Origin of the sequence: Methanospirillum hungatei JF-1 (assembly GCF_000013445.1) — an archaeon.
Lineage (GTDB): Archaea > Halobacteriota > Methanomicrobia > Methanomicrobiales > Methanospirillaceae > Methanospirillum > Methanospirillum hungatei.
This window is the reverse complement of the sequence record NC_007796.1, coordinates 2013381-2244066: the sequence shown is the minus strand read 5'-3', so window position 1 is coordinate 2244066 and position 230686 is coordinate 2013381. Positions and strand designations below refer to the sequence as shown.

208 protein-coding genes, 4 pseudogenes and 2 CRISPR repeat arrays (2 of these 214 only partly in view) are annotated in these 230686 nt (G+C 46.4%); of the genes and pseudogenes, 103 read left to right on the top strand and 109 right to left on the bottom strand.

From position 1 onward, the window contains the following. Together MHUN_RS10320 and MHUN_RS10315 are read right to left on the bottom strand one after the other, a co-directional pair. Positions 1-230 carry the start of a formylmethanofuran dehydrogenase subunit B gene (locus MHUN_RS10320; RefSeq protein ID WP_011448960.1) on the bottom strand. It extends 1102 nt beyond the left edge of the window, so the window shows 230 of its 1332 coding nt (coding positions 1-230); the start codon lies at positions 228-230; its stop codon lies beyond the left edge, outside the window. Continuing rightward, on the bottom strand, positions 230-643 hold the full coding sequence (locus tag MHUN_RS10315; RefSeq protein WP_011448959.1) for a molybdopterin dinucleotide binding domain-containing protein: 414 nt from the start codon (positions 641-643) through the stop codon (positions 230-232). Before MHUN_RS10315 ends, MHUN_RS10320 begins: the two co-directional genes overlap by 1 nt. Before the next feature lie 452 nt (positions 644-1095). Here MHUN_RS10315 and MHUN_RS10310 point away from each other — a divergent pair, with 452 nt between their 5' ends. Continuing rightward, positions 1096-2619, top strand: a complete 1524-nt coding sequence (locus tag MHUN_RS10310) for a hypothetical protein (protein ID WP_011448958.1) — start codon at positions 1096-1098, stop codon at positions 2617-2619. Between the two features lie 104 nt (positions 2620-2723). Here the strand turns inward: MHUN_RS10310 and MHUN_RS10305 are convergent, their stop codons facing one another. Beyond that, positions 2724-3362, bottom strand: a complete 639-nt coding sequence (locus tag MHUN_RS10305) for an FmdE family protein (RefSeq protein WP_011448957.1) — start codon at positions 3360-3362, stop codon at positions 2724-2726. 1004 nt (positions 3363-4366) lie between these two features. Between MHUN_RS10305 and MHUN_RS10295 the strand changes: the two genes are divergently transcribed. The 4 genes from MHUN_RS10295 to MHUN_RS10280 are packed head-to-tail and all read left to right on the top strand — an operon-like array spanning position 4367 to position 8813. After that, positions 4367-4768 (top strand): molybdopterin dinucleotide binding domain-containing protein, encoded by a 402-nt coding sequence (locus MHUN_RS10295; protein WP_011448956.1) that lies wholly within the window; start codon positions 4367-4369, stop codon positions 4766-4768. Continuing rightward, complete coding sequence (locus MHUN_RS10290; RefSeq protein ID WP_011448955.1) at positions 4768-6087, top strand: formylmethanofuran dehydrogenase subunit B; 1320 nt, start codon at positions 4768-4770, stop codon at positions 6085-6087. Before MHUN_RS10295 ends, MHUN_RS10290 begins: the two co-directional genes overlap by 1 nt. Positions 6088-6100: 13 nt before the next feature. Beyond that, positions 6101-7801, top strand: coding sequence for a formylmethanofuran dehydrogenase subunit A (locus tag MHUN_RS10285; RefSeq protein ID WP_011448954.1), 1701 nt, complete (start codon positions 6101-6103; stop codon positions 7799-7801). A gap of 13 nt (positions 7802-7814) precedes the next feature. Then, positions 7815-8813 (top strand): formylmethanofuran dehydrogenase subunit C, encoded by a 999-nt coding sequence (locus tag MHUN_RS10280; protein ID WP_011448953.1) that lies wholly within the window; start codon positions 7815-7817, stop codon positions 8811-8813. A gap of 11 nt (positions 8814-8824) precedes the next feature. Here MHUN_RS10280 and MHUN_RS10275 read toward each other — a convergent pair whose 3' ends face one another. From MHUN_RS10275 to modA, 3 genes are all read right to left on the bottom strand, one after another. Beyond that, the gene (locus tag MHUN_RS10275; RefSeq protein ID WP_011448952.1) at positions 8825-9892 is read right to left on the bottom strand and encodes an ATP-binding cassette domain-containing protein; all 1068 of its coding nucleotides are present in this window, start codon (positions 9890-9892) and stop codon (positions 8825-8827) included. Further along, on the bottom strand, positions 9892-10701 hold the full coding sequence (locus MHUN_RS10270; RefSeq protein ID WP_048067438.1) for an ABC transporter permease: 810 nt from the start codon (positions 10699-10701) through the stop codon (positions 9892-9894). The genes MHUN_RS10275 and MHUN_RS10270 overlap by 1 nt, the downstream gene beginning before the upstream one ends. Positions 10702-10877: 176 nt before the next feature. Next, a complete protein-coding gene (gene modA, locus MHUN_RS10265) occupies positions 10878-11672 on the bottom strand; it encodes a molybdate ABC transporter substrate-binding protein (protein WP_143709465.1) in 795 nt (264 codons plus the stop codon). A gap of 330 nt (positions 11673-12002) precedes the next feature. On the opposite strand from modA, the gene MHUN_RS10260 reads away from it, so the two are divergent. The 4 genes from MHUN_RS10260 to MHUN_RS10245 all read left to right on the top strand — a co-directional run bounded on the left by MHUN_RS10260 (position 12003) and on the right by MHUN_RS10245 (position 17685). After that, the gene (locus MHUN_RS10260) at positions 12003-13343 is read left to right on the top strand and encodes a molybdopterin molybdotransferase MoeA (RefSeq protein ID WP_158498212.1); all 1341 of its coding nucleotides are present in this window, start codon (positions 12003-12005) and stop codon (positions 13341-13343) included. Between the two features lie 360 nt (positions 13344-13703). Further along, positions 13704-15047 carry a molybdopterin molybdotransferase MoeA gene (glp, locus tag MHUN_RS10255; RefSeq protein WP_011448948.1) on the top strand — a complete coding sequence of 448 codons (1344 nt, stop codon included), beginning with the start codon at positions 13704-13706 and terminating at the stop codon, positions 15045-15047. Continuing rightward, positions 15044-16900 carry a molybdenum cofactor synthesis domain-containing protein gene (locus MHUN_RS10250; RefSeq protein WP_011448947.1) on the top strand — a complete coding sequence of 619 codons (1857 nt, stop codon included), beginning with the start codon at positions 15044-15046 and terminating at the stop codon, positions 16898-16900. Before glp ends, MHUN_RS10250 begins: the two co-directional genes overlap by 4 nt. A 26-nt stretch (positions 16901-16926) precedes the next feature. After that, complete coding sequence (locus MHUN_RS10245; RefSeq protein WP_011448946.1) at positions 16927-17685, top strand: SagB/ThcOx family dehydrogenase; 759 nt, start codon at positions 16927-16929, stop codon at positions 17683-17685. Here the strand turns inward: MHUN_RS10245 and MHUN_RS10240 are convergent, their stop codons facing one another. Continuing rightward, positions 17686-18561, bottom strand: a complete 876-nt coding sequence (locus tag MHUN_RS10240) for a 4Fe-4S binding protein (RefSeq protein ID WP_011448945.1) — start codon at positions 18559-18561, stop codon at positions 17686-17688. Between the two features lie 104 nt (positions 18562-18665). On the opposite strand from MHUN_RS10240, the gene MHUN_RS10235 reads away from it, so the two are divergent. From MHUN_RS10235 to MHUN_RS10220, 4 genes are all read left to right on the top strand, one after another. Continuing rightward, complete coding sequence (locus MHUN_RS10235) at positions 18666-19298, top strand: 4Fe-4S binding protein (RefSeq protein ID WP_048067988.1); 633 nt, start codon at positions 18666-18668, stop codon at positions 19296-19298. A gap of 101 nt (positions 19299-19399) precedes the next feature. Further along, positions 19400-21334 (top strand): beta-propeller domain-containing protein, encoded by a 1935-nt coding sequence (locus MHUN_RS10230; protein ID WP_011448943.1) that lies wholly within the window; start codon positions 19400-19402, stop codon positions 21332-21334. A gap of 217 nt (positions 21335-21551) precedes the next feature. Further along, entirely contained in the window at positions 21552-22199 is a 648-nt protein-coding gene (locus MHUN_RS10225) for a hypothetical protein (protein WP_143709463.1), read from the top strand. 37 nt (positions 22200-22236) lie between these two features. After that, a complete protein-coding gene (locus MHUN_RS10220; RefSeq protein WP_143709461.1) occupies positions 22237-22953 on the top strand; it encodes a hypothetical protein in 717 nt (238 codons plus the stop codon). On the opposite strand, the gene MHUN_RS10215 is transcribed toward MHUN_RS10220, so the two are convergent. Further along, on the bottom strand, positions 22927-24336 hold the full coding sequence (locus MHUN_RS10215) for an ABC-ATPase domain-containing protein (protein WP_011448940.1): 1410 nt from the start codon (positions 24334-24336) through the stop codon (positions 22927-22929). The two genes, MHUN_RS10220 and MHUN_RS10215, sit on opposite strands and share 27 nt — an antisense overlap. A 105-nt stretch (positions 24337-24441) precedes the next feature. Between MHUN_RS10215 and MHUN_RS10210 the strand changes: the two genes are divergently transcribed. After that, positions 24442-25068: a hypothetical protein gene (locus MHUN_RS10210; RefSeq protein WP_011448939.1), complete on the top strand. Its 627-nt coding sequence runs from the start codon at positions 24442-24444 to the stop codon at positions 25066-25068. A 102-nt stretch (positions 25069-25170) separates the two neighbouring features. Further along, on the top strand, positions 25171-25536 hold the full coding sequence (locus MHUN_RS10205; RefSeq protein WP_011448938.1) for a response regulator transcription factor: 366 nt from the start codon (positions 25171-25173) through the stop codon (positions 25534-25536). On the opposite strand, the gene MHUN_RS10200 is transcribed toward MHUN_RS10205, so the two are convergent. After that, complete coding sequence (locus MHUN_RS10200; RefSeq protein ID WP_011448937.1) at positions 25533-27098, bottom strand: ATP-binding protein; 1566 nt, start codon at positions 27096-27098, stop codon at positions 25533-25535. The genes MHUN_RS10205 and MHUN_RS10200 overlap by 4 nt on opposite strands. A 285-nt stretch (positions 27099-27383) precedes the next feature. On the opposite strand from MHUN_RS10200, the gene MHUN_RS10195 reads away from it, so the two are divergent. Then, positions 27384-28235: a ComEC/Rec2 family competence protein gene (locus tag MHUN_RS10195; RefSeq protein ID WP_011448936.1), complete on the top strand. Its 852-nt coding sequence runs from the start codon at positions 27384-27386 to the stop codon at positions 28233-28235. A 528-nt stretch (positions 28236-28763) separates the two neighbouring features. On the opposite strand, the gene MHUN_RS17645 is transcribed toward MHUN_RS10195, so the two are convergent. The 3 genes from MHUN_RS17645 to MHUN_RS10180 all read right to left on the bottom strand — a co-directional run bounded on the left by MHUN_RS17645 (position 28764) and on the right by MHUN_RS10180 (position 35073). Beyond that, positions 28764-30692, bottom strand: a complete 1929-nt coding sequence (locus tag MHUN_RS17645) for a HAMP domain-containing sensor histidine kinase (RefSeq protein ID WP_011448935.1) — start codon at positions 30690-30692, stop codon at positions 28764-28766. 166 nt (positions 30693-30858) lie between these two features. Then, entirely contained in the window at positions 30859-32670 is a 1812-nt protein-coding gene (locus MHUN_RS10185) for a response regulator (RefSeq protein ID WP_011448934.1), read from the bottom strand. A gap of 126 nt (positions 32671-32796) precedes the next feature. After that, positions 32797-35073: an efflux RND transporter permease subunit gene (locus tag MHUN_RS10180; RefSeq protein WP_011448933.1), complete on the bottom strand. Its 2277-nt coding sequence runs from the start codon at positions 35071-35073 to the stop codon at positions 32797-32799. Positions 35074-35646: 573 nt separating this feature from the next. On the opposite strand from MHUN_RS10180, the gene MHUN_RS10175 reads away from it, so the two are divergent. Together MHUN_RS10175 and MHUN_RS10170 are read left to right on the top strand one after the other, a co-directional pair. Then, positions 35647-36585 (top strand): MBL fold metallo-hydrolase, encoded by a 939-nt coding sequence (locus tag MHUN_RS10175; protein ID WP_011448932.1) that lies wholly within the window; start codon positions 35647-35649, stop codon positions 36583-36585. Between the two features lie 22 nt (positions 36586-36607). Next, the gene (locus MHUN_RS10170) at positions 36608-37612 is read left to right on the top strand and encodes an HNH endonuclease signature motif containing protein (RefSeq protein ID WP_011448931.1); all 1005 of its coding nucleotides are present in this window, start codon (positions 36608-36610) and stop codon (positions 37610-37612) included. 21 nt (positions 37613-37633) lie between these two features. Here MHUN_RS10170 and MHUN_RS17640 read toward each other — a convergent pair whose 3' ends face one another. Continuing rightward, positions 37634-39400: a transporter substrate-binding domain-containing protein gene (locus MHUN_RS17640; protein ID WP_052288878.1), complete on the bottom strand. Its 1767-nt coding sequence runs from the start codon at positions 39398-39400 to the stop codon at positions 37634-37636. Between the two features lie 53 nt (positions 39401-39453). Then, complete coding sequence (locus MHUN_RS17635) at positions 39454-41967, bottom strand: methyl-accepting chemotaxis protein (protein ID WP_011448929.1); 2514 nt, start codon at positions 41965-41967, stop codon at positions 39454-39456. A gap of 241 nt (positions 41968-42208) precedes the next feature. Between MHUN_RS17635 and MHUN_RS10155 the strand changes: the two genes are divergently transcribed. The 3 genes from MHUN_RS10155 to MHUN_RS10145 all read left to right on the top strand — a co-directional run bounded on the left by MHUN_RS10155 (position 42209) and on the right by MHUN_RS10145 (position 44751). Next, positions 42209-42568, top strand: coding sequence for a hypothetical protein (locus MHUN_RS10155; RefSeq protein ID WP_011448928.1), 360 nt, complete (start codon positions 42209-42211; stop codon positions 42566-42568). A gap of 315 nt (positions 42569-42883) precedes the next feature. Then, a complete protein-coding gene (locus MHUN_RS10150) occupies positions 42884-43348 on the top strand; it encodes a MarR family winged helix-turn-helix transcriptional regulator (protein ID WP_011448927.1) in 465 nt (154 codons plus the stop codon). A gap of 38 nt (positions 43349-43386) precedes the next feature. After that, positions 43387-44751: an MATE family efflux transporter gene (locus tag MHUN_RS10145; RefSeq protein ID WP_011448926.1), complete on the top strand. Its 1365-nt coding sequence runs from the start codon at positions 43387-43389 to the stop codon at positions 44749-44751. On the opposite strand, the gene MHUN_RS19030 is transcribed toward MHUN_RS10145, so the two are convergent. Beyond that, positions 44742-44897: a hypothetical protein gene (locus MHUN_RS19030; RefSeq protein ID WP_158498211.1), complete on the bottom strand. Its 156-nt coding sequence runs from the start codon at positions 44895-44897 to the stop codon at positions 44742-44744. The genes MHUN_RS10145 and MHUN_RS19030 overlap by 10 nt on opposite strands. Before the next feature lie 106 nt (positions 44898-45003). Between MHUN_RS19030 and MHUN_RS17630 the strand changes: the two genes are divergently transcribed. Together MHUN_RS17630 and MHUN_RS10135 are read left to right on the top strand one after the other, a co-directional pair. After that, positions 45004-45660, top strand: coding sequence for a nitroreductase family protein (locus tag MHUN_RS17630; protein WP_011448925.1), 657 nt, complete (start codon positions 45004-45006; stop codon positions 45658-45660). A gap of 294 nt (positions 45661-45954) precedes the next feature. Beyond that, the gene (locus MHUN_RS10135) at positions 45955-47400 is read left to right on the top strand and encodes a M48 family metallopeptidase (RefSeq protein WP_011448924.1); all 1446 of its coding nucleotides are present in this window, start codon (positions 45955-45957) and stop codon (positions 47398-47400) included. Positions 47401-47415: 15 nt separating this feature from the next. Here MHUN_RS10135 and MHUN_RS10130 read toward each other — a convergent pair whose 3' ends face one another. After that, positions 47416-48801, bottom strand: coding sequence for an MFS transporter (locus tag MHUN_RS10130; RefSeq protein WP_011448923.1), 1386 nt, complete (start codon positions 48799-48801; stop codon positions 47416-47418). A gap of 127 nt (positions 48802-48928) precedes the next feature. Here MHUN_RS10130 and MHUN_RS10125 point away from each other — a divergent pair, with 127 nt between their 5' ends. After that, positions 48929-49912: a hypothetical protein gene (locus MHUN_RS10125; protein WP_143709459.1), complete on the top strand. Its 984-nt coding sequence runs from the start codon at positions 48929-48931 to the stop codon at positions 49910-49912. A 4-nt stretch (positions 49913-49916) separates the two neighbouring features. On the opposite strand, the gene MHUN_RS10120 is transcribed toward MHUN_RS10125, so the two are convergent. From MHUN_RS10120 to MHUN_RS10110, 3 genes are all read right to left on the bottom strand, one after another. Further along, positions 49917-51737 carry a DUF3821 domain-containing protein gene (locus MHUN_RS10120; RefSeq protein WP_052288877.1) on the bottom strand — a complete coding sequence of 607 codons (1821 nt, stop codon included), beginning with the start codon at positions 51735-51737 and terminating at the stop codon, positions 49917-49919. Between the two features lie 148 nt (positions 51738-51885). Beyond that, positions 51886-52998, bottom strand: coding sequence for a hypothetical protein (locus MHUN_RS10115; protein WP_011448920.1), 1113 nt, complete (start codon positions 52996-52998; stop codon positions 51886-51888). Positions 52999-53214: 216 nt separating this feature from the next. Beyond that, a complete protein-coding gene (locus MHUN_RS10110) occupies positions 53215-54723 on the bottom strand; it encodes an SLC13 family permease (protein ID WP_011448919.1) in 1509 nt (502 codons plus the stop codon). A 74-nt stretch (positions 54724-54797) separates the two neighbouring features. Between MHUN_RS10110 and MHUN_RS10105 the strand changes: the two genes are divergently transcribed. Beyond that, entirely contained in the window at positions 54798-55772 is a 975-nt protein-coding gene (locus MHUN_RS10105) for a DNA adenine methylase (RefSeq protein ID WP_011448918.1), read from the top strand. 5 nt (positions 55773-55777) lie between these two features. Here the strand turns inward: MHUN_RS10105 and MHUN_RS17625 are convergent, their stop codons facing one another. Beyond that, on the bottom strand, positions 55778-57715 hold the full coding sequence (locus MHUN_RS17625; protein WP_052288876.1) for a S8 family peptidase: 1938 nt from the start codon (positions 57713-57715) through the stop codon (positions 55778-55780). Positions 57716-57784: 69 nt separating this feature from the next. Here MHUN_RS17625 and MHUN_RS17620 point away from each other — a divergent pair, with 69 nt between their 5' ends. Beyond that, complete coding sequence (locus tag MHUN_RS17620; protein WP_011448916.1) at positions 57785-59575, top strand: hybrid sensor histidine kinase/response regulator; 1791 nt, start codon at positions 57785-57787, stop codon at positions 59573-59575. Positions 59576-59625: 50 nt separating this feature from the next. Here the strand turns inward: MHUN_RS17620 and MHUN_RS19025 are convergent, their stop codons facing one another. Beyond that, the gene (locus MHUN_RS19025) at positions 59626-60897 is read right to left on the bottom strand and encodes an MBL fold metallo-hydrolase (RefSeq protein ID WP_011448915.1); all 1272 of its coding nucleotides are present in this window, start codon (positions 60895-60897) and stop codon (positions 59626-59628) included. A gap of 308 nt (positions 60898-61205) precedes the next feature. On the opposite strand from MHUN_RS19025, the gene MHUN_RS10085 reads away from it, so the two are divergent. Continuing rightward, positions 61206-61634, top strand: coding sequence for a response regulator (locus tag MHUN_RS10085; protein WP_052288875.1), 429 nt, complete (start codon positions 61206-61208; stop codon positions 61632-61634). Between the two features lie 6 nt (positions 61635-61640). Continuing rightward, the gene (locus tag MHUN_RS10080; RefSeq protein WP_011448913.1) at positions 61641-62450 is read left to right on the top strand and encodes a sulfite exporter TauE/SafE family protein; all 810 of its coding nucleotides are present in this window, start codon (positions 61641-61643) and stop codon (positions 62448-62450) included. Positions 62451-62464: 14 nt separating this feature from the next. Here MHUN_RS10080 and ilvA read toward each other — a convergent pair whose 3' ends face one another. The 3 genes from ilvA to eif1A all read right to left on the bottom strand — a co-directional run bounded on the left by ilvA (position 62465) and on the right by eif1A (position 64445). Continuing rightward, positions 62465-63697, bottom strand: a complete 1233-nt coding sequence (ilvA, locus tag MHUN_RS10075) for a threonine ammonia-lyase (RefSeq protein ID WP_011448912.1) — start codon at positions 63695-63697, stop codon at positions 62465-62467. Positions 63698-63750: 53 nt separating this feature from the next. Further along, a complete protein-coding gene (locus tag MHUN_RS10070) occupies positions 63751-64032 on the bottom strand; it encodes a hypothetical protein (RefSeq protein ID WP_048067434.1) in 282 nt (93 codons plus the stop codon). Positions 64033-64133: 101 nt separating this feature from the next. After that, on the bottom strand, positions 64134-64445 hold the full coding sequence (gene eif1A, locus MHUN_RS10065; protein WP_083758451.1) for a translation initiation factor eIF-1A: 312 nt from the start codon (positions 64443-64445) through the stop codon (positions 64134-64136). Between the two features lie 246 nt (positions 64446-64691). On the opposite strand from eif1A, the gene MHUN_RS10060 reads away from it, so the two are divergent. Together MHUN_RS10060 and tsaA are read left to right on the top strand one after the other, a co-directional pair. Then, on the top strand, positions 64692-65186 hold the full coding sequence (locus tag MHUN_RS10060) for a TspO/MBR family protein (protein ID WP_011448910.1): 495 nt from the start codon (positions 64692-64694) through the stop codon (positions 65184-65186). Positions 65187-65223: 37 nt separating this feature from the next. Then, positions 65224-65652 (top strand): tRNA (N6-threonylcarbamoyladenosine(37)-N6)-methyltransferase TrmO, encoded by a 429-nt coding sequence (tsaA, locus tag MHUN_RS10055; protein WP_239441518.1) that lies wholly within the window; start codon positions 65224-65226, stop codon positions 65650-65652. A 4-nt stretch (positions 65653-65656) separates the two neighbouring features. Here tsaA and MHUN_RS10050 read toward each other — a convergent pair whose 3' ends face one another. Together MHUN_RS10050 and thiE are read right to left on the bottom strand one after the other, a co-directional pair. After that, positions 65657-66415 (bottom strand): sulfide-dependent adenosine diphosphate thiazole synthase, encoded by a 759-nt coding sequence (locus MHUN_RS10050; RefSeq protein ID WP_048067974.1) that lies wholly within the window; start codon positions 66413-66415, stop codon positions 65657-65659. Positions 66416-66487: 72 nt separating this feature from the next. Continuing rightward, positions 66488-67108, bottom strand: coding sequence for a thiamine phosphate synthase (gene thiE / locus MHUN_RS10045; protein WP_011448907.1), 621 nt, complete (start codon positions 67106-67108; stop codon positions 66488-66490). A 15-nt stretch (positions 67109-67123) separates the two neighbouring features. On the opposite strand from thiE, the gene MHUN_RS17615 reads away from it, so the two are divergent. After that, positions 67124-68944: a PAS domain S-box protein gene (locus MHUN_RS17615; RefSeq protein WP_052288874.1), complete on the top strand. Its 1821-nt coding sequence runs from the start codon at positions 67124-67126 to the stop codon at positions 68942-68944. A 107-nt stretch (positions 68945-69051) separates the two neighbouring features. Here the strand turns inward: MHUN_RS17615 and MHUN_RS10035 are convergent, their stop codons facing one another. After that, complete coding sequence (locus tag MHUN_RS10035) at positions 69052-70908, bottom strand: IPT/TIG domain-containing protein (protein WP_048067433.1); 1857 nt, start codon at positions 70906-70908, stop codon at positions 69052-69054. Positions 70909-71006: 98 nt separating this feature from the next. Here MHUN_RS10035 and MHUN_RS10030 point away from each other — a divergent pair, with 98 nt between their 5' ends. The 6 genes from MHUN_RS10030 (at position 71007) to MHUN_RS10005 (ending at position 76835) form a co-directional block, all read left to right on the top strand. Continuing rightward, complete coding sequence (locus MHUN_RS10030; RefSeq protein ID WP_011448904.1) at positions 71007-71564, top strand: GNAT family N-acetyltransferase; 558 nt, start codon at positions 71007-71009, stop codon at positions 71562-71564. 4 nt (positions 71565-71568) lie between these two features. Further along, positions 71569-72207, top strand: coding sequence for an SdpI family protein (locus tag MHUN_RS10025; RefSeq protein ID WP_011448903.1), 639 nt, complete (start codon positions 71569-71571; stop codon positions 72205-72207). Beyond that, entirely contained in the window at positions 72204-73427 is a 1224-nt protein-coding gene (locus MHUN_RS10020; protein WP_011448902.1) for a serine hydrolase domain-containing protein, read from the top strand. Before MHUN_RS10025 ends, MHUN_RS10020 begins: the two co-directional genes overlap by 4 nt. Before the next feature lie 117 nt (positions 73428-73544). Then, positions 73545-74519, top strand: a complete 975-nt coding sequence (locus MHUN_RS10015) for an ornithine cyclodeaminase family protein (protein ID WP_011448901.1) — start codon at positions 73545-73547, stop codon at positions 74517-74519. Next, positions 74516-75517, top strand: coding sequence for a family 16 glycoside hydrolase (locus tag MHUN_RS10010; protein ID WP_011448900.1), 1002 nt, complete (start codon positions 74516-74518; stop codon positions 75515-75517). The genes MHUN_RS10015 and MHUN_RS10010 overlap by 4 nt, the downstream gene beginning before the upstream one ends. Before the next feature lie 73 nt (positions 75518-75590). Then, the gene (locus MHUN_RS10005) at positions 75591-76835 is read left to right on the top strand and encodes an NAD(P)/FAD-dependent oxidoreductase (protein ID WP_011448899.1); all 1245 of its coding nucleotides are present in this window, start codon (positions 75591-75593) and stop codon (positions 76833-76835) included. Between the two features lie 13 nt (positions 76836-76848). Here the strand turns inward: MHUN_RS10005 and MHUN_RS10000 are convergent, their stop codons facing one another. The 3 genes from MHUN_RS10000 to MHUN_RS09990 form a co-directional block, all read right to left on the bottom strand. Continuing rightward, positions 76849-77373, bottom strand: a complete 525-nt coding sequence (locus MHUN_RS10000; protein WP_011448898.1) for a chemotaxis protein CheW — start codon at positions 77371-77373, stop codon at positions 76849-76851. Between the two features lie 361 nt (positions 77374-77734). Continuing rightward, on the bottom strand, positions 77735-78976 hold the full coding sequence (locus MHUN_RS09995) for an aldo/keto reductase (protein ID WP_011448897.1): 1242 nt from the start codon (positions 78974-78976) through the stop codon (positions 77735-77737). Positions 78977-79000: 24 nt separating this feature from the next. Next, entirely contained in the window at positions 79001-79450 is a 450-nt protein-coding gene (locus MHUN_RS09990) for a response regulator (protein ID WP_011448896.1), read from the bottom strand. 368 nt (positions 79451-79818) lie between these two features. On the opposite strand from MHUN_RS09990, the gene MHUN_RS09985 reads away from it, so the two are divergent. Both MHUN_RS09985 and MHUN_RS09980 read left to right on the top strand, forming a co-directional pair. After that, positions 79819-80247: a tetratricopeptide repeat protein gene (locus MHUN_RS09985; protein WP_011448895.1), complete on the top strand. Its 429-nt coding sequence runs from the start codon at positions 79819-79821 to the stop codon at positions 80245-80247. A 111-nt stretch (positions 80248-80358) separates the two neighbouring features. Beyond that, complete coding sequence (locus MHUN_RS09980) at positions 80359-80874, top strand: hypothetical protein (protein ID WP_011448894.1); 516 nt, start codon at positions 80359-80361, stop codon at positions 80872-80874. A gap of 94 nt (positions 80875-80968) precedes the next feature. On the opposite strand, the gene MHUN_RS09975 is transcribed toward MHUN_RS09980, so the two are convergent. Genes MHUN_RS09975 through MHUN_RS09965 form a run of 3 tightly spaced genes read right to left on the bottom strand, consistent with a single transcriptional unit; the run spans position 80969 to position 82304 of the window. Continuing rightward, complete coding sequence (locus tag MHUN_RS09975) at positions 80969-81250, bottom strand: hypothetical protein (protein ID WP_011448893.1); 282 nt, start codon at positions 81248-81250, stop codon at positions 80969-80971. Next, positions 81247-81801, bottom strand: coding sequence for a hypothetical protein (locus tag MHUN_RS09970; protein ID WP_011448892.1), 555 nt, complete (start codon positions 81799-81801; stop codon positions 81247-81249). The genes MHUN_RS09975 and MHUN_RS09970 overlap by 4 nt, the downstream gene beginning before the upstream one ends. Positions 81802-81827: 26 nt before the next feature. Then, complete coding sequence (locus MHUN_RS09965) at positions 81828-82304, bottom strand: hypothetical protein (RefSeq protein ID WP_011448891.1); 477 nt, start codon at positions 82302-82304, stop codon at positions 81828-81830. Between the two features lie 94 nt (positions 82305-82398). On the opposite strand from MHUN_RS09965, the gene MHUN_RS09960 reads away from it, so the two are divergent. Together MHUN_RS09960 and MHUN_RS09955 are read left to right on the top strand one after the other, a co-directional pair. Next, positions 82399-82587: an antitoxin family protein gene (locus MHUN_RS09960; protein ID WP_011448890.1), complete on the top strand. Its 189-nt coding sequence runs from the start codon at positions 82399-82401 to the stop codon at positions 82585-82587. After that, on the top strand, positions 82571-83005 hold the full coding sequence (locus MHUN_RS09955) for a type II toxin-antitoxin system VapC family toxin (RefSeq protein WP_011448889.1): 435 nt from the start codon (positions 82571-82573) through the stop codon (positions 83003-83005). The genes MHUN_RS09960 and MHUN_RS09955 overlap by 17 nt, the downstream gene beginning before the upstream one ends. Positions 83006-83072: 67 nt before the next feature. On the opposite strand, the gene MHUN_RS19020 is transcribed toward MHUN_RS09955, so the two are convergent. Genes MHUN_RS19020 through MHUN_RS09945 form a run of 3 tightly spaced genes read right to left on the bottom strand, consistent with a single transcriptional unit; the run spans position 83073 to position 84315 of the window. Continuing rightward, a complete protein-coding gene (locus MHUN_RS19020; protein ID WP_158498210.1) occupies positions 83073-83234 on the bottom strand; it encodes a hypothetical protein in 162 nt (53 codons plus the stop codon). Then, positions 83231-83785 (bottom strand): hypothetical protein, encoded by a 555-nt coding sequence (locus tag MHUN_RS09950; protein ID WP_011448888.1) that lies wholly within the window; start codon positions 83783-83785, stop codon positions 83231-83233. Before MHUN_RS09950 ends, MHUN_RS19020 begins: the two co-directional genes overlap by 4 nt. 26 nt (positions 83786-83811) lie before the next feature. Continuing rightward, positions 83812-84315, bottom strand: a complete 504-nt coding sequence (locus MHUN_RS09945) for a hypothetical protein (protein ID WP_011448887.1) — start codon at positions 84313-84315, stop codon at positions 83812-83814. A gap of 424 nt (positions 84316-84739) precedes the next feature. Here MHUN_RS09945 and MHUN_RS09940 point away from each other — a divergent pair, with 424 nt between their 5' ends. Beyond that, the gene (locus tag MHUN_RS09940) at positions 84740-84946 is read left to right on the top strand and encodes a hypothetical protein (protein ID WP_011448886.1); all 207 of its coding nucleotides are present in this window, start codon (positions 84740-84742) and stop codon (positions 84944-84946) included. After that, a complete protein-coding gene (locus tag MHUN_RS09935; protein WP_048067432.1) occupies positions 84939-85376 on the top strand; it encodes an N-6 DNA methylase in 438 nt (145 codons plus the stop codon). Before MHUN_RS09940 ends, MHUN_RS09935 begins: the two co-directional genes overlap by 8 nt. Before the next feature lie 224 nt (positions 85377-85600). Here MHUN_RS09935 and MHUN_RS09930 read toward each other — a convergent pair whose 3' ends face one another. Continuing rightward, positions 85601-85990, bottom strand: coding sequence for a type II toxin-antitoxin system VapC family toxin (locus MHUN_RS09930; protein ID WP_011448885.1), 390 nt, complete (start codon positions 85988-85990; stop codon positions 85601-85603). Next, complete coding sequence (locus tag MHUN_RS09925) at positions 85987-86211, bottom strand: AbrB/MazE/SpoVT family DNA-binding domain-containing protein (protein WP_011448884.1); 225 nt, start codon at positions 86209-86211, stop codon at positions 85987-85989. Before MHUN_RS09925 ends, MHUN_RS09930 begins: the two co-directional genes overlap by 4 nt. Positions 86212-86279: 68 nt before the next feature. Between MHUN_RS09925 and MHUN_RS19525 the strand changes: the two genes are divergently transcribed. The 4 genes from MHUN_RS19525 to MHUN_RS09910 all read left to right on the top strand — a co-directional run bounded on the left by MHUN_RS19525 (position 86280) and on the right by MHUN_RS09910 (position 89309). After that, positions 86280-86756, top strand: coding sequence for a type I restriction-modification system subunit M N-terminal domain-containing protein (locus MHUN_RS19525; protein WP_275039218.1), 477 nt, complete (start codon positions 86280-86282; stop codon positions 86754-86756). Positions 86757-86859: 103 nt separating this feature from the next. Further along, positions 86860-87075 carry a hypothetical protein gene (locus MHUN_RS09915; RefSeq protein ID WP_048067431.1) on the top strand — a complete coding sequence of 72 codons (216 nt, stop codon included), beginning with the start codon at positions 86860-86862 and terminating at the stop codon, positions 87073-87075. Between the two features lie 80 nt (positions 87076-87155). Then, the gene (locus tag MHUN_RS20040; protein ID WP_143709599.1) at positions 87156-87320 is read left to right on the top strand and encodes a type II toxin-antitoxin system RelE family toxin; all 165 of its coding nucleotides are present in this window, start codon (positions 87156-87158) and stop codon (positions 87318-87320) included. A 630-nt stretch (positions 87321-87950) separates the two neighbouring features. Then, the gene (locus tag MHUN_RS09910; protein ID WP_011448882.1) at positions 87951-89309 is read left to right on the top strand and encodes an IS4-like element ISMhu6 family transposase; all 1359 of its coding nucleotides are present in this window, start codon (positions 87951-87953) and stop codon (positions 89307-89309) included. Between the two features lie 759 nt (positions 89310-90068). On the opposite strand, the gene brxL is transcribed toward MHUN_RS09910, so the two are convergent. Genes brxL through pglX (MHUN_RS09895) form a run of 3 tightly spaced genes read right to left on the bottom strand, consistent with a single transcriptional unit; the run spans position 90069 to position 96437 of the window. After that, entirely contained in the window at positions 90069-92132 is a 2064-nt protein-coding gene (gene brxL, locus MHUN_RS09905) for a protease Lon-related BREX system protein BrxL (RefSeq protein WP_011448881.1), read from the bottom strand. 12 nt (positions 92133-92144) lie between these two features. Further along, positions 92145-94766 (bottom strand): BREX-1 system phosphatase PglZ type A, encoded by a 2622-nt coding sequence (pglZ, locus tag MHUN_RS09900; RefSeq protein WP_011448880.1) that lies wholly within the window; start codon positions 94764-94766, stop codon positions 92145-92147. Between the two features lie 42 nt (positions 94767-94808). Then, entirely contained in the window at positions 94809-96437 is a 1629-nt protein-coding gene (pglX, locus tag MHUN_RS09895; protein WP_143709455.1) for a BREX-1 system adenine-specific DNA-methyltransferase PglX, read from the bottom strand. Between the two features lie 98 nt (positions 96438-96535). On the opposite strand from pglX (MHUN_RS09895), the gene MHUN_RS18325 reads away from it, so the two are divergent. After that, positions 96536-97521 (top strand): IS1-like element ISMhu11 family transposase gene (locus MHUN_RS18325; RefSeq protein ID WP_143709314.1). Its coding sequence is split into 2 segments (ribosomal slippage): positions 96536-96929 and positions 96929-97521, totalling 987 coding nucleotides; the frame shifts between segments, so codons are not numbered across the junction. Here MHUN_RS18325 and MHUN_RS19520 read toward each other — a convergent pair. The 11 genes and pseudogenes from MHUN_RS19520 to MHUN_RS18710 form a co-directional block, all read right to left on the bottom strand. Continuing rightward, a complete protein-coding gene (locus tag MHUN_RS19520; protein ID WP_239441517.1) occupies positions 97498-97626 on the bottom strand; it encodes a BREX-1 system adenine-specific DNA-methyltransferase PglX in 129 nt (42 codons plus the stop codon). The genes MHUN_RS18325 and MHUN_RS19520 overlap by 24 nt on opposite strands. Before the next feature lie 49 nt (positions 97627-97675). Further along, positions 97676-97954, bottom strand: a complete 279-nt coding sequence (locus tag MHUN_RS09885) for a hypothetical protein (protein WP_011448879.1) — start codon at positions 97952-97954, stop codon at positions 97676-97678. 19 nt (positions 97955-97973) lie between these two features. Next, the gene (locus tag MHUN_RS09880; RefSeq protein ID WP_011448878.1) at positions 97974-98681 is read right to left on the bottom strand and encodes an ATP-binding protein; all 708 of its coding nucleotides are present in this window, start codon (positions 98679-98681) and stop codon (positions 97974-97976) included. 47 nt (positions 98682-98728) lie between these two features. Further along, entirely contained in the window at positions 98729-99115 is a 387-nt protein-coding gene (locus MHUN_RS09875) for a hypothetical protein (protein ID WP_011448877.1), read from the bottom strand. 1 nt (position 99116) lies between these two features. Continuing rightward, a complete protein-coding gene (locus MHUN_RS18715) occupies positions 99117-99650 on the bottom strand; it encodes a hypothetical protein (RefSeq protein WP_011448876.1) in 534 nt (177 codons plus the stop codon). Then, the gene (locus MHUN_RS09865; RefSeq protein ID WP_011448875.1) at positions 99647-100414 is read right to left on the bottom strand and encodes a TIGR04255 family protein; all 768 of its coding nucleotides are present in this window, start codon (positions 100412-100414) and stop codon (positions 99647-99649) included. The genes MHUN_RS18715 and MHUN_RS09865 overlap by 4 nt, the downstream gene beginning before the upstream one ends. Before the next feature lie 6 nt (positions 100415-100420). Next, positions 100421-100854: pseudogene (locus tag MHUN_RS18320) on the bottom strand (helix-turn-helix domain-containing protein). 95 nt (positions 100855-100949) lie between these two features. Further along, a complete protein-coding gene (pglX, locus tag MHUN_RS09855; protein WP_011448874.1) occupies positions 100950-102788 on the bottom strand; it encodes a BREX-1 system adenine-specific DNA-methyltransferase PglX in 1839 nt (612 codons plus the stop codon). Positions 102789-102790: 2 nt separating this feature from the next. Beyond that, a complete protein-coding gene (gene brxC, locus MHUN_RS09850; RefSeq protein WP_011448873.1) occupies positions 102791-106327 on the bottom strand; it encodes a BREX system P-loop protein BrxC in 3537 nt (1178 codons plus the stop codon). A 13-nt stretch (positions 106328-106340) separates the two neighbouring features. Continuing rightward, positions 106341-106919: a DUF1788 domain-containing protein gene (locus MHUN_RS09845; protein ID WP_011448872.1), complete on the bottom strand. Its 579-nt coding sequence runs from the start codon at positions 106917-106919 to the stop codon at positions 106341-106343. 417 nt (positions 106920-107336) lie between these two features. Continuing rightward, a pseudogene (locus tag MHUN_RS18710) lies at positions 107337-107810 on the bottom strand (transposase). On the opposite strand from MHUN_RS18710, the gene MHUN_RS09840 reads away from it, so the two are divergent. The 5 genes from MHUN_RS09840 to MHUN_RS09820 all read left to right on the top strand — a co-directional run bounded on the left by MHUN_RS09840 (position 107711) and on the right by MHUN_RS09820 (position 111039). Next, a complete protein-coding gene (locus tag MHUN_RS09840) occupies positions 107711-108226 on the top strand; it encodes a SprT-like domain-containing protein (RefSeq protein WP_083758448.1) in 516 nt (171 codons plus the stop codon). The pseudogene MHUN_RS18710 and the gene MHUN_RS09840 overlap by 100 nt on opposite strands. A gap of 183 nt (positions 108227-108409) precedes the next feature. Beyond that, entirely contained in the window at positions 108410-109579 is a 1170-nt protein-coding gene (locus MHUN_RS09835; protein WP_011448871.1) for an AAA family ATPase, read from the top strand. Positions 109580-109584: 5 nt separating this feature from the next. Continuing rightward, entirely contained in the window at positions 109585-110178 is a 594-nt protein-coding gene (locus MHUN_RS09830; protein ID WP_011448870.1) for a hypothetical protein, read from the top strand. Positions 110179-110337: 159 nt separating this feature from the next. Then, positions 110338-110619, top strand: coding sequence for a hypothetical protein (locus MHUN_RS09825; protein ID WP_011448869.1), 282 nt, complete (start codon positions 110338-110340; stop codon positions 110617-110619). A gap of 96 nt (positions 110620-110715) precedes the next feature. After that, a complete protein-coding gene (locus tag MHUN_RS09820; protein ID WP_011448868.1) occupies positions 110716-111039 on the top strand; it encodes a tetratricopeptide repeat protein in 324 nt (107 codons plus the stop codon). A 205-nt stretch (positions 111040-111244) separates the two neighbouring features. On the opposite strand, the gene MHUN_RS09815 is transcribed toward MHUN_RS09820, so the two are convergent. Further along, positions 111245-112975, bottom strand: a complete 1731-nt coding sequence (locus tag MHUN_RS09815; protein WP_048067427.1) for an ATP-binding protein — start codon at positions 112973-112975, stop codon at positions 111245-111247. Positions 112976-113318: 343 nt separating this feature from the next. Next, positions 113319-113456: a hypothetical protein gene (locus MHUN_RS19015; protein ID WP_158498208.1), complete on the bottom strand. Its 138-nt coding sequence runs from the start codon at positions 113454-113456 to the stop codon at positions 113319-113321. Between the two features lie 303 nt (positions 113457-113759). On the opposite strand from MHUN_RS19015, the gene MHUN_RS09810 reads away from it, so the two are divergent. The 4 genes from MHUN_RS09810 to MHUN_RS09795 are packed head-to-tail and all read left to right on the top strand — an operon-like array spanning position 113760 to position 117866. After that, a complete protein-coding gene (locus tag MHUN_RS09810) occupies positions 113760-114092 on the top strand; it encodes a hypothetical protein (protein ID WP_011448865.1) in 333 nt (110 codons plus the stop codon). After that, positions 114089-114379: a hypothetical protein gene (locus MHUN_RS09805; RefSeq protein ID WP_011448864.1), complete on the top strand. Its 291-nt coding sequence runs from the start codon at positions 114089-114091 to the stop codon at positions 114377-114379. The genes MHUN_RS09810 and MHUN_RS09805 overlap by 4 nt, the downstream gene beginning before the upstream one ends. Continuing rightward, entirely contained in the window at positions 114376-117552 is a 3177-nt protein-coding gene (locus MHUN_RS09800) for a hypothetical protein (protein WP_011448863.1), read from the top strand. Before MHUN_RS09805 ends, MHUN_RS09800 begins: the two co-directional genes overlap by 4 nt. Then, entirely contained in the window at positions 117552-117866 is a 315-nt protein-coding gene (locus MHUN_RS09795; RefSeq protein ID WP_011448862.1) for a hypothetical protein, read from the top strand. The genes MHUN_RS09800 and MHUN_RS09795 overlap by 1 nt, the downstream gene beginning before the upstream one ends. Positions 117867-117967: 101 nt before the next feature. Here MHUN_RS09795 and MHUN_RS17610 read toward each other — a convergent pair whose 3' ends face one another. Next, positions 117968-118222 (bottom strand): type II toxin-antitoxin system RelE family toxin, encoded by a 255-nt coding sequence (locus MHUN_RS17610; RefSeq protein ID WP_011448861.1) that lies wholly within the window; start codon positions 118220-118222, stop codon positions 117968-117970. Between the two features lie 27 nt (positions 118223-118249). Continuing rightward, positions 118250-118477: a hypothetical protein gene (locus tag MHUN_RS09785; RefSeq protein WP_011448860.1), complete on the bottom strand. Its 228-nt coding sequence runs from the start codon at positions 118475-118477 to the stop codon at positions 118250-118252. A gap of 118 nt (positions 118478-118595) precedes the next feature. Between MHUN_RS09785 and MHUN_RS19010 the strand changes: the two genes are divergently transcribed. Together MHUN_RS19010 and MHUN_RS19005 are read left to right on the top strand one after the other, a co-directional pair. Further along, entirely contained in the window at positions 118596-118736 is a 141-nt protein-coding gene (locus MHUN_RS19010) for a hypothetical protein (protein WP_158498207.1), read from the top strand. 56 nt (positions 118737-118792) lie between these two features. Continuing rightward, entirely contained in the window at positions 118793-118969 is a 177-nt protein-coding gene (locus MHUN_RS19005; RefSeq protein ID WP_158498206.1) for a hypothetical protein, read from the top strand. 498 nt (positions 118970-119467) lie between these two features. Here MHUN_RS19005 and MHUN_RS17605 read toward each other — a convergent pair whose 3' ends face one another. Next, positions 119468-120016: a hypothetical protein gene (locus MHUN_RS17605; RefSeq protein WP_011448859.1), complete on the bottom strand. Its 549-nt coding sequence runs from the start codon at positions 120014-120016 to the stop codon at positions 119468-119470. A gap of 276 nt (positions 120017-120292) precedes the next feature. On the opposite strand from MHUN_RS17605, the gene MHUN_RS09775 reads away from it, so the two are divergent. Then, on the top strand, positions 120293-120535 hold the full coding sequence (locus MHUN_RS09775; protein ID WP_011448858.1) for a hypothetical protein: 243 nt from the start codon (positions 120293-120295) through the stop codon (positions 120533-120535). Next, positions 120528-120650 (top strand): hypothetical protein, encoded by a 123-nt coding sequence (locus MHUN_RS19740; RefSeq protein WP_275039180.1) that lies wholly within the window; start codon positions 120528-120530, stop codon positions 120648-120650. Before MHUN_RS09775 ends, MHUN_RS19740 begins: the two co-directional genes overlap by 8 nt. Before the next feature lie 51 nt (positions 120651-120701). On the opposite strand, the gene MHUN_RS09770 is transcribed toward MHUN_RS19740, so the two are convergent. Together MHUN_RS09770 and MHUN_RS17600 are read right to left on the bottom strand one after the other, a co-directional pair. Continuing rightward, positions 120702-121604: a DUF3821 domain-containing protein gene (locus MHUN_RS09770; protein WP_011448857.1), complete on the bottom strand. Its 903-nt coding sequence runs from the start codon at positions 121602-121604 to the stop codon at positions 120702-120704. Between the two features lie 348 nt (positions 121605-121952). Continuing rightward, positions 121953-122420: a hypothetical protein gene (locus MHUN_RS17600; protein WP_011448856.1), complete on the bottom strand. Its 468-nt coding sequence runs from the start codon at positions 122418-122420 to the stop codon at positions 121953-121955. A 276-nt stretch (positions 122421-122696) separates the two neighbouring features. Between MHUN_RS17600 and MHUN_RS09760 the strand changes: the two genes are divergently transcribed. From MHUN_RS09760 to MHUN_RS09750, 3 genes are all read left to right on the top strand, one after another. After that, the gene (locus tag MHUN_RS09760) at positions 122697-122939 is read left to right on the top strand and encodes a hypothetical protein (RefSeq protein WP_011448855.1); all 243 of its coding nucleotides are present in this window, start codon (positions 122697-122699) and stop codon (positions 122937-122939) included. After that, on the top strand, positions 122932-123210 hold the full coding sequence (locus MHUN_RS09755) for a type II toxin-antitoxin system RelE family toxin (protein WP_011448854.1): 279 nt from the start codon (positions 122932-122934) through the stop codon (positions 123208-123210). The genes MHUN_RS09760 and MHUN_RS09755 overlap by 8 nt, the downstream gene beginning before the upstream one ends. 589 nt (positions 123211-123799) lie before the next feature. Then, positions 123800-124786, top strand: coding sequence for a hypothetical protein (locus MHUN_RS09750; protein ID WP_011448853.1), 987 nt, complete (start codon positions 123800-123802; stop codon positions 124784-124786). Between the two features lie 227 nt (positions 124787-125013). Here the strand turns inward: MHUN_RS09750 and MHUN_RS09745 are convergent, their stop codons facing one another. From MHUN_RS09745 to csa3, 6 genes are all read right to left on the bottom strand, one after another. Then, a complete protein-coding gene (locus MHUN_RS09745) occupies positions 125014-126981 on the bottom strand; it encodes an FtsK/SpoIIIE domain-containing protein (RefSeq protein ID WP_011448852.1) in 1968 nt (655 codons plus the stop codon). Beyond that, complete coding sequence (locus MHUN_RS09740; RefSeq protein ID WP_011448851.1) at positions 126963-129038, bottom strand: hypothetical protein; 2076 nt, start codon at positions 129036-129038, stop codon at positions 126963-126965. Before MHUN_RS09740 ends, MHUN_RS09745 begins: the two co-directional genes overlap by 19 nt. Further along, on the bottom strand, positions 129035-129739 hold the full coding sequence (locus MHUN_RS09735) for a hypothetical protein (RefSeq protein WP_011448850.1): 705 nt from the start codon (positions 129737-129739) through the stop codon (positions 129035-129037). The genes MHUN_RS09740 and MHUN_RS09735 overlap by 4 nt, the downstream gene beginning before the upstream one ends. Before the next feature lie 27 nt (positions 129740-129766). Then, on the bottom strand, positions 129767-130657 hold the full coding sequence (locus tag MHUN_RS09730; RefSeq protein ID WP_011448849.1) for an SWIM zinc finger family protein: 891 nt from the start codon (positions 130655-130657) through the stop codon (positions 129767-129769). Continuing rightward, the gene (locus MHUN_RS09725; protein WP_011448848.1) at positions 130654-133314 is read right to left on the bottom strand and encodes a DEAD/DEAH box helicase; all 2661 of its coding nucleotides are present in this window, start codon (positions 133312-133314) and stop codon (positions 130654-130656) included. The genes MHUN_RS09730 and MHUN_RS09725 overlap by 4 nt, the downstream gene beginning before the upstream one ends. Before the next feature lie 1252 nt (positions 133315-134566). After that, positions 134567-135238: a CRISPR-associated CARF protein Csa3 gene (gene csa3, locus MHUN_RS09720; RefSeq protein ID WP_011448847.1), complete on the bottom strand. Its 672-nt coding sequence runs from the start codon at positions 135236-135238 to the stop codon at positions 134567-134569. A gap of 104 nt (positions 135239-135342) precedes the next feature. On the opposite strand from csa3, the gene cas6 reads away from it, so the two are divergent. From cas6 to cas2, 9 genes are all read left to right on the top strand, one after another. After that, entirely contained in the window at positions 135343-136200 is an 858-nt protein-coding gene (gene cas6 / locus MHUN_RS09715) for a CRISPR system precrRNA processing endoribonuclease RAMP protein Cas6 (protein WP_011448846.1), read from the top strand. Next, complete coding sequence (gene cas10d / locus MHUN_RS09710; protein WP_011448845.1) at positions 136190-139432, top strand: type I-D CRISPR-associated protein Cas10d/Csc3; 3243 nt, start codon at positions 136190-136192, stop codon at positions 139430-139432. Before cas6 ends, cas10d begins: the two co-directional genes overlap by 11 nt. A 2-nt stretch (positions 139433-139434) precedes the next feature. Continuing rightward, positions 139435-140442 carry a type I-D CRISPR-associated protein Cas7/Csc2 gene (cas7d, locus tag MHUN_RS09705; protein WP_011448844.1) on the top strand — a complete coding sequence of 336 codons (1008 nt, stop codon included), beginning with the start codon at positions 139435-139437 and terminating at the stop codon, positions 140440-140442. Between the two features lie 17 nt (positions 140443-140459). Then, a complete protein-coding gene (gene cas5d / locus MHUN_RS09700; protein ID WP_011448843.1) occupies positions 140460-141194 on the top strand; it encodes a type I-D CRISPR-associated protein Cas5/Csc1 in 735 nt (244 codons plus the stop codon). Further along, on the top strand, positions 141191-143269 hold the full coding sequence (gene cas3, locus MHUN_RS09695; protein ID WP_011448842.1) for a type I-D CRISPR-associated helicase Cas3': 2079 nt from the start codon (positions 141191-141193) through the stop codon (positions 143267-143269). Before cas5d ends, cas3 begins: the two co-directional genes overlap by 4 nt. A gap of 94 nt (positions 143270-143363) precedes the next feature. Further along, positions 143364-144128 (top strand): FxLYD domain-containing protein, encoded by a 765-nt coding sequence (locus MHUN_RS09690; protein WP_011448841.1) that lies wholly within the window; start codon positions 143364-143366, stop codon positions 144126-144128. 18 nt (positions 144129-144146) lie between these two features. Then, positions 144147-144728 carry a CRISPR-associated protein Cas4 gene (gene cas4, locus MHUN_RS09685; protein ID WP_011448840.1) on the top strand — a complete coding sequence of 194 codons (582 nt, stop codon included), beginning with the start codon at positions 144147-144149 and terminating at the stop codon, positions 144726-144728. Further along, positions 144718-145761: a type I-D CRISPR-associated endonuclease Cas1d gene (cas1d, locus tag MHUN_RS09680; protein ID WP_011448839.1), complete on the top strand. Its 1044-nt coding sequence runs from the start codon at positions 144718-144720 to the stop codon at positions 145759-145761. The genes cas4 and cas1d overlap by 11 nt, the downstream gene beginning before the upstream one ends. A gap of 4 nt (positions 145762-145765) precedes the next feature. Continuing rightward, a complete protein-coding gene (gene cas2, locus MHUN_RS09675; protein ID WP_011448838.1) occupies positions 145766-146035 on the top strand; it encodes a CRISPR-associated endonuclease Cas2 in 270 nt (89 codons plus the stop codon). 117 nt (positions 146036-146152) lie between these two features. Then, positions 146153-150989: direct repeats of the CRISPR family, unit length 37 nt; unit sequence GTCACAATGGAAAAGAAAACCCGATAGGGATTGAAAC. Positions 150990-150999: 10 nt separating this feature from the next. On the opposite strand, the pseudogene MHUN_RS09670 reads toward cas2, so the two are convergent. Next, positions 151000-151987 (bottom strand): annotated as a pseudogene (locus MHUN_RS09670) (transposase). A 55-nt stretch (positions 151988-152042) separates the two neighbouring features. Then, positions 152043-155203: direct repeats of the CRISPR family, unit length 37 nt; unit sequence GTCACAATGGAAAAGAAAACCCGATAGGGATTGAAAC. 294 nt (positions 155204-155497) lie between these two features. On the opposite strand from MHUN_RS09670, the gene MHUN_RS09665 reads away from it, so the two are divergent. Then, entirely contained in the window at positions 155498-157216 is a 1719-nt protein-coding gene (locus MHUN_RS09665; protein ID WP_011448832.1) for an ATP-binding protein, read from the top strand. On the opposite strand, the gene MHUN_RS09660 is transcribed toward MHUN_RS09665, so the two are convergent. The 5 genes from MHUN_RS09660 to MHUN_RS17595 form a co-directional block, all read right to left on the bottom strand. Next, on the bottom strand, positions 157179-157703 hold the full coding sequence (locus tag MHUN_RS09660) for a shikimate kinase (protein WP_011448831.1): 525 nt from the start codon (positions 157701-157703) through the stop codon (positions 157179-157181). The two genes, MHUN_RS09665 and MHUN_RS09660, sit on opposite strands and share 38 nt — an antisense overlap. A gap of 229 nt (positions 157704-157932) precedes the next feature. Next, on the bottom strand, positions 157933-158133 hold the full coding sequence (locus tag MHUN_RS09655; RefSeq protein WP_143709453.1) for a hypothetical protein: 201 nt from the start codon (positions 158131-158133) through the stop codon (positions 157933-157935). A 169-nt stretch (positions 158134-158302) separates the two neighbouring features. Then, the gene (locus MHUN_RS09650; protein ID WP_048067424.1) at positions 158303-158539 is read right to left on the bottom strand and encodes a hypothetical protein; all 237 of its coding nucleotides are present in this window, start codon (positions 158537-158539) and stop codon (positions 158303-158305) included. 140 nt (positions 158540-158679) lie between these two features. Further along, on the bottom strand, positions 158680-159066 hold the full coding sequence (locus MHUN_RS09645; protein ID WP_011448829.1) for a PaaI family thioesterase: 387 nt from the start codon (positions 159064-159066) through the stop codon (positions 158680-158682). A gap of 220 nt (positions 159067-159286) precedes the next feature. Next, positions 159287-161578 carry a response regulator gene (locus MHUN_RS17595; protein ID WP_011448828.1) on the bottom strand — a complete coding sequence of 764 codons (2292 nt, stop codon included), beginning with the start codon at positions 161576-161578 and terminating at the stop codon, positions 159287-159289. Between the two features lie 540 nt (positions 161579-162118). Here MHUN_RS17595 and MHUN_RS17590 point away from each other — a divergent pair. Next, positions 162119-164332 (top strand): PAS domain S-box protein, encoded by a 2214-nt coding sequence (locus MHUN_RS17590; protein ID WP_011448827.1) that lies wholly within the window; start codon positions 162119-162121, stop codon positions 164330-164332. Here MHUN_RS17590 and MHUN_RS19735 read toward each other — a convergent pair. Further along, positions 164311-164442, bottom strand: coding sequence for a hypothetical protein (locus tag MHUN_RS19735; protein ID WP_275039179.1), 132 nt, complete (start codon positions 164440-164442; stop codon positions 164311-164313). The genes MHUN_RS17590 and MHUN_RS19735 overlap by 22 nt on opposite strands. Positions 164443-164508: 66 nt before the next feature. Continuing rightward, on the bottom strand, positions 164509-164781 hold the full coding sequence (locus MHUN_RS09630) for a hypothetical protein (protein ID WP_048067423.1): 273 nt from the start codon (positions 164779-164781) through the stop codon (positions 164509-164511). Positions 164782-165479: 698 nt separating this feature from the next. On the opposite strand from MHUN_RS09630, the gene MHUN_RS09620 reads away from it, so the two are divergent. Continuing rightward, positions 165480-167588: a methyl-accepting chemotaxis protein gene (locus MHUN_RS09620; RefSeq protein WP_143709451.1), complete on the top strand. Its 2109-nt coding sequence runs from the start codon at positions 165480-165482 to the stop codon at positions 167586-167588. Positions 167589-167592: 4 nt separating this feature from the next. Here MHUN_RS09620 and MHUN_RS09615 read toward each other — a convergent pair whose 3' ends face one another. From MHUN_RS09615 to MHUN_RS09570, 11 genes and pseudogenes are all read right to left on the bottom strand, one after another. Then, entirely contained in the window at positions 167593-167850 is a 258-nt protein-coding gene (locus tag MHUN_RS09615) for a hypothetical protein (RefSeq protein ID WP_011448825.1), read from the bottom strand. Positions 167851-168190: 340 nt separating this feature from the next. Further along, a complete protein-coding gene (locus tag MHUN_RS09610; protein WP_011448824.1) occupies positions 168191-168613 on the bottom strand; it encodes a hydrogenase iron-sulfur subunit in 423 nt (140 codons plus the stop codon). Further along, positions 168613-169068 (bottom strand): annotated as a pseudogene (locus MHUN_RS09605) (4Fe-4S binding protein); the annotation flags it as partial. The pseudogene MHUN_RS09605 and the gene MHUN_RS09610, both read right to left, overlap by 1 nt. Before the next feature lie 123 nt (positions 169069-169191). Continuing rightward, positions 169192-169602, bottom strand: coding sequence for a PIN domain-containing protein (locus MHUN_RS20035; RefSeq protein ID WP_394296017.1), 411 nt, complete (start codon positions 169600-169602; stop codon positions 169192-169194). 63 nt (positions 169603-169665) lie between these two features. Further along, positions 169666-169860, bottom strand: coding sequence for an antitoxin family protein (locus MHUN_RS09600; RefSeq protein ID WP_048067420.1), 195 nt, complete (start codon positions 169858-169860; stop codon positions 169666-169668). Positions 169861-170128: 268 nt separating this feature from the next. Then, a complete protein-coding gene (locus tag MHUN_RS09595) occupies positions 170129-170551 on the bottom strand; it encodes a hydrogenase iron-sulfur subunit (RefSeq protein WP_011448823.1) in 423 nt (140 codons plus the stop codon). Next, entirely contained in the window at positions 170551-172566 is a 2016-nt protein-coding gene (locus MHUN_RS09590; RefSeq protein ID WP_011448822.1) for a CoB--CoM heterodisulfide reductase iron-sulfur subunit A family protein, read from the bottom strand. The genes MHUN_RS09595 and MHUN_RS09590 overlap by 1 nt, the downstream gene beginning before the upstream one ends. A 14-nt stretch (positions 172567-172580) precedes the next feature. Continuing rightward, positions 172581-173471, bottom strand: a complete 891-nt coding sequence (gene hdrB / locus MHUN_RS09585) for a CoB--CoM heterodisulfide reductase subunit B (protein ID WP_011448821.1) — start codon at positions 173469-173471, stop codon at positions 172581-172583. Positions 173472-173473: 2 nt separating this feature from the next. Then, complete coding sequence (hdrC, locus tag MHUN_RS09580; RefSeq protein ID WP_011448820.1) at positions 173474-174049, bottom strand: CoB--CoM heterodisulfide reductase subunit C; 576 nt, start codon at positions 174047-174049, stop codon at positions 173474-173476. Between the two features lie 12 nt (positions 174050-174061). After that, a complete protein-coding gene (locus MHUN_RS09575; protein WP_011448819.1) occupies positions 174062-175228 on the bottom strand; it encodes a 4Fe-4S binding protein in 1167 nt (388 codons plus the stop codon). Positions 175229-175290: 62 nt separating this feature from the next. Further along, complete coding sequence (locus MHUN_RS09570; protein WP_048067959.1) at positions 175291-175548, bottom strand: 4Fe-4S binding protein; 258 nt, start codon at positions 175546-175548, stop codon at positions 175291-175293. Positions 175549-176192: 644 nt separating this feature from the next. Here MHUN_RS09570 and fdhF (MHUN_RS09560) point away from each other — a divergent pair. Both fdhF (MHUN_RS09560) and MHUN_RS09555 read left to right on the top strand, forming a co-directional pair. After that, entirely contained in the window at positions 176193-178256 is a 2064-nt protein-coding gene (fdhF, locus tag MHUN_RS09560) for a formate dehydrogenase subunit alpha (RefSeq protein ID WP_011448817.1), read from the top strand. Continuing rightward, positions 178253-179530 (top strand): Coenzyme F420 hydrogenase/dehydrogenase, beta subunit C-terminal domain, encoded by a 1278-nt coding sequence (locus MHUN_RS09555; RefSeq protein WP_011448816.1) that lies wholly within the window; start codon positions 178253-178255, stop codon positions 179528-179530. Before fdhF (MHUN_RS09560) ends, MHUN_RS09555 begins: the two co-directional genes overlap by 4 nt. Here the strand turns inward: MHUN_RS09555 and MHUN_RS09550 are convergent. From MHUN_RS09550 to MHUN_RS09520, 7 genes are all read right to left on the bottom strand, one after another. Next, positions 179515-180081 carry a hypothetical protein gene (locus MHUN_RS09550; RefSeq protein WP_011448815.1) on the bottom strand — a complete coding sequence of 189 codons (567 nt, stop codon included), beginning with the start codon at positions 180079-180081 and terminating at the stop codon, positions 179515-179517. The two genes, MHUN_RS09555 and MHUN_RS09550, sit on opposite strands and share 16 nt — an antisense overlap. Before the next feature lie 77 nt (positions 180082-180158). Beyond that, positions 180159-180470, bottom strand: coding sequence for a hypothetical protein (locus tag MHUN_RS09545; protein WP_011448814.1), 312 nt, complete (start codon positions 180468-180470; stop codon positions 180159-180161). A gap of 22 nt (positions 180471-180492) precedes the next feature. Continuing rightward, positions 180493-180837 (bottom strand): hypothetical protein, encoded by a 345-nt coding sequence (locus tag MHUN_RS09540; RefSeq protein ID WP_011448813.1) that lies wholly within the window; start codon positions 180835-180837, stop codon positions 180493-180495. Then, on the bottom strand, positions 180834-181055 hold the full coding sequence (locus MHUN_RS09535; RefSeq protein ID WP_011448812.1) for a hypothetical protein: 222 nt from the start codon (positions 181053-181055) through the stop codon (positions 180834-180836). The genes MHUN_RS09540 and MHUN_RS09535 overlap by 4 nt, the downstream gene beginning before the upstream one ends. Next, a complete protein-coding gene (locus MHUN_RS09530; RefSeq protein WP_011448811.1) occupies positions 181052-181348 on the bottom strand; it encodes a hypothetical protein in 297 nt (98 codons plus the stop codon). Before MHUN_RS09530 ends, MHUN_RS09535 begins: the two co-directional genes overlap by 4 nt. A 9-nt stretch (positions 181349-181357) precedes the next feature. Continuing rightward, positions 181358-181735, bottom strand: coding sequence for a hypothetical protein (locus tag MHUN_RS09525; protein ID WP_011448810.1), 378 nt, complete (start codon positions 181733-181735; stop codon positions 181358-181360). A gap of 2 nt (positions 181736-181737) precedes the next feature. Further along, on the bottom strand, positions 181738-182550 hold the full coding sequence (locus MHUN_RS09520; RefSeq protein WP_011448809.1) for a TrkA-C: 813 nt from the start codon (positions 182548-182550) through the stop codon (positions 181738-181740). A gap of 132 nt (positions 182551-182682) precedes the next feature. On the opposite strand from MHUN_RS09520, the gene MHUN_RS09515 reads away from it, so the two are divergent. After that, positions 182683-183297 carry a carbonic anhydrase gene (locus MHUN_RS09515; protein WP_011448808.1) on the top strand — a complete coding sequence of 205 codons (615 nt, stop codon included), beginning with the start codon at positions 182683-182685 and terminating at the stop codon, positions 183295-183297. Between the two features lie 65 nt (positions 183298-183362). Here MHUN_RS09515 and MHUN_RS09510 read toward each other — a convergent pair whose 3' ends face one another. Continuing rightward, positions 183363-183773, bottom strand: coding sequence for an SLOG family protein (locus MHUN_RS09510; RefSeq protein ID WP_143709447.1), 411 nt, complete (start codon positions 183771-183773; stop codon positions 183363-183365). Between the two features lie 182 nt (positions 183774-183955). Between MHUN_RS09510 and MHUN_RS09505 the strand changes: the two genes are divergently transcribed. Genes MHUN_RS09505 through MHUN_RS09480 form a run of 6 tightly spaced genes read left to right on the top strand, consistent with a single transcriptional unit; the run spans position 183956 to position 191057 of the window. After that, positions 183956-185887, top strand: a complete 1932-nt coding sequence (locus tag MHUN_RS09505) for a proton-conducting transporter membrane subunit (protein WP_011448806.1) — start codon at positions 183956-183958, stop codon at positions 185885-185887. Continuing rightward, positions 185884-186825: a respiratory chain complex I subunit 1 family protein gene (locus tag MHUN_RS09500; RefSeq protein WP_011448805.1), complete on the top strand. Its 942-nt coding sequence runs from the start codon at positions 185884-185886 to the stop codon at positions 186823-186825. The genes MHUN_RS09505 and MHUN_RS09500 overlap by 4 nt, the downstream gene beginning before the upstream one ends. Continuing rightward, the gene (locus MHUN_RS09495; RefSeq protein ID WP_011448804.1) at positions 186822-187514 is read left to right on the top strand and encodes a hypothetical protein; all 693 of its coding nucleotides are present in this window, start codon (positions 186822-186824) and stop codon (positions 187512-187514) included. The genes MHUN_RS09500 and MHUN_RS09495 overlap by 4 nt, the downstream gene beginning before the upstream one ends. Next, positions 187511-188980, top strand: a complete 1470-nt coding sequence (locus tag MHUN_RS09490) for a proton-conducting transporter membrane subunit (RefSeq protein WP_011448803.1) — start codon at positions 187511-187513, stop codon at positions 188978-188980. The genes MHUN_RS09495 and MHUN_RS09490 overlap by 4 nt, the downstream gene beginning before the upstream one ends. Further along, on the top strand, positions 188977-190536 hold the full coding sequence (locus tag MHUN_RS09485) for an NADH-quinone oxidoreductase subunit C (protein ID WP_011448802.1): 1560 nt from the start codon (positions 188977-188979) through the stop codon (positions 190534-190536). Before MHUN_RS09490 ends, MHUN_RS09485 begins: the two co-directional genes overlap by 4 nt. Before the next feature lie 8 nt (positions 190537-190544). Further along, positions 190545-191057: an NADH-quinone oxidoreductase subunit B family protein gene (locus MHUN_RS09480; RefSeq protein ID WP_011448801.1), complete on the top strand. Its 513-nt coding sequence runs from the start codon at positions 190545-190547 to the stop codon at positions 191055-191057. Positions 191058-191093: 36 nt separating this feature from the next. Here the strand turns inward: MHUN_RS09480 and MHUN_RS09475 are convergent, their stop codons facing one another. The 6 genes from MHUN_RS09475 to MHUN_RS09450 all read right to left on the bottom strand — a co-directional run bounded on the left by MHUN_RS09475 (position 191094) and on the right by MHUN_RS09450 (position 198438). Then, on the bottom strand, positions 191094-192689 hold the full coding sequence (locus MHUN_RS09475; protein ID WP_011448800.1) for a DEAD/DEAH box helicase: 1596 nt from the start codon (positions 192687-192689) through the stop codon (positions 191094-191096). A 136-nt stretch (positions 192690-192825) separates the two neighbouring features. After that, a complete protein-coding gene (locus tag MHUN_RS17585; protein ID WP_011448799.1) occupies positions 192826-193371 on the bottom strand; it encodes a diacylglycerol/polyprenol kinase family protein in 546 nt (181 codons plus the stop codon). Between the two features lie 96 nt (positions 193372-193467). After that, a complete protein-coding gene (locus MHUN_RS09465) occupies positions 193468-194712 on the bottom strand; it encodes a Coenzyme F420 hydrogenase/dehydrogenase, beta subunit C-terminal domain (RefSeq protein WP_011448798.1) in 1245 nt (414 codons plus the stop codon). A 2-nt stretch (positions 194713-194714) separates the two neighbouring features. Continuing rightward, positions 194715-196781, bottom strand: coding sequence for a formate dehydrogenase subunit alpha (gene fdhF / locus MHUN_RS09460; protein WP_011448797.1), 2067 nt, complete (start codon positions 196779-196781; stop codon positions 194715-194717). A gap of 218 nt (positions 196782-196999) precedes the next feature. Further along, positions 197000-197545, bottom strand: coding sequence for a nucleotide-binding protein (locus MHUN_RS09455; RefSeq protein ID WP_011448796.1), 546 nt, complete (start codon positions 197543-197545; stop codon positions 197000-197002). A 20-nt stretch (positions 197546-197565) separates the two neighbouring features. After that, the gene (locus MHUN_RS09450) at positions 197566-198438 is read right to left on the bottom strand and encodes a formate/nitrite transporter family protein (protein WP_011448795.1); all 873 of its coding nucleotides are present in this window, start codon (positions 198436-198438) and stop codon (positions 197566-197568) included. A 204-nt stretch (positions 198439-198642) separates the two neighbouring features. Between MHUN_RS09450 and MHUN_RS09445 the strand changes: the two genes are divergently transcribed. The 13 genes from MHUN_RS09445 (at position 198643) to MHUN_RS09380 (ending at position 211639) form a co-directional block, all read left to right on the top strand. Next, positions 198643-199077 carry a hypothetical protein gene (locus MHUN_RS09445; RefSeq protein ID WP_011448794.1) on the top strand — a complete coding sequence of 145 codons (435 nt, stop codon included), beginning with the start codon at positions 198643-198645 and terminating at the stop codon, positions 199075-199077. A 32-nt stretch (positions 199078-199109) separates the two neighbouring features. Then, entirely contained in the window at positions 199110-199715 is a 606-nt protein-coding gene (locus MHUN_RS09440; protein WP_011448793.1) for a hypothetical protein, read from the top strand. A gap of 20 nt (positions 199716-199735) precedes the next feature. Further along, positions 199736-200623, top strand: coding sequence for a formylmethanofuran--tetrahydromethanopterin N-formyltransferase (fhcD, locus tag MHUN_RS09435; RefSeq protein WP_011448792.1), 888 nt, complete (start codon positions 199736-199738; stop codon positions 200621-200623). 58 nt (positions 200624-200681) lie between these two features. Beyond that, positions 200682-201137, top strand: a complete 456-nt coding sequence (locus tag MHUN_RS09430) for a ferritin-like domain-containing protein (RefSeq protein ID WP_011448791.1) — start codon at positions 200682-200684, stop codon at positions 201135-201137. 112 nt (positions 201138-201249) lie between these two features. Next, positions 201250-203352 (top strand): DUF262 domain-containing protein, encoded by a 2103-nt coding sequence (locus MHUN_RS09425; protein ID WP_011448790.1) that lies wholly within the window; start codon positions 201250-201252, stop codon positions 203350-203352. A 744-nt stretch (positions 203353-204096) separates the two neighbouring features. After that, entirely contained in the window at positions 204097-204987 is an 891-nt protein-coding gene (gene mmp11, locus MHUN_RS09415) for a methanogenesis marker protein 11 (protein WP_011448789.1), read from the top strand. Then, positions 204972-205937 carry a radical SAM protein gene (locus MHUN_RS09410; protein ID WP_011448788.1) on the top strand — a complete coding sequence of 322 codons (966 nt, stop codon included), beginning with the start codon at positions 204972-204974 and terminating at the stop codon, positions 205935-205937. The genes mmp11 and MHUN_RS09410 overlap by 16 nt, the downstream gene beginning before the upstream one ends. Then, positions 205934-207034, top strand: a complete 1101-nt coding sequence (locus tag MHUN_RS09405; protein WP_011448787.1) for a thiamine pyrophosphate-dependent enzyme — start codon at positions 205934-205936, stop codon at positions 207032-207034. The genes MHUN_RS09410 and MHUN_RS09405 overlap by 4 nt, the downstream gene beginning before the upstream one ends. Further along, the gene (locus MHUN_RS09400; RefSeq protein ID WP_011448786.1) at positions 207031-208212 is read left to right on the top strand and encodes a homocitrate synthase family protein; all 1182 of its coding nucleotides are present in this window, start codon (positions 207031-207033) and stop codon (positions 208210-208212) included. The genes MHUN_RS09405 and MHUN_RS09400 overlap by 4 nt, the downstream gene beginning before the upstream one ends. Beyond that, positions 208160-209374, top strand: a complete 1215-nt coding sequence (locus MHUN_RS09395; protein WP_011448785.1) for an aconitase/3-isopropylmalate dehydratase large subunit family protein — start codon at positions 208160-208162, stop codon at positions 209372-209374. The genes MHUN_RS09400 and MHUN_RS09395 overlap by 53 nt, the downstream gene beginning before the upstream one ends. After that, on the top strand, positions 209371-209859 hold the full coding sequence (locus tag MHUN_RS09390) for a 3-isopropylmalate dehydratase small subunit (protein ID WP_011448784.1): 489 nt from the start codon (positions 209371-209373) through the stop codon (positions 209857-209859). The genes MHUN_RS09395 and MHUN_RS09390 overlap by 4 nt, the downstream gene beginning before the upstream one ends. Before the next feature lie 59 nt (positions 209860-209918). After that, positions 209919-210653 carry a DUF7714 family protein gene (locus tag MHUN_RS09385; RefSeq protein ID WP_338040770.1) on the top strand — a complete coding sequence of 245 codons (735 nt, stop codon included), beginning with the start codon at positions 209919-209921 and terminating at the stop codon, positions 210651-210653. Next, the gene (locus MHUN_RS09380; protein WP_011448782.1) at positions 210650-211639 is read left to right on the top strand and encodes an isocitrate/isopropylmalate dehydrogenase family protein; all 990 of its coding nucleotides are present in this window, start codon (positions 210650-210652) and stop codon (positions 211637-211639) included. The genes MHUN_RS09385 and MHUN_RS09380 overlap by 4 nt, the downstream gene beginning before the upstream one ends. 4 nt (positions 211640-211643) lie before the next feature. Here MHUN_RS09380 and MHUN_RS09375 read toward each other — a convergent pair whose 3' ends face one another. The 4 genes from MHUN_RS09375 to MHUN_RS09360 all read right to left on the bottom strand — a co-directional run bounded on the left by MHUN_RS09375 (position 211644) and on the right by MHUN_RS09360 (position 216406). Then, positions 211644-213674 (bottom strand): AAA family ATPase, encoded by a 2031-nt coding sequence (locus MHUN_RS09375; RefSeq protein ID WP_011448781.1) that lies wholly within the window; start codon positions 213672-213674, stop codon positions 211644-211646. Between the two features lie 599 nt (positions 213675-214273). Then, complete coding sequence (locus tag MHUN_RS09370; RefSeq protein ID WP_011448780.1) at positions 214274-215131, bottom strand: thymidylate synthase; 858 nt, start codon at positions 215129-215131, stop codon at positions 214274-214276. Positions 215132-215155: 24 nt separating this feature from the next. Continuing rightward, positions 215156-215662, bottom strand: a complete 507-nt coding sequence (locus MHUN_RS09365) for a hypothetical protein (protein WP_011448779.1) — start codon at positions 215660-215662, stop codon at positions 215156-215158. Between the two features lie 117 nt (positions 215663-215779). Then, positions 215780-216406 (bottom strand): tetratricopeptide repeat protein, encoded by a 627-nt coding sequence (locus MHUN_RS09360; protein ID WP_158498204.1) that lies wholly within the window; start codon positions 216404-216406, stop codon positions 215780-215782. Between the two features lie 119 nt (positions 216407-216525). On the opposite strand from MHUN_RS09360, the gene MHUN_RS09355 reads away from it, so the two are divergent. Further along, positions 216526-219480, top strand: coding sequence for a hybrid sensor histidine kinase/response regulator (locus MHUN_RS09355; RefSeq protein ID WP_011448777.1), 2955 nt, complete (start codon positions 216526-216528; stop codon positions 219478-219480). 3 nt (positions 219481-219483) lie between these two features. On the opposite strand, the gene trpA is transcribed toward MHUN_RS09355, so the two are convergent. Genes trpA through MHUN_RS09320 form a run of 7 tightly spaced genes read right to left on the bottom strand, consistent with a single transcriptional unit; the run spans position 219484 to position 225848 of the window. Continuing rightward, entirely contained in the window at positions 219484-220263 is a 780-nt protein-coding gene (trpA, locus tag MHUN_RS09350; protein WP_011448776.1) for a tryptophan synthase subunit alpha, read from the bottom strand. Beyond that, positions 220260-221435, bottom strand: a complete 1176-nt coding sequence (gene trpB, locus MHUN_RS09345) for a tryptophan synthase subunit beta (RefSeq protein ID WP_011448775.1) — start codon at positions 221433-221435, stop codon at positions 220260-220262. The genes trpA and trpB overlap by 4 nt, the downstream gene beginning before the upstream one ends. Next, positions 221425-221985, bottom strand: coding sequence for a phosphoribosylanthranilate isomerase (locus MHUN_RS09340; protein WP_338040859.1), 561 nt, complete (start codon positions 221983-221985; stop codon positions 221425-221427). The genes trpB and MHUN_RS09340 overlap by 11 nt, the downstream gene beginning before the upstream one ends. 11 nt (positions 221986-221996) lie before the next feature. After that, entirely contained in the window at positions 221997-222755 is a 759-nt protein-coding gene (locus MHUN_RS09335; protein ID WP_011448773.1) for an indole-3-glycerol-phosphate synthase, read from the bottom strand. Further along, on the bottom strand, positions 222752-223756 hold the full coding sequence (gene trpD, locus MHUN_RS09330; protein ID WP_011448772.1) for an anthranilate phosphoribosyltransferase: 1005 nt from the start codon (positions 223754-223756) through the stop codon (positions 222752-222754). Before trpD ends, MHUN_RS09335 begins: the two co-directional genes overlap by 4 nt. Beyond that, positions 223756-224334: an anthranilate synthase component II gene (locus tag MHUN_RS09325; RefSeq protein WP_011448771.1), complete on the bottom strand. Its 579-nt coding sequence runs from the start codon at positions 224332-224334 to the stop codon at positions 223756-223758. The genes trpD and MHUN_RS09325 overlap by 1 nt, the downstream gene beginning before the upstream one ends. Next, on the bottom strand, positions 224331-225848 hold the full coding sequence (locus MHUN_RS09320; RefSeq protein WP_011448770.1) for an anthranilate synthase component I family protein: 1518 nt from the start codon (positions 225846-225848) through the stop codon (positions 224331-224333). Before MHUN_RS09320 ends, MHUN_RS09325 begins: the two co-directional genes overlap by 4 nt. Positions 225849-226244: 396 nt before the next feature. Between MHUN_RS09320 and MHUN_RS09315 the strand changes: the two genes are divergently transcribed. The 4 genes from MHUN_RS09315 to MHUN_RS09300 form a co-directional block, all read left to right on the top strand. After that, on the top strand, positions 226245-227384 hold the full coding sequence (locus MHUN_RS09315) for a glycosyltransferase family 4 protein (RefSeq protein ID WP_011448769.1): 1140 nt from the start codon (positions 226245-226247) through the stop codon (positions 227382-227384). A 66-nt stretch (positions 227385-227450) separates the two neighbouring features. Then, positions 227451-228866 carry an aldehyde dehydrogenase family protein gene (locus tag MHUN_RS09310; RefSeq protein WP_011448768.1) on the top strand — a complete coding sequence of 472 codons (1416 nt, stop codon included), beginning with the start codon at positions 227451-227453 and terminating at the stop codon, positions 228864-228866. Positions 228867-228871: 5 nt separating this feature from the next. Continuing rightward, the gene (locus MHUN_RS09305; protein WP_048067950.1) at positions 228872-229723 is read left to right on the top strand and encodes a deoxyribonuclease IV; all 852 of its coding nucleotides are present in this window, start codon (positions 228872-228874) and stop codon (positions 229721-229723) included. 185 nt (positions 229724-229908) lie between these two features. Then, positions 229909-230686, top strand: the 5' end (the start) of a protein-coding gene (locus MHUN_RS09300) for a NosD domain-containing protein (RefSeq protein WP_048067414.1). Its footprint extends 1436 nt past the window's final position; the window shows 778 of its 2214 coding nt (coding positions 1-778); it begins with the start codon at positions 229909-229911; the stop codon falls past the right edge of the window.

Sequence of the window (230686 nt, the reverse complement as noted above, 5' to 3'; positions counted from 1 at the left end):
CAGTCGATTGCTTCCTCGTAGGAAATATCTTTCATGGAGCCATCCGGTTGTCTCATACGGGGAAGTCGGATCCGATCCTTAGAACAACCGTGCTTGAAGATTTCCGTTCCGATTGCACAGACGTTTTCTACTTCCAGAATGTCCTTTCCATCGTCTGAAACAGTAATGCGGACATCATCACAGGAGCATCCGCAATAGGGACATCCGACATTTTCTATTACTTTTGGCATTATTGGTCACCCTTCCACATACCGACAGCACCCTGAACCAGTTCAAGGGCAGTTTTCAACCGTTCATTTGGAACAGGTTCGACCGTTACCGGAAATCCACTGTACTGGGGTGCACCGGTTGACTGGGTTCGTGGGGGAACAACCTGGTTCGCCCAGACTCCTTGTCTGATATGACAAAGGCCAGGATAACAGGTTTGGCGACCAACGACTGCTTTCACCACCACTTCACCGGATTCGCTTTTTACACGGACGTTGGTATTTTTCATAATACCAAGTTCTTTCATGTCCTGTTCGTTCATCTCGATGATGCTGCAGGCGTCAAAGTACTGCCGTGAAGTTTTCCCGATCTCCATGGCAATACCTTCTTCAACAGCCCGCTGGGTTATCATGTTTAACGTTTTTTTTGCTTTCATAGGATCTCCCGAAAATCCTATATTTTTCAAAACACCCGAACTGTTTTGAATTTTTGCAGATAAGATCAGGCAGATGTACCCTTTCCCCGATAGGCAGGGCATGAATCCTGATCGTATCATGTATTCTTTGGATATCTCTATAAGAACATATTCGAAATGTGAAGTTAGGCATCAATTCTTCGAGTGACATGAGGTGAATAAATCGACGAAAAACAAAATGTCCTTGAAAGGAAGGAAAGTGGATCTGGTTGTGTCAGGAAACCCTGGCAATGTGAACCTGATGATAAGATTAAATTGAAAAATAATTCAACAATTAAGCCCTAACCTGAATTTTGAATATGACAATTTACTTTATAAAAAATTAAGCATAACAAATCTACATGATGTTCAAAACATTATTAGTCGATACAAACCAAAGAATGAGTTAGGCACTACGCAATATCGATTCAGACATGAAACCATTTATCAGGAAAAAGAAGATCAAAGGTCATGAATATCTGTATGAAATTACCCCCTATTTTGACGAAATTTCAGGGAAATGGAAACAGAAAACAAAATATCTGGGACGAAATATTGATGGTGCACCAGTCAGAAAGACACGTATCCCGAAGACCGGGGGGGTGTATGATTTTGGACAATATATACCGGCTCATTGGGCAATCCGTGAGTATAAACTATTTGAAGCACTTTTAAGCTGTTTTTCTCCTGAGGAAGTTTCACTCCTCCTGGTTTTGGCAATAAACCGGCTTATTCTTCCCTGTTCTATAAGGCAGGTAAATTCATGGCTCTCTGGTACCTGGATTTCACATTTGATTCCAGGAGTGATTGCTGATCCTATTTCAATCTTCCAACTTCTCCATACTATCTCGAATCGGCCGGTAATTGGACTTTTTTCTCGCATGTTCTCGATGATTAACAATTTTTCTGACAAACGTATCATTATGTCCGGGAGAGTAACAGATTATTCCCTTTTTAAGGGGTCACGGGGAGAAGGGTATTCCTATAAAGATCTGCTTGAAGGGGACTTGGGAATTCGGATGATATATGATCCGGAACTCAGGGTCCTTACCGGATGTGAAATGACCGATATAAGAAGGAATTTTATTGAGGAATCATTAAGTATTATAAGTTCAGGCAGAATACCAGGAGGAATTCTTTTACCAAACTGGGATTACTTTTCACCTGTCCTCATCCAAAATTTAGCCTCAATTGGGTACCCCTTTATTATTAGACCCGACATCACCTATGATCCCGCACGGACCACGATAATGGATTGGGATGAACACACTAGTCCGGGTATTGAGTGTTCATATATGGGCCAACCTTGTTTTTTAAAAGAGTGTACGGTTTTAGTTGGATATGTTCCGGTCCGTGGATATATTCTTCACAATTTAAAAAAAGAGCAAAAGATCCGCTATGTATTTGAAAAAAATCTGCAAAATATCCAGGATATGATTATTCAGGGTGAGAATGATCCAGCTTCACTGACAGAACTAATTTTTGAGGTCGCGGGAATGGAACATGAATTTTTCATCCCGGTATTCAATAATAAGGGTGTTAAAAGGAATCAAAAGATGATTACAAATGAGATTCGCAGATTGTCACGTTCTCTTGTCATGTTCCAGGGAGATTTTTCCTGGGAGGAATGCTTCCTATTGACTGATGCACGATGGAAAATTGAACGGGATATTTTCTCGCTCTATCGTGATTTCAAACGGGATCTTGAAGGGCACCAGACTGAACGGATAAAGATGGGTATGCTTTTTATCTGTTTTTTATCGGTGATGATGAAGACTTTTATCCTGAAACGGCTTGGACAGGCACATCTTGAGGGTATTTTATCATTTGATGCATTAATAACTGAACTCGTACCGATTCATGTGATAACATCACCGCACCCATTGGTGGTCCCAGCAAAGTTATCCAGAAGACAGAAGACATTATTATCGTATTTCGGAGGTATCCCCGCCGTCTGATCAGTACTCTCCTCCCCAAAAAAAATAGCGAACACATATACCATTGGAGTAACAGGGAACAGCAAAAAAAGAGAGCGAGATTACTATCCCGAAGATTATTTATGTCAGATTTTTTCGTAATATTTCTGACTTCCACATCCGGGACAAAGGCCATTTTCAACAAGGTTGTCCGGAACAGGTTCACCACATGACGTACAGATAACTGTCTTCCATTTCTTTTTATGGCTGACAGGTATCCGGACTTTTTCCCAGGATAACATTCCGGTTCCGATATCCAGAATTTCTTCCACCAGTTTCTTTTTCATAGTCATGCCATCAAAATCTGATGAATTAGCAAACCATGCTTTAAGTGTTGGAGTTCCATCAAGTTTTCCCACATCAACCTTTACTCGAAAGCCCACAGCATGATCGTCTGAACTCGGACGATTCATTGTAAGTGCAAATCTACCGATCGGGATGACAGTGAGACGATGATTTCCGGTAGTACAGTGAGTGATTACCTGCAGTGGATCCGGTGCACATTTCGTCGTTTCACACACTGCATACAATTTCTCTCCAGGGGTTGCCCCCAGAAGCTCGAGAGCCTTATCGACCATATAAATGCCAATGAGCAGACCTGGAGCAGGAAATGTATGAAAATCAATACACTGGTCGAACCAGTTAACAATGGTAGGATCACTCCCATTTTTTTTAAGCAGAGAAAGAATTTCCTCTTTTGAGTATTCGTCCCCGAGTTTGGACATGTAATTAATGTTTGACTTCAAGACATATACTAATTGATATGTTTACCTCTTCAGAAATGATCACAAACATTCGAGAGAGAATTTTCATCATTCTAATAATAAATCCATTTCTATTGATTATGCAGTATGTTAAATGAATTATGTAAAAATATTGTTGAGTATCTCACCAATAATCAACATTTTTGCGGCACCATAATTTATACTGATAACAATGGAGTAGGTAGTAAACTACTTTTAGAATATTTTCACCATTATTATAGCATAAGTGATCAACTATTCACGCGATAGTGAATATTAATATGTATGACTAAAAATAGATATAAGTAAACTAAATTAGGTTATTCCTCCCTAATTTTTTTCACCAATTTTCACCATAATTTGTGAGAAAACCGATACGGTTATCACGTCATACTCTCTATGATGTATTGCTCGGATATACCACCGGGCACATGTTTAACGTGATAGAGGCAGAATCAACCCGAATTCGTGAAGGATTTTCCCGAGTTCTTCCTTCATGAATGATTCTGCCTTTCTATATGGTTTGTAATCTCAATTTAGGGTTCGTTATTAAAAACGAATTATTAACATCTTCACAATTTTCCATGAATCAATAACAGAATGACGAATTTTCACCGATAATCACCATAATGCGCGGAACTTCATAAGAATGCATTTTACCATGGATTGGAGTTAATTTTTTGATGTTAATTCTTCTAATGTTGCACATAAATTTTGCGTGGTTTTATCATTATTATGGGGTTAATTATAATATTTATAATCCTTCTAATAATGCCTATTATGCTAACTTTTTTTGCTCATTCACCAATAAATCATCATTTTGAAGAAAGCAAAACAATGAATTTATATAGTGAAAAGAGAAAATTTCTGTTATCACGGGACTATCAGAGTACTTCAGGTCTGCATGTTCCGGGACATGCATCATATAACCGGCTATCCGGTCGTATGACTGTTCATCGGCGATTTTCTTCGTTACGAGGAGCATTATGAGCACAATTTCCATCAATCTGATTTCCGGACGTACCATTCAGCAGGGTGCGTCAATGGAAGGCGGAAAAGAGACTGACAAATACATGAAAGCCTGCGGGATCATTGAGATCGATGATTCTGACTTTAAACGCCTTGGCATCATGAAAAATACCAATGTCAAGGTAAAAAGTGAATATGGAGAAGTTGTCGTAAAGGCAATTGAAGCAACCCAGGGGCCGCATCCGGGCGTTGCCTTCATCCCCATGGGACCATGGGCAAACAGTGTGACCAGCCCTGAAACGTACAGCACCGGTATGCCCACTTTTAAAGGAGTCCCGATTACTATTGAACCAGCAGAGAAGGAAAAAGTCCTGAACTCATTGGAACTTGTCAGGGCTAAGTGCTGGGGTGATGCATAATGTCAAAAACATGTACTGATGTCATCTGTCCATTTTGTGGGACTCTTTGCGATGATCTGATTGTCACCACAGATGATGAAGGAAAAAAGATCCTGAATGTTGAGAATGCCTGCGCCATCGGAGCGGAGAAATTCCTTCATGCATCTGATCACTCACACCGGGTAACCCGTCCGCAGAAACTTCAGGAAGACGGATCCTTCAAAGAGATAACCTACGATGAGGCCATCGAATATACCGCACAGATGCTGGCAAATGCGAAAAAGCCATCTATGTACGGCTGGTCCTCAACCAATTGTGAATCTCAGAGTGTAGGACATGAGATTGCAGAACTCTGTGGTGCACTCGTCGATAATACCGCTGCCGTCTGTCACGGAACAACCCTTATTGCAGTGCAGAATGTAGGTATCCCAAGCTGTACCCTTGGAGAAGTCAAGAACCGTGCAGATCGTGTTATTTTCTGGGGATGCAACCCGGCTCATGCCCACCCCCGCCATATGTCCCGGTATTCCATCTTCCCCCGTGGTTACTTCACCGGAAAGGGTCAGAAACAGAGAAAGATCATCGTCGTGGATCCACGTCCGACCGATACCGCAAGCCTTGCAGATGTTCACCTTCAGGTTGAACAGGGGTATGACTATGAATTGCTCCAGGCACTCCGTGCAGCAGTCCGTGGAAATGAACTGACCGGAGACATTATCGCCGGAGTCCCGAAGGAAAAGGTCTACGAGGCAGCTGAACTCTTAAAGTCCGGCCGGTTCGGAGTCATCTTCTTCGGTATGGGAGTGACCCAGTCCCTTGGAAAGGATCACAACATCGATGCAGCCATCATGCTGACAAAAGACCTCAATGACTACACCAAGTTCTCCATCATAGCCATGAGAGGACACTATAATGTGACCGGTTCAGGTCAGGTCCTCGGCTGGCAGTTCGGATTCCCATACTCTGTCGACCTCTCCAGAGGGTTTGCACGGTACAACCCAGGTGAGACCGGAACCATCGAAGTCCTGAAGAGAAAGGAGATTGATGCCATGTTTGTCCTGGGCAGTGACCCTGGTGCACACTTCCCAATGGAATGTGTCAAAGAGATCTCCCGGCTCCCATCAGTCGCAATTGACCCGCATATCACTCCGACCACCGCCATCTGCAAAGTCCATGTCCCGGTCGCCTTTGTGGGAGTAGAAGTCGGTGGCAACTGCTATCGTATGGATAACGTCCCGATTGAAGCCAGAAAAGTTGTCGAACCACCGGAAGGAATGATGACCGATGAGGAGTTCCTGAAAGCAGTCTTAAAGAGGGTCAAAGAACTCAAGGCAAATTAAGGGAGTAATAATCATGAGCGAATATATCATTAAAAATGGAAAGGTCTACGACCCAAAGACTGGATTAAAAGGAGATGTTGCCGATGTCTGTATAAAGGATGGAAAGATTGCAGACAAGGTCTCCAATAAAGCGAAAGTAATTGATGCAAAGGGCAAGACGGTCATGGCCGGTGCAGTTGAAGTCCATGCACACGTCGCCGGTCCAAAAGTCAACGAAGGAAGAAACTACCGTCCGGAAGACAAACTCTTCACCTACAAGCCAACCGGAAAGAACACCCGTATGTCAGGCGGGTTCTCAATCCCGACCACCTTCAAGACCGGGTATGAATACGCCCGGATGGGATACACCACCGTCATGGAAGCTGCAATGCCGCCACTTTATGCACGGCACGTCCATGAAGAGATCAAGGACACTCCAATCATCGACGAAGGAGCATTCCCGGTCTTTGGAAATAACTGGTTCGTCTTTGAGTACCTGAAAAACAACGAGATGGACAATGTCTGTGCATACATCTCCTGGCTGCTCAAGACTACCAAAGGATATGCAATCAAGATCGTCAACCCCGGTGGCTCTGAAGCATGGGGATGGGGAGAGAACTGTACAACCGTCAATGATCCGGTCCCGTACTTTGACATCACCCCCGCAGAGATTGTAAAGGGTCTTCTGACTGCAAACGAGAAGATGGGCCTTCCACACTCGATTCACATCCACTCAAACAATCTTGGAAATCCAGGGAACTATACCACAACCCTTGATACCTTAAAGATTGCAGAAGGAGTCAAACCAAACAACAAGTTCGGTCGAGAACAGGTCCTTCACCATACCCACGTTCAGTTCCATAGCTACAAGGGTGACTCATGGGCAAACTTTGAGTCAGGAGCAAAGGAGATCGCGGATTATTTCAACAAGAACAAGAACATGACCATGGATCTTGGTTGTGTTACCCTTGATGAGACCACGACCATGACCGCCGACGGTCCGTTCGAGCACCACCTTACCTCATTAAACCACCTCAAGTGGGCAAATGTGGATGTCGAACTTGAGACCAGCTCTGGTATCGTTCCCTACGTGTACGACCCGAACATCAAGGTATGCGCTATTCAGTGGGCAATTGGTCTTGAACTTGGTCTCCTTGCAAAAGATCCGATGAGAACCTTCATCACCACCGACCACCCGAATGCAGGACCATTCACCCGGTACCCGCGTATCATGAAGTGGCTTATGTCTGACAAGTCACGTCAGGCCATGCTCAAGGGCTTTAAGAACTCTGACAAGGTCATTGCAGCAACCAACCTTGCTTCCATCGACCGTGAACTGACCCTCTATGAGATTGCCCAGATGACCAGAGCCGGACCTGCCAAATCACTTGGTCTGTATGACACCTTTGGTGGTCTTGCCCCTGGAATGGACGCCGATGTGGTCGTCTATGACCTGAACGAAGACAAGATCAAGGATGCGGAAGAGATCGAGAAGGCGTTCTCTGCAGCAGATTATGTCTTTAAGAGTGGAACCCTCGTTGTAGAGAATGGTGAAGTCATCAACAACGGAAACAAGCGTACCCTCTGGGTTGATGCCAAAGTCCCGATGAACGAACAGGTAGAACGGGATGTCCAGATGAAGTTCCTCAAGTTCTACAGTATGAACCTGAACAACTACGAGGTATCAAACCACTACGTACCAAATCCGTACGTCATTGAGGTAGATTCCAACTAAGGAGTGACAAGGAATGGATATAGTAAAACTTACCCTCACGAAAGTTCCCGAACTGTACCTTGAAGCAGAAAACATCACTCCTGACCACTTTGCAGGTAAGACTGCACAGCAGATTGGAGAATTACACGTTCACCTCGGAAACACCACTGCAAAAATCAGCGACTACTTCACTGTAGAAGGGAAGGGAGGAGCCACTGCTGCAGACACCAAGATCATCATCTCCGGGCCGACTGACAAGGTCAAGTACATCGGTATGAAGATGACCGCCGGAGAGATCGAGGTTCAGGGCAATACAGACATGTATACCGCGGCATGGATGGCAGGCGGGAAGATCCATGTCAAGGGAAATGTTGACTCATTCTGTGCCATTGGTATGACCGGTGGCGAGTTCATCGTTGACGGGAATGCAAAGAACTACCTTGCAGCTTCATACCGTGGAGACTGGAGAGGGATGCAGGGTGGTAAGGTCATCGTGAAGGGCAACGCAGGATCCGATACTGCAACCTTTATGAACGGCGGTACCATCGATATCGGCGGCAATGTTGATGTTCACCTGGGAACCCATGCAGAAGGCGGTAAGATCATCGTCCGTGGCAATGCAAAAGGCCGTGTCGGTGGTCAGATGGTCAAGGGAGACATCTTTGTCCTTGGTCAGGTCGAGCGGATGATGCCCACCTACATCCTGAAGGGTGAGGAAGAAGTCGAACTCGACGGTAAAAAACAGATGTTCCAGGTCTGGATTGGTGACATGGGCGAGCGGCATGGAAAGCGGAAAGGAGAGATCATCTATGGAAAGATCTACGTTCCATCCGGCAAGGCTGAGGCCGCTGCACCGGCAGCCCGTGCAGAAAGCAAGAAAAAATTGACCGACAAACAACTTGAACAGGTTAAAGAAGCATTCAAAGGTCAGGAGCCAACCGTCCAGCAGGTCAGAACCTACATCTATGATACCTTTGATATTGACATGAAACCCATGCAGGTCTCACGTCTTATCGACGGACTCAAGAGATAATCTTTTTTTTTTTATTTTTTTTGTGTTTCTTCGGGAAATACCATTACCGCTGATGCCTTGAATGCAATAAAGATGGTATCCCCCTCATCAATCCTGAGTTCGTACAAACTCTGAATGGTTAGAACACCAGTTAGGAAAATTCCACAATCAATTACTACCCATGCAATGGATCCCATTCGTCTTATCTTTGTTACCGTTGCCATGAGGACATTTCGTGCACTGGATTTCAAAGGTTCGCGTGAAAAGATGAGAGCATCAGGTCTGATACCACATTGAACCGGGCCGGTATATGGGGTGATGACATGTATTTTTACCTGACCAATCCTGATCACCTTCCCCTCATGACTATCCATTGCAATACCGGAGAATAAATTTTCCATTCCGGTGAAGGCAGCAACAAAGGGTGTTTTGGGGTTTTGAAAGATCTCATCAGGACTTCCAATTTGCACGATGGCTCCATTGTCCATGACTGCTGTTCGGTGCCCAAGTGAGATAAGATCCTCTGCATGATGCGTGATATGAATGACAGACACACCTGTAAGCATAGGGATTCTTGCTAACTCATTTCGCATTTTTTTATGAGTGATGGCGTCAAGAGCGGACAATGGTTCATCGAGCAGAAGAATCCGCGGTTTTATGACAAGGGCACGGGCAATGGCTACCCGTTGCTGTTCTCCGCCACTTAGGGTATCCGGACGACGGGATAAGAGGTGGGTAATTCCAAGAAGTGAAGCAATACCTTCCGTCGCTTTTCTGATGTCATGAGATGGGTGCCTGAGTTGTCTCAGTCCAAATCCAATGTTTTTCTCTATGTTCAGATATGGAAAAAGCATGTAATCCTGGTATACCATCCCTATATGCCGAAGTCGTGCCGGCCGATCCGTTATGTCAGTACCATCCAGAATTATCTTTCCGGAATCTGGAGAATAAATTCCCGCTATAGTCTCGAGTAATAGGCTCTTTCCAGCTCCCGAAGGTCCAAGAATGATAAAATATTCACTATCATCTATTGTCAGGGTCACATTCCTGAGATGAAAATCACCGAGGGTTTTGGATAATCCCATAATTTCTAGTGGCACTATACCTTCCTTTTTACTCCAAACCAGTGTTCAAAGACAAGTAATGTTCCTACCGAGATTGCCATTAAAATGGTCGCTGACGCAATGGCCAGGTCAAGATCCCCGGTTGAGATATTCAGATACAGGGCTATTGGCAATGTCTCAGTTTTCATCTTGGTTGCACCAGCGAGCATTAGGACAGCTCCAAACTCTCCCATGGCTTTAGACCAGGTGATGGTAAGTCCTGCAAGAAGAGCCTGGTGGGACATGGGAAGACTGACCTGCAAAAATACGGCAGATTCAGATGCTCCAAGTGTTCTTGCCACATGCTCATACCGGGGAGGTACTGAATCAAAAGCAGACCGCATGACTCTGATTAGATACGGAACATTTACAAAAAACTGAGCGATAACAATTGCGGTGGTGGTATACACAATATCAATCCCGATAAAGCGGAGAATATTACCGAAAAAAGATGGTCCGAAGAATATCAGAAGGGCAATACCAGCGACCAGTGGTGGGAGGGAGAGGGGAAGGCTGATGACCATACCCATGAATCCTGATGTTGGAAAGTGGTATCGGGAAAGTGCATATGCAACAGGGAGAGCAATAACGGCGCAGAATATGGTAGAGATGAGTGATGTGATCAGGGACAGTTGAATCGAAAACAAAATCTCTTCGGAAGTTAGTACCCGGATAAGGGCATGTGTGTCAGGCCAGAGGACGAGACTCGTAAATACCAGGCAGAATAGGAGTATCAGAGATCCAGAGAGGAGAATTAGAAAACCCTGAAACCAGAAGCCAGAATACACCTTAAATTTCCCTTTCATGGATTCGGGATACAGAATGTAATTTTTCGAATTATCTTGTTTACCAAAACCATATATGCATGCGAATCCGGACGACTGGATTTTATGGAGTGAGAGGTTTTATTGCATGGTACTTTCAAAAAGACAGGAAAGAGGGTGTAAAATATCCCTTTTAATAAAATCATATGTTTTTTCACTCATACCTTCAGATCAGCATAGGCTGGGTCCGGATAAACAGGGAAACCATGCTTTTTAAATACTGCCTTTCCTTCATCTGATGAAACAAAGTCTACAAATTCCTGTGCATGCTCTTTCTGTGTAGTAAAGGTGGTCCGGCCGATGGGTACAACAAGTGCAAGGCTTTCGTCATCAGGTAATTGAACGGATTCTATCTCATCTCCTTTTATCTGGTCAATGGTAATGAGACTTGCATCAACCTGCTTCAGTTTTAACGCAGTTACCACTTCATTTATCGTGGGTGCACGAAGGACGACATTTTTCTCAACATCCTCAGCAATACCCAGTTTTTCAAAAAGTTTCTGACCCTGTCTTCCTATAGCTGTTGTATTCACATCACCAAGTGCGAGCTTGAGTCCATCTTTGGTAAAGTCATAAATAGACTTAATTCCGTGTGGATTTCCTGGTTGAATACCGATCACCGGAACATGATAGGCAACATACACCGGATCAATTACCAGACTCTTATTCTCTGCGATTGCATAATCAGGAGTGCCACCAGGAATAAAAACATCGCCCTTTTTGGTCAGTTCCATCTGAGTAATAAGAGTCCCGGATCCGGCGAAATTATATTCTACCTTAATACCTGTTTTTTCTTCAAAGAAGGTTCCGATTTCTGTCATCGGCTCTTTCAGTCCAGCTCCCGCATACACAAAGAGTGTATCAGACTCTAAAGCTCCATACACCGGAGCAGACATGAACGCAAATAGGAAGAAGAGTACAAGTCCTGTTAAGAGACATGATCGATACTTCATCTGTACTACTAGCCAACTGATAACATATAATGATTTCTTTTTGATTAAAGTTAGTGACATTAAATTCATTTCATGCGAAAACCTACTTAGTAAATTACATTCAAAGGGCGAGAGAAGTATAGTAATACAGAGTATCCGAAAATGATCCTGAAAATCACTAGGAAATTTGATCCTCATTCAAGGACCTTGGTTTAAAATTATCTCCATGGAAAATGATTTTTTCAAAAGGCTACATGGATCATTATATTCCCAAATCCGGTCACAACTATCATGGAGTATTTATCGTATTGTGAAATGAACATGTATAAAACTCGGGTATGTATGGAATTCATGCAGAATAAAAAACACATTTATTTATCAGGTACTTTTAATCAGACTCAAAATACTACGCAGAACAGTTCTTTTGACACTGTACCAATATGTTCAGCTTCAATTGAGGATGCTGTCAACCTGATACGACAAATTGCTCCGGATACGCAAATCGAAACCAGATATATTGATGAAGCCGATGGCTATACCCTGGGAGCTCCGGTTTTTTGCAGATATGATATTCCGGGTTTTGATCGCTCAACAAAAGACGGCTTTGCAGTCCGGGCTGAAGATACTAAAGATGCCACACCAGAAAACCCGATCCGGTTAACCTTTTCAGGATCGATAAAGAACGGCTATTCACCTTCTCATATCCTCACGAAAGGGTCCTGTATGGGCATTACAACCGGGGGAGCATTACCAAATGGTTCAGATGCTGTTGTAATGTTGGAGTATGCTTGTTTTAAAGAAACATACGTGGAGATTTACTGCCCGGTGGTTCCGGGAGATAATGTCATCAGAAAGGATGAAGATGCGAAAGCAGGAGAAATTATCTTCCCTGAAGGAAAGATACTACGTCCCCAGGATATCGGAGTTCTTGCAGGATTTGGAATCTGTACTGTACAGGTCAGGGCCATGCCGGTTATTGGAATCCTTTCAACCGGGCCAGAACTTGTCCCTGCAGATGGGAGGCCTAAGAGAGGGGAAGTCAGAGAGACCAATTCATACCTTATTTCAGCATTGTGCAGAAAACTCGGAGCTCTGCCCAAACGGTATGGTATTGCCTGGGAGGGGATGGCTGATCTATCTAACATGCTTTGCACGGCTGTTTCAGAATGTGATGCAATCATTATCAGCGGGGGAAGCGCCCATGATGAGCGTGATCGTACGGCTGAAGTAATCTCACATTATGGATCTATCCTCTTGTCAGGTATGTCCATTTCTCCGAGGAAAAAGATGGTAATTGGAGCAATTCGAGGTAAACCGATTATTGGTCTGCCGGGTCACCCGGCATCAGTGTATTTGTTGTTATTGCTTGTGGTTTCAAATCTCATCCAGGCAATGAAAGGTTCTGTGACACAAGGCCTTTTAAAAGAACACGCAATCGCAGGAGATGACATGAAAGCTCATCCCGATCGTGAGTATCACATCCCAGTACGGATTGACAATGGCTATGTCTTTTCATTAAGCCGGAAAGCAGGTCTTGTCAGTCTACTTACCCATTGCGACGGAATTGTCCACATCCCTCAGGGAAGCAGAGGAGTTAAAAAGGGTGAACAGGTGGAAGTCATGGATCTTACCATGATTCGATCACCTTTTCATATACATCCACATGATCAGTACGATGCAAAATTATATTAAAAAAATGCAATTTATGGTGATTTTAAAAAATTTGTTATTTGAAGTATCCAAAAACGGTATCAAGCTAATTAAATTCGCCATTTTTTCTTTAAAATTAAATAAGTTAATTAAATCACAGATATCGTAAATGAAAATAAGTATTTTTAAATACTCTTTCTATCATATATGTGGTGCTGACTCTTGTCAGCAAAACTCGGTGCGGTCATCAGGTTACCTTGAGATCCAGTAATACCGATCGTGAGAAAGCTCCGAACCGGTTCCTGATGACCATTTCAATATAATTATGCCTCCTTAAAGGAGATTTTCTAGTTTTATTTCGAATTGAAATAGTTAATTATCAGGAAGAATAAGTTATTATTGATGAACAGTACACTCGGGAAGATCACCTCCAGTCACCCCCATGGACCGGATACCGTATTGTCAGATACGGTACATGGACATGATACTGGCTCAGGACTTGGGAAAGGGAATAAATCGAGAACCTTTCTTTCAGAAAAGGCAGAACCTTTTTTTGATGTTGTTACAATTGACGAAGCAGTCAGAACTGTAAGAAGCATTGCAAAACAGACCGGAACGGAGACGATTATGATTGATGAAGCTGAAGGTCGGGTTTTAGCCGAATCAATCATCACACAGGAGAATATTCCGGGATTTGACAGATCCTGGAAAGATGGATATGCTGTGATTGCACAGGACACATATCCAGCGACAGAAAATTCTCCGGTCATCCTTTCTCTTTGTGGTTCAATTGCTATGGGAAAGTCAAAGAAGGGGCAGATTCAGTCAGGGGAATGTATGTATATTCCCACTGGTGGTCAGATGCCGGATGGTGCTGATGCAGTCGTTATGATTGAATATGCAGAGCAGGTTGGTGATAGGGTCCTCATTCGCCAACCGGTTGTTGTCCGGGAGAACGTAATTGCAAAAGATGAAGATTTTCATGCAGGAACCGTTATTTACCCGGTCGCTTCGACACTCAGGCCACAGGATATCGGAGTTCTCGCTGCAATTGGGAAAACGCGGATTTCCGTCCGAAAAAATCCCCGAATCGCCATTATATCAACCGGGGTCGAACTGGTTCCTGCAGAGGCGATACCACGGACAGGTGAAGTTCGTGAGGTGAATTCGCACCTGATATCTGTTTTCCTACGAAAACAGGGAGCAATCCCGGTCAGGTACGGAATCATCAGAGATAATCTTGATGAATTAAAAAGTACGATTGAAACCGCTTCCTCTGAATGCGATGCAGTCATCGTGAGCGGAGGCAGCTCCAAAGATCGGAATGATATCACCTTCAGGGCGATTGCATCACTTGGTAAAGTATTTGTGCATGGAATTTCCATTGCTCCTGGAAAGCCTACCATTATCGGACAATGCGGAGATGTCCCGGTAATCGGTCTTCCAGGTCATCCGGTATCGACATTCATGGTAATGACTTTGGTTGCCGTTCATCTGATCCAGGCCATGAAAGGAGCACCTTGTCAGCATATTTACAAAAAGACTATAAAAATGGCGACGGACCTCAAGTCAGAAGGAGGCCGTGAGCAGTATATCCGGGTACGTATTGAAAACGATGAAGCTACACCGGTTCTTGGAAAATCAGGACTGTTAAATACTCTCCTCCATAGTGATGGAATTATCCATATTCCGACAGGAAAGGAAGGCCTTGTAAAGGGTGAAGAGGTAGAGGTGAGGCTCTGGTGAGCCGTTTTTTAACGCTCATCCCGTACCTTGCTGCACAAAGAATTCTGAAGACGTCTGCGAAACCTAGATACCTGATCAGAACGATTCAGGTTACAAAAAGTCATGGCCATATCTGCCATGAACCAGTATACTCCAGGCTTACAGTCCCGAATAGTGCAGTATCCAAAAGGGATGGGTATGTAATTAATGCCTCTGATACATTCAATGCATCGGATTCTGACCCGGTACAACTGAGTGTATTTGATCAGGTTCATACCGGGTCACCGATACCGGAAGGATTTGATGCCGTAGTTATGCATGAGGATATCAGAGAGGATGTCAATGGCAACATAACCATACTAAAACCAGCACGACCAGGGCAGAATATTCAAAAAGCAGGAAGTGAAATCAAGACCGGAGAAATGATTATTCCTGCAGATCACGTGATTTCTCCTGAGGATATTGGAGCGATGATTGGATATGGGATTACATCGGTGCAGGTTAAAAAAATTGTTGTGGGACTAATCCCAACGGGAGATGAATTAAAAGAACCCTGTACAGCACCAGGCCCTGGTGAGGTGATTGCAAGCAATTGTGAGATGTTAGCAGCCTCTCTTGTAACTATTGGTATAGAAACATTTATCTATCCCATAATACCCGATGATCCAAAAAAAATACGGGATACAGTGGAAGAAGCCGTCGGGGAATGTTCCTTTGTTATCATATCAGGTGGGTCTTCAACAGGATGTCGTGATCATACGAAAGATGTGTTGACCGCGATAGGAACAATTCTGTATCATGGAGTTGCCATGCGGCCTGGAAAAACCACACTCGCAGCGATTGTTCAGGATATTCCTGTCTTTGGAGTCCCCGGAACTCCAGCAGGAGCTCTTGCAGTCCTCCGCGGACTGATTATCCCCTGGCTTTCAGATATCGGATATCCTGTACCAATCCACCATTCCATACCGGTTACTCTGGCAGATTCTGTACCGAGTGAGCTGGGTACCGATGATTTTGTTCTGATGGTCGTAGGAAAGGTAGGTGATGAGTATAAAGCAATGATGGTTCCTCGCGAAGGTGGCCAGATCTCAGCAGTGAAATCTAATGCAGTCCTGCATATTGCCCGAAATAGTGAGGGAATAGGAAAGGGAAAAAAAAGCCTGGTTCATATGACAAGATGTTCTCCTCCACCTGACAATATCTATCTATTCTACGGGATGTATGATCCTATCCTTGACGTTCTTGACCAGTACCTCAGAAAGCTCAATAAGAGAATCTATGTTCGTGAGGCATCATTGGAATCCACCCTTCTTTCCATGCAAAAGAATACGGTTCATGGTGGCATAATTATCCGCCCCAGAAATAACGGACTGAATGTATTGGAACATGGATATACCAACACTCATCAAAAATTATGTACAATTACTGTTGCTGACCGTGAATATATTCTGGCTGCTTCTGTATTTCCAAATTATGACTCATTAAAAGAATTTGCCTTTCCAAAAATCCCGGATCATTCATTTCTTTATGAAATTCAGGAACAGTTTATTCTCAATCATCAGATAAATCCGTTGCTCATTGAAAGGATTGAACCTGAATGTAAAACCGAACTTGAGATAGTGCAACAGATAATACAGGAAAAGATTGATTTCGGGCCCTGCTCAGCATCGCTGGCATCTGAATATGATCTTTTTGGACCAGTAATTGGAAGTGAACGGATTGATCTTATCGTTAAGCAGGATGATGCACAATCAGAACAAATTAACGCGTTACAGGAGATACTATCATCTGAAGAATGGAGAAGTGAAAGTGGGCATTTACAGGGATATAATCTGAAAAGAAGCGGGCAAATATGTTGTCTGAAAGAGCACTGAAGATATCATAAAAGAAGAGGATTTTAATGGGAATTGGAGTAGATTTCATACGAAAAACACGATATACCTGCCCAATTACGACTGATCAGATGAGAGGGATTCCATCTCCTCCATTAGAAGATGATTTTGAGGGTACGGTGATCGCTCTTCCAGATCCGGATGCGGGACTTCTGGTAAATCTTGATCTATCTGTTGCGATAGAAGCCAGAGAGAGTATTCGAACATATCAGGACACCCCTCTTTCTATCGAAGACCTATCGTACCTGCTCTGGTGTACACAGGGCGTAAAATGGATAATGGAAGATTGTACCTTCAGAACCGTTCCATCAGCCGGGGCACGTCATGCAATTGATACCTACCTGTATGCAAGAGATGTACATGGCCTTAAATCAGGCCTGTACCGGTTTTTGGCCCTGGAACATAGTCTTGGGGCTATATCTGAAGAGCAGCAGATACCAGAGATTGTCTATAAGGGAGGGTTAAACCAGGACTGCATTCAAAAAGCCTCAGTTTGTTTTATCTGGGTTGCCAATTCATACCGAATGACCTGGCGATATGGTGAACGAGGATTCCGTGATATTTTCCTTGAAGGAGGCCATATATGTCAGAACCTCTATTTATCTTCTCAGGTTGTCGGGTGTGGTGTCTGTGCTATAGGTGCATTCAATGATGATGAAATAAACCACCTAATCGGTATTGATGGAGAAAAAAAGTTTGCAGTATATATGGCAGCAGTCGGAAAAATACCCCATGCGAAGGAGATGACGAAAAATCAGGGTATTTAGTCAGTACCCGGTGATTACCTCATCTTCATTAAGTTCTCCAACCAGCTCTTTTTTAAAAGATTCAAAGTCTAGAATCTCTAATTGATCCGGAAGAAGGGAATCACTCCAGGCTTTTCGATAGACCCACTTTACCACACGTTCAATGACGTTGACTACCGTTTCCGGATTTTTAACCGTAACAATATGATACCCGACACGGGGATGCCGGCCACGCCTGCCACCAATGGTGATATGATATGCAGCCGGTTCAGCCTTGATGATATGGAACGGGCATGACTGGATACACATCCCACAGTGAACACAAAGGTCGTCGTTCATCTGTATCTGTCCGTTTTTAATGGAAATTGCCTTCTCTTTACAGTACTGAACGCATGTTCCACACCCGGTACAGGTTCCCGGAACCCGGTATGGCCTGACGACTCCGGTGATTCCAATCTCATTCAGGCGCTCACTCACACAGGAATTCGGACAGGAAGAGACGGCTATTCGAAACTTTACCGGCATCTCCTTTCCGAAAAATTTCTCATCAAGAGTTTTGGCAAGAGATATTGAGTCGATCATGGCAAACCGGCACCTGTCTGTCCCAGGACAGGCAGTAATATTGACTATCTCCGCTTTTTCAGCCCCGACAGGAGTCCCGTTTGCTTCAAGATCTGTAGCAAGGAGGCCAAGGGAAGCGGGGAGAACATGGACCAGTTCGATCGTCTGTCTGGTGGTCAGATGCACCTGGGTATTGAATTTCCTGGCAATCTTTACAACACCCTCCATCTGGTCGACCGTTATCAGACCAGCAGGGATTCGGAGTCTGACAGTACAGTAATCTCCTCCGAGTTCATTGATAATGCCGCCTTTCTCATAGAGGGGAATTTTTCGCATACATATATGTCAACCTGAATGAATTAATACATCCGGGTATGGTCATAATGAAATACGAACCCTTTCATTATGGTGAATGCATACATGTACATCAGGGAGTACCTGTGCGATTCATTCAGAACTACCTGGAATTCTTTTTTCGAAAGAAATGGATTATTAATTTTCTTCATCCACGCACGGAGCCTCTGGAAACTCCTCTTCATGCACGGGGTGTCCCGGAAATTACCGGGAGGGCATGTACCCATTGTTATCTCTGTCAGATGATCTGTCCGGCTCCTGGTGCCCTGGAAGTGAAAAAAACAGGAAGGCCTGCGGTATGGAACCCCCATATTTATCCAGGTCATTGTATCAGATGTGGACTATGTGTTGAAATCTGCCCGGAAGTAGTACTGGAATCAGGAAGAATATTCCAAAAAGCAACCAGATCAGAGACCTGGATGAATTATTCTATTCATATCCGGATTAATCCGGTCACATGTATTGGATGTGGTAGTTGTGCAGTTGCATGTCCGATTAACCGGCAGACAGACCCGGTTCTCACATCGAAGGGAACGGTAACCACAGATGAAGTAATTCTTGCCGTAGAGAACGGGATAGCACACGTGTTCCATGAGGAAAAATGCACCGGATGCTCAACATGTGAAGAACAATGTCCCACCAGATCGATTCAGGTCAGCAGGATTTTGGAGATGAACCAGGGATACATCTACGAAGATGAACTGGATGAACCAGAATAATGATTTAAAATCAGAAAAGCACTTTTCCGATTAGAAGATTACTTTGAAAATTTTCCAAGCCTTCGACAACTAATTACCCTCATCAGGTATATTACATCATTATGATACCACAGGCACCAATGCGATCCCTGTTTCTTGCCGTGATCCTGATAGCGGTATGTGCAGGGCTTTTCCAGGTATCCGGCACCGATGCATCTGCACCTGGAATGCTGGAGATAACCACCGATGAGGATTTAAAAGAGTATATGAAGAATGTCACCTCTGAATACCGGTATGGCTATTCAAACGGGATGTATTATGATATGGCCATGGCAGTCCCAGAGATGGTATTGGCACCTGCTCCCATGGCTGCAAAGGAGATGGGAGCACCTGCCACGACCTCTGCAGGTTCAGACAAAGGAGCAAGTGACTTTTCCACGACCAACATTCAGGTTGCCGGAGTTGATGAAGCGGATTTTGTAAAAAATGATGGAAAATATATCTACATCAAGAGTGGAGATACCCTTACCATCGTCGATGCCTTCCCCCCGCAGCAGGGGAAGATCGTGACTGAACTGCCGGTAAAAGGGTCAGTATCAGAGCTTTTCCTTGCAGGGGACCGTCTTGTCGTCTTTACTGACACGAATGACGAGCATTGGTACACCCCGAAGGGATCGGCGGTTCCAATCCCTGATTATTCGAGAAAGACACAGGCCGTGATATATGACATCTCCGACCGGAAGAGCCCGAAGGAAGTCAGGACAATCTCTGCCCCTGGAACATATTATAATGCCCGGATGATCGGCGATTATGTCTATGTTCTGACCAAAGAGACTCCTGATTACCATAATCCCCGGATGCCCATCATCTATGACGGTACAGAACCAATTGAGATATCATCGATCTGGTGTCCCCCATCTCTGATGAATGAGTACCAGATGCATACGTTGACCTCATTTCCGGTGACCGGGTCAGGGCAGCCCAAGGCTGAGTCATTCCTTCTGGGATATTCAAATACACTCTATGTATCGCCGCAGAATGTGTATGTTGCCTATGAAAAACAGCGACCCTGGTACGGGTGGTACCTAACTGATGAAAAATCAGCAGAATCAAAAGAACCAGAGCAGGAGTCGGTCATTCACCGGTTTGCGATTAAAGATGGTGACATCGCATACAAAGCAACGGGAACTGTACCTGGATACCTCTTAAATCAGTTCTCCCTGGATGAAAACCGTGGAAATCTCCGGGTTGCAACAACTGTATCTGACTTTGCATCTGATGCCAGACAGTATAGTAATGTCTATGTCTTTGACCCTTCGCTGAAGATCATCGGTCGGCTCGAACATCTAGCTCCTGATGAAAGGATCTACTCTGCACGGTTTATGGGAGACCTGCTCTATCTGGTTACGTTCAAGCAGACCGATCCACTCTTCGTGATTGATCTCTCCAATCCCTATCAGCCCGGCCTCCTTGGAGAACTGAAAATCCCCGGATATTCAGATTATCTCCATCCCTATGACGAGACTCACCTGATTGGCATCGGAAAAGACACCATGGAGAATGAATGGGGCGGAATTGTCCCGACCGGGGTGAAGATAGCCCTCTTTGATGTGAGTAATGTGAATAATCCACGACTTGTTGAGAGTATTGTCATCGGAGAGAAGGGATCTGACTCTGCCGTCCTTTCAGACCACCGGGCGTTCCTGCTTGATAAGGAGAAGAATATCATGGCAATTCCGATCAGGGAGGTTGTTCACATACCGGTCCAGGGTAGCACGTATGAAGGATCCCATACCGAGGAGACCTGGCAGGGGACATATGTATTTGGTATTAACCCGGATACCGGATTTACTGAAAAAGGGCGGGTTAAACAGGGAACCGGTTCGTCAGATGATGAATGGTGGTATGGGTCAACGGTGCTCCGGTCACTCTTTATGGATGATGTCCTGTATACGATATCCCGTGACCGTATCGTCGGGTCGGATCTGAAGGACCTGACAAAGCGCCTCATGGACATCGGAATCAAACATGATGATCGACCGTTCAGATATTATTAGTGACCTCTAATACTTTTATTTTTTGTGACATATTGAAAGTTTTTAATTTTTCGCGAGTATCCAAATTTTCAGCGAATTATGCGAGATTTGTATTGTTAAACATATCAATACTTTTTTTATGCGAACAAACACATGATCGTGTATGAAAGGGATAGGCAGTATGTTGGGTATTACGGTGATCATTCTATTATTATTGACTGGAATGTCCTCGTCAGGGTTGACTGATGATAATGAATCTATAAGTGCAGATCAAACCGCCAGTTCTGTGAAAGCCGGAGATACCGCAATAATCCACATGATTCAGATGGCAACAGGGCCGGTACTGGCAACAGAAACAGATGAAGAATTTGAAGGGAGTTGGGCATTCAATACCGAAGGGGGATATGATGATGACTGGTTTGATCCCTATGATATCGGATCTGGCCCTATGGATATCGGTAGTGGCCCTATTGATATTGGGTATGACCCCTTTGGCATAGGAACAGGAGGATATGATCCATACAATACTGCTGTATATGGACCGGAGCCTTCAATTTTCCCAGTTTCAAAATCGGGTATCTCGATACCACCAATTTTGGACATTACCCAGGGTTTGGGATCAGTCCCGGGAGGATATACTGATGTTATAGATGCATTTGGACAATTATTTAAAAATTATCCGGTAAAGCCCAAAAAACCCCCTGTAAAAACCCCAACTACTTCCCCAGTACCACAACCTTCAGGATTTGATTGTGTTCTGGGAATCTGTGACTGTACCGGGTATCAGATATATTGCCAGCCAAACTATGTTATTCATCACGAAGATGCCGGAATGTGGAAGGCAAGATGTTGCGGCAACTATAATAATCCATTTGGGAGGTATTAAGATGAATATTTCACTTTATTTACAATTAGGCCTCATTATGGCATTCATTGTAGGGGTTGTTTCTGCTACGGATAATCAGATCCCAAATGATATTCAGACTGCTGTTGTGGATGCCCTGACAAAAGCGGACCTGATTAGCTTTACTGACGAATCTGAACAATCACGGGAGCTCATCCAGACCGTCAGGGAAGAATTTACCAATATTACTGGACAAATTTCGGATTATTCGGGTTCAGGAGAGATAACTAGTGATACAGCCGGATTACTGACTGATTATATTCAATTATGGGATACCCTGCTCGTTGCATATGATTTCATGATCCAAGGTGGAGATCACAAATTGAAGGGATATGACGCTATCTTAAGCAATGAAACTAACCGGTATGAAACCGGACTTCAGGAATTCAAGGCTGCAAAAGAGATGTATGATAACGCCTATGAAGGGTTAAACAATACACAATCATTGTTTTCATCATTCGATGTAAATACGATGTCTGAACTTCTTCCGGATGCATCCATTCCCTCTTTGGTTTCTGTGAATAAGATGCTCTTCAGACTGCGGGATACTGCATTAATATGCCAGGCATATCAGGATTTCTGCAGTGCTGAGATTGCCAAAGAAACTTCAGGAGATGTCAACTCAACCGAGGTTCAGGAACCCCTGAATGCTGCAACGACCATGATGAAAAAATTGATACCTTCTCCTTATGTTGGTCAGGAGGCAGAATTATTTGCTAACATCACCTTCACCTGATTTTTTCGGAACCATTCCTGCCATTTTTTTATAATGCTCATAAAGTCCTTCCCGATATTTCAGAATAGAGAGAGCATATGGCTGGTGCTGACAAAGTCTGAGTATCCGGTCTGCCTGAGCTATTAAGAGTTCCATGCCTGATCCTGCAATAATAAACGATGTATCACCAAATACGGCTCTATCTTCTGCAAGCAGGAACGCAAGCGACCGGATTTTGGAATGGCTCATGTAACAGGGAACCATCAGGTTCTGTGCAGCACGATCCTCATCGATAACAATGTAAGGTGCTTCACGTCTGAGTCCATCAGCGATACGAACGGCCATAGATGCCGAGCCACTTCCCTGTCCCCATACAGAATCGGGAGTTCCCGACATCCCCGGCGGAATACTCCCGAAAAATGGACGAAGATCTGCACCTTTCAGTTCAATACCGGTAGCATCCGGAGAAAGACCGCCAGGAACGGTGACCAGCACTTCTCTCCCGTCACCAGCAGCATGATCATCCACACCTGCCTGAATGGCGTTGAGTAAGGTGGATTTTCCCTCTGCATTCGAGCCGGTTATTGCGAATATCTCACCTCGTTTTATTCCAAGACCGGAAACTGTCTTGTTTGATCCTGCAAGCAGTACTTCAACCGGAGAAAGTTCAGCCGGGCAATAAAACGGGATATGAACACCGTCTTTTGGCCCTGCTACCCGGTGCCAGCTCCGGTGACGAGTAAATAGCCTTGCAGGGCGGGTTCCATCACCGATAAAACAGACCAGGCCCATCCGGGTGAGTTCTGAACGAAGATGCTGCTGATCAAGAACCGTCTCCCACCCCCGCTGTATGGATCTTACAGGAACTTTGTTTATACAATCAGCAAGAGCAGCGAGATATGAACCAATATCTGATTGTACATGAGCAATGTTGTTCGAAGAAAGTGGCAGGTACGGGAGGGCACCCCGAATACTCAGCTGAATCCCCTGAGAACACAGAACATTCTCATCATCCGGTCTCCAGAGATGGGATGCAAGTGCTGATACAGATGAAGCAACCGTGCAGGGCTCGATGTTCACCGAGTACCGACTCATATTCCCGGTTCCGACACCAGAAAGGATGCCAAGTGTCCTGTCTTTTTGTGAAGAATGTTTACAGTGCTCAATGATGACTTGTACAGCCCCAGCTGATGCAGAGAGCGGAAGGGATATCTCTTCAATGATGGGCATTCTGAATACCACCGGGAATGAAAAGAGGAGATCCTGGCGGTCAGGAGAAGGGACCAGATAGGCGTCCGTCCCGAGCCGGTAGGTATCTGGTATGAAATAATCTGGTGATACAAGGGATTGAAAGATTTCAGGGAGATGAGAAGTCCAGGTTTCCATCGCAGGTTTCAGGTACATGTTTCATCTCCAGACTGATGAACACTGGTAATCAGATAATTTTTATACCCTCGTGAATCTCTCATATTACCTGATGGTGCATTACACCTGATGGAGGTTTTATACATGAATTTCAGAATTGGATTAATTTGTCTGTTTATTACCGGAGCATTAATTGTAACCGGGGGAACCGCAGCCAAAATTGGAGGGGACCGGGGATGGTATGAATTCCACTGTCATGCAGACGGAGCAAAAGTGCACCTTGACAGTGAATATGTCGGAGATATCCAGAATGGCATGCTCTCTGTCCCTATATATACAACAGGAACGCCCTATTCAACATATACCGTTACCTATGAAGGATGCGGTTCGTATGCAAGTGTCACCAGAAACCTGCCAGGTGTTCCAGCAAAAGGTCAGACCATTGATATTTTCGTGGATATCGAACCCGTTCCATGCCCGACTCCGACACCAAAACCGCTGGGTGGAGATGTCGGATATTACCTTATCTGGTCCAATGAAGACGGTGTTACCATCGAGATGGACGGAGAAGATAAGGGTATGACCATGAACGGATATCTCCAGATCCCGGTGTATACAACAGGAACACCATATAAAACCATGGTGGCTTCAAAGCCCGGCTTTATCCTGGTGACTGAAGATATCACAGAATATCCGGGAGCTGGGGAGACGGTTGATCTGTATGTCACGATGAATCCAGATGTTATAGTTGCTGCAACAGCGGGAGAATAACCTCCCCAAACACTTCAGATTTTTTAGACATATTCTTACCCTATGAAGATCAATGAGAGATAAATCGGAAAGAGTATTTACTGTTCACTATGAGTTGATGGTATGACCACTGTTTTAATGGTTGATGATAATCCGGCAGATATTGAAGAGATGAATGTCATTCTGACCGAAGCGGGCTATAACACCCTGACCCAGCCTGATGGAATACACATCCTTGATTTCCTGAAAAGTCATCCAACTGACCTTATCATGCTTGATCTGGTCATGCCTAAACTCAATGGAATTGAGATATTACGTGAACTGAAACGGGATTTCCCAAATATTCCGGTCATCATGTGTTCTGCTGCCGGGCTTGAACAGGTCGTTGCCCTGGCTCTCCGGGTCGGTGCCGCCGGCTACGTGGTCAAACCCTATAAGAAACAGGAGTTACTGGAAAGTATTGAGAAAGTAACCGGAAAAACGACTTAAAAATCCGGTTTACCTACTTCCCATGACTCAATATTTCTGGTTCCGGGATGAAAAACGATCCCTACTTCAATAACCGGGCGGGATTCAGCGGCATATTTTTCAGCATATCCCCGTTCCTTTATCTGTTTCAGGGGTTCCTTGTCACCCGAATGGTCAATTCCTTTTACCTTAAATTCAAAGATCCAGATGTATGATCTGGTTTTGACAGTTAAATCAATCCTGCCTTTATTCGTCGTATCCTCCGGGATTATTTCATATCCCAGACTTGCCAGATATGCATATACAACACTCGCATAATAGCCTTCAAATCGTGAAATCAGATTATTCCGATAATTATCATGTGGTATTGAGGATAAGAATGTATGAAAAATACCATGGAGATCCTGGCTGTTACCAGATTCGAGCACACTCCTGATATCAGGAAGAGGAACAAGATTCTGAACATCCTGGAGCACGGTAAGGATCTGTCGGTTAAATGACTCCCTGACCTCCCGGTTAGGAAAACCAAGAGTGTACCACGTCCCTTCTTCAGCGCTTGATACAAATGACCGGATTGTCAGGTACCCAGCCTGAAAAAGAAGGGTTTCGGTTCGGATATTTTCAGGATCAAAAGATCCCAGTAATTCTTCTCCTGCTACCAGACCATCATACTCTGCCGGAAATCGTGGTTTTTCCTGCCAGAGCTTCAGGAGGAATGTCGGAGTTCCTGTCTCAAACCAATAAGGCCGGTACATACCCTTTGAAAAGAGAAGCAGAATATCAAAAGGATTATAAACCTGCTGCCCGGTCCATGAATAGCCATTATACCATTCCCTGATCTCGGATTCCAGGAAGTTTTTTGAATAATCAGAAAAAACCTCCATCAAATCCTCATGAGTATATCCGCATATCGCGGAGTACCGTGAATCCAGAGTAATATCGTTGAGGTTATTCAGGCCTGAAAAAATGCCTGTTTTCGCAAATTTGGAGACACCGGTTAGGAAAACAAACTTCAGCAGGTGATCGATATCCTTGATCATCCCGTAAAAACTCTTCAGTTCATCCCGCATTACAGCGGATTGAGATGGAGTGCTGATATTGTCAAGAATTGGTTTATCATACTCATCAACAAGCAGGACCACCTGAAGCCCTGTCTTTTTATTCACATCCCGAATGAGATCTTCAAGCTGAAATCCGGGTGAAATATGAGGATTGATAGCACATCCAAACCGCTCTGCTTCCCGGCTGATTATCCGGGTGAGGTATTCATGAAGTTCGTCTGAAGTGGTATTGATCCGCTGACCCAGGCTAATCCGTATCACCGGCCACGTTACTGAGAAGTCCCAGCTGGATTCCGGACTATCGAGGAACAAGCCTTTAAAAAGATCTTTTTTTCCTGATAAGGCACAATCCAGTGTATCAAGAAACAGGCTTTTACCAAACCGGCGAGGCCGGGAAAGAAAGTAATATTTTCCTTCCTGCACCAATGAGGCAACATAGGGGGTTTTGTCTACATAGGCATACCCACCGGTTCTGATTTCTGAAAAGGACTGAATACCGATGGGAAGTTTTAGAGGGACCATAAAATTATTGTCTGATTATACATCTTTACTGTCAATGTTTATAGATATCACTCCCATTGGGAATATTCCTCAATCATATCGCATATCATCGCAACAAAGAGGCTGTTGGATGAATGTTTTCATGAGCGTTATAAGACAAATTCAGCGTGTGAACTTTCATATTCACATGTTAATTCCTTAATTGTATTATCAAAATTGATTTGTGAAACCGCCTCCAAAGAAGAAGCCATTTGAGGGACGTTGGACAACGTATGATATGCCCGGAACGGGGGGTATCAATACACCATGAAAAGATTTCACATATTAATAATTTTTACCTCTATCCTGCTATTACTTGTGTTTTCACCAGGAACGGCAGAGGAGACAACCATTCATGTCATTGATGTCGGAACCGGTGATGCAGTCCTGGTGGAGACAGCAGGGACATATACCTTGATCGATGCAGGACCTGACCGGAACACCACAGCGGCATATCTGTCCGACCATAATATCACCGCTCTGGATCTCTTCCTGGTGACCAGTATGGATCCGGGTAAGACCGGGGGAATCCTGGAGGTTATGAACCGGACAGTCGTACACGATTATCGCGATACCGGAACCGGTCAGGTATATCCATATTATGGACGGGTCCTCGAGAAGATACAGAATGAATCAATCCCGCACTCACCTCTGACAGCCGGTGATATCATTTCTATTGGGAAAGATGCGTCTATTGAAGTCATTCCGGCTAACCAGACAGATCAGACCGGATATGATGAGGCGGTTCTGAAGATCACCGTTGGAAATGTATCCATGCTCCTCCTTTCACAGAACGGTTCACCGGATATCTCCATTCCTGATCCCATCCAGATCCTTCGTGTCCCGGATCATGGATCACGGGAGGCATATGATGCCGGCTTTATTCATCGCTTAAAACCTGAAGTGGCTGTCATCAGTGTCGGACGGATCGGAAAAGGCCCCAATAAAGCAACCGTGATGGGACTGGAGGCTGTCGGGGCAGAGGTATTTCAGACTGATATCAGAGGAACCATTCTTATTACAACGGATGGTGAGAAGTACACGACAGGATCCACACGCACATCTCCTGCCGGATCCATATCTCTGATCAGTGTCATAGAGACCAGGCCACCAGGATGAGAGATGAAGGAAAAACCATCCTCCCGATAAAAAACACCCGGTTTTTATAAATTTCTTACTCCAAAAAAATTCCCTATTTTCACGATTTGCCAGATTATTGCAGATATTTGGATTGGGTGAAGAAAATCACTTCAATGAAAAAAACACGGTCGTGGATGTGGCAGACAGGCGTCTGACCCTATCCTTTGGCTATATTAAAAGACGATAATTTATCTCTTTTTATTGAAAAAAAGCGTATTAAATCGGTTTTATATCCTTCAAAATATATGGATTTCAGGTCATCACTTATAATTCTTTTCTATATAACCTGAACAATAATCCCATGATGTCTGACAATTACAGGTGCGCCATCATTACATTCAGAGCAGGGAAATAGTTCTTATAGATGTATAATCCGGACCACATGTGTCGCCAATAATCTGATATTTTTAAGAAATAACCCTATATTCCAGTTTTTTAAAAAACCTAACACAATAATGCAGAACATTGTATATACATTAGGATCCACACCGGCCTGATGGTTCTCCATTACAAACCGGCATCCTCAAACCGCCATTTTCCCTGTGGAATTTTCATCTCAAAACATGCACCTTCCCCTAAAGTTCCAATCTCCCGTATCTCTATACCGGTAAGGGAGAGGATCTCCCGTGTGAGAAAGAGTCCAAGACCGGTATTTTTCCCATATCCTCTTGCGAAGATCTTCTCTTTATCAGCTGCAGGGACCCCTGATCCGTCATCTGAATAGGTGAGCATGGCAAACGTATCATCAATCCTCACATCACAGGAGATCCGGCTTACCCTCCCGCCATGACGGAGCGAATTTTCTATAAGGTTATAGATGACACGGTCAAACATTGGGTCAGCACATACCAGAAGACCGTTCGTCAGATCATGAACGGTTAAGGGCTGATCACTGAAATTTTTCATCGTCTCGTTTATTAGCCGGCTTATGGAATGCCAGACCGGTTTGTCAACCCCCATCTGCTCATATATCCGGGTAAAGAGGATCAAATCACTGATGGAATTCAGAGCATCACGAATCATGGCTTTTAACCGATTATTCTGTTCATTTACCGGAATCTCGTCCTCAAGAAGGTCAAATCCTGATGAGACCACAGACATCTGATTCAGCAGATCATGCCTGGTAATGGTTCCAAGCAGAGATAATTTATGATTTGCTGCCCGAAGAGACTCCTCTGCATATCGCCGGTTTTGTAGCTCATCATTCAGATCATCCGTCTTCTGCCTGATTGAGATGATATCCTCTTTCAGCCGTCCCACCATCTTCTGGATACTCGCTTCCAGTCTTCGAAACTCAAACCCCTTTGTCCGACGGATCGGGTGATCGTAATCTCCATCTGCGATGATCTCAATATCCTCAATTATCTGGTAAACCGGCCGGGTTACATACCGTGATATGAAAAATGCGATGAGACATAAAAATGCTATGATCATCAGGGCATTGAGGATATTCTTTACCAATGCCTTTTCTTTCTTCTGTCGTACCTGTTCGGTCGAGTAGACGATCTCGGCCACTTTGTCGAACAGGCCAGATGATACTGAGGAACTTTTCACCTGTGGGATATAGAGATATTTCGTAATCTGGTTTGGTTGTGGCCCGGTAACGACAATGCTCTTTTTTTCTCCAAAGACCGTTTTCAGGTTGTCAAAACGATCTGTCCGGTCCTGAAATTCATATGGGTACACCGCAAACCCGGGGATGGAAGTCCGGATATCGGTAGCCTGATTGAAGGTCTGGTCAAATATCCATACTGATACAATATCCTGCCTCGTCTCTTTATACCAGCGGGCAAGACGTGGATACTTGGATATCCCCTGTTTTTCGAAGAACACCTGGAGATTTATCCCAATCTCCAGAATATACTCATGATCCCGGGTCGGGATATATGCATATTTTCGTTCTTCTCCTAGTTTTGTCCCAGTTACGATGGCATCAAATGCGACAGAGTCTCCAAGCCGGATGGTATTCAGTCTTTCTTTGAATTTCGGCGCAAATGAGAAGTCAAGCCCAATATCTGGCTGAAAGGTTGAGGCAATGATCACTCCTGAAGAATTAAAGATATAGAGGTCGATGGGGAGATCAAAATAATCCGCCAGTTTCTCCTTTATTTCCTCTAAATCCAACTCTTCAGGACTCTTCCCGTTTTGATGGAAGAGGTTTTGATAATCGAGCAGCGCCAGACGAAGAGGTTGATTATATGCATTATCATAAAAAGAGAGGCTCTGATCTGCCAGCTGGATCGCATGAGTAAGGGCTTCCTCCCCATATCGTTGGGAAAGTAAAAATTCAGACTCTATTGAATCAGATTCAACATGATAGAGATAGGCGAAGATGATGCTTGTACAAATGATCCCTATGACCAGGAAGATGAGCATAATATGGTACGACAACGAATATTGACCATATTGGAACTCTTTATTTCCTGACCTGCTCATAACACCTTCTCTGGATAGTCTATACTATCAGTTGGATCAACAAACTTTGATTCCAATCAGCATAAACTATTGGATTGATGGGTCTGATGGAAAAATCAGAGAAATCAGGAATCATGCAAGATAGAGGAGAATATAAGGAAATACCCGCTATCCTGCTTTCAGTTCATCATGAAGAAAACCGGTATCCTCCGAAAGGAACCACTATCTCAAATCGTGCACCTTTCCCGGGTATGCCAGTTTCGTAGATGGTAATTGAAGTAATCTTCAGTATTTCAGATATAAGATATAATCCGTACCCGGTATTCTTTCCATATCCATAGGTAAAGATCAGATCCTTTTCTTCATGAGGAATACCAATGCCGTCATCCTCCCATGAGAGAATGAGGGAAGAATCATTATTCCTGCATGAAACAGTGATGGTAGAGACGTGTTTTCCATGGTTCTTTGCATTGATGAGGAGATTATAAAAGACCTTCGGAATCATGGGATCAACATAGATCCGGAGATTGGAAGGAACTTCACAGTTCAGGCGAATATACTCGAACGGTAAGTTTTTCAGGATATCAGATACGCAAAACCAGTCAGGCTCTGATACCCCGACCTTTTCATATTCCCGTGAAAAGGCTATTTGAGACTCTATTGACACGCTTATATCCCGCAGTTTTTTTGTAAATTCGGGAATTTCATGGGGTTCGCACTCCTCCATAAGAGAGAGGTACCCCTGCATTGCACTGAGTGAATTTGTGATATCATGTCTGGTAATGGAGCTGAGAAGACTGAGTTTAGTATTCGCTGTTTTGAGTTGTGCCTCACTGAGCCGCAGTGCCTCCTCTGCTTCCTGCTGCCTGGTGATGTCAGCCATAATGCCCATAAGCCGGTACGAATCAATGATATCAGGCACTGAAACCCTATCCTCTACCCAGACATAATGACCATCAGCATGTCTGAACCGGTACCTGACAACGTCTCCCCCGGAGTTTGTATGCACTGAATAAAACGCATCAAGGGCTGCCTTTCGATCATCCGGGTGGACAAGTTCAAGCCACTGTTCAAATCCATGACTGATCTCATTATATGCATATCCAAAGACATCACTGACATTCTCACTCATGATGATCTGATCCTGTTTCATGTCATAATCATAGACAACAAGGCCGGATGATGTCGTAACCATTTTGTACCGGTTACGCCAGGCTTCCACTTCTTTTTGTGCAATTTTTTGGTCGGTGATATCGTCCCCGATACACATATAGCCGATAAGACCCCCGTGTTCATCCCTGAGGTCCGTGTTCATCACGTCAATGTCCCGGATTTCACCATTCCGGAGGAGGAGCTTCATCTCCTCATGCTGAGAGATGGTACCTTTTTTCAAGGCCTCCTGAAAGGAATGTTTCTTTAGGGATCTGAGATCTTCGGGAACGGCCATCTCAAAAAAATCCCTGCCCATGAACTCTTCTCTTCTCCAGCCGGTCAGATGAAGCAGATGATCATTACAGAACAGCACCTTTCCATCACTATCCAACTGAAAGGCGATGAGTTTCATGGTCTGAAGCGTCTTTCTAAACCGCCTGTCACTCTCAATAAGACGATCCTCGGCCCGTTTTCTCTCCACTGCCTGACGGATCTTATGGGCAAGTTCGGCAAACTGTGAGAAGGCGTCGCCCCCTTTCTGGATATAAAAGTCAACACCGGAATTTAATGCAGTAATGACCACCTCCTCACGGCCCTTCCCGGTGAAGAGAAGAAAGGGTATCCGGCCATAGAGGGAACGAACTTTCTGAAGAAACTGGATACCATCCATAACCGGCATCTGATAGTCGGATATGATGGCATCATACGTACGGGTTTTCAGGATTGTTAAGGCTTCCTGGGCTGAGGTAACCGTATCTACGGTAATGTCAGGTTCCTTATTCAGAAAATTTTTCCCAAGGAATAAAAAGTCAGACTCGTCATCTACATAGAGGACAGAGATCATCATATGCCTAATTAGAACATGGCATATGAGACGATAATAGTAATGATTTGAATCCACTGCCAGTCAGAGGATATAAAAAAACGGATACCCGAAAAAAAATGGACTGGAAATCACCGGAGCTGCATATGGCTATACCTTCTGCCCTTGGAACTGATATACCAGTGAGATTACCGCTGGCATGATAAATATCGCTCCGGTGAGTGAGAAGACCACCGTGATTACTGTGGTTATTCCAAAATTTGCTACAATATTGAACTCAGATAACATCAGGGCAGCAAAACCAAACACCGTTGTCAGGCCGGATACGGTGATTGCTGTTCCTATCTTCTGAACACTTACCTGTATGGCATCAAAGAGGGGCAGGCCCCGTGCCAGCTCTTCATCACATCGTTCCATGATGAGGATAGTATATTCTGAAGCAACACCAATCGTCATCGATCCAAGGACCGCGGTCAGGGGCGTATAATCCAGGCCAATAAGATACATGATAGCCCCGTTCCACCCAACAATAACGATTATGGGGATGAGGGGAACTGCCGCCTTCAGGCGACGGTATACCAGTAGTAAATATCCGAAGATGAAGACAAATCCAAGGATGGTCATGAACGTTTTTGACCGGTCGATATCATCCATGAGAGTGCTGAACATCTCAAGAGAACCGGTGACCCTGATGGTCAGCCCTGGGGGGGATGGATAAAAATTCATGTCCTTTCTGATGATTTTTATCAGGTCTCTCGCCTGTTTAATCTCCATATCCCGTGTTGAGAATTCAATTACCGCTTCAGTGTTCCCATTCAGATACCGCTTCTTATACTGATCAGGTATGGCAGAGAGAATCTGTGTCGTTTCAAATCTGGTTTTCGGCAGGGTGCCATTATTATACTCTGCGATGAGGGAAGCAATGCTGTCTGCATCAGTGACTTTGTCATTTTTTCTTACAACATATGCACCGAAATTTTGAATCCAGGCAAGATTTTCGGGATGCAGGACATCATCAGCTGATACAATGATGGGAATGGTGGTCGTCGCCCCCATCGTCCGTGTTACCTTGTTCATGTCTAATAATGCAGGCATGTCAGGGGGCACAAACGTCTTTTGATCTGCACTGATGGGAACTTCGTTATCAAGAGTAAATCCGATTGCTGCAATAATGAATACAAATAATAATACCGGAACCGGGCGCTGTGCAATCTTTAATGCGGTATTTCCCAAAATCCTGTCGTACTTCTCTATCAGGGATTCTTTGGCATTCCCCTCATAGGCTGTTGTCGTCTGTCCGGTGCCCTTGGTGCTATCATGATCGTGGGCAGGATCTTTCGTCTGCCTCTTCCCACGATACTGAATCAGCATGGCAAAGACCGGAACAAGGATCAGTGCTGCGATATAGCAGGACATCACCCCGAATGTGCAGGTGATACCAAAATCCCCGACCATTGGTATCGGGCCGAATATCATGGCAATAAAACCGGTGGATGTTGCCAGCATCGCTACCATGACCGAAGGGCTGGTCTTTGTAATGGTGGTAGTAACCGCTTCAGGAAGCGAAGTTTTATAGATCTCCTCATCAAGCCTTGAATGAATCTGGATGGCATAGTCAATACCGATTCCAATCAAGACAGGAAATGCACCAATAACCACCATGCTGATCTGGGTTCCCGTAAGCCCCATCAGACCAAAGGTCAGTACAAGGCCTGCTGCAACGATGACAACCGGGAGGAGTGCATACCTGACATGGGAAAAGAGAGCCAGGACGGCTATCACCATGAGAATCATCGCCGCCATGATTAAAATCCCCATGGATGATCCCATCTCCCTTCCCATCTCCTGGTTAAAGGCCTGTTCTCCGGATAAGGTGACAGATACTCCCGGGGGAGGACGGGATGTCTTTACAATGGTCTCAATATTTGACAAAACCTGCTTTTGTCGATCCTCAGACAGGCCGGGGACAAGGGTGATAACGCCCAGTGTCATCATATTCGAGGGAAGGTTCCGGCTGACAATCTCTGCAGGAGCATTTTGAATTATCCTTTTAACCTCTGCAGATGACCGGGGAAGAACCCCGTTGTTGCCCTGTTTTAAGAGTGCCACAATACTGGATGTCCGCTCAACCGACTGCTGATTCTGGATATGGTTTAAGAGATTGTCAATATACCAGAGATTATCTACTTTCGTAACATCATCAGACTCGATGATGACCATAATGGCATCTGAACCGTAGGTATCTGCATAGTGTGCCAGCAATGCGCCACGGGGAGTATTTTTGTCAAGATAGGCTTCATTGCCGGTCTGCATGGTAATCAGGGTTGTGCCATACAGTGCAACGATAAAAGCAGCCAGGGCGACTCCGGCGACAACACCCGGATGTCTCGTTATCTGGTACGCCAGCCAGTCAAAAGGTTTGAACATGCCGGTTCCTTTTTATGGAGACAATCAAAAAAGCGGTACTTGTTCTGATTTCCTAATGTAATATGAGACATTTGTATCGACACACATTCCAGAGGTCATGATATTATGACATGTTTATGACAGGTGAATCTGTTCAGATGATGAGAGTGCCTGACAAAAGGTTATGAAATAATCAATATGAACCATTGGCTATTCCAAAACCTGTACTTGATATCCACTTTATAGGTTACGTCAAACTTTCTGGATTAATGCAGATAGTATGATATTAAACTATATTTAATGATAGTCTTCCGTAATCAGAGGATATTCAGATCAGAAAAGAAAAAATATGAATGGATGGAGACTGATGAGAAGATCAGACCTATTTTCACCTCATGCATCCATCCACAAAATCCTGCCAGATCTCTGATAATTCCTACAGGCAGGTTACAATCTGTATTATTGTCACAATAGTATAAATATTTTTTCAGCGTCCTGCGATGTCTGCATACCAACCTCTGACTGCACTGTCAGAGTACAAAAGAAGGACTTATTTTTCCATATGAGAGATAATTAGACAAAATTTGTGATTCTATGACATATCTATTACGTCCGGTTGACCGTGTGGATGTAACCGTCCTGGTCGATAATTACACTGATCTCCTCATGGTGGAGCAGAATTCTCTTATTCGCCGGCCATTACTCTCTGATGGAAAGACCCTTTTTGCCGAACATGGGTTATCATTTCTGATCAGGGTACGATCCGGGGAGAAGATCCATACTATCCTTATGGATGCCGGGACTACAGAAACGGCCTTCATAGAGAACGCGAAAACATTAGGGATTGATCTGGATGAGATCAGTGAAGTGGTCATCAGTCATGGACATTTCGATCATATCGGTGCTCTTTTCCACGTTCTTCGTCAGTCATCCTGTCGTATTCCGGTTCATCTCCATCCGGCAGCATTTTCCATGAGGAGAAAGAAGAGGCCTGATGGCACGTATACCACGCTTCCTTCAATGACTGCCGATAAAGTCACCCACGCCGGCGGCATACTCTCCCTGTCTACAGAACCCTCACTGATTGCGAATCAGAAGATTCTGCTTACCGGAGAGATTGAACGAATAACTCCGTTTGAGCAGGGTTCTCCGGTTCTTGAAGCAAGGGAGGGAGATTCATTTGTAAAAGACGTTTTCCGTGATGATCAGGCACTTATCATTCACCTCAAAGAGAGGGGTCTTATTGTCATATCAGGTTGTGCCCATGCAGGAATAATCAATTCGGTCAGGTATGCACAAAAGATAACCGGCATTGATACTGTTTACGCAATCATGGGGGGTTTCCACCTATCAGGTCCGTATTTCAAAAATATCATTCCAGACACCATCTTGGCCCTGCAGGAGATAAAGCCTGCATGCATCATACCTGTTCATTGTACCGGGTGGGAGGCCCAGGTCTCCATGGCCCAGGCAATGCCACACGCCTTCGTATTCAGTACAGTCGGGACAACCTTTCACTTTGGCGGTGAGTAAAAACAAACATCACAGAGAAGAGATGAAACCGGTGCATTGGCGTGACTGCATTCCATGTTTTGACAGCCTCACAGAGAAGATCCGAATTGGCAAATTCATAACCGGTTCTGATATCCGGACCGCGATTCAGAGATGCACCGCAGGACATGCCAAATCAGATGATCTGGTACTGGGTGTTCCATCCTCCTCCATTGCCTATCTTGAATACCTCTTTCATCGGGCCGAAGGACCATATTCACCTGATTTTGGATGGATTGCCATGATCATCCAGATATTCTTCAAGAGTAACCCGGATCTGCAAAACCTGATCAACCTGAATGCTGCAGATGCCCTGGCAAACATGGTCTTAAATAAGCGGGGGAGGCTGAAATTTCTGATTTCTGACCAGGTGGAACTGGGGATCATTCTTGAATGGTGGGAACGATTCGGGCTCATTCCGGTCAATAGCCGCCAAGTGCTCGATGCAATTCTGAATAAACCCACTATCAGGGACCGGATAGAGAACGGAGATCCCCTACTTATTCTAAGATTACTGGATGTATTTCCTGAAAATGAAGAGGAAGTAAACCCTTATGGGCAGGAGCGGGATGTCCTCATACAGGCCGCAGGAACGATCACAAAACCACCCTCAGAGCGACGATACCATCACGTATTCATGAAAGCGCAAAAGGCAGGAAGAGATATTCATTCTCTGATTCAGGAGGAGGAACGGAGAATTCTTCCGATGCAGACGAAAAGGAACCGATATCTGGCATATCTTGTAAAGAACCTCCATGGAAACTGCTGCCAGATCTGTTCTGCCATGGGTGAAGAGACGACAGGACCGGTTGAAGTTCATCATATAATCCCATTATCCAGGCAGGGAAAAGACCTGGCAGAGAACATGCTCACCCTCTGTGCCCCCCATCATCAGGCAGTCCATGCAGGGAGCATCATCGTGAAAAAAGAGGATGAAACCGTGATAATCCAAACCAGTGACAAGAGATGGAGCTTTGCTCTAAATAACCGGGTTAATTCATACGTCTAAAAAGGAACCCCTATAGAATACTTACCAGGTATCCTCAAGTGGTTCCCGGGTATCAGATGTGTGTTCATAATATCTCCGGAGAAACCCCCGGACCTTTTCTGATTCTAAAAGCCCCTTATCCAGTTTATCAACCAGCTGATCAATCCTGGATATCTGTTCCATGATTTTTGCTTCGTCCTTTGTACCCATCTCTTCTGCGTAAATCATGAGGAGCGTGAGCGGATTTCGTATCTGATCGTTTAAGATTGCAAACTGCTCGATATTTTTATCAATCTGCGTGAATGCCTTTTTCTTCAGGTCTTCCATCATCTTCCGTTCACTGATATCACGGGCTGATAATAGAATCATGGTCTCGTCAGCATATTCATAGGAGATAAGCGATACTTCAACCATGAGCGATTTTCCGCTTTTTGTTATAAATTCTGTCTCATATCTGACCGGGACAGGGTGTTCCAATCCGGAGACTTCAAGTCCTGAATCTATCGTAAATTTTGGATCTATCGCCGAAATATCCAAAGATTCAAGATCCTCATGTGAATATCCAAGAACAGAGTGGACACTTCCGCTGACATCACGAATTTTACCTGTCATATCAAGCCAGAACATCATATCATGGCTCTGATCAATAGAGAACCGGATCTGCCTTAACGTACGTTCCTGCTGCCTGAGTTCCTCCTGGTTCTGCATCAGCTGCAGATACTGTTGCTTTAGTTCATACTGCGTCGCGGTAATCTCTTCATATGCCGCGGATAGTTCATCATTTTTATTCTGGAGTTCATTCTGAATCTTTTTCCGCTCATCGAGCTCTGCCACAAGCTGCCTGGTCTTCTCGTCGACCGCCATCTGAAGAGACCTGTTCCAGACATAAAACCCAACGATGATGATGCAGAAAAAGGCAATGATCCCCCCTGCTGCAATGAGAATCTCCCGGCTTATCAGGGGCGGGACGAGTGATGCAGGTATCCAGGTGGAGAATATGCGTTTCTTTTCTGCATCAGAGAGAGTATGCAGCCCTTTATTGAGTATTGATACAAGAACCGGTTGATCACTTCGAATCCCAAAGGCAAGGCTCTGCAGGGTATTATTCGCAAAAGAACCCTCCCCTGATATCTGGAGATTGGTAAACCCTGACTTTTCCGTATGATAGGCTGCGGTTGCCAGATCACCAAGAAACGCATCAGCAGAGCCGAACACGACCTTTTCAAGTCCGGATGGGACATCAGGAACAACAACGGTATGAATATCTGGATAATGTGTCACCAGGAGGAGATGTGATGTATATCCATCCACGACTGCAACTGACTTTCCGGAGAGATCGGCCAGCGTTAGATCGGAAGGGGCGGTGTTTTTGGTGATGATCTCAAGTGGAGACGAGTAAAAGGGATCAGTATAAGAGAGATACCCTGAGCGAAGGTCTGAAATAAACACAGCACCAAGGATATCGACCTCTCGATTCCGAATTTTCTCTATACACTGGCTCCAGTTCTCACATGGCACGACCTCAAGGGTAAGTCCGGCACGTTCGGCGATGATCCTGAGGAGATCGGCAGATATTCCCTGATACCCGCCATCAGACGTGAGCATTTCAAACGGGGGATAATGGGGGTCAGGGCAGATCCTGATAACAGGATGAGCAGAGATCCATTCCAGTTCTTCAGGAATCAGAGAAAGAGCAGTATCATATGATGGATCAGCATTGACTCCACAAATTCCAATCCCACTCAGAACAATGAAAAGTACCAGTATGAGATGAGAGCGAACGTGTGAGGAAAAAAGAAAAATTTTCATTTTTTGATAGCAGTTACGTTTTCCTATCATCCGCAATAAAGGGGCGGTATGGATCAGATGGTGAACTGATCGATCTCCTTTTGCAGGGAAGCAACAACGCTGTTCACATGTTCAACAACTTTTCGTATCTGAGCTACTGCAGCCGAGGTCTCTTGTGATACTGCAGCACTGGATACTGCACTGTCTGCGGTCTCTTTGATAAGTGAGGCAACATGCTCAATATTTCTTGTAATTTCAGAAACTGACGCTGCTTCTTCTTCAGATGACGCAGCAACGTCGCTTACATCGCGGGCGATCTGTTCCAGCATACCGGCAATATCTCCAAATAACGTAAGGCTCTGACCAACTGCCTCATACCCCAGTTCAACCTGGGAATGAGCCCTGCTCATGAGATCAGATGCCCTGGAAGACTCCTTTTGGAGGTTTCTGATCATCTCTTCTATCTTCTCGGCTGAAGCATGGCTCTCCATGGCAAGATCCTTAACCTCATCAGCCACAACCGCAAATCCTCTCCCTGCATCCCCGGCACGTGCAGCCTCAATTGCCGCATTGAGTGCAAGCAGATTTGTCTCATCAGAAATTCCGGTGATGATTGCAATGACATTATTTATCTGGGTCATCTGCTCCTGGATGGAGAGGATTATCCGGTTCAGGTCGCCGGTTGCGTTTCGTATCCCTTCCATCCCCTGACTGGCTGCAGATGCAAGTTTCTGACCCTGTTTACTGATATCATTCCCTTTTTCAGTGAGCTTTGAGACCGATTCACTCCGTATTGCAACATCTGACACCGCAACAGAGAGATCTTCCATGGCATGGAGAATATGGCTCGTGGCTTCGCTTCCCTGGTCAGCCCTGACCGAAACCGATTCTGCATGTTCAGCGACGACAGATGAACCCCGGGCAACCTCATCTGCCGATGCCTGTGCCTCTTCAGTGCTTGCAGTCAGTTCAACCATCCTGTTTTGTATGTTCTGAATGGTCTTTGTCACCTGAATACCAATACTATTCATCGCGTCCCTGAATGAGACGAAATCACCGGTTGTCTGCACGGTGGGATCAAACCTGGCTGAAAAGTCATTATCCGCATACTGCCTGGCAAGACGCATTGCCTCATGCAGGGGAGCGATAACTGCATCAAGCGTTGCATTCACTCCCCTGATAATAAGTGCAAATTCTCCGGAAAATGAATCAGCATCCCCTCTGACCGAGAGATCACCTGATGCTGCCTTTCCTGCCAGATGGTTCATGGTAGCCGTAACACCAGATAATGTCTCTTTCATCCGGATCATTGAATTACCCAGCACATCCTTCTCGCTGGCCGCTTCAATTTTGAATTTCAGATCACCTGCAGCGATACGTTCAGCAGACTCTGCATTGTTCTTCAGGTTCTTCGTAAGGATCCTGAACGCATCGGCAAGCCTTCCTACTTCGTCATTTTGCTGTATCGTCACCTGGGTGCTGATATCTCCCAGGGAGAGATCATGAGCGACAGACGTAATCTCTTCAATAGGTCGGGATATGGACCGGGCAACAAGGAAGAGCAGGAAGAGACCGAATATGGAGAACACGATACCGATTATAATGAGTATGATCGTCTGTTCAGTCGCCTTTCTCGTCACTACATCTGCCGGGGCATAGACCACAACACTCCAGGGGGTTGGGGCTTCACCAACAATCACCGGGCTTATCGATCCAATGAATCCATTGTATGAGAAGGTTCTCTTCTCACCTGATGAAACGGCATCAAGGATGATCTCCTGTGGAAGACCAAGCGAAGCAGCAATTTCAGAGAAGGGTCTTCCTGCTACATCCTGATCGCCGGAGGCTCCTGCAATCAGCCCTTCATGACTGAGCACCACCATCTTCCCGGTCCCTGAGTACAGGTCGAGAGAATCGGCAATCTTTTCAATATCAGTCAGAGCGATGTCTATCGCCACGATACCGGCAAACGTGTTATTCATCATCGCCGGTAATGACACCGAGGCCATGAGAACCGGTGGATTCTGCATGGTTTCAAGGTAGGGTTCTATGAGCTCACCCTTGCCGGTCTTTTTTGGGATATCATAGTATGATCCGGGATCCTTTGTTGTTTCATCATACATTTTCCTGACAAGAGTTCCGTCTGCATCCCGGTACCAGTAGATCCGAAGTCTGCCGGTCTTGTCATATCCTTCCCGGAGTTTATACTGCTCATCCAGCCCGTCAAATACGCCAGGTTCCCAGATGGTATATATGCCATTATAAAGCGGGTGATCCTTTAATATGCCCTCCAATAAGGAGATCACATCGGTCCTGGCAAAATGAGAGTTCTTCTCCCGTATCCCTGCAAGACCTGATGCAGTACTTGAGGCAGTAAAATACGGCTCTTCCAGAACTTTCCCGATATATGCTGCCTCACGTTCTGCTATGCTGTTCATCTCATCATGAGCAGCATTCATCGCTTCTGAATTCAGAGCAAACGCTGCATACCCAATAATACATGCTGCTACAAGGAGTAAGGCGAATCCACCAAAAAACAGGATTTTTTGTTTGATTGATCGAAAATCAAACCATGAAATGTGCTTCATCGGATGATTCCTATACGTTTTCAGGCAGACATCTATTATCCAAGACTCTATTTATAATTCTCTTTATGTCAGACATTTAAGAAGCAATTCAATACCGGTAATCTGGTGATGACAGGAAAACACATTCTCTACACATAGTCATTATAGGGTGGGATTTTTTTCAAATCAGACGGCATATTCCCTGCATGAATATCCAATGGTATTATCAGCCTATAAGCAAACAGATAACTGGTGACCTCATATGGAGATAGGAATTCATGGATTCTGGACAACAAAGGCAGGAGATGTAGATCCTCAAAAATCCCTCACCACCCCGGTCAGTGATTCCCGGTTTTTTTACCAGATCCGACATGATGCAAAACAACGCCAGAAAGTAATTACCAAAATTTTTGTTGATGAAGAGGAGATCTCACTGGTGCATGAATGGCTGAGCAATGATGGAAAGGAAACAAACTTCTTCGACATTCCACTCAAATACCGGAAAAAAGGAGAACATACACTCAGGTTCCAGATCTTTGCGCCGGTTTCAGAAGCCGCAGATGCAGGACCCGGAACGAAAATCTTTGACAGTGAGATATTCAAACTGACATTTACTGAATAACCAGATACACGAGAGAATATCCGGGAGAGAAAAACTCCAAATATTCTCATGCCTATCATATCATATAAAGAATGTTGACATAAAGGTAGACGGGAATATCCTTACCATCACTGTTGATATCAGTAAGGATTATGGAGAATCGAAGTCAGGAAAGTCTATCACTATCGCTTCAACTGAAGGGAACATATCAATCCCTGATCATGAAGAGATCAAGATCGGACTGAATATTTAACGGAAAAAATAACACTTCCTTTTTATTGCATACACAACTGTTGCATAAGCAACATTATATGGCACCAATGAACACCTGTACACGTGTCTGATTCACCACTTCCATCATCACTTCCACCCGGACCACTGTTATCCATCATCAACAGAGCACGGGTTATCTTTCTAAATGAACGATTAAAGCCGTTTAAATTATCAGCAGGTCAGTACCCGGTTTTTATGTGCCTGATCAAACATCCTGACATTACCCAGGATACCATGGCCAAGTACTTTCACCTTGATAAAGGCACCATCGCCCGGACGGTAAAAAAAATGGAGGATGCAGAGTACATCTCACGGCGTGTTGACCCGGATAACCGCCGTGCATTCCGCCTTTCACTCACCAGGAAAGGATACCAGATAGCCCCTGAGATCATGGCTATTGACCAGGAATGGGAACAGGCAGTCAGTTGTCAGCTCACAAAAGAGGAGAAAGAGCACCTGCAAGTATTACTCAGGCAGGTTGCATCGTCAAGCATACAAACAATTCGGGCACTTGAGGGAGAGAATTGAAGCCGAATACAGATATACATGAGATAAACCTACCAGCGATGAAAAAGGAGGAGACTGTCGGAGTATCACTTCTTCTGGGTGAACCGGAGAAAGCGATTCGAAAATTATCAGGACCGCTGATCATCGCTATGCTGCTCTATTCAACCTATAACATCGTCAATGCCATATGGGTTGCAGGGCTTGGATCAGATGCACTGGCGGCAGTCGGATTTATCTCCCCGCTCTTTCTGGTACTTATCGGTCTTGGAAATGGTCTTGGGGCAGGAACAACCTCTGCAATCGCACGGAAGATAGGAGCAGGAGATCTTCAGGGAGCGAACAACGCTGCTTTTCATGCAATCATCCTGACAGTCATCATATCTGCCCTAGTTACGATACCGCTGGTCATCTGGACCACGGACATAGCACTATTGTTCGGAGCAGGAAAGACAGCAGGGCTCTGTGGGGAATACGGAAGAGTAGTATTTGGGAGTACAATCCTGCTTCTGCTCACGAGTGTGGGGTCTTCAATCCTGCGTGCCGAGGGAGATACAAAACGGGCGATGTACCTCATGGCAGTATCGGCCCTCATGAACATGGTCCTCGATCCCCTGCTCATTTACACCGCAGGAATGGGTATTGCAGGAGCTGCCTGGGGGATGGTCATATCACAGGTATTTGTGGCAATTATCCTCGTATACTGGTTTTTTGGAAAGAAGGACACGTATATATCAGTCTCCCGGAGATCATTTATATATCAGAGACAGACCATGTGGGATATCCTCAGCGTAGGAATTCCTGCCAGCCTTGAATTTTTCCTGATGTCACTTCTGGCAATCATCATTAATGGCCTGCTCGTTCATGTTGCCGGAACAGATGCGGTTGCCGTATATGCTGCAGGATGGCGGGTCGTCATATTTGCCATCATACCCCTCGCTGCAATCGGCACATCAGTCATATCAGTGGCCGGAGCGGCGTTTGGTGGCAGAAGATATGAGAAACTGCCTGTTATTCTCAACTACTCGGTAAAAACGGGGCTCATGGTAGCGATAAGCCTCTCCGTCATCACCTGGCTTTTTTCAAACCAGATAGCAACAATATTCACCTATTCACCGGAGAGTATCCATCTTGCACCATCCATTGCAGCATTCCTTGCAACGATGTGTTTCTTTTACCCCTTCGTCCCACCGGGTATCATGTCAGGGTCCCTCTTTCAGGGAGTTGGGAAAGGAATGACCTCACTTGCCCTGAATATATTCAGAAACCTTCTCTTTATCGCAGTATTTGCCTACCTGTTCGGAATAGTTCTGGGGTATGGAGAACACGGAATCTGGTGGGGTATTGTTGCCGGTGACATCCTAGGTGGGACACTTGCATTCATCTGGGCAAGAGTGTATCTATCACGACTTCTCCGTTACCAATAATAACGTGTGGTTGCATGGAACATATCGACTGCAACCCTGTTGCAGTACACAAACATACCGTTTTCAATAAGGAGAACCGCTACAGGAACTTCATCCAGCATCTTTGGACAAAGTTGTTCAATAATAGTGCCATCCATCCTAGTCATGGTACATCAATGATGTGATAATGATCTAAGGGCCATATATAAATATCCGTAAAACAGATTGGCTCAATGCATCACCATACGTTCTACGACAGAAGAAAGACGCAGAATGATACCCTACGATGATGTACCAATGAAAAGCAGTGAGCACCCCCATATCCTCTGTAAACCGGTATATGTTTTTTCAGCCAGAGTTCCATCAGATCCGGTACTCCATCAGGTGATCCATGCCGGCTTTCAGGCTCCCTACCCGTATCCTGAACCAGTAGTTCCGAATCTCCGCAGATTCTTTGTCTTCAGGACCGGAACTCCTTCATGTGATAACCTGGAAGAGGTGCTCAAAAGGGCAATCGAAACCACCCGTGATGAACTCATCTCTTTCTTCGGATGGCGTGCGTATACCCCGGAAGGACCGGGAAATTATATTCAGATGCTCAAAAATTTCGAAACAACGGGAATATCCAGTTTCAAATCCGCACCAATCATCATTATCATCACCGAGGAGCGAAGATTCCCGCCAGTCGAACAGGAATCCCTGGCATTTGCAGTCTCACACCTCTGGATCTCTGCCACATTCCATCATCTTGGAGTTCATCTGATACCCGGTATCTCATACCTTTCCAGAAGATCCGAATTTTTCTCCCTCATCCATCTGCCAGCCGGAAAGTATGCCGTCGCCGGCGTTGCTATCGGATATCCTCATGAAGAGTTGCAGGAGAACACCGAAAGTCCTGCGGGTGAACCGGAAGTTTACTGGTTTTTCTGATCCCCTTTTGCATCCTGTCATGAGAGGCTTTCCACCGGACATCTACCGGACACCCACATACCAAACCATCTACCTGACATCGTCCCTAGCGAACAGATCAAGTTCTTCCAAAAAGCATGCACGCATCAAAATTGAGATGATTTCACGTCGATATGCTTCATTCACATTCATATATATATCCCTTTCTTTCCACTGGACATGCGCTCACCTGTCGGCATGCTTTCCTGCACACAATTGACCATGATTATGTCTTCTGACTGACCACCTCTATCATCGAAAACACTGACACCAGCTATGCAGAGCACATTTGATCCGGAGATCTCCATTGAAAAGATACTATTGCAGATGAATGGAAAAGCCATTCAGGTTCTGGTATCATATCGAAAAGACCAGAACGAGATCCAGTACAGCCCGGTTTCTGATACCCGTATTATCATACAGGCCCCATACGGGTTATCCAAAGAGGAACTCCGAAAAGGCGTCCAAAACTATCTCACCTGGAAGGGTACAAAACCTGCCGGCACACAAAAACCTACCCCATCATTCACCGGCGGAACGATCCATATCAGGGGATATGATATCCCTTACTCCGTTGTCCTCAATCCACGGAGAAAAACCCTCTATCTGTCAATATACCCTGATGGGAGAGTCGAGGTTGAAAACCCCGGGAATGCCACAGAAGAAGACATAAAACGGTTTCTCACCTCTGAAAAAGAGTGGATATACCGGGAATACTATTGCACCCGCCCGGACTGTCCCCCTTCCAGGGAAGAGCATACAGTACAAATCAATGAAAAACCCATCCCGTATCAGATCTCCCGCAGCACCCGGAACAAACGGATCACTCTGAAGGTGCATGGGAATGGAACCATTGAAGTCTCTGCCCCTTACAATGCACCAACTGATACCATTACTGCCTTTGTGGAGAGCAGGAAGTCATGGATTGCACCAAAAATCGGAGTTCAGGTGCCGGAGATCCAACAAGGGAGCATTCTGCAGGGGGGGTCTGCAAACACAGCGGGGGGAGATGCCGGGCATGTCACCTGGGAGGGGCATACCATACCCTATACGATAAAACGAAACCCCCGTGCGAAACGGACCACAATCAAGGTAAACCGGGACCGTGAAGTCTGTGTTGTATCCCCACCCCATGGATCCGTGACTCACATTCATGCATTTATGACCCAGAATGCAGAGTGGGTGTATACCCATACCATCGGAAGCGTCCGGCCCCTTCCTCTGAAACGGACCTATGAGGACGGAGAGGTCTTCCCTTTTCTGGATGAATCAATCACCATCAGAATCAAGCGGGGATATGAATTGTCCTATTCGCGACAGGGGGATGAATTACTCATTACCGTTCCGGCAGATTTCACCGATTATAACTCAAAAATGGCAGTAAAACAGGTTGTTTCTGCGTTCTTTGCAGAGCAGCTCTCTCTGTTTGCACTCCCGTATTTCACCCGGTATGGTGCCCTGCTCAACGTGCCCATTCCCCAGATAAAAACCCGGGATCAGAAGACAAAGTGGGGAGCATGCACATCAAAGAGTATCATCTTAAACCTCCGGCTCTGTATGGCACCACAACGGATCATTGAATATGTGGTTCTTCATGAACTGGCCCACAAAATTCACCCTGACCATTCACCCCGTTTCTGGAATACCGTAGAGAGAATGATGCCGGACTACAGGGAACGACGGGAATATCTGAAAAAACACGGGCATGAATGGGTATTATAACCCATAGAACCGGAATTACTCTTCACTCTCATGGTTCCTGACCGTTCCTCTGACATATGACGTGAATATTCCCAGAATTCCAAGCCCGATACATATGATAAAGATTATTGATGTGCTCTGTTCCAGCTGGTGGTAGACATCAGGAGTTATCTCTACCGTTCCGATCACGACCGAAAAGACCATCATCGCGATGGCAAGGCTGATGAGCTGCCCGACTGTCCGCATGGTTGAGACCATCCCTGATGCCATTCCCAGATCGGTTACCTCAACAGAACTCATTATTGCATTCGTATTCGGTGAAGAGAAGAGTCCGTATCCAAGACCTAGGATGACAAGACCGGCGAGAATCCAAAGAACAGAACCGGACGGCAGCACAATCAGCAGCACTCCAAGTCCGATGGTCGTGGCAGCCATACCCAGCGTTGCTATGATGGCAGGTTCAACTGAATCCGATGCTTTTCCGGCCAGAGGAGAGACGACCGTCTGGACCAGGGGCTGTGCCAACAGGATCATACCGGTTGTAGCCGGATCAAAGCCACGTGTGTATTGAAGTGACAGGCTCACGAGAAATCCCACGGCAAATACAACCGCATAATTGATCATGGCAGCCACATTGGAGCAGAGAAAGGTCCGGTTCGTTCTGAACGTTGACAGCCTGATAAGTGGCCGTTCCTGTTTTTGTTCCCACCTGAAGAAGAGATACCCTCCTGCCACCCCGCCCCCTATCCAGAGAATACTGGCCGGGGAAGGAAGAACGGTCAGGCCATACATAATCCCCATGAGCATACATCCATAGAGGACAGCACCCCCAGAGTCAAACCCGCTTTTCAGATCCTTCCATTCATCATGCAGGAAGAGAATGGTCAGCACGACAACAATCAGAGCAAGGGGGACATTAACAATAAATATTGAGGGCCATCCATACATCTGCGTCAGAAACCCACCGAGGACCGGCCCAAGTGAGAGGCCTGCATATACCGTTGCGGTAATAATACCAATCGCCCTCCCCCGTTCACCAGGAGGGAAAACAACGGTTACAATCGCCATGGAAGTAGAGAAGACCATTGCACCGCCAAGCCCCTGGATCATCCGTGCGATGATGATCACCGATCCTGACCATGATATCGCTGCAAGAAGCGATCCGATAGCAAAGAGAATAGTACCAATGATGAAAACCCGTTTTCTTCCATATATATCCGCAAGTTTCCCAAACGGGAGCATGAATACTGCAGCAATGAGGAGATATGCTGTAGTGACCCATCCAAGGGTTACAGCATCGAGGCCAAATGATGAACCAATTGCTGGCAAAGCGACATTTAATGAAGATACGGTATAGGGAACCAGAAATGATGCCAGTGATGATATAAGGAGAAGGACCGATTTTTCGGTCTGACTATACATGAGGAACAGAGTTAGACAGGATATCTCATGAACCTGTCCTCCCTAAAAGCCATCGGGGATGGGATATGAGCAGTGGGAAACCTGCAATAGATCCTGCTTATCACCTCATAGAGCAGACACATATGGTATGGTGTTAGGCCATACTTTTACATGCGAAAATCTTGAAGACGCAGAAAGACTTACGAAATTTTTACGAAAAAGTGACATTTCAACGAGAATCGAACCGGTTTCATCGTCACGCTTTTCAATCAGGGTGAAAGGAACATTTGACAATATTCATTCCTATCTTGTTCACTGCAGGGAAGAATTGACCCAGGACCTGGAGAATGAGATGAGAAAAGTCCAGGAGGAGAACCAGGATACCCCGGATGATCAGTATGAAAATGAGGCAATCGAGGATATAAAAGAGGACCTTGAAGCAGTCGAGAAAATTCTCGCCATCCTTACCCTCGATCGGGATAATGCTATAAAAACCCTTGAAGAGCTGAAAGAAGGCGATGTTGTGTATGATCACGATGCTGAGCTGGCTAACAAGGATGAGGTGGGTGTAAATCCAACGATTGCTGCAATTATGAGGAATAAAGTGCTCCTGGATAATGAGCTCATTTCCATTCAAGATAAAAAAATGATCATTCGGAAGATTATCCCCGCAGAAGAGCTTTTCTACACATTCCAACCAACTTCCGGAATTATACCGAGTGAGGAGGAGCTGGAGTCATTCAATATTACCCTTGTTCAGCTGATGAATGCAGATTTGGAATATAATGTGCATGCAGGTCCGGAATTAATTTTCAAAATTGATGTGGAACAGTTTCATGACGAACTTGAAAACAGTGATATATCAAACGAGAGTATTGCAATCATTCTTCAGGCCATTTATGTGAAACAGGAGATTGTTGAGCATATCGTCCATATCTTAAGTAGGACAAAGGCAGAGACAGTAGAGGACCTCATCAGAGCTGTTCAGGAGATCCAGGAGAAGCAGCTCGAAGGAACGAGAACAGTACTGTTTTTCAACATATCACCAGAGTATGTAAAGCAGGTCGTGGAAGATCTGAAAAAATTAGAGATTGTCAGACTGAAAGGAAATAAAATAAAATTAAACCGATAACCCATCACCCTGAGAAGGTCAGGTTCTCTTTTACATATATCCAATATCCCTCTTTTGTATACAGCGTTGTGGTGTTTACTGCTGGATCTCCGAGAACCAGCGGATTTCTGTACTGCTGAACCTGTGCATCATACCCGATGAGATATGACCAGGCCTCCCCGAGCGGCTGCAAAACTGTGGCAGCAATTCTGTCCGGAGCGGTGATGCCGATACTGTTCCACCCCTTTACCAGAGTCCGGGGAACAACGGTTGCATTGTCAGATATAAGTGGTATCGTCGTCGGTTGGACAGAATAGAGCCAGAACCCGGTTAATGGTGAGAACGGGTCTTCTGATTTCATAGTAACCCATGAGGACGTAGTGCTATCATAGGTAAATATGGAATGCCCTGATGAGTTGATCCCGGAGAAGATTGCCATCGTATTATGGCCGGGTGACAGGGTTTTCGGCGTTGAGATAAAATTCCATCCGGATAACAGATTTAATGAACTTACATTACCGGTATCCACCGAGAGCATACAGGTATCACTGACATACCCGGAAAGGGTTCTTTTTTCAACCGCCGGGGTATAGGAACCTGGTTTTGTTGCCGCACTCGTATTCCAGTAAACGGTTCTGGTTCCGGTCGCATCAAGTTTGACCATGCCATAGAACTGTGTTCCGTTCCAGGTGGGATCGCGAGGGACATCATTCCTGATGGTTTTGCCTCCTCCGTCAGAAAATACATAATCACCGATGAGATAGGGCCCCGAAGGTGCATCATGTACTACATTATCCTGCATGAGTGCAATCACCGGTGGCTGATCCCCTGGCTGTCCGGTCATGGTCCCGGTCCCTTTCATCCAGAGATAATACTCATTATGAGGGAGACCGGTGATGATCGTCGCAAAAGACTCACCCGGCACAACCAGCTCAGGGCTTGCACGGATATCAACCGCATCATCGACAAGGTTCACCGTGTGGGTCATCGAGACGGTTTTATTCACATAATCAGACCCGTCAGGAGCCTTGTAATTATTCTTCATCCCATTGACATTACATTCAGCACGGACGGTATAGATCCCAGGCTGGTAGATACGAGTGCCGTTCGGGTAGGAAACAGAGGTATTCCACCCGTCTTCATGAGACGGAACAGAGTGATCCGTCCCCTGACCAATCCAGTACCATCTGGGAAGATCAACCTGCAGATGGGTAAGTGGATGCTCCGCCCCGTTCAATCCGACCAGATAGGTAAGGGAATCACCTGACGGGCTGGTCACCGTGATCTTAATACTACTGTCTCCAGGAAGATATCCGGTCCTGTTCATGATGGAATACAGGTTGGAATCAATACAGAATGTTCCAAGATTACCCATGGGAATGGTCTTTCCGGTCACATCTGTATTTGTTGAGGCATCCCAGATCTCCAGATACAGAGACGGATCCGCCACCCTGAAGGCCAGGTCTCCTTTCTGGTTATCCACCCACTGGTACCAGTCACCGGTTTTCTGAACAAAATCAGCAGGATCAAGACGGAAATTGTAGGGATCTGGTACCGGGATCACAGCGTCAGGAGCTGCCGGATTGAGATTTCCGCTCTGCCACCAGGCAATATACCCGGCGGTATTTAGCGCGCTTGTAACATCCAGAGATCCTTCACCAATAAATACGATATCTCCCTGTACAATCTTATTAGTCGCCTGAATTACCGGGTTTCCTGCAGCCGGGTTCAATTCATTTGTTGCTACGGGGACCGGATCATCAGTCCCGGACGCTGACGTTATCGAGAGAGAAGGGGCCGAAACAAACGGCACCTGTTGTTCTTCCGCATATCCTCCTGTTGCCATGATACAAAGTATCAACAAAAAGATCCACACATAACCCCTAGACATATAAACCATGGGGAGTTTTGCGTTATGAGATTATAGATTATTCGAAGAATAATACCTGGAATACAGGTTCATTTAAAAAAAGCAAATCCTGAGGGTTTCAGGATTAGATAGTAACACCAGACTCGTACCCGAACGTCTTTTGGAAGTTCTTGATACCACCGGATACAGACGTCTTGTCAGACCACTGGTTCGTTGCAGATGGAGAGTCAGACTTGCCACGGGCTTCCATGATAGAGCCGGCGAACTCAGTCTTTACAGTTCCCTCTGCAAATCCAGAGCCTGAACCTGGAATCGGAGTGACTGCAATCTGATAGAAGAGACCAGCCGGAACATCACTTGTCGCTGCAACAGCACGGAGGCTGCCTTTGGTAGAGACCTGCCCGCTGTTGAAGTTGATAAGTTCGCTCTTCGCCTTTACCACATTACAGAATGCCGGAATAACACTCTCCTTGGCCGATGCAAAGACACACCTGATAGAATCATCAGTATTTGCATAATTGCCGGCAACATCAAGACTCCATTCCTCACTTCCGACAAGGAATGAACCGTCAATGCTCTCATAAGTAAGTACCTTCTCAACCTCCAGGTTTGAGAGGCCCTTCCCCTTGTTCTGTGAGTCAAAGCCGAGATCCTTGTTCAGCATGAGATGGCCGCCATTGGTCATGATGCTGTCTGAGAATGTCACAATAGCAATCGATTCACCCGGATTGAGCTTACTGTCATGGATACTGCCATATTCCGTATCCTGGGTCTGTGAATACGACGATGAATCAAGTGTATTCAGAATGGACTGCCAGGTCTTCCCCCACCAGGGATCGGTCGGGGCGATATTGGGCAATGCCAGATCACTCAGCAGATAATCGGGTACGGTAAGTGAATAGAGCTGATTTCCTGCACCGACCGAGTAGGTAAGTCCTGCTATGGTTGACTTTGCAGCAGCAAGTGCCCGCACCTGCTCATCGGTCAAAACGGTCGGCGTGGATCCGGTCCCACTATTCAATTGTTTCGTCGTTACCGGTGTCTCTGAATCATCGATGGTCCATGACATGTAGGACTTGTCAGACACGAATCCGACCACATCGATGATCGTGGAGATACTAATCTTCTGGTTTTCAGGAACCTGTGACGGGAGCCGGTCTGCATATGCAATTCCGGACACCACCAAAAGCAGAATCACAGTTGCTGAAAAAATACGATACGTCAACGATACCTCCATTATACACCCGGGACAACACTATTGTATGAGTGAGATGGTCACAGATGAATCCTTCATACGGATAGCTTCACCAGTACTCATATGACCGGATTCCCTGTGAGCCTCTCAGTACCTCGTGCCCCGGTTTTTAAGTAGTTTCTTATGAAATTGATCCATATCTCTAAAACGAGATCAATGTGGCGCTTATTTATTATTTTCAAGAAAAAAATCGGGTTTTTAGGGGGCAACTGCCCAGGAAGGTAGCTCAAAGGTGATCCCAAGAGCCCAGAGTACCACCGTATACATAAACAGGGTAACCAGAACAACCCCAATCATATTCAGGATAAAACCGGTCCGCATCATATCCCGCATCTCCAGGTACCCGGTTCCATAGGCCACGGCATTGGGCGGGGTTGCAACCGGCAGCATAAATGCCAACGATGCAGTCAGGGCTGCGGTGAGCATGAGAATAATCGGGTTTATCATCAGACTGACGGATGTGACAGCAAGGATGGGCATCATAACCGAGGCAATGGCGGTATTGGATGTTACTTCGGTCAGGAACGATACCAGAACCGCCACCAGGAATATGATGACCAGGATATTGAGAATAGAAAGACCAGTCAGGTGTTTTACCAGTTCATCAGCAAGGCCTGATTTGATAAAGCCCTTTGAGAGGCAGATACCCCCACCAAAGAGGAGGAGAATACCCCAGGGGATCCTGGCGGCAGACTCCCAGTCCATGGTATACTGCCGGTTTTTGATGCTCACTGGCAGGATGAAGAGAAGGATCGCTCCAAACATAGCGATGGTTGAGTCATCAATACCGGGGAAGAGGATATCAAGACCTGGTATGGTGATATCACCGATCTTTTTCGTTGCTGAAAAGATCCACATCAGAGCTGTCATGACAAAGACGATCAACGTCCACCGCTCACCAGTGGTTATCCGTCCTAATTTCTTCAGCTCTTCGGTTATGATCTCACGACTCTGGGGAAGTTTTGCAGGCAGGTGCCTGAACGGTCCGTACACAAGCCAGAACCAGGTGAGGGGGATGAAGATGGCAACCAGCGGGATACCAAAGAGCATCCAGTCAACAAATCCTATGGTCGGGGCATCAGGAAACAGGGTCTTGAGCTGGGCAAGGAAGATCCCGTTTGGTGGTGAACCGATGATGGTTCCAAGACCACCAATCGATGCTGCATAGGCGATAGAGATGACCAGGGCCTTTGCAAAGTCAGAAACCCCTTCATCTTTTTCCTTCTCTTTGAATACATCCATCCCGACAGTGCCGATGATAGCCACCGCAATCGGGATCATCATCATCGCAGTCGCCGTGTTCGAGATCCAGAGTGAGATGAAGGCGGTTGCGATCATAAAGCCCAGGATGATCTGTTTCGGACTTGTTCCGGTGAGAAGAATTATAGTAAGGGCGATCCTTCGATGCAGGTTCCACTTCTGCATGGCTGCCGCAATGATAAACCCGCCAAGAAAGAGGAAGATGGTCTTATCTGCATAGGGCGCCGATGCTTCGGCCGGAGTAAGAACACCGAGCAGGGGAAACCCGACGAGCGGGACGAGTGCGGTTGCAGGTATTGGCATTGCCTCTGTTATCCACCAGATGACCATAAGTGTGGTTACAGCCGCCGTCGCCTGAATTTCCCATGATATGAAGAGATCTCCGGGCATGGCCAGAATCAGGCCGCCTACCACCAGGCCCAGAAGCAGACAAAAAAAATTCTTCATTTGTTATACATATGAATTGAATAGTTATAACCCGTCCGAATTATGTCCTATCAGATCCACATACTACAGGGTTCATGAAAAAAGGCAGACAGAATCTGATAAAGTCAATACGTGGGCGACGGACTAAAGGCGATGAGGAATATGCAAAACCGTTTTTTAAATGGGCGGGGGGAAAGAGTCAGCTCCTGTATGAATTTGATCCGCGGTTTCCTAAAACTCTGGAGACTGGTGATCTCGTTCGGTATGTTGAGCCGTTTGTTGGCGGAGGGGCGGTCTTTTTTTATATAGTCCAGCTCTATCCGATCAAAGAAGCGGTCATCTGTGATGTCAATAGCGAGTTGATCCTGACCTGGAAGGTTGTAAAACAGGATGTCAAGACCCTCATCAGGCTCCTTCAGGAACTGCAGGATGCATATGATACCCGAACTGAGGCCGAGAGGCTCAATCTCTTTTACCAGGTCCGTGATGATCTGAACCGGGAAAAACCCTCTTTTGATTACAACACATACGGGGATCATACCATACAACGGGCATCGCAGTTACTCTTTCTGAATAGAACCTGCTTTAACGGACTTTTCAGGCTGAACTCAAAAGGAGAGTTCAACGTTCCATTCGGGAAGTATAAAAATCCCAATATCGTTCAGGAAAAAAACCTCCTGATGGCTTCCAACCTCCTCACCCATACAACCATCATACAGGGCGACTTTACCACCTGTCTTGAGTATGTTGACAGAAGTTCTTTTGTATATCTTGATCCCCCCTATCGCCCATTAAATAAGACCTCATCCTTCACCAGTTACTCACAGGAAGGGTTTTCAGAGCAGGACCAGCTCAGGCTTCGCGATTTTTATGGGGCGGTGGCTAACACTGGTGCAAAGGTGATGCTCTCAAATTCTGATCCGAGAAATGAGGACCCAGCCGACCATTTCTTTGATGATCTGTACAAAGATTTTCTGATTGAACGGGTACTTGCAAAACGGTTTATCAACAGCGTTGGTGAAAAAAGAGGAGATATTAACGAGTTAATTATCAGAAATTACCCGGATTAGAGATATTATCCGGTAATCTCCCCTTCCCCTGCACTATAGAGCCAGTACCCCTGATGAGGTTTCACAAGCCGTTCATCACTCTGATCTCCTGAACCGCCATTCAGGATGGGGCTTTCATACTGCTGAAGGGGTGCGTCATACCCGACCACATATTTCCAGATGCTCTGAATCGGGGAGAGTGCTGTCTTTGCCTTCTCTGCTTCTTTCAACGGAAGGCTCCAGGTGTTCCAGCCACTCTGTATCTGTTTTCTGATAATACCGGGGGATGGTGCATACTGCAGCGGAACTGAATCATCCTTTGTGGAATACACCCAGTATCCGGTCATGATGGAGATTGGGTCTGAAGCCTTCAGGGTCTTCCAACCGGTTCCATGCAGATATTCAAGGACAGAATGGCCACCTGAGCTCACCTGGCCAAATATCTGCGCCGTGTCTTTCCCTGGTGCGAGTGGCCGTGGCACCGATACAAAGTTCCATCCCTGGTGCAGGGGAATTGCGTCCTCACCCGAAAGGCTTTCGAGGGTAGCACCAAGGTTCACCCGTCCCTGTGCGGCGACTTTCCCCTGTAATGCAGGGACGGCATCTGAATGAGATATCATGAGCGATCGGATCTCCTCATTCGAGAGACTGCTGTCAAGGCTCTTCACAAGGGATGCCATCCCGGCCACGAACGCGGTCGCCTGTGAGGTCCCGGTCATGTACCGGTATTGTCCCCCACCTGGCACAGAAAGGGCTGTACTGTACAAATCCTCTCCGGGAGCGGCAAGATGAACCGTGGTCCCGTAATTTGAGGTCGAAACAAGCGTGTCGGATGAGGTGGTCGCAGCAACACCGATAATATTGGGAAGCTGGAATGATGAAGGGTAATGAGGTGTCTGATCATTGTTTTTACCCTGGTTTCCTGCTGCACATACAAAGAGAGCAGGAGATTCTGCTATTGCATCATATAACCCTTGAGAACTATCAGATCCACCAAAAGAACAACTGATGATATCTGCACCGGCCTTGGTTGCATATTCGATTCCCTTGATGATATCTGACGTGTATGCCTTTCCATCCGCTCCGATTGCCTTGATGGCCATCAGTTTTGTCTGCCAGGCGATACCAGATCCCCCCACCCCGTTATTGCCGACAGCACCAATGATCCCCGCACAATGGGTTCCATGCCCGTTGTCATCCATCGGATCCTGTGTCTGGGTTATGACATTAAACCCGTGTTCTCCTGAAGAGCCGGTCCACATATTAGATTTCAGGTCAGGATGATTATAGTCGATCCCGGTATCAAGGACCGCAACGATAACATCCCCTGAACTGGTGGTCATATTCCAGGCATTGAGCACGTTTCCATCTGCACCGGCCTTTCCGGCAGGGGTATTCTCCCGGTAGACCTGACCGGTATTTGCAATCCCCCACTGCCGCCAGAGTTCAGGATCATCCGGAGTCCGGTCAATGGATACGATATAATCCGGTTCGGCATAGAGAACCCCGGGGAGGGCAGACAGAGCAGTTATTGCTTCTTCCTCGCTCTTTCCCCTGGTTGAATACAGCACAAGACCAGACAGACTGGAGCTCAGGTCCTCCGTGAGAGCAACCCCTTCAATCTCCACATCTGCAAGGGCGGACACTTCAGAGGTATTATACCTGACCAGGATTCGTGCTTCTCGTGCTGGTGCAGAGATATTCACCCCCTCCGATGCATATCCAACCGAAGACGCAGAAATATTCTCACGTTGCGTCGTACGATTCTCTACCGGCATTGGGATAATCGGGACGGCTCCTCCGTTTTCTACCTGTCCTGATCCTGGTACAGTAAAGTAATCGCGGGCTGAGGGATGCCATCCGGAAATCGGTTCAGCTGATGCATTACACCAGATTAGAAGAATGAAACATGTAACAAATACCCATCCGATATGCCTGGTCATATCATTCACAGCTTGAATCATCGTCTGCTAAGAAGATAAGGTTTCATACTTTACCATCCAGTATGATACCATGAACGAGGGGTGCCAGGTATGATTTTTTCTCTGCTCTTTGTTGATGATGATCCTGAGATCTGCTCAATCGCAAAAACGTTTCTTGAAAAAACCGGACCATTTAAAGTGACTACGTCAGAATCGGTAAAAAAATCAAAGCGGCTCTTAAAAAAGTACCACTATGATGCCATCATCTCTGATTTTGATATGCCGGTAACAGATGGCCTTACATTTCTCAGGTCACTTCGAAGTAAAGGAAATAAAATTCCCTTTGTCATCCTCACCGGGAAGGGAAATGACCAGGTAATTATTGATGCCCTGAACAGCGGGGCGGACCTGTATTTCGTAAAGACAGACTCCCCAAAGGATTTATTTTACCAGCTTTCTGAAAAACTGATACCCCTTATCAGATCCAAACAGGCAGAGATCATCTTTCATGAGATCTTTACCCAGTCACCGATTGCCATAGAACTATTTAACTCCGATGGAAAATTACTCCAGGTCAATAAAGCCTGTCTTGATCTCTTTGGTGTAGTACATCAGAAAGAGATCGCCATGTTTGATCTCTTCCAGGACCCAAATGTTCCAGAAGGTGCTCTCAAACAATTAAAGACAGGAGAACGTGTGGAATATTCAACCAGCTTCGATTTTGATCTGGTACAACAGCATACGCTGTACAAAACCACAAAGACCGGTCAGATTGACATCCATGTCCAGATAACGCCTATTTCCCTGTCATATCCTGATATTACCGGCGGCTATCTGGTGCAGATACAGGACCTGACTGAACAGAAAAAATCGGAAATGGCGTTGAAATCAAGTGAAGAACGGTACAGAAGCATCTTTTCAAATAACCACTCGGTTATGCTGATTATCAGCCCTGATACCGGAGCGATACTTGATGCAAATCCTGCAGCATGCTCCTATTATGGATATACCCATGAGGAACTGACCCATATGGACATTACCAGGATTAACTGTCTTAGCAGGGATGAAATTTTTCAGGAGATGGAGCGGGCGAGAAAAGAAGAACGCAATTTCTTTTATTTCAGGCACCGGCTTGCATCAGGAGAGATCAGAGAGGTGGAAGTTCACAGCGGGCCGATCGTCCTTGACCAGGCACAGGTCCTCTATTCAATCATTCATGATATTACTGAGAAAAAACGGATTGAGGATGCACTGGTTACGGCGAATAAAAAACTGAACATGCTCTCTTCCATTACCAGGCACGATATTCTCAATGTTCTGACAGCTCTGACCGGGTACCTGGAATTTGCCGCAACAGAGACCAGTATAGAGGAGGCACGGATATTTATTCAGAAATCGCAGGTTGCAGCACGATCAATCCGGCACCATATTGAATTTACCCGCGATTATCAGGATCTGGGCTCAAAAGAACCAGTCTGGCATGATATCAGGGCAGTCCTGAAGAATTCTGCAGCACTGGTGAATACACGGCAGGTATCCATAGAATTTGATACCGATACACGATTAGTCGTCCTTGCAGATCCGCTTCTCTTAAAAGTTATCTATAATCTGATGGAGAATGCTATCAGACATGGAGGAACAGTCACCAGGATTACCAGTTCCTGGAGCAGAAATCCGGATCATAGTCTGAGCTGGATCATCGAGGATGACGGGGTAGGAATTCCGCCGTCCATGAAAAAGCATATTTTTTCGAGGGAAGTAGGGAAGAATACGGGCCTTGGTCTGTTTCTTGCACGGGAGATCCTTGCAATAACCGGGATTACCATTGAGGAGACCGGAACCGAAGGAAAGGGAGCACAATTCATCATGAGGATCCCTGAAGGAAAATACCGGATAGAATAAGGCGGGAAGAGGAAGACCTCCCGTCTTTTCTCCGATAATGAGGATGCAGATCAGCGTACCGTTTTTGCGGTCCAGTTTTCGCCATTGGTCCTGATAACGATGGTCCCATTTACATCCGTTCTGAATACCTGTGCACCCTGTTTCATAATCTCAGTAAGGGTTGCAGACCGGGGATATCCGAACGGATTGCCCGATGCCAGCGAGATGACAACCGCTTCAGGTCTGGTATTCATAATAGGACCGATTCCTGCATCTGATCCATGGTCAGGGAGTTTTAGTATGGTTGCAGGCCCTCGAACTTCTGATGAATCACCGGGAAAGATGACGGAGACATTATTCATGGTGACCCGGAGGACCAGCGAGTCTGTATCCTGGTGACCGGTCAGACGGTGCGGCCCGATAATATCCACTTTTGTCGTATTGGTAAAGGGAATATTCATACCTGCAGTGACGATCATCCTGACCGCCTGATCTGATATTACGGCATTTATGACGTCTTTGTACAGGTCAGATGTATGTGTCATTCCGTTATCCACATACGTCCTGACTTCAAAGGCCTTGAGAACATCAACCATCCCGCCGATATGATCATCAAACGGGTGAGACGCGACAACGTAATCCAGGGAGGTCACATTCTGACGTTTCAGATACTCAACAAGGCGCGGACCTGAGCTCTTCGGACCGGCATCAATGAGCATGTTTTTGCCTTCGCTCTGTATCAGGGCTGCATCACCCTGACTGACATCAATGAAATGGAACAGGGTTTCAGGTTCAGGCAGGGGTGTAGGAACCGGTGTCGGTTCAGGAGTTGGTTCGGGTGTGACTTCAGGAGTGATGACCGGTTCTGGTGTAATGACCGGGACCTCCTCAACCGGCCCTGATCCAGGAATAAGACTGCGTACCTGATCTGAGACCGAGACTCCCGGCACCAGACCGGATACGATTAATACTGCCACTCCCGCCAGAAGGAGGAGAACAGCAGGGGCTATCCATCTTTTCCCGGACTTATGAGGTGTCAGTTCAGCCTTTTTTCTGATAGTTTTCTTTGAAGGGGGATTTTTTGTTCTGTTCAGATTTCGCTGATAGATTTTGTTATCAGGATCCAACTGCAGGGCATTTTCAAAACAATGAATTGCACTCTCTTTATGGATTGTCTGGGATAAAGCCACCCCATACGCATTCCAGGCTTTATGATTCCGATCATCCTTCTCTACCAGTTCAGAAAAGATATCAATCGCTTCTTCTATCTTTCCCGCTTTAATAAGCGATATCCCCTCATCGAACCGGCTCTCATCCGGATCTACAGCCATATCAGCGTGCATATTTCACATTGAACAAGATAAAATCTCCTGTTACCTGGGGAGAGAGGTGGATATCTGAACACCCATGCATTACATGGATTTTTGAAAATTACACCCTGATAAACAACATAGAGAGTGAAATCTTGTGCAGTTTTCTTTTTTACTCAATCTTTCTATATTTCCTAAAAAGATGATCAGATAGAATCCATTAAATAGTCATCCGGGGATCTGGATATGAGAACAGGGATCCCTGGTGGATCTAGCGGTTCATTCCCATACAGAGAGGCGTGTGTATTTTATTCAGGCGCAACCAGGCAGCAACAGAGAATATGGAATATATCAGAAACGAAGATGTGCTCGTTCTCATTGTTGATGACAATAAGAATAATCTCTATATAATTGCAGAGGTTCTCCACCGGTCAGGCTCTCAGGTTATGACTTCAACCGACGGCCCCCATGCCCTGGAGATGGCACAGGAGCGGCCGCCTGATATCATTTTACTCGATATCATGATGCCCGGGATGGATGGGTTTGAGGTCTGCAGACGGCTTTGGATGATGGACGCCATCAAATCTGTCCCGGTAATTTTTCTCTCGGCAAAAGACGAGGATACGAATATTGAAACCGGCCTTGAGGCAGGCGGGACCGATTATATCACCAAGCCTTTTCACGAAACCGTTCTCCTCGCCCGAATCCGTGCTCATGTTGAACGTGGATATGATATGAGAAAATACCAGAATTGTGAAGAACTCATCTGACATGGCATGGAATTCTTCATCGTAATTATTATCATACTTCTGCTCTGTGGCCTTGTCGCCGGATTTCTCGCCGGTCTTTTTGGTATCGGGGGAGGGGTCGTGATGGTCCCGGTCATGTTTTTTCTCTTAAATGACCTTGGGTATGATGATAATGCCATGGCTATTGCTGTGGCCACCTCTGCCGCCGTTATTCTGCCGACTGCAGTCGCAGGAGCGATAAAAAATTTCAGCGGGAAACAGATCACCTGGTGGCCGGCCCTCATTCTGGGCTTCGGAGGAATACTCGGGTCGATGGCAGGAAGCACCCTCTCGGTTCTCATTCCTAGTCAGGTTCATATCCTTGCATTCTCCGGCTTTTTGATCTTCATGGCTGTGTGGATGATCATCAAACAATGCAGATATCTGTGTGCATATGCCGTCAGGGAGACTGATTTCATCCTCCTCATCCTCGGCATTGGTGTGGGAGTTGCATCCGGGCTCTTTGGGATTGGTGGCGGCGTAATTCTGACACCGGTACTGACATCAATTCTGGGAATGAATATCCACAAATCCATAGGTATCTCGCTTACCGCCATGGTCCTTATTGCGTCAGGAACGGTGGTCTCCTATATCGTTCTTGGATGGGGAGTGACCGGTCTTTTTCCCTTCTCTATCGGGTATGTAAACCTCCTGTTTGTCCTGGTCCTGGTCCTTACCTCAATTCCTGCTGTCAGGTTTGGGGTGAAGACAGGGAGCACCATGTCAGAGAAGAAGTTACAGGTACTTTTTATCGGAATGCTTATCCTGCTGGCGATTCGGATGGCAATATCAGCCTGAAAAGGCTTGAAATATTATTTTCCAGTCATCTCATCAGAAAAACCGGATGTTTGAATGCCCACATTCGACAGGACTTTTTCTATCGCTGCAATGTGTGAAGGCCCCCGGGTTTCTATCTCTATCCATATTCTCTTTTCATGAACCGGGAGTTCAATATCCCACTCACTATGGCTGATCTTCAGGATGTTCCCTCCTTCCCGTGCGATGATAGCCAGCACTTCTGCAAGGGAGCCGGGTTGATCCTCAATAACAAGACTAAGCCGCATCAGTCTGCCCCGTCTGGCAAGGGCCTGCCTGATCACCCTGGACAGCTGATGGCTGTCGATATTTCCTCCACTGATGACAAGAACGATGGTGCTGCCGGGAGAGAATGAAAATTTCTGAGACAGGAGTGCTGCAAGAGGGGTCGTTCCGGCTCCTTCGGCAACAATCTTCTTTCGCTCAAGGAGCCACAGCATGGCATCCGAGATCTCCCCATCATCAACAAGGACGATCTGATCAACCATATCACGAATGTATGGAAGACTGTGTGTACCGGTTCTGGTTACCCGGATTCCATCTGCGAGGGTCCATCCGGTTGTTTCACTCACCTCACCTCCCCCATATTTTGCCTGATATGCTGAGGGACATGCCTGCACCTGAACCCCGATAATCCGGCATGACGGCACTTTGTTTTTTACCGCCACACTGATGCCGGAGATCAGACCCCCCCCACCGACCGGCACTACGACGATATCAGGTGAAGGAAGAGCGTCGCAGATCTCAAGCCCTATCGTTCCCTGACCTGCAATAATCTCCGGATCATCAAACGGGTGGACATATAGCATCCCTTCATCTGCCAGTTCCCTCGCCCGCTGCATCGACTCTTCAAGGGTTTTTCCGAACAGGTGAACATCAGCCCCATATCCTCGTGATGCCTCCTGTTTTGAAAGGGAAGACCAGAACGGCATAATGACGGTTGCAGGAATGCCGGCTATCTGGGCAGCAACAGACACGCCCTGGGCATGATTACCGGCTGATGCCGTGACCACTCCCGCTGGTCCTGCCTTGTTCGCATGAATGAGGATCTTGTTCATAGCGCCCCGAATCTTAAACGATCCGGCCTTCTGCAGCGTTTCAAGTTTAAGATACACATGGGCATTCGTTATCCGGGAGAATGTGGATGAATAGATGAGCGGCGTCCTGATCACATGGGGAGCAATTCTTATCCCCGCTGATTGGATATCCTGAAAAAGATTGTCAGTCATGGACCTGTCCGGAACGTTCCTTTCAGAACCGAAAAAAATGATGCCCTTTGGTCTTACGCTCTTTTTCCCTTCAGGATAATGGCCACCGGAAACCGGATCGGGCCAGGCTGGTTGGTGTGAGGGCCGAGTTCTTCCTGATGGGGATGACTGTGAGTAGTATGCCATGGCCCTGGTTCGGAACGTTTCCTCCAGGCTTTTCGTGCAGGATGCGGATAGGGCGTTGCCATGGGATGATGACGGAGCGTCTCCAGATAACGCGCCCGGTCCTTACTTATTCTGCCTTGCTTCTCCCGGTATCTCCGGGCAGGAGCTGGATCAATAACCCGTGGAGACATACTTTACCCTTTTTTTATAAGATTAAATACCTTTGCTCTCTCCCGGCTGATAATACCGGACGATGCAAAAATGAGAGTGAAAAAGAAATCGGAAGAGAATATTAGATATACTTGTTCCGTCTCAACCAGTCACGCTGAGGAGGGGTATACCGGTATGAGATATCGCACTTTTCATCCTGGAATGACCAGGGTGTAATGATAATGACATCGCCTTCACGAATCCAGGCACGGCGTTTCATCTTCCCTTTGATTCTGCCAAGCCTGGTCACGCCATCAGAACACCGCACCCGTATATGAAATGAGCCCAGCATCAGTTCAGCATAGGCAAACTGTTCTCCTTTCCTGCTATTGGGCAGACGGACCCTGATGGTTTCACTATCTGCTTCTCCAGGTGTTTGTGAATTCGATGCAATATCTGGTTGTAGATCTAATTCTGTTATCTGACCATCTCCGGTAAAAAGTGCAAAAACATCACGAAAAACCTGTCAGGGTTATTATACAAATTTTAGGGCAATACGTTCGCACTAGTCGGTGTGACAAAAATTCCTCTGAATCCTGCCAGTGACAGTAATACATGCTATGAGAGTTTAAGTAGGTATCGGAATCTTTGGTTTCCCGACCGCCATATTCAACATATAAAAGACCGATACCATACTATCATGAAATTCCGCCCGATAGTCATGGCTCTCCTCTTTATCTTCTGTATTGCTCTTCCTCTCATCATCGGATTCATCGGTTCCTCCTTTACCATGGCACATATAACTGGCTGGTACCTGACGTTGCAAAAACCCTGGTTCAGCCCCCCGAACTGGGTGTTTGGACCTGCCTGGACCATTCTGTACATTCTGATGGGACTGGCATGGTGGCTTGTTCTCAAACACGGGTTTGAAAAACGAACCGTGAAGACTGCAACGGTCTGGTTTCTTCTCCAGCTTGGCGTCAATCTGCTCTGGTCGGTTGTCTTCTTCGGAATGCAGTCAGTAGCCGGGGGCTTTGTCGTCATATTAGCTCTTATCCTCCTGATACTCCTGACCATACATCATTTCAGACAGGTATCGCGAACGGCAGTCTGGCTTCTGGTTCCCTACCTGTGCTGGACCGTATTTGCAACCCTCCTGAACGGGATGATACTCGTACTGAACCCGTTCGGGTAATCATGGATCGATGCACAGAGGTACAGGAGAGAAAACCATGATAGAACTGGAACCAATCGGCGTTATCCATTCACCATTTACCAGCCGGGGATCAGCACCACGGCAGGGGCGATCCTGCTCTGAACCGATGAAAATCGAGATCTATCCTCAGTTCGTCCCCGGTCTTGGAACCATGGAGGGGATATCCCATATCTGGGTGTTATACTGGATGGATCGGGCAGAACGGGATATCCTCTTTGCAAAACGGCCAGACTGGGATGAACCCCGGCCTGTGTTTACCATCCGGTCACCTGCACGGCCAAACCCGATTGCACTCTCAATCGGAAGGATAGAAGAGATAGAAAAGGGGATCATCACGGTAACCGGCCTAGAGGCTCTGGATGGATCCCCGGTTCTAGACATCAAGCCATATGTGGTTGAGATAGACTGTATATTTGATTCGTTAAATCCATTTGAAAAAAAATGAAATATCAGAACCTTTTGAGGATCTGCTCTGCTGCTGCCTCACCGGAGAGGAGCATTCCGCCAAAGACCGGACCCATCCGGTGACCGCCAAAGACCGCGTTTGCCGCCATCCCACATACGAAAAGACCGGGAAATATCTCTTTGGTATGAGCGACCACGGCAGACTCCGCATTATCTGCCCACATGGTCCCTTCTCCCTTAATATCAGGTTTTCCACACTTTTTCGACACCTGCCGGGCTATTACCGCATCATGACCTGTCGCATCAACAGTCATTTTACACCCAATGGTGAGCGGATCCACATGAAGTCCGGTCGCTTCCACCGGCTGCCAGTTGATCACCAGACCTGACAGAGTTCCATCTCCCTTGATCATGACATCCTCAACCGTCGTCAGATTGAAAAATTCAACCCCTGCATCCGATGCTGCAGCGGCGAGTTTGGTGACAGCTTCCACTGATCTGGCCGTGTAGTACCCTGGAGCGAATTCTGATGATCTGATACCAAACCGGTCAAGGAGCCTTTTTGCCTCCTGCTGGACCACAATACGGGGAAACATCATTCCTCCTCCCCACATCCCGCCACCGATGGATAATTTCTTCTCAATCAGGCCTACTTTTAACCCCTTTTCTGCGATGAGGGCAGCACAGACAAGACCGGACGGACCGGCCCCGATCACGGCAACATCCATCTCCATGTACTCAATGAGGGTGTTGAGGTGGTCGGTTACGATTGCCCTGCTAATGGTGATTTCATCAAGCGTCATATCCATATTGCGTCTCGTTTGAACTATTTCTACGTTTTGTGCACCAGACTGTATGGAGAGATCGGGGGGAGTTTATGAATGTATCATGAGGTCTGCAAATTTTCTGGAAGCGGCGGCGATATCCGGGCTACAAATCACCGCAGAAATGACTGCAATCCCGTCAGCACCGGCAGCAAGGACGTCGCCTGCATTTGTAAGATTGATACCGCCGATGGCAATGATGGGAATGGCTACCCGTTCCCTGATACTCCGAATCAGGCCCGGGCCCACGGCCGGTCCGGCATCTGCCTTTGTTCCGGTCGGATATACCGGGCCTACCCCAAGATAATCGGCCCCTCCTTTTTCAGCCAGGACTGCTTCCTCAACGGTCCCCACCGATACCCCGATGATGAAGGGCCGGGGAGCCAGTAACCGGGCGGCAGAGAGGGGGAGATCATCCTGACCAAGGTGGACGCCATCCGCCTGTACTGCAAGCGCAATGTCCAGTCTATCATTCACGATGAACCGGGCATGATGCTGAGTGCACAACGATCGGATCTCCTGCGCAATTGCATAGAGTTCTGCTGCATTTCTTCGCTTATCGCGGAGCTGGATGATTTTTGCACCGCCGGAGAGAGATTCTTTCGCAATCTGTATATGTGAGCAGCCAGGAGCCAGAATCTCATCAGTAATGATGTACAGACCACAATCCATGTGTTTTCTTAGGACATGCAGATATATATCATCCTACGTGAAGTATCATACATACCTGGTGGCATCATGATATCCCGGATTGATCTGCGAGTCATCATCATACTTGCAGTTATCATAGGAATCGGCGGATGCATGACTCTGGTCTTCATGTACCACAAGGATGCCCAGCTTCGGGAACAGGTCCTCACAGAAACCAGACTTGCCGCAGCAGGAATTGACCTTGACACTATCAGGAACTTTCATGGTTCAGATGCCGATCTTACCAACCCCGCGTATATCTCGATGAAAGAGAAGATGGTCAGTATCAAGGCTGCAGAACCGCTCAGCAGGTTTGTATATATCATGGGGCAGCGGGATGACGGGGGTGTGTTTTTTTATGTTGACTCCGAATCACCCGGAACCGACGGGTACTCCCCGCCAGGACAGGATTATACGGAGGTTTCTGACCAGGTTCGTGAGTTATTTACCACAGGAAAGGCCGGGATAGTAGGCCCCACAACCGACCGGTGGGGAACCTGGATCAGCGGCTTGTTACCGATTCAGGATCCCAAGACTGGTACTATTATCGGCGTTTTCGGGATTGATATCGACGCGAGAAACTGGACATTGATCACCCTGTATGCCGGCGTTCCTCCTCTGGTCGGGACATTGCTCATTGTTGCCATCTTCCTCTCATTTATCACCATTAACCGGAGAAAGGATGAAGAGAACGAAAAACTGGCAATATCTGAACAGGCATACCGGGAGAGTGAAGCGCGACTTTCTGCAATTCTTCAGAGTTCTCCGGCATTCCAGTTCGTTATCGATCAAAATCACACGGTCATCTCCTGGAACCGGGCCCTTGAGAAGTTTTCAGGGATTCCTGCATCAGAGATGATCGGGACGAAAAACCATTGGAAAGCATTTTTCCCGACTGAACGACCCCTTCTTGTAGATGCTCTTCTTGACCGGAACTTTCAGATTCTGAATGAACTGTATGGTGACAGTTGTCATCCGTCTGACCTCATCGATGGGGCATATGAGATGACCCGGTATTATCCGGAGATGAAAGAGAACGGCATCTGGCTGTACATTCTTGCTGCCCCGTATAAAAATGACCAGGGTGAGATAATCGGTGCTGTTGAGACACTGATTGATGTGACTGAACGTCATCGGGCAGAAGAAGCGGTTAAAGAGGCGGTTAAAAAACTAAACCTTCTCTCCAGTATCACCCGCCATGATATTCTGAATAAAATCACTATGCTTCAGGGCCTTATGATGCTCATCGCCGAAGCAGTGGAGCATGATCCGGAGTCTTCAGAGTATGTGAAGATGGGAAAAGGAGCAATTAACGCAATTAAAAAGCAGATTGAATTCACCCGGACCTACCAGGATATCGGGCTGAATAAGCCGGAGTGGAATGAGATATCTGATATCATCCTGAATGTTTCAAAAGAGTTGATCATAAAAGACATCTCTCTCTCTATCTCCCTTGACGGAATCCAGGTCTACGCAGACCCGCTCATCAGAAAGGTCTTTTATAATCTTATGGATAACTCAATCCGGCATGGTGAAGGTATTACCAGGATCTGCTGTACATATGACATCCAGGATGACACCCTGGTGATCAGGTATGCTGACGATGGAATGGGAGTTTCACCTGATGAGAAAACCTTGATCTTTGAGAAAGGGTATGGAAAGAACTCCGGCCTTGGCATGTTCCTTGCGAGGGAGATATTATCCATTACCCACATCACTATCAGGGAGACCGGGGAGTATCAGAAGGGTGCTTTATTTGAGATACTCGTCCCGAAAGGGATGTACCGGTTTTCTCATCCGGAGCAGAGCCTGTCCTGATTCCCGGTTAAGACATAGGGGCCGGATATCACTGCATGTATTACGATATTCGATCCAGCCTGAACAGAAAAAAGACGGGGATCATCTGAGCCACCAGTGATACTCCCCTACAGGACTCTGAACATCTCTGATTTTGTTGCACTTCTTCCCCGACCTGCATCCCTGGTAACATCCAGATCATACCAGCCGGCCCAGGTTCCGTTTGGAATGGTCAGATATCCGGTGATCCGGGTTCCTTTGTATGACACTGCACCAGATACCGGTATCGTCGTGGCATTATGGGTAAGATTCAGGTTCAGATACTCTCCATCCCCGAAATTTTTACCTGTTACGGTGATCTTCAGATCCTCAGTTCCAACCTGAGCCCGGTCAGGCTCAATTGACTCGATGACCGGGGTGTTATTATAGAGAATCCTGAAAGCTCCGGTTTTTACCAGCTTCTGACCAGACGGAAATATGACCGTCAGATCATACAGATCCGGCATGGCATCTGACGGGATATGGAACCAGGCCTTCAGCTCATCAGGACGGACAAGTGCAGTTGATTCGCTTTGAATCTGGTCCTCTCCGCTTGCGGTCAGCATGACGGACGACCCGTTTGCAAGGTTATTCCCCCCTATGGTTGCGGTAAGATACTGCCCCTGTTCCCCGGCAGCCGGCTCTATACCGGACAGGAGAAGGGATGTTTTCGTATAGATGGAGAAACCGCCTTTGAGAATATCACTCTTGTTATACCGGCTGGTTACAACCACGTCCCAGACCCCCTGCTCAGCATTCTCCGGAATGGGGATGGTACAGGTGATCTGGGTTGGTGAAACGATGGTGATATTCTTTGCAGATATGGTCTTTTCCCCCCGCTGCAACGTGACCCGATCCCCTTCAAGGAATGACATCCCTCTGATGGTAACCTGACGGTCTGTGCCCTGGATTCCCCAGACCGGAGTTATCTGCAGGTTAAAGGGAGCATATGGCTCTCCACTCAGATAGGCATTGGTCTTTCTGGCAGACTGTCCATCAGGATTCGTAACGGTAAGGTCCCACAGGCCCTCATGATACCTGGCAGGAACCTTCACCGTACCGATGATACGACCAGGTGAATCAACAACGGGGTCTATTCCCTGCACGATGAGATCATTTCTTGATAAGGAAAAGGTAGCTCCTTTCAGGAAATTGCTGCCGGTTACCGCTACCTGCACCGGGACATCCATGTCACCCTGGTCAGGCGTGATGGCAAGGATCTGAGGCTTTGGGAGAGCAATAACGGTAAATCCTTCTGACCTGACGGCTTCCTGCCCGTCTGCGTTGGTTATTGAGAGGTTCCAGGAGCCGGGTCTGGCATCTGTCGGAAGGATGAGTTCTCCGGATATCTGGTCATACCTTACTGACAGATTGGTAAGCGGTATCTGTCTTGTATCCTGGTTAATGTGGACTGTACAGCCGGAGCGGAAATATCTCCCGGTTATCTGGAGTGGAACTGATGATCCTGCCATTGCAGAGGAGGGTGAAATATTCACAATCTCCGGTGCTGCCGGAGGCTGGACATGAAATACCTGGTTATACCGGTGCTCTCCCAGTGATGGTGACTGAAGGATCATCTGATACAGCCCGGGATTTGCATCAGCCGGGACAATGACCCGGAAGGTTACGGATGTATCGGAGAGGTTTTTCACGTCCGTTACATTCAGGACAGAATCATCCTTTGCAAAACGAATGGTCATGTCCTCTGAAAAACCCTGTCCGGTCAGGGTGACCAGGTGGGAGAATCCTGCATGCACAGTATCAGGGGAAAGACTGGTAATATCAGGGGCCTCTGCGCCGGATACCGGATTGTAACCTGCGAGCAGAATTCCTCCAACAATGCAGAACAGACACCAGTATCTGGCAGAGAAATGAAATTTACTCGGTATCAAATTAAAATTCATGGAGATCTCCCAACCGGTTGTTCCGGTTTGTTCATCGTTCAATATTTGAGAGCGAAGAAGAAAAACTTCTGTGTAGTAATCCGCAGAGCGCTGTTTTGAACGCAAGCCCAGGGCCTCTGCATGCGAATGGAGATACCATCATGCATATCAGTACACCATCCTGTATCCTGCGGACCTGGTCGGTCAGTGATGCCCCCTCGCTTTCTATTCATGCAAATAATCCGGATATTGCACGATGGATGCGGGACGGATTTCCATCCCCCTATTCCAGAGATGATGCAGACCGGTTCATCGCAATGGCACAGAATGAACAAATCGCTATCCTGCTCGCAATTGAGGTTGATGGGGAGGCTGTCGGGGGAATCGGTATTCACCCGCTTTCGGATGTTTACAGAAGGACAGCAGAGATTGGATACTGGCTGTCACAAAAGTATCAGGGAAGAGGGGTCGTGACCGATGCAGTCAGGGCATGTGTGCCGGTAGTCTTTGCAACCACGGATATTATCAGGATTCAGGCAGGTGTATTTCATACAAATCTGTCGTCCATGAGGGTGCTTGAAAAATGCGGATTTGAACACGAAGCAGTACATACCAAAGCAATATGGAAACATGGACAATTCCTTGATGAGCACCTCTATGTTCTCTTCAGGGACCGGTACGAGAGCAGAAAAGAACCTAATGCCCGAACGCTGAACTAATAGTATGCAGCTGCTTCGGGTACTCTCAATAATCCTCATTCTCCTGACCTTTGGGATAGCATACATGGTTTACCCCATCCTTCCGGACGAAATTCCTACCCACTTGAATATTCAGGGTCAGGTGGACGGGACAATGCCGGTATTCCCAGGGGCCCTCCTCATTCCAGCTCTTATGGCAGGGATAACCCTCTTGATGATTATTCTTCCCAGATATGATCCCAAATGGGAAGCCTACCAGGAATTCCAGGGAGCATATGACGCACTTATCCTGCTGCTCAATATATTCTTCTTTCTGCTCTTCCTCATCACCATTCTCTGGGCCCTGAGAATTGAAGTTCCAATGAACCAGGTTATATCGGCCCTTTTCGCCATCCTTATGGGGGGAATTGCATGTTTTATCCGTCGGGTAAAGCCAAACTGGTTTGCCGGGATTCGGACTCCCTGGACCATGGAGAGCGAGACCGTATGGAAGGAAACTCATGAACGCGGATTTCGCGTCTTTCTTATCATCGCCCTCCTCTGCCTGCTTGGGATCCTGGTACCGGAGTATGCGTACCTCTTCATCCTTCTTCCGGTCATCATAGGAACCATATATCTTGTAGTCTATTCGTATATCGTCTGGAAAAAGGAGAAGATCGCATGATACAAAACGAATATGGCTTCGGAAGGATGGTCTTTCCCATCTTTTTCGTCCTCCTTTTGGTCTGCCTTCCGGTGGCAGGGCTCATGAGTCCGGAAGAGTGGCGGATGACTGCTCCAGGAAAATTTTCCACGCTCTCCGCTGAGGAGGTTGCCTCGATTGCAGAGCCGCTTGTTGATAATGGAACATATCCAAGCCTTGTTATTATCCTGGAGGATCGGAACGGTTCTGCCCTTTACACCTTTGGGATGGCTAATCGTGCGACGGGTCAGGCTCCTGACAACCGAACCACTTTCGAGGTTGGATCGGTTTCAAAGACCTTTACCGGGCTATTGCTCGCCGATGCAGAGCTTCGGGGTGTGATAAACCTGTCTCTCCCCATACAGACCTATGTTCCGGAGGGGGTGACCGTCCCCTCATGGCAGGGCAGGGAGATTACCCTCTCCGATCTCGCTACCCACACATCAGCACTTCCCAATGTGCCTGATGATTTTTACCGGTACCAGAAGGAGAGCGACCCAATCGAAACTCAGGCTGAATCAACCTTCAGGGGATATGAGGAGATACCGGCAGATCTGGTATATGCATGGCTCTCAAACCTGACTCTGACGCGATCTCCAGGTGATGACTGGGAGTATTCAAACGCAGGGACGGCCATTGCAGGAGATATCGTTGCACGGGTCCAGAACAGAACCTATCCGGAGCTCGTGAATGAGCGTATCCTCACCCCGCTTGGGATGAAAAGCACCGCTGCAGGGTGGAACCCTGAGCTTTTGGAGCGTTCTGCAGTTGGATACCGTGGGTATGCCCCGGACCATGACGAAGGGATGATCATCAGGTACAATGAGTTCTGGACGCCAGCAGCGGGAATCATCTCTGATGCGGATGACATGGCAGCTTACCTTGCCCTGCAGCTCGGGTTTCTGGATGTACCTGAAGAGCTCAGAAAAGCCGTCAATTTGTCACATGATCCACGAACCATCCGATCTACTGAAGAGGTTGATCTCTGGCAGTCGCTCTTCTGGGACACGTTTGAGACCGAAGGCATTCCCCAGACCCATCTGAAGGCCGGAGAGACCAACCGGTTCATGGCTGATATTGCATTTGTAAAGGACGAGGGGATTGGCGTTGTTGTTCTGAGCAATGTGGCATACTTTTCAGATACTCATGTTGAATCCGATGTTGCCATTCCACTCATTAGACTGATGCTGGAGAAAAGATAACCAATCATAGGAAGCATACTAAGAAGGAAATCCTGGTCCATATATGCAGGCCTGACATAACCGGAAAATATCCGGGTACTCCGGATAAAAAGGGCAGAAAGAGGAGAAATAATTAATATGCAGTACTATCCGGCGCCAGAAGAGGTGATAGAGATGAGTGATCTGATAGCTGCAGTTGAATCTGCATTTATTGATCACGGTGCGGGAAGGAGCATTATGCCCCCGAAGGTCTATGTAAATCTTCCGGGGGGTGATTTCAGAACAATGCCATCATATATTCCATCCCTTCAGACAGCCGGGGTAAAGATTGTGAATGTCCACCCCGAAAACAGGAAGGCAGGTCTGCCAACCGTGATGGCGGTCACGATACTTCTGGACCCCCCGACCGGAATGCCTGTTGCAGTTCTGAATGCAACCACACTCACTGACCTTCGGACCGGAGCTTCTGCAGCTGTTGCAACCAGGGCTCTGGCTCACAAAACATCCGGGACCCTTGGGATTATTGGATCAGGCAGGCAGGCTGATTCCGGTCTTCTGGCCCTCTCCCATGTCTTTGAACCGGAAGAAGTGCTGGTATGGTCCAGGTCAGCCTCTCATGCAGAGAAGTTTGCACAGCGGTATTCTCATCTCCCTATACGACCCACCGATATTGAAACCGCTGCAGGGGCCGATGTCCTTCTGACCGTAACCCCTTCGAAAATCCCGATCATTCTGGATGAGTGGATCTCTGACGGGGCTCATATCAATGCCATGGGGGCCGATGCTCCAGGAAAACAGGAACTTGATCCCGCAATACTAAAAAGAGCGGATGTGTTCGTGGATGACATGGACCAGGCCATCCATTCCGGAGAGGTGAATGTGCCAATCAGTGAGGGGATATATACCCCCTCGCAGATAACCGGAACGCTTGGGAAGGTGCTGACCGGGTCGATCCCAAAACCCTCCCCTGGCACAGTCACGGTTTTTGACTCAACCGGGCTGTCTATTACCGATCTTGCAGCAGCCCACCTCGCAATAGGAAAGGGAAGAACCATTGACCTGCCATTTATGCAGAATGCCGTAACACCGGGCATTATCGGAGTGAGAGAATGAAGAAGGTTTCCTGCCCGTCATGTGGAAAAGAGAACAGACCGGATGCCCGGACCTGTGCATATTGTGCCATGCCAATAGATGATAAACCCGCACCACACGTAGAACCGATATCTCCGTATGATGATCTCTTCTCAGATGATATCATCCCAGAAAAGCCACAACCAAAAGCAAAACCACTGAAAGGACCGGTACTGGAGCCTGATGCAGAGTTCGAAGAGCCTGCCGGAAGAAAACGGATGCAGATTCCGCTACCGGCAAACCGGGATATGGCTTTTCTTGCAGGGATAATCGGTGTGGGAATCATCCTTATCCTGGCGGTGTTCTTTCTGCCATCCACCCCTCCTGACCAGACATCAGTCCAGGTTCCGGAGATTACGCCTGAAGTAACCAGGGAAATAATCGAGACTCCAAAGCCGACACCAGATGTTCAGTCAGGGACCGGATACACCCAGTTTGACAACTTTTCAGATAAAGAGAGCGGGTGGGGATCGTATGAAAGTGATACGTTCCTGAAGTATTACTCCGGGGGAGAGTATCACATGATCCAGAAGGGAGAGGACCTCTCCGACCGTGCCCTTCTCGGAAAGGATGTCACAGATTTCGTTGCAGAGGTAGAAACGCGGCTTGATTCAGGCCCGCTCACCGGTCAGTACGGGATGATCTTCCGGTTTGATAACGGGAACTACTACTCATTCGGAATCAATGGCCGTGGCTGGTTCACGGTCAGGAAACACATGGACGGAAAGGTGTATGAGATGATTCCCCTGACCGAGACCTATATTCTGAATAAGGGGTATGAAACCAACCGGCTCGGGATCAAGGCTGAAGGAAATACGCTGAGCCTCTATATCAACGGGAAGATGGTCAGGGCCATTTCTGACACATCCCTTACCCACGGGGATATCGGGTTCTTTGTATCCCGCCTGGCAGAACAGGGATTTATCAAAGAACAGCCGGTCCATGTCGCCTTTGATAACTTCAAATTCGGGGAGATATAATCCTGAACCCTGTTTCCGGGATGCCGTGGTTCACCGCTCCTGATATAATCCCCTTTATCTCCAGGATACGTGCATGAATCAGTATGCCGTCATCGTCATCGGGGGAGGGCCGGCAGGACTTTTCTGCTCTCTCCTTTTAGGAAAAGGGGGGTGCAAGACCCTTCTCCTCGAAAAGATGCCAACCTGCGGGAGAAAACTTCTCCTATCCGGTTCAGGTCAATGTAACCTTACCCATACCGGACCGATATCTGAATTCACATCCCATTACGGGGATCATGGGAGATTTATCAGACCTGCCCTGATGCACTTCTCAAATGTCAAGCTCATCAGCTTTTTCCAGGACCGGGGAGTGCCGTTTCGTGATGACGGGAATGGTAAGTATTTTCCTGAATCAGGAAAGGCCCGGGATATCCTCAATGTCCTGCTCAAAGAAGCGAATGAGGCCGGTGTCATCATCCATACCAGCGAGCCGGTGCATACCATCAGTCATGACATCTCCGGATTTACGGTTACCACCCGGACAGATACCTATCATAGTACCGGAGTTGTGCTCGCAACCGGGGGATATACCTATCCTGTAACGGGATCCACCGGTGACGGCTATACCCTTGCACAGGCTCTCGGGCATACGATTGCAGAACCAGGTCCTGCCCTGACACCGATCCATACTCAGAATTTTCCCTTCCGGGACCTTTCCGGTATATCCTTCTCTCAGGTACCGCTCACTCTGTACCGGGAGAAGAAGAAGGTTCATGAAGCACGAGGAGATCTTCTTATCACTCACACGGGATTTTCCGGGCCTGGAATCCTTGATATGTCCAGATATTTCAGGGCCGGGGATGAGCTCAGGGTCTCATTCATTCAGTATACGAATATCAATTCCGCCAGGGAGGGCCTGATTTCCCGTTTCTCATCAGGCGGGGTGAAACAGGTAAAGACCATCCTAACCAGCATTCCGCTTCCAGACCGGTTTGTGAGATTGATCATGGAACTGGCAGAAGTTCCCCCTGATATGACCTGTGCGCAATTTCCTAAGGAGATGAGAAACCGGCTGATACCAATGCTACTTGAATACCCGGTTCAGGAGATGAAACCGGGCGGAGAGAATGAAGCGATGGTCTCACGGGGAGGAGTGTCCCTTGATGAGGTGAGAAAAGAGAGCATGGAGTCCCGAATCCTACCGGGTCTGTACTGTATCGGCGAGGTTCTTGATATTGACGGAGACTGCGGCGGGTACAACCTGCAGGCCGCGTTCTCAACCGGGGCACTTGCTACGGATACTCTGTTAAAAAAGTTGAAAATTCCGGAGAAAATCTGAATCAGTATCTAAATCAGGATTGGGAAATTCCCCCCGCTTCCCTGATAAGCCCGCTCATGTCAATCCAGATGACCAGTTCTTTCTTACTCTCTCCTTTCTCACCAACATCCTTCTTAATGACACCGAGGATATGAGAGTCTTCACCGGCCCCATGAGAGGTCTGATCGATATCGGCCACATTCACGGTCAGAACCGAGGTGACTTCATCCACTACAACCCCGGTCTTTCCGTCAGTTACCGACTCATCAAGAACAATGAACCGGAGGTCTTCGGTATCTCCGGATTTTCCTTTTGTAATCTTCAGGAGCTGGCGAAGGTCCACAATAGTTGTGATCTCCCCTCTGAGGTCGATAATTCCCCTGATGTATGCCGGTGCATGAGGGAGTGGTGTTATCTTGGATGCTTCGACAATCTCCTTGACATCAAAGAGGTTGACTGCAAACTTGTCGTCACCAATGATGAACTCGACGACCTGAACCTCCTCGTTTCCATGCTCATTTGTTGTTACCCCTGCCGTTTGTGTTGCTGCCAGAACCATCTAAACCACCTGTCTGCATGAAACCGGTATGGACATACTCCTTCCGAAGCGCTCCATCCCCACCGAAAAACCCGGCATTTTCTCTCATCTTATGAAATCACTTGGTAATTCAGCAGGGTCTGCCGGCCGGCCCCCCTGAACGAATATGCTATCAACAAGTACCTACTTGGGTATAATCCTTTATATTCTTATACACACCTGCGTATATTGTTAGGAATTCTCTGAAACATGATTGCTCCCCGCCCTCCGGACCCTACTGAGGAGTATGTCAGGTTTATCTCATGGTTTTTGAAGCATCGGACCATGATATTCTTGTCAGATAAGACTTAAAAAAAGTTTACATTTAATCGTTTTCAGGACATCAACAATTCATCCATTTACTGTTTTTCAGGAATGCGAACCGTCGCATGATGGGAAGGGCAATCTTCGCTCCCAGGACAAGCACCTGAAAGAACGGACCTTCAAGCCGGTCTGATACCTCTTTGAGTCTCTCCGGGATATGAATCCCCTGGGGACAGGCAGAAAGACATGCCCCGCACCCGACACAGGCAGATGCAACCGAATATCCGCTCATAACCCCACCCAGACGGGCAGCATACACGGCATTAGTTCGCCAGGTATCCCCGAACATGAAGAGATTGTTGTACATCTCAAAGCAGGAGGGAATATTTACCCCAAACGGACAGGGCATGCAGTACTGACATCCGGTGCAGGGCACTTTCATCAGCGAATGCCAGGTATCGCTGACCCTCCTGATGACACTTTGCTCCTCTGCAGTCAGACTTCCCGGATACGCGGTCTCTGCAGTCCGGCAGTTCTCATCCACCTGTGCAAAATCATTCATCCCCGACAGGACCATGGTGATTTCAGGCTGATCCCAGAGCCACCGGAGCGCCCATTCTGCCATAGTCCGCTTTACCGGAGCCTGTTCCCATATATGTGCGATCTCACCGGGGGGACTCCTTGCAAGTTTTCCGCCACGCAGGGGTTCCATGATAAAGACTGCCAGGCCCTTTTGTGCTGCATATGTCAGGCCCTCCCGCCCTGCCTGACTGAACTCATCGATGATATTGTACTGAATCAGACAGCAATCCCAGGGGTATGCATCCACGATCTCTTTAAAGGTCTTTGTATCTTCATGGAATGAAAATCCGGTATGTTTGATCCGTCCATCTGCTTTTGCCGTATCAAGGAACTCCAAAACCCCACATGCCTTCATCCGGTCCCAGCTCTCCCGTCCTATGGAATGGATGAGATAATAGTCGATATAATTCGTATTGAGCCGGTTTAGCTGTGTATTTAAAAAGAAATCCATATCCTCCCTGGATTTTACCAGCCAATGTGGAAGTTTTGTTGAAATGGTTACCTTCTCCCGGTACCCGTCTGCAAGGGCCCTGCCAAGAAATGATTCCGACTGTCCGTGATGGTAGATCCAGGCGGTGTCAAGATGAGTGATGCCTTTGTCTATTGCATACCGAAGCAGGGCTTTTGACCGTTCCTCATCGATGGAACCATTCTTTTCAACAAATCGCATACACCCGAATCCAAGGATCGGGAGTTTTTCCTGTGTCCGTGGTACTTCCCGGCAGAGTATATCAATCACCTTCTCCTCATAGGAGGGTGTTATTCAGAGAAATGAAGATGGCACGGAATCTTCCATCTGGGTATTCATGACAGCCTGAACGGTTGTATACCGGGTAATGGCCTGATGTATCTTTTCACTCAGAACTGAAAAGACAATGGATGGATCACCGGTCTTCATCACGTAAAAATCGGCACCAGACTCTTTTGCATCCCCTTCGATATCTTCCTGCCTGATTCCGCTGAGAAAGATGAAGGGTGTTGATGTTCCACGCTTTCGAACCAGGTGCAAAAATTCAATGCCATTCATCTCCGGCATCTGATAATCTGATATGATGATATCAAAAGGGTTCGTGCGCAGTAAGTCAAGGGCCTGTTCTCCGGATTCTGCAGAGGTTATCTCATAATCTCCAAAAAGGGTGAGATAATCTGAAACTGTTGATCTCCACAGACGCTGATCATCAACATGGAGCACCCGGATTGGCTTTTCAGGCATATCAGACAGAGTACCCTATACATCCTTCGGTGATATATAGTTTGATATATGGAGGTCAGGGTTTTTGAGACCATATGCCTACGCTATGATTGGGTGTTCCTTATGTGTCTCCAAATCTCCCGTTTTTCTTCGTCCTTCTCGTATGCTTTACCATATCCCCTATAGTGCTTCTGTTCCCTTGCCATGGTATTGCATGGCATTACTGAATGCAACGGTGATGTGCAGATCTGTTTTGCGCAATTGATTGGCAAATTCTTAACGTATCGCGAGTTCCATGGTCATTCATCCCAGAAATATGGATACCATCCTGCTCTCCTGCAGGACCCTGGGAGAGAGAACTCCAGGAGAACAGGAGGGTACCAGGCCAGATGTGTGGCTGGCACTTTTTTGGGACAGTGGTCATGGAACCAGGAGAAGAGGGATTGACAATGGCAATAGATGCTATCGTATCACAAGAAAGGACGTTTACGAAACTGAATCCAAATATCGAGTGTGCTCTTCGTGATGCACAGAACTGTAAGATGGCAGGGGATTATCAGCTTGCCCTGAACCTGTATGACAAGGTTATTAAGGAAGATCCGGCAAATGTTCGGGCATTACATTCAAAAGCGAATGTTCTGGACCTGATGGGGAATTATTCTGAGGCGATCAGGTGTTATGAATCCGCTCTTGAGTGCGATCCCCACAATGCTGAGGCATGGTATAATAAGGGAATGACCCTCCGGAAGACAGGCAGGCATGAAGAGGGTCTTGAACATATCAGAAAGGGCATCTCCCTGGCCATGGGAGATATCTGACAATTTCATCTTTTTTTTCTTTCTAAACGTTTTTATGGGTATTTCAGAAACATTTTCACTTTCACCCTGCACCCCTGAAGTTTATATGGTCATCATGCCGACCATCAGAGTATGATATCGCTGCCATCCTATCTGACAACGCTTGCCCCGTGGGAATTTTCCGTCTACATCGCTCCCCGAGACGTTATTCAGGCAGCGCTTCCGGATGCAGCAGGGGCATTCAGATCGGTCGTATACCTGCACGGGAACTCAGGGACCAGATTACTGAAGGAACACCCTGACCGGCATATCTCATATGTACTGGTTTTGGGGTTTGATGACCTGATGGCATATATTTCAGGGGCGAAAGGTTCTCTGCTCCTCATTGAGTACTGTGATGAATGGTTTATGGATGATCCTGATCGGATTAGAGCCTTTGGAGAGGTCTGTAAGAATTATTCCCGAAAGAGGGGGGCCGCAGTTCTTCTGTCGGTGAGGGTGAATTATGTTATCCGGACTCTTCAGCCATTTATCGGGCCGGTTCAGTGGGTGCAGACGTCTCCCCGGTACGCCCTGTCGCAGACTCCGCTCTTTATATGTGAGGAGCAGCAGGTGTTCAGGTACGGGCAGCAGACTCTTGGAGTATAGCAATGGATGTATGCGATCGTTCGTGTCATGAGAGGTGAGGGGGTTAATCCAGTCACAGAATGAGATTGATAAGTATAATGGCTTTGAGATGATCTCATCCACGATGAGGCTGCAGAGTCATTCTTCCGTACCGAACTGGTCCGGCCTCCCCCGTTCCCCTCCGGTACGAATCTTGACCGAAGATGATGATCGAGCAAAAAAAGGGTTTTGCCGGTTCAAAACGGATCATCGATCCGTACCTCCCCGTTCTCTCCTGCCCGGACGGTACACACCATATTCCGGGGCGTACCATGTGTAGGTACATCCCAGCAACAGCCCCGGTGTTTACAAGACCGATCCCAATGGATATTCCTGCAACAATCAGGTCAATACTCACTCATCATCTCTGAATACAATCCGTTCGGTCATATTCAGCCTGCCTGCAACATCACTGGTATAGAAGGTCTCATTGCTCTGGTCCTGTGACGATGCACGGGCAAGAATCAACCCGGTCCCGTTGACCATCGTTGTTGCTGATGTCTCTGATGAGGTAAGATCCCTCGATGATGTATACAGGCCGGACTTCATAAGCCCGGTATACCTGATCTCATCCTCGATTCTGGTCCGATTTTCAGAAATCTCAAATACACATCCGCTCTTTTTCGGGGTCTGATTTGCTTCCTGCCCGGAGTACTCATCAATTCCCATAGGACCAGACGAATCAGCAACGGTGACGGCCTCTACCTTCCCGTCATTTACCTGCAACTCTCTTATAATCGAAGCAATACTGGTAGTAAAGAGGTGTGCTGCATAGGTCTGCCCCTGTCCGATGACCGAAGATGAGACCCATGATGCCCCGTCACACATGATGGTTGATGATATCGAGTCTGCACCGGCTAATCCGGCGATGAGCAGCAGAATACATCCAATCGCACATCCCCGGTTCATGTCTTCACCACACAATAATGGGGGGATTATGCCAGAGCCGGCACTGTATCTGCCCATGTCTCGATGGTGGAAAGGATGCTGTCCGCTTCAAAACTGGATACCGTTACCTTGTCCCGCCTGAAGGCGACATTGTACAGTTCTCCGGATGCTGCATGGCACTTGAGGGTGACACTAAACCCATCCTCTGAACTGTCATGGGAAGCAGTTCCCCCTATGGCGGTTTCCAGTGCTTCATTTGCAAGGATGTCTGCGATGATGGTGTCAAAGGCTGCGGATGACGGTGCCCGGATACTGATCCGTCCGACCTGTTTCCCGTCATTGTTTTCGTATATGACGGTCCCGGTGTAGTTTTCCGCACTCTTCTGGACTGCCGGATGGTTCTCCCCTCCTGACAGGTATGGTGTGCATCCCCAGGGGTTATCGGAAAGGATGGTCCCGATGATGGTGTTCATTGCTGCCTTGTTTGCGAACGGCGTTGCAAGAATCCGTTCGGCTGATTTCACAGTTGACTATGTCCTGAAATCTGGCCTGTACCTACAATGAAACTTGTATATCTTTGATACGTATATTAATATGTAAAAATTCACCTGATGCTTTATGGGAGAAATTATTGAAGCGATATATGAGGACGGAGTTTTTAAACCACTAAAAAAACCCGATCTCGCAGATAAAACAAAGGCAACGATAATCATTCAGGGCACTATTACGAGAAAAACGAAAGGAATAATGTCCTCAAACTCGATTGAAAAGATTATTGATGAGATAGAAGATGAAAGCCTTTTTTGATTCAAATATTTTCCTCTATCATCTCACTGGTAATTACTCCCTTGCTTCAGAATATATTGAAAAAGTTGAAATGGGTATTATCCAGGGATATATCAATGATATTGTTTACTCAGAAGTGATTCTGGGTTTTCTAAGGGCTCAAACTCAGTTATCATCAAAAAGAATACGAGAAAAATTACCTTATATCAGCATAGATTCTGATGATTTACAAGATCTCTTCTCAATTTTTATCAATCTACCATCACATTCAGGGAGTTATATCTTTCAGATTATGAATACCTATCATTTAATGCCTCATGATGCTCTTATTGCAGCTTCATGTAAACAGTATGGGCTTGGAAAGATTGTGACAAACGATTCAGATTTTTCCAGAGTAGATTTTTTGGAGATAATCAATCCCCCAATCCAAGAATCATAATGGTTGTTTTGTTGTTGACTTCTCTTCAGGAATAAAAAAAGGGACGGAAATAAGGGTTTCACCCGGTTTAAATACAGATCATCGATCCGTACCTCCCCGTCCTCTCCTGCCCGGATGGTACACACCATATTCCGGGGCGTACCATGTGTAGGTACATCCCAGCAACAGCCCCGGCGTTTACAAGACCGATCCCAATGGATATTCCTGCAACAATCAGGTCAATACTCACTCATCATCTCTGAATACAATCCGTTCGGTCATATTCAGCCTGCCTGCAACATCACTGGTATAGAAGGTCTCATTGCTCTGGTCCTGTGACGATGCACGGGCAAGAATCAACCCGGTCCCGTTGACCATCGTTGTTGCTGATGTCTCTGATGAGGTAAGATCCCTCGATGATGTATACAGGCCGGACTTCATAAGCCCGGTATACCTGATCTCATCCTCGATTCTGGTCCGATTTTCAGAAATCTCAAATACACATCCGCTCTTTTTCGGGGTCTGATTTGCTTCCTGCCCGGAGTACTCATCAATTCCCATAGGACCAGACGAATCAGCAACGGTGACGGTCTCTACCTTCCCGTTATTTACCTGTAACTCTCTTATAATCGAAGCAATACTGGTAGTAAAGAGGTGTGCTGCATAGGTCTGCCCCTGTCCGATGACAGAAGATGAGACCCATGATGCCCCGTCACACATGATGGTTGATGATATCGAGTCTGCACCCACGAATCCGGCTATGAGCAGCAGAATACATCCAATCGCACATCCCCGGTTCATGTCATCACCACAAAATAATGGGGGGATTATGCCAGAGCCGGCACCGTATCTGCCCATGTCTCGATGGTGGAAAGGATGCTGTCCGCTTCAAAACTGGAGACGGTTACCTTATCCCGCTTGAAGGCGACATTGTAGAGTTCCCCGGATGCTGCATGGCACTTGAGGGTGACACTAAACCCATCTTCTGAACTGTCATGGGAAGCGGTTCCTCCTATGGCTGTTTCCAGGGCCTCGTTTGCAAGGATGTTTGCGATGGTTGTGTCAAAGGCTGCGGATGATGGTGCCCGGATACTGATCCGTCCGACCTGTTTTCCGTCATTGTTTTCGTATATGACGGTCCCTGTGTAGTTTTCTGCACTCTTCTGGACTGCCGGGAGGTTTTCTCCTCCGGACAGGTATGGGGTACATCCCCAGGGGTTATCGGAAAGGATGGTCCCGATGATGGTGTTCATTGCTTCCTTGTTTGCGAACGGTGTTGCGAGAATCCGTTCGGCTGATTTCACGGTTGACTTTGCGACAAAATCTGCCATTGTTTTTCTCCTGTCACGGGTGTGACCATACAAGGTCGATGGCAGGATAGAGGTGGTTAAAAATTGAGGTGAAAAAATGGGAATAGGATGGTCTGAATCAGGTTTGGTTGGGTTTGTAAAACGCTGGTGTGAAAATATCAAAGGTATATGAAGAGTTCAGAGCTTTTGGGTTGTTCCAGGTTATCAGAGGGTATTGATGACAGGAATCACGATCTGTCTGGAAAATTCCGATCTCACAATGGCTAAGCCTTTCGGTTGGGCAGGGTTTTCTTTAGGGCTTAATGGCTAAGGACATGTTGAAAAAAACCCTAAGTTTCATTTTTAACCGATTCGTCGTAATAAGATCCCCGTGATTTCAAGTGGGTCAGGTATGCTTTATATCCCGTACGTAACATCTATAGTAAAGTCGATCTCATAGAGGTATATGCCAGCACGTGATGTTATTCTTGATGAAATAGATGAACCTGGAATGGATGACCAGGAGTACCTTATTTCAGTTGTCCAGAGCAGGATACGGGACAGGAAACGAAATGCCCTGGCATTACGAGCTAAAGAAGCTTTATCCAATGTTGCATCAGGGAATGTTCAATCAGGAGGTTTTAAGGAGCTTTGGACTGACCTGAATGATTGAAGTCGTATGGGATGACAAGTCTGATTTTAACTTTGATGACAAACTGGGGAGAGGGAAGGAGAAGGTAGACCGGTTCACAAAACTCATCGCGATATACGAGAACCCTGATCTTGATTTCATTTCCAACCGGGCGGAATGTGACGATCCCCCTGGTGATGCCTATGAATACCTGATCAGCAACTTTTCTAAAGATTCGGGGAAGAGTAAAGGGAACTTCTTCACGCCCTCGGAGATCTCCCGGATCATGGCAAAGGTCATCGGGATTACTTCGGAGACGAAACGGGGTCAGACCATCTATGATCCGACAGGAGGGTCCGGATCGCTTATTCTGAAAGGGGCGAATGCGGATCCGAATGCTCTTACCATCTACCTGCAGGAGAAGGACAATACCACCAAGGGGCATCTGAAGTGGATGGGGGTTGTGGTATGAGAGAGGAGAACAACCATATACTAAATGGTGTCACTATCTGAGAGTGGAAAGTGTGAAATAAGCCTTGAAACAGGTAAAATACAAAATACAGGATTTAAAAACATTTTGTTGACGTCAACAAACTGGTCTTTCAAGGTTCTGGTTTTGAACGCCATAACGATGATATCCCTTGGACCTGATGAATCGTATTTACCTATTATTATATATCGGTTTATGACTAGGCTTCACATGTATTTTTTCATCTCAATTCCCATTTCAGAGAAATGTGTGTCACCAGTTACAACTACAGCCTGAATTTCCCGGGCAGTTGACGCAATAATGGCATCTGCTAGCGAAATACCTGCTTTTTTGATGGATCCAGCCGACAGGGCAATTGAAATTGTTACCGGAATTATTGTAAGATTAGAAGTGAGGATAGGATGTAAACGTTTTTCTGACTCATCTTCTCCAAATCTTTTAAAATAGAGGTACTTCAATTCGGTTAGTGTAACGGTTGAAATAAAACCATCTGCCTTTCCATTCTCTATCTCCTCAAAGATCGATTGAACTATTTCATGACCTGGTTCGTTGTGAAATAAGGTGATGAGTGCATGTGTATCAAAAAGATAATTCATACCAAAGAACGTTCCTGTTTTCTTAATTTTTCCAGATCGTCCAATAGTCCGTCTTCATTATATGCACCCATGAGCACAGATAGTTTCGAGCAGGGTATGAGCAAAAGGCCATTTTCACGTTCTTCCAGGAGTATCGTGTCCCCATCATTAAGATTATATTTTTTTCTTAATGGTAAAGGGATGAAGATGTGTCCATTATCTGCTACCTTCCCGACTTCCATATAGGATATTTATTATGGTGGAACTTGAAATTTTCCTCAATGGTTAAAAATCAGAACTTTATAACTCACTGTGGAAGAGTTGCGATGAACTCCGGGGAGGTATGGATGCATCCCAATACAAAGATTATGTGCTCGTCCTCCTCTTCGTCAAGTATGTGTCGGATAAATATGCCGGAGATAAGAAGGCATTAATCGAAGTTCCTTCTGGTGGGAGTTTCTCCGACATGGTTGCTCTTAAGGGAAATCCGGAGATAGGGGATAAGATCAATCAGATCATCGGAAAGCTCGCTGAGGCGAACGAGCTCAAAGGGGTTATTGACCAGGCCCCGGATGCTGCATGGCACTTGAGGGTGATCCTGAATCCATCCTCTGAACTGTCGTGGGAGGCGGTTCCCCTTATGGCTGTTTCAAGGGCTTCATTTGCAAGAATGTTTGCAATGGGTGTGTCAAATGCTCCGGATGATGGTGCCCGGATGCTTATATGTCATTCATTGATGTCCACGAGTGAGAAAAATTCTTATCTCTGCTGGCTTTTTGAAAAATGAATATAGGGAGAGCATCAGTTTTGATCTTCGCGATGCGGGCAGTGATCTGGTTCAATATTACCTATAAATTCCCAATTGATCAATTCAGTAACTAGGAAAGAATATGGACGAAACCACACCAGGACCCGTCATAATCAGTTCAGAGGCATTTTCAAGACTGAAACGATTACAATCAGAATTTGAAGAGGTTATTGAAACGATTGAAATTCTTAATACGCCGGATTTAATGGAGCAGATTCAGCGTTCAAGAGAAGACGTTCTTGCCGGAAGGACCCATTCCATTTCCAGTCCGGATGATCTCGATAGTATCTGGGAATAACATGCAGATAGAATACACTGAAGAATTCAAAAGGTGTCTTAAAAAGATCCGGGATAAGGGGTTACAGGTAAAAATAAAAAATTGTTGAGAAGATCATCGAAAATCCAGACGTTGGTAAACCCTTACAATATGAGCTTGCTGGGATGAGGAGTGTTAGGGTCCCTCCATTTAGGATATTATATGAATATACTCACGATCATCTGATCCTTCATACGTTTGAACATAGAGATTCAGTTTATAAATAGATCCTGGAAATGGAGAGCCTGAAATCCCTCTACAGGACCAAATCTCTCATGCAAATACCCTTTCCCGTATGATTCAATCTTATCCTGGTTTTTTTGCCATCTTCAATGACAAGATCCACTTTTTTATTGAATGTATCTTCAAAGAAAATTTTTTTGAACCATATAATTTCGATTCCTTACTGAAAGGTGACAAGGATGTTAAAATCAATCCCTGGAGATACAGTACACGTAATCGATGAAAAAATAAACCAATCAGCGATATTCCAAATCTTCTTTTCAGATCCAAAAGCAAATTCCCGTCCCCTCTCATAATCCCGAGTCTATTCGGTGCTTTCTTATAGAAAATAACGAAAACCCCCTTCCAACAAATCAGGTTTTTTTAATATTTTTGAAACTATCAATAAACATTTGAGGATTTTTTACCCTCATCAATCAATAACACACTATCACTAATACATCTCTACAGCAATATTCTTGGTACGAATTCATGCATGACAGCTTTATGGCCTGATACCTAACAGAGCCAAAATCAGTGTTACTTATCAAGAATACATTTTCAAATACAAATCGATACCTTTATATATTTTCGGCGCCGCCCTACGGTGAGCACCGTCGGGCGACCTAAAGAATATGAAGAAGCCTTCTTCTAAGTGTCTAAAAAACCTAAAATCTTGGGTATTTCAAAAATTTACCTTTGATTTTATTGAAAAGACAGCTCGGGAAACAGGATTTATGCAGAGAAAAAGGAAACTCGATCCTGTTCTTTTGATATTTACCCTCATTTTTGGAGTCAGCAGTCATATGAAACCCACATTAGACGAGATCCATCGTCATTATATTGACCTTGATGATAATCCAAAGATACTAACCTCAATTCGTAACCAAAGTTTCAGGAAGCGGTTTAATTTAAAATTAGTAGATTTTCTGAAATCACTGATGGAACATTATATAGATCAAATGGTTCATCAGTCTCCTGCTCATTTAAAGGGAATTGTAGGGGGTTTCAAAGATATTTTAGTTCAAGACAGCAGTATTATTCGAATTAGTAAAAAACTCTATGAATTGCATCCTGCAGCACGTTCTCGCGATGAATCTGCTGGATTAAAGATCCATGCAATTTATAGTGTTGTTTCTAATTCAGTAAAAAATGCAATTATAACAACAGAAAGGGTTCATGACTCTAAGATGTTAAAAATTGGACCTGAAATAGAGAATATTCTCCTAATAAACGACCTGGGATACTATTCTCTAAAAATTTTCTCTAAAATTCAACAATATGGAGGTTTTTTTGTTAGTAGAATAAAAAGCAATGCTGTTTTTAAGGTTGTTTCAATCAATTCAGGACCTTCTGAAATAACATCAATTGTTGATCATATTCGTTTTAAAAGCATTAATGGCTACGATTTTTTAGATCTAATGCCAAAAAAAGGAGTTTATGATCTCATTTGTTCATTTCATGTTGGAGACAAGCGGATTAACAAAATTAAAACTCCAATTTTTCAAGAATTCAGGGTAATTTGTACCTGGAATCCTCTTACTGAAAAATGGCACCTCTATATCACAAATATCAGTAAAGAGTTATTTTCGGCTGATGATATTTATGATTTATACCGATTTCGTTGGGTGATTGAACTTATTTTTAAGGAATTAAAAGGGGATTACGACCTTGGAAAAATGTTTCTCGGAAATGAGCCAATGGCGTTTATTCACATTTATTCCATGTTACTACGGTTTATTATTAGCAGAGATCTGTTTTCCTGGATTGTATCTACGTCTCGAAAAAATGATAAAGGAAAATATACCCCGATGTTATGGTCAAAAGTATTTTCAGAGAAAGGATTGGAGTTTTTGAGTGTTTTGAATCAAAATTTATTTGGCAAAGGGAACGTAAACAAACGATGGGTTAAATTAGAAAAATCACTGCGGCACCTTGCAAAAAGCCGCAACATAAAAGAAACTCTCTCATTGAAATTTTCTGAAATTTTGTAGGTCTTTATCTTCGGATCGATAGTCTGAAGGAGGGTTATGTACTATTAGTTATCGTTAAAAAACCGGAAAATACTCGTAATTCTCTCTTTTTTTTCTATCGCCTCTTTGAAGTTTCAATGATTGTAGTTTAGACCACTATTGTGAGACATTTGCGCGTCTGGGTTAAAGAAATGGATCAGAGAAGTATCTCTATCTTCATGATAAGACATACAGTGTAATAAGAATTATTGAAAAATTATGCCTCAAGATCTGGATTAATCTACAAAGCTGTCTTACATGGGTACGAATTATTACGGTTTATTGTGCTGCCTGCGGAAGAAAACTATTCCGATACCAGAAGATTGGAAAAGGCAGACTCCTGCACCACTGGCATTCGCGGATTTCCTCTGATTATACCATCAGGAGAGGAAATGACGTTTATTGTACGTGTGGCCAGCATATTGGTGTTGTTGAGCCGAAATGGATCAATCTTCACGGTGGTTCGTTTACGATCAGGGGTTCAGCATTAAAAAAGTAAGTTATCCTGGGTTCCCGTATGTTCATGATGAGTCGGGCGGGTTTACCTCCCGCGTATGAATCAAATGTTTTTTCATGAAGTATTTCCTGGCTCTTTGGTGGTCTGATATAGTGGGGGGAAGTGATTGGTTTACCTGGGGTGAGTTTGAGGATGTGCCGGAGGGGTATGGGAGATAATGATATTTCAAAGAACCTAACCCCAATGACTGATTTCTATAAATAGGGCTTGATATTTCTTTTATCCTACGACAATACAATCGATTTATACACCGCATCGACTGGATCTTCATAGAATGATATCTGAAATTTGCTGAAGAGGTCAGGGGGAACAACCGAGATCTTTCCTGCTGATGAGATCGGTATCAGGACTTTTTTTGCCCCGGCATCAAGAGCAATCTGAAGGAGATCGGATAGATTATCAATAGTGCTCACCGAGCCACCGATGGTGAAGGTCCCAAGAATGACAATCGACTCATGGACCGGTTTTCCAAGAGCACCGGAACAGAGACTGATGAAAGCCGGAAGAGCCAGTTCATCTGATATCCCAACACCCATGAGATCCTGCACATGGAGCTGATAATCCCGTTCCTTGGTGGAGATGCTCTGGCTTACAGACTTTGCATTGGCTTTGAAATAATGAAAAGCGGTCTGGACTGATTCCTTTGCTTTCATATTTGATCCAAGACCCGATTTTTCATATTTTCCAGAGCCGGGTATAACCTGGAGCTCAAACTTATATACTCCTATTTTACCCTCTTCATTTCGACTTACTGAATATACCTGACCTGGTTTGGTCATACCTTCGGGGATTAACTTACTCCCTCCGCTCTCCGGGACTGTCACGAAATGCTCGGTCCCTTCTTCGTTATCGAAATAAGAGAAGTTGACATCGTAAAACTCAATGCCCCCGATTTTTTTGAGTTGTTCTTTTACCCTTCTCCGTCCGACAAGGGCATATTCCAGTATCTCACGAACATCTTCTTTTGTGGCACTGTCATCCGGGTAGATGAGTTTTAAAAGACCGGAACAGGTTTTCTTGATGGCTATGGTGTCACGCTGGTTCAGGTTACTGCCAAATCTGAAGTATTTGAAGATAGTGTCACCAAACGAACGTTTCCTCATCTCACGGAGGTATTCGGCCAGGTAATCCACGATGAATCCATACCGCATGGTGAAGTGTTCAGGTCTGAATTTGGGAACTTCCCAACCGGGGAGATAGTAATGTATCCGGTCAAAAAAGGCACTGTCATTGTTCATTGCATCAGGGAACGGAGCAAAGAGATGGGCGGTCTTGAGTAAGGACTGGATACTTTCATTGACGTTTCCGACAAATACGATTGAGGCATTTGCATTGATCTGGTCTTTTCCCCGGGCAAATGAACCGGATGCCATGTAATCCTTGAGTATCTGGATGCCATCCTTGTCCTTGAACCTGATTCCGGCTACTTCATCAAAAGCAACGACATCCCAGAGCCCGACAAGTCCGACCTGTCGTAAGCTTAGGTTGTAAAAGAGGTTTGCGACGGTGGTTTGTCCTCCGGAGATGAGGATTGAATTTGGGGATATCTCTTTGTATACATGGGATTTGCCAGTGCTTCTCGGCCCAAGTTCACAAAGGTTGTAATTATTTTCAACCAGGGGTACAAGCCTCAGGAGCAGGTGCCATTTTACCGTATAATCAAGGGTGTCCGGTTCCATCCCGACGGTCCGGAGTAGTATATCGATCCACTCATCTTTGGTGAAGTATTTCCTCCGGTCGATGAGTTCATTTATATCCATGTTCGGGATCTGAATCGGTTTGAGACTTGCGATGACAAAGGGTGATCGCGATCCTTCGGACATATATTCCATCTTTACGATGCACCAGATCCCACCCCCGAGCAATTTCTCATATCTTCTGATTGTTTCCGGTTCAATCTCTATCTCCTTGATTCCAAGGGATGAGAACTCTGCTTCATATACATCCCTCTTTTCATTCAGCCGGACGGTTATTTTATCAATGACGGTGTAATACCCGGTCTCCCTGATTCTGGATTTGATAAGTTCAGCTTCATCAGGCCGGACGTAATTGTCTGCCAGAATCCGTTTTACTTTTGTGACTCCTTCTTCTATGAGTGATTCATCATCGGTGGCACAATAGGATCCAAGCAGGTATTCAAGGACATAGACCGGGACATTATTGGACCCTTTGAGTTTTATGGTGAGGTCTTTTCTGACCACCCTGCCGGGAAACCAGGTGTTAAGCTTCCTATCTGTATCAGGATCATCGCTCTGTTCCGGTAGTGGTTCGGGTGTCAGGTCAGTCATGTCACATCACGTTTAAAAATCATCGGGTATCAAAATATCAACTTCAACGGGTATCTCGAGGACATCGCGGAATGTTGCTTTCACATCTTCATCTATGGCTTTCAGGATGTATATACCATTTTTAATTTTGCTGTCCATGGTCAGGGTGATATTTATTTTTCTCTGGTTTGGATCATCTGTGGTTCTGTCGGCCAGAATGACCTTTTCATCGCTGACTCTGGCACCGGAGTTATCATAGAGGGCAATCCTGCATTTGAGGTGTCCTCGTTTCTCGGTTACGTTTTCGGTCTGGAACAGGGTAATTTTGAATGGGTTGTTCGTTATCTTCCTGCTCTGTCCGATGAGGGTGATGCCAACCTTTCCATATTCAATACCCTTTTTATCAAGGTCTGACAGGGATTTGTTGTGGTTATAGAGGAGCACCGGGATTGCTATCTCTTGTAAGGACAATCCGCCATGGACGAAATTTCGTCCGCCTCCGGCCATTTTAAACCTGAGATCTGCATAGGGTGTGTAGATATAGAGCGTTTTTTGTTCATCTGAGATATAATCCATGAGAAAGCGATGGGTGTTCATGAGGTTGGTCTTTTCACTGCTGATGATGAACCGCTTGTTTGAGGAGATGAATTGATCTTTGTCAAATCCGGCTACATCAATGACATCGATATCTTCAAGGGCATTACGGGTATAGAGAAATCCGTGATCTGCCGTGATGATGATGTTACTGATGTTCAGGGAATTGACCAGGCGGTTTACCATGTCTTCAATCTCCTGGATTGTTTCATCAGCGGCTTTGAACACTTCATCTTCGGATTGCTGGTTATCTCCGGTATCATCTATCTTATTGTGGTAGATATATATCACCCGCTTTCCCCTGATTTTTTCCCTGGCTTGATCTCTTCTGAGCTCACGGAGCTCTTTGAACCGGAGTGCAATCGACTCCTCTTTGGTCCTGGTGAGAATTTTCTCCCGGTTTTCAATGCCATCAGCGTTCATTCCGTCAACGAGGATGTGTTCTTTTTGAAATTCAAGTATGGTATGAGGAAGGAGTGCCGCCATCCCAAGTTTGGTATATGAAGGGAGACATCCGGCCATAGAAGTGAGTTCAATGGTGCCGTTTGTGTTCTTATTGAGGTTTTCTTTTAGTTCAACGGCTACCTCGTACCGCATGGCATCGGAGATGATGACCGCCACTTTATCACGGTCATTTCTGGAGATGATCTTATCTACATGGGCGGTATAGAACTGTTCCTGGGGCTCTATGAGTTCAACTCCCCAGCTGGTCCGGTCTTGTGCCGTGATAAGGTCACTCCATTTCATCTGGATCTTCTGGGTGATATGGAGGTACTGCCGCTCGACAATCTCCCGGATATGGGTTTTTAAGATGTCTTTATCGCTGGTTTTGTCATAAGAGGTGTAGAATTTCCGGTACTGATAGTCAAGGAGATAATACCGGTCAGTATAGGTCCGGAAGAGTTCATGAGGGGTAGCTGCGAGGATCTTCTCTTCTTCGCACTGCTCTGCTAGCCGGATGAGGTTTATTGCAGATACCAGGGCAGCGTAAATGTCCTCAAACTCATGGAAGTAGTGTTTTGTCTTTCGTGCTTCGATCCAGGAGAGGTACTTGTCATAGTCCTGCCCGCCATCGGAGAGGGTTGATACTATCTTTCTGATGATGCTCTTGTCAAAGATGTCAGGTGCTTCGGGATTCAGATAGCCTTCTATTCGTTCATTATCCACGATGGAGGTCAGTTCTTTCTCGAGTTTTTTATCCTGTTCCGTCAGGAGGTCGGTGCAGTAGCTGTCAAATCGGGCTGAATCCCGGGCGTGATGCATCCATCCGGAGATGAATAACTCACATTCATTTCCTTGTCGTTTTGCATTGACGAACTGTTCCAGGTGGCCGAGCGGGAGGGTGGCATTCCGGTCGATGTGGGTGATGAGAAGACTTAGGAATAATTTTTTCAGGGTCGGGCTCTCCTGGTAATACCCGAATTGTTTCCGCACTATCTCCCAGAACCGTTCGGTGAGGTCAAACTTTGCTATCTGTTCCCAGAGGGTATTCTCATCTTCATGAAGGGAACCCATCAGGACCGACTTTATTATCTCACGGACGTCCGGGGCGGATGCATTCGAGAGAACGGCGAGTATTCCCCTGATGCAGTCCTCTTCTCTCCAGGCTGGTTCATAGAACTTCTTAAATCCAAGGGCACGTCTCTTATTCGAGAAGAATTTCTGGTTGGCTCCAAGGAAGGGATCAAGGTCATATCCTTCGATTCCTATCTCTGCCTTGATATCTGATATCCGGCTGTTTTCGAACCGTTCGGAGTAGAGCTGGATGTCTAATAGCCAGTTCTTCTCATAGTCTGGTTCAGGCTGGGCTGAGTAGATGAGGTAGGATGATGTGATATCTTCATGTTCAAGGAGTTTTTTGGTGGCAAAATAATTCCCGTTCAGGATATGCATCCGAATGCCCTGCTCTCCGAGTGCCTCTCTGATATGGGTCAGGTCCTCTTCCCCGGCGGTCTGTTCCCCGTCGTACCAGAAGACGATCTTTCTGGTCTCAAATTCAGAGAGGGTTTTAAATTTCTCCAGGATTGCAGCGGTTGTCTTCTCAATACTCAGAATAGCCATAATTTCCCTCTCCCCGGTCTTTCTCTCCTGATTCCTGGGAGTTCATATCGCCCGGACCAGTCCCTTAAACTTTGCATAATTGACAACAACGCCGTCATCAAGGTCTATCTCGATGAGTGCAAGTGCCTTGTTGTTGAGGAGTTCATCCCACGTTTTCATCTCATCGATCTGCTTCTTGATCTTGGATATCCGTGCTTTGTTCTTCACCGGGTCCTCACTCAAAGCGGTGAGTTCTGCATCCAGTTTTGCTTCGAGTTCAAGGAGGTAATCGGTCCTCATCTTTGCGAGCGTCGTCTTATTGTACCGGTGCATGTAGATGAGGGCATTGAATCCCTGTTGCTTTCCGGATGAGAACATCCAGTATATGGGCCGTTTCTTGTATCGCTGGACGTGATCTTTAAAGAAGTCCTTGAGGAAGTAGTCCCTGATGACCTTCTCTGGTGAGGGTGTGCTCTTTCCGGTCAATGCCTGGGCGATGTAATCAAGGTTCTGGGAGAGGGTCTTCTCTCCAAATACGATCTTAAGGAAATTTTTGAATCTGCCTACGATGTCATCAGGGAAGTATTCGTCATCAAGGACCGGGATGATGTTGTCATCGTCAGGTCTGAATGTGGGGTGTGGTACCTGTTTCAGGTAATCCTCGACGGTCTCTCCCTGGTTTGCGAGGATAAGGCCTGGTTTGTCCAGTGAGTACCGCCCGAACATGCACCCGACGGCATAGGAGATGAGCTCTTTGATGGTATCGGTTCGGAGGAGGGCTTCGAGTTCCTCTTCCGGTTTACTGGCGTCATACCGGTAATGGGGGTTGCAGGTGAGGGTGATCTCGGAGAGGGGGACGTCAGGGGTGAGTTCGTCCTGCAGGCCATAGGCTTCGATAAATATTTTATTGTTCTCCTCTTCGAGTTCTTTCATCTCGGTGGTCATCTCCTGCCAATGGGAGCGGAGTTTCTGGTAGGAGGCTTCGATGGTCGGAGAGAGGTATTCGGGGGAGATGAGGGGGAGGGTGGTGAAGTCCCAGGAGGTTTCGTATGAGTCCCAGTCTTGACGAGAGATAGTAATGATTTTTTTCACCGTTGATGTGATTTTATCACTAAAAATGCTAATTTTTTCCTCTAACCAAGGTAAAACACCTACATTTCCTACTTGAAAATTTAATGTAGGATTCATTGTCATTAATAAATCAAAGGTAATTTTTGTGCATAAAAAACCAACAATCGGAAAATATTGACTATTTTTTTTGGGAAATGCACAACATCCACTCATATCAAAAATATATCCTTTATTTGAAATTCGAACTCCAAATTTCGAGGAACTAATAAAGGTCCAGGTAATATTCTCTTTAAAATATAGATGGCGTGATCTTGGATATGCTCGACCCGATTTTACTATTTCTGAACCATCATTCTCCCAATTTACTAAATGCGTATTATTTCCATACCATTTACGAAATTCTCCACCCTTATTATATGGAAACCACTTTTTTCCAGAAACAATTGCTTCCTCTGGGTTAGAGATTCCCCACCCGCATTTATTATCACAAACTTCAAACCAATTTCGAACGAAAATATTGTTATCTCCTGTTGTCATACCACAGACTACGCTTGAAATATCAAATAATGGAACGGATTGAGTAAATATTTCTCTTACTCTATCGGTTACCCAATAAGCAATAGGTAGTGCCCTGTTAGCAAGCTGGTAATACTAAGTGCAAATAAAGTATTAAATTTTATGTACTAAAAATTAATATAAGTTTAGATATAATTATTTTCATGGTTGGAAAACGTGGTCCTATATTGATTACGTGTCAAAATCCGGATTGTACTTATTTTCAAATTGAAGATGGAAAGAATATTACTAAAAATGGGCATAATTCTGCAGGCAATCAACAGTACTATTGCCATCACTGTCGACGTTTTTTTATTGAAACTAAAAATACTCCTCTGTATGATTCTCGTTTACCACGAACTGCTGTTCTCATAATTGCGAAACACTCGACTGAAAAAACTTCAATTCGAGGAGTATCTCGAGTTACCGGACACCATCGCGACACTATATCTCGATATTATCACTTAATCGGTGAACATGCTGAAAAACTCAACGATTATTTTATTCATGACATTTCCGCGGGGGATTGTGAGATGGATGAAATTTGGGAGTTTGTTCAAAAAAAAACAAGAATCTCCTAACAACTGACTCTGAAGAATTAGGTGATTGTTGGTCCTATACTTGTTTTAAAAGGGATTCTGGATTATTTTTAGCATTTGAATCTGGAAAAAGAAATATTGATACTTGTGCAGATATGTTAGTTCGATTTTTTAACCGAATGGAACTTCCAACGCCAGAAAACAAAATATCGATTTTTACTGATGGAAACGTCCAATATAGCATTTGTTTACCTGAATTATATTGTGAGCCATGCTTGGATTATGGTCAGGTGATCAAAGTAAAAGAGAAGAATAAACTTGTTTATGTCATTCGAGAGAAAATTATGGGAAATCCAGATAGTAAAGCAATCTCTACCTCAGTCATTGAGGGCTACAATAATAAAATCAGACAACGATTGAGCCGTTTTGGAAGGAAAACTGCCTCTTTTTCAAAAAAACTCAATAGATTCATTTCAGCGCTAAATATCTTTCAATTTGTGCATAATTTTATCGAAGTAAAAAGTAGTCACAAGTCTCCAGCAATGTTAGAAAGTATTACTGATCATCTTTGGAATTGGAGTGAGTTTTTAAACTACCATGTTCAGTTCTAAAGGAGGCCAGTACCAAGCAATAGGACTTCCCGGAATCTTCTTAAAATCCTCTGCCGATGCCCGATAAAAATTCGGAACCGGATTATTACTCTTCGTATCTACCATATCTTTTCCTCTTACACACATCCAAACCCTGACCTGATCCTGTCATTTCTCATGATATTCCCTCTTCTATCAGCCTTCGCTCCATGAGGATATTCAGCCCCAGTTTTTCAGGTTGAAGATACAGTATATCCCCCGATGCAAAGATCTGTTTTTGTTCATGTAGTATCGAATATCTTCGATCTGCATAGTTATTTTCAGTAAAAAGGATATGATCGAAGGTCAGACTATCAGACATCCAGACATACCTGTCCATCAGTCCGGAATCCTGATGACACATTGAATTCGCTACCCGGTGGGTGATGAATTCATGAGAGGGAATAATATTCATACACTTTTTTCCTTTATTTTCATATAATTGCCAGAAGATCCTTTCCTTTCGGGGTAATCCGGTACTTCTGCTTACTGCTGTTTGGTTTATCTGGTATCGTCATCTCCAGCAGCTCCTTATCCAGCAACGGATTGATCACCGCTTCTCTGAACGTACTCCGGTTGGTTCTCTGTACCACCGCCATCAGGTCTGTAATTCCGGACTCCTGAATGCATTTCTGCAAGACCATTCGCTGCTCATCATTCAGATCAACCTGGTCCCTGCCGGAAGGACTGAGTCCCGACTTGGTCCCAACTTGGTCCCTACTTAGTCCCTCGGTATGAATCACCAGTTCTTCAGAGAGAAAAACTCTCACCCGGACCCGCATCCCGATCTCCTCGATCACCGGTTCGGTAAGCTCCAAATCCGAAGCCTCTTGAAGTATCCGGCGAAACCCGCTCCCCCACTGTTCAATCAGATCTAACTCCCGAAACACCCGGGCAATCACCCGGTTCCGGATCTTCGACACCCCGGACTTCACATCCTCAATCGTCATACCAGGGAGGAGAATGCCGGGATTTTCCACCTCAATCCGGTCATCAAAGAATGACAACCGTATCGGTACTCCTATCTGTGAATAATCTGCATGGACAAGAGCATTGATGATGACCTCCTGAAGCATCGTGAGCGGAATACTCCAGACATCCTTCCTTTTTATTTCTAAGAAGTTAAAGATTGCTTCATGCATATCTCTTATCCTGGTCCGACTGTATGAGGTTTGGAAGTGCATTTCAGTCACAGAATGAGATTAATTATAGTATCTGCGAGTTTTATTGATATATCAGCCATCCTTTTTGGATCTTCCGTAAGGTGATCAAAATAGTCGCATTCAACCCGTTTATCTTTCAATACTTTTAGAAAGGTTCCTGCTTTTCGGTGATTTTTTGATTCAGAATTACTATAATAATCAATCACTTGTTCGTGGATATTAACACCTGAAAAAGCTCCTATGATTCTTTCAGCCCTCCTTCGTGAATACATAAATGCACCATAGTATGCTCTGCTTACAATGGCCCGATACAGAGCAGTATGATATAGAGCATTTGGAATAGGATTTTGTTGTAATTGCTTCGCTAATTCAATATATTCTTCCCAGTCAAATGAGGAGGATTGAGTTTGCATATTACTGTGAAGGCATAAAGTCAGTAGTTAGAAGAAATTTGCTTTTACTTCCTGAAAAAAGATAAGAACAAGACTCCTCAATCTCAAAAGCAATATCAAAAAAATCATCAGGGTAATGTGAAAGCCTGACACACAGTCTGATGTAATCAATTCCCGAATCAGGATCCATTCTTGTCTCTAAGAAATATTGAGTGTTATCAGGGAAAATTCTATCAATTCTCCGAATTACTTCATCAACCCCACTGATCATTTCAGGATTTTTCTGAAAGAAATACATGATCGTTGATTTGGAATCTGTTTTCACTCGATCAATGATGGATTGAATATAGGATGTACTATGAGTGCCACTAGTAACTTTTATTGACGTAATTGAAGAATACCCAAAAAACGAGGTAATTTCTATTGGTACATCTCGCTTTCCTTCAAATGCTTTTGGTCTTTGCATTGATATTTTCGAAAAAACTGAACTATTTTCTCTCCAGGGTTGAGGATAATAGTCATGTACTGAAGTTTCGTGAATTATTGCAGGTGTCATCTAAATGACTCCATTAATTCATCTGAACACATTTTCAAAAACCAGTCATGCGTAAGATCATGGGCCTGATTACACCATTGAATGATTTTCTCAGGCGTTTTTGGAACTGTTTCTCCTTCAATGTGAACGGTAGTTTCCCAGGTGAATTTGCCCGGTGGTGTTCCATGCCCATAGATATATCGGATCATTACCAAAGTTCCATCTCCTTCCCGAGGAAATGTCTGATATATATCAAATCCAACCGGCCTGTTCATTACTCCGGTATTAATAAACAATGCTTCAGGCATTACAATATCAGCCCCCACAGACTGTTTTAGATACTCTTTAGGGTCAGTTCCTTCAGGTATAGTAACCGCATCGATATATCGAAGGTTCATCTCTAAGATCTGTAATGAATCAAGTTCAGGATAGACACGAAAAAAATTTTCTACCAGATCTCGGATCCGCTTGGAAAAATCAGGCCATGAATAATGAGTCGTGTCATTAAGAGTCAAAATTCCAGATCCTATCTGAACAAGAGGCCATTGTTCTTTAGATGGTCTGAATCGATGTTGAACGATATAAGGAACCATTTCATCTGGAATATTTGATGTTTGAAGGGGTTCATGAAATGAGTACCCTAATTCACGTAATTTTCCATAAAGGGTGCCAATAAGAATTTGATAATGTGGGTCTTTCAAAAACCCGGGCTGAATTGAATCCAATCTCCATTTTAATTCAAAAATCACTTCCTGGAGAGGTGGATGAGGCAGCCGATTATCCATGGTATATTAATTCAGTATGGAAAGAATATGAATTTTGTTAAAGGGTTTCAAATCCAGGAAAAGGGCATCTAGAGAGAGCTCGGGCATTGGCATCTCATCAAACGAGATCCCTGAACAGGACCTATTCAGTTCGGCAATGAGTTCCCGGTCAGCCTTCCGGTTGGTTGACCCAAGCCTGACATACACTCCTTCCACCGGGCCTTCTTTTTTGAGGAAATGGGGCCGTTGTCCACTCGGGTACACCTGGACCATGAGAAGTGTCTGATCTTCGATGGAGATGAGATCCACATCAGGGACAAGCCGGGGGACGATTGAATCGGCAATCAGACTGCAGAGTCGCTCTTCCTCACCGAATGGATCAGCAATACCCGTGACCGTCCGGGTGGTATCCTCTACGCCGATAATAATCCGCCGCCTGCGGTATTGGCAAAGGCTACGATCGTCTTGAGAATATTCTTTGGAGAGGAGAGATCCCTCTTGAACTCAAGGGTTTTTCCTTCCGGCTGGGTGAGAAGATCTTGTGGTGAGAGGATGGTTATGCCCCCGTTATTGAAAGGCCTGCACCTTTGTTTCTCTCATTGTATGGTGGAAATGATATGGGTTTTCCATCAGAACCGATGTTTTCATACTCTACATAACAGAAGTAACCCTTATAGTCCTTAATGTATGCATTGCACCATACGGTAGCAGCCGTTCCAAATGCAATACCCATCACTCCATTCGCCATATGAGACATGCAAATAATTGTAGCATTGTCAAGAATATTCTGCCTCATTTTTTCATATGAAGACAAGAACATCCAACTTTGCATGGTAACCATTGCACTATATCCCTGATGGACAAGAAGATCAAACCCTCTTTCGATAAACATCGCAAAAAGATCTGATTTGCTATTCGGGTAGAATTTTTTTGCATAATCACGAAGCTGATTATTCATCCCTTTATTGCCCATATACGGCGGGTTTGCAATTACCACATGATATCTGGGCTGTAAATACTCAGTCTGTTCCAAAACTTTCAGAACTTTCTGATGCGTATCAAACAGGAGCAGATTTGAGGACATATTCTTCTCCGCCAGAATTTTTCTGATATCCGTTACATCACCGACCATTGGCCGGATGAGCGATCCGAAGTTCTCCGCCTCCGTAAACTGCATGAGAGTCTCTTTCAGGCCGGTCGGAAAGAGATTACTCCCCACGGCAGATATGTACGAATCAATATCCTCTTCATCCAGCTCGATATTCTCAAGAACACAGATATGAGGCTGAACCGGGTGATCAAAGAACTTCTTATCCATCCTCCTCGCTTTCATCACCAATGCGAATGCTGCAAGAGATCCCGCCCGTTTGTCTATCTCGATCCCATATAAATTATGGGTCAGAATAAACTCCGGGATCTCCTGCTCCAGGTACCCCTCTTCCTTGTAGATCTCATAGAGCAGGTCAAAGGCATAAACAAGAATATGCCCTGAACCACAGGCAGGATCACAGACCTTCAGCTCTTCCGGAGATGAAATCTTCAGAAAATCGGTCTCCTGCTCATCCGGCCGGATGTAATACTCCATCCGCTCATATAGCCGTGAGTGGGGGCGATTCAGCATCCAGAGCCGGCCAAGGGAGTTCTCAACCATATACTGAACAATCCACTTGGGCGTAAAGAGCTGGGTCACTGCCGGAATCTGGTCTGCCGTGTACTGTTTCTTCGCTTTAATCAGGACATCCTTCTTCTCGGCGATATAATCCTGGTATATCCAGCCGATGATCTCCGTCTCCCTCCAGTCATCCTCGGGGATGATAGTATTCAGATCTCTGAGCATGGAGTCGGTATGGAGCAGCCGGTCAGGGAAGAGCAGCTCAGAATAATCCTGAATTGGTTCAAAAAGAAACGGCATCGTTGTATGCAGATAATTACACAGCCGAAGGAAGAGATACCGAAAGAGTTCCTCATGCCGGCCATCCGACTTCAGATCCAGGACATGCTCCCGATCGATATCCAGGAAGGTGAGATCCAGAGCCTTTGTCAGAATATCAGGATCAGTCTTCCCGGATGAGGTTGAGGAGAAGACCCGAACCGGCAGGTAATCATTCACCTCCATGAACCGGATGGCAACAAACCGGTTAAACCAGGTATAGGTAACCTCCTCCATCACCCGGTCGTACCCTTTCTTCTCGATTTCTTTGACTAAATACGCCCGCTGATCCCGAATACTCCGGGGATAGACCTCTCCGCCGATGATGATCGAATCCTCAAACTCCTGCTCCACCGTTGCTATTGCTTTCCCCGTAATCCCATAATGAGCAGCCCGCTTCTTCGTCTCTTCAAGGAGGTTCTTCCGGAGAGAATCAGAAAAAAGTTGTATCTTTGCCTTATCCACGATCAGATCACCTCGATGTTCTTATCTTTGAGTATCTCCCGAAGCTTCACCCTGATACCCGCCAGATACCGCTCAAGATCCTCCTCATTCTCAATGACAGTATTAGTCCTGAAGAAATCGGTTGAATTGATGACATGGTTTGATCGTACCGGGACCGGATTAATATCTGGTTCGTTCTCGATAATTTTTTTAATCTTCTCTTCCGTAGTTTTACAGGCCCGGATATAGAGATTAGAGAGATTTGATGCCGCCAACTTAAGATGAGAACAATCGTTCGAATTCAGTGCCCGGCTTACAGAACCATCAAACGTCTCCCTGACTAGAGGTGCTATTGACTCCTTGTACTCATCCGAATAACTGAACTTTCTATCTATCTTCTGTTTGAACTGATCAGCAGAATTCTTCAGTTCTTCCTGTAACCGCTCACGTGATACTGCGAGAGATCCCTCAATCACACTCTCCAGTTGAGGAAGCTTTTTGATATCAGAATAAGGATTATCAGCCTTTATGATCCGGTCCAACTCCTGCAGGCTCTCCTGTGCCGAATCATCTAAAAATTGGGAGTTTCGGTGATACCCGTCAATCTTATCAAGCACCCTCTTGAAGATATCCTTCTGATTCCCTTCAAAGAACTGTACCGCCACACCTGCCTCATGAGCCATATCTGCAAGAGTATCCTTATCCTCTGACAGTTTCTCAAGAAATGCGGTCGGATCAGAGATGGAGAGGATCTCTTTTATCATGGTCAGATATGGCTCAATTCGTTTCCTGCCAGGATACCGTGGCTCTTCAGAATACCGGGCCAGATCAGCAGCGAGTTCCCCTTTCTTCTCATCAAGGGTAGACCGGATGAGATCAGAGATCTCCTGCTCCTTTTCCGGAAGAGCAGAAATATCATAGACATCACGAAGCAATGCCTTCACATTCTGAATAATCTCTGCAGACGTCTTCTTCTTCAGTTCAATGACAATCTTATCGAAATTCTCCTTTCTGGTGATATATCTGGCAATATCCTCCGGATTATGAGCAAGATACGCCCGCTGATACCGGAGCCTGATATCATCACCCTTGTAGAGCATGGCAAGAAGACCGGATATTGTCATCACCTTCCAGCCATAGGGCTTTCTGGAGAAATGAGAGATAAGTTCACTCATCACCACCGGTACCTTCTTCTCATCCTTCACACTGATGTAGTCATGCATCTCCTGTAAAGCCAGATGATTCACTTCAGACGTGCTCACTCCGAACTGTGTAAGATCAGCCGATTTCAGCACCCGGAGAACATCCGAATCAGACGCAAACTCTTGGTTCACATAATGGGATTTATGATAAACAGCCTTGATGAGTCGCTCAAATCCATCCCGTACCAGTTCCTTCGGACTTCCAGACGAAAGGGAAACCTCAATGCCATCAACAAAAACCCGGGCATCTTTCACCCCCTCATGAATAGCAGAGATAGACGATTCCTTCAGGGACGCTGCTTCCTGCTGCTTCTCAATAAGATATTTCTTCATCAGCTCATCATTCCGGTTCGACCGGGTCTGCTTTAGAAATTTCTCAATTTGAAGATACCCCTGAATCTGCCCGACAAATCCACTCTCTTCCGGAAAGATAAAAAGAAGCGTATCTTTCGAGTCAATATTACTCAAATTCTCCCCGCCAAGAGACTGCTGACCGCTCCCTCTGACATACTCATCAGCAAGCGGAGTCAGAAACCGGATCGTCAGATCTGCATCAGAAGAGGAGGATACCTTGTCATCAACCGACTTATTGAACTTATACTCGCCATATGACTTCTGACAGATGGAATTGGACGTAAACACCTGATCAAAGATCTCCTGCACAATCAGATGACGGTCAATATCAATCTGTTTAATCTCCCTGTTGATCTCCTGCTCCTCATTCGTCAGGAAATAGAAGTTATCACCGGACTTACTAATAAGGGTCTCCCGTTCAAGCCGGTTCAAAGAAGCAATAACCCGTTCCCGAAGCTGTAACTTATCCTCATCAACGCTGGACAATGAAAGGACAATAATATTATCAAGATTTTTTGGTAACTCCTGTACATGGCGGATCATAAAGAGCGTCTTGAGCAGGAGACAGTCAAACTCCTCAAGATGTTCATTATCCCCCGCCTGGGTGATCGTCCGCTTAATAATGGGATCAAGAAAACTCTCTATCGTATCATAAAAGGAATAAAAGGGCACCAAAGTTCCAAGATCAGAAGACCCGTACCGCTCTGCTGCCTCCTTGTATGCATTGAGCATGGACCGCTCACCCTTGGCCAGATGTTTCCCGGTAAACCCGGTCGTCCGGATCTTCTCAAACACCTTCTGCAGGACGATAAACTGATAGGGAACAAACGGATACACCGAGGTAAAATCATCACCATCCCGGTAATTCTTCATCTCCGCTCCCCCTGAGAACGAGATAAGATTCTTTAATATGGTCTTCTTCTCCTCATAAAAGAGAGAGAGCATCTCGGTATACTCCTCTTTCTTCTTCAGTATCCTCTTCTTGATAACCTCGTCAACATTTGCACTGGAAAGACTGACACGGGTATCAAACCTGGCCTGAATTTTGGAAAAGTCCTGTTTCACCTCTTTTCCTTTCATCGCCTTTAAGGCAGTCTCAATATCAGCCTGTGATGTAACGATAATCCATGCCTTTCCCTTAAGGATTGTCCCGAGTTCCTCAGCTACCGTCTGCAGGTTCAGCATCAGCTGGCTGTTATCACCGATATACTGCCCAATCTCATCAATCAGGAAGACCACCTGATGATCTCTCCCCCGAGCCTCACAATAGGTTTTAACCTTCTGTGCAAACTTCTCCGGCGTGAGAATATAATTCTGCCCATCAGATTCAAACATCCGTTCAGAGGACTCCTTACTCTGAAACAAACACCGATCCAGGGCTTCAATAATAACATCCTGCTCAAAAGAATACCGGGTTCTGACCTCTTCCCAGGGTTCTCCTGAGATCTCTGCTATTGCATCCTTAAACTTCTGATACAGCCCCTTCTCTTCAAGCCTCTCTTCGAGCTCCGCAATCCAGAAGACATCAGGAAAATACCCTCTCTTCTCATTAAATACCCGCATTAGGATATCGACAATCCTCTCTCCCGTCTCCCCTGACTTTGAATCAATATTAAAGAGGATAACATCCTTTGTCCCGGTCCTGACAGACTTCTCTATTGTAGTTAAAATATCAGAGTCAGAGATCTTTGACTGAAAAAACTCAAGTGCACTCTTTCCGAAAACCTTCCGGTTCTCAAGAAGGTATGAGAGAATCTTCAGAAAGTGAGACTTCCCGGATCCGAAATCACCTGATATCCAGACCCCGGTCTTATCAGTAGGAGAATCAAGAGCTGATGCATACCGCTGAAAGAAGGTATCAATGTATTTGAGCGATTCCTTCGTGACCACATACTCATCAAGTTCAGTAAATACATTCTGATCATCCTCCTGATCGACCTTGATGACACCATTAATCTCTCGTGTAATATCATTGATAAATAAATCCTGAATCTTCGGCTCCATATTACATCTCCCTTTATGCAGTTCCTTCGTCAATCATCCGAAACGCCCGGTAATAATTTGCATCTTTGAATTTCCTGAAAAGACTCAACTCCGAATTGGTATACTCACCGGGGTAAAAGGCTAATAACGGAATATTTCCCAGAACCGGTTGAAGATTGTTGAGAATAGAGTGGAGCCTTATAAGTGGCCAGGCTTTTCCTATCCCGGTAAGTAATATCAACTCAAAAGCGTCCTCTGAAACAACTCTCTGCTGAATCTCATTCTTTAAATTCTCTGGTTTCAGAATAATCTGCAATTTTTTTAATAATTTATCCGACCCTTTATTCTTCTCAAATTCATTGATCTTATCTGATGATATTTTGCTCTCAATGATCTCTAGACATAATTCATACAGATCTATCTCCATATAATGAATAGAGCGAGAAGTCAGTTTTTCCTGAATCTTCCGTATCGAATATCTGACAAAATGTTCATCTTCCGGCGGGTAATCAAATATCCAAAAGGGGATCTCATTCCCGAGCCCTCTTGCTTTTAAAAAATCCTCACGAACGATTTTCCCTTTGAGAAGTTCCATCCGGGCCTCAGTATTCATATATGAAGTCCAATCAAAGAATCGTTAGAATTTACTTATAAATATAGATTGTGAAATGTATACTTCATCCCTTTTCTCCCACGTACTGATCACTCCATTCAAAAATGAGTCAAGAACAGATCGAAGAAGAATAGAGCTCCATGCAAGACAGCTTTGTAGATTAATCCAGATCTTGAGGCATAATTTTTCAATAATTCGTAATACATTGTATATTATATCCTGAATCTAGAGACACTTCTCTGATCCATTTCTTTAACCCCGACGTGCAAATCTCTTATTATCGTGGTCTAAACTACAATTATTGAAACTTTAAAGAGACATTAGAAAAAAAGAGAGAATTACGAGTATTTTCTGATATTTTAACGATAACTAATAGTACATAACCCTCCTTTAGACCATCGATCCGAAGATAAAGACCTAAAAAATTTCAGAAAATTTCAATGAGAGAGTTTCGTTTATGTTGCGGCATTTTGCAAGGTGCCGCAGTGATCTCTCTAATTTATCCCATCGTTTGTTTATGTTCCCTTTGCCAAATAAATTTTGATTCAAAACACTCAAAAACTCTAATCCTTTCTCTTAAAATACTTTTGACCATAACATCGGGGTAAATTTTCCTTTATCATTTTTTCGAGACGTAGATATAATTCAGGCAAACAGATCTCTGCTAATAATAAACCGTAGTAACATGGAATAAATGTGAATAAACGCCATTGGCTCATTTCTGAGAAACATTTTTCCAAGTTTGTAATCCCCTTTTAAATCCTTAAAAATAAGTTCAATCACCCAACGAAATCGGTATAAATCATAAATATGTCTCCCGTGAGAGTCATTACTACCTGGGAAAACGATATCTTCTCTCAATTCAGGAAGAGAAAGGAAAACAGGGGATATCGATCCACAAGTCGAAAGGGATGATCCTGTTTGTCCGTCCGGGATCTACCGCTGAAAGAAGAGAAAAGATCCTCACCGAATGGTATCGTGATGAACTCAAAAAGATAGTTGCTGCTCGTATAGAAAAATGGGAAACGGACCTTGGGGTAACGGTCAAAGCCTTTGGTGTCCGGAAAATGAAGACCAGATGGGGGAGTTGTAACCCGAAGGCCGGAAGAATACTAATAAATCTGGAGATGATCAAAAAACCGGAACGATGTATTGATTATATCGTCCTGCATGAGATGGCTCATCTGATTGAAAAACGGCATAATGATCGGTTTCGAGAAATTCTTACGCATCATATGCCCCGGTGGCAGACGTACCGGGATGAACTGAACGAGGCACCGTTAGGACATGATGAATGGCGGGAATAATTGGAGCACCGAGATATCACCGAAATATTTCGCCCTCCATTTTCAGTTCGGTGAGCGGGATTATATCATGAAGTTCAAGATATTTTAAAAAGTGATGACAGAGCCTTCCTCAACCCCTTCACTGCCGAAAGGATTAATCAATTTTCGAATGAATTATGTATAAGAAGGGATTGGGATTATAACATGATGATTAAACGTCTATTACTGAAAAACTGGAAAAATTTCTCCAGTGTTGATATCTCATTTCAATCCCGGATGTTCATTGTAGGTCCGAATGCATCAGGAAAATCTAATTTTTTAGATGTATTCAGGTTTCTTCATGATATATCCAAGCAAGGAGGAAGTCTCTTTGATGCCTTGGAGCGGAGAGGTGGTATATCCAAACTCCGATGCCTTGCAGCAAGAACAAATTCACAGATAGAAATAGAGGTTCATATCGAAGAACCAGGTGAAACACCAGTAAACTGGATATATCGTCTGGGAATTAACAGACAACCTCATGGAAAGCATGATCCCTGTGTAAGTTATGAGATCGTCATAAAAAATGGAGAGACTATTCTATCCAGACCTGATGTTGATGACCTAAAAGATGAAACCCTCCTGTCTCAAACTCATCTTGAGCAGACATCAGCGAATGGAAAATTCAGAGTGCTTGCATCCTTTTTAAGTGATATCAGGTATTTCCATATTGTCCCGCAACTAATCCGTCATCCTCAGGCTTTTACTGGCCCCAATCTACCGGATGATCCGTATGGCCGAAATTTTTTGGAACTCCTCGCGAAAACCCCGGAAAATACGAGAAATTCACGTCTTAAAAATATCGAGAAAAGATTAAGAATTCTTGTCCCTCATCTCACAGAACTCTCATTCACAACCGATAAATTTGGAATACCTCACTTGGAAGCCAGATATGAACATTGGAGACCCAGAGCCGGAAAACAACAGGAAGAACAGTTTTCTGATGGGACACTTCGATTAATTGGCTTACTATGGTCACTCCTTGAACCCAGAGATTCTCCTTTACTACTGGAAGAGCCTGAGTTATCCCTAAATACAGCAATAGTTCGTGAACTTCCAAAAATTATGTATGAACTGGATAAAGCTACACGGAGAAAGAGACAAGTTTTTATCAGTACTCATAGTGCCGATCTTATATGGGATAAGAGTATCAGTGCAGAAGAAGTGATAATTCTAAAACCAGGCAATGAAAGTTCTGAGGCAGTATTAGCCTCATGCAATACAGAAATTCGTGGATTGTTAGAATCGGGTTTTCCCATAAGTGATATAATTCTTCAATACACTGCACCTGAAAGTATGAAACAGGCGTATCTCGAAGAGTTCTTTCATGTCTAATTAAAATGATATCAATAAACCTTGTTTACGAAGATGAACTGCAAAAAGCAGTTATGCTGAGGATTTTGGCGATGTTTGGGGAAAAATTTTATCCCGGCACTTTTTTTCCGGGAAATGGCTTTGGTTATATCAAAAAGAGGATTCATAATTTCCATGAAGCGTCAAAAATAATGCCGTATTTTATTCTCACAGATCTTGACACCGCTCCTTGTGCACCATTAAAAATCCAGACATGGCTGACCGGAGATAAAAATCCAAATCTAATTTTCAGAATTGCAGTACCAGAAGTAGAATCCTGGGTATACGCAGATATAGTTAATTTTCCAAAACAATTTCGTTGCCAGTATACTATTCCAAATGGGGCCGATGCTACAGAAGATGGGAAAAAGTTTTTGTTCACAATGATAAAAAAAACAGCTCCTAAAATAATTCAAGAGGAGATCCTCCCAGAGATAGGAACGTCAGCAAAGATTGGAAAGGGATACAATCTGGTATTATGTAATTTTGTTGCAAGATATTGGGATCCCCACATCGCACGGTTGCATTCAAAGAGTCTTCATAGAGCAATAGTAGCTCTGGAAAGGTATAACCCCGTTTGAAGAACCTCTTTTATGGTTTGACCAGATTGAAAAAACTAAAAATGGTCAATAATTGCGGTTTTCGCATTTGAGAAGGTTTTCGGATTAAAAGGGAATAGCGGCCAGAATATTCCTTCATACCTTGAAGCATTGAGTCATATACTCGCACCATCTGATCTCATGACTTGTATTGACATGGTTCTTGAAAAAGATCCTGATAATATAAAAATTCTTGAGCAGAGGCTTATCTGCCTTCATAATCTGGGGATATGGGATGAAGTCGAGGCCTGTAGTAATAGGATCATTTTTCTTCTCAAAACCTCTGAAATAAGGGGTATTGAAACAGTTGAGATGGTTTCAAGGCATGGAAAATATGAGGAAGCCAAAAAAGTTCTATCATCCCTCACAAAAGAGGAGCAGAATCAGGAGGGAGGAAAATATTACCGGGGATTTTTGCACTAGAGATCGGAGAGATTAAAAAGGCAATAGAGATCCTCTCCTCTGGTGCAAAGGAGCATCCTCACAACCCACATTTCTCCTGTTTTCTCGGAAAGGCATATGTTCTGGAGGGAGATTGAATTAAATCCAGAAGAACCTGCAATCTGGGATAATCTTGGGGATTGCTACGAGATGATCGGTGAATCAGAAAAGGCAATTGAGGCATATTTCCGTTCAATAGAACTCGGATTGGAAGATCCCGAGGTCTATATGAGACTTGCTGATCTGTTGATCTCTCAGGGAGACTATGAAGAATCTCTCGAATTATTTGATCTGATAATCACCATGACACCTGATGATGCAGAGGTCTGGAAGGTTCGGGCTGATATCCTCTACGAACTCTCAAGGTATTCCGAAGCACTGGAGTCCGTGAATACGGGATGAGCACTGAATAAGAATGACCGGGATATGATACGATTGAAGGGGAAGATCCAAAATAAAATGAAGGGATAAGGGGATGAAATTACCCCGCAAATTTCCCATAAAAACGGGAAAATCTTTTTCGACCAGAGAAAACCAATTTTTCATGGGGCATTGAATGTGGCGGAGATATCGAATACTTGTAACTCTGTTCCGGTTCCTTTGGGATTTACTCTTTTTTCACCGTTACCCTCTTTCCCTGCAACGTAACGGCAAGTTTTACTATCTTCTCTAGGGGTACCCCTGCATTCACCAAAGCAGCCATATACTCCTTCTCCCGTATCTGAGCCAAACCATCCGCTGCTGCTTTCTCTCCGTCTCCCTCTTTTTTTACACTCTTACATTCGATAATGTACCCGATTGAATATGTCCCGGTCTTTGGGATCATGAGGATGTCGGCCCTGCCATATCCCGCTTCGACATTGGATCTGATCTCATACACATTCCGAAGATTTGCGAGTAGACCAAGAACGAAAGCATGAAAGACAGCTTCAGGAAGCTTTGCGACATCATACATACTCACAAGGCCAAGGGTAAGATCGGAAAGCGTCTGCTCAAGGACAGAAGGAATCTTATTTTCAAGAAAATAGGAGATAAAATCTTTTATCCCGGCACTCATAGTTCTGGTTTCAAATAACCTATTCACAAACTGCCGGTACGCAAGAAAAATCTCCCGGTTTGGAATAGAAAGAGAATACGTTAAAAGATTTGGATCATACTCTGCAAATTTTGGGTCATCTGCCTTCAGATACCCGGAATAATAGAGTAAACTCCAGATATTCGCCGGATTTTTCCCGATATCTCCAAAGGTGATATTTTCACTGAGAGGATATCTGAGTTCCTCCCCGGAAAGCAACACCTCAAGATCCCGTTTTATCTCGAGCCCCCCCGATGCAAGTTCTTCATATACGAGAGCGTTCGAAGAAGTATTCAGCCATTTCGGAGATGGTGGGTTTGGAATTGCCTGAATATAACTGATGAGAGACCAGGGGTTGTATATGGTGTGACCACCGAATGAATACCCGTTATACCAGTCCCTGATGATATCGGCATGATTTTCAACCTCAAATGCGGTCAGGATAGTGGAAACCTCCTGTTCGGTAAACCCGAACTTATCTGCATAGGGGCCGATCATAAGCGGGCTTGCGACATCCAGATTGTTGAGATCAGAAAAGATGGACTCTTTGGCTATCCGGAGAATCCCGGTGATGACCGCACGGTAGAGAACCTGACCCTGCTCCGGTTTTAATCCTGCTCCAAGCCATGATCGCATGAAATCCGACATTTCATTATAGTACCCCTTGGAAAAAGCTTCTATCATGGGGGTGTCATATTCATCGATGAGGACGATGACCGGCTTTTTGTAAAAAGAGTAACAGTGAGAGATGAGTTCTTTCAGACTGTTATAGAGTTCATGATCTGGTGACTCCTCCCGACAAATACGAAGATACCGGTCCCTGCTTGCTTCAGGTAAGGATTTGCTAATCGGCAAATATTCTCTGTATAGTCTCCCGATCTCCGCCTTCGTTGCCTTGATAAAGTGATCATAGGAATCACGCTTAAGATCCTTTAAACTTAAAAAAATTACCGGATATTGTCCCTGATGCTCCATATACATAGGGTAATCAGCAATAGCACAGGAATCAAAAAGGTAGGCCCGGCTCTCCTCTGATCGTTCAAAGAAGTACCGCAGCATCGTCATATTGAGGGTCTTACCAAAACGCCGGGGACGTGGAATGAGGGTTACTTCGTTCCCATCTATTATCTCTTTGATAAAGAGGGTTTTGTCAACGAAATATCCTCCTTCGTCGCGTAACTTTTTAAAATCATCAGTCCCAACCCGGAATTTCGGAATCATATCGTCCCTGTCTATGGTATACTCTTTCTTTTTCTCGGTCATATGCCTTTTCATCAGTAAAAATAATGAATTCCACCTGGTTCGGTAGTGGATAGAGAATACTGGTTTCTTGATTTTCTGACGAGGGATCGAGTACACGAATAGCGGTATACTGCCCCGCTCCCTGTCCCCCCGTTTATAAACTCACCGTTTCACTATTCCAAAACCCGAGCCAGTAATACTTAAATATCGGAATCGTTTTTGCGAAAGTGAAATTCACTTCAATTCGCTCTCCAATCACCTGGATCTACCCTGCTGCTCACTCCGTTCATACCCCCCTTTTCACTTTCACCCTGTTTACCTGAAGTTCAAATACCCCCTCATGCAACCATGATGGGAGGATTGGTTATCCTCGTTCAATAATGCACCACTGTTGCCGCCCCGGGGGAGCATCCTCCTCCTCCGGCATTCTTCTGGATACCTCTCCTGCTGCACCCGGTATCTCCAGGACTCCAAGCAAAACAGGATGTATCAGTACGTGCAAACCCTCTCAGAGAACCTGGAACAACTCAGGTATTTACGAATGACAACACAAACAGCCAATTCTTTCTTTCGTCTAAAAACCCTGATAAACGGGCAGATCGGTAACCGTGTATTCCATCCGGAAAAGCACATAAAAACCAGACCACGATTATGGAGAAAACCATGCGACTACGAAGACGATTAAAAACAGAATACCCCCGCTCTATCATTCAGCTTGCCGGCATAACGATTTGGGCAGGGGCAGTTCTAAGCTATAGATTTATACGATTATTATCATTTCCCTCATGGAAAACCAGAGGCTCCCATGTCGTCTGAAACAAAAGCACGACGATGTGCCATATGGTTTGCCATCAGTGAACTCAAATCACGGGGATACCTGATTGACCGGTGCTGTGGCAAAGATCGAATCTTTGATCTCATTGCCTGGAACCGGGAGCATGTCCTGGGCCTCATCATCCGGACAGCCAGAACTCCGGATATAAGAACCTGTCATGACGACGTAACAAAGACCTCTCCACTTGTCCTTGACCGGATGGTCCCTGGAAAAACTGAACTCTGGCTCTATCATCCAGGTGGGAAGTCCAGGTATTCAATCCTTCCCGGCGGAGCAATAGCAATCAGGGAGGCCAGGGTATGAAAGCCAGGTATCAGCCTGAAATCAGAAGAGCAGCCCTCGCCGCTCTCCGGTCCGGAGACACCCTCATCTCACGGCAGCGGATAGAAGACGAGATAGAAGACCATCCTGACCGGTATCCCGGACTCATTGGCCGGAGCAGAATCGGACGGCGACGGATCATCACCCTTGCCATGAATGAGATGTTCCCCTTCTGGAGCAAAACCGGGGGAGTACACCCCTCCTCCTTTGTCTGGAAGGTCAGAGCTGAACATGAACAACCAACGACTGAGCCGGAGGAGGAGCAATGAAGCCGGAAGACCAGATCAGACTGGCCCTCTCCCTCCTCTTCCCGGAAGGGTCAGTCATCGAGCTCCGGGCACTGGGAGAGAGAACTCATTACGGGTACTACACCGATCATGACAAACTGGCGAGAGATGCTGCAATCCTTGACAGTACACCGGGAATGAGTGGTATCTATGTTACCATAAACCAGGTAAACCCTGTCCTCCTCTCCCGCTGTGCTAACCGGATAAAGAAAGCAGGACAGAGGGAACCACAGACCGCAGACGGAGATATCATCCGACGATCCTGGCTTCCGATTGATATTGATCCGGTCCGTCCGGCCGGGATATCCTCATCAGACGATGAGCATACCGCAGCACTCGCAAAAGCAGCGAAAGTAAAGGAATATCTCACCTCTCTGGGCTGGCCGGATCCCATCTCTGCAGACTCAGGAAACGGGGCACATCTCCTCTACCAGATAGATCTCCCGATTACACCGGAGAATGGAACCCTCATCAAAGACTGTCTCCTTGCACTGGATCAGAAATTCTCCGATGAGAACTCAACCATAGATACATCGGTTGCAAACCCTGCCCGAATATGGAAACTCTACGGCACACGGTCAAGAAAAGGGGATCATACCCTGGAGCGGCCACACCGAATCGCACAGATTATCAGCATTCCTGAAAACACCACTCCAGTCATGGTCCCCTTCCTCATGACCCTGGCCTCACAATACGAGAAACCGGATCCAGTGGGATCAAGCGAACATCGGTCAGGAATACCCGCAATACCTGGAATAACAGGAATCGCCGGAAGAACCCATTCATGGGCATCGGGCGCCGGGTCCATCGACCTTGCACAATGGCTCACCATCCATGGCCTCTCCTATACCGAAAAGCCCTATCATGCAGGCCGGCTCTTTGTCTTTGACGAATGCCCGTTCTCAACTGCCCACAAGGACGGAGCATATGCAATCCAGTTCCCAAACGGGGCAATATTTGCCGGATGTCATCACAACTCCTGCGGGGGAAACTCCCAGCGGTGGCAGGAACTAAAAGAGCGGTTTGAAGAACCGAAAAAGCCGAAACACGACTATGAACTGTGGAAAAAGGATCAGAACCGAAAGCGGGCACAGGCAAAAGCAGAACGAGACGGATTACTGCCATATGAGCCTCCGTCACCAGCTCCGACAGCATTGAATACCAATGATCCCATTCTCCCCGATGACGATTTGGAAGTCCGGGACGACGTCATCAGGATACTCCATGAGGGAGATCCCATCCGGTATATCCTTGATACCTTTGCACAGGCACATGAAGGAGACGAGATCGTCGCAAAATGTCTGCTCATGTCTCTTGCATCCCGACTCGTAGAGAACTCAAAGGGACTGCATGTCCTCGTCACCGGTGAATCAGGAAAAGGAAAGTCCCATGCATTTGAGACCATGATGGACCTTATCCCCCAGGAATACTGCCTTGGTGGACGGCTCACTGACAAGGCACTCTTCTACCAGAAGGATCTCCGGAAAGGGTCGGTCATCTGCCTTGATGATGTCTCACTCTCCCAGTCACTGCAGGAGACACTCAAAGGAGTCACCACCTCATTTCGAAAACCGTTCATCTACCGGACCCTTGACAAGGACCGGAATAGCCTGACAAAAGTGATACCCGAACGGTGCCTGTGGTGGATAGCAAAAAAGGAAGGAACCGGGGACGATCAGGTCTGGAATCGGATGCTCACCGTCTGGATCGATGACAGCCAGGCACAGGATGATCTGGTCCTCGCCCGGGAACTTGAGGAAGCAGCACGACCGGGAAACCCCCTCACCACAATCTCACGGGAGATGAGAATCTGCCGGGCTCTCTGGAATCACCTTGCATCGGTATCGGTCAGAATTCCTTATGCCAGGAGTATCCGGTTCTCGAACTCACAAAATCGGCGAAATTCCACTATGCTCCTCGATCTCGTCAGATCAATCGCCCTCATGTATCAGTACCAGCGTGAGCGGGTTGATATCGGTGGCATGATAGAGATCCTGGCAGAGAAACAGGATTTTGACATGGCACGGGAGATTTATCTTCAGCTCAACGGAGCATGCGGTGGTCAGATGACGAAAATGACCAGCACCGAACAGATGCTGGTTGATGCCATCCGTGCCTCAGGGAAAACAGAGTTCACCGTAAAGCAGATGCAAAAGCTCATCTGTCGGTCCCAGTCAACGGTATCACGGATCCTGTCCGGAAATCCAAACCGTGAGGATCATGATGGCCTGCTTGAGAAATGCCCTCCGCTCTCCTTCTATGATCGATCAGAACCCAGGGAAGATGGTGGGTATCAGCGGGCACGTATCTACACCTGGGATTATGAGATGGATGAGATCTGGTCTGCCGGTGTTACGTGCTGGCTGGATGAATCTGCTGAAGGCACCCCAAATCCTGATCCAGGTGATGATCCAGATGGTGCTATGCATCTATGCACACCTATGCACGAACTATGCACACCGGAATGCATAGATACGGCAGATAAAAATAAGTCTGTTTCAGATAAAAGCGATGAAATGGTGGATTCATCAGCATCTATGCACACTCCGGAAAGTGCATACAAAGATTCACCGAGTGAGAACTATTCTCTGTGTGTACCTGAGAATAATGCATACATACCATCGAAGTCTCTGATTTGTTCGGATGTACCGAAAAAAGAGTATAAATCATTGAGTACATCTATGCATCAGGATGTGCATAACCGGTGCATAGATGTGCATAGCATGCATAGGTCAGAAAGAGTGCCGGGAGAGTTAGAAAAACAGGGGAAAAAATTTGGTATTATGGATATTCATCCGGATATGTTCCACCTGGCTGAGAGAATACCAGATCAGATCTGTGACTGTTGTGGCAGGAAAGGAGTGACATACCGGGAGAAGGGAGGAGGAAAGAATCCACCCGGACAGAAAAGACGGCTGATATGTGAGCGGTGTTACAGTACAGCAGTATCACGGGAGGTTATGACATACCGGGCACTTCCCGGAGTTCTGCCGCTCCACTCGATGAAACAGACCGACCGATCCCTGGGACGGTGTCATCTCTGTCATCTGCACCCGGTTACCTGGATCGATGACGAGACAAAGATCGGCCTGTGTGAGCGGTGTTATCATCGTGAACGGTTCAGTAACCGGAATAATGCAGGAGGGACCGTATAATGGGGTTTACCGTCACATCAGTCAAAGAAACACCCCCGGTCAGGTACGAGAAGGTAGGACGGCTCATCCCCGGAGATGGTGATACATTCAGGATGATGCTGGACGGAACCGGGGAGATAGGGGTGATACCGATGGCCGATATTCTTCTTCTGTTTGGTGGGATTGCTCCGGATGGTCTTTCCTTGTCAGAGTCAGGAAACCGGGTTATCGTGACCGGGGCATCGGGTGAGGAGTATGTTGTCCTAACCAGGCAGGTGAGAGGGATGATCCGGGACTGGCCGAAGAAGAAGGCTGCGTTATTTATCGAAAAATAGTAGAATAGTTTCAAGAAATGCGAAAAACACTTAATTTTTTACAATCCGGCATATATATTGAAATAAACCAAGGGCACGAAGAGTGGGGGTTTTCGTAATCCTCACTGATATTTCCGGTATATTATTTTACGATGGCCAATATCCACCACCAGGATTACCATTTCATTGTTTCTTATAGCCATTATTGCCCGGTATTCTCCTATCCGAAGTTTATATAGTGGTTCTGCACCTTTTGGTCTATTCAGGGGTTCAATAAATTTGTATGGGTTAGATTTTATTTTCTGAAGATTTTTATAGATTTTTATAGATTTTTTGACTAATTTTTTGTTCAAATTTCTCCAATGTTCTCTCTGCATGTTTGGTAAATGCCAGGGAGAACATCATCAAAGCCCGATCTTTTTCGCCATATTTTCTTCAGTAGTAAAGATTCCCCTGTCGTATTCTTCAATCCCCTTTTCTATCTCTACTGCTGTCTCTTCATCGATATAGTCATCGTCTTCCAGGACTTCCAGGGCACGAGAGATAACATCTATCGGAGTTTCTTCTGGCCTAATCTTCAGGTTTATGATCTTTTCCATAAGTGGGGAGGGAATTTCTATTGACTCACTCATACTATTGTATCATCCTTCAGGGTTCATCAAGTTTTCATTTCCATTCATATTGATTCTCTACCTATTAGCAGGTAAAAGAAGGTAGGGCGTTCATCCCCGGAGATGGTGGTAGAACAGGATGATGTTACACGGGACCGGAGAGATTGGGGTGATTCCGGTGGCAGAACTCCTCCTCTTGTTTGGAGGGATGAACCGGGACTGGCCAAAAAAGAAGGCTGCGTTGTTGGTGATGAGAGAAGGAGTGAGGGATGATAAGTAATACCGTTCCTTGAGGTGTATAGAGAAAGTGATTACGATATACGAAGATAATCACCTATGGAAAAGAAGGCTGATATTCAATATATTTTTGATGAGAATGGAAAGAAAACCGGCGTGATTATCCCTGTTTCTTTATGGGAATCTATGGAACAGACATATATGGATAGCATTTATCAAGAAAAGTGTAATAAAATAGAATCACTGTTTGGGGTGCTGAAAGATAGCCCAATATGAGATGAGATTGATGAATACTCACAAAATACCCGTAGAACCATTGAACAGGTATGAGAGTTATCGATACACCTGTCCTTTTTGACTATTTTCAATATGTGCCAGTTAGAAAAAAAATAGTTGATTTGTGATAATAATGTAGTTGGCAGTCTGGTCTATTCATGAAATAGTTTCAGGATTGAAGTAAGCACATAGTCATAAATAAAAAAAGGGAAATATAATTTGGACAGGTATGTTACTCTCTGAAAAGCAAATACGGTGTGATATCTCACAGTATTATGGGGTTTATCATGAGTTCATCCCACATCCGGATAAACTGGCAGCATCTCTCCGTGATGAATGGGATAGGGAATGACCCAATACCAGAATACTACCCTTCCCGTTCGACTTTTACTGGAGATGAGCAGTATAAGTATTCTCCATGGTTCTTCCTAACATTTTGTGGGTCGAAAATTACGTACATTGCACTCCGTTCAGGAATGTCTGATCCCCGGTTATTCTCTACTCAAGAGCCTCGATATCAACGATAAGATCAAATATTTTATCTTCAATACCGAATCCAAAATAGGATGCATCTTTCTTTGCAGCGGCAAGTCGCTCTTCAATATTCAAGACCTCAATTATTGCAGGACATGACTCAAGAATTTTAAGCAATTCTTTCATCGCAACACTGAGTGCATCTAATTTTGACTGTTCCTCACCCCCATATTCCCGGCAAAGTTTTACAAACTGTTCGATAAACTGGAGGGTCAGATCAGCAGTTCCAATGGGGTCTCCGGTCGCTTTCTTATAACCCTGAATAGCCTTTTTAACCGGAGCAATTCTGGCTTTTCCATATCCACGTTCAGGAAAGAACTCATGTCTGATCTTTTTGGCTGCATTCTCACGAAGACTGGCATATGCTGCTTCTCCCCCAACTCTTCCCTGCAAATACTCTTTGTTCTCCTTATTCAGGGCATAGAGATCATGAATGAGAGATATGAGGGAATTAGCATCCATTCCGGCCAGACTTGTTTTAATTGCCCGCCAGGATGGGTTTGACTGACTCATATATAGAGGTATGTTGTTTCCGGTATTCAGGATATTGATAAATCAGGGTGATCATTCCTGATGTTGAGAAAGGAGTTCAGATAATGTCTACCGTAAGAAATAATAAACTCCCGTAATTTATGCATACATACCTGTTCATGTCATATGATCCTGGTTTTTATTCATGATTGAACCATTTTCTCTGCCTCTTTTCATTCCTGTTCGAATTTGAGATTTATGAGTATCATGCTCACCTCTCACGGGAATGCATATTTTCCATAAAAACAATACACTTGTATGACAGTCACGGTATCCCTAAGCGATTCAACATATGAAAAGTTGATTGCATTCCGAGGCTCTTCTGATATGACTGATGACCGGGTTATTGCTGAACTTCTTGAAATTGCCTGTGACATTGATGATGAACCGCTCAGCGAGGAGACTCTTCAAAGGATTGCAGAAGCGAGAGAAGATTTCAGGGCTGGAAGATGCAAGACACTGAAAGAAGTGATGGCAGATCTGGGAGATTCATTTGAGTAAATTCACGTTACTCATCTCGAAAGGAGCAGAACGTGACTTAGCACAGCTTCCGAAATTTGCACGGAGATCTCTTGAGGTTGCTTTTGCAGAACTTGAATTCGTTGATGCTAGATAATCCTCAAAAAGAGGAGAAAATCCAAGTGATTGTCAATTTTTTCACCGGGAATTAGTCTGTTTGCCCGCCATATATTGGTTTTCCCACAGTATGTGTTGGTTTAGATACAGTGCCTGGTTCCTCGGTTATCTTTATCTTTTTAACCGAACTTTGGGTTTTTGAAGTCCATGTCGATCCATCTGGTGCTAGGTAATTATCAATCATACCATTCAGATTAGATTCAGCCCATACCCAGTATTCTCCGGGTAATACTGATAGATCACCAGTATTCCATCCATCTCCTTTGGCAGCTTTTGTATGATCTTCATCTAATCCAACCCAATACCACTTGTTTTTATCAACCGGGAGTTGCAATAAAGAAATCATTGCATTGTCCTTCCCCGGTAGTTCTGAAATAATATCTCCATCTTTTCCAAGTTTTATGAAAATTGAAAATGGTGCATCCTCTTCATTATACCCTTCCCGTTTGGTGACACTATCCATATTTGTTTCAATAAGAAAATCGACATAATTTCCTTGTGGAATTGCTTTATTAGTAATATCCCTTTGTTTCGTGCTATCCCAGATGTTTATCGAAATTGATGGTTCTTCGATGATGAAAACAACATCACCATGTTTTTCTCCGTCCCAGAGATACCATTCACCTGGAAACCATACAAAATCAATTGGTTTCACAAAAAAGTCTGCTGGGTCTTCAATTTTTTTTATTATTGTGGGGGTTTCATCTTCCGGAGGAACACAACCACGATACCCTCCAATGATTCCATAATTACAGGGATCATGGTACCATGCAATCATTACCGGTCCATCAATAAAACCGGTCAGGTCTAGTCCACTTTCACCTAAAAATACCTTATCACCGGGTGAGATTTTATTCACCACTGCATAAACTGGGGACGATACTATTGCCAGAATCACGATTGCAACCAGAAGAAAACTTATAATTTTGGTCATCTTAACCTCATGACGAAATAGGGATAACCATAAAAATATGCTTTTTCCCAACATTTAGTCAATTATATGTCCTTTTTAGGTGTATTATATTTTTCGGCCGTGTCGAAATAACAAGTGATTGATCACAGTAACTGAAAACAAGATATCCATAGGGAGATATATTTTCAAATTTAATATATAATAATGTGTGAGCCGTATATACTTTAAATAGTTACCGTCATAATTAAATTTTAAATCCAATTTTTAGTCAATTCTCTATCAGTTATGTTTCGAAAATAGAGTTTTCTTTCTAAAAATCTACCAATCTGCCCAAAATGTGGTAAACCGATGTTTCGTAATGGCTCAAATTCACTTACGAAAAAAAATGCAATAATAAAAAACCACAATTATTGCAGGACATGACTCAAGAATTTTAAGCAATTCTTTCATCGCAACACTGAGTGCATCTAATTTTGACTGTTCCTCACCCCCATATTCCCGGCAAAGTTTCACAAACTGTTCGATAAACTGGAGGGTCAGATCAGCAGTTCCAATGGGGTCTCCGGTTGCTTTCTTATATTCGTCTATCCCCTTTTTAACCGGGGCAATTCTGGCTTTTCCAAATCTCCGTTCCGGAAAGAACTCATGTTTTATCTTTTTGGCTGCATTTTCACGAAGACTGGCATATGCTGCTTCCCCACCTACTCTTCCCTGCAAATACTCTTTGTTCTCCTTATTCAGGGCATAGAGATCATGAATGAGAGATATGAGGGAATTAGCATCCATTCCGGCCAGACTTGTTTTTATAGCCCGCCAGGATGGTGTTGACTGGCTCATATATAGAGGTATGTTGTTTCCGGTATTCAGGATATTGATAAATCAGGGTGATCATTCCTGATGTTGAGAAAGGAGTTCAGATAATGTCTACCGTAAGAAATAATAAACTCCCGTTATTTATGCATACATATCTGTATATGTCATATGAACCTGGTTTTTATTCATGATTGTACCTATTTATCTGCCTCTTTTCATTCCTGTTCGAATTTGAGATTTATGAGTATCATGCTCACCTCTCAGGGGAATGCATATTTTCCATAAAAACAATACACTTGTATGACAGTCACGGTATCCCTAAGCGATTCAACATATGAAAAGTTGATTGCATTCCGAGGTTCTTCTGATATGACTGATGACCGGGTTATTGCTGAACTTCTTGAAATTGCCTGTGACATTGATGATGAACCGCTCAGCGAGGAGACTCTTCAAAGGATTGCAGAAGCGAGAGAAGATTTCAGGACTGGAAGATGCAAGACACTGAAAGAAGTGATGGCAGATCTAGGAGATTCATTTGAGTAAGTTCACGTTACTCATCTCGAAAGGAGCAGAACGTGACTTAGCACAGCTTCCGAAATTTGCCCGGAGATCTCTTGAGGTTGCTTTTGCAGAACTTGAACTACTTGAAAATCCTCGGGAGAAACTTGGACCCCTCAAAGGGAGGGCAAAGGGCTTGTATTCATTGAGGACTGGAGAATATCGGGCCATCCTTGAGATTTTTGATAATAAACTGATGCTTCTGGTAATTGAAGCAGGTCATAGGAAAACGATATACCGTAAATACCAAAGTTAAAAGAATGGAGACGCCCAAATATCCACAGAATAATCATGCTCTAAAGAATATTTTTCGAATATTCATATTGGAATGATGAGAATGTCACCTTCACTATTAATTTAAACCCTTTCTCTTTCTTTCAGGTATACATATCTATTTTATTATATGGAATAATTCAATCAACTTCCTTCTCAAGTTAAAAAATCTCTTTCAATAATCTTTTAGGAGTTAAACCTATTATGAAGGGTTGTCGGTTTCAAGTGAAAAATAATGTGCATTTCTGAATCACTCTGTTCATTATGATCCTTTCCGTAGGATTATGTCAGTATTAATACTTCATGGATAATGGGGATATTTCACCTTTTTTCTGTATTGTATGTTTCAGGTGGTGTGAAGAATTCAATGTTGATTCGAATTACACGAGATCATCTCTCTACTTTTGATGGGTTACTAGGATTAACTAAAATAAATACGAAATTCCCGTTTTTAAAAAAACTGGTAGAGGTAAATATTGGTCATTGATTGTTACTATTCGTTGGAACAGATTGACAGTCTCGTAGGTGTGCATGGTTTTTTAACTGTGAGATTCAATCAGTATCCTGACTGAATGACTCTCTTACCTTCATCACCCGGACAATGTCTCGTATGCAGAAAAGATATCTCCAGAAAATCTGCTGAGGTACATCTGATATCACACAAGAAAAAGAAATCTCCAAAACCTTCTGCTTATCTGATAGAGGTTACCGCTGAAGGCCACCCTGAATACTGGATGTATCTTTCCTCTCTCCCTGATGCAACCCTTGAAGATATCGACCTTCTCCTGAAGGATATATGGATGGGAGATGACCACATAAGTTCATTTACTATTGAAGGAGAAGAGTATACCTCATATCCTGACAGTTCGGGGATGAAGGTACGCGTGGGGAAGGTCTTCAGACCTGGGATGACCTGTACGTATACCTGTAATTTCTTCTCACCAACGGTACTCCATCTGGTTGTTATGGAGAGACAGCCAGCATATACCCCGGCTCATGATTCTATCTGTGTTGTTGCCAGAAATTCACGGATACCTTATGATTGTGACATCTGCGGATCGAAAGCCGATTTTTTTTGTGATGAGTGTTATCATGAAGGGGGGACTCCTCTCATCTGTAAACATTGCCTCCCTCATCATAATTGCAGTTACGAGGAGATTCAGGTCATCCCTGACTCGCCCTTGTTCGGAATAGAATACTTTGCTGAAGAACCTGATCGCCTCGTCAGGTGGTACCCTGAAGGGTGGACGAGCGATGAGATCATTTCTCCAGAACTGTATGAACTGCTTGACCGGTATTTTGAGAAATACATGGAGGAAGATGAAGAATGTGATCTTCAGGATTCGGATGAAGATGAAGATGACGAAGTACCATCAGTCCCCGGTAGATCGGGTTCTCTTCCCCCTGGTGTAAAATACGATAGAAAGGATTCTGAAGATATGAAAAGCACTGTCCCATCGGGGTTTGTGTCTACTCTGATTGATCTCTGCATCAAAGAAATGAGGAAGAGTTATGGTATTGAGCCGAAAACTACCCTCAACAAGAACCTCTTTCAATAGATAGATATGATACAATCAGAAGGAGAATCGATTTTTTTTCAAGGCTGATAATTCACCGCCGATCCTCGAGGGGTGTATTCTTATGCTGGATAGTCTGGCAGAGAATCTGAAAGTCCCTCAATAGTTGTCTGTATCGTATCGAACCGCCTGCAATTCTTGCCAATCCCTATCATCATGAATACCCTGTATGTATCCTTCCAAAAATGTTTTATGGTATAAACAGTTCACTATTTCTTTCCACACGCCGAAAAATCACCTGATGAGACCAGGGCTCCCTGTAATCGCTGTATCGGAACACTCCCGCCGATGAGCATATCTCCATATCCTGCCAGACATTCTGCTCCGGATTCATCGAGAATGATTCGTGAATTAGATGCAGACGTAACTTTCAGCCCAATCTTGAGTTGAAGATTTGCTTTGATGACGCCGGTGATTATCCGTGCATCAGGTCGCTGGGTGGCCAGAATCAGATGAAACCCTGCCGCTCTTCCTTTCTGTCCAATCTTCTGAATTGCAGTCTCCAGAGCCTCTTTCGTGACCCGGTTCATGATAAGATCCGCATACTCATCAATAACGATGATCCGGCGGGTCATCGGTTCAGGTTGCCTGGTATTGTACTTTGAAATGTTCGTAAACCCCGTTTTTTCCAGATGAATATACCGTTCCTCCATCTCTCTGACACATGCATCAAGGGTCGTGATAGCCATATCTGGATCCATGATCACCGGCATGAAGAGAGATGGGAAGGAGAGAAAATCGGTAAATGTCACTCGTTTTGGATCGATAAGTATGAATGAGACCTGGTTTTTCGGGTTCATGAGTGTACTTCCGATGACGATTGACCGGATAAGTTCACTCTTTCCTGATCCGGATGTCCCCCCGATAAGACAACTGGTCATAACCGGATCTGCCAGATCGCCCATCATGACCGATCCGTCTATTCTTCTCCCGATCGGAAAGGGACAGACTGACCTGGATGATGGTTTTCCATCCCGGATCAGGGATCTGACATCGCATGGCTGCCAGGTATCATGGGGTACGTCACAGCTGATATACCCGCTTTGTGCCTGAATAAGGGGAGGAAAGGATAGCGATAATCCAAGCTGGATATCAACCGCACGGTTCGCAATCTTGGAAAACGTGACTCTTTTCGAGAGATCAGGGATAATCTTCAGCCTGATAAATCGCGGTCCGAAGATAAATCCTGCCGGGAGAACCGGAATTGAAAGCAGATGGAGGGTCTCGACCAACCTGGAGAGATATGCCTCTCCAAGAGAGAGATCATGCGGGATTCGGGTATCCGTCGGTTTGACTTCTTCTTCCTGTTTTTGTGGCGTATTAGGACGAATCACTTCAAAGTCAGTGTCACATGCGGTATAGGGGCACATTTTGCACAGGTCAGGGTCCTTACATCTGGGAACCGGGAGATGGCCTTCTTTAATCCGTCGTGCAAGAGTGATGAGTGATGCATGATTTCCTATGAGAGTGTGTATCGCAGATGAGTCATATCTGACGAGGGGGACGGGGTCTTCAAGATAGAGCATATCAACCCGTGGTGTGATGCCGATTGACCGGGAGACGAGCCATGCATACAGTGAGGTCTGTGCAAGATCCTGCGTTGGATCTGACTCTTTTCTCCCCTTATACTCTACAACCACCGGTTCTTGTGTCCCAGGATCAAAAAGAAGAGCATCAGGCCTTCCGCTTATTTTCACCACTTCTCCATCGTCACATAGAAAATCAGAACTCATGGTGTATTCTGATGAGTGAAATATGGTTGATATGAGTTTTTTTGGATCCTCAATACCCGTCCCGTCAGGGGAGATGAAGACTCTGAGATAGCGTATCCATCGGTCGCATGCGACTGCAAATGCCTCTATCTGTTCATGTGAGAGGCGAGGGGCATGTTTTGTAAGATATGGGATGAAAAACTCATTCTTGATAAACTCTCGAATTGATTCTGCACTATCAGGATCAGGTGATTGAAGTGCGGTGATAAAGGCATGCTGGCTTGTCTTCTCCTGCGTAATATGTCGAAAAACCTGATCTGCGAAGGTATGAAACCGCTTCCCGGGAAGGTTTCCTGATCCTTTCTGTCCGACCCTCCATGCATCCTTCTCGCCCCTGCAGGCATATCCAAAGAGCCGTGGGCAGTGCTGGCAGAGATGGAGTTCACTTACGAAGAGTCTTTGCATATGGGCCCTTTTCCTGTTGCGATGATCAATGAACCCTGCTGATTGGGTATTATCTTATATGCAGCCGGGTGTCTTCCACACCATATGATGAGTTCGTCATAAGTCATGGAGATTCCGTTCTCCTGAAGACTTTGGACGAGTATATCGGCCCGCATGATGTGCATCGGGCGGGAATACAGGATCGTGCATAGAGCGGTGTGTACTGCGTTATCTGTTATCTCCCGCATTTTTGAGTCTACTTTTTCATGCTTCTCTTGTGAAGGAATGTCTATAGGGACCTTTCCCGGAACTCCTGCAGGAATTGCTGGTATAAGGGATGGAAATGCTTCCTTATTCCCGACATAGGCTGAGAGTTCATCCCGAATTATCGGACGAAGACCATGGATAGTCTCAATCTGAATATCTCCCTCATTGACCTTACAGACGAGGGAATACAGGGCATAAAACCGTGCGATCTCACCTTCTGATGGTTGTATAATCCGCCCTCCGGCGGCAAGAAATTCCTCTCTCTTCTGGTTTGTCTGGGTCCATGTCGGTTTGGTCACAATACATCTGGGATCAGTCAGATACAGGCATAAAGAGCCTGGATTATTCGTAAGATACTGTATCCCCTTTGTAAAACCTGAACCGATGCTGCTATGATTGCTATTGGTATTGATGATAATTCTGCAATTCTTCGAGGTATGATTGATTGTTATGATATTCTTTCTGGATTCCCTGGTACAGGTGAATGCAACCCTGTGTGATTGGAGATAAATCTGCAAAGCACTGGTTATCTGTTCATAATCAGGCGGCCATGCATCCAGATCTGAGAGGACCTGATCATGCTCCTGCACCCATGCCGATCTGATGACCTGATCCGGAGAAGGAAGGGGGATCTCTTTTGTGGTCCCCTTTTCATCCTTCATCCTGATGATCGTATTCGCGGTGCTGATGACCTCACGGGGAGAGGGATATTTTCCACGGGATGATAATTCCCGTAATACCTGTGGGATAAGCCAGTCTGTAAGCATATTCCAGGTATCGGGAAATACAGTCCTGATACGGGAGGTGATGATCTCCGTTATCTGTTCTTCTGTGCATCCACGAAGATCAACCTGATTCATCCCGATCTTATCAACCACTGATCTATCCAGTATCTCTTCAAATCTCTCCCAGTAAAGGGTTCTCATGAAGGCAAGGGGAAGGATGGCAGAGGTCTCATTCAGGATAATCTGATTCATCAGTCCGAATGATCGTTGATGCTCTCCCGTGTACAGGTTCTCCAGCTGATCAAAGCAGACGATCAGGCATTGATTGAGAAAGGTCAGGAGAAGACCGAGTGATTTAAGAAATGTACTCGCCTCATCCTCTGCTTCAGCTTCTGACAACTCTTTGAACGGGATATTCAAAAGGGATGCATCGTCAGGGTCTGCAATCTGTCCAAGGAGCCGGTTGCGTGCAGGGTGAAACAGGTCTTTGTCACCACACGCAAAGAGTAACCTGATGAAGAGATGATCGATATCCGGTATCTTGTCTATTATCCAGGTTTGCACCTGATTGTAGAGGATATTTCGCTCTTTTTCATGCTCTGAAAAATGTGTAAAGAATTTCTCCGGATTGTCTTTGAATGGCTGGAATAACTTTCTATACTCTTCTTTTTGATTGATGTACTCCGATATCATCGAGAAGAGCATGGCGTGAATCTGGGTAAACCGAAATGAGTCTTTGAGGGGGTGAGAGAGGTTGGTGATTATTCCATGGAATAGATGCTGTATTGGAGCGTTATAGTTGATGATAGGCCGTATTGTTGAGAATTTCACGTCAAAAGAAGTACTTTGACAGTACTCCCGTATGCGGGCGATCATATTCGTCTTTCCGCTTCCTGCTTCACCGTTTACCAGGATTCCAACCGGATCATGGGGGTGTTTCTGTTTATACGCAATAATGCTGGTGATGTGTGTGAAGGCATCACCATTGATGGATGAGATGGTGGGAAACTGATTCACCCAGGGGTCTGGTTGGGCGTGTGATGAGAATGGGTTATTTTCCTGCAATATCTCCCGTGGATTCTTCATTCATTCCTCCAGATGAGAAGAATACGCAAGGTATGTGTTTTATCCATGTAGGAGTCGGCTCGTTGATCCTCGGTGAGGAGGTAGGGATCACTTGCCTGAAGTTCGACGACTCCTGCATCCCATAATGACTGAATAACTGAGTCAAATACATGCTTTGGCCAGTTGAGAAATCTGCGGAGTGCAAAGATCTTGACATAATTTTTGCCCATTCTGATGGTATCGTATGCCTTTTTTATCTCACGAAAGGGATCCGGCCGTTCCGGGACGAGGATCTGTATCATATAATCCCGTGACGTGGGAACAATCTTCAGCTGTATAGCCCCGGATTGGACAAGGGCGTTTAATGCATCGGCGATCAGCTCTTTTTGAAATGGAAGTTTTTTTGAGACGTTCCTTATGCTTACAGAGGTTTTTTGAACGATATATGCGTGGATAATATCCTGAATTGGCGCCCGGAGAAGGTAGGTGCTGGCTCCTTTTTTATGTATTGTATAGGCCTCCGAAAGATGGGGTTTTAATCTCTCGATAAATTTCTTATTGGTTCCTTTTTTTGGCTGAGGCCCCAGGAAATTTTCAATGTTTTTCGGGAGGGAGGTTTTCAACTCTGTAATGGTAAGATAATCTCTCTTCTGTTTATCAAAGATTTGGTTGAGGATATCCTGGAAGGTATAATCCATACCTGATATCTCTTTTATTGCCATAAAATAGATCCGAATCGGCCTTGAGACTCATCGATGGCGCAGACGGGATGATTTCTCCCTCATCCGATCCATCTCTCCTTTCGCATACGCACCGATAACCGGATACAGTTTCTCTATCCGCTCCTCAAGATTCTTCCCTCCGAGCCGGTACGGGGCCGGTCCAAGCAGCAGGATGGGCGACACCTTTCGCTCCGGTACCGGACGCAGGACCTCATCACTCTCCCCGATGCATGAGAAGAAACTCCGGGTATCACCGGTCTTCGGAATAGTGGTCTTCTGCTCCATTCCTGCTGTCACATCAGACCCGACAGCCGGATGGGATACCTGAAGCCGGCACGTCTGTACCCGGCTTATCACCTCTTCCTTCGTCATCCCATGAAGCAGAAACAGTATCCAGGGGTCCTCATCCAGAACCTCGGCAAGATAATACCATGCAGCGGCGATATGGATACAGGGGTTCTGATCATCACTACAGTGACAGTAGGCACGAACACTCCGATACTGGTCAGGAATAAGAAATATCTCCTTCTTTTCCAGCGTATCCACAAGATCCCGCGAGAACTCTCCGGTTATGAGTGAGCCGGTCAGGGCAGCATCGTTGGTGATCGTATCGATGACATTGTCCCAGACCTCCCTGGAGAATCGGGGGAATAACAATCCTACAGGTCTGGTTGCTGTTCCGCTGCAACAGATCCCCATACTCATCTCACCCGGACCGATTCGGATGGAATTCCCAAACCCGTTCCTGGCACAATGTTTTGCCCTGGTGAGTCGTCCGTTCTCTCCATACTCCTCAAGGACCGATACAAACCGGGAGGCCCACCAGTTCTTCCCAACCGGCCCGTACTGGCTTTGCAGGGTAATCTTTTTACTGACCGGGAGTGTGCCTGGAATCTGCCACCACATCTTTCTCGTCATTCCTCCTCCTCCCCGGAGAGCACCGCATCACGGAGTGAGACGATATCAAGTAACTCCTCTGTTGAGAGACTGGTGAGGAGATCCTCTCCCTGTGCCAGAACCTCCCGTCCCAGAATCCGTTTTTCTGCATTAATCCGGTCAATCTGTTCCTCCAGTGTTCCGGCAGCGATCATGAGGTGTACTTGCACATTCTGCTTCTGTCCTATCCGGTAGGTCCGGTCCGTCGCCTGGTCCTCAACTGCAGGATTCCACCATCGATCAACATGAAATACATGGGTCGCAGCGGTGAGGTTCAGCCCGGTCCCTCCTGCTTTTAATGATATCACAAAGAATGATGGCTCTTTTGATGACTGAAACTCCCTGACCAGTCGTTCACGCTCACGTCGTGAGGTCTTCCCGGTGAGGAGGAATACCGGTATTAAAAACCTCTCCTCGAGTATTCGGGCAAGATACTCTGCAAACGTAGCATACTGAGTGAATATAAGGGCCGAATCTCCTTCTTCACTGACCTCCTCCAGCATCTCAAGAAGTCGGGAGACTTTTCCTGATCGTTCGGGCAGAACCCCCCGATCATGGATGAAAAGACCGGGGTGATTGCAGATCTGCTTCAGTCTGGTGATGGCCCGGAATATGACACCCCGTCGTGCAAGTCCGGTTACCGTCTCAAGAGACTGTGCCATATCTTCGACAACCGCCTGGTAGAGGGTCGCCTGTTCATGGGTAAGCGTGCAAAAAACCCGTGATTCCATCTTTTCCGGAAGGTCAGCAATCACTGACGTGTCGGTCTTCATCCGTCGGAGAAGGAACGGCCTGATGAGCAGACGAAGCTCTGTGGTCCCATGTTTATCCTGTTCTGTTCCTGACAGATGGCCATACCGTGACTGGAATGCATGCTGCGACCCCAGGTATCCGGGATTGAGAAAGTCCATGATAGACCAGAGTTCAAGGAGCCGGTTCTCCACTGGTGTACCGGTCAGGGCTATTCTCCGGTCAGCAGTCAGCTCCCGGATCGCCTGGGACTGGAGCGTATTCGGATTTTTAATATTCTGAGCCTCGTCAAGGATGACTGCAGACCACCTGACCGGGAGGAGATGATCGATATCCCGGCTTGCCAGGTTGTACGTGGTCAGAATAAGGTCATACCGGCCGATATGGGCGATGAATTCATCCCCACGACACCGGGATATGCCATGGTGGATCCAGACCGACAGAGAAGGAGCAAACCGTTTTATCTCCCGTTCCCAGTTTCCTACAACTGACATCGGACAGATGATGAGAGCCGGACCAATATCCGGCTTTTGTTCTTTTAATGATAAAAACCAGGCAATCGTCTGAATGGTCTTTCCTAGTCCCATGTCGTCGGCAAGACAGGCTCCAAATCCCCGCTCAGTACATCGCAGAAGGAAGGCATGACCGATCTCCTGGTATGGCCGGAGTGTACCGTTCAGGGTTTGTGGGATTGGAAATTCGGCAGTATCCTGGGTAGAACGGAGCATGGTAAGTATGTCTTTGGTCCATTCGTCTGTTCCCCTGACCTGAACAGTCATCGGACCATCAAATCCTCCGACCGACAGCCGGATGAGATCCCCTGCCTGTGATTTTCCCCTGATGTACCGCCGCTCAAATTGTGAGAGTGCAGTGGAAAGGGCACCTGCATTCCCATAAATCCACCGTCCCTTCACTTTGATGATCGGCGTCTTTTGTCTGACTGCCTGCCAGAACTCTTCAGGAGTGACTGATTCATCACCGATGGCAATCCGGTAATCAAACGAGATAAGCTCTGATATTCCGAGCATCCCATGGGGGTGAGCCGGCCCTTTCTTCTGTGCACCAAGTTCTATCCGGGGCCTGTACTTCTCATCGGTCCACCATGACGGGAGGATGACGTCAAATCCCTTGTCTTTGACTGCAAGAACCTCTGTGGTAAGAAAAGTCGCTGCATCGGCTAGTGTAATCTCCCCGGTCGTCGGATTCGACCCGGACAGGCAGGCTTTCAGGATAGGAGATGCTGATGCTGCCTGGGAAAGTCCGGAGAGGAGTTCCTGGATGAGAACCGGCCCAGGGGGGAGGATTCCGCCTGATTCTTCGGGAAGGTTCCAGATAGTCCCTGCCGGGATGATGAGATCAGGATCTGCTTCTGATCGCATACACAGGCGTATCGTCCAGGGTTCCAGGTCCTCCCCTCCTGGTTCCTGTACGATGATACAGGTATGAAAGGGCATATATCCCTCTCTTCGAAACGAAAGCCAGTGATTCATCCTCTCTGCAAAGATCGGATCCAATTCATGTTCCCGCGTATTCAGGTCTTTTCCGGTGAGTTGAGCCATGAAGGCAAGGGCATCTTTTTCCTGTTCCATCATCCGCTTTCCTGGCCGGATCGATGGAGGGTGCTGTCTGAGTGCCTGCCGGATAATGGTCTCCATCATCCCGGAGAGGCCAGCAAAGATGATTTGCTCCGGTTTTCGAATAGGTTCGGGCAGTTCCTCCAGGGGAGAGGCATATCGCATGACCGGCGGCATAGCGGCTGCATACCGGGCCAGCCATACGAGATCATCTGGGAGGAGGGCCGGGACCCAGTCTGCCTGATATCCTTCTGGTGTCAGGGTGAGGACTGGTTTGAACTTTCCGTCCCTGACCAGTATATATGCTGATTCCATCAGAGTGAGGAGGCAGGCTATTGAGTCACCTATGTGAATATCTGGTGATGCCCGAAGGGAGGTGAGCGTCTCAAGACAGATTTCGTATGGGATGATGAGACCTGGAAGGGTATATCGGGAGAGGAGTGCCTGCCTGAATTCTGGTTCACAATAATTGGTCTGGGGAATTTGAGGTGAGGGTGCCGGGGCATGAATCGTCCAGGTAGCCCGGTGAAAGGATTGTGAGGAGATGCCGGTTATCTTTTGAATCGTCTCGGCAAGCAGGTAATGCGGGAGAGCATGAGGATAGAGGTCACGATGGCTGAGGGTGATGGTACGGAAAGAATCTTCGTCTCCAGAAACTCCAAACAGGGCAATGCCAGAGGTATGGGGTGATATGAGGGCATGCAGGGTAATGATGGTATCAGCCTCCGGATAGGTCCCCAGGCTGTCTGTTTTTCAGGACAGTACGCCGTATAAGATTCATCTGTTCTCTCACCAGTTTCGTCTGAAGGGAGATACATCTGTGGGTGAGTGGATTGGGTCTGGTACTATCTGGTAGGTGGAAGGTGAAAGATTATTGTATACAAAAAAAGTCTAATAATTCTTTAGATTATTGAAATGAGGTAACAACCAGCAGATATCTGTATTCATTCGTCCCATTGAACAAGTTTCAAATCTTGAACTAAAGAAAAATGACTATCACGAGATGCCAGAGGAACATCTCATTCAATAATCGCATTGGTATCCAGAGCTAACCTGCCAGTCTCCTTCAATCTTCCTGAAATCCTCTGTAATGTCGGAAAACATGCCGTGCGGATAATAAATTAAAGAACCTCGTCGATACCTAGTTTGAGTTCAATCAACCGTATAATCCCCAAAGGAAAGACTGTTGGATCAAGATATCTATCTTACATCAAGGATAAAATTTTTCTCCTCTCATGGTGTCGGAATTCAATGAAGAGAGGATAACTTTGAAGGAAATCTTGAGAATTCTGTACCGGGTCAATATACAGTAAGGAGCCCCGGTGAGTAAGGAAATGGTAACGTATGCATTGATGGGGATAGCGAAGATCATCCTTTTGTGGATACCCCACTGGATAGTATTCTCTATCCTGGAATATATTTTTACCCTCCAAAACTCCTTCCTATTATCAATCCTTAAAGATGGTTTTATAATTCTCATCCGAAATGCGAGTTGATGGGCGATATCAGAGGATAGAGGGTTAAGAGGAAGGGCTTCGTTATTGCAATTGATGGCCTATTGTATTATTTACTCATCATAAGATGGATTATATCGAATAATCATGATCTCACCCGAAGGAGAGATAGTCGCGAATTTATTTTTTCCTCTTGATTCAATCGTTATCCACTGAAGACCTGAAAGTCGTGAACATTGGCGCGAGATGGTACTTTCAGAAATTTGCAATCGAGAAGCAATATCTGCAAAAGATGTAGGGCCATGATTTTTGATATCACATAAGATCTGATACTCTTTATCGTCAGGCGAGTTTGCGATATGAGGGAGAGAGATGATATGCAGTTCTCGATCAATATCTGAGAAAGAGGTTACAGTATGTATCTTATCAGATAAAGCCATACAGGCAGCTGTTAGTGCAGTAAGTATCTCTCTTGGCCCACCAGAGAGATTTACATGTAATTTATTATTACTTCCAGGTTTTCCTGCTGAATCGTTGAGAGTACATACGAAGGAATATACCATGCTGGTAAAATCACGATGATCAACCTTGAGGATTTTAATAGTAATGTCATCGCCTATCTTCCGTATTAACTCCTGTATCTCTTCAATTGCACGGAATGAACGGTCATCATCCTCAATAGGTCGTATCAGGATTACTACATCATGAGACTCTATGCCAAATCGTACTAACAAAGCGAGGAGATGAGTTGTATCAAATCCGATGGGAGAGATGTAGGTTTTCATATTGATAAATCTCTTGCATAATTTCGCATCTGATGCAATATTTTGAGATAAAAAATCTCTACACGTAAAGATAATTTTATGATAAGGTACTCTGATTATATCTTATGCATCTTATCCATCTAACAGTTTCCCCAAAAACTTCTTTCGATATCCCACTCAGTGATGGATACCAGTTATATTCTGCTCTCCTCTCATTTATTAATGAGAAAAACCCAAGTACCAGTTTGAAAATTCATAACTCACCTCTCCCGTCACTTTCAACCACCGGATTGATGGGAAAGTTTGAGAAATCATTCCATAAAGGACATAAGAGAATATTAGAAGGAGAGGTATATCACTGGAGGATCGGGGTTACGGATCCAGAGGATGAAGATCTCTTTACTCACATCATCACCCCTTTTTTACTTGACAGGAAGGAACTTTCCCTTCATGAAGGAGAATTATGTATTTGTTCGGTTGAAACACAATATCAATCATTTCAGGATATAATTCAAAAGGTTAAAGAGTGCCAAAGACCTGCAGTAAAGATGGACTTTATTACTCCAACCTGTATTCAGTATCGGAACAGCCGTGTCACCGAGATGTTTCCAAATCGTATTGCTGTATTTTTTTCCATCCTTTCAAAATATAATCAGGTTTGTCCTGAAGAATTGCGTCTCTCGCTAAATCGCGATGACTTTGGGAGATATCTGCTGGAATCTCCTCATCCCCAGACATACAGGACTCACTCTGTCTTAACGAATACCATATATGATACAAAAAAACAGCATCACCGTCCCATTTTTAAACAAGGATTTACCGGAACATGCCACTATAGTTTCACCAGTGATGCTCCCGCAGCAATTCGGAATGCCTCTCTTATTCTTGCCTATTTTGCAGAATATTGTGGTGTTGGATCAAGTGTATCACGGGGATGTGGCCAGGTAATCGTATCTGTAGTAGAGGAATCCTATGAGAACTAAAAAAATTACATCGGTATTTACCCATGACATGTTGTTTGGGGAAGGGCACGACGATCATGGAAATATGCAGGAGGACTATGATCTACTCCTGCATGAATATTTTCAGACGATCGACCATCCGCTTCGAACCTCAAAATATGCTTATATGCCGGCAAAGAGTGTTGAATTCGGCAAGACCGACCAGCCAATGATAAATCATGTCCGGAATGGAATTCAGGCACTCATTGAACTGAACAAAACGCTTCTTCAAAGTGGTTCTGCACATTATCTCCCTGTCTCTAAGTTGCGGGAGGTAATCGCCCTCTTTTCCATTCATGATCTTCATAAGACGATCGGAAAAGACTGGAGAGACCAGTTTGATCTGAATGAAGATGAGGTGATGAGTTTTGCCCATGCCATTCAGGCTGATATTTTTGCTCCAGCACTTACGCCAAACGATTTTCTCTCCGTTGCTGTTGCAACACACCCGACGCAGGGATTTCATGGTGATCTGTCACACACCTTTATTACTTATAAAAACTGGGTTTTGCTTGCGGATATTTTTGCAAGTCTTGAAATGCCAGTTGTCACAGAGGGGATGAAGAAGCATATCGCCTTTATAGATGCGAAAAAGACCTTTTTTTATCATACATTCTCTGAATCAATTGGGCTGTTATCTAACGTTGTTCATGCTGCAGTATTGGAATGGGCCAAACAATATGCCCTCTTCCCCCTGTTGTTTTTTGAAAAGGGAGTAATTTATCTGGGGGATAAGAATAGCCGTTTTGAATTTACTCAAGCAAGTCAAATTGAAGAGATCTATCAGGAACTTAAGAAAAAGATCCAGTCCTCTCATGAATCGCTGTCAAGACCGGAGAAGCTTCAGAAATATATCCAGGTACAAGGTTCAAAAGGTCTTTTTTCAGTTGAAGAGTCTTTTTTCTTTTATTCAGGTATTCACACCGTCATAAAAGCATTTCTCGCTGCTGCAGTGATGACTAGTGAAAAGGATAATTCCGGAAATTTTGAGATAGATACTTCTACTCCTTCTCTGACTCTCAATAAATCAGATCTTGAGATGCAGTATCCTCCTGCTGAAGTGATTGATGTCCCAGCTCACTTCATCAAAAGTATATCAGTTGACGGGAATGTCATCCCTGTATCAGATGTCAGGATTATCTGCCATGGTGAAGAGAGAAAAGCAAAGAAGTATACTCTCGTGCCGGATTCTGTCTTTGTTGGAGAAGAAGAGATTTTTGGGCTGATTACCATTACTGGAATCGGGCTCATGCCAAGTATGGTAGGATATCGTTCTCACATCCTTTCCGATTTTGGTGTTGACACCGGCTGGGATGAGTCAATCATCCCTCTTGCACGAGCAGTATCAGGAATAAGAAAAGATGTGATAACAGAGCTTATCAAAGCCGGTTCTCTCCCGACCGATGATCCCCTTCTTGAGGCCTGCAGGATGTTTCAGACCAATGATGACCTTACTCAAAAGATGGTCACCTACGCATCCGAGAACAGGGGTCAGGATCACCATTCGGTTGGTGGTTTTTGGAATTATTCGTATGCTATTGCACGTGATATTCTTGACCGGGAGGTTAACGGCATAGCGTTCTCACAAATTGCTTCAATACAGGAGAAAATTTCTTATCTGAATACCCTGGTTGACGAGTATCTTTCTACTATTTCTTCAGAGAACCTTGAGAAATTTGAGTCTGCTATCCTGTATCCATATAAAGAAAAACTTCTGGTATGGCTCTGTGAGAACCTGAGTATCAATGGATCTATGCTCTATGGCTCGTTCGAGAATAAAACGAATAAGTTTAAGGCGTATTGTGATGGGACTGGCATCTGTCGTCTGACCAATGATACACCTTATGATAAAGAACGGAAGACGACATCAAAAGATGTCAGTATGCTAAAATATACCTTCTCAAACCGTGTTCCCATCGGTTCAAGTGAGCCGAGTCTGTATGTATCAGTTCCTGTCCAGATTGAACTGGGACTTCGATCCATCGGTCATGGAATTAGGAAAGGCTCTGATAAAATATACTTCAGACTTATCCCAGATTATCATTTCAGTCATACAACAGCCAGTATCTTCAGTCAGTTTGCAAATTATTTTGATGGCGATTCCGGAACGAGAGTACTTGATTTAGCCCGAGAATTTTTGAGGGAGGATGTACCTTCCGAGGATTCAATAATTGAGCTTTTAATTGCTGAAACCGGTAGGAAAAACATCTGTCAATATGCAGGTCTGGGCTTTTTTTATCAGAATTCCACGTTCGATTTCGTTTTTAATAAAAAAAGGAACGGAGATGGAGAGTATTGGTTTTTTGGGTCGTATCTTGCATTAATTCTGGCGTATGTTACCGGCTGTAGGGTTGTTGCCGGGGAAAACCCGATATGTATGACTAGTGGCGATGAGTTCTCAGAGTTTGTTCTGTTGGAGGCCCCTCATGTAGCAGTTAAAAGAATTTTTTCAGATAGAATCAGATTATCAGATCTAAAAAAGACTCTCATGACAGCATCCCTGATCATTTCTATGGGATATGAGATTCGAATGGATGATGCAGCTTTTGTCCGATTTTTGCAGACATTCCGAAATCATCCGTTTCCAGGGAGTACGTTATTGAAACAGATCAGGCGGGTATATGAGCAGGATAAAAAGAAAGGTGGTATGGGTGGTTTTGTTAATAGCGCCAGAGGTTGGCGAAAAGTGGATGGAGAGATTATCAGATCAGAGTATCCTGGCTTTATTTTCCAGGCAGTTAAACTTGACACGTTTGGAGAAAACCCTATGGCAGTAGCATCAATTCACGAACTTGCCCGTCTTGGGCTTAGTGTAGCGATTCCAAGGAATTATGACCCCCATAAAGTGGAGAAGCTATTTCGCGAATCTGTTAAAGCAATTCTTGGAAAGAGAGGATCTCAGTATCCTCGCGAGGATTATGTGGATGCAGTAAGTGGGAGACTATTAAAAATGATAAAGCGGGCTGGAGATGATCAGTTCTCAAGGACTCCGGGCCTATACGACTTCAGTCTGATTGTATCATTTGCAGAGTATTTTGTGGATCATATCTTCTATCAGGTAGCTTCAGGCGATCCTGGAAAATTAAAGCGTGCTGCAAATGATCTCGCTGATGGATTCTATTCAGCCACACTACAGCTGAGGGAAGAGTATTTCGAATCAAGAAAAGAGGCATTCGAATCAGAACAAGATTTGTCATCAGAACAGGAGAACTAATTATGGCAGATAAAGTAATTCAGTCATTTTATGCGAGTATTAAACCCTATACTCTCGAAAAGCCGGAGAGAAAACCAAAACAGAATTATGTCAGCATTCTTATTCTTCGTGAGCTGCAGAGTGCTGCACGTTTCACGACCGATGGAACTGAAGCAAACTCATCTATCATTCGGATTGGAGATGAAGAAGTGACCGTTGGGAAACTCTTTGGTAGAAAACAGGTTGCCAGTGACAGGCGGATAGCAAAAGCATTACAAAGGGATCTAATCGCTGAAAAGATGAACTCCTTCTACAAGAAAGGTGGTTGGAGTGGGTGCTCGATGGAAGTGACGAAGATGTGTCAGAAATGCCCTGAATGTGCATTATTTGGTAGTGCTGCATCAGAAGGTGATATGAGTGTCACATCTCGAGTCATGTATGATGAAGCCTATACCATTCGAGGTATTAATTCTGTAGTTGAAGAGTACTTTCAGAACGCTCCGGGAGATGATTATGCGAAGAAAGCGACATCAGGGATCCGTGAACCTGATTTCTTCAAGGAAGGAACGTTATTTCCCTGTGTTGTCACATTACGTGATGTAACTTGTGAAGAGGTCTTGTTCTTTCTCAACATTACCGACAGAAATACCCGGTATGGTGCGACCGGGACACGGTTTGGTAAGACGAGAAATCACATTTTAGGGGTATTTGCCTCAAATCGGGAAGGCCCTTCAAGTCTTGAAATTTCTCGGGGTGTCGCATTACGGCTTGCCGGAGGTGATGAAGTACGTCTGCCTGATTCTGAATCTTTGAAGAGGGTCTTGGAACTTGACAGTCTGCCCCTTCATGATGTGAAAAAGAATGCTCTAGAAGTGTATCAACATTTATTGAAGACTCATAGGATATCTGGGATTGACCTTGGAGAGTCAGAGGTGACTGCTCTTCTTGACGCAATGAAGGATGATGCAGTCATAAAAGAAATTCTGATCACTCAGATTGAAAAAATATCTGATTTCCTGGCAGATCAATAATGGGTCTGGAGTAGCGTATGAACAACCAGTCTTCAGTCAGAGCGTTTGAAGGTGTTCTCGAGATGATGAGCGAACTCTTCTTCGCCTCTCTTGAACCGGGGAATAACTATACAACCAGACCCCTTATACTGAATACTGCTCTTTATTATGCTCTCGGGTACTGTAGTGGCAGATATGTGAATGTTCCGGTAAAGAAAGGTTCTGCTAAACAAAATCCGACCTATGTTGAAGATACGGCGTCTTTTTACTCAAAACTGTATGTCTCTCCCGCAAAACCCGTAAAAAGCATCAGATTTGCGAGTGAGATCACCAATGCCAGAAGTGATGAGTATATTCAATACAACACTTATGAAAAGCAGATGAATTCTCCAACCGGGAAATATGGAGTGCGTAAACAGATCCTTCCTGGTGGTAAATTTGTCTTCTTTGTCCTCTCCTTTGATGGGAATGAACCTGATCTTCCTGTCTATATCCGACTTGGTAAGAAACGAAGTAAGGCCTCCGTTACCTGGTCAGAATGCCCTGTCACGAGAAAAAAAGGGTCATTTATACTGAATCACCCGGTATTGGTTGATGATCTGACCCAGATTCCATCCCGTGATATTTCGTTTAAACGAATGCAGCCATTTGATGTTATTGAACGGGGTAGTTTTGAGGGAGAATACATTCAGATACAGAGAGGGGGAAAAGAGAAGAAGGAAGATGTTGTTTTTCCTGCTTCAATCCGGTTTTTACAAAGGATTCGATCATGATAATTGAAGGGTTGTCCATTCCAAGGTATGATGCAGAGCCACTTCGGGAACCATTTCTTCCGTATGGTCATCAGGTTACTACTCGAGCGGTCATGAAAGAGAGAGACGAGTTCTTTCTATTTATTACGGCTCCAACCGGTGCAGGAAAGACGGAATCGTGGTTTGTTCCGGCACTCACCGGAGAAGATACTGGTGTTTTTTTTGCATTATATCCGACAAATGCTCTTGCTCTGGATCAGTACCGGACAATTTCATCTTTACGCGATACCCTCGCTCCTTCTCGGCAGGTTGAGTTTTTGGATGCTGAACGGTTAACGACCTTACGGGATGAATATCCGGTCAGAGTATCGAAAGGTGAGGTGATCACGCACATTCTTCAGAAGATGTCAACTCAGGGAGGGGGTATTATTGTTACGAATCCGGATATCTTTGTCCTTGCATTAAAGAATGTATTCATTGATCCCTATGTTGAAAGTGCAGTCAGGACATGCGTCAGTTCTGTAATTTTTGATGAATTTCATCTCTATGATCTGAAACAGACTGATTTCCTGCTCTTCCTCTTTGACGATCTGATCTCATCAAAACATTGCTCTATTCGGAAATTTATCTTTCTCTCCGCTACTCCCTCCAAGGGATTGATTGAGAAGATCAGGGACGTGATTGGAGGGGATATTATCATTGCAGATGAATTCTGTGATGAGAAGGAGGTTGATCAACGGCTAATTCTTCCTCCGGTTGAGATGTCCTTTATACCGGCTAAGAAGTTCTCATCAGGGGAGATTTTTATCTCCCGCTTCTTTGAATTTGAACCATTCTTATCCGGTGTCCGCACTGCAATTATCTTTGACAGTGCTATTGAGGTTGCTGTTGTTAGTGAGTTTTTACGGGCCAATACATCCTACCGGGTCTGTGAGCAGAGCGGGTTTAGAAAGGACTCAATGGATGAACCATTTGATATCCTCGTAGGAAATAAAGCGGTAGAAGTAGGAATTGATTTTAAGGGTGATTATTCAATTCAGCACCTTATCTTCTCTGCCTTCTCTGTGAGCGAATTTCTTCAGCGGTTTGGAAGACTTCGAAACCCTGACCCTGAAATTTTGTATCGGGCTATCTGCTTTGCTCCAGAGTCTGTCTGTTCATATTTCTCTCAATATGAATCGATTTCGAGGAGTCAACTCAAGGATGGACTGGAACGGACGATGCGGGATTCACGGGTCTACACGAGTTTTCGGTGGAGATGGGGATTTTTGGAGGCATGGGAGTATATCTGTCACCGGGCCTATGGTTACCTGGCTTCAGATATTATTCAGTGTCGGGAGAAGAAGGGTTTTCTCTCTAAAACCGGCGGTATGACTACGAAAACCCGTGAAGAATACCTGGTTGAATCTGCCAATCGGATGTACCAGCATTATTTTTCTGATATTTCTCTGGATCCTCGCTCCATCTCCCCGTTTCTCATTCCTCTTGATAAGGCAAAGGATTCAGTTCTGGATATTATGGCCGAACTTAGCCCGTTTCGAGGAGGTGGCTTTTCGGTTGTGATCTATTATGAGCCCTCCGGAAAGATTCAGCGGTATGATCTCTTCTTTCTGCTCCGGTGGACCGAGATTGAATTTCTCAGATGTGAGGCGTTTGTGAAAAAAGTGCCTGAAGATCTCCGGTCCTCAATTAAGAATTATGAGACCGGGACCATTGGATTTGCCTATGTCACGGGTATGCGTACAAAGCCCCGTTCGGTGAAGCTGGAAGGGAGGGTTATAGAACAGATCTGTCTTCCTGAAAAGAGACGTATCCCGTGCAAGGAGCGGGGTCTGTTTCCTGTGGTAAAGGATGATGACAAGAGACCGATTCCTGGTCTTTCGCTTATTGAGCGGGAACTCATGGTAAAAGGTGTCTTCTGCCGGTATCTTGATCTATCAGCGTATCAATCTAGAAAATACTATGAGTTGGGCGATTATACCTCTTTAATCTCATATAAAGGTGGAAGTCTTGCTATTGGTCAGGATGCATTCATAGCAGATTGTGCTGTAGCGGAGAGTCTTTCTTATGAGAGAGATCTTCCTTTAATTCTGTAATTTTTAGAAAACCCATTAGGAATTGATTAAAACTTCATCCAGGCTTTTAATAGCCAGGAAATAGTTGAAAAAGCTTCAGCTTATGGTGATTGAAATGAGAAAAGATATTGGTTTAATCTGGGTTTTTATTCTCTTTGTAGCTATAGCCATGTGTGGATGTACTGATGTACCGACAGGAAACAGGTATGATGGGATGTCATTACAGGAGATTCAATCTGTTGCTATCAATCCTGGATATGATTCTGTCTTTCGGGGTATAGAGCAGTATCAGGGTAAGGTTATTCATATCACAGGCCAGGTTATACAGGCACAGTCTGATAGTGGGAGGTATATTCTTCGAGTGGCAACCATTCCAACATTATTTGGACAGTATACCGATGGTGTTTACTGGGTAAATTATGACGGTTCTCAAGGTCGGGTGAGGGAGTCTGATCTTGTTGATATGTATGGAGAAGTGATTGGTCTTCGAACGTATGAGACAGTATTAGGCAGTTCCAAGACTATTCCTGAGCTCAGGTCTTTGCATCTCTCATCCAAAGCAGTGCCCACCCCAACGCCGACTTTGAATCCTGACGACTTCCTCATTCTGAAAATGGATTCTCTTCGTGATGAAGGTGATTATGTCAAACATAATGTTGCACGGGGAACAATTCAGAATACAGCTAAAGCTAATCTGGCCTATGCGTCAGTTCAGGTATCATTCTATGAAAGTGAGAATGGACCGGTTATTGCTACGTCCTCAGATTATGTCTCAAATCTGGGTCCTGGTGAGATATTTGAATATAAAGTTGTGAATTACAAAGATGCAGAACGAGTCTCGTATGCACGTGCAAAGATTGTAAATGCCAGGTTTGATTGATTCCTGGAAGGAGGATGCATGGTACTTAAGACCCGGTGGATTGATGACATGATCAATGTGTCTGATATCAATCAATTTTTATACTGCCCGAGAAGGCTTTTTTACCTACAATTTTACCAGACACAAGGAGTTAATGAATTTCTTGTTGATGGGAGGAGAAAGCATCAGAGACAGGGGAGGAGGGGCGGTTATGTATTTGAACTCTATCTCAGTTCTGAGCGTCTTGGATTGCATGGTAAAATTGATCTCATCGATGAGTCTGATGGGATGAAACCTATTGAACGAAAGCGCGGGGACAGGTATTTTGAGAATGATGTTATCCAGTTATGTGCATATGGGCTGCTTCTTGAGGAGTATCTTGGGAAACCTGTTGATACCGGGATTTTGTATTTATTTGGTACGAACCGGAGGGCCGAGATTGCTCTGACTGATTCAATAAAACAGAAGACTATCAGTGTCATTGAGGATATCAGGTCAATGACCCCTGATTCAATCCCTGGGTTTATTGATAATCCGAAAAAATGTACTAAATGTAGTGTACAACTCTATTGTCTGCCGTATGAATCTCATGTTCTTGAAGGAGGGGAAGATGAATATTGAGAATGAGGTCCATATAGAGAATGCTTCTGAATCAAAACGAGAACCCAAACCTCCTGAAGGGCTTTTGGAAGATGATACAATTTATATAACTACCCCCTATGGGAAGATATCTCTGGATGGAGGAAGGATTCAGGTTAAGGATTCTGATGGAGAGATTGTGGCCTCATTTCCTTTGGAAAAAGTGTGCACAATGAATGTTTTTGGTTCTGCCAGTGTATCTACTCCTCTTCTTAAGCACTGTTCTGACAAAGAAGTTGTGATCAATTATTTTACCAATTTTGGCAAGTATTTCGGTTCATTTGTCCCTTCCAGGAATACCATTGCTCTCGTGAGGAGACATCAGGCAGGGATTACAAAAGAGAAGTCTCTTGCTATCTGTCGTGAGATTATTCATGCCAAATTACAGAATTCATGTGTTTTTCTTGCAAGGAAGAGGGTTGAAGTTCCTTCTTTGCTGAAAGAATTACGGGACAGATCCCTCCATGCGGTTTCTGTTGATTCTCTTCGGGGGATTGAAGGAGAGGCTGCAAGTATCTATTTTCCGATGCTCTCTTCGAGCCTTCCCGATGAGTGGAGATCTGATAAACGGACAAGAAGGCCTCCCCGTGATGAACTGAATGCTCTGCTCTCTCTTACGTATACGATGGTGAATACTGAGGTTATCAGTGCTCTTCGTCAGTACAATCTTGATCCTTTTATAGGGGTTATGCATGTTGACCGGCATGGAAAGCCAGCATTAGCACTTGATCTTCTTGAAGAGTTCAGACCGGTTTTTTGCGATGCGTTTGTTGCACGGCTGATTAATAAACGGATGATTACAAAGGATGACTTTACCCAAGGGTCGCGTCTGAATGATACGGCTTTTAAGAAATATCTGGGGTTTTATCATGATTTCATGGAGGAGTCATTAAAGCATCCTCGTTTTAAGTATTCTGTCTCAAGAAAGAAGGCTATTCAAATTCAGGCAATTATTTTCCGAAAAGCAATTTGTGGTGAGCTGAAAGGGTATTACCCGTTTATTTATGCCAGGTGATTGCATGGTTCGGTTGGTTATTACCTATGATATCAGGAAGGATAAGATTAGAAATAAGTTATTTCGCCTTTTAGAGAGGTATGGAGCATGGAAACAGTATAGTGTGTTTGAGCTTGAGATAAATCCGGTCCACAAGGTTGAGCTTTTTCATAGTATTGCCGATCTTATTGAAGATACTGACAGAGTCAGGATATATGATTTATGTGAACGATGTCAGGGAAAGATTACAGAGTTAGGAGAAGTATCTCCTGATAAAATGCAGGTTGTAATATAATCTGTTTCTTTTCATGACAGGATATAAGGTGATGGGATGATAATGATCCATGATCATCTCTTGTTTTTTCCAGAACGATAATCAATTATAAGATAAAAACAGACAAATATTGTGGCGGTCACAATGGAAAAGAAAACCCGATAGGGATTGAAACAGGGATGTTTCGATCAACGGTTCGGAGGTTGGCCTCGTCACAATGGAAAAGAAAACCCGATAGGGATTGAAACATTCGAAAAAGCCCTTGAGGACGTCGAACGGAACTGTCACAATGGAAAAGAAAACCCGATAGGGATTGAAACCAATGTTGCTGTTTACCATGATGATCTCCAATTCTGTCACAATGGAAAAGAAAACCCGATAGGGATTGAAACTTTTTCTGCACCGTCGAAAGTCCGTCAGTAACTGCCGTCACAATGGAAAAGAAAACCCGATAGGGATTGAAACAGAACGCATGAACTACGAAGATCCGACAACTACAGGTCACAATGGAAAAGAAAACCCGATAGGGATTGAAACACCATCAACAATCTGATTATTCCAGGTAATGATCGCGTCACAATGGAAAAGAAAACCCGATAGGGATTGAAACTTTCTGAATCTCCTCCTGAATCATCTCCCTCATCGTCGTCACAATGGAAAAGAAAACCCGATAGGGATTGAAACTGATCCGACTGACCCATTCCGGTTGATGATGCCATGTCACAATGGAAAAGAAAACCCGATAGGGATTGAAACACCTCGTTGATAAGAATGGAACTCCCTGTGATACCTGGTCACAATGGAAAAGAAAACCCGATAGGGATTGAAACCCAAATACCGGACTCTCACCATCAACGAGGTCAGGTCACAATGGAAAAGAAAACCCGATAGGGATTGAAACTGTTATTGTAATCCCCCCTTTAGAAAATTGCCTCAGTCACAATGGAAAAGAAAACCCGATAGGGATTGAAACACGGGTTCGCTATTCAGTGTAGAGACAAGCATTACAGTCACAATGGAAAAGAAAACCCGATAGGGATTGAAACTGACGTACCGTCGAGAGTGGAAAAGTCAAAACTGCGTCACAATGGAAAAGAAAACCCGATAGGGATTGAAACGTGGATCAAATCCCACCAAAATCCTGGTAAAAAATTGTCACAATGGAAAAGAAAACCCGATAGGGATTGAAACCTGTTCAGGACTACTCGTTATGAGCTCAAGCTGGGTCACAATGGAAAAGAAAACCCGATAGGGATTGAAACTAATATTATCTTATTTTGGTGCGCGTGGGTAATTATGTCACAATGGAAAAGAAAACCCGATAGGGATTGAAACCCATTAGGCAATTCTCTATCTCTTTCATATTCGGGTCACAATGGAAAAGAAAACCCGATAGGGATTGAAACCCTTCTGGTGAAGATTTTTCTAATCCTTTTATCACGTCACAATGGAAAAGAAAACCCGATAGGGATTGAAACAATGGCTTACACTCTTTTTCAATCATTCATCACTCCGTCACAATGGAAAAGAAAACCCGATAGGGATTGAAACCCCGGTGCCGGTTTATGGCTCCTAAACTAACTCCAGTCACAATGGAAAAGAAAACCCGATAGGGATTGAAACTATTTTGGGGGTGTGCTGATGACTGAAGCGGTATCGTCACAATGGAAAAGAAAACCCGATAGGGATTGAAACAAATCAATCATCTCATTGAATCAGGTGTTTTTGAAGTCACAATGGAAAAGAAAACCCGATAGGGATTGAAACTATGACGATGAATTTTCAGGAGTTCCCACAACTCCAGTCACAATGGAAAAGAAAACCCGATAGGGATTGAAACATTAGTGTGAGATCATGAAGGATTGCATAGTCCCTTGTCACAATGGAAAAGAAAACCCGATAGGGATTGAAACCCGATCAACCAGGAGGCAATAGATGCACTCATTGAGGTCACAATGGAAAAGAAAACCCGATAGGGATTGAAACTAATATAACCATAGGAACACACAGGGACGAGTGAGGTCACAATGGAAAAGAAAACCCGATAGGGATTGAAACTTGAGTCCTGCCCCATCTCAATAGCGGCCTTTACTCGTGTCACAATGGAAAAGAAAACCCGATAGGGATTGAAACTCAACTATCCGCGGATGGTAATCCGACATTTGGCACGTCACAATGGAAAAGAAAACCCGATAGGGATTGAAACTTCGTTGCATTGACTGCGAGAGCGGTGTCATTTGTGAGTCACAATGGAAAAGAAAACCCGATAGGGATTGAAACGCTGACCAGGCGTTCTATGAGATCTCTGGGCAGTCTCGTCACAATGGAAAAGAAAACCCGATAGGGATTGAAACAAATCTATATCAGAGTTTGGTTGGATAGATCCTATGTCACAATGGAAAAGAAAACCCGATAGGGATTGAAACCCTATATTCCAACATTTCATATTCTTTGATATCCTGGTCACAATGGAAAAGAAAACCCGATAGGGATTGAAACTCTGTCATTACATGCCTCCTGCTATTTTTACGCGGGTCACAATGGAAAAGAAAACCCGATAGGGATTGAAACTCACTCATGAAAGTCTTCTTTTTCATTGAGTCGAGTCACAATGGAAAAGAAAACCCGATAGGGATTGAAACTCACATACGGCTGAAGAATACCCAGTTGAGAAATGGTCACAATGGAAAAGAAAACCCGATAGGGATTGAAACATTGGTTACGAGGAAGTCCAGACAGGAGATTACAAAGTCACAATGGAAAAGAAAACCCGATAGGGATTGAAACATTGCAAGAAAGAAAATGGTAGCCGCAAGGGCACGGGTCACAATGGAAAAGAAAACCCGATAGGGATTGAAACATTCACATCATCTGGTTAAGAAGTTGATTCTTGATGGTCACAATGGAAAAGAAAACCCGATAGGGATTGAAACGAATATGTCTGGGACGGCCAGGGGTATGTCTACCGTCACAATGGAAAAGAAAACCCGATAGGGATTGAAACAGTCCGTCGCCCCGTGGGTTCGTGCCGAATGTCGCGGTCACAATGGAAAAGAAAACCCGATAGGGATTGAAACTATGTGTGTGTAATTATATTACGCGTATATGCAAAAGGTCACAATGGAAAAGAAAACCCGATAGGGATTGAAACTATGGTTTGAACTCCTCAGCGAAGTCTATCTCAAAAAGGTCACAATGGAAAAGAAAACCCGATAGGGATTGAAACAATCCTAACCCGTGTATTTTTGCCCCGTATTTATGTGTCACAATGGAAAAGAAAACCCGATAGGGATTGAAACCAATGTAGGACTAGACTGTATGCAGTACTCTCCTGGGTCACAATGGAAAAGAAAACCCGATAGGGATTGAAACACGTATAGCCCTCACAGGAGGTATGCTAAACCAGAGGTCACAATGGAAAAGAAAACCCGATAGGGATTGAAACGATTTCGCTTTGATGAAATCTATGATATCCGGATGTCACAATGGAAAAGAAAACCCGATAGGGATTGAAACTAGGCGGGTGGTCGAATGAACTTTGCTGGCCGCTGCGGTCACAATGGAAAAGAAAACCCGATAGGGATTGAAACATTGCATCAACAGACTCACCGATCCATTCAGCGAGTGTCACAATGGAAAAGAAAACCCGATAGGGATTGAAACATTGGATAGATGGTCATACCAGTGAGATGTTACATGTCACAATGGAAAAGAAAACCCGATAGGGATTGAAACTATCGGATAGCAGACAACCGGCGGGACATGACCCGGTCACAATGGAAAAGAAAACCCGATAGGGATTGAAACAAATACCCGGATGACATAACGAAAACATCACCATAGGTCACAATGGAAAAGAAAACCCGATAGGGATTGAAACGACGTGCGAATCATTTATAGAGAGATATAATGGCAGGGTCACAATGGAAAAGAAAACCCGATAGGGATTGAAACATGGCTACTGAGTTTTCAGTCAACCGATCCATGAGGGTCACAATGGAAAAGAAAACCCGATAGGGATTGAAACATGGAAACTGCACTTGAAAAGGCCCGTAGAATCAGGGTCACAATGGAAAAGAAAACCCGATAGGGATTGAAACTAATGCCTTACGCATATCATCGGCTGTGATTGATGTGGTCACAATGGAAAAGAAAACCCGATAGGGATTGAAACACAGTCAGCCGGAAGAACCGCGGGAAGAAGTCGATGGTCACAATGGAAAAGAAAACCCGATAGGGATTGAAACTCAGGAAGGCGTCAGAAGTCAGACCACGGCTCACGGTCACAATGGAAAAGAAAACCCGATAGGGATTGAAACATAGTGTCATCTGATGAGCTGATGAGGGAGAGGGAGCGTCACAATGGAAAAGAAAACCCGATAGGGATTGAAACTGCTCTCATGATACTCAAACGGGGCTGGAAACTCAGGTCACAATGGAAAAGAAAACCCGATAGGGATTGAAACTCCTGCAGGGAATGCTATAAAACGCGGCGATGAAGTCACAATGGAAAAGAAAACCCGATAGGGATTGAAACCCATCATCATCTCAATGACATCCTCAGCGCAGGAAAGTCACAATGGAAAAGAAAACCCGATAGGGATTGAAACCCATTGGATCATAATGACTGCGGCCATACGGTTTGTCACAATGGAAAAGAAAACCCGATAGGGATTGAAACGACATTATGGATACTCCCCCCCTTACAGGTAGGAAGGTCACAATGGAAAAGAAAACCCGATAGGGATTGAAACTAATCTCAAAATCTGCCCGATAAACCCCAGTTTCCCGGTCACAATGGAAAAGAAAACCCGATAGGGATTGAAACAATCCTACTTGCTTACTGTTTGCCGTGTTAAGGTTAGTCACAATGGAAAAGAAAACCCGATAGGGATTGAAACAGGAGCAATCCCAGTATCCCTCCAATGATTACAGGAAGTCACAATGGAAAAGATAGGAGTTACGCAGAAGAGCCTCCAAAAATTTTATAGCGCATATTTTGGTCTCTGAAGGTACTCTGAAATCCCTACTTTTGTGATTTGCCATTGAGCATTATATGGGGTGACACCATTCAACAAATGGTTTATCTCAAGTCGTAAATATGCCCTTAGAGAGCAGTTAATATGATTCCTTTGAATAATTGCTTTCCTAGCCTGACATTTTTCGACGCCGCAAAGTTCCTTAATTGCCCGATGATAATTCTCGATTGTCCAGCAAATTGACTGCAAATTGAGTCTATCTTCATTATTCATCGGAATAAAATTAGAGAACCAATATCTACTTTCACCTTTTCTGTTTACCGAGTGAAAAAGACGAATAAATCCAAATTTTTTCAAATGTACTTCCAATCCTTCTTCAGGAATTTTCAAATCGGAAACTTGGACATTACCTTGGCCGTCAGGATTTACTGCTCGATTCTTTTTAACTCGTGTGAAAAAAAAACCATCCAAGGCGATTAATAAATTTTAGATTCTCAATTCCAGAATACCAACTATCAAACATGATAAATGCAGGATTAAAACCTCTCTTGAAGGCTGTATTGACCATATCCTGGAGATGATCATTTTTGGTTTTGTCATCAACTTTTTTATCATAAATTCGATAATCAATTGGAAATGAGACGATTCCATCGGTCCAAATCAGTGTTATTAGTCCGATTCCTTTAACGACCTTGTGATGCTTGCCACTCCATTGATAATAAGTGCCCTCAATTTTTTTTGAATGAATTTTATCGAGAATTGTATCATCAACAACCAACCAGCCGCTTTTTCGTTCAACATAAGGCTCAACTTCTTTCCACAACGCCTCAGGAGTTAGAGACTGTCTTGATAGAAATCGGTTGTAAGTATCATGTGATATCGAAAAATCAGCCGTTGAATAACAATCTGCAACTTTTACACAAGAAACGTCACATCGAGCTGCGATGAGGTAATTGATATAATCAACATCGGATGGCTGTTTCGTTACTGGCACGTATATTATTGGTGCTGTCAACATATATAGATCTTTCTATTATAAAAGTTAACTGCGTAACTCCTAAAAGAAAACCCGATAGGGATTGAAACTCTCTTGAAGGTGCGGGAACTCCGATGGATTCCGGTCACAATGGAAAAGAAAACCCGATAGGGATTGAAACTACGCCGGCACATTACCCGGCATTACAACTCGTACAGTCACAATGGAAAAGAAAACCCGATAGGGATTGAAACGGGCTTGAATCTCTCTCATCGTCAAACCGGGTGACCTGTCACAATGGAAAAGAAAACCCGATAGGGATTGAAACTAATATTTACCACTTGGATTAATGTCTAATATATTAGTCACAATGGAAAAGAAAACCCGATAGGGATTGAAACTATGACCGGGTGGTATGCCTGAAGACCGGAGACAAGTCACAATGGAAAAGAAAACCCGATAGGGATTGAAACTTTGAGAGACTGGTAATGACGGCTGATTATAGTCTGGTCACAATGGAAAAGAAAACCCGATAGGGATTGAAACCGCATATCTTGATTTCAAGGCAGGATACGATGTGAGTCACAATGGAAAAGAAAACCCGATAGGGATTGAAACTCAGCAACAGCAGCAGAAGCGGTTACGACTGGTGTGTCACAATGGAAAAGAAAACCCGATAGGGATTGAAACACAGATATGTGTAACGTGGGCGGCAGGAAAATGTGTGTCACAATGGAAAAGAAAACCCGATAGGGATTGAAACCTTCGTAACTGAGCATTGCACATACTCCCCTGATCAGTCACAATGGAAAAGAAAACCCGATAGGGATTGAAACATTGTTATGTTTGGACTGGTACTGAATGGGTAAATGGTCACAATGGAAAAGAAAACCCGATAGGGATTGAAACCAAAGTGTGCCAAAAGTTTGTCTAGCTTGGTATTCAGGTCACAATGGAAAAGAAAACCCGATAGGGATTGAAACTCCTCTCCGGGACGCTTTCGATGTCGGGGAACCGGGTCACAATGGAAAAGAAAACCCGATAGGGATTGAAACTTTTCAGAGTCGCTGAACATTGAAGGGTCTGACCCGTGTCACAATGGAAAAGAAAACCCGATAGGGATTGAAACGGTGGTATGTGCAGTTCGATACACAGACCCAAATGGGTCACAATGGAAAAGAAAACCCGATAGGGATTGAAACCAGTTCAGCCACAATGTTGCTCATGAGATCTACGTGTCACAATGGAAAAGAAAACCCGATAGGGATTGAAACTGAGTAACCCCGCTTCGTATGCCGGTGTTGCTACTGTCACAATGGAAAAGAAAACCCGATAGGGATTGAAACTTCTGCAGACGCCGCGGTTCTAACACCGGAATATGTCACAATGGAAAAGAAAACCCGATAGGGATTGAAACTCTGGCGCCCGCAAGGAGTTTGAGCGAAAGGCAGCAAGTCACAATGGAAAAGAAAACCCGATAGGGATTGAAACTCATCCCAGAACGTTATGAGATTTGCGCCTTCCGTTCGTCACAATGGAAAAGAAAACCCGATAGGGATTGAAACTTATATGAGCGAAGACCTTAAAGCCCTGAAAGAATGTCACAATGGAAAAGAAAACCCGATAGGGATTGAAACACATAAATCCACCATTGCTCACATTCCCAATATAAGTCACAATGGAAAAGAAAACCCGATAGGGATTGAAACAAGTTTTAGCCATTCAACCAGGCCCTTATGCCTGGTCACAATGGAAAAGAAAACCCGATAGGGATTGAAACCATAACTGTACCATAAAGCCCGCTCGCAAGGATTACGTCACAATGGAAAAGAAAACCCGATAGGGATTGAAACTCAGACAGCAATTACGACAGACCCCCAGAAATACTCGTCACAATGGAAAAGAAAACCCGATAGGGATTGAAACTGAGTTCCACTGGTCCGCTCATCACATGCCTGCCCAGTCACAATGGAAAAGAAAACCCGATAGGGATTGAAACAATGATGCGAGTATGTCAGTGAAAAACTTGGTAATTGTCACAATGGAAAAGAAAACCCGATAGGGATTGAAACTTTCACCGCCGGAGCAACGATAAAGGCCGGTCAGGTGTCACAATGGAAAAGAAAACCCGATAGGGATTGAAACCCGGGTCCGGATCCCATGAGCCCCCAGAGCCCCTCGAGTCACAATGGAAAAGAAAACCCGATAGGGATTGAAACTCTGCTGTGTGCTCACTCCCGGATCCCGCTCTCCGGTCACAATGGAAAAGAAAACCCGATAGGGATTGAAACGTCCATGGAAGCGGTTTCAGCGCATAAAGGTAAAAGTCACAATGGAAAAGAAAACCCGATAGGGATTGAAACATTTATAACTCAACAGATGATTTGTGATATACCGGGTCACAATGGAAAAGAAAACCCGATAGGGATTGAAACCATAATCTGACAAGCGGAGGCAGAGTTGCAGATGTTGTCACAATGGAAAAGAAAACCCGATAGGGATTGAAACTTGCCCGGCTCTTCGAAGTCGTGAGGATTCATAGTGTCACAATGGAAAAGAAAACCCGATAGGGATTGAAACACATGATCCTTTTTGACTGATGTGACCATGTACACTCGTCACAATGGAAAAGAAAACCCGATAGGGATTGAAACGTATACTTCCCCCAATGATGCAGGCCAAGACCCAAGTCACAATGGAAAAGAAAACCCGATAGGGATTGAAACTTAGTATGTGATGCAGCATTAAAGGAAATTAACAAGGTCACAATGGAAAAGAAAACCCGATAGGGATTGAAACCCGGAGTGATACCATGAAAATTGATGTGGAAACTCGTCACAATGGAAAAGAAAACCCGATAGGGATTGAAACAATAATGCTCCAACACCTAAGGGAACTTCAGTGATGTCACAATGGAAAAGAAAACCCGATAGGGATTGAAACCCAGAACGAGGTTGTATCCCTGTGAATAGATTTTTGTCACAATGGAAAAGAAAACCCGATAGGGATTGAAACTGCGTTTTCTTATAATCTTCATATAATCGCAACAAGTCACAATGGAAAAGAAAACCCGATAGGGATTGAAACCTAGATGGTTCAAATACAAACAACAGGAACAAAAAGGTCACAATGGAAAAGAAAACCCGATAGGGATTGAAACCTTATATATATGATCCAAGGGTGTTTCAATTCATCAAGTCACAATGGAAAAGAAAACCCGATAGGGATTGAAACCCCTTCTACGTAAATCTGGTTTGCCGTACTGCCTGATAGCCTTTCAATGTCCCATATCGGGAAGATATGCCCGAATTCCCTGTTCTGTACTTACAGAAGGAAGGAATAATCATTCTCCAGGTTATTGCTGAGTGTTTCTTTCAGATATTCGCTCTCTTTTCAGTTGATTTCTCCAAGAGATACATCATCTGCTAGATCTTTTGTCTAAAGAGAGATACATCTGTGGGTTTGTGGATGGTAATACATATGCTTATGAAAGAGTAATACTGATAACAAAGTTCAGGGGATAATACGGTGAAAAAATTCCGGATAGGGACCGACGATTTCAAAGAGTTTATTGAAGATGGGGGATACTTTGTAGATAAATCTCTCCTGATACGCGATATTATTGAAGGAAACAAAGTCACGCTCATCCCCCGCCCCCGTCGGTTTGGTAAAACCCTGAACATGACAATGCTCCGGTATTTCTTTGAACGATCAGAAGAGAGCCGGTCTTATCTCTTTAAAAACTGTGCCATTGCTGATTTTCCTCAATATATGCAGCATCAGGGGCAGTATCCGGTAATATATATCAGTTTAAAGGATCTGAAGCGTGATTCGTATGAGTACTTTATAGAAGCGGTTCGTATTAAAATTGGAAGTTTGTATAAGAATTTTGCTGAGGTTCAACCTGTTTTATCAGATGGGAGCAGGGAGAGATTTCATCGCATCATCATGGAAGAAGCTACGCTCAATGATCTCTATAGTAGCCTGAAAGATCTCATTACTCACTGCTATCAGTACTACAAAAAACCGGTTATCGTCCTCATTGATGAATACGACACCCCGATGATTGAGGCATTTTCACATGGATATTATGACAAAATGGCTGGGTTTATGCGTTCGTGGCTGGGGGAGGGTTTAAAGCCGGAATATGGTCAGGTGTTATTCCGGGCAGTCGTCACAGGTATTCTCCGGGTTGCAAAGGAGTCAATCTTCTCAGATTTGAATAATCTTGATGTTGCAAGCTCGCTTATGATAGGCCCGTATGCAGATAAATTCGGGTTTACCGAACCTGAACTCTCTCTCATCCTCTCCGCATTTCAGGCAGAAGACCATGCCGGGATCATCCGTGACTGGTATAACGGGTATTCATTTGGAGGTCACACTATCTACAACCCCTGGTCGGTCATCAGTTATATTCAGGCGATCCCCAATCCACCAGGACCCAAATGGCTGAATACCTCATCAAATGCGTTGGTATACGAAGAGCTTGAGGCAGGAGGCCTTGAGATAAAACGGGATCTTGAAGTGTTGCTTGCAGGAGAAGAACTGAGATACCCGATATCAGAGAATATCATCTTCACGGATATCGGGAGAAATCCAGTTAATATATGGAGTCTTTTGTATTATTCCGGGTATCTGAATGCAGAGGACCCACAGCCTGACCTTCGGGGCCGGTTACGCTATCGGCTGAGAATTCCGAATCGTGAAATCAGTTATGCATATGAGCATTTCATTGAATCCCTGTATCGAAATACAGATGGAGGACTTGACTTACTTCTCCATTGTTTCCTTGGGAAAAGACCGATCCTTCAGATTGGACCGGTTCTTCAGGATCTTACCCGTGATCTGGTGAGCATGTACGATCTTGCAAAACTGCCTGAAGCGGTATTTCATGCCTTTGTCCTTGGCCTTTTGGCGAATCTTCGGACTGTGTATGAGATCAGATCAAATGCAGAAGCAGGATTTGGACGGGCGGATATTCTCATGATCCCAAAGACCAGGGATTATCCAACTGCCTATGTTATTGAGTTTAAGACAACGGACGGACAGCAGAATACGGAGATCGTATCAGATGCCCTGAACCAGATACGAAACCAGGAGTATGAGGCAGCACTCTCCAATGCAGGGATTTCTGATGAACAGATTGTCCGACTTGCCATCATTCTGCAGGGAAAAGAGGTTCGGGTGGCAACCGGATACTATGCCGGGGTTATGAATGTTCAGCCAAAACGGCGGTATGTTCTCTGATCTTCAAGACCACGTTCTCCACGACACTCTCAAATGCCTCTCCTGAACAGTTGATACGGATGTCTGCGTACCGCTCATACAGAGGAATTCTCTGGTCATACATATCACGAAGGCTCTGACCCGGTTCCAACACTATTCCCCGTGTCGTGATATTTTTTAGTCTTTTGACCATCTCATCATACGAGATCTCCAGGTATATGATCATCCCGTCTGATGTGAGGTGTTTCATGGCCCGGCTCCTTAATACCACACTCCCCCCGGTCGATATCACCGCATGGCATTTATTGAGGGAGAGGATGCATTCCTCTTCAATTTCAAGAAATCTCTCCACTCCGTCGGTATTGATGATCTCCTGCAAAAGCCTTCCGGTCTTATCCTGGATGATGATATCGGTGTCGATAAAATGCATACCAAGGGTCTTTGCAAGGATTACTCCCAGAGTGCTCTTTCCTGCACCGGGCAGACCGATCAGGATAACATTGTTCATGAGACAGCGCCCTTCTCTCATATATGTATGGTCAGATATCAAGAGGGTTCCTTTAATAATTGAGTTGAGTGATACTGGCAGTCTTCAGGTATTGTGTGGTAGAGTTCTGATAGTAGGTTGCGAAATGAGAATTACCTATTAATTTTATCAGTTTCTCTCATAATCAAACAAATCATATTTTTGTGGGACTATATTATGGAAAAGAAAGATCTTCAGGCAAAAAATAATTTCATATGGTCTCTATTTGCTTGGATTTTCTAATTTTCAGAGCAAAATCAGCACTATCTACATCATATCCCCATGCACCTCGTAAAGATGATATCGATGAATTTTCAACTACTTTTATCAAAATTTCTTTATTTTTTACGTGCAATTCATCTTCCAGTTCCAGATGAAAATTATCAATGACTTTAGCCCGTATTATTGTCATTAGCTTACCTCCATTATACACTCTGCTTTATGGTGTGATAATTATCTACTAAAACCCTCCTGTGTAACTTACGTACGAACAAAAGAGTACTGATTCGATGTGATTGGCAGGGAAATGTGGAGCTCATGAAGTTCCTGGCGATACCTCCGGGGCCGGACCGGACCCCTCCTCAAGAAATATACTCGAATTCTTGTGCTGCTTGTATGTAGCTTTCGTTTGTCTCGTCCTCTGCGTTTTGCGTGTACTGCCAGTTCCAACACTGCTTTGGATTTACCTGAAACCCGAAGTACTGGAGCACCCTTTTCTGTGTTTCCAATGCGTTCTCCCCATTCCAGTTCTGTCCGATCACTATCAGCCCGGCTTTAATGCTGGCAACAATGTTCTCTTCTTTCAGGGTCGAGTGCATGTATTCAATCCAGGTGAGGCGTTCGATCAAATCCAGTGAGGTAGAATCTCTTGCCTTTTTTGTAAAACTCTTTGAGGTACTCCCGTGAGCAGAGGAACATGGAACTTTCGTACGGAACCAGCCGGATTCATATCCTATTATTATCGTCTCTTCCGGTAAGAAAGCCCCTGGAAAACGGCTATCTTTTCACCCTCATGATCATGGATCTCAACGATGTATGATCCAAGGGTGTGGTTTTTGGAGAATTCATGGGCTTTTGCGATAAGTTTCCCTGATTTTACCGCTTTCATATAGGTTATTGAGGTGTTGATAGCAACAGACGGGGTACCATCGGCATTGCTAGCAACGGCAAATGCAGCATCAGCAAGGGTATAAATAACCCCGCCATGGACGGTGCCATGAGTATTCAGGTGCTTTTCAGAGATCACGAGCGAAAGGGTTGCAGTATTTTTCGAGACCGACTCTAATTTTATTCCAAGTTCCTGTGAGAAGGGATCTGCATCAAGAAATGAAGAGATATGTTCCATACACCTCTTTTGATCTTAAGGGATATGGGAGTGTCGGTGTTTTCAGGTCTTAGGTAACCGGATCATCCTCTGACTGTGCCATAAACTTCCTTAAGGTCACGTTTGATCCTCTGGATGCATTCACCCTGATCTCATTCTCCCTCTCGTTCTGGCATTCCTGGGTCAGTCCTCTGCAAACGGAGAAGTATTAACTATCCTCCGTCTGACCCATTCACACCACTCATTTTTTCTCAGACTCAGAGAGGAAACGGTACTCATTTTCCGGAACGATAATCTCGAACCGTGCTCCCTTCCCCGGCTCTCCGCACTCACGAATGGAAAGGCCGGTGATCGACAGGATCTCTTTTGCCAGAAAGAGCCCGATTCCGGTATGTTTCCCATACCTTAACCCGAAGATATACCTTTTCTCATCGTCGGGAACCCCAACCCCGTCGTCCTGGCAGGTAATAATCAGCTGGTTCTCATCTTTGGTACAGAAACAGTGTATTTTCGTTATCGTTTCCCCATGACGGATGGCATTCTCTAAAAGGGTGGTAAAGACCTTTCTGATCACCGGATCTGCATAAATCTCACAATCCTCCGGGATGTCATTGATAATGGTAATGTCATCCGTATTTACCTCATCTTGAGCGGATTCGATAATTCTCCGGATATTCTGCCACCGGCTTTCAGCCGTGCCAAAATCCTCATACTCACGGGTAAAACTGGTGGTGGCGATAATCTGTTCACAGGTCTTCTTTGCTTTTGATACATATTCCCGAATCTCTGCGAGGTCTTCAGTCTCTGCTATCAGATCATGATATCCCATGATGACCGACAACTCATTGAAAATATCATGCCTGGTAAGACCGGTGAGGAGACGGACCTTCTGATTTGCTTCATGCAACGCTTCCTGCGTCTTATGAAGTTCGGTAATGTCTATCGTGTATCCGGCAAGGAGCGTTCTGTTCTGTTCAATGATGGGGAATTTTATCGTGATATAATGCTTATCATTCAAGCTCTCCCTTAATTTCAGAACCACTCCATCAGACACCACTTTCCAGTCATCTGCAGTAATCTTTGCGGCAAAATCCGGAGGAAAGAGTTCATCCATCGTATGACCCCCCATCCGGGATCCCGGAATTCCAACCATATCCTGGAAATTCTCACTGGCATAGAGCACCCGGCTTGTATCCTGAGTAACTTCCTTAATAAAGATGTAAATCGGGGAATGAAGCATGAACTGATGAAAGAGCTCATGTATCATCCGAAGTTTCTCTTCCGCTCTTTTCTGGTCTGTAATGTCTATTTCAATACCGTCCCAGAGGATTGATTCGTCCGAAAGAACATGAGGGACTGACCTGAGCAGGATCCAGTGAATCTGTCCGTCAGGGGTGCGTATTCGGATTTCATGAGAAAAGGATGTCCTTTTCCTGAATGCTTCATTTTCAGCATCAATCAAGCCCAGACGGTCATCGTCAACAATCTGATTATACAATACGTTCGGATCCTCGAGCACACTCGTTGCTGATACCTGATGAATCTGTTCTACTCCAGCGCTGATATACTGAAAGGACCGTGTATTATCCGGCTTTATGAGGAGCTGGTAGACAAGCCCGTTTGGCAGATTATCGCTCAGGAGGCGGATCTGCTCCTCCCGATCCCGGATCTTCGCTGACTGACGGGTCAGCATATCAATATGGGTTACCAGTTCTTCCTCAGATTTTGAAATCTTTGCATGGAGGGCGGTGAGTTCTTCGTTTTTCTTCCGAAGTTCACGCTCCACCTCTTTCACTCTGGTGATATCCTGAATGGTTCCAAAGACCTGATTTTTCGCCTGATCATACTCTGCAATTGAATGGATATCGATGATTTTGTTATCAGACGGGCGTTTTATCTGGAATTCAACATGATATGGTCTCTCCCCTGAAATGAGGTTGTTCATAGATTCATCAAGGAGTGACCGGTACTCAGGAAGTGGGATGGTCTGAACTTCAGCAATCGTCCATTCCTTATCTCCAAGCCCGTAAATCTTTTTTGCTCCTTCTGAAGCGGTTACTTTTCCTGTATTCAGATCAAATGACCAGTACCCAAGACCGGTAATCTCTTCGGCATGGCACAGCTGAGAAATACTTGTCTGTAATGCATTTTTTGCCTGTTTTCTGTCTACCGCCTGATAAATCATGTGGACAAGTTCAGCAAAAAGTGGTGCGGTATCATATCCTTTCTGAAGGTAAAAGTCTGCCCCGTTATTGAGAGCATCGATGACCACATCCTCTCTTCCCCTCCCGGTAAACAGTATAAACGGAATATCTCCGTAATTATTTCGGACATTTTTTAAGAATTCTATTCCGTTCATTCCGGGCATCTGGTAATCGGAGATGATAATATCATATGTGGCACCGGCTACCTTTTTGAGTGCATCTGTTGCAAGATTACTGGAGTCAATGGTAAAATCCTTCTGTTTTTCCAGATATATCCTGCACAGATCAACAAAATCCGGTTCATCATCGACATACAGGATGGATATCATATATTCTGATCACATAGTTCTGGTTTTCTGGATGGTTGTGGAACAGAGTATCGGGTGAGAAGCATCATCAATGGTGTTCATATCCATCATACTGCTTTTTTCGATACTGTGTGATGTATCATATCATGCACTATCATATAAAGCCATCCGATGAATTCACGCGTTCCGGCGTCCCTCATCAGGATTATCTGGTGTATTGGTCATGTTCATGGCAATCCCTGCATATCTGACAACATCATCGTCTTTGTCCCTCATAGGATATCCGCGGTCTCTGATATGTCTGATTTTTCTATCTGGTGTAATTTATCCGGGATATCAGAGAGATAGCTGATTATGCCCGGGTCGATGCTTTTCTATTTACTCACTGCCGATGCTCCTGTCCGGAAGGTGGAACAGATGGTTCAGTACGGCTGGGAATACTTTTTGGCAGATCTGGACCTTCCGGGCATTATTCGATGAACATGGGGCAGGAGCACCACATACCGAAAGATTATTTCATACATGCCGTGAATTATCCTTTAACAAGACTCCATCCTGTCCATGCCAGACCAATGCCAAACCCCCCCGGCTGCATCCATCACCGTTCTGCTGGTTGACGATGAATCGATCGTTCTGGATGCCACGAAGGCATATCTTACTTCAGGTTATGGATTTTTGGTGGATACCGCATGTTCTGGAAAAGAGGCACTGGCCTGTATTGCAGAGAAGCGGTATGATGCCGTCATCCTTGATTATGAGCTGGAAGGGATGAGCGGTCTTGAACTTATGCAGGCAATCAGAGAACAGGGGTATGATGGACCGATCATCATCTTCACCGGGAGAGGCCGGGAAGAGGTGGTTATCAGAGCATATGACCTCGGGGCTGACGGCTATGTGCAGAAAGGGGGCGATATCAGGTCCCAGTTTGCTGAACTGGTGCACAAGACCCTGACCGTGATTGAGAGGAGACGGGCAAAGGATGCTCATAAAAAAATTGTGGCCGAATATCAGGCATTATATGAGCATGCTCCGATTGCCTACTTCTCCCTCTCCCCTGGCGGCATCATCACCCGATGCAATAAAAAGGCAGAGATCCTTCTTGGCAAGGGGTGCAGAGAACTTACCGGGTCGTATTTTCCAGACCTCTTTGCCGGTATACCAGGAGAGAAGGAGCGGGTATTGAGCCTGCTTATGGCAGCATGTGAGCATCAGGAGATTGAAGGTGAGGAGTTTTGTATTCTTCTGCCGGATGGGGCACAGATTACTGTCTCTGTCTCTGTATCCGTGGCCCGTGATACAACCGGCACCGTCTCTCTGATCCATGCGGTCCTGATCGATCTCACCGATCAGAAAGCACGAGAGCGCCACCATGCTGAACAACACCGGTTTTTAGAGCGGCTTATTGAGACAATACCCGGGCCTGTGTTCTTTAAGGATAAGAATGGCCGTTATACCGGGTGTAATGCTGCATTTGAGTCATATATCGGCCTTTCAAAAGAGAAGATCATCGGAACGACGGTGCATGATCTCTGGCCTGCCCCTCTTGCGGTCATCTATGATGCAAAGGACAAAGAACTCTTTGAGAATCCTGGGATTCAACAGTATGAGTCACAGGTTGCCCATGCTGACGGGAGCTTGCATGATGTCGTCTTCTATAAAGCCACCATCCCGGATGAGAAGGGAGAGCCGGATGGGATCGTCGGGGTGATCCTGGATATCACGACCCGAAAGCAGGCTGAGCGTGACCTGTATGATACACACCGCCTGATTGAGTCGATGATAGATGGGATACCAGATATGGTCGGGGTTCAGGTGCCGGATCTCTCCATCATCAGGTTCAACAGGGCCGGGTACGAGATGCTTGGGATGAGAGAGGATGAGGTTATCGGCAGGAAGTGCTATGAACTTATTGGGCGGTCTGGTCCCTGTGAGCCCTGTGCTTCGCGTGCAGCCCTGGCATCAAAGAAGATAGAGACGGCTGAGCGGTATGTTCCCGAGTTGTCTCGGTATTTTGCCTGCACGGCAACCCCCGTCCTGGATGAGAATGGAGAGGTACGGCTCATTATTGAGCTGGTCCATGATATGACCGATCAGAAGTATGCTGAAAATGCCCTGAGACAGGCAAACCGGCAGTTACGTCTCCTCACTGAAGTGACGAGGCATGATATCCTCAATAATGTCAATGCCATGCAGCTCTTTCTTGACCTGGTGAAGATAAAATCAGATACCGCCCATATCGGTGAAGAACTGGATGCACTCGATCGACTTATTGCCCGTATTCAGGCAGATATTGAGTTTACCAGGGTATATCAGGACCTCGGATCCCATCTGCCCCGGTGGCAGCGACTTGCAGATTGTGTTGCTGAGTGTACGATACCGGATCATATCCATTTTGTCATCGCAGGAGGTGAATGGCAGGTATATGCCGATCCGCTCCTTCCAAAGGTTTTTGTGAACCTGGTTGATAATTCACTGCGACATGGCGGAGCGGTCAGCAGAATTTCCATAGCAGCAGAAGAGCAGGAGGAGGGACTTCTTGTCGTCTTTGAGGATGACGGGGTCGGGATCGCACCTGACGAGAAGGAACTCATATTTGAGCGGGGATATGGGAAGAATACCGGATTCGGACTTTTTTTTATTCAGGAGATACTGGGTATTACGCATATTCGCATCAAAGAGACCGGTACGGCCGGGCAGGGAGTGAGGTTTGAGATGTCCGTGCCAAAGGGTATGTATAAAAAAGATGAACCCGGTCAGTCAGGGGTGGGGCCATGACCGATATCTGGGATATCCATCTCACACGGCGTGCCCGCCTGATTGCTCATCGCAACCACGGTCCTTGCCCTGGGAGTGAGTGTTGTATCAGTCATGACAGGGTGGACCATTATCTTTCAAAACCTCTATTATCTTCCGATCATCATCGCCTGTGTATTCTATCTTCGACGAGAACATCACGCTGATGCAGACCTATCGGTTAGAGATAAGAGAAGAACCAGGAACTTGCAGTCGTATTTGAAGAACTTGCCGGAGAGAAAGAAGAGCTGAAACAGCAGGTTGAAGAACTCTCCTCTGCGCAGGAAGAGATTGAAAAGCTTGCCATTCTCAATGATGGTATACGAAACCCGCTCACCATTATTACAATCATCGCCGAAGAAAGCGGGAATGAAGAGGTTATCAGAGGGATTGATGAGCAGATTCGGCGTATTGATGAGATGGTCACGCACCTTGATCAGGAGTGGGTCAGATCAGAGAAGATCCTCCTGTACTTACAGAAGCATACCGGTTTTTGTCTGAATGTTGACACATGTTTGGAGTTTTCAGAGTAGGAACGCTGTCTGACAGTCAGGGTACTCTCCGGTGAGGTCTTTACGGCCAGCGGTATACAAAACGCATATCAGTATCCTGAAAAACCATCAGAAAACTCTCAGTGATGGTCGCGTTTTGGGAGATATTCGCCATTGTGAATGGTGTCGGTCCTGATTCAGGGCACTGCCAGTAAGGCCGGTCATGCTGCAGCGGCCACAGAGGAGGCATCTGCGTCCATTGAGCAGATCATGTGGCTTTAGCCGATGTGAGTGGTATTGCTGATTCCATCACCGGAAAGAAGCATACATTCACGTTTTTGATCTGGGAGCGTTCCATCATTTGGGTCATATACTATAGGCCCCTCTGTATTATATGAGCCTGAAATCATGAACGCAATGAGAGAATGGAACTTCTGGTAGTCAGAAAGAAATCGGTATCTATACATAGAATCATTCCGAATAGGTGTATGTCGATACAATCCTGCCTGATAAACGAATGATTTGGGTATGCAGGTATCAGACCGGATAAAAACGGATGTACACAACGATGACCGGTAGGAGCATACATGACGGACAACAGCCCTCGTGGGTGCTTCTCGGTGGTAATGGTGATACCAATGGATTGGCTGGATAATGTGAAAATGGGACAAAAACTGGTCGGGAGTTTTCTGCTCCTTGCGATTCTGCTTGGGATCGTAGCCGTTGTCGGCTATGTGGAGATGAAGACCATCAATGACGGGATGACCGAGATGTACTATGACCGCGCGGTCCCGCTTGCAACCCTTGGAGAGGTTGATGCAGATTTTCTGTACATCAGAGGGAATCTCTACAAATATCTCTCTATCCCGGACCAGCGTGCAAAAACAAAGGCTGAGATTGATGAATATATATCCATAATTAATCAGAATATGGATGCCATTCGGGCGACATACCTCATTGACAGCGAAAAGGAGGAACTTGCCCGGTTTGATGTCAACTGGGCCGAGTTTCAAAAGGTGGTGAAGGATACCCTGGCACAGATAGATGCAGGGAATGAAGCTGATGCAGCCAAAACACTCGCTGGCGGGGCTATGGCGAAATCACGGGAAGCCACCGGATCCAATATTGATAATCTCAAGGCGATCAATGTAAAAAAGGCTGAAGAACTGAATATCCAGGGAGATGAGACCTTCTCTGCGGCAACGTTGACCCTTGCCATCATCGGTATCATTGCGGTCATTCTTGCCATCAGCCTTGGGTATACCATCTCCAGGAGTATTACCACCCCGCTCCAGAGGAGTGTTGTCATGATGCAGGAGCTGGGCGTCGGGCATCTTGGCATGCGACTTTCGTACCAGCGGAAAGATGAGATCGGGGATCTTGCCAGAGCCATCGATCAGTTCGCAGATAATCTCGTGAATAACTTCATCGCCATACTCAAACAGGTGAGTGTGGGTGATCTCTCAGCAATGCCAGTCCCTCATGATGACAAGGATGAGATCGCTCCTGCGGTCATCAAGATGATTGAGTCGCTTCGGGGGCTTGTATCAGAGGCAAAAACTCTCAGTCAGGCGGCTATTGATGGAAAGCTCTCAGTTCGTGGTGATGCAGAGAAGTTCCAGGGTGGATACCGGGAGGTGATCCTGGGTATGAATGAGACGTTTGAGGGGATCGTTGTCCCGCTCAATGAGGCGATGCGACTTGCCGGTTCGTATGCACAGGGTGACTTTACCGACCGGGTGAATGATACGATCGAGATGAGAGGCGACTTTATCCGATTCAAAGAGGCACTCAATCAGATCGGTATCCAGGGAGGAGCGGCCATCAGTGGCGTAAAGACCGAGGTGGAGAACCTTTCTGCCGGAATGGAGGAGACGAATGCCAGTGCCGAAGAGGTTGCCAGCACTACAAGTCTGCTTGCCCAGAGTTCAAATGAGGTGAGTCAGCTTGCCGAACGAAGCGGGACTGGTATCAGGCAGATCCTGACCGCCATGGAGGATCTCTCAAATACCGTCAGTTCGGTTGCCGCAAAGGCTGAGCAGGCATCTATGATGGCACAGCAGACCGTGGATCTCACGGAGAAAGGAGTAAGCCTTGCCGGAGCGGCTGAGAAGGGGATGGAAGGGATCAGTTCATCGGTTGAGGAGACGAGCGGGATCATCACTGATATCACCGGCCAGATGGAAGAGATCGGCAAGATTGTGGATGTCATCACGGGCATCGCTGAACAGACCGGTCTTTTGGCATTAAATGCCGCAATCGAAGCTGCTCGTGCCGGTGAGGCAGGGATGGGTTTTGCGGTCGTCGCTGATGAGGTGAAATCTCTTGCCCTTGAGTCACAAAAGTCTGCGGAGAATATCGCATCCATCATCGGGAACCTGCAAAAGAAGACACAACAGGTCTCTCTATCCATGAAGAACTCATCGGTTGAGGTACAGGCAGGCAATGAGGCGGTGACCAGGACCCTTGCGATCTTTGATGAGATTGTGCAGGCGATCAACAGTGTGCATGCGAATATGACCGAGGTAGCCGGAGCAGCAGAAGAGCAGGCAGCAGCGGTCGAGGAGATCACGGCCAGTGTGAATGAGGTCGGGAATCTGGTTCAGCGGACCGCAAAAGAGGCGGTGGATTCGGCGGCAGCAACCGAAGAGGTGACGGCATCGATCGATCAGATCACACGGGCGATATCTGATGCTGCTGCTTCAGTCCAGCGGATAGCAGAGAATATGGGGATGTTTGTTACGTAAAATTTTAAACCTCCTTATTTTTTCTCTTTCTGTCCATCAGATCCCCTGTATCACGATACCGCCCAAGAAACCATCTCCAGAGCGGGATATATTCGATACCCTCTTCTTCTTTCTCGATGTCTTTTGTTATGAGAATACGCCTGCGGATATTCTCTGAAAAAACATCCTGAAACGAGGAAAGAGCCCTGATTTCACGTTCCGGTATATCATCGGTATAGGTTACGTTTATGGATGTCAGTGAATTATCCGTGTGCTTTATCACAAAATCCCTTTAATTAATGCTCTCTGATTATGCCTGTTTCCTGGGGTAATCCACTCCACCAGGGATTGAGCGAGATGAGGAGTTCGAATAATCTGTCAGGGTTTGTCATACTATGATACCCCCCTGTAATCCTCCACTTATTAAAAAAATGGTGGAGTATACTCACTCACTTCTGGTTAAACATATAAGAATGTAATCTTACATGAGATGTCCGATTGATCAATCATATTCGCTACTCTAATCGAACATATTGAAAAAGTGATAACCCACCGTCACATGACAATGAGAAAACTGAGTACCTGATATTCAGAAGAAAATAAAAAAATTTATAAAAAAATATTTATTTTTTGAATTCTTTGATCGGGCTGGGACCAAGTTCCTTGATAGTATTGGTGACATCTTCCATGACCATACCCCACTTTGCACCTTCGGATGCTGAGACAAAGGTCATACGGAAACGCTTGTCATCAAGACCGATGTTTCTGAGCAGGTTCTTGATCATGAACATACGCTTTGCGGCCTTGTAGTTACCTTCAAGGTAGTGACAGTCACCAAAATGACATCCGGAGACGAGAACACCATCTGCACCCTCAACAAATGCCTTGAGGATGAAGAGCATGTCAACACGTCCGGTACACATGACACGGATTGCCCGGACCGTTGGTGGATACTGGATACGTGCACCACCGGCAAGGTCAGCACCTGCATACGAACACCAGTTGCAGATGATAGCGAGAATCTGTGGTTTCCATTCGTCTGCCATTACTGTTCTCCTCCTGCAAAGAATGCATCAATCTGTGCTGCGATCTGCGGTGTGGTAAAGTGCTGCATCTTAATTGCCCCACCAGGACAGAATCCTCCACAGGTACCACAGCCTTTACACTTGGCTTCGGTAACAACCATAACGGTTCTGCCGTTCTTCTCACCAAGTGAGAGGGCTGAGTAGGGACAGAGGTTGACACACATTCCACAACCAGCACACAGTTCATCAATACACATGGCAAAGTACGGCTCAAGTTCGACTTCGCCCATATGAATCGGGATAGATGCTGCGGATGCTGCACCTTCTGCCTGTGCTACGGTGTCAGGAATATCTTTTGGACCCTGACAGACACCGGCGAGGAATACTCCTGCAGTCGTTGTACCACAGGGGTTTAACTTCGGGTGTGCTTCAAGCATCCATCCGTCCTGTGATGCAGATACACCGAACTTCTTCCGAAGATCGTTTACATCAAAGAGACTCCTATTACTGGCTTACCGCCTTGTTTCTGCCCTCTTGAGGTACCATAAAAAAGGGACAGAATTGGTAATGAAGATGTATATCGGTTTACCAATATCTGTCTATTCAGGAGAGCATAAAAGTTCTATTGAAGAATCTCGGATTAAATATGAACGAATCCCGACCTGCCTGGCGAAGGTATACATCTCCGCATCATCTGTAAATAGATAACAATCCTGTAAACTAGCTGAGGCGAGCATGTAGGTATCAAAGCCAGAACACCCAGTTCTTCGAGCTATTGAAAGGGCTCTATCAAATATCGAAGATTCCTCCAGTATTACAAAGAGTTCATTAGCATACTGAAATACAATGTCTGCGGTTTTCGAATCTTCAATCCGGGTAATAACACAGATCAATTCTACGAGTCCAGCACGTGGGAAGAAAATTTCAATGTGATTAGACTCCAAGTGTCGAATGAGTGTTTTGCATTTCTCATAGGTGTCTAAATCCCGATTATATACTCTCTGGTTAATGCTCTTACTGGTGGGAATATTCCCTTAATAAGAACCGATGTGTCGAGCACACAGGAGTTCATTTTATGAATTTCTTCTCCTTATATTCTCTAATATCGCATCTGCTGATTCTTTCATTGGGAAATCAGCATATTTATCAATAAGGTCAGAAAAGCTCTTTTTTAGTGTAAGTTTTACTCTGGTATTATCTGGCATCTCTACTGGTACAGTTGGATAAAATGCTCCCTTTTTGTAAATGGCTTCAATAATTATACTCATTTCCCTAGCCTCCTCAAAGAATTTGAAAGCTCGTGTATATCACCATATGCTAAACATCACCATTAGTCGCCTCAATACATAATTGTATCACCATTGGCTCTATGGTACGGATATTGGATCAGCTCTGAATGACTACTATAGCGAATGGAGAATCCTAACTTGTTGTAAAAAGCTATGACCCACCGTCATATGACAACGTGTAAAAACATCCAATATCTGATATTCAGAAGAAAGAAGAAGATTACTGAAAATTACGTAAAAAAAATATTTATTTTTTGAATTCTTTGATCGGGCTGGGACCAAGTTCCTTGATAGTATTGGTGACATCTTCCATGACCATACCCCACTTTGCACCTTCGGATGCTGAGACAAAGGTCATACGGAAACGCCTGTCATCAAGACCGATGTTTCTGAGCAGGTTCTTGATCATGAACATACGCTTTGCGGCCTTGTAGTTTCCTTCAAGGTAGTGACAGTCACCAAAGTGACATCCGGAGACGAGAACACCATCTGCACCCTCAACAAATGCCTTGAGGATGAAGAGCATGTCAACACGTCCGGTACACATGACACGGATTGCCCGGACCGTTGGTGGATACTGGATACGTGCACCACCGGCAAGGTCAGCACCTGCATATGAACACCAGTTGCAGATGATAGCGAGAATCTGTGGTTTCCAATCGTCTGCCATTACTGTTCTCCTCCTGCAAAGAATGCATCAATCTGTGCTACGATCTGTGGTGTGGTAAAGTGCTGCATCTTAATTGCCCCACCTGGACAGAATCCTCCACAGGTACCACAGCCTTTACACTTGGCTTCGGTAACAACCATAACGGTTCTGCCGTTCTTCTCACCCAGTGAGAGAGCTGAGTAGGGACAGAGGTTGACACACATACCACAACCGGCACACAGCTCATCAATACACATGGCAAAGTATGGCTCAAGTTCGACTTCGCCCATATGAATCGGGATAGATGCTGCGGATGCTGCACCTTCTGCCTGTGCTACGGTGTCAGGAATATCTTTTGGTCCCTGACAGACACCGGCGAGGAATACTCCTGCAGTCGTTGTACCACAGGGGTTTAACTTCGGGTGTGCTTCAAGCATCCAGCCGTCCTGTGATGCAGATACACCGAACTTCTTCCGAAGCTCGTTTGCACCTTCATTGGGCTGGACTGCTGCTGCAAGGACGAGGAGATCGACTTCAACATCGACCGGACGGCCGAGCAGGGTATCTTCAGTAAAGACGTGGAGGTTCTTCGTTTCCTTGTCTTCAAGCACATTGGCGACACGTCCACGGATGAACTTGGCACCTTCGTGCTGGATACGGTAATAGAACTCCTCGTACATCTTACCAAAGGACCGGATATCCATGTAGAAGAGGTATGCAACGGCACCCGGAATCTTCTCCATGATCTGGTGAGCATGCTTGAGTGAGTACATACAACAGAACCTGGAACAATATGGCTTTCCGATTCCGGTGTTGTCTCTGGAACCTGCACACAGCACAAATCCGACCTTCATCGGGGTCTTACCATCACTTGGACGGACAAGGTGACCGCCGGTCGGACCGGATGCACAGATCAGACGCTCAAACTCGAGAGCATTGATGACGTTGTCAAACTGCTTGTATCCCCACTCTCTCTTGTTCTCAATCGGGAAGAGTTCATATCCGGTTGCAAGGACCGCAGTTCCAACCTTTACGGTGATGAATTCGTCCTGCATCTCAAGATCGATTGCCTTCTTGTCACCACAGGCCTCAACACACAGACCACACTTGACACAGGAGTCAAAGTCGACGGTGTAGATAAGAGGCATGACCTGGGCATGGTAGATGTAGATGGCCTTTCGTGGAGCCATTCCCATCTCGAACGGGTTTGGCTTGATGACCGGACAGACTGCAGAACAGTCTCCACACCCGTTACAGCCACCACCAACGATTCCTTTGGCGGTTGCTTCGGTCGGGGTCAGAACACCACGGGCCTTCTTGCGGAGGGTGACATCAAAGTTCCCGATATACCCTTCTACCTTCTCAACCTCGGTATAGGTCATCATCTCGATATTCGGGTGTCGGCCGACATCCACCATCTTTGGTGTGAGAATACACTGGGAACAGTCAAGGGTCGGGAAGGTCTTGTCAAGCTGGGACATCCGGCCACCGATGGTCGGGGTCCGCTCAATCAGGTAGGTCTTGATTCCTGCACTGGCAAGGTCAAGGGCAGCCTGCATACCGGCGACTCCACCACCGACAACCATTGCGGTCTTCTCGACAGGGACACTCTTTGGAACGAGATCCTCAAGTTTTGCTGCCTTTGCAACAGCCATCCTGACCTGGTCTTTTGCCTTCTGGGTTGCTTCGTCCCACATCCCGTGCATGTGAACCCATGAGTTCTGCTCACGGATGTTTGCCATCTCGAACCGGAACGGGTTCAATCCTCCTTCCTTGGTAGCGGTACGGAAGGTTGGTTCGTGAAGACGGGGTGAACATGCTGCAACAACAACACCGGTCAGATTGTATTCCTTGATTGCATCATCAATCTTCTTCTGACCGGGGGTTGAACACATGTACTGGTACTGGTCAGCAACAGCTACATAGGGGAGTGTCTTTGCATAGTTGACGACATCATCGATGGACATTGATCCTGCGATGTTGGTACCACAGTGGCACACAAAGACACCGATTCTTGGTTCAGTATTTTCTGCCATGTCTTTGTCCTCCCTTAAAGCACCTTCTGCAGGAATGGTGTGCAGTCGATTGCATGCAGATCAAGTGCAAGGTCCTGCGGGCTCATACCCTGGGCAAGACCGAGGAGTTCGTTGTAGTGCAGAACCGGAATATTGTACACATCGCCGAACTTCTCTTTGATCTCGATCTGACCACGGTCAAACTGAAGCTGACAGAATGGACACAGTTCTGTGATTGCGTCAGCACCTGCTTCCTGAATGTTGATGAGTTTTTCATTGGTGATGTCAAGGGCATGGACGATATCATATCCACGGACACCGCCACCGGCACCACAGCACTGCATCTTGTTGCGGTACTGGATTGGTTCAGCTCCAAGAGCGCCAATCAGCTCTTCAAACCACATCGGGTTTTCAGTGTCTCCAAAGTGCCGCTCTTTCTTTGGCTTCATGAGGTGACAACCATAGTGAGCGGCAACTTTTGCACCGGAGAGCGGGGTTGTGACACTGTCCTTGATCTTCTGGACACCACAGACCTTGTCATCATAATAGAGTTCTGCAAGATGCCAGACATCAATGGTACCCTTAAACTGCATGTCAATCTCAGCAAGGACTTCGTTGACGTTGTCACGGAGTTCGTCGTTGTGCTTGAGGATATGGTTGACTTCCCAGATTGACTTGTAACAGCCATTGCAGATGAGTGCAATATCCTTCTTCATCTCCTCAGCAAGAACGAGGTTTCGTGCTGCCATTGCGTACCAGACGTTCAGGTCAATGGACCCGAATGCACCGGGAGCAGGACAACAGCTGGCACCCTTCAGCGGGAGGAGCTTGATACCGACCTTTTCACTGGTCTTAATGGCAGACGCCTCACAGCCGGGGTACCGGTTTGGTGCAATACACCCTAGGAAAAATGCGTATTCGTGCACGTTTAGTCACCCTTCAGAATTCTGTCTGCATTCTCTTTCAGTTCATAATGGTCGATAATCTTCTGAATACCCTTGACAAATTCAGGATATGAGTGCGTTGTCGGCGGGTCTGCAGGAAGACCAAGCTTGGTTCTGGCAGCACGGTTCACGTCATTATTTGGTACACCGTGTCCACTGTTATAGATAAGCTGGACCGTCTGCAGGAAGTTCTTTGGAACAATATCCCGCTTGAATGCAAGGTTTCTCATTGCCATGATAACATCGGTCGGGGCGATGTCCCGCGGGCAGCGGTCTGTACAGGAGTAACAGGTAGTACAAAGCCAGAGATCCGGGTCAGTCAGGGCTTCATTCTCAAGCCCAAGGACACAGCGTCTCATAAAGAGCCGGATCCGGTATGAGGACCGTGGTGCTGAGGGGCAGGAACCGGTACAGGTACCACACTGGTAGCACATATTTGCAATAGTCCTGCTGGTCTTGAGAATCTTCTGGGTAAACTCAGGGTTGGTATCGCTCAGATGGTACCGGCGGTCCGCAAGTTTCTTGTCCAGTTCTGGAATGTTGTATGATTTTGCAGCCATAAGACACCTCTATTACTGGCTTACCGCCTTTAATTCAACAGACCCTGCCAGGGATGGCTGCTCTTTGACCTTGGACGTTCTCGGAGTAAAGAGTTTTTCCTTGATCTTCTTAAAGAGGTCTGTCTCTTTGCCCTTGATCTTCACGCTGTCACGGCGGAGATAGATGATATCCTCACCCGGACATGCATTCACACAGGCACCACACAGGATACAGAAGTCCTTGTTGACTGCAATTTTTGCTTCAATCTGGCCTTTCATGTCCTTTGCAGGCTTCGGTGTCGGGAGATAAATGGCATTTGCCGGGCATACATCAACACAGGTGGAACATCCTCCCGGACACTTTTCAGCATGGAAGGTGATCTCTCCTTCAAAGATCTTGTTTACGGTAATAGCCTCGGTCGGACAGTTGATTGCACACCAGCGGCAGGTACAACAGTCCTCATCGATGATATTGACGTTTCCAAGTTTCTTCTGTCCGACTACCGTGCGGGTGACCTTGATTGCCTCGGAGGGACATGCTTCTGCACAGACATTACATCCGTCACAATATGCCTCATCCCAGATAACCTCACCTTCAACCTTTCCTATTTCAGGGCTGAAGGGCTTGTGGAGCACGTTTATTGCCTCGCACAGGTTACCACAGATACCACACTTGGTACACTTTTCATCGTCAACTTTGAACTCAATCTTGAGTTCGACAGCCTGTCCTTTTGCAAGGCCTTCTTTGTCCTCTCCTTCAAAGAGCGGAACATCACGGTCAATTGCATCACGGGGACAAACATCGTCACAGATGTTACACCTGACACACTTGTCCTGATCAATTGCCGTTCCTTTGTCATAAGTCGGGAATCCTTCTTTTTCAAGGATTGGCAGACGTTCTTCGCCATCAACTTTCAGAGCAAGAGCTGAGAACGGACACATGATGACACAGACACCACAGTATGAGCATTTTGTCTCGTCGACATGAATGCTTGCAGCATCATCAACAAGTCCTCTCCGGACTCCTCCGACTGCCCCAACGGAAATTGCTTCTTCGGGACAGACCTCTGAGCAGATTCCACATCCGGTACAAATATCATTGTCAAGGATGAGGTTGTTTACCTGCTGGAGAAGTCTCTGCTCCATTATCACCTTCGACCCGTCAGTGGTCTTGGAATACTTAGGAAACAGTGTAGACATTAAGATACCTCGGTTGTTCACGAATTCTGTTCCTGAAACGCTTGCATTTTTCTCCGGACCATTCAGGCTTCCACTGCCTGGGGTGGTTGACCGGAGAGCTGAATCACATCATATGGACATGCATCCACACAGATACCACATCCTGCACAAAGTTCATGTTTGACATCAAGGATGACAGCATCACCATTGATGACTTTGTAGATTTTATCTGTGCTGGAAGGGTTAACCGTGTTGAGTTCCAGTGCATTCACTGGACATGCTACCACACAATTGTTGCAGCCGGTACAGCGTTCCATGTTTACATGAACTGCAAATGCCATATTTGTCGCACCAGCCTGATCGATTAAAATCGACTGAACAAAGGTTGTTAGAAAATATAGATAAATGTTCTGAAATAGATACGAGATTTTTTGGAGAAAAAAAGGGAAAAAGTGTCGTTTTTTCTTTGACTCTTTATAAAATGTAAAAACTATGAGCTTATCTTCCGGACCCCTATATTTCATGATAAATCATGATAAATCTGGATCCGTTCGTCTTCGGTCAGAGAAGAAAAACCAAAAATAATTCGTAAATGTATGAATAAGCTCAAATTCATTCTCCGATGGAATCGTCATCAGAATCAGAATCCTCTGCACGGCATTTCCATCTGTTTAACCTCCATAATCTACCCGGTTTTCGGAAATATCTGTCATAGGGGTTTTGTTTTGTGGCATTTATCTGACAATAAATTCTGCGTGCCCGTATTATCCGTAATAATTGAAATTACGATTGATGCACATATTTTGAAAGGAGTATTTTCCTTTCTTTTGGTATTTTTTTGGTGCTGTACCCCTCAGGCCGCATCTATGGACTTTATTTGCGCAACAGGGGTCATTCATATGATATCATCCACCATAAATAATCAAAAATTTCAAGATCAGGCAAGGATTTATCTCTATCGGTAACAGAGGATACCCTGTCTGTTATGATAAACCAGGTCCCGACCATATGTCCGTACTGCGGTACCGGGTGCTCTGTACATCTTATTGTTCAGGATGGGAAAATTACCGGGACAACCCCGAATATCCGTTCTCCGGTGAATGAAGGAAAACTCTGTCCGAAGGGTACGTACTGCCACCAGTTTATCCACAGCCCGGATCGGCTCAAAAAACCCCTCATCCGGAAAGGCGATGTGTTTGTGGAGACAGACTGGGAGACCGTTTATCATCTGATCGCCCAAAAACTTACCACCTATTCTGCAGATGAGATCGGGGTGCTGGCATCAGCCCGGTGCTCGAATGAGGATAATTATGTCCTGATGAAGTTTGCCAGAGGTGTTTTAAAGACAAATAATCTGGATCATTGTGCCAGGTTCTGTCATGAAGCGACCATGACCGGTCTTACCCTTTCATTTGGGAGAGGGGTGATGACAAATTCCATCCCTGATATCGGGAGATCTGACTGTATCTTCTGTCTTGGTTCCAACACCTTTGAGCAGCATCCGCTTATCGGGAGGCAGATTGTCCGTGCACAGGCTGCCGGGGGGAGGTTTATATATGCAGATCCCCGGTATACCCCGACGGCGATCCAGGCAGACCTGTTTCTTCAGTTCTACAGCGGGAGTGATGTTGCAGTTCTCAACTGCATCATGGGAGAGATTATTCGAAATGGTTTAGAAGACAAGGATTTCATCAGATCCCGGACCCGTGAGTATGAATCGCTGAAAAAACTTGTCCTGCAAAACCGGTATACTCCCCAGGAAGTAAGCATTCTGACCGGTGTGTCAAAGACTGATCTCATCAGGGCAGCAGAATGGATTGGATCTGCGGACCGGTGTACGGTTCTGTATGCCATGGGTCTTTCGCATCTGTCCGGGGGCGTTCATAATGTCAGGGCGATTGCAAACCTGATGATGCTGACCGGAAATATCGGCCGGCCCGGGACCGGTGTCAATGCACTCCGTGGGCAGAATAATGTGCAGGGAGCCTGTGATATGGGGTGTCTGCCTGACTTCTTCCCTGGATATAAGCCGGTTACCGACGGTAACTTCCATCAGAAGATAGCGAGAACCTGGAAATTTCCAGAGAATATCGCCCCGGCACGGCCCGGTCTTGACATGAACCGGATGTTTCAGAAGGCTGGTGAGAGTTCCAACCGGATAAAAGCGATGATCCTGGTCGGGGAAAACCCGCTGGTGACTGAGCCGGACCGGCACATCGTTGAACATGCGATAAAAAACCTGAAATTCCTGGTAGTATCTGATATCTTCTTTACCAAAACCTGTGAATATGCCCATGTTGTCCTTCCCGCCGCATGTTATGCAGAAAAGGACGGGACGGTTACCAATACCGAACGGAGAGTTCAGCGGCTGCGAAAGGCAGTTGAAGCTCCGGTGCTTGCAAAACCTGACTGGCAGATAATTACGGAGATTGCCTGCCTGATGGGGTATGAAAAGCAGTTTCCCTATCAGCATCCATCTGACATCTTCAGGGAGATTACGACGGTATGTGAACCGTACCAGGGGATGACCTTTGAACGGGTGAGCCTTCCAGACGGGATCTGCTGGCCATGTGTATCTGCTGATGACCCTGGCACGGCTATTCTCTATTCTGACCGGTTTTATCATCCGGACGGGAAGGGTGTGTTCTGTCCGGTTGAATGGAAGGCACCTGCTGAGCTCCCTGACTCCCGGTACCCGTTCAGGCTGACATCAGGCCGGGTTATCTGGCACTGGCATACCGGGACGATGACCAGGAGGAGTAAGAATCTTACCGATGAGCTGAATGAGGTGTATATAGAAGTTCATCCGTCAGATGCAGAAAAAGTCCGGATATCAGACGGGGATATGATACAGGTCCGGTCCAGGAAAGGGGAATTATCCTGCAGGGCACGGGTTGTGTCAGATATTAAGGAGGGGATGATCTTCATGCCGTCGCTGTTTGATGCAGCGTTGAACCGGCTGATGGGTCTTTCTGAATCAGGCCCCGGATTTTCTGAATATAAACCAATCTGTGTCTCCCTTGAACCGGTCGGGGGTGGAGAGGTATGAATGGTCAGATGTGGTACGGCCGGTCTCCGTTTGATTCAATCAGGGAACACGCAGCATCCGGAGGGGTGGTGACCGGCCTGCTTATGTCCCTGCTTTCGTCAGGCACCGTTGATGCGGTCTGTGCACTGCAGATGGGAGAGGATATCTATGATCCACGGCCCGTCATCATAACTGATCCGGAAAAGATCCCTGCATGTTCCGGATCTTTGTTCTGTGGGAGTATTCTGACCGCAGACTGGGTTGTCAGTGCCGTGCAGGCAACCCCTGGGATGAAGATTGCTGCGGTTGTCAAGGGGTGTGATGCAAAGGTCATCGTGGAACTGGTCAAGCGGAATATACTTGACCGGGACGATCTCTATCTTATCGGACTCAATTGCAGCGGGACATTTTCCCCCATACAAACCAGGGCATTTATCAGGGAGGTCTGTGATCTGAATCCGGACCATGTTGATTCTTTTTGTGTCAGGAATGGCCGGGTAGTTATCAGGTCTGGTGACGTAGTCCATGAATTTCCTTTGGAGATAATTGAGGAGCACGGGTTTGGCAGACGTGATTCATGCAGGAGATGTGATACCCCGATTCCCCGCCAATGTGACGTTGTCTGTGGAACCTGGGGGCTGTTAGGTGAATACTCCGATCAGGCAACCTTTATTGAGGTGTGCAGTAAAAAAGGGCTGGCATTTCTGGATCAGGCAAGAAAAGACGGATTTGTGACCATAGTCCCTGCTGACCTGAAGGGTATTGAGGCACGATCCCGTGTTGAGGCAGCGATGCTGACGATATCAGAGAAGAACCGCAAAGCGATGTTTGCAAAAGTCGGGACCGGTATCGGGCGGCTGACCTGGATCATGGAAGAGACAAACCGGTGCATTAAATGTTACCAGTGTTCGAAGGCCTGTCCGTTCTGTTTCTGTCAGGATTGTCAGACAAAAAAACCCTGGCTGGTCAGGCCTGGTGAAGTCCCGCCTCCGTTGATGTTTCATCTGATCCGGTTCTCCCATATCGCCGACTCCTGTGTGAATTGTGGACAGTGTCAGGACCGGTGTGCCATGGATATTCCGGTCTCACTGATGATGCATGCCCTGCAGGCAGAACTTGAGCAGATGTTCGGATATCATCCTGGCAGGCCTGAAGGAAAACCCATCCTTGCAAAGGTGAATCAGCATGAAGAATGGGAACATTACTATGGGAATAATTACCAGGAGATGATTCGTCTGTTCAGTCAGAAGGTTCCTGCGGCAGATGAATCGGGGGATAATCAGGGCGTCTTGTGAAAGAGATCTTTTGTGGATGGGAATCCGCAGGCCCTGAGGACATCCTCCTCGGTGACCTGTCGAGACTGCCTGCGTCTGGAAGAGAGATCTGACAGGTGAAATATGGAGAGCGGTATTGGCAGGCCGTATATTTTTGCATAACTGACCGCCGGGATATCACGGGAGAAGAAATTCCGGATGGTCCCCCGGTCAACGACAACTCCCATCTCCTGAAGGATTCGTGCACTATGGTTATAAGGATGGATCCGTGCCACCGTCATGCAGAGATCGATGACCGGGGATCCAAACTTGGTATTCGGATAAAACGGGGCCAGTGCATAACAGAGCCGTCCGCATGATTTACAGTAATACCTGGTGACGATGACATTGATTATCTGCTTCTCATCATCAATGAGTATGGTTGCAAACCGTTTCTTCCGGTTGTCGTGGTACCTGACCTCCCCTCCGCAGTGAGGACACCGGTCAAGGAGGGTAAACTCCATCCCTTCCAGTCCGGATAATGCATTCTGGACGACCGATGAGATAAGGGATGGTATCTTTATACTTTTCACGACAGGCCTTCCGGAGGTATCTCCTATATCATCTGGTCAGGGAACTATTGAACTATCCAGTTCTATGCAAGAAAAGATCAGGGGGTGTCTTCGGTCAGTTCATCCCGCTTTTCGGTTTTGATATCTGGTTCATCCGGAGTATCGCGGACCGGCAGCTCAAGGAGGAGCAGGTTCATGATCCCGCCACATGATTTACAGAGGTAATACTCATCCTGCCAACAGGAACTGCATCCCCATCTGCCACAGATAACACACTGACGAAGTCCTGACAGAGAGCCGGAGCTGTGACAGAGATCACAGACATACCGTGAAAAGGATTCGGGATCCCGGGTCGGGGGTTCATTTTCTTTTCGTACCCGGGGTACCTGGTTTTTAAGAGCCTGAAACATGCCCCCTGATGATTGAGTGTCCTTACTTCTTCGAATCAAATGATCTTTCCAGTGCATCAAGTCGTGCCTCAAGCAGAGAGAGGTTTTGTGAGAACTCACTTTCAAACTGTTTCAGCTCGGCGATCTTTTGTGCATCATTCTCAAGAGCAGATCCCCGTTCTTCCTTGAACCGGTTCAGTTTAGGTCTGCGGATAACACCATAGTCTTCAACAAGCTGGGCAAACCGCCGGTCCAGGTACTCATCCACCCTGCTTTCAACCGGTCTGCGAAGAGATATTCTTCCGGTGGTTCCCTGGAAGAACCAGAACAGCAGGAAGAGGATGATGAGAACGATGAGGATGATCAGGAGTATCTCAATGAGTGTCATTTCATCCGGCTCCTGAGGGTCCGTATCCGCTCTTCCATCCGATCCATCCGATCCTTTGATTCACGTTCAAACGATTTCAGACTCTCTGCCTCTTGTTTGACCTGTCTGAACCGTTGTGATAGTTCCCTGATATCAGCGGTAGTTGCAAGCTGCCAGTCCTCAATGATGAGTTTCATCCGCCGGTCGAGATAGGCGTTCAGGTACTTATCCATGCTCATTTCTTCGCCTCCAGTTCCTCTATGGCCTTTTCAATGGAATCTGCCCGGCTTTTGAATAAATCTTTCATGGCATAGAGTCGTCCGACCTCATAGCTGAGAAATTCAAGCCGCCGTGCATATTCATGCAGGTCTGCCTCGGTGATAAGCCCCCATTCTTCAACAATGGCTTCAAAATTCCGATCAAAGTAGGAGTCCAGTGTCCGGTCAAAGGTAGGGACCTGAGATGTGGCTCGTGTTTCAAAACTGCTCAGGTTATCAAAGAATTTTCGTGTGCTCCCAGATGTTTCAAACATTCCTCTCACCTAAATCTTTTTTTCCTCTGAATCAATCCGGTCCAGCATCAGGTCAAGTTTTTCACGCTTGACATAATTTTCAAGACGCTTGAGTCTGCCCTCGATAGTCTTCTGTTTCATGAAGATCTCGGTTTCAAGGGCGATGTTCGATTCTTCAATCTCTTTGAGTGCTGATATCTGATCTGTTGTCAGTCGTAAGGCCGGCTGGACTGAAGCTGCGGTATCCTGTTTTAATATCTGGAGCTTATCGCGTTCCAGTTCCAGCTCCAGTTTCCTGGTATTGGTCCGCATCAGTCTGATCTCCCTGATGATCAGGTATATCATGATAACGATGACAAGAAGGACTGCAATTCCTATAAGACCATCCTGGGAAAAGGAGATCTCCAAGCTTATCCCTCCAGCATTCTGGTAACAAATCCGACGGCGTCAGAAGGTCCGGAGAAATATACGATATCATTCTCTTTTAGGATGATGTCTCTGTCAAGTCCCAGGACCTTATCTTTCCGCTGGACGGTTACGAGTGTAATTTCCGGCGGTATTGTGAGGTTGCCAAGGGATCGGCCTGCTGCAAACCGTACCGGGACTGCCGCGCTGACGCCCTCTATGCCGGTCAGGGCACTTCTGATCGCCTTTGCCTCCTCCTGACTTATGGCAGATAATCCCTTCTCAATCTCCGGGCTGAGTTTTCCGATGGGTATCTTGTCCCTGATGGCTTCTGCCGAACTCTTTGCTGCTTTGCTGACTTTTTCTCCGATGGGTTTTGTGTCCTCTTTCACCTTTTCAGTTATTTCCTTTGCTTTTGTGCTGATCTGTCCTGCGGTATCTGCTGCTCCCTTCTGTAATTTGTCTGCAGTTTCAGAGAGTTTTGATCCGATCTCCTGTGCTCCTCCCCGTATCTGCCCGGCAGCGGATTCAGCGGCAGTCCGAATTCTCTCCTCAAGCGGAATCTTCCTGGTTACATGGACCTTCCCGCCATCCGGAATATTGAGCTTTTTCAGATCCTCTCCGCTGATTCGTATCGTTCCCTCGTCTACCATGGCATCTGCAAAGATGGTCAGAGTAAGGGTTGCCCCTGCATCTGTGCTCACTTCCACCTCTGACTGATCCTCGACACCGAGGAATGAAAGGAGTTTTTCATGAATGCGGGCTCTTCCGTGACCGGGCATTGCCCGTTTCACTGCCTGCAGGGTTGCTTCCTCCATGTGGTTTAATCAGGTAATAACCTTTTTCAATCTTTCGGTTTATCACCCGGTCTCCGGATTAAATCGTAATGTATATTGGCTCTTCAGTTCACGATCTGTAATCCTTATGTGATAAGGACCCTGGGAGATAACATGGGAATTGAAAAGTTAATGGAAGGGAATCAGACCTTCGTAGAGAATGAATACGCAGAGAATATTGAGTATTACAAAGCCCTTCTCAAGGGGCAGAACCCGCATGTCATGATGATCGGGTGCTGTGACTCTAGAGTCGCACCAGAGATCACTTGTCATGCAAAGCCAGGAGAGATCTTTGTCCACCGGAACATTGGGAATATCGTCCCCCCCGGAGACTGGAATGTCGGGACATTTCTGGAGTACGGGATTCGCCATCTGAAGATAAACACGCTGGTTGTGTGCGGTCATGAAGAGTGTGGTGCCATGAAAGCACTTGCCAGTAAGAAGAGCGGTGATGATGTTCTGATCCCAGGATGGCTCAGACATGCTCATACGGCTCTGGATACCGTTGAAAAGAAGGGAGAAAAACCAACCGATCCTGAAGAGGCCAGGAAATGGCAGTCAGAACTAGAGATTGAGAATGTGAAACTCCAGCTTGCACATCTCCGCACCTACAGCGTGGTCAAGGACGCCGAAGATGCAGGAAAGCTCAGGGTGGTCGGACTCTATTACCGGATGTCAACCGCACAGCTTGAGGTTGTCGATCCTGGCCGACCTTTGAAGGTAGAATAGACAGAAATGTATTACGGGTTTATACCCGAACTTTTTTGTATATTGATATCTGGTATTGAAAAAGGTTAGATGGTTCCGGTCGGAGTCATGGCCGGCTGTTTCATCTCGATGAGCATCTCTTCTACGTATCCGATGGTCTTAATGGTGAGGTTATTCTTTTTTGCTTCTGCAATCAGGTTTCTGGACTCTTTTGAGGCTCCGTTGGAGAGAACCAGGAGATGAGTCCCGTACTCTGCCATTCGCGCGTCTCTGACCAGACCTGCAGCATTCAAATCGTCCTGCCAATTCGGTGAAAACTCTTTGTACGCGATTTTATTCTGTTCTGCAAACTCCTTTGCGATGAGGTCGACACCAGTAGAACCGCCGGTGATAATCTCATCAACACCATTGATTTCTTTGATATATTTCGCGATTTCATTAGAAACCGTGGTAAATTTCCGGCATGTGCGTGGACCGGAGATAATTAATTTTTTCATGCCCTTAACAATTGAATTCATCTGCATATATACTTTCTTTAGGTTGGCTCTCTGATGTCCTGATAGGCAGGAAACCTTTATCGTCTATTTCCTTCTAATCTGTAATTCCGGTTCGATCACACGCATCGTCCCTGAATTTATTCTTAAATCTGCTCTATAGAACGAACCCCCGACGTGGTTTTATGTCTGAAATATTTCTTTTCATCATACTCCTCTATGCTCTTTCAGGGGTAATTCCTCTGTGCATTCGAAAAAAACGAATATGGTCTGTTTCTTCGATAATCATGGGCGGTGGTGGTATTCTGCTGACGCTCTTCTCACTTCCCTTTCTTCTTGTATCATCTGCAAAGACCATTCTCTTTCAGGGTGCATGGGTGACATTTCCGATACGCATCGGTATCGATCGCCTGTCTGCTCTGTTTTGTATCCTGCTTGGGTTGCTGAGTCTTGCGGTTGCCCTCTATACACCCGGATATCTTGACCGGATGCATGGAAACCGGCGAACTTATGTGGTGTCAGGGCTCATCCCCTTGTTTTTGTTGAGTATGCTGCTCGTCATCATGGCAGAGACTGTCATTGCATTCCTTGTATTCTGGGAACTCATGGCTATCCTCTCCTTCTTTTTGGTCCTGACGGAGTTCGAGGAGGAGAAAACACGGTATGCTGCCCTCTTTTATCTGGCAATGACTCAGATCTCAACAGTCTTTGTTTTTCTGGGAATTCTACTGATTCGCCTTGGGACCGGGTCATGGGAGTATCCGGTTCATCTGTCCGGATCCGATCCTCTCATATCCCTCTCGTTCCTCTGCCTGTTTTTTGGTATTGCTATCAAATCAGGGGTCATTCCGTTTCATAAATGGCTTCCCCATGCCCATCCCGCTGCACCATCGCCGGTATCGGCCCTGATGTCCGGGATGATGATAAGCACAGCTCTATATGCCCTGATCCGGGTGGTTACCGGATTCTATGCTCCCGACGCGGCATGGGGGTTTCTTATCCTGGCATTCGGGTGTCTGACGGCTGTGCTTGGGGTGATGTATGCCCTGAAGGAACAGGATCTCAAGGGTCTGCTCGCCTACTCATCCATTGACAATACGGGTATCATACTGATCGGGATCGGTCTGTGGGTTCTTTTCACGGTATTCGGATCCCAGACCCTTGCTTTGATGGCGATCGCAGGGGCTGTGTTTCATGCCATCAGTCATGGGCTGTTCAAGGGGCTGTTATTCCTGACCGCAGGGTCGGTCTGCCAGGCTGCCGGTACCAGGAATATTGATGAGATGGGGGGGATCCTTGTCAGGATGCCCTGGACCGGCGGACTTTTTTTCATCGGTGTCCTGTCCATTGCATCAATCCCACCCTTTAGCGGGTTTATCGGTGAGTTTCTGATAATTATGTCCCTTATCGGTGGTCTGTCAGAACTCTCCCCGCTTTTGCAGATCGTCATGGTGGTTGTGCTCTCCCTCTTCAGCCTGACCGGGGCACTGACCGTTACAACCTTTGTAAAGGCATTCGGGCTGACCTTTCTTGCACTCCCCAGGTCGGAGGGAGCAGATAAAGCACGGGAAGTCCCCTGGCCGATGTATGCAGGACCGGCTGTTCTGGCTCTCATGAGTGCCGGTCTTGGTATCTTCTCCGGTCAGGTCTTCTCTCTTCTGGGGCATCCCGGCCTGCTTCCTGACCTTCTGGGACTTTTTCTGCTCCTCCTCGGGACCAGTATCCTGGTGTATGGAGCGGTCTGGTCGTATGCCTCACGAAAAACCCGGATAACCCGGACATGGGACTGTGGGATGATGGGCTCTTCGAGCAGGATGGAGTATACCGGTTCAGGATTTACCGAGCCGGTGGTCAGGTTTTTTGGCCCGGTGTACCGGACCCGGATATGCACAACCCATGAATTTCTGGACCAGCACCAGTGTCTGTTCAGATCAGGAACCGGTAGTATCCATCTCATGAAATTTTTTGAGGAATATCTGTACCTTCCGGCAGCACGGAGAATCGACCGGTATGCATCCCTCGTCTCATCTCTTCAGAATGGGGATATTGACCGGTATGTCCTCTATGTCTTCTGCACCGTTCTTATACTGATTCTCATCCTCGGGTGGTCGGCATGATTGGAGAATCATTCATCTTTGCTTTCCTGAATGTGGCTTTTGTCCTTGTGATATCGCCATTTTTCATGATGGTCATAAAAAAGGTAAAGGCACGGGTGCAGGGCAGACAAGGCCCGCATCTTCTGCAAGGGTACTATAATCTTGCAAAGCTCTTCAGAAAAGAGACGCTGTATTCAGAGTATGCAGGGTTTATCTCCCGGATTGCTCCGTATGCTGCTCTGTCAATACTTCTGGTTGCAGCCGTCATGGTCCCTATCTTCTGGATACCTGAACAGGAGCTGGTCACTGCCAATATCATCGTATTCCTCTATCTTCTCGTCACTGGCCGGCTGCTCATAGCCCTGCTTGGTCTGGATGCAGCAAGCACTTTTGGTGGAATGGGCAGTTCACGGGAGATGAGCCTGTCTGCCATCATCGAACCGGTGACCGTGGTCGTCTTTGCAGCCCTGGTATACGTAACGGGCAGTTTTTCAATTCACGACATATTCAGAACGGCCACAACGATGTTCCCTGCATACAATCCGACGGTTCTTCTCCTCTCTGTACCGCTCTTTATCCTGATAATTGTTGAAACAGGGCGGGTTCCGGTGGACAACCCGGAGACTCATCTGGAGCTTACCATGGTTCATGAGGGGATGCTGCTTGACACATCAGGCCGAAATCTTGCCCTCTTTGAACTCTCACATGCGGTAAAACAGACCCTTCTTATGGCAATTCTCCTCAATATCATACTCCCGGCAGGGATTGCTCTTGAGATGTCAGCCGGAGTCCTGATACTCGGGGGAGTTTTGTTCCTCCTGAAAGGGACAGTGCTCTGTGTCATCATCGGGCTTTTTGAATCTGCATATGCTAAGATGCGGTTCTTCCAGATACCGAATCTCTTTATGATTGCATTTTTCTTTTCAATTCTTACGATATTCATCGAGGTGATGCTGTGATACTTACAGAAGTGGCACCGGTGTGGATCAGGATATGTCTGATACTGGTCCTGGTGTCCGGGGGATTTCTCCTCTCATCAAGAAGTCTTAAAAATCTGGTCAGGACATATCAGTTCCAGTCTTTTCTGCTGGTTCTGATTGCGCTTGGCCTTGTCGTACTTGAAGAACATACCATCCTCCTCCTGGTCGCTGCCCTCACAGTGGTATCCAAGGTATGGGGGATTCCGGCATGTATCAGGCTCATTCAGGAGCGGATACATATTCAGCAGGATCTGAAATTCTCCTATCTTCGGCCTCCTGGTGCCCTTATGCTCAGCATCCTCATTATTCTGCTCGTCTATGTCTGTTTTGCACAGATACTGGAGTCACTGTATGCGGCAAGCAGCTTGTTCTTCTTAGGCTCGGTCATCGGGGTATCCCTCGTCCTAATGGGACTTTTAGCGGTGTGTATTCGGAGGATGGCGATATCCAAGGTCATCGGCTATCTGTCGATGGAGAATGGGGTTCTTGCCTTTGGATTATTCGTCACTGAACTGCCGTTCTTCATCGAGTTTGTCATCGTCATCGATCTCATCATCCTGGTGCTCCTGACATCCATCATGACCGTCGGCATAGACTCATCCATTGAGGAGTATAAAAGCCGGTTGGAGGAGTTTCATCTGCTGTCTGAAGAGGGAGGGATAGCATGATAGCAGTCCTGTACCCGGTGGTTGCAATGGTGATTCTTCTTTTGCAGCTGCTGCTCCGGACACACCGGTCACTCAGCCTTCTTGGCGTTATCCATCCGGTTATTTCCCTCATAATAACGCTGTATTTTATCGTATCTCCTGGGATCTGGGACGATTCCCCGTTCTTCCTCATCGATCACATGAGCCTTTTTGTGATGCTCACAACCAGCATCATCTTTGCTGCAGCAGCTCTGTATGCTGTTGGATATATTGACGGGCTGGTCAGGTCAGGGGATCTGGAGAAGAGAAGTCTTCGGATATTTTATTTCGGATTCTCATTCCTGCTTGCCGCTACAACCATGGCAATCTTCACCCCCAATATTGCCCTGTTCTGGATCTGTGCAGAACTGACGACCGTTCTCTCTGCGGTGCTTATTGCAATCCTTGCACTCAAGGCAACGATTGATGCATCGCTGAAGTACATCTTCATCTGTTCAACCTCGATGCTCTTCTCATTCATCGGGATCATCTTCCTCTTTGAGGCGGTCAGGAATAAGACCGGTGTCGGAAGTCTTCTGTGGACAGAGATTGTGGATGAAGCAGCCGGTCTGGACAGCGGCATGGTCTTTATCGCCTTTGTCTTCTTCTTTATCGGGTTTGCAGCAAAATCAGGCATTGTGCCATTTCATACCTGGCTTCCTCTGGCTCATGCCAAGGCTCCTTCAGCGGTAAGTGCGGTTCTGTCCGGTGCAATACTCAATATCGGGATGTATGGAATCCTCCGGATGACCGGGATCATGAAGGAGACAGGGGTGTTCGGGCAGGTATCAGTTCTCCTGATCGTCTTTGCCATGATTACTATCTCGGTCGCCTGTCTCTCGATGCTCAGGCAGAAGAAGCTTAAGACGCTTATCGCCTTCTCATCCATTGAGAATATGGGGTTCATCTTGCTTGGCATTGGTATCGGAAGCCCGGTGGCACTATTCTGGGCACTCTTTCATATGCTCTCGCATTCCTGCATCAAAGCAGGTCTGTTCTTCTCCGCCGGTATCCTCCACCGCCAGTATAAGGTTCCGACACGGACCGGTGAGGACGAGATCGGAGACCTCCTGCTGCTTCAGCCCTTTGCGGCGGTAACCGTGATGGCAGGGTGTGCAGCTCTTATCGGAATGCCTCTCTTCCCGCTCTTTCTCTCAAAGGTGGGGATACTTCTGGCAGCTGCAGCGATCTCAGTATGGATTCCGGCAATAGTCCTTCTCCTGTTTGCCTGTGCAGGAGTCGCCCTGCTCCGGTTTTACCTCCCGGTAATGGCGGTCAGGTTCCCGGCCGGGGAAGGTCCGGTGCCCTATACGGCGCCTCTCTCCATGAAAGTTCCCATTGTTCTGCTTCTCCTCCTTTCAATCATGATTGGGACCGTGATGATACCTGGGGAGGAAGCCTTCCTTGCTGCGGCGGTTGCTGATCTGGGATTCGGGGTGCAGCTATGACCGGTGTACATGCACATTATTCAGCCCTCTCCCTCCCGGCCGAATGGCTGATAGGGGAAGATATGACAACCATCTCCTATGCAGTGCCTGATGAGCGTATCAGAGCGGTTGCAGAGACACTTCTGGCTCTTGAGTCCCGTTTGGTCTGGATATTCTGCGAAAGAGAAGCGAAAGATGGTTCCTTTGTGCTAAGGTATGTCTTTGAGCTCACAGAGATGAGGAAATATCTTGTCCTGGTCCTCAATACCCGAATGCCAGAGTCACTTGTGGAGATCTATCCTGCTGCGAGCAGGTTTGAACGGGCGATCACTGATGGATTTGGTCTTCAGTTTGCCGGCTCTCCTGATACCCGCAGACTCTTCCTTCATGAAGCATATCCTGACGGGTTTTATCCATTAAAAAAGAGTATCAAGAATGCCCCCATCACCCCCTTCACGGCGTCGGACCATACGACTCCCTATGAATTCAGGACCATGGAAGGGACAGGGGTGTATCAGGTTCCGGTCGGACCGGTCCATGCAGGGATCATCGAGCCAGGGCATTTCCGGTTCTCGGTGATAGGGGAGGACATTTTAAACCTTGAGATTCGTCTTGGATACCTGCACCGGGGTATTGAGAAACGTGCTGAGGGGTGCAGTCCTGAAAAAGGGGTGAGGATTGCAGAGTCAGTGAGCGGAGATGAGTCGGTTGCCAATGCCTGCTGCTATGCGATGGCAGTTGAACAGATCTTATCAGTACAGGTCCCGCCCCGTGCAGTCTGGCTCCGGGCGTATTTCCTCGAGCTTGAACGATCCTGGTCACTGCTCTCAGATCTGGCCGGTATGGTCACCGATGTTGCGTTTTCCACGGCAGCAAGCCGGCTTCTCATTCTCCGCGAGACGGTGCAGCGGGTTTGTGAACGCCTGACCGGTTCACGGTTCCTGAAAGGGATTATCGGTATCGGCGGTATCAGCCATGACATCCCCGATGATCTGCTGGTTGAGGTGACGGATACGCTCATGAAGGTCAGGGTCGATCTTGAGGGCATCCTGTCCTGGGTCCTCTCTGTCCCGTCTGTTATTGACCGGTTCTCCACAACCGGGGTGGTGCGGGAGCCACTCATCGATCCTCTGGCACTATCCGGGCCGGTGGCACGGGCGAGCGGCCGGGCACTTGATGTCAGGTCAGATCATCCCTATGGCCTGTACGAAACTCATCCCATTCCTCCGCTCACCCGGATGACCGGTGATGTCCTGGGACGGTTTGCCCTGAAGGGTGATGAGGTCCTGGCATCCCTTGCGTACATCACCGAACTCGTCAGGCAGATACCAAAAGGGCCGGTTCAGGCAGAGTATGAGGTCTGTGATGGAGATGCCCTTGCAGCCGTTGAATCCCCCCGAGGACGAAATCTCTGTTATGTCAGGATATGTGATGGCTCTATTGACCGGTTTGCCCTGTCCACCGCGTCGTTCTGTAACTGGATGGCACTCGAGCATGCCGTTCTGGGAAATATCGTCCCTGATTTCCCGGTTATAAATAAGAGTATGAACCTCTCGTATGCAGGGACCGATCTGTGAGGATGAATATGAATATTCTCTCATTTTTACTCAAAAAACCAAAGGATCTCCAGGCATACACCCCGGACAGTGCTTTTGAATCAGCCGGAGTGATGCTCAAAGCGGAGATTGACCGGGTGTTCGGGCATAGTATCGCGATCAGAGAGGTTGACTGTGGCAGTGATAATGCTGCAGAGATTGAACTTGCAAACCTCTCCGCTCCACACTATGATGTCGAACGGTTTGGGATAACCTTTGTAGCCTCGCCCCGGCATGCGGACATCCTTGCCGTCACCGGTGTGGTGACTCATGGGATGAAGGAGGCACTGATAAAGACCTACGAAGCAACTCCAGAACCAAAATTTGTCATTGCAGTCGGTGATGATGCCTGTACCGGCGGCATGTATATTGGAACCTATGCCGTCGTCGGTCCGGTGGATGCCGTGATCCCGGTTGACCTGAAGATCCCGGGAAATCCTCCGACACCGGCAGCCATCCTGGAAGGACTCCTGACGTTGATGAATGTGGCGAAAAAAAGATAATTTATTTTTTTATTTTCACATTCAAAAAAATTTAATTCATTTATTAAAGCGTCTCTTCGGGATTTCAGATTGCTTTCTCCCTCTTTTTGCCACAAGTCTGATTCTCCCTATCTGTGCACCGTTCAGGACATCAATGACTTCCTTCACCGATTGTTCGGGGACATCAATATAGGTGGCAGTCTGACCAATCCTGATATTTCCAATGTCATTCTGGATGTTTCTGCCACTGTTTCTTACAATCTGCAGAATATCCCTGACCAGAATGCCGTCCTGCCTTCCTGCAGAAAGTCTGACGACTGCCTGTTCTCCCAGGTACTTCTCAAGATCATCCTCTTTTTCGGTTGCAATGCCTGCTGCAATCATCAGAAGAGAGGTTGCAAGTGCCACGGGGTCGGCTCCTTCGGCAAGTTTCTCTTCTATCATCGGCCGGCAGAATGTGAGGTCTCCGGTCTTCATCAGGGCATCGGCATCGGCAAGGGTAGTCGTTGCCTTCTTCCCGCCTATCTCACGAAGGGTCGGAATAGGGAGTGGCTCAGGCTCTGCACGGGTACTCCGTCTGACATCCCGAAGTCTGTACCGCTCACGGGGGCTGACAAAGCTGATGGCACGACCGGTACGTCCTGCCCGTGCCGTTCTCCCTATCCGGTGTACATAGTACTCATCATCCTGGGGGAAGTCAAAGTTACAGACAAGGTCTATCTCTTCAACATCAATCCCACGGGCAGCAACATCGGTAGCGATCAGAATCTCAAGTTGCCCCTTTCTGAATGCATTCATGACTTTGTCACGCTGGGCCTGTGCCATACCGCCATGCAGTCCGTCGGCGAGGAACCCTTCTGCCTTGAGGGCGCTGGATACGGCGTCAACGGCGATCTGGGTATTACAAAAGATGATGGTCCGCTGGGGTTGGTAAAATTCAAGAACTCTGATGAGCGTATCTGCTTTTGCCGGTTCTCTGACTTCGATATAGTATTGTTCAATCTGCGGGACCGTCAGTTCCTGGTGCACCATCTTGACATCGATGGGGTTTTTCTGGAAACGTCGGGAGATATCAAGGATTTCAGGAGGGAAGGTTGCAGAGAGGATAACGGTCTGTCGTTCTTTTGGTATATGGGACAAAATCTCTTCGATATCTTCGCGAAAACCCATGTCCAACATTTGGTCTGCCTCATCAAGGACAACAAGGGAGACCGCATCAAGAAGGAGTGTCTTTCTTTTGATATGATCAATAACCCGCCCCGGTGTTCCAATGATTATCTGGACACCTCTCGACAAGGCTTTAATCTGTCGTTCAATAGGCTGGCCTCCATATACCGGCAGGATAGATATCCCTTTTTTATGCATTGCGAGTTTATTGAGTTCTGTTCCTACCTGCACCGCCAGTTCTCTGCTTGGACAGAGTACAATAGTCTGAACGTTCCGGTTTGCAGGCTGACAGAGTTCGATTGCAGGGATACCAAACGCGGCAGTCTTACCGGTTCCGGTGTATGCCTGTCCTGCTACATCATTGCCGGCGAGAATTAATGGGATAACCTCTTGCTGTATTGGGGTTGGTTCTTCATATCCGATATCACGGATGGCTTTAATGATTCCAGGTGAAAGCTGGAGGTCTGAAAAAGAAGGTATTTCCATCGCATATTCTGCGTGTCATGGGGATATAAGCATAATGGTTTTGCTCCGAAAAACCTGTGTCTATACCCGATATTATCTCGCCTCTTTAAACATGCTCTGGCATGTCGCGGAAAAATATACCGAAATGTGTTCTTTTTCAGAGTAGGGTAATCAGCATCGCAACAACCCACGGAATGATGAGGTTGTCATCGACCGGACTTACGAGTTCGACAAATCCGGCAACAAGTGAGATGAGCACGGCATACATCGGGGGTGATATAAGCAGGAGCAGAGCCGTCGTGATAATGACACCTCCGAGGAACCCTTCAAGGGTCTTTTTCTTCCATATCCGGTGCGTTCCAAATCGGATGCCAAAGATTGTTGAAAATCCATCCAGCACGGCAAGGACTGCAACCGATACAGCAGCGACAACCGGTGGGAAGAACATCAGGGTTACGAGGGCGCTGAATACAAAGAAGAATGCACCCTTCCCTGGAAACTCTCCTTCACGCTCCATATGGTGAATGAGTGTGCTGATAAGCGGGATGGTATATCCTTTCATGCACAGGTCAATGAGGATAAGACCGATGTACAGGGAAAATCCGATGATCATGGCGGCATGATATGTCGGGAATATAAGGATTACACCGGCAACAAGGAGTCCGAATAACAGATGGGATGTCTTGCGCAGGTACTCATTCATACGTACAGGATGTCTGTGAACATCTTAAGGTGTTCCCTGTCCGGGTGTTACCCCGGTAGGGAAAAAAGGCTGGTTTTGCGAAAAATGTGGGGATGATTACTCATCCTTGAATATGTTGATATAGATGGAATCGGTTCCGGTTGCATCAAGCCGTGCCCGCTCTGCCTTCTCCTCAACAAATGCGTGGATTGGCGGAGTCATGTCAATACCCGGCGTGTGCTTGAACTGCTTCTCAATCTCAACCTGCTGGGAGTGCATGAAGAGTGCATTCCGGATATCCATCGAACAGAGTTCCTCACACTGACCACAGTTGATACAGGAGTCAGAGATGTGTGCAAACCTGATCAGATGGAACATAAAGCCTGGCGGGAGCTGTCCCGGGGTGATGTACCAGGGCTTCTTGGTTGAACACTCAACACAGTAACAGATTGGACAGTTCTCGACACAGGCGTAACACTTGATACACTTTGATGTCTCCTCCATCAGGAGTTTTAAGCGGTCTTTGCCTTTGCCAAGTGATGCAAAGTCTTTCTCACGCCACTCGTCACCGAGTTTGAGCATGGCCTTCTCAACCTTGCCACGGATCTCGATACCCTTTGGATCAGCTGCAGCAACTTCGACAACACCCTTTGCCTGTGCATCGGAGAGGAGCTTTGCACCCTTCTCTGAACAGACTTCGATAAAGGTTGCCTTTCCTGCCTTGTCACCGATGACTCCCCAGTTACCGCATGCAAGATCTGCCTGGCGGGGGATTTTCATCTTACAGCGGCGGCAGTTGGACCGGCGTCCGAACCCTTCTTCTTCAAGTTCATCAATCTTGATGCCCTTGTGTCCGCCTTCGTACTCGATGATGAACTGACCCTTGTCGATCTCTTCCTTGTGAACGGTGTCAGGATCAACGCCGAACTTCTCAGCGATCATCTTCCGTGCACCAACCGGGCTTACCGATCCACCACAGTTGACACCAATCATGACGATATTGTCAAGGTTCACCTGGTTTCTCTTTGCAAGTTCGTAAAAGGCCATGATGTCACAACCCTTGCAGGTTACGGCGATCTTCATGCCCTTTGCACCGTCGGCGTAGTTCTTTAAGATCTTTGGAAGCAGGAGGGTTCCACAGTGCAGGGATCCTGCGGTGGATGCTACTTCTGCCGGATCGGTGATGAATGCCGGAACTGCATCATAGATATCCTGGCCTTTTCTGACGGCGAGGACCGCGTCTACAAATTTACTTTCCAGTGCATATTTGAGAAGTGCAGTGACTGCTCCACCGCATTCTCCCTTCTCGAGGATCTCTTTGTCTTTTGCCCAGACATAGCTCATATCGCCTTTTGCTGCCATGTTCAGGCCTCCTGTATCTTCTCAACGCGAACCGCACAAGCCTTGGACTCCGGAATCTTTGCGATTGGGTCAAGCGCATTGATGGTCAGCATGTTTGCGGCACATTCGACGTAGTGGAATGGAATGAACATGACACCTGGCTTGATATTGTCGGTGACACGTGCAGTGATGGTGATCTCACCACGGCGGGTCTTTGCCTTGACCAGTTCCTTGTCCTTGATGCCAAGTTTCTGTGCGTCACCGGTGTTGATCTCAATCCATCCGGTTGGCTCTTCACGCTCAAGGTCAACAGACCTGCGGGTCATGGTTCCGGTGTGCCACTGCCAGATGGAACGTCCGGTGGTCAGAACATACGGGTACTCTTCGTCCGGAACTTCTACCGGCCACTTGAACGGAATTGCGGTCATGAGACCCTTGCCGTCGGGCATACCAAACTTCTCGCTATGGAGAATCGGTGTTCCGGGGTGTTCCTTGGTCGGGCAGGGCCAGTGGAGTGCTTCAGGCCGATTCAGACGCTCGTAAGTCATTCCTGCGTAGGACGGGGTGAGTGATGCCATCTCGTTGAAGACTTCTTCTGAGGTCTTCCATGGGAACTGGGCTCCATATCCCATTGCTGCTGCGATGGATGCGATGATCTCCCAGTCACCTTTTGCCTCTCCTGGCGGGTCCTGTGCCTTTCTCCACATCTGGACACGGCGTTCGGTGGAGGTCTGGGTTCCGTCCTTCTCTGCATAACAGGCTGCCGGAAGAACGACATCTGCGAACTCAGCAGTCTCGTTCAGGAAGATATCCTGGACAACCAGGAAATCAAGGGTCTTGAGTGCATGCTCGACGTGGGTCAGGTCAGGGTCTGATATCATCGGGTTCTCACCCATGATGTAGAGACACTTGATCTCACCTGGCTTTTCGGTCAGAACGTTCATAAGAGTGGTGACTTCGTACCCGTTCTCACCTTTTGCAATGCCATCAGGGAATTTCCATGCATCTGCGAACTTCTTCTGGGCTGCCTCATCAATGACCTTCTGGTATGCGGTGTAGACAACCGGCAGACATCCCATGTCACAGGCACCCTGCACATTGTTCTGTCCACGAAGGGCGTTCACACCAGTTCCCGGCCGGCCGAGGTTTCCGGTCAGCATCTGCAGGTTACCTACAGACTTAACGTTGTCAACTCCGGTGGTGTGCTGGGTGATACCCATGGAGTAGAGGATTGCAGTTGCTCCGGATTTTGCAACCCATTCTGCTGCAGTCTTAATCTGATCTACCGGAACACCGGTGATAGATGATACATTCTCAAGGCTGTACTCGTCCTTCATGACCTCTTTCTTGAGTTCATCAAAGCCGTTGCAGCGTTTTTCAATGAAGTCCTTTGCTTCCCATCCGTTTTTGATGATTTCCTGCATCATTCCATTGAAGAGCGCAACATCGGTACCGGATCTGAACTGCAGGTACAGGTCTGCCTGCTTTCCGGTTGCGGTCAGACGCGGGTCGGCATAGATGAATTTGGCACCTTTTGCCTTTGCCTGCATGACACGGCGTCCGATAAGCGGGTGGCATTCAAAGGTGTTTGAACCGATGATGAAGACGCACTTTGAATCGGCGATATCACCGATGGAGTTGGTCATTGCACCAGATCCAAAGATGTTTGCAAGACCGGCTACCGTAGATGCATGGCAGAGACGGGCACAGTGATCAATGTGCTTGGTCTTGAGGACACCACGGGCAAACTTCATCATGGCGTAGTTGTCTTCGTTGGAGACACGTGCTGATGCAAGACAGGCACATTCATCAGGTTTGTAGGATTTGAACTTCTCTGCAATGAGTTTGAGTGCCTCATCCCAGGTTGCTTCTACAAACTTTCCATCCTTCTTAATCAGTGGTTTTGTTAGTCGGTCCGGGGAGTTGATGAATTCATGCGCATAGGTCCCTTTCGGGCAGAGCTTTCCTTCATTCACCGGAGAGCGGTGGTAGGGAGCAGTACCTACAACCTTTCCGTCCTTTACCACGAGGTTTAAAGAACACCCGGTACCGCAGTACGGGCATGTAGTCTGGACATACTTGAGATCCATTACGATTCCTCGGTAACAAAAGGTTCTGGATTGGGACTATTAAGTCTTGTGAAAAAATTCTCATTTTTGGTGATTAGAAGTGGGACACTTCCACAAGAAGTTCTGGTGCCGGGAAAACCGGACCTGATCGGTAAAACAAGTCCTGCTAATTACCTGTGTTTGTCAACGATGAAGAAAAATGGTTCAGAGAATGGAAAAAACAGGGCGCACTGAAAGGTTCACTTTTTCTTTCTGCTTTTATCAGCAGAGGATGATGAACTCTTCTCACGGGATCCGGTCACCCGGATGTCCACACCATTGACGATCGGATCACCATAGAAGATGTATCTTCTGATGACCTGTCCGTACACCTCAACAATGTCTCCTTTATTGATGTCATTCCGGGGGCTGGTAAACATCTTTACCGTGGTAACACCGGTCCGGTCACCGATGATGAAATGCGGCCGGTTTAATGATCTGAATCTGACTTCTTCTACAAGTCCCTCGATTTTGATGGGTTTGGATACCATGGATTCGTTGATCTCACGGATCTTTACGTCCTTCGCAGATGCCTCATACATTGGTATGAGGTCCGAATACTGACTTTGTGAGAGGTAGGTCAGACCCATGGGAATAAGAAGAAGACAAATTAAAGTCGGAATTCCCCAGATGAGCATACTGGTATCTCCAGTGGAGAATACATAGATCGAAATCAGGATCAGAAAAAATGCGAAGACAAGGACGTGCAGGATTGACGGTCGTATCTTTCTTGGAAGAAACTGCATAAAAAAAGAAGGGTGTGTAATTACTCAAGTGCTTCGATCTCTTTCTTGAAGGCGATCCAGTAGAGAACACCAACAAAGATCAGACCGCCGACGATGTTTCCAATGGTGACAACGATAATGTTGTTTGTCCACATCGTAACCCAGTTCAGTGTCGCAAGTTTCTCTGCAGTAATGGTTGCGACCTGTTCTGCGTTCAGGTACCCTGCCGTCATGATACCGGCTGGGATGAAATACATGTTGGCAACACAGTGTTCAAATCCGGTTGAGACGAAAGCCATGATCGGGAACCAGATTCCAAAGAATTTACCAACTGCATCATCTGCACAGATACCGAGCAGGATAGCGAGGTTAACAAGCCAGTTACATCCGATACCCTTCAGGAATGCAGCCCAGATGCCTGCCATTCCAACATAACTGACCTTTGCAATACCGATATTTACTGCCCGTAATCCAAAGGCGTTCACGGTTGCAAGTCCTGCGGCATTCCAGGAGACAAACGGTCCGTTTGCCATGATGTATGCATAAAAGATCGAACCGATAAGATTTCCGATATATACCCAGATCCAGAGGTTCAGGACTTTTGCCCAGCTGATCTTGTGGACGAATGCTGCGAGAGGTGCAAGCATTGCGTCACCGGTAAAGAGCTCTGCACCGGTAAGGACGGTGATAATAAGCCCAACAGGGAACACCGCTCCCAGAATGAGCTGACCAAACCCAGCTCCCAGGTTATCTGCGACTGCAGTAGAACAGACGGTGGCGAGGGCACCTCCCATTGCGATATATGCCCCGGACATGAATCCACGGATGATCATGTTCCACCATTCCAGGCCTGCTTTATACTTTCCAGCGCCCGCTCCCTTGGCGATTATTTGTACGGGTGGATGAAATACCATAGTTAGTTACACCTTCACAGAGTCTGCCTGATTCAAGGCCACACAACACGCCTTGCAGGCTTAAACATTAAGTATTTTGTGATAGTATTAAACACTTTTGAAAATAATCCCGAACTGAACTGTTCAATTTTCTAAAAAATGTCCAAGCAAAAGGAATTTTATATCTATCGTACCAGATGTGACACCCTCATCGGTGATTGACGGATGGCCTCTGCGATCATAATCCGGACAATTCATCATCCAGTCCGTCACAGGATAAGGATGATGAATATCGCCGATATTTTTCCTATCCGGAACCTGACCGTGCTCCAAAAGGTTTTATGCGTCCTGTCACTTGTCATTCCATGGGCAGGAATTGGTTTTTCATTTCTCCTGCATTCCATGGGTATAATTGAAAATGAAGGGAGCTTTATCTGGGGTTGCGTTCTTGGTTCATGCGTGTTGGCTGCTCTTGCGCTTCTGTTTGAAAAAAAGGATATTGTCTCTATTATGACTCCAGTTTACGCATTAATCATCTTTTTCAGCATGGAAATTCCATGGACCATCTTTCTGCAGGTCCTATACTCATGTACGCTGACAATACTCCTCTGGCGACTCCTCACCAGGTTTGGAACACCGGATGCAATGCGTCATGCTTAAAAACCGGACAGGTTGATTATACTATCCTGTAGATGCGTCGCCAACCGTTTATCTCCCCGATTATTGCTGACCTGGTCTATCAGGCGGTAACAGGAGTTTCGGGGGTCCAGTTTACCGACCCCCTTCCCTGTCCGAACTGCATGGGCATGGTGATCAGCCATGATATGAAACAACGGCGATTTTCGACGGTGTATGCTCCTGAAGGGGAGATGCACATCTATGTGTATGTCAAGCGCTTTCATTGTCGGGACTGTGGTCAGCTCTGCTATGCCAAAGCGCCCTTTTATGAAAAAAGCAGGTTTGGATCACCGATTGTGGATCTCTGCCTCTCTCTCTCGGAGGACCACACCTTTTCCCATGCGGCAGCTCTTATGAACCGGATGGGGATAGTCATAAACAGGGGGACGGTCAGGAAGACGGTGCAGACTCATTCCCATGAAGTCCGGTCAACCGATCTGTTTGGGATGAAGCTTCCTGATTCCGTGCTGGCCTTGTCAACCCTTGTAACAACGGCAGATCCGTCGCAGCCGATACGGGGATGTGATGTGCTTCGTGCCTGCAGAATAGATGCAGGATACCTGTCCGAAGGTCACCTGGTATCAGATCGAATTCACAACCATTATTGGTCTGACAGATGACCTCTTTGTGAGGAACCGTAATGGAACTGAACGGTGTACCAATTGATAACACATTTGCTGAAGGATTTCCAATATGGGTATCACGGGTAATAATAACCGGAGTAACCCGCGAATGGGCAATGACCGCTGCGATGGAGGCTACCGGGTTTGCAACCTCTGCAATTGGTTGTCCCTGTGAGGCAGGTATTGAAGGATATGTCAGTGCAGATGAGACCCCTGACGGACGTCCGGGTGTATCCATTCTGATCTGTGCCTCAAAGAAGAAAGTTCCGGAACAGGTCATGGAGCGTATTGCCGAGTGCGTCTTGACCGCAGCAACAACCTCTGTCTTTAATGGCATGCCTGATGCAGAAGAGAAGTTCGATATCAAAATTCACTTCTTTGGAGACAAGTTCGAATCCAAGGTGGAGATTGGCGGACGGCAGTGCTGGAAGATCCCGATTATGGAAGGAGACTATGTTGGAGAAGAAGTCTTTGGCATGGTCAAGGGTGTCGCAGGCGGGAACTTCTTTGTCATGGCAGACAACCAGATGACTGCCCTTATGGGAGCAAAGGCAGCTGCAGATGCAATTTTTGAAGTAAAAGGGACCATCACCAGCTTCGCAGGCGGTATTGTTGCGTCAGGATCCAAAGTCGGATCAAAGAACTACAAGTTCCCAATTCCGGCAACGACCAATGAGCAGTATTGCCCGACCATCCGTGAGAAGGTTCCGGATACCAAAGTCCCTGATGGTGTCAAATCCATCTATGAGATCGTCATCAATGGTGTGGATGAGGCATCAGTCAAAAAGGCAATGGCAGCAGGTATCAAGGCTGCAGTCAAGGTTCCGGGTGTTTCGTTCATCAGTGCCGGTAACTATGAAGGAAAGCTTGGGCCATTCCAGTTTAAACTGGCAGAACTCTTCTGATCAATATCTTTTTTAACCAATTCACCAGAATTATTACTTACCCTCAGGAGGGTGATTTATGAAACTGGAAGAATATAAGAAGATTTTACTTGCAGCGATCGATAAGGAAGTTGATGCGTATGCTTTTTACATATCACTTTCAGAAAAAGTTAAAGATCCGGCTTTGAAGGGAACGTTCAAAGAACTTGCTCAGGAGGAGACATATCACCGGAAAACTCTCCAGGAATATTTAAGTGGAGCCAAAAAAGAGCTCAAATTTGATGAGGTTAAGGATTACCATATTTCAGACACCATCGAAAAGCCAAAACCATCAATGGACTTAAAACCCCTTGAAGGTCTTCAGGTTGCAATCAAGCGGGAAGAAGAAGCAATGCAGATGTACGAGCAGTTTGCCGCTGCAAGTACGGATGCAGATCAGAAGAAGACGTTTGAAGAGCTGGCAAAGATGGAGCGCGGACACAAAGCCCGCCTAGAAGACATATACACCAACAGTGCCTTTTCAGAGGCCTGGTAATCATTTTTATTTTTTTATCATTTCCTGCTAGGGAACGCTCGTAATTCTCCTCTTAACAAACCGGTGAGGTAAAGCGATAGGAACGCGATATGTTCTACCGGGATAGTGGTGAATGAAAGCGACCAAGGCATCGGTCTGGGACTTATTTAACGGGGCAAAACAATACAAGGTCCCGCTGTTTCAGCGCCCGTACGTATGGTCACGACAGCAGTGGGAGCAGTTATGGGCGGATATCAGGGAACAATATTCTCTTCGTACTGGATCGGAGAAATCGCCTGCCCGGTTCCTGGGTTCCATCGTTGTAGTCAGGGAGTATGAAAAAAACCTTGATAAATATGTCATCATAGACGGTCAGCAGCGAATCACCACCGTAAGTATCATTCTTGCCGTTATCAGAGCATTTGCACGGGAGAAAGGGCTGCATGAGCTCTATGATCAGATATCTGATTTTTTAAAGAACGCACCAAAGAGTGGGGAAGGGCAGTATGTTGTCATCCCGACAAGGGTCGATAAAAACGCCCTGTTTCATATTTTTGATGAAGACTATGTTTTTGACCAGGATTCAGGGATAGTTGAGTGTTTTGACTATTATTGGTGGCAACTCGACCGTTTTTCCGGGATGGATCTGCATCTCTTGCAGGAAGTAATTACTGAAGATCTCTGTGTGGTTTATATAGAGCTTGATGAGGGTGAAAATCCGAACCAGGTGTTTGAGGCTTTAAATTACCGGGGTGTGCCGCTTGAGGAGTCAGACCTTATCAGGAACTTCTTCTTCGCCCATCTGGACAGCCAGGAGATTGCCGAAGCTCAGTATGATCAGTTCTGGAAACCGATGGAAGAGCGGCTGAATAATGATCAGGTTCTGATATCCTCCTTTATCCGGCACTTTTGCATGAAGGACGGTCGTATTATCCGTCATGGCGAGATCTTTGAGAAGATCCGGAGGCGATACCAGCAGGCCTCATCAGATGATGTTCGCCTGTTACTTCGGGATATCAGCAGATTTTCTGAATATTACCGCCTTATCCTCTTTCCGGAACAGGGTGACGGGGACAGCCGGGTCAGGAAGGAGGTGTGTAAATCCCTTACCCGAATTAAACGAATCGGCAATAATGCCCCTGCACCATTCCTCCTTCTTCTGCTGGCAGCAAATGATCGACGAAGAAATCCTGCTGCTTCACTATCAGATGATGAATTACTTGAAATCCTCTCCTGTGTTGAAAGTTACCTGATACGTCGGATGGTCTGCCAGAGGTCAGATGCGGTATATGAGGAAGTGTTTGAGATCCTCTGCCGGGGTGCATCAGACGGGTTAGGGTATCTTACGCCGGAGGAGACCAGGTCATTTATCGCATCTCTTCAGGCTCCTTTTGATATGCCGGATGATGATGAGTTCTTGGATCATCTCCGGTACAGCGATCTCTATCAGCCGGGTTCTGACAATAAACTTGCATTTGTCATCCTAGAGCGGCTTGAGGAGTACTTTTCTAGTCAGCCACGGGGCTCTGATCCTGCGCCATCATATGCGTTGTTTGAGGATGAGGCTGAAGTCAGGATGATCGATCATATCATGCCTGAAACACTGTCAGATAACTGGAAAGAGCATCTTGGGTCAGACTGGTCTTCAGTCCATGCCGACTTTGTGCACCGGCTTGGAAATCTGACGATTACCCAGGAGAACCCGGCGATAAAAAATGCAGATTTCGAGGTGAAAAAGGCCTGGTATGCTCTTGATAACCTGATGCTGAATGCAGGTATGAAAAATATACGGTTCTGGAGACGATACCAGATCGATCAGCGTTCAGGCGTTCTGGCGGCATTCTGCGTGAAGATATGGGCACGGTGTGAGGCATCTGAAACCGAGGTCCCAAAACTCTCACCTGCTCCTAGTGCCTGTATGCGGCAGGGTGAGATACCAAAGATGGCACGGCCGACGATGCTCACTATTGCCGGTTCATCTCATGAGGTGAAGTACTGGTACCAGGTTCTGGAACATACGGTACAGGTTGTCTTTGAGAAAGAGCCGCAGAAGTTTGACCGGATAGTGAGGGAGTACTCCGGGTATTTTTCCGACGATCCATCACGGTATAAGTCGAGAGTTGGATCCTACTCCTATAAATCGCGGTTTGGCAGGTATCAGATCCGGGATATGTGTCTGAACATCATCCGGCTTGTCGGATGGAATGAAGAGGTCTGGTGTCTTACCTGTGAATAAAAAATGCGTATAAAATAATCCTCTTTTAATGTGCATAATCGCAAAAATAATCGAATAATCTGAACAAGTTATGAGTTGTTTAAAGGTCATCTCTTTATGACGGTGTTCATTTTGTGCACTCAAACGTGTAAGGGTGTATAATGAACTTACAATACCGGTGCAAATTCATCAACGGTGATATCAGCGATCCGAATCAGATCTCGTAAAAGGCCGGGTCCTAACGCTTGGTGAAGAGGGACAGACAAGGTATAGATAGATCCATCTTTTGTTAGTAGCATGACTGCCACGCTGGCGTGAAATCAGCGAGCCCAATTTGGTAAATGCAGTAACCGCCTCCATTTCCACTCACAATGGGTAATTTAGGCATGGATAGTCATTTTATTTTTAATTCTAATAATTTCACTCTCTGAAATGTTACAACTCATTCGGCTGTTATACTCACGAAACATATCATGGGAATGTCCGAATCTGTTGGCAGGGACCTCAATACTCACCCCTTCTTGCGTTCGTTCCCATGCTCCATGGTTAGACCAAATGTAATAACAAAGATTGCATTTCATTATTTTGCATTTATTTATGTTTGCTGAGATCTCTCTTTGATCGATGAATGAGCCCCTATTAATTTTTGTTATGTCTGGTTCGATGAGCCTGAAATAAATAAGCAACACTTATACCTGTTGGTGCACCATGTTTGTTGACGAAATTTTCGCCAACAAAGATCCCCCTATACATCTGGAGCCCGGAATGTCTGGTATATCAGAACCATATATTATCCATTATCCGTGGATTTGCGCAGTCAGCGACGATACAGGAGGCCAGGTTGAACTTATCGAGTGTTTTGACTGTATCGGCGGAGCCATGTGGGTGAAAAAGCACTATGCAAAGTCGCCACTTGTCACCGGCGTCCGGACCGTCGGTTCCATGAATCGGTTTCTTCTGCGGACCGGAGAGGTTGACCTTGCCCTTGAAGGATCAAAATTTCCGGCTGGTATCTCAAAAGTCAGTGTAGAGGGGGATGAGATTGCTATCTCCTATATCGGGATGGGTGGTGGCGGGGTTGGTGCCACCATCTGCCGGGCGAGTGCCGAGGGAGTGATCCGTTCTTCGTATGATGAATCAGGCGGGGGAAAAGTTGCCGGATCAACGATAGTTCTTCCCCGAATGAGCCGGGTGCTTATCGGAGTTGATGACACAGACACCCCGGAGGAGGGAGCAACATGGACGCTTGTTCACAATATTGCCCGGACGGTTGCAGATAAGAGGCACCGGTACCTCTCACATACAATAGTCCAGCTCTTTCCGGTCCCGTTCAGGACAAAGAACTGTGTCGGTGTGGTTGCAGAATTTGCAAGCAGCAATCCCGAGGAGCTTGCCAGGAGATTTTCCGAGCTCCTGATGCAGTACACTCTCTCAAAAGAAACCGGAATGGCGGTCTTTACCGGATTTTCTCCGGATCGTCTTTTAGAATACGGGTGGCGGACAAAATCCGGACAGGTTACCCCGGATGATGCGAGGGCACTTGCCGGTGATGATCTGAAAATCTGGATCAATGGCCGGGGAATTACGGGTGCAATCGCAGCGATCCCGTTTTACACCCGGTATGATGAGGGTCTTCAATTATGTGGACAGAGCTGAAGGCCAGGCTCTTACATGCAGGCACTACACACCTGACCGGAGTTTCAGCAGATGACTATATCGCACGTTCCCGTGCCGGCCCGGGGGCAGGAACGTCTGGTTCGGTATTTTTTTCCATGGATGGCCACCGGGTCAGGCTTAGCCTTTCAGAAACCAGCCGTGTTGAGCTGCACCATGCAGGGAATGGAAAGGCAGTTCTCCGTTTTGAAGGAGAGGAGTATTCCGGATCTTTGGAAAAACCCGGACTTCATTGTCCCCGCCAGGCATACCTGACCATTACTGGCTCCTGCATCTTCCAGTGCCGGTACTGTAATGTCTGGAAAAATCCCGGACCCAGGCGGAGTATTGATGAGATAGAAGCGATGGTTTTATCTGTATTTCCAGACATTGATGCAATATCCCTGACATCCGGCGTCCTGACTGATATTCATGAAGAGGAACGGTATACGCTTGATGTTGTGAGAAGGCTCCAGAAGTTTCAGCTCCCGATTGGAGTATCAATATATCCTGACCCGGAGACGCCGTATCGCCTGAAAAAAGCCGGAGTGTCAGAGGTGAAGTTCAACCTTGAGACGGCAACTGGCCAGCTCTTTTCTGTCATGTGTCCTGGCCTTGTCAGGGGAGATGCAATCGCTGCCCTTCGTGCTGCAGTTCCTTTGTTTGGAAGAAATCATGTCTTTTCCAACGTCATCCTCGGCCTTGGGGAAACTGATGAGGAGATGGCAGCATGTATCGAGTATCTGTGCCAGAATGGGATTCTGCCGGTTATCAGGCCCCTGACGCCGGGCGGGGATCTGACCGGTTTTCATGCCCCTGATCCGGATCGGATTATCCGGATAGCCCGGATTCATGAAGAGATGCTCCGAAAATATGGTCTTGATCCCACAGCAGCCCTGACCATGTGTCCGGCATGCACCGGATGTGACCTGATTCCGGGGAGGGATACATGACATCCGGTCTTGGGGATGCTATACAGGCATATGCTGATTCGGTGTATGCCGTGCCCGGATATCCGGTGACGACCCTGATTGAAGAGACCGGGGCAGAACTGGTCATCAATGAGAAGGTCGCCCTTGAATATGCACTCGGGGATTCGCTATCAGGCAAGCGATCCTGTGTTATTGTCAAGCATGTCGGGATGAATGTGCTTGCCGATACTCTGGTTCATGCAACCGCCCAGGGTCTGAAAGCCGGGATCGTCATTGTTGTCGGAGACGATCCGAATGCATACGGGACCCAGACCGTGCAGGACTCCCGGTTGTGGGGATCAGTTGCCATCTGTCCGGTTATTGATATGTCTGGTATTGATCCGGTCGGAGAGGCCTTTTATGCATCAGAGCAGTTCTCCAGAGTTTCCATCGTCCGGTTCATCCCCGGTGACCTGAAGAGATCATGGCAGGGACGTTCTGAAGGATCTGAAAGGAGTACGTGTGGGACGCTTGCCGACCCTGATCTGACCATGTATGGTCGTGCGGTTCGTGCCTATTCAGCGGTCCCGGAGATGATAAAATCCGGGTATCTTCCGTTTCCGATCTCACCACTGGTCCATGACGACAGTCCGGTATCACGTCGTGAACGGGGCTCATCACGGATGTTCTGTCCTGGTTGTCCGTTCCGGTTTGTCTTTGATACGTTGCAGGAACGGGGAGTGTCTGTCATCAGTGATACTGGCTGTAGCCTTCTCTCCATGATCCCGCCATACAGATTCGGGATTGCCAACTACGGGATGGGATCATCGGTGGGAGTTGCTGCACAATCCACCAGAGTGGCACTTACCGGTGATTATGCCCTGCTCCACTCAGGCATCCAGGCTCTGATTGATCTGCATGCTAAAGGCAGGCCACTTCTCTGTATTGTCTTGCAGAACCGGTGCATGGGAACAACGGGCCGCCAGCCGGTTCCGGATGTCTGCACCTATCTGGGGTTTTCAAATCCGGTCTGGTGCAATGCCAGTGAACATGAAAAAATTTCAGGACTTTTGGTCCCTGATACCACGCTACGGGTGCTTATCATTCAGGGAGATTGTCCGGAGGAACAACGCACATGAAACCATGGCACATTGAAATTTGTGATGTCACTCTTCGGGACGGTGAACAGACCCCTGGAGTATCATTCACTGCTGATGAGAAGAAGGATATCGCATCCCGGCTTGATGCAATCGGAATTGAGGTGATTGAAGCCGGATTTCCTATTGTATCCGCCCATGAAAAGGAGATGGTCCGGAATATCTCCCGGCTGGGTCTCTCGGCAAAGATATGTGGTCTGTCACGGGCCTGCAGGGAGGATGTGGATGCAGCGCTTGATGCTGAAGTTGACATGATCGGGCTTTTTATTGCCCCTTCTGATCTGCATCTGAAATACAAGCATAAAAAGCCCCGGGATGTTGTTGTTGCAAATGCTCTTGAACAGCTTGATTATGCGGTGGATCATGGTCTTATCGTCCGGTTTGGTGCTGAAGATGCATCCCGTACCGACCCTGATATCCTCGTTGACATCTACCGGCAGGCAGCAGATCACAAGGCGACCTATGTCACATATGCAGATACGACCGGGTGTCTGACCCCTCTTGAGGTCGCTACGGTCATGAAGGATCTTGTCCCCAAAACGCCCATCCCGATTGCCATGCATGCTCATAATGATCTCGGGTGTGCGACGGCAAATACACTCATTGCCGCAGAACTGGGAGCGTATCAGTTGCATACCACGGTGAACGGCCTTGGTGAACGGGCAGGGAATGCACGGCTAGAGGAGGTTTTGGTATCACTCGTGCTCAAAGGCGGGATTACCCGGTATGATCTCACAGAGATTCCGGCTCTTTCAGAACGGGTTCAACAGTATACCGGGATTTTTATGCCTGCAACGAAACCGGTGGTCGGTGCGAATGCGTTTGCCCATGAGAGTGGGATTCATATTGCAGCTATTCTGGAAAATCCGGAGACCTACGAGTTCATACCCCCAGAGCTCCTGGGACTGGAACGGCGGTTTATCCTGGGGAAGCATACCGGAAAGCGTGCTCTGGTGCATATTCTGACTTCTTTTGGCTATCACATCACCGATGAGCAGGTTATGCAGGTTCTTGAATTGATAAAGGATAAAAGTGAGGATAAATGCAGTATCAACCAGCGGGTGCTTGCGGAGATCATCTCCCAGGTAACCGGGGAGGATAAGATCAATGGTGACATTATCGGAGAAGATTCTAGGTGCCCCGGCCGGCACGTATATTGATCGACATATTGACCGGGCATTCTGCCATGACGGGACCGGGATTCAGGCAAAGATAATCTATGATGCAATGGGGGCTCCGGGTATTGCAAATCCGGATTCTGTCTACATTATTTATGATCATATTGCTCCGGCGAACAACTCCCAGACTGCAGAACTCCAGGCAGAGCTCCGGACCCTTGCCAGAGAGTGCGGGGTGCATTTCTGGGATATCGGCTCTGGTATATGTCATCAGGTGATGGCAGAAGGGCAGGTGGCACCAGGGGAGGTTGTCATCGGAGCTGATTCTCATTCATGCACACTCGGTGCTCTCGGGGCGTTTGCAACCGGCGTCGGGGCAAGTGACATGGCAGGTATCTGGGTGTCTGGTGAGACCTGGCTGAGGGTTCCTGATTCAATCGGCATTCATCTCTCCGGATCCTTAAAGCAAGGCGTTGAGTGGAAGGATGTTGCGCTGACCTATGTGGCACGGCTCGGGATGGACGGAGCAACCTATGCAGCCCTGGAGTTCATTGGTGAATCCACTCCGTCGGTTCCCATGGAAGGACGACTGACATTATGCAATATGGCGGTTGAGGCCGGGGCAAAGACCGGGCTCTTTTATGCAGACAAGGAGACAGAGCGATATCTCGCAGAGTATTCTGTTCCCTGTCCGATGCAGGTTTTGGAAAACCCGGACTATGTGCAGGACTGCTATCTTGATCTCGCAGATATTGAGCCGGTATGTGCGGTTCCTCACCGGGTGGATACTGTCCAACCGGTTCCGGCCCTTGCAGGTACCCATCTTGATCAGGTCTTTATCGGGACCTGTACGAACGGCCGGTTTGAAGATCTCGCACGTGCTGCCAGGATTCTGAAAGGACGCCGGGTAAAAGTCAGAACCATTGTTGTTCCGGCATCAGAGCGTGATTTCCTCAAGGCTATTTTGTCAGGGGTTGCTGCTGACCTCGTGCAGGCAGGATGTACCATCGGACCGCCCGGCTGTGGTCCCTGCCTTGGTGCCCATATGGGTGTTCTGGGTGAGGGTGAAGTAGCCCTTTCAACCGCAAACCGGAACTTTAAGAACCGGATGGGTGTGGGGGCTTCGTATTATCTCTGTTCACCCTCCACTGCTGCAGCAAGTGCCATATATGGTGAGATTACTGATCCAAGGGAGGTTGTATGACTGCTCTCAAAGGCTCCGGCCCTGCAGTCTGTATCGGAGAGGATATCGATACGGATCTGGTGATTGCCGGACGATACCTGAGAACAAAAGACTGGAGTTTTTGGGCACAGCATGTGTTTGAGGATCTTGATCCTTCTCTTGCCGAAAGACTGAAAGGAGCAGTGCTTGTCGCCGGAAAGAACATGGGTTGCGGGTCTTCACGGGAACAGGCGGCCCGGGCTCTGCATGAGGCAGGAGTTCTTGCTGTCATCGCCCCTTCGTTTGCCAGAATTTTTTTCCGGAACTGCATCAATGTCGGGCTTCCGTTACTGGAATGTGATCTGACCGGATGCACCGATGGCATGATCATCACTTTTGATTGCACTGAAGGGTGGGTGGAGGTGGATGGGACGCGGTATCTCTTCCGGCCCCTCTCTCCACGGATGCAGGAGATTCTCAGCACCGGCGGTCTGATTGAGTACTGGAAACGGAGAAAAGAGCGATGATCTTCCCCCCCCACTGCAAATGCATCGGGTATGCTGGAAATAAACCGGTAGGGGACCGCGTGTATTTTCTCTCAGAGTATCTGATCCATGAAGTTCCCGGTGGATTTGAAATATTAGCCGTACAGCCTGCAGAGGGGGACGGACTGATGAGGGATATTGCCTCGGTGACCCGGATTGCAGGGCCTGATGAGGTATACCTGTATCCGGATCCGGTGGTGCTTCATAACCGGGGAGATTTGATTCAGAAAGCTCTTCAAAGTCCGAAACGGTGCACCATCTTCACCGGGATAGAGGAGCATAAGATCTTTATCTGTGATCCGGACCCTGCATCCCTGCTCACGGTTCATGTCTATGATGTCACACCTCCCCATCCGCACCTTGCCGGAACTCTGGAGGTTCTTGAAAAGGCAGGGATATTCGGTGAACTTGAGATCCGATTCTGTTATCATGTGAATGATATCAGGGAGACAAAAGCAGATGCATATCCCTGTAAGGCAGGGGGGTTTTCCCGGACCATCGATTCTGACCGGCTTGTCGGTGATGAGCAGGTGGCAGGGTGTATGACGGCACGACAGGTGCTCAGGGACTGCTATGGGCATGATTTCCCTCTGATTGATATCTGCCCGGCAAATGCAGTACGGGAAGAACCGTTTATTGCACGATGTTGCCGTGCAGAACGCAGCGGGGTACAGACATTGAATGGAAAGAAAGGTGTGGTGGTTCACTGGGGTGCATCCCCCAAACAGATCACCGATGCCGTGTATGCATGTATTCATGAATGGAGGAATGGATGAAGCGGGTTGTTGTGGCTCCCGGTGATGGTATCGGACCTGAAGTAATACCTTCTGCACTTGAGGTGCTTCGGTTCTTTCATCCTGAGTGGGAGTATATTCCGGTATATTTGGGGTATGAGTGCTGGAAGAGAACCGGAGATGCATTGTCACAAAGGACACTTGAAACGCTCAAAAAGGCGGATCTAATCCTGTTTGGTGCGATTACAACACCTCCTGATCCGAAGTATCACAGTGTGGTGCTACGGATTCGAAAGGAACTGGATCTCTATGCAAATCTCCGCCCGGTATTCGGAGAAGGGTTTGATATTTTGATCGTGCGGGAGAATACCGAGGGGCTCTATTCAGGTATCGAATGGCAGGAGAAGGATCGTGCCTGTACCCTCCGTGTTGTCAGTGAAGCAGGATCGCGTCGGATTGCCAGATTTGCTTGTGGCTGTGCCAAGCGGAGACGAAGACATCTGACAATCGGCAATAAGGCAAATGTCCTGAAGTCTGACTCTTATTTCCTTGATATCTGCATGGAGGAGGCTGAAAAGGCAGGAATATCCATAGATAAAAAGTATATCGACTCACTGGTTCTTGACGTCCTGCAGCACCCAGGCCGGTATGATGTCATTGTGACGACGAACATCTTTGGGGACATCCTTTCAGATGCGGCTGCATTTCTGGAAGGGGGCCTTGGGATGCTTCCCAGCGCAAATATTGGACGGCATCAGGCACTCTTCGAACCAGTTCATGGCAGTGCCCCTGATATTGCCGGGAAGGGTCTTGCAAATCCCATCGCAGCCATCAGATGTGTATCCCTGCTTCTTAAGTATGTCGGAGAGAAGCCCAGTGCTATTGAAGTGGAAAAGGCGATTCAAAAGACCATCGCCGACGGGATAAAGACTCCTGATCTCGGAGGTACTGCAACAACTGAGGAAGTGGGACGGGCAGTCCTATCACATCTTGCATCATCAAAAAAGGCAGAGGGTCCGGACCTCTGAATCCTTATATCAGCCGGTTGATCTCATCAAAGAGACGGGAAAAACGGTCAATCGTCTCATCGTCCAGATTCTGGGGAGATTCGCATATCCGGTCGGAGAGCAGTTCTGCAACCCGCCAGCGTTCAAAATGCTCTCCCTGCCTTCGTTCGACGAGGTCCGCTATCTGATGGGCAATTCCCCGCTCTTCATTCCGTTCGACCGGGCTTTTTTCTGATATCTGTCCAAGTGGAAGATCAGGATATATATCCTTGACACACCGGTAATAAAACTCTGGAGAGAAGAGATCCTCTATCCCGGCACCCTGACGGTTTACAAACGAACTATAGAGGAGGAGTCCGCTCCCCTCGCGGATATGCATGGATGGGAGTTTTTCAAGAACGCCTTGTGGGATATTGTGTCCGGAAAGGAGGACTGCTGCTGGTTTTTTATGTGCCGTCATCATCAGGGCGAGGGGTATCAGGTTTGCTGCCCCTCCGGTCGGGGTGATTCTGATATCAGGAGAAAGGCCGGTCTTCCCTCTGCTCCTGAGAACATAATTCATGGCCTGAAGGAGCCAGAGGTCATGGGTGTCTTCAACGACCAGCTGCTTTCCACCAGAGAGGGTTCTGTCTGCTATCCTGGTAGCAAGGGCTGCTTCAAGGGGGAAGAGAGAATCGCGATCCGCAGGCCATTCAGATACTGATACTTTCGTGGTTCCGTCCTCACCCTCATAGACAGTCCTGACCCGGTCAAGATGATCGAGGTCTATCATGAACGGGGAGTGGGTTGAGAAGAATATCTGGTTCTGGTGGGAGATACGTTCAAAGAACCGGGTAGCCTGCTGCTGGGCAGTCGGGTGGAGCTGGAGTCCTGGTTCGTCAAGGAGCAGGATACTGTCCTGGTATGCATCACCAGATTCTACGAGGAATACCAGGTAAAAGGAGAAGAAGTATTGCAGACCTGCACTCCTCTGTTCCAGTTCTATCTCCGAGGGATCAAGGTCATCAGATACCCATACTCTGAAATAGTCTCCGTCAATGTCATACCTGAATCGAATCTTTCTCTGTCCCCACCAGTCCTCGAACTTTTTTGTCATGAGGTTTGAGGCCGTTGAGAGGAGGATTGAACGCTCATCAACCTGTCTTCTGATGATCGGGTTGTCATCTACCGCATTCTTGTGAGAGCCGAGACGGTCTAGCTGATCAAGGTCGAGGTTTACATGCCTGAACAGGCAGTGGGTTGCACGAAGACCGGGGGTGTCAGGATGGGATTTGAGCGTTGCAATAAATGTCGGGATATGTATCGCACTCTCAATGACATTGTACTGATCAAAGTAGACAAATTTTGGCAGATGCTCAATCACATAGCGGTTTGCAGCCATCAGCCCTTCAAAAATCTCTATCTGCCTCACCAGGCGGTACATCGGTTCGGTAACCGGGTCAAGGATATCATGCTGCCATGGTTCGTTGGCCCTGCTTTTAATAGCGTTAATAAGATCTGCAATATGCCGTTTGTGAACCTGTCCTTCAACCGGAATTGCACCCTTCTGCTCTTCGAGAAATGCTAAAAGTCCCTCTTTTATCCGACCAAGTTCCTCGCCCTTCCCCTCCGGAGCAATCAGGTTACGGATATGTTCAATAGCACTTTCAATCGCATAAATCAGGTCAGGAGGAGTGACAAGATCTACCCCGACATCAGGATGATAGGTGATGCTGTATGTCCCGGTATAATGACGGGTGACCTCGACAGATCTGACTTCATTGCACAATTCCGATATCGCAGCGATATCACGCTGTTCATCAGGAGTGAGGACAAACCTGCCCGAGGCAACCGGCCAGTCGGTTCTGGTTATCTCCGCCGCATACCGCTGGCGTGGAAATTCTTTCAGTCCGTCATATCCTTCCCCGTCTGAAGGATTCAGTTTTGAAAGTGCCCGGAATATTGCTGACTTTCCTGATTCGTTCTTTCCAACAAATGTGGTGAGGTTCTGGACAGGAACCCATCCGGTGTCTTCAATAATTTTATAGTTCTGAACCCGGAACTCGGCTAGTTGCATAGGATATCTCTCGATTTGTTATCCTATAAATGTTTTTGGGCGATTTCTCATAAGGCCAAAGAAAAAGTCGAATTTTTCATGGGATTTTTAATCACATTGATGGAGTCATCATATCCGGAGCAAAAAGATATGAAAAATCAGCTCTTCTCAGGCAGATAGCGTCGCAGATACCTGTACCTGAAAGGATGATACCGGCTATTTCAGTCTGGCGATGGACATTCCATTTTTTTGTTTTATAAACGAGAATGCCTCCTTAAAAGAGGAATGTTGATGGCGTACGTGGTTATTTCGGAACAGGAGGCTCATCTGCCCATTATTTTTCCTGTCAGAACAATTACCATCAGATTCATAAGTAAATAGTCCCCTTCTGGTTTAGCTACTCATGGCGAGGAATTTACAGGCAGTGAGGTATCCCCGGACGCCGGATACCTCCCTCTGTGAAGAGTGTATGATATTCTGATGCTACCGGTTCAGATGAAAGAGCCATGTATCTGCAACCAGTATGAGCACCATACGCTTTCATATCATGCTGTCACTATAAATGGTTTCTCTTTTCTTTCTGAAAAAAGTCAAATGGAGAAAGGGATGACTTGTCAGGATCATCTACGCTGGAAAGACTGAAAGAGTTCTCCGGTTTTTATCTTCTCCAAAAACAGGTTGAGTTCAAGCTGATCCCGGTGAAAATACATATGTGCAGAGATACTGATTGTTTCAAGCCACCCCTGTGAGACTTTTTCCTCGGCGTTTTTTCGTTTCAGGTTAATCTGTTCACAAATAAATTTCTGGAGATGGGCAAGGCCGTATGCGTTCTGACCCCAGGCTGATAACATGTCATTACTTCTGAAGACACAGATGAGGTTGAGATGATTATTCTTATCGATGACGCACTGCACCAGCTGCAGGCAGGGGGGCTCATCAGCGGTGATATCCTGAACCGGGAACCAGGTAATTGAGATTGCACGACGGCTTTCAGGGTTTTGAATCAGCCGGTTAATGATGCTCTCCTGTATCTGGTCAATCCCCCCATATCGTCCGTCACCCTTCCAGATAAGCTCCCCGCATGCATCAGCTGGAACATATCCCAGCTTTCTAAAGAGGGCATCGATGGCTTTTTTGACCGCCCCTCCGTGTTTGCTGACTATTCCCACCTCAGCTTTCGGATAATCACGAAGCCGGTTGCCATAGGTATACACGGCATCCGTCCCGTCGTCACGGCGCGGTGTAATCGTATAGAGGGAAGCCTGGTACTGTTCAGAGAATTTCTCTCCAAAAAGTGATGCTCCTGAACGCATCGGCTCTGCAAAAGGCTCTTCCACGTGTATGCAGATCGGCTCTTCCGGATCCCAGGTATATTCACCATCTTCAGTTACCCTGACCTGCCCCTCACATCGCCTGGCAATCTCCCTGATTACCTCTTCGTGGGCCTGTCCGATACTCCGCTTCCTGATTAGAATCATATGGTTTCCTGTGGGCTTTTTCAATCAGGGCTGTTTACCGGCATTCCGGGTTATGGCTGCACATATCCACCAGCTGCCATCAACGTCTGATACAAACCAGGAGTTCCCTGTTGCAGCATCTGTATAGAGGCCCCCGCCTGTTGTTGCAAGATCCCGCATCATCCTGACCTGGCCGGCGTCATGGTCATCTGCAATAAACCGGGACCCGACTTCGCCTGGTCGTGTGCTGTCTGCAAGAAGGACGCCGTCGGTACCATATGCAATAATGATCATACCTTCAGAGTTAAACTGCCCGGAGGGATTGGAAAATTCTGCCAATGCTGTATCCTTCCCTTTTTCCAGTGCAAATGCACGTGCTTCAAAGGCCCGGTTCATCAGTTTCTCCTGCGGGGAAATATCAGGAATTATTGGTACATCGGTCAGGTTTGCACTCGTTGTATTATTCTGTGCGGACTGGTTTTCCTCTGATACCACTCCCCCAGGTACCAGGAAAAGCATGATGAGAAGCAAAAGGACTGCCTGAATCTTCATGTATGTATGGTTTCATTCGGAATGGTATCTGGTTTGCGTTTGATTTTTTGCAATTTTTCATTTGTAAATCCCAGGCACTCTGGGATCTTATGTAGATTGAAAAAAGGAATGAGCCGGTTATGACATCTTTGCTATCGCTTTCTCTTTTCCTTCCAGGGCATCAAGAAGTCCGGGATCCAGAATAAGCGCAGTATCATACGACATTACTGCCTCGGCATACTGGCCCAGAGCAGAGAGGGCATCTCCCCGGTTGCTCCATCCCCGTGCATAATCAGGCTCGAGTATGGTTGCTTTATCTGCTGATGCCAATGCTTCCTCAAATCGTCCGGCAAGGTTAAGGCACCAGGCCCGGTTACTGTATGCCTTCCCATATTCAGGATCCAGCCGTAATGATTCATCAAACATGGCAATGGCCTCCTCATATCTTCCCAGGTAGGTCAGGGCGATTCCCTTGTTATTCCAGGCTTTTTTATAGGTTGGATCAACAGCGATTATCTTATCATACTGCTGTATTGCCTCCTCATACCTTCCCAGACTTTTCAGGACTTTTCCTTTCCCGTTTAAAGCTTCGAGATGTTCAGGGTCGATTGCCAGGGCCTGATCGAGTATGATGAGAGCTTCGTCATACTGGTCCTGATCATAGAGCATGTTCCCCTGTGCTGCCAGTTCATCTGCCGGGGATGCAACAACCGACCAGAACCCGGAGATCATTACAAGAAAGAACAGCACATATACCCATTTCATGATGATATCATACATCTCTGATCTTTAAGAAGTTCATTATCACCTGCCGGTGTGCATCGATGTCCGCACCTTGATATGAACCGGTGTCCTACAGTTGTATCAGGTAGATTGCAGAGCCGATGATATCAGTCCTGTACGTTGATGATGATGAATCCTTCTGCGGGTTTTTCAAGTTATACCTGGAGAGGATGGACGGTTTTACCGTCACCACCGTACGGTCAGGGTTTAAAGCACTTGATATGATCCTGTCCGGCTCGTTCGACATCGTCGTCTCTGATTATCATATGCCCGGAATGTCCGGAATGGATCTTTTAAGGGCGTACCGTAAAAAAGGGGTGAACGTTCCCTTTATTCTCTTTACCGGCAAGGGGAGGGAAGAGGTCGTCATTGAGGCGATTAACGAGGGCGCAACTTTTTATCTGCAAAAAGGGGGTGATCCACCCTCTCTCTTTGCCGAACTTGCCCATAAGATACGTCAGGCTGTTCATGCACAAGATGCACAAAAAGCTCTGTTAGAGAACGAGGAGAAGTTCAGGAGATTATTTGAAACTGCGTTTGACGGGATTCTTCTGCTTTCCGACTTTACCATCGTTGACTGTAATAATCAGGCAGCAGCACTGTTCAATGCTGGCAAGAGCGAAATGATCGGGTCTGATTTTACCAGGCTGGCACCTGAGCTTCAGCCTGAAGGAAGCAGGACCAAAGATAAGGCAGGGGCTTTGTTGCAGACTGCTTTTCAGGAAGATGGCGCCTTTGTCACGTGGAAGTTTCGCCGGTTTGACGGTTCGGTATTTGATGCCGAGATGAGTGTCAGCAAACTGGAATTAGGGGAGTCCATCTATTACCAGGCAATTATCCGGGATATTACCGAACGTATCCAGGCTGAAAATGAGCTTGAACAGCGGAATATCGATCTCAGTGCGGCATATGAGGAGCTTATCGCATCAGGAGAAGAACTTAAGTTTCGTCTGGAAGAGCTCCGTCAATCCCAGGAGATGCTTCAGGAGAGTAAAAAAAAGTACAAGGATCTTGCCGATCTCCTCCCTGAAGGGATCTTTGAGTGCTCTCTGAATGGAAATATCACCTATGTCAACCATCAGGCGTATACTCTCTTTGGATTTGATGCTGACCAGCCCCTGGATGATAAAAATGTACTGGATTTTATCATTCCAGACGATCGACAACGGGCGGTTCAGATCATCCGAGATGTCAGTGGAGGTGCTCCTTCCAAGCCGCATGAGTATATGGCAATCAGGTCTGATGGTTCAACATTTCCAGTAATCATCCATTCCACAGCCGTGATTGTGAACGGGACGGTGACCGGGCTTCGTGGCGTCATTATTGATATCTCTGAGAGAAAAAAGGCTGAAGACGAGATCAGGGAATCAAAACAACAACTTGCTGATGTTATTGACTTTTTCCCTGATGCAACGGTGGTAATCAACAAACACGGGGAGGTGATATTCTGGAACCGTGCAATGGCAGCTCTGACCGGGATAGCGGCAGAGGAGATGCTCGGAAAAGGGAATTATGCATATTCAGTCCCGTTCTATGGTGAGAGAAGGCCGATTCTGGTCGATCTTGCATTAGAGCCGGATGATGTAACCCGGAAGAAATACGTACATTTCCATCGTGAGGGGGATATTATCATCGGGGAGTCGTACATGAACAGAGCTGGGAAAGAAGGGATGTACCTGTGGGGGGTAGCTTCTCCGCTTCGAAATTCTGATGGTGAGATCGTTGGTGCGATAGAATGCATCAGGGATATAACCACCAGAAAAAAGGCAGAAGAGGCCCTGAAAAAGTCCCGCGAGGAGCTTGAGATCCTGGTGACCGAGCGAACCAGTGAACTGATGCAGGTCAACCAGGCTCTTCGTGAGAGTGAAGAACGGTACAGGACGTTGGTTGAACTATCCCCTGATCCTATCTTTGTGCATGACGGAAAACAGATCCTCTATGCAAATCCTGCCGGTATCACGTTACTTGGTGCAGAAAAGGAAGAGGAGGTGCTCGGTCAGGACCCCCTTGCATATGTCCACCCTGATTACATTCCTCTTGTCAATACCCGAATATCTTCTTCATTGTCAGGAATGGGGTTAAATCCCCCTCAGGAGGAATGTTTTATCAGTCATACCGGGGAGGTTGTGCAGGTTGAGGTCTCGACCATGGCCATCACATATCGTGGAGAGCCTGCCATTCTGGTGATTGCGAGGGATATCAGGGAACGGAAAAAGGCAGAAGCCCAGCTCAGGGAGTATGCCCGGGTTCTGGAAGATAAAAACCATGAACTGGACTTTTTAGCCAACCGGCTGATCGGTATGAACCGGGAACTAGATGATCGTGTCAGGGAGCGGACCTTTGAAGTAAACCGGCTTCTGAAACAGAAAGATGATTTTATCAACCAGCTTGGACATGACCTGAAGACGCCCCTGACTCCTCTGATCGCTCTGCTCCCAACCCTTCTTCATGAAGAGCATGATAGTGAGAAACGTGAACTTTATGGTGTCCTTCTAAGGTCTGTATATTCTATCAGGGAACAGACCGAGAAGATCCTCACCCTGGCACGACTCAGTCGGCATGAAGGGGTGGTTGAATTTGAGATGATCCGTCCGGCCAGCCTTATCAATCAGGCCGTAGAGAAACACTGGCTCTTTATCGAGCAGAAAAACCTCACTGTGGAAGTGCTGGTCCCTGATGATCTCACCATGAGTTTTTCGAACCGGGATGCTTCATCGGTATTTGAAAACCTGCTCAGTAATGCCATTAAATATACCCGGAACAATGGCAGGATACGTATCTATTCCCAGGTGGATGATCAGGCGGTAATCATCACCTTTGAGGATACCGGTATTGGTCTGACAAAGGAAGAGGCCCTTCATGTATTTGATGAATTTTACATGGCCGACCGGTCCAGGCATGACCGTCAGTCATCAGGCCTTGGTCTTTCTATCGTAAAACGGGTGATGGAGTGTTATGGAGGAAAAGTCTGGGTAGAGAGTGAGGGGAAGGATACCGGTTCACGGTTTATGATCTGTCTCCCGCTCACCCATGATGGATGTTGTAGTCTCCCCTGACTATTATTTGAGTGATTGTACAAATGCTGTAATCCGGGGGATCAGCGTATCTGGTTTGACAAGACTATCCTCGATTTCTCTGACCAGGGCCGAACCCACGATGACCGCATCAGCTCCTGCATCAGTCCATTCCCTGACCTGTTCCCGGTCAGATATGCCAAATCCGGGGGCTATTGGGATGTCTGTCCTGTTTTTAAGATCGGCAAGCAGTTTTTGCGCAACCGGGTCGGTCTTCTGCCTCATACCGGTGACACCAAGAGCCGCTACCAGGTAGATAAATCCGCTCTTGACGGTGAGGATTTTTGAAAGCCGTTCAGGTGAGGTGGTCGTGCTGACCATCATGACCGGCGCTACCCCTGCGGTTTCTGCTGCGGTAATATAGGGGCCTGCCTCCTCGTATGGGAGGTCTGCAACAACCACGGCATCGATACCGGCATCAGCTGCATCCTGATAGAATGTATTGATATCCCGCTGCAGGATCAGGTTCGTGTAAGTCAGGACGACAAGAGGGATATCAGAACTCTTCCGGACTTCTCTGACCAGGTCAAAGAACCGGTCGGTATTCATCCCAGATGCAAGTGCCCGCTGGTCTGCCTGCTGAATGACCGGGCCGTCGGCAACGGGGTCTGAGAACGGAAGCCCAAGTTCGATGATATCCGCTCCACCATTCTCAAGAGCCTTGATAATCTCAAGACTGGTTTCAAAGTCCGGATCTCCTGCGACGGTGAAGGTCATAAGAAGGCTTTTCGTCCTGGTTTCAAATGCCTCTTTCAGACGGTTCATTGCTTGCCCTCCATGTACCTTCGAACGGTTTCAACATCCTTGTCTCCCCGTCCGGAGAGGTTGATTACAATGATGGTATCTTCTGAGAGATCCGGTGCCAGTTTTCGTGCAAATGCAACGGCATGTGAGGACTCCAGTGCCGGAACAATCCCCTCCGTCCGACAGAGGTACAGGAAGGCCTCAAGTGCTTCGGTGTCGGTAATTGCCGTGTATGTAATCCTGCCTGAATCCTTATGCATCGCATGTTCAGGCCCGACACCAGGGTAGTCAAGCCCGGCTGATATGGAGTGTGACTCAATTATCTGGCCGAATGCATCCTGTAGAAGGTAGGAATAGTTCCCGTGGAGCACACCCGGTCTTCCTCCGCAGAGTGAAGCGCCATGTTTCCGGTCAAGCCCCTCTCCGCCTGCCTCAACCCCGTACATCCTGACTGCCTTATCTTCGATGAACGGATGAAAGATCCCGATGGCATTGGATCCTCCCCCGATACAGGCGATGATGACATCAGGAAGCCTTCCTTCTGCTGCCAGAATCTGCTTTTTTGTCTCATCACCGATGACCCGTTGCAGGTCTCTGACCAGAGTAGGGTAGGGGTGTGGTCCGGCGACCGTTCCTATGAGATAATGGGTGTCAAGAACGCGGGCAACCCAGTCCCGGAGTGCTTCATTCATGGCGTCCTTGAGTGTCCGGGTCCCGCATGTGACCGGGATGACCCGTGCTCCCATCATATTCATCCTGGCAACATTGAGGGCCTGGCGGGCAATGTCCACTTCACCCATGAACACGTCAACCTCAAGGCCAAGGACCGCTCCGGCGATGGCGGTTGCAACTCCGTGCTGTCCTGCACCGGTCTCTGCAATAAGCCGTTTTTTACCCATATATTTTGCGAGTAGTGCCTGACCCAGGGCATTGTTCATCTTATGGGCCCCTGAATGGAGGAGATCCTCGCGCTTCAGGTACACCCTGCATCCGAGATCCCGTGACATGTTGTTACAGAAGGTCAGGGGGGTTTCCCGTCCGGCGTAGGTTGTCAGGTACTTGCTGAGTTCTTTTTGAAAGGCCGATCCCGGGAAGATCTTCAGGAATGCATCTTCCAGTTCTTCCAGGGCTCCCATGAGGGTTTCAGGGACAAAGCATCCGCCGTACTCCCCAAGTCGGGTATTAAGCTGCATGGTATGCCTCCCGGGCGTTTTTCACAAATGCCATGATCTTGCGTGCATCCTTTATGCCAGGTGATGATTCAACACCTGATGCAACATCAACGGCATATGGTCGTAATCGTACTGCTTCTTTCACATTGTCCGGGTTTAATCCCCCGGCAAGTATGACTGGAATTTTAGACATGGATATGATTGATTGTGCGTAATCGTGATCGTAGAGGGCACCTTTTCCCATACTTGCGTCGACAATCACGGCATCGGCATCTTTGGGTATTGGATCACCCGGCTGTATGACTCGTATAACCTGGTACGGGCGGTTCGTGGGGAGGGTATGCGGATGGGATATCTGAATGGCCGTCGGTTGAAGGGTAAGCATCTGTGCCAGGTCCTGAACTGAGCTGGTATGCGATACACAGACCCTTCCCATGTATGGTCCGGCAGCCTTGAATATCTCTGCAGCCCTTTGAAGAGATACCTCACGGGGTGAATCTGAGAAGAGGACAACCCCGATTGCATCAGCTCCGGCCTTATCTGCAAGATGTGCATCTTCAGGTCTGGTAATTCCACAGATCTTTATGCGTATACCAATCCCTCCACTCTTTTTCCTGGATTTTTTGAGGACATAATACTTGATCCGATAAGAAACCCGTCTGCGTAATGACTCATAAACCTGATATCACAGGGCCAGATCATCCCGCTCAGAGATACAACGGTTCTGCCTGCCTGATGAATCAGGGGAGCAATTCGCTTTGTGGTGGACAGGTCGGTTTTGAATGTCCGAAGGTCGCGGTTATTTATCCCGATGAGTTCTGCGTCGGTATCGACTGCCATTCGTGCCTCCTGTCTGGTATGTACTTCAAGCAGAGGTTCAAGACCGCGTTTTTTTGTTGCTTCGACAAAGTGCCCGGTCTCTTCTCCAAGAACCCCGGCGATCAGAAGGACAGCATCCGCTCCAAGAGCCCTGGTTTCGTCCAGTTGCTGCTCATCCACGATGAAGTCCTTTCTGAGGATTGGAACCGTTACCTTGTCCCTGATGGCCGGGATGGTTGCTGAACACCCGGAAAAGTATTCAGGTTCAGTCAGGACCGAAAGAGCACAGCAACCTCCATGCACCAGTTCAGTTGCAACATCTTCGGGCTTTGTCTCTCTTCTGATGATCCCCCGTGAAGGTGACGCAAACTTGAGTTCAGCAATAACCGGATGTGCATGAGTTCTCCGTTTCTGAATGATTGCATCTTTCAGACTGATGGGGGTATGAGAGGGTGTCTGAAAGAAGCCGGGGAGCTCAGATGCCCGCCGGTGGGCTGATGCGACGATATCATCAAGGATCATGTTGTTCTCCTGAGTGCCATAACCAGCCGGTATGCCTGTCCTGAATCGACCACTTCCCTGGCAATTCTGTACCCATCATAGATGCAGGTGGCTTTTTCTCCAAGGTAAATCGCTGCTGCTGCATTCAGGAGGACAATATCCCGGCAGGGCCCTTTTCTTCCTGAGAAGATGTCCATGATGATCTCTGCATTCTCTGCAGGGCTTCCTCCTGCGATGGTTTCCCGCGATACCCGTCTAATTCCGAACTCTTCAGGTGTCAGGGTATACCTGCAGATGGTTCCCCCTGATAATTCATAAACCTCGGTCTCACCGGTGATGGTAATCTCGTCGGTGCCGTCTCCATGAACCACCATGGCGTGGGATACCCCAAGGTTTGCCAGTGCCCCGGTTATGGAGGGGATGTGCCGAGTATCTCCCACACCGATCAGTCGTGCCGAAGCTCCGGCAGGGTTGAGCAGCGGACCGAGGATGTTAAAGACCGAGAAGAATCCGATCTCCCGTCGTGCTGAAGCAACTCTCCCGATAGCAGGATGATACCCAGGGGCAAACAGGAATGCGATGTTATGTGATGAGACCGAAGCTGCAGCCTCCTCAGGGGTGAGGGTGATGGGAATTCCAAGGGCTTCGAGTACATCTGCCGATCCTGATCTGCTTGACACTCCCCTATTCCCATGCTTGACGACTCTGACACCTGCCGCTGCTGCAACGAGGGCTGCGGCGGTACTGATGTTAAAGGTATGAGCCCCGTCTCCGCCGGTTCCGCAGGTATCGACGAAGGTTCCGGAGGTATCTGTTTTTAATTGAACAGCCCGGTCCCTGAGCACATGAGCAAAGGCGGTTATCTCATGAGCGGTCACCCCCTTCATCGAAAGAGCGGTCAGTATAGAGCCAATCTGTGCATCAGTTACCTTTCCGTCTGCAATCGAGGTCATCAGGTCCCGGGCCTCATCAGGTGCCAGATCCTGCATACTGACAACTTTCCTGATAGTATCCTGAATCATCAGCATTCACCTCCGTACCTGAGGAAATTCTTCATGATGGTGCGGCCTGCCGGAGTCATCACACTCTCCGGATGAAACTGCAGGCCATATACCGGATGGTTCCGGTGGGCAACTGCCATGATTGTCTGGTCATCCTGTGTTGTTGCAGTCACTTTCAGGACAGAGGGAAGGGTTTTTGGTTCGGCCGTGAGAGAATGGTATCTGGCAGCAGGAAAAGAATCCGGAACGCCGTTAAATATTCCTTCTCCGGTGGTATGGATCTCACTGGTCATCCCGTGAACCGGCCGCTCCATCTGCCTGATGACACCTCCCAGCGTGTCAATAATGGTCTGGTGTCCAAGACATACGCCGAGTATGGGAACCATTCCCATGTATGTTTGTATGACCTCTCTGCACACCCCGGAATCCTTCGGTGTTCCGGGTCCGGGCGAGAGAATAATCCGGTCTGGATCTGCCTTTTGTATGGTTTCTAACGGTTTATTACAGGTGATCGGTACCGGTTCAGCACCAAGGGATCCGACCAGCTGGTAGAGATTGTAGGTAAAACTGTCAAAACAGTCAATGATAACGACCTTCATGGTAATCTTCCTGCGGTGAATATTGCCTGTGCCATTGCTCCTGCCTTTGCCTGGGTCTCATCAAATTCTTTGGACGGGACCGAATCTGCAACGATTCCTGCACCAGCCTGACAAGTGGCAATGTTATTTTTTACGATTACTGTTCTGATTGCGATGGCAAATTCCATCAGTCCGTCAAATCCAAGATAACCGACTGCCCCTGAATAAATTCCCCGGGGGGTAGGTTCCAGGTCCTGGATAATCTGCATGGCACGGATCTTTGGTGCTCCGCTCACGGTCCCTGCCGGAAAGCATGCCTCCAGTACATCAACCGGCCCTTTCTCTGCCTGAAGTTCTCCGGTGACTACGGAGGTGATATGCTGGACATGGGAAAATTTGTCAATGGACATAAAATCAGGGACCTTTACGGTTCCAAACTCAGATACCCTGCCGATGTCATTGCGTGCAAGATCCACAAGCATCAGGTGCTCGGCCCGTTCTTTGGGGTCGGCCAGGAGTTCTTCTGCAAGTTGTGCATCCTCAGTTTCTGTCTTTCCCCTCGGCCTGGTTCCGGCAATCGGGACCGTCATAACCGTCCTGCCTTTAGTCTTTACCAGCATCTCAGGGCTGGATCCGATGATGGCTTCATCACCAAAATTGAAATAATACAGGTATGGTGAGGGATTTATCGTCCTGAGTACCTGGTAAATCCGATATGGATCAGCAGAATATGGAAGTGAAAATCTTCGTGAGAGGACGATCTGAAAGATATCTCCTGCCCGTATGTGCTGCAGGGCCTGTTCCACGGCATGTTCGTATAGATCCCTGTCATGATCCGGAAGATGCACCTTCTCATACATGACTGTGGGGATTGGTGCTCTTTTTTTGAGGTTTGCAATCTCCTGCTCTAATGTGTGCACTCTTCTGACGGCATCATCGTATTTTTCCTGATAATTGTCCCCTTTCTGAATAAAAGTCCCTGCAATAAGCAGACAGGAGTGGGCAACATGATCAAAGATGATGAGATCCCCCGGAATCATGAGTCTGATAACCGGGCCCTCCTCCTGTCCTGCCTGTACCATCCCTCCGGTGATGTCCCGAACCAGATCATACCGGCAGTATCCTGCCATACCACCAGAAAATGTGCCTGCATCTGGTGTATATGCAGATAATTCTCTCTGGATTATCCGGAGCACATCAGTCGGGGATGTTATCTCCTGATCCTGGAGCAGATTTTGAAATACTTCTCCCTCCTTGCCGGATATTATGCATGAATCAGAAACTGCCAGTGTTGCGAGTGGCTTTACTCCGATGATTGATCTGACTGCACGTTTTGGAACACCTTCCATTGACTCAAGTAAAAAACCCTGTTCCTGTGACAGGGTAGCATATATCTCTGCAGGATTCACAGATGGTTCCGGTATTGGAAGAAAAACCGGAATATAGGTCGTTTGTAGTGCGGATTTGGCGATCTTCTCATACAATTGAAATGGGAAAATCCCCATGGACTGACCTGCCTTCATGGCAGTATCCATTCCACCGGCATCACCTTTTGGAATACCTGGCTTATCATGATCATATATGTAAGATAATGTACATATATATACATTGTTGTCTCTATTACACAAATGGAAAATACATGTGATATATTTTATAGTATCATATATTATGAAAAGTCTTGAAAACCGTGTGAGGCGCTCTAAAGTGAGATCCAGACAAGATCTGATAATTTTGTCTTTTTAATGTACGGCAAATAAGTACATATATATGTTATCACGTCGTATTGGATTCTGTTCTGCCCTCATGAGGGGGCAGTGGACAAGATGGCAAAGTAAGACCTTCCAGAAACAGAGTAAAACACACAACTGACATCGAATATTCCGCAAAAATGGTAGATATCTCTACCGGATGATATATCAGGGAGCATATACGTGGAACGAAAAAAGATTGCATTCTTCTGTTGGGAGTCGTTGTACTCCGAGCGAGTGGGTGGACTTGCGAACGCGGCAACATATTTAGCTCAGGAGCTGGCGAAAAGAAACGAAGTTCATTATTTTACCAGAGGGGATTGCGATTTTTCCTTCAACGGTGTGCATTACCATGGGGTCAGACCGGAAGGGGGAAATATCGTTGAATACTGCCGGAACATGAGTCATGCCATGGTGAACCGGTTCAGGGAGTATGATGGGACTCCTTTTGATATCCTTCACTTTCATGACTGGCATGTAACTGAAGCATTACACCTTCTGCAGGACAGAAATACCATCTTCACGTACCATTCAACCGAATATGGACGAAATGGCAATCAGCACGGAAGCTGGTGGGAATACCATGAGATATGCGGGAAAGAGTGGTATGCAGGCCTGATTGCCCGTCAGGTCACCACCGTCAGCAATGTTCTCCGTGAGGAGGTTATGAACCTGTATCAGGTTCCTGACTGGAAGATCCGTGTCTTTCCAAACGGAGTTATTCCTGAACAGTTTGATGTAGACCTTGATCAGGGATCATTAAAAGCCGAGATGGGAATTCACCCCTATGCACCGACCATCCTCTTCATCGGACGGATGGCATACCAGAAAGGCCCGGACCTTCTCCTTGATGCCCTTCCGATGGTAAAGGAAGAATACTGGGGACTGCAGGTGATCATGGCCGGAGACGGAGGCATGCGTCCGTGGCTGGAACAGGTTGCATATGATCGGGGTCTTCCTGTCCGGTTCCCGGGGTATATCACCGATGCCGAGTATGTCCGGCTCCTTAACGCGGCTGACCTTGTCGTCATACCAAGCAGGAATGAACCGTTCGGGATAGTACTCCCCGAGGCATGGAGTGCAGGACGACCGGTGGTGGCGTGTGATGTCGGCGGGCTACATGAGAATATCGAGTCATATCGGGATGGCATAAAAGTTCCTGTCTCAGCTGACCGGTTAGCAGAAGGTATATGCCAGGCCCTTGAAGATACAAATCGTCTCTCTAAGTTTGGCAGAACCGGACGATCCAAGGTGTACCGGCAGTTCAGATGGGAAGGAATTGCGCAGAAACTTGACCGTATGTATGGGACAGTCTGCAGCTGACCTTGATCTCCTCTCTTTTTACACCTGACCATTGAGATTTTTATTCATGCATCATAATCTCTGAGCATGACATCAAAGCAGGCTCCTATGAATCAGGAATCATATGAGGTCTATAATCCTGCTGATGGGAGTCTTGTCGGCAGCGTTCCTGCGGGAACACCTGATGATGTGAATAATGCGGTCAGTACCGCATGGGAAGCCTTCCGGTCCTGGTCTCAAACCGATCCCCTTGACCGGTCAAAACTCCTCTTTTCAGCAGCTCAGCTTGTACGGGCTGATCAAAAGGATCTTGCCCGCCTGCTTACCCGGGAGCAGGGTAAACCACTTCGTGAATCCATGAATGAAGTAGCAGGATTTGCCCGGGTGCTGGAGTATTATGCTTCAATCTCCGGCACTCTGAAGGGTGACTATGGGCTGAGCAAAACGTATGGGCACATGATGGTTGTGCGGCAGCCCCTTGGTGTCTGTGCGGCCATCATACCCTGGAATATGCCGGTCCTCATCATGGGTTGGAAGATTGGGCCGGTGCTTGCCACCGGAAATACGATGATCGTAAAGCCTTCAACGACCGCCCCCCTGACCTGTAAAGCCTTGGCAGGATGTCTGTATCGTGTTGGCGTTCCTGAATCAGTTCTCCAGCTGGTCACCGGATCGGGGGAGGTGGTAGGAGAGGCACTTGCCCGTCATCCGGATATCAAATCGCTCTCATTCACCGGTGCTGTTCCGACTGGCATTCAGGTTGCAGAGCATGCAGCAAAAACCTTAAAAAAGACTATTCTTGAACTTGGCGGGAGTGATGCCATGATCGTCTGCAAGGATGCAGACCTTGAAGCGGCAGCGAAAGGAGCAGTGTCAGGCAGGTTCTTTAACTGTGGCCAGACCTGCACTGCAATAAAAAGGGTATTTGTTGATACCAGCATCTATGCACCCTTTGTCCGGCGGGTCAGGGAACTGGCCGATGCACTTCAGGTTGGAAACGGGCTTTTAGCTGGTGTGGATATGGGACCGGTTCATTCCAAAAGACAACGGGATACAGTCCATTCCCTGGTGCAGGAGACCGTGGATAACCGGCTGGGTACCGTACTGTCCGGTGGGAAGATACCTGATTCTGACCCCTATGCAATGGGGAGCTTTTATCTTCCGACCATCCTCACTGATGTCGATCCTGATGCTCCGGTCATGCGTGAAGAAGTATTTGGTCCCGTTCTTCCAATATCAGAATTTGACTCCATATCCGACGCAATTGAGCGTGCGAACGCAACACGGTTTGGTCTTGGTGCATCAGTCTGGACTCATGACATGAGAACGATATCCCGGGCGACCCAGGAGCTTGATGCCGGCATTGTATGGGTGAACCAGCATCTGAGAATACCTCCTGAAGTACCTTTTGGAGGTGTGAAGTCATCAGGTCTTGGGCGGGAAAACGGGCGGTATGCTCTCTTCCACTACCTGGAAGAGAAGACCATTCTCATTCATCCATGAGTACCATGACACTACGTCAGGTCGGAGTTCATGTATCCATAGCCGGGTCATTCGTACATGCCTTTGACCGGGCCAGAGAACGGGGATGCGACTGCTTTCAGATTTTTACCAAAAACCCACGGGGTTGGAAGGCGAAACCAATCGAAAAACCGGATTCTGATGCCTTTATCCACGAAAGTGAACAGTTCAGACCAGGGACAGTATATGCCCATATCTCCTATCTCCCTAATCTTGCCGGAGACAATTCTGCAATGTATGAGAAGTCGGTCGATGCATTGAGGATGGAACTTGACCGGTGTCAGGCCCTGCATATTCCTTATCTTATCACTCATCTGGGACATGCCGGAGATGACCGTGCGCACGGGAGGGCACGGGTTGTTCAGGCAATTGATACCGCACTTGAAGGCAGAGAACCGGGGACCATGCTCCTTCTTGAAAACACCGCAGGAGAGAAGCATTCGGTGGGAAGCACGATTGAGGATATCGGCGATGTCTTTGGACGGTGTGAAGAGCAGAATCGGATTGGTATATGTTTTGATACCTGTCATGCCTTTGCAGCAGGGTATGATCTCCGGACCCCGGAGTTGGTTGGCCAGGTGGCTGATCAGATTCAGGATACTATCGGTCTCACATCGCTCCATGTGATTCATCTTAATGATGCAAAGGGAGATCTTGGGAGCGGGCTTGATCGGCATGAACACATCGGCATGGGTACCCTTGGTGTACCTGGTATCCGTTCAGTCCTCATGCATCCGGGATTTCGTAATATCCCCTGTATCTGCGAAACACCGGTTGATGATCGGCGCGGTGATGCAGATAATATCCGGGTCGTCAGGGAACTCATGCGAATGAGATAATGGAAAATAACTATGAATCGCAGAGATTGCAGGGAAAATATTCAATACTCCTGATAAAATCTCCGTGTCTTCTCTTTTCAGTTTCAGGGATTAATAATTGATACCGTGTGTAAATCTCTGAAAAATCTGACTTCTTATCCGAGAACCTTATAGGATCCTTTTCATAAACAACAAATACAAGAATCTTGGGATTTCCCGTATATCAGATACTGGTGATCCGAAAGATGGGGAAGGTGTATGTGATGTCAGGAAAACCATTCCGATATCTGGGATATCTTATCCTGGTAATTTTAGTTGCGTTCAGTGTATCAGGTACAGCACAGCCGATAACTGCTCCTGCCGTTATCACATCACCTGGGATGTACGAGCTGACTGCAGATGCACGGGGAATTACTGATATGTATGGGATCAGGATCGAATCATCTGATGTGGTGCTTGATGGCCAGGGTCATTTTCTGGGCGGAGACCAGCGGGACAAATCGGTCGGTATTTACGTGAACAAGTTCGGCGGTTCTATCACCAATGTCACAATAAAAAACCTGAAACTTGAGGACTGGAACAATGGTGTAAGTTACCAGTATGTAAAGGGAAAAGAGGGTGATACCAATGTGATCTCAAACCTGGATATCATCGACTGCCCGACTGGTATTCATATCGAGTATTCAGATTTCATTGGTATAACCGACAACCTGATCCGGGACTGTTCAAAGGCAATTAATATTGAACAGACCTCCAGCAAAGTTACCGTGACGAAAAATACCCTGAAAAACAACGGGGTTGGCGTCATCGTCATGAAGACCGCAGATGTCACATTGCATGATAATACAATCAACACCTGTGATGTCTATGGCGTTCAGGTCACAGACTCATCAGGATTTACCCTCACCAAAAACGGCATCAGCGACAATAAATATGCAGCACTTCAGATTGAAAGCACCACAGACTCTGTTATCACCGATAATA

Coding starts and splice junctions, on each gene's coding strand:
- MHUN_RS10315 (WP_011448959.1), bottom strand. CDS start 643: ATGAAAGCAAAAAAAACGTTAAACATGATAACCCAGCGGGCTGTTGAA.
- MHUN_RS10310 (WP_011448958.1), top strand. CDS start 1,096: ATGAAACCATTTATCAGGAAAAAGAAGATCAAAGGTCATGAATATCTG.
- MHUN_RS10305 (WP_011448957.1), bottom strand. CDS start 3,362: ATGTCCAAACTCGGGGACGAATACTCAAAAGAGGAAATTCTTTCTCTG.
- MHUN_RS10295 (WP_011448956.1), top strand. CDS start 4,367: ATGAGCACAATTTCCATCAATCTGATTTCCGGACGTACCATTCAGCAG.
- MHUN_RS10290 (WP_011448955.1), top strand. CDS start 4,768: ATGTCAAAAACATGTACTGATGTCATCTGTCCATTTTGTGGGACTCTT.
- MHUN_RS10285 (WP_011448954.1), top strand. CDS start 6,101: ATGAGCGAATATATCATTAAAAATGGAAAGGTCTACGACCCAAAGACT.
- MHUN_RS10280 (WP_011448953.1), top strand. CDS start 7,815: ATGGATATAGTAAAACTTACCCTCACGAAAGTTCCCGAACTGTACCTT.
- MHUN_RS10270 (WP_048067438.1), bottom strand. CDS start 10,701: ATGAAAGGGAAATTTAAGGTGTATTCTGGCTTCTGGTTTCAGGGTTTT.
- modA (WP_143709465.1), bottom strand. CDS start 11,672: ATGAAGTATCGATCATGTCTCTTAACAGGACTTGTACTCTTCTTCCTA.
- MHUN_RS10260 (WP_158498212.1), top strand. CDS start 12,003: ATGCAGAATAAAAAACACATTTATTTATCAGGTACTTTTAATCAGACT.
- glp (WP_011448948.1), top strand. CDS start 13,704: ATGAACAGTACACTCGGGAAGATCACCTCCAGTCACCCCCATGGACCG.
- MHUN_RS10245 (WP_011448946.1), top strand. CDS start 16,927: ATGGGAATTGGAGTAGATTTCATACGAAAAACACGATATACCTGCCCA.
- MHUN_RS10240 (WP_011448945.1), bottom strand. CDS start 18,561: ATGCGAAAAATTCCCCTCTATGAGAAAGGCGGCATTATCAATGAACTC.
- MHUN_RS10230 (WP_011448943.1), top strand. CDS start 19,400: ATGATACCACAGGCACCAATGCGATCCCTGTTTCTTGCCGTGATCCTG.
- MHUN_RS10220 (WP_143709461.1), top strand. CDS start 22,237: ATGGCATTCATTGTAGGGGTTGTTTCTGCTACGGATAATCAGATCCCA.
- MHUN_RS10215 (WP_011448940.1), bottom strand. CDS start 24,336: ATGTACCTGAAACCTGCGATGGAAACCTGGACTTCTCATCTCCCTGAA.
- MHUN_RS10210 (WP_011448939.1), top strand. CDS start 24,442: ATGAATTTCAGAATTGGATTAATTTGTCTGTTTATTACCGGAGCATTA.
- MHUN_RS10205 (WP_011448938.1), top strand. CDS start 25,171: ATGACCACTGTTTTAATGGTTGATGATAATCCGGCAGATATTGAAGAG.
- MHUN_RS10200 (WP_011448937.1), bottom strand. CDS start 27,098: ATGGTCCCTCTAAAACTTCCCATCGGTATTCAGTCCTTTTCAGAAATC.
- MHUN_RS10195 (WP_011448936.1), top strand. CDS start 27,384: ATGAAAAGATTTCACATATTAATAATTTTTACCTCTATCCTGCTATTA.
- MHUN_RS17645 (WP_011448935.1), bottom strand. CDS start 30,692: ATGAGCAGGTCAGGAAATAAAGAGTTCCAATATGGTCAATATTCGTTG.
- MHUN_RS10185 (WP_011448934.1), bottom strand. CDS start 32,670: ATGATGATCTCTGTCCTCTATGTAGATGACGAGTCTGACTTTTTATTC.
- MHUN_RS10180 (WP_011448933.1), bottom strand. CDS start 35,073: ATGTTCAAACCTTTTGACTGGCTGGCGTACCAGATAACGAGACATCCG.
- MHUN_RS10175 (WP_011448932.1), top strand. CDS start 35,647: ATGACATATCTATTACGTCCGGTTGACCGTGTGGATGTAACCGTCCTG.
- MHUN_RS10170 (WP_011448931.1), top strand. CDS start 36,608: ATGAAACCGGTGCATTGGCGTGACTGCATTCCATGTTTTGACAGCCTC.
- MHUN_RS17640 (WP_052288878.1), bottom strand. CDS start 39,400: ATGAAAATTTTTCTTTTTTCCTCACACGTTCGCTCTCATCTCATACTG.
- MHUN_RS17635 (WP_011448929.1), bottom strand. CDS start 41,967: ATGAAGCACATTTCATGGTTTGATTTTCGATCAATCAAACAAAAAATC.
- MHUN_RS10155 (WP_011448928.1), top strand. CDS start 42,209: ATGGAGATAGGAATTCATGGATTCTGGACAACAAAGGCAGGAGATGTA.
- MHUN_RS10145 (WP_011448926.1), top strand. CDS start 43,387: ATGAAAAAGGAGGAGACTGTCGGAGTATCACTTCTTCTGGGTGAACCG.
- MHUN_RS19030 (WP_158498211.1), bottom strand. CDS start 44,897: ATGACTAGGATGGATGGCACTATTATTGAACAACTTTGTCCAAAGATG.
- MHUN_RS17630 (WP_011448925.1), top strand. CDS start 45,004: ATGATACCCTACGATGATGTACCAATGAAAAGCAGTGAGCACCCCCAT.
- MHUN_RS10135 (WP_011448924.1), top strand. CDS start 45,955: ATGCAGAGCACATTTGATCCGGAGATCTCCATTGAAAAGATACTATTG.
- MHUN_RS10130 (WP_011448923.1), bottom strand. CDS start 48,801: ATGTATAGTCAGACCGAAAAATCGGTCCTTCTCCTTATATCATCACTG.
- MHUN_RS10125 (WP_143709459.1), top strand. CDS start 48,929: ATGGTGTTAGGCCATACTTTTACATGCGAAAATCTTGAAGACGCAGAA.
- MHUN_RS10120 (WP_052288877.1), bottom strand. CDS start 51,737: ATGGCAACAGGAGGATATGCGGAAGAACAACAGGTGCCGTTTGTTTCG.
- MHUN_RS10115 (WP_011448920.1), bottom strand. CDS start 52,998: ATGGAGGTATCGTTGACGTATCGTATTTTTTCAGCAACTGTGATTCTG.
- MHUN_RS10110 (WP_011448919.1), bottom strand. CDS start 54,723: ATGAAGAATTTTTTTTGTCTGCTTCTGGGCCTGGTGGTAGGCGGCCTG.
- MHUN_RS10105 (WP_011448918.1), top strand. CDS start 54,798: ATGAAAAAAGGCAGACAGAATCTGATAAAGTCAATACGTGGGCGACGG.
- MHUN_RS17625 (WP_052288876.1), bottom strand. CDS start 57,715: ATGATTCAAGCTGTGAATGATATGACCAGGCATATCGGATGGGTATTT.
- MHUN_RS17620 (WP_011448916.1), top strand. CDS start 57,785: ATGATTTTTTCTCTGCTCTTTGTTGATGATGATCCTGAGATCTGCTCA.
- MHUN_RS19025 (WP_011448915.1), bottom strand. CDS start 60,897: ATGCACGCTGATATGGCTGTAGATCCGGATGAGAGCCGGTTCGATGAG.
- MHUN_RS10085 (WP_052288875.1), top strand. CDS start 61,206: ATGGAATATATCAGAAACGAAGATGTGCTCGTTCTCATTGTTGATGAC.
- MHUN_RS10080 (WP_011448913.1), top strand. CDS start 61,641: ATGGAATTCTTCATCGTAATTATTATCATACTTCTGCTCTGTGGCCTT.
- ilvA (WP_011448912.1), bottom strand. CDS start 63,697: ATGACTGACAATCTTTTTCAGGATATCCAATCAGCGGGGATAAGAATT.
- MHUN_RS10070 (WP_048067434.1), bottom strand. CDS start 64,032: ATGTCTCCACGGGTTATTGATCCAGCTCCTGCCCGGAGATACCGGGAG.
- MHUN_RS10060 (WP_011448910.1), top strand. CDS start 64,692: ATGAAATTCCGCCCGATAGTCATGGCTCTCCTCTTTATCTTCTGTATT.
- tsaA (WP_239441518.1), top strand. CDS start 65,224: ATGATAGAACTGGAACCAATCGGCGTTATCCATTCACCATTTACCAGC.
- MHUN_RS10050 (WP_048067974.1), bottom strand. CDS start 66,415: ATGACGCTTGATGAAATCACCATTAGCAGGGCAATCGTAACCGACCAC.
- thiE (WP_011448907.1), bottom strand. CDS start 67,108: ATGGATTGTGGTCTGTACATCATTACTGATGAGATTCTGGCTCCTGGC.
- MHUN_RS17615 (WP_052288874.1), top strand. CDS start 67,124: ATGCAGATATATATCATCCTACGTGAAGTATCATACATACCTGGTGGC.
- MHUN_RS10030 (WP_011448904.1), top strand. CDS start 71,007: ATGCATATCAGTACACCATCCTGTATCCTGCGGACCTGGTCGGTCAGT.
- MHUN_RS10025 (WP_011448903.1), top strand. CDS start 71,569: ATGCAGCTGCTTCGGGTACTCTCAATAATCCTCATTCTCCTGACCTTT.
- MHUN_RS10020 (WP_011448902.1), top strand. CDS start 72,204: ATGATACAAAACGAATATGGCTTCGGAAGGATGGTCTTTCCCATCTTT.
- MHUN_RS10015 (WP_011448901.1), top strand. CDS start 73,545: ATGCAGTACTATCCGGCGCCAGAAGAGGTGATAGAGATGAGTGATCTG.
- MHUN_RS10010 (WP_011448900.1), top strand. CDS start 74,516: ATGAAGAAGGTTTCCTGCCCGTCATGTGGAAAAGAGAACAGACCGGAT.
- MHUN_RS10005 (WP_011448899.1), top strand. CDS start 75,591: ATGAATCAGTATGCCGTCATCGTCATCGGGGGAGGGCCGGCAGGACTT.
- MHUN_RS10000 (WP_011448898.1), bottom strand. CDS start 77,373: ATGGTTCTGGCAGCAACACAAACGGCAGGGGTAACAACAAATGAGCAT.
- MHUN_RS09990 (WP_011448896.1), bottom strand. CDS start 79,450: ATGCCTGAAAAGCCAATCCGGGTGCTCCATGTTGATGATCAGCGTCTG.
- MHUN_RS09985 (WP_011448895.1), top strand. CDS start 79,819: ATGTGTGGCTGGCACTTTTTTGGGACAGTGGTCATGGAACCAGGAGAA.
- MHUN_RS09980 (WP_011448894.1), top strand. CDS start 80,359: ATGATATCGCTGCCATCCTATCTGACAACGCTTGCCCCGTGGGAATTT.
- MHUN_RS09970 (WP_011448892.1), bottom strand. CDS start 81,801: ATGAACCGGGGATGTGCGATTGGATGTATTCTGCTGCTCATCGCCGGA.
- MHUN_RS09960 (WP_011448890.1), top strand. CDS start 82,399: ATGGGAGAAATTATTGAAGCGATATATGAGGACGGAGTTTTTAAACCA.
- MHUN_RS09955 (WP_011448889.1), top strand. CDS start 82,571: ATGAAAGCCTTTTTTGATTCAAATATTTTCCTCTATCATCTCACTGGT.
- MHUN_RS09950 (WP_011448888.1), bottom strand. CDS start 83,785: ATGAACCGGGGATGTGCGATTGGATGTATTCTGCTGCTCATAGCCGGA.
- MHUN_RS09945 (WP_011448887.1), bottom strand. CDS start 84,315: ATGGCAGATTTTGTCGCAAAGTCAACCGTGAAATCAGCCGAACGGATT.
- MHUN_RS09940 (WP_011448886.1), top strand. CDS start 84,740: ATGCCAGCACGTGATGTTATTCTTGATGAAATAGATGAACCTGGAATG.
- MHUN_RS09935 (WP_048067432.1), top strand. CDS start 84,939: ATGATTGAAGTCGTATGGGATGACAAGTCTGATTTTAACTTTGATGAC.
- MHUN_RS09930 (WP_011448885.1), bottom strand. CDS start 85,990: ATGAATTATCTTTTTGATACACATGCACTCATCACCTTATTTCACAAC.
- MHUN_RS09925 (WP_011448884.1), bottom strand. CDS start 86,211: ATGGAAGTCGGGAAGGTAGCAGATAATGGACACATCTTCATCCCTTTA.
- MHUN_RS09915 (WP_048067431.1), top strand. CDS start 86,860: ATGGACGAAACCACACCAGGACCCGTCATAATCAGTTCAGAGGCATTT.
- MHUN_RS09910 (WP_011448882.1), top strand. CDS start 87,951: ATGAAGAAGCCTTCTTCTAAGTGTCTAAAAAACCTAAAATCTTGGGTA.
- brxL (WP_011448881.1), bottom strand. CDS start 92,132: ATGACTGACCTGACACCCGAACCACTACCGGAACAGAGCGATGATCCT.
- pglZ (WP_011448880.1), bottom strand. CDS start 94,766: ATGGCTATTCTGAGTATTGAGAAGACAACCGCTGCAATCCTGGAGAAA.
- MHUN_RS19520 (WP_239441517.1), bottom strand. CDS start 97,626: ATGGTAGATACGAAGAGTAATAATCCGGTTCCGAATTTTTATCGGGCA.
- MHUN_RS09885 (WP_011448879.1), bottom strand. CDS start 97,954: ATGAATATTATTCCCTCTCATGAATTCATCACCCACCGGGTAGCGAAT.
- MHUN_RS09880 (WP_011448878.1), bottom strand. CDS start 98,681: ATGCATGAAGCAATCTTTAACTTCTTAGAAATAAAAAGGAAGGATGTC.
- MHUN_RS09875 (WP_011448877.1), bottom strand. CDS start 99,115: ATGCAAACTCAATCCTCCTCATTTGACTGGGAAGAATATATTGAATTA.
- MHUN_RS18715 (WP_011448876.1), bottom strand. CDS start 99,650: ATGACACCTGCAATAATTCACGAAACTTCAGTACATGACTATTATCCT.
- MHUN_RS09865 (WP_011448875.1), bottom strand. CDS start 100,414: ATGGATAATCGGCTGCCTCATCCACCTCTCCAGGAAGTGATTTTTGAA.
- brxC (WP_011448873.1), bottom strand. CDS start 106,327: ATGGAGCCGAAGATTCAGGATTTATTTATCAATGATATTACACGAGAG.
- MHUN_RS09845 (WP_011448872.1), bottom strand. CDS start 106,919: ATGAATACTGAGGCCCGGATGGAACTTCTCAAAGGGAAAATCGTTCGT.
- MHUN_RS09835 (WP_011448871.1), top strand. CDS start 108,410: ATGATGATTAAACGTCTATTACTGAAAAACTGGAAAAATTTCTCCAGT.
- MHUN_RS09830 (WP_011448870.1), top strand. CDS start 109,585: ATGATATCAATAAACCTTGTTTACGAAGATGAACTGCAAAAAGCAGTT.
- MHUN_RS09825 (WP_011448869.1), top strand. CDS start 110,338: ATGACTTGTATTGACATGGTTCTTGAAAAAGATCCTGATAATATAAAA.
- MHUN_RS09820 (WP_011448868.1), top strand. CDS start 110,716: ATGTTCTGGAGGGAGATTGAATTAAATCCAGAAGAACCTGCAATCTGG.
- MHUN_RS09815 (WP_048067427.1), bottom strand. CDS start 112,975: ATGACCGAGAAAAAGAAAGAGTATACCATAGACAGGGACGATATGATT.
- MHUN_RS09810 (WP_011448865.1), top strand. CDS start 113,760: ATGTCGTCTGAAACAAAAGCACGACGATGTGCCATATGGTTTGCCATC.
- MHUN_RS09805 (WP_011448864.1), top strand. CDS start 114,089: ATGAAAGCCAGGTATCAGCCTGAAATCAGAAGAGCAGCCCTCGCCGCT.
- MHUN_RS09800 (WP_011448863.1), top strand. CDS start 114,376: ATGAAGCCGGAAGACCAGATCAGACTGGCCCTCTCCCTCCTCTTCCCG.
- MHUN_RS09795 (WP_011448862.1), top strand. CDS start 117,552: ATGGGGTTTACCGTCACATCAGTCAAAGAAACACCCCCGGTCAGGTAC.
- MHUN_RS17610 (WP_011448861.1), bottom strand. CDS start 118,222: ATGCAGAGAGAACATTGGAGAAATTTGAACAAAAAATTAGTCAAAAAA.
- MHUN_RS09785 (WP_011448860.1), bottom strand. CDS start 118,477: ATGAGTGAGTCAATAGAAATTCCCTCCCCACTTATGGAAAAGATCATA.
- MHUN_RS19010 (WP_158498207.1), top strand. CDS start 118,596: ATGATGTTACACGGGACCGGAGAGATTGGGGTGATTCCGGTGGCAGAA.
- MHUN_RS19005 (WP_158498206.1), top strand. CDS start 118,793: ATGGAAAAGAAGGCTGATATTCAATATATTTTTGATGAGAATGGAAAG.
- MHUN_RS17605 (WP_011448859.1), bottom strand. CDS start 120,016: ATGAGTCAGTCAAACCCATCCTGGCGGGCAATTAAAACAAGTCTGGCC.
- MHUN_RS09775 (WP_011448858.1), top strand. CDS start 120,293: ATGACAGTCACGGTATCCCTAAGCGATTCAACATATGAAAAGTTGATT.
- MHUN_RS09770 (WP_011448857.1), bottom strand. CDS start 121,604: ATGACCAAAATTATAAGTTTTCTTCTGGTTGCAATCGTGATTCTGGCA.
- MHUN_RS17600 (WP_011448856.1), bottom strand. CDS start 122,420: ATGAGCCAGTCAACACCATCCTGGCGGGCTATAAAAACAAGTCTGGCC.
- MHUN_RS09760 (WP_011448855.1), top strand. CDS start 122,697: ATGACAGTCACGGTATCCCTAAGCGATTCAACATATGAAAAGTTGATT.
- MHUN_RS09750 (WP_011448853.1), top strand. CDS start 123,800: ATGACTCTCTTACCTTCATCACCCGGACAATGTCTCGTATGCAGAAAA.
- MHUN_RS09745 (WP_011448852.1), bottom strand. CDS start 126,981: ATGCAAAGACTCTTCGTAAGTGAACTCCATCTCTGCCAGCACTGCCCA.
- MHUN_RS09740 (WP_011448851.1), bottom strand. CDS start 129,038: ATGAAGAATCCACGGGAGATATTGCAGGAAAATAACCCATTCTCATCA.
- MHUN_RS09735 (WP_011448850.1), bottom strand. CDS start 129,739: ATGGCAATAAAAGAGATATCAGGTATGGATTATACCTTCCAGGATATC.
- MHUN_RS09730 (WP_011448849.1), bottom strand. CDS start 130,657: ATGACGAGAAAGATGTGGTGGCAGATTCCAGGCACACTCCCGGTCAGT.
- MHUN_RS09725 (WP_011448848.1), bottom strand. CDS start 133,314: ATGGAATCAGCATATATACTGGTCAGGGACGGAAAGTTCAAACCAGTC.
- csa3 (WP_011448847.1), bottom strand. CDS start 135,238: ATGAAAACCTACATCTCTCCCATCGGATTTGATACAACTCATCTCCTC.
- cas6 (WP_011448846.1), top strand. CDS start 135,343: ATGCATCTTATCCATCTAACAGTTTCCCCAAAAACTTCTTTCGATATC.
- cas10d (WP_011448845.1), top strand. CDS start 136,190: ATGAGAACTAAAAAAATTACATCGGTATTTACCCATGACATGTTGTTT.
- cas7d (WP_011448844.1), top strand. CDS start 139,435: ATGGCAGATAAAGTAATTCAGTCATTTTATGCGAGTATTAAACCCTAT.
- cas5d (WP_011448843.1), top strand. CDS start 140,460: ATGAACAACCAGTCTTCAGTCAGAGCGTTTGAAGGTGTTCTCGAGATG.
- cas3 (WP_011448842.1), top strand. CDS start 141,191: ATGATAATTGAAGGGTTGTCCATTCCAAGGTATGATGCAGAGCCACTT.
- MHUN_RS09690 (WP_011448841.1), top strand. CDS start 143,364: ATGAGAAAAGATATTGGTTTAATCTGGGTTTTTATTCTCTTTGTAGCT.
- cas4 (WP_011448840.1), top strand. CDS start 144,147: ATGGTACTTAAGACCCGGTGGATTGATGACATGATCAATGTGTCTGAT.
- cas1d (WP_011448839.1), top strand. CDS start 144,718: ATGAATATTGAGAATGAGGTCCATATAGAGAATGCTTCTGAATCAAAA.
- cas2 (WP_011448838.1), top strand. CDS start 145,766: ATGGTTCGGTTGGTTATTACCTATGATATCAGGAAGGATAAGATTAGA.
- MHUN_RS09660 (WP_011448831.1), bottom strand. CDS start 157,703: ATGAACAATGTTATCCTGATCGGTCTGCCCGGTGCAGGAAAGAGCACT.
- MHUN_RS09655 (WP_143709453.1), bottom strand. CDS start 158,133: ATGACAATAATACGGGCTAAAGTCATTGATAATTTTCATCTGGAACTG.
- MHUN_RS09650 (WP_048067424.1), bottom strand. CDS start 158,539: ATGCACTCGACCCTGAAAGAAGAGAACATTGTTGCCAGCATTAAAGCC.
- MHUN_RS09645 (WP_011448829.1), bottom strand. CDS start 159,066: ATGGAACATATCTCTTCATTTCTTGATGCAGATCCCTTCTCACAGGAA.
- MHUN_RS17595 (WP_011448828.1), bottom strand. CDS start 161,578: ATGATATCCATCCTGTATGTCGATGATGAACCGGATTTTGTTGATCTG.
- MHUN_RS17590 (WP_011448827.1), top strand. CDS start 162,119: ATGCCAGACCAATGCCAAACCCCCCCGGCTGCATCCATCACCGTTCTG.
- MHUN_RS19735 (WP_275039179.1), bottom strand. CDS start 164,442: ATGGTCCACCCTGTCATGACTGATACAACACTCACTCCCAGGGCAAGG.
- MHUN_RS09620 (WP_143709451.1), top strand. CDS start 165,480: ATGGATTGGCTGGATAATGTGAAAATGGGACAAAAACTGGTCGGGAGT.
- MHUN_RS09610 (WP_011448824.1), bottom strand. CDS start 168,613: ATGGCAGACGAATGGAAACCACAGATTCTCGCTATCATCTGCAACTGG.
- MHUN_RS09600 (WP_048067420.1), bottom strand. CDS start 169,860: ATGAGTATAATTATTGAAGCCATTTACAAAAAGGGAGCATTTTATCCA.
- MHUN_RS09595 (WP_011448823.1), bottom strand. CDS start 170,551: ATGGCAGACGATTGGAAACCACAGATTCTCGCTATCATCTGCAACTGG.
- MHUN_RS09590 (WP_011448822.1), bottom strand. CDS start 172,566: ATGGCAGAAAATACTGAACCAAGAATCGGTGTCTTTGTGTGCCACTGT.
- hdrC (WP_011448820.1), bottom strand. CDS start 174,049: ATGGCTGCAAAATCATACAACATTCCAGAACTGGACAAGAAACTTGCG.
- MHUN_RS09575 (WP_011448819.1), bottom strand. CDS start 175,228: ATGTCTACACTGTTTCCTAAGTATTCCAAGACCACTGACGGGTCGAAG.
- MHUN_RS09570 (WP_048067959.1), bottom strand. CDS start 175,548: ATGGCATTTGCAGTTCATGTAAACATGGAACGCTGTACCGGCTGCAAC.
- fdhF (WP_011448817.1), top strand. CDS start 176,193: ATGATAAACCAGGTCCCGACCATATGTCCGTACTGCGGTACCGGGTGC.
- MHUN_RS09555 (WP_011448816.1), top strand. CDS start 178,253: ATGAATGGTCAGATGTGGTACGGCCGGTCTCCGTTTGATTCAATCAGG.
- MHUN_RS09545 (WP_011448814.1), bottom strand. CDS start 180,470: ATGTTTCAGGCTCTTAAAAACCAGGTACCCCGGGTACGAAAAGAAAAT.
- MHUN_RS09540 (WP_011448813.1), bottom strand. CDS start 180,837: ATGACACTCATTGAGATACTCCTGATCATCCTCATCGTTCTCATCATC.
- MHUN_RS09535 (WP_011448812.1), bottom strand. CDS start 181,055: ATGAGCATGGATAAGTACCTGAACGCCTATCTCGACCGGCGGATGAAA.
- MHUN_RS09530 (WP_011448811.1), bottom strand. CDS start 181,348: ATGTTTGAAACATCTGGGAGCACACGAAAATTCTTTGATAACCTGAGC.
- MHUN_RS09520 (WP_011448809.1), bottom strand. CDS start 182,550: ATGGAGGAAGCAACCCTGCAGGCAGTGAAACGGGCAATGCCCGGTCAC.
- MHUN_RS09515 (WP_011448808.1), top strand. CDS start 182,683: ATGGGAATTGAAAAGTTAATGGAAGGGAATCAGACCTTCGTAGAGAAT.
- MHUN_RS09510 (WP_143709447.1), bottom strand. CDS start 183,773: ATGAAAAAATTAATTATCTCCGGTCCACGCACATGCCGGAAATTTACC.
- MHUN_RS09505 (WP_011448806.1), top strand. CDS start 183,956: ATGTCTGAAATATTTCTTTTCATCATACTCCTCTATGCTCTTTCAGGG.
- MHUN_RS09500 (WP_011448805.1), top strand. CDS start 185,884: ATGATTGGAGAATCATTCATCTTTGCTTTCCTGAATGTGGCTTTTGTC.
- MHUN_RS09490 (WP_011448803.1), top strand. CDS start 187,511: ATGATAGCAGTCCTGTACCCGGTGGTTGCAATGGTGATTCTTCTTTTG.
- MHUN_RS09485 (WP_011448802.1), top strand. CDS start 188,977: ATGACCGGTGTACATGCACATTATTCAGCCCTCTCCCTCCCGGCCGAA.
- MHUN_RS09480 (WP_011448801.1), top strand. CDS start 190,545: ATGAATATTCTCTCATTTTTACTCAAAAAACCAAAGGATCTCCAGGCA.
- MHUN_RS09475 (WP_011448800.1), bottom strand. CDS start 192,689: ATGGAAATACCTTCTTTTTCAGACCTCCAGCTTTCACCTGGAATCATT.
- MHUN_RS17585 (WP_011448799.1), bottom strand. CDS start 193,371: ATGAATGAGTACCTGCGCAAGACATCCCATCTGTTATTCGGACTCCTT.
- MHUN_RS09465 (WP_011448798.1), bottom strand. CDS start 194,712: ATGGCAGCAAAAGGCGATATGAGCTATGTCTGGGCAAAAGACAAAGAG.
- fdhF (WP_011448797.1), bottom strand. CDS start 196,781: ATGGATCTCAAGTATGTCCAGACTACATGCCCGTACTGCGGTACCGGG.
- MHUN_RS09455 (WP_011448796.1), bottom strand. CDS start 197,545: ATGCAGTTTCTTCCAAGAAAGATACGACCGTCAATCCTGCACGTCCTT.
- MHUN_RS09450 (WP_011448795.1), bottom strand. CDS start 198,438: ATGGTATTTCATCCACCCGTACAAATAATCGCCAAGGGAGCGGGCGCT.
- MHUN_RS09445 (WP_011448794.1), top strand. CDS start 198,643: ATGGCCTCTGCGATCATAATCCGGACAATTCATCATCCAGTCCGTCAC.
- MHUN_RS09440 (WP_011448793.1), top strand. CDS start 199,110: ATGCGTCGCCAACCGTTTATCTCCCCGATTATTGCTGACCTGGTCTAT.
- fhcD (WP_011448792.1), top strand. CDS start 199,736: ATGGAACTGAACGGTGTACCAATTGATAACACATTTGCTGAAGGATTT.
- MHUN_RS09430 (WP_011448791.1), top strand. CDS start 200,682: ATGAAACTGGAAGAATATAAGAAGATTTTACTTGCAGCGATCGATAAG.
- MHUN_RS09425 (WP_011448790.1), top strand. CDS start 201,250: ATGAAAGCGACCAAGGCATCGGTCTGGGACTTATTTAACGGGGCAAAA.
- mmp11 (WP_011448789.1), top strand. CDS start 204,097: ATGTCTGGTATATCAGAACCATATATTATCCATTATCCGTGGATTTGC.
- MHUN_RS09410 (WP_011448788.1), top strand. CDS start 204,972: ATGTGGACAGAGCTGAAGGCCAGGCTCTTACATGCAGGCACTACACAC.
- MHUN_RS09405 (WP_011448787.1), top strand. CDS start 205,934: ATGACATCCGGTCTTGGGGATGCTATACAGGCATATGCTGATTCGGTG.
- MHUN_RS09400 (WP_011448786.1), top strand. CDS start 207,031: ATGAAACCATGGCACATTGAAATTTGTGATGTCACTCTTCGGGACGGT.
- MHUN_RS09395 (WP_011448785.1), top strand. CDS start 208,160: ATGGTGACATTATCGGAGAAGATTCTAGGTGCCCCGGCCGGCACGTAT.
- MHUN_RS09390 (WP_011448784.1), top strand. CDS start 209,371: ATGACTGCTCTCAAAGGCTCCGGCCCTGCAGTCTGTATCGGAGAGGAT.
- MHUN_RS09380 (WP_011448782.1), top strand. CDS start 210,650: ATGAAGCGGGTTGTTGTGGCTCCCGGTGATGGTATCGGACCTGAAGTA.
- MHUN_RS09375 (WP_011448781.1), bottom strand. CDS start 213,674: ATGCAACTAGCCGAGTTCCGGGTTCAGAACTATAAAATTATTGAAGAC.
- MHUN_RS09370 (WP_011448780.1), bottom strand. CDS start 215,131: ATGATTCTAATCAGGAAGCGGAGTATCGGACAGGCCCACGAAGAGGTA.
- MHUN_RS09365 (WP_011448779.1), bottom strand. CDS start 215,662: ATGAAGATTCAGGCAGTCCTTTTGCTTCTCATCATGCTTTTCCTGGTA.
- MHUN_RS09360 (WP_158498204.1), bottom strand. CDS start 216,406: ATGAAATGGGTATATGTGCTGTTCTTTCTTGTAATGATCTCCGGGTTC.
- MHUN_RS09355 (WP_011448777.1), top strand. CDS start 216,526: ATGATATCAGTCCTGTACGTTGATGATGATGAATCCTTCTGCGGGTTT.
- trpA (WP_011448776.1), bottom strand. CDS start 220,263: ATGAACCGTCTGAAAGAGGCATTTGAAACCAGGACGAAAAGCCTTCTT.
- trpB (WP_011448775.1), bottom strand. CDS start 221,435: ATGCAGCTTAATACCCGACTTGGGGAGTACGGCGGATGCTTTGTCCCT.
- MHUN_RS09335 (WP_011448773.1), bottom strand. CDS start 222,755: ATGATCCTTGATGATATCGTCGCATCAGCCCACCGGCGGGCATCTGAG.
- trpD (WP_011448772.1), bottom strand. CDS start 223,756: ATGATTCAGGATACTATCAGGAAAGTTGTCAGTATGCAGGATCTGGCA.
- MHUN_RS09325 (WP_011448771.1), bottom strand. CDS start 224,334: ATGAAGGTCGTTATCATTGACTGTTTTGACAGTTTTACCTACAATCTC.
- MHUN_RS09320 (WP_011448770.1), bottom strand. CDS start 225,848: ATGGATACTGCCATGAAGGCAGGTCAGTCCATGGGGATTTTCCCATTT.
- MHUN_RS09310 (WP_011448768.1), top strand. CDS start 227,451: ATGACATCAAAGCAGGCTCCTATGAATCAGGAATCATATGAGGTCTAT.
- MHUN_RS09305 (WP_048067950.1), top strand. CDS start 228,872: ATGACACTACGTCAGGTCGGAGTTCATGTATCCATAGCCGGGTCATTC.